The organism is Marivirga tractuosa DSM 4126 (assembly GCF_000183425.1).
Taxonomy (GTDB): domain Bacteria; phylum Bacteroidota; class Bacteroidia; order Cytophagales; family Cyclobacteriaceae; genus Marivirga; species Marivirga tractuosa.
In genome coordinates, this window is sequence record NC_014759.1 from 4,145,001 (window position 1) to 4,375,686 (window position 230,686).

Annotated in this window: 173 protein-coding genes, 1 tRNA gene, 2 rRNA genes and 1 riboswitch (2 of these 177 only partly in view); of the genes, 103 read left to right on the top strand and 73 right to left on the bottom strand. The window is 35.5% G+C overall.

The window, feature by feature from the left end; genetic code table 11:
- The 3 genes from FTRAC_RS17550 to FTRAC_RS17560 form a co-directional block, all read left to right on the top strand.
- Positions 1-1,025, top strand: a 23S ribosomal RNA gene (locus FTRAC_RS17550) (it extends 1,872 nt beyond the left edge of the window).
- A 161-nt stretch (positions 1,026-1,186) separates the two neighbouring features.
- A 5S ribosomal RNA gene (gene rrf / locus FTRAC_RS17555) occupies positions 1,187-1,298 on the top strand.
- Between the two features lie 198 nt (positions 1,299-1,496).
- Positions 1,497-3,290, top strand: a complete 1,794-nt coding sequence (locus FTRAC_RS17560) for an SLC13 family permease (protein ID WP_013455625.1) — start codon at positions 1,497-1,499, stop codon at positions 3,288-3,290.
- A gap of 745 nt (positions 3,291-4,035) precedes the next feature.
- Here FTRAC_RS17560 and FTRAC_RS19730 read toward each other — a convergent pair.
- The gene (locus FTRAC_RS19730) at positions 4,036-4,230 is read right to left on the bottom strand and encodes a Y-family DNA polymerase (RefSeq protein ID WP_013455626.1); all 195 of its coding nucleotides are present in this window, start codon (positions 4,228-4,230) and stop codon (positions 4,036-4,038) included.
- Positions 4,231-4,355: 125 nt separating this feature from the next.
- Between FTRAC_RS19730 and FTRAC_RS17570 the strand changes: the two genes are divergently transcribed.
- Positions 4,356-4,622 (top strand): hypothetical protein, encoded by a 267-nt coding sequence (locus FTRAC_RS17570; RefSeq protein ID WP_013455627.1) that lies wholly within the window; start codon positions 4,356-4,358, stop codon positions 4,620-4,622.
- Positions 4,623-5,134: 512 nt separating this feature from the next.
- Complete coding sequence (locus FTRAC_RS17575) at positions 5,135-5,905, top strand: helix-turn-helix domain-containing protein (RefSeq protein WP_013455628.1); 771 nt, start codon at positions 5,135-5,137, stop codon at positions 5,903-5,905.
- A 148-nt stretch (positions 5,906-6,053) separates the two neighbouring features.
- On the opposite strand, the gene FTRAC_RS17580 is transcribed toward FTRAC_RS17575, so the two are convergent.
- A complete protein-coding gene (locus tag FTRAC_RS17580; RefSeq protein ID WP_013455629.1) occupies positions 6,054-9,083 on the bottom strand; it encodes an efflux RND transporter permease subunit in 3,030 nt (1,009 codons plus the stop codon).
- Positions 9,083-10,144 (bottom strand): efflux RND transporter periplasmic adaptor subunit, encoded by a 1,062-nt coding sequence (locus tag FTRAC_RS17585; RefSeq protein WP_013455630.1) that lies wholly within the window; start codon positions 10,142-10,144, stop codon positions 9,083-9,085. Before FTRAC_RS17585 ends, FTRAC_RS17580 begins: the two co-directional genes overlap by 1 nt.
- A gap of 596 nt (positions 10,145-10,740) precedes the next feature.
- On the opposite strand from FTRAC_RS17585, the gene FTRAC_RS17590 reads away from it, so the two are divergent.
- The 5 genes from FTRAC_RS17590 (at position 10,741) to FTRAC_RS17610 (ending at position 18,499) form a co-directional block, all read left to right on the top strand.
- On the top strand, positions 10,741-10,980 hold the full coding sequence (locus tag FTRAC_RS17590; protein ID WP_013455631.1) for a hypothetical protein: 240 nt from the start codon (positions 10,741-10,743) through the stop codon (positions 10,978-10,980).
- Positions 10,981-11,045: 65 nt separating this feature from the next.
- On the top strand, positions 11,046-11,834 hold the full coding sequence (locus FTRAC_RS17595; protein ID WP_013455632.1) for a GLPGLI family protein: 789 nt from the start codon (positions 11,046-11,048) through the stop codon (positions 11,832-11,834).
- 68 nt (positions 11,835-11,902) lie between these two features.
- The gene (locus FTRAC_RS17600; RefSeq protein WP_013455633.1) at positions 11,903-12,685 is read left to right on the top strand and encodes a GLPGLI family protein; all 783 of its coding nucleotides are present in this window, start codon (positions 11,903-11,905) and stop codon (positions 12,683-12,685) included.
- Positions 12,682-15,321 carry a Plug domain-containing protein gene (locus tag FTRAC_RS17605; protein ID WP_013455634.1) on the top strand — a complete coding sequence of 880 codons (2,640 nt, stop codon included), beginning with the start codon at positions 12,682-12,684 and terminating at the stop codon, positions 15,319-15,321. The genes FTRAC_RS17600 and FTRAC_RS17605 overlap by 4 nt, the downstream gene beginning before the upstream one ends.
- A 79-nt stretch (positions 15,322-15,400) precedes the next feature.
- Positions 15,401-18,499, top strand: a complete 3,099-nt coding sequence (locus FTRAC_RS17610; RefSeq protein ID WP_013455635.1) for an efflux RND transporter permease subunit — start codon at positions 15,401-15,403, stop codon at positions 18,497-18,499.
- A 92-nt stretch (positions 18,500-18,591) separates the two neighbouring features.
- On the opposite strand, the gene FTRAC_RS17615 is transcribed toward FTRAC_RS17610, so the two are convergent.
- A complete protein-coding gene (locus FTRAC_RS17615; protein ID WP_013455636.1) occupies positions 18,592-19,779 on the bottom strand; it encodes a phosphoglycerate kinase in 1,188 nt (395 codons plus the stop codon).
- A 24-nt stretch (positions 19,780-19,803) separates the two neighbouring features.
- Positions 19,804-20,757, bottom strand: coding sequence for an L-threonylcarbamoyladenylate synthase (locus tag FTRAC_RS17620; protein WP_013455637.1), 954 nt, complete (start codon positions 20,755-20,757; stop codon positions 19,804-19,806).
- A 98-nt stretch (positions 20,758-20,855) separates the two neighbouring features.
- On the opposite strand from FTRAC_RS17620, the gene FTRAC_RS19855 reads away from it, so the two are divergent.
- On the top strand, positions 20,856-21,017 hold the full coding sequence (locus tag FTRAC_RS19855; protein WP_013455638.1) for a hypothetical protein: 162 nt from the start codon (positions 20,856-20,858) through the stop codon (positions 21,015-21,017).
- Positions 21,018-21,054: 37 nt separating this feature from the next.
- Here the strand turns inward: FTRAC_RS19855 and FTRAC_RS17625 are convergent, their stop codons facing one another.
- The 9 genes from FTRAC_RS17625 to FTRAC_RS17665 all read right to left on the bottom strand — a co-directional run bounded on the left by FTRAC_RS17625 (position 21,055) and on the right by FTRAC_RS17665 (position 29,343).
- Positions 21,055-21,765, bottom strand: coding sequence for a tetratricopeptide repeat protein (locus tag FTRAC_RS17625; RefSeq protein WP_013455639.1), 711 nt, complete (start codon positions 21,763-21,765; stop codon positions 21,055-21,057).
- 182 nt (positions 21,766-21,947) lie between these two features.
- A complete protein-coding gene (locus FTRAC_RS17630; protein ID WP_013455640.1) occupies positions 21,948-23,003 on the bottom strand; it encodes a saccharopine dehydrogenase family protein in 1,056 nt (351 codons plus the stop codon).
- Complete coding sequence (locus tag FTRAC_RS17635) at positions 22,993-23,529, bottom strand: NUDIX hydrolase (protein ID WP_041649982.1); 537 nt, start codon at positions 23,527-23,529, stop codon at positions 22,993-22,995. The genes FTRAC_RS17630 and FTRAC_RS17635 overlap by 11 nt, the downstream gene beginning before the upstream one ends.
- Before the next feature lie 64 nt (positions 23,530-23,593).
- Positions 23,594-24,037 (bottom strand): hypothetical protein, encoded by a 444-nt coding sequence (locus FTRAC_RS17640; RefSeq protein WP_013455642.1) that lies wholly within the window; start codon positions 24,035-24,037, stop codon positions 23,594-23,596.
- A 100-nt stretch (positions 24,038-24,137) separates the two neighbouring features.
- Positions 24,138-24,752 carry an ABC transporter ATP-binding protein gene (locus FTRAC_RS17645; RefSeq protein ID WP_013455643.1) on the bottom strand — a complete coding sequence of 205 codons (615 nt, stop codon included), beginning with the start codon at positions 24,750-24,752 and terminating at the stop codon, positions 24,138-24,140.
- A gap of 71 nt (positions 24,753-24,823) precedes the next feature.
- Positions 24,824-25,603: an acyl-ACP--UDP-N-acetylglucosamine O-acyltransferase gene (gene lpxA / locus FTRAC_RS17650; protein WP_013455644.1), complete on the bottom strand. Its 780-nt coding sequence runs from the start codon at positions 25,601-25,603 to the stop codon at positions 24,824-24,826.
- Between the two features lie 49 nt (positions 25,604-25,652).
- Complete coding sequence (locus tag FTRAC_RS17655; protein WP_013455645.1) at positions 25,653-27,047, bottom strand: bifunctional UDP-3-O-[3-hydroxymyristoyl] N-acetylglucosamine deacetylase/3-hydroxyacyl-ACP dehydratase; 1,395 nt, start codon at positions 27,045-27,047, stop codon at positions 25,653-25,655.
- Entirely contained in the window at positions 27,048-28,097 is a 1,050-nt protein-coding gene (gene lpxD / locus FTRAC_RS17660; RefSeq protein WP_013455646.1) for a UDP-3-O-(3-hydroxymyristoyl)glucosamine N-acyltransferase, read from the bottom strand. It abuts the gene before it with no gap.
- Between the two features lie 25 nt (positions 28,098-28,122).
- Positions 28,123-29,343 carry an HD domain-containing protein gene (locus FTRAC_RS17665; RefSeq protein ID WP_013455647.1) on the bottom strand — a complete coding sequence of 407 codons (1,221 nt, stop codon included), beginning with the start codon at positions 29,341-29,343 and terminating at the stop codon, positions 28,123-28,125.
- A gap of 32 nt (positions 29,344-29,375) precedes the next feature.
- Between FTRAC_RS17665 and porX the strand changes: the two genes are divergently transcribed.
- The 3 genes from porX to FTRAC_RS17680 are packed head-to-tail and all read left to right on the top strand — an operon-like array spanning position 29,376 to position 32,599.
- Entirely contained in the window at positions 29,376-30,938 is a 1,563-nt protein-coding gene (gene porX, locus FTRAC_RS17670; RefSeq protein ID WP_013455648.1) for a T9SS response regulator signal transducer PorX, read from the top strand.
- Positions 30,928-31,377 (top strand): tRNA (adenosine(37)-N6)-threonylcarbamoyltransferase complex ATPase subunit type 1 TsaE, encoded by a 450-nt coding sequence (gene tsaE, locus FTRAC_RS17675; protein WP_013455649.1) that lies wholly within the window; start codon positions 30,928-30,930, stop codon positions 31,375-31,377. Before porX ends, tsaE begins: the two co-directional genes overlap by 11 nt.
- Positions 31,370-32,599 (top strand): alanine dehydrogenase, encoded by a 1,230-nt coding sequence (locus FTRAC_RS17680; protein WP_013455650.1) that lies wholly within the window; start codon positions 31,370-31,372, stop codon positions 32,597-32,599. Before tsaE ends, FTRAC_RS17680 begins: the two co-directional genes overlap by 8 nt.
- Here FTRAC_RS17680 and FTRAC_RS17685 read toward each other — a convergent pair.
- Together FTRAC_RS17685 and FTRAC_RS17690 are read right to left on the bottom strand one after the other, a co-directional pair.
- Positions 32,596-34,659, bottom strand: a complete 2,064-nt coding sequence (locus FTRAC_RS17685) for a SpoIIE family protein phosphatase (RefSeq protein ID WP_013455651.1) — start codon at positions 34,657-34,659, stop codon at positions 32,596-32,598. The two genes, FTRAC_RS17680 and FTRAC_RS17685, sit on opposite strands and share 4 nt — an antisense overlap.
- Before the next feature lie 136 nt (positions 34,660-34,795).
- On the bottom strand, positions 34,796-36,829 hold the full coding sequence (locus FTRAC_RS17690; RefSeq protein ID WP_013455652.1) for a copper-translocating P-type ATPase: 2,034 nt from the start codon (positions 36,827-36,829) through the stop codon (positions 34,796-34,798).
- A 388-nt stretch (positions 36,830-37,217) separates the two neighbouring features.
- On the opposite strand from FTRAC_RS17690, the gene proC reads away from it, so the two are divergent.
- Genes proC through FTRAC_RS17705 form a run of 3 tightly spaced genes read left to right on the top strand, consistent with a single transcriptional unit; the run spans position 37,218 to position 40,081 of the window.
- Positions 37,218-38,024, top strand: a complete 807-nt coding sequence (gene proC / locus FTRAC_RS17695; RefSeq protein ID WP_041650890.1) for a pyrroline-5-carboxylate reductase — start codon at positions 37,218-37,220, stop codon at positions 38,022-38,024.
- A gap of 15 nt (positions 38,025-38,039) precedes the next feature.
- On the top strand, positions 38,040-38,834 hold the full coding sequence (gene proB, locus FTRAC_RS17700) for a glutamate 5-kinase (RefSeq protein ID WP_013455654.1): 795 nt from the start codon (positions 38,040-38,042) through the stop codon (positions 38,832-38,834).
- A gap of 47 nt (positions 38,835-38,881) precedes the next feature.
- Positions 38,882-40,081: a glutamate-5-semialdehyde dehydrogenase gene (locus tag FTRAC_RS17705; protein ID WP_013455655.1), complete on the top strand. Its 1,200-nt coding sequence runs from the start codon at positions 38,882-38,884 to the stop codon at positions 40,079-40,081.
- Between the two features lie 54 nt (positions 40,082-40,135).
- On the opposite strand, the gene FTRAC_RS17710 is transcribed toward FTRAC_RS17705, so the two are convergent.
- Genes FTRAC_RS17710 through FTRAC_RS17720 form a run of 3 tightly spaced genes read right to left on the bottom strand, consistent with a single transcriptional unit; the run spans position 40,136 to position 42,170 of the window.
- The gene (locus FTRAC_RS17710; RefSeq protein ID WP_013455656.1) at positions 40,136-40,840 is read right to left on the bottom strand and encodes a hypothetical protein; all 705 of its coding nucleotides are present in this window, start codon (positions 40,838-40,840) and stop codon (positions 40,136-40,138) included.
- A complete protein-coding gene (locus FTRAC_RS17715; RefSeq protein WP_013455657.1) occupies positions 40,833-41,606 on the bottom strand; it encodes an LVIVD repeat-containing protein in 774 nt (257 codons plus the stop codon). Before FTRAC_RS17715 ends, FTRAC_RS17710 begins: the two co-directional genes overlap by 8 nt.
- 24 nt (positions 41,607-41,630) lie before the next feature.
- A complete protein-coding gene (locus FTRAC_RS17720) occupies positions 41,631-42,170 on the bottom strand; it encodes an LVIVD repeat-containing protein (protein WP_013455658.1) in 540 nt (179 codons plus the stop codon).
- A 184-nt stretch (positions 42,171-42,354) separates the two neighbouring features.
- Between FTRAC_RS17720 and FTRAC_RS17725 the strand changes: the two genes are divergently transcribed.
- A complete protein-coding gene (locus FTRAC_RS17725) occupies positions 42,355-44,346 on the top strand; it encodes a tetratricopeptide repeat protein (RefSeq protein ID WP_013455659.1) in 1,992 nt (663 codons plus the stop codon).
- Between the two features lie 207 nt (positions 44,347-44,553).
- Here FTRAC_RS17725 and FTRAC_RS19505 read toward each other — a convergent pair whose 3' ends face one another.
- From FTRAC_RS19505 to FTRAC_RS17740, 3 genes are all read right to left on the bottom strand, one after another.
- Positions 44,554-51,030 carry a BspA family leucine-rich repeat surface protein gene (locus FTRAC_RS19505; protein ID WP_013455660.1) on the bottom strand — a complete coding sequence of 2,159 codons (6,477 nt, stop codon included), beginning with the start codon at positions 51,028-51,030 and terminating at the stop codon, positions 44,554-44,556.
- 124 nt (positions 51,031-51,154) lie between these two features.
- Positions 51,155-52,228, bottom strand: a complete 1,074-nt coding sequence (locus FTRAC_RS17735) for an agmatinase family protein (protein ID WP_013455661.1) — start codon at positions 52,226-52,228, stop codon at positions 51,155-51,157.
- A gap of 6 nt (positions 52,229-52,234) precedes the next feature.
- Complete coding sequence (locus FTRAC_RS17740; RefSeq protein WP_013455662.1) at positions 52,235-52,732, bottom strand: SixA phosphatase family protein; 498 nt, start codon at positions 52,730-52,732, stop codon at positions 52,235-52,237.
- Between the two features lie 136 nt (positions 52,733-52,868).
- Here FTRAC_RS17740 and topA point away from each other — a divergent pair, with 136 nt between their 5' ends.
- On the top strand, positions 52,869-55,226 hold the full coding sequence (gene topA, locus FTRAC_RS17745) for a type I DNA topoisomerase (protein ID WP_013455663.1): 2,358 nt from the start codon (positions 52,869-52,871) through the stop codon (positions 55,224-55,226).
- A gap of 124 nt (positions 55,227-55,350) precedes the next feature.
- Here the strand turns inward: topA and FTRAC_RS17750 are convergent, their stop codons facing one another.
- The gene (locus FTRAC_RS17750) at positions 55,351-55,632 is read right to left on the bottom strand and encodes a GNAT family N-acetyltransferase (protein ID WP_013455664.1); all 282 of its coding nucleotides are present in this window, start codon (positions 55,630-55,632) and stop codon (positions 55,351-55,353) included.
- A gap of 97 nt (positions 55,633-55,729) precedes the next feature.
- On the opposite strand from FTRAC_RS17750, the gene FTRAC_RS17755 reads away from it, so the two are divergent.
- The 8 genes from FTRAC_RS17755 to FTRAC_RS17790 all read left to right on the top strand — a co-directional run bounded on the left by FTRAC_RS17755 (position 55,730) and on the right by FTRAC_RS17790 (position 67,652).
- A complete protein-coding gene (locus FTRAC_RS17755) occupies positions 55,730-56,572 on the top strand; it encodes a DMT family transporter (protein WP_013455665.1) in 843 nt (280 codons plus the stop codon).
- 169 nt (positions 56,573-56,741) lie between these two features.
- Entirely contained in the window at positions 56,742-58,274 is a 1,533-nt protein-coding gene (locus tag FTRAC_RS17760) for a PAS domain-containing sensor histidine kinase (RefSeq protein ID WP_013455666.1), read from the top strand.
- 8 nt (positions 58,275-58,282) lie between these two features.
- Entirely contained in the window at positions 58,283-59,101 is an 819-nt protein-coding gene (panB, locus tag FTRAC_RS17765) for a 3-methyl-2-oxobutanoate hydroxymethyltransferase (RefSeq protein WP_013455667.1), read from the top strand.
- 600 nt (positions 59,102-59,701) lie between these two features.
- On the top strand, positions 59,702-61,933 hold the full coding sequence (locus tag FTRAC_RS17770) for an NADP-dependent isocitrate dehydrogenase (protein ID WP_013455668.1): 2,232 nt from the start codon (positions 59,702-59,704) through the stop codon (positions 61,931-61,933).
- Between the two features lie 194 nt (positions 61,934-62,127).
- A complete protein-coding gene (locus tag FTRAC_RS17775; RefSeq protein ID WP_013455669.1) occupies positions 62,128-63,891 on the top strand; it encodes a DUF1800 domain-containing protein in 1,764 nt (587 codons plus the stop codon).
- Positions 63,892-63,893: 2 nt separating this feature from the next.
- Positions 63,894-65,594 carry a DUF1501 domain-containing protein gene (locus FTRAC_RS17780; protein WP_013455670.1) on the top strand — a complete coding sequence of 567 codons (1,701 nt, stop codon included), beginning with the start codon at positions 63,894-63,896 and terminating at the stop codon, positions 65,592-65,594.
- Positions 65,595-65,598: 4 nt separating this feature from the next.
- A complete protein-coding gene (locus tag FTRAC_RS17785; protein WP_185094416.1) occupies positions 65,599-66,468 on the top strand; it encodes an outer membrane beta-barrel protein in 870 nt (289 codons plus the stop codon).
- Positions 66,465-67,652: a hypothetical protein gene (locus FTRAC_RS17790; RefSeq protein WP_013455672.1), complete on the top strand. Its 1,188-nt coding sequence runs from the start codon at positions 66,465-66,467 to the stop codon at positions 67,650-67,652. Before FTRAC_RS17785 ends, FTRAC_RS17790 begins: the two co-directional genes overlap by 4 nt.
- A 14-nt stretch (positions 67,653-67,666) precedes the next feature.
- Here FTRAC_RS17790 and FTRAC_RS17795 read toward each other — a convergent pair whose 3' ends face one another.
- The 3 genes from FTRAC_RS17795 to rfaD all read right to left on the bottom strand — a co-directional run bounded on the left by FTRAC_RS17795 (position 67,667) and on the right by rfaD (position 70,811).
- Complete coding sequence (locus tag FTRAC_RS17795) at positions 67,667-68,815, bottom strand: BamA/TamA family outer membrane protein (RefSeq protein WP_013455673.1); 1,149 nt, start codon at positions 68,813-68,815, stop codon at positions 67,667-67,669.
- Between the two features lie 142 nt (positions 68,816-68,957).
- Positions 68,958-69,779 carry a mechanosensitive ion channel family protein gene (locus FTRAC_RS17800; protein ID WP_013455674.1) on the bottom strand — a complete coding sequence of 274 codons (822 nt, stop codon included), beginning with the start codon at positions 69,777-69,779 and terminating at the stop codon, positions 68,958-68,960.
- Positions 69,780-69,857: 78 nt separating this feature from the next.
- A complete protein-coding gene (gene rfaD / locus FTRAC_RS17805) occupies positions 69,858-70,811 on the bottom strand; it encodes an ADP-glyceromanno-heptose 6-epimerase (RefSeq protein ID WP_013455675.1) in 954 nt (317 codons plus the stop codon).
- Positions 70,812-70,902: 91 nt separating this feature from the next.
- Here rfaD and FTRAC_RS17810 point away from each other — a divergent pair, with 91 nt between their 5' ends.
- The 3 genes from FTRAC_RS17810 to FTRAC_RS17820 all read left to right on the top strand — a co-directional run bounded on the left by FTRAC_RS17810 (position 70,903) and on the right by FTRAC_RS17820 (position 73,109).
- Positions 70,903-71,319: a 6-pyruvoyl trahydropterin synthase family protein gene (locus tag FTRAC_RS17810; RefSeq protein WP_013455676.1), complete on the top strand. Its 417-nt coding sequence runs from the start codon at positions 70,903-70,905 to the stop codon at positions 71,317-71,319.
- A 102-nt stretch (positions 71,320-71,421) separates the two neighbouring features.
- Positions 71,422-72,531: a DNA polymerase III subunit gamma/tau gene (dnaX, locus tag FTRAC_RS17815; RefSeq protein WP_013455677.1), complete on the top strand. Its 1,110-nt coding sequence runs from the start codon at positions 71,422-71,424 to the stop codon at positions 72,529-72,531.
- A gap of 53 nt (positions 72,532-72,584) precedes the next feature.
- Positions 72,585-73,109: a hypothetical protein gene (locus FTRAC_RS17820; protein WP_013455678.1), complete on the top strand. Its 525-nt coding sequence runs from the start codon at positions 72,585-72,587 to the stop codon at positions 73,107-73,109.
- Positions 73,110-73,147: 38 nt separating this feature from the next.
- On the opposite strand, the gene FTRAC_RS17825 is transcribed toward FTRAC_RS17820, so the two are convergent.
- The 5 genes from FTRAC_RS17825 to FTRAC_RS17845 all read right to left on the bottom strand — a co-directional run bounded on the left by FTRAC_RS17825 (position 73,148) and on the right by FTRAC_RS17845 (position 78,589).
- Positions 73,148-74,041 (bottom strand): DUF3078 domain-containing protein, encoded by an 894-nt coding sequence (locus FTRAC_RS17825; RefSeq protein ID WP_013455679.1) that lies wholly within the window; start codon positions 74,039-74,041, stop codon positions 73,148-73,150.
- A gap of 34 nt (positions 74,042-74,075) precedes the next feature.
- Entirely contained in the window at positions 74,076-74,492 is a 417-nt protein-coding gene (locus FTRAC_RS17830) for a response regulator (RefSeq protein WP_013455680.1), read from the bottom strand.
- 169 nt (positions 74,493-74,661) lie between these two features.
- On the bottom strand, positions 74,662-76,707 hold the full coding sequence (locus tag FTRAC_RS19510; RefSeq protein ID WP_013455681.1) for a lytic transglycosylase domain-containing protein: 2,046 nt from the start codon (positions 76,705-76,707) through the stop codon (positions 74,662-74,664).
- Complete coding sequence (locus tag FTRAC_RS17840) at positions 76,704-77,348, bottom strand: O-methyltransferase (protein ID WP_013455682.1); 645 nt, start codon at positions 77,346-77,348, stop codon at positions 76,704-76,706. Before FTRAC_RS17840 ends, FTRAC_RS19510 begins: the two co-directional genes overlap by 4 nt.
- 2 nt (positions 77,349-77,350) lie before the next feature.
- Positions 77,351-78,589 carry a M16 family metallopeptidase gene (locus tag FTRAC_RS17845; RefSeq protein WP_013455683.1) on the bottom strand — a complete coding sequence of 413 codons (1,239 nt, stop codon included), beginning with the start codon at positions 78,587-78,589 and terminating at the stop codon, positions 77,351-77,353.
- A 121-nt stretch (positions 78,590-78,710) separates the two neighbouring features.
- On the opposite strand from FTRAC_RS17845, the gene FTRAC_RS17850 reads away from it, so the two are divergent.
- Positions 78,711-79,844: a glycosyltransferase family 4 protein gene (locus FTRAC_RS17850; protein WP_013455684.1), complete on the top strand. Its 1,134-nt coding sequence runs from the start codon at positions 78,711-78,713 to the stop codon at positions 79,842-79,844.
- Positions 79,845-80,004: 160 nt separating this feature from the next.
- Here FTRAC_RS17850 and FTRAC_RS17855 read toward each other — a convergent pair whose 3' ends face one another.
- Genes FTRAC_RS17855 through FTRAC_RS17865 form a run of 3 tightly spaced genes read right to left on the bottom strand, consistent with a single transcriptional unit; the run spans position 80,005 to position 84,653 of the window.
- Positions 80,005-81,000: a polysaccharide deacetylase family protein gene (locus FTRAC_RS17855; RefSeq protein ID WP_013455685.1), complete on the bottom strand. Its 996-nt coding sequence runs from the start codon at positions 80,998-81,000 to the stop codon at positions 80,005-80,007.
- Positions 80,993-82,210, bottom strand: coding sequence for a glycosyltransferase family 4 protein (locus FTRAC_RS17860; RefSeq protein ID WP_013455686.1), 1,218 nt, complete (start codon positions 82,208-82,210; stop codon positions 80,993-80,995). Before FTRAC_RS17860 ends, FTRAC_RS17855 begins: the two co-directional genes overlap by 8 nt.
- A 19-nt stretch (positions 82,211-82,229) precedes the next feature.
- Positions 82,230-84,653: a glycoside hydrolase family 31 protein gene (locus FTRAC_RS17865; RefSeq protein WP_013455687.1), complete on the bottom strand. Its 2,424-nt coding sequence runs from the start codon at positions 84,651-84,653 to the stop codon at positions 82,230-82,232.
- A gap of 227 nt (positions 84,654-84,880) precedes the next feature.
- Between FTRAC_RS17865 and FTRAC_RS17870 the strand changes: the two genes are divergently transcribed.
- The gene (locus FTRAC_RS17870) at positions 84,881-86,704 is read left to right on the top strand and encodes a glycosyltransferase (RefSeq protein WP_013455688.1); all 1,824 of its coding nucleotides are present in this window, start codon (positions 84,881-84,883) and stop codon (positions 86,702-86,704) included.
- Positions 86,705-86,722: 18 nt separating this feature from the next.
- Positions 86,723-88,228 (top strand): DUF4301 family protein, encoded by a 1,506-nt coding sequence (locus FTRAC_RS17875; protein ID WP_013455689.1) that lies wholly within the window; start codon positions 86,723-86,725, stop codon positions 88,226-88,228.
- A gap of 87 nt (positions 88,229-88,315) precedes the next feature.
- Here the strand turns inward: FTRAC_RS17875 and FTRAC_RS17880 are convergent, their stop codons facing one another.
- Complete coding sequence (locus tag FTRAC_RS17880; protein WP_013455690.1) at positions 88,316-89,113, bottom strand: zinc ribbon domain-containing protein; 798 nt, start codon at positions 89,111-89,113, stop codon at positions 88,316-88,318.
- Positions 89,114-89,117: 4 nt separating this feature from the next.
- Positions 89,118-90,215: a Nif3-like dinuclear metal center hexameric protein gene (locus tag FTRAC_RS17885; RefSeq protein ID WP_013455691.1), complete on the bottom strand. Its 1,098-nt coding sequence runs from the start codon at positions 90,213-90,215 to the stop codon at positions 89,118-89,120.
- 47 nt (positions 90,216-90,262) lie between these two features.
- On the opposite strand from FTRAC_RS17885, the gene lpxK reads away from it, so the two are divergent.
- Genes lpxK through miaE form a run of 3 tightly spaced genes read left to right on the top strand, consistent with a single transcriptional unit; the run spans position 90,263 to position 93,817 of the window.
- Positions 90,263-91,321: a tetraacyldisaccharide 4'-kinase gene (lpxK, locus tag FTRAC_RS17890; RefSeq protein ID WP_013455692.1), complete on the top strand. Its 1,059-nt coding sequence runs from the start codon at positions 90,263-90,265 to the stop codon at positions 91,319-91,321.
- Between the two features lie 4 nt (positions 91,322-91,325).
- A complete protein-coding gene (locus FTRAC_RS17895) occupies positions 91,326-93,194 on the top strand; it encodes a putative porin (protein WP_013455693.1) in 1,869 nt (622 codons plus the stop codon).
- 23 nt (positions 93,195-93,217) lie between these two features.
- Positions 93,218-93,817, top strand: a complete 600-nt coding sequence (gene miaE, locus FTRAC_RS17900) for a tRNA-(ms[2]io[6]A)-hydroxylase (RefSeq protein ID WP_013455694.1) — start codon at positions 93,218-93,220, stop codon at positions 93,815-93,817.
- Positions 93,818-94,127: 310 nt separating this feature from the next.
- On the opposite strand, the gene FTRAC_RS17905 is transcribed toward miaE, so the two are convergent.
- Both FTRAC_RS17905 and FTRAC_RS17910 read right to left on the bottom strand, forming a co-directional pair.
- Positions 94,128-94,406, bottom strand: a complete 279-nt coding sequence (locus FTRAC_RS17905) for a TIGR03643 family protein (RefSeq protein WP_013455695.1) — start codon at positions 94,404-94,406, stop codon at positions 94,128-94,130.
- A gap of 41 nt (positions 94,407-94,447) precedes the next feature.
- Entirely contained in the window at positions 94,448-95,680 is a 1,233-nt protein-coding gene (locus tag FTRAC_RS17910; RefSeq protein ID WP_013455696.1) for a nucleoside recognition domain-containing protein, read from the bottom strand.
- A gap of 139 nt (positions 95,681-95,819) precedes the next feature.
- Between FTRAC_RS17910 and FTRAC_RS17915 the strand changes: the two genes are divergently transcribed.
- The 8 genes from FTRAC_RS17915 (at position 95,820) to FTRAC_RS17950 (ending at position 105,287) form a co-directional block, all read left to right on the top strand.
- Entirely contained in the window at positions 95,820-96,122 is a 303-nt protein-coding gene (locus tag FTRAC_RS17915; protein WP_013455697.1) for a nucleotidyltransferase domain-containing protein, read from the top strand.
- The gene (locus FTRAC_RS17920; RefSeq protein WP_013455698.1) at positions 96,112-96,450 is read left to right on the top strand and encodes a HepT-like ribonuclease domain-containing protein; all 339 of its coding nucleotides are present in this window, start codon (positions 96,112-96,114) and stop codon (positions 96,448-96,450) included. Before FTRAC_RS17915 ends, FTRAC_RS17920 begins: the two co-directional genes overlap by 11 nt.
- Before the next feature lie 108 nt (positions 96,451-96,558).
- Positions 96,559-97,839, top strand: a complete 1,281-nt coding sequence (locus FTRAC_RS17925) for a DUF2851 family protein (protein WP_013455699.1) — start codon at positions 96,559-96,561, stop codon at positions 97,837-97,839.
- Entirely contained in the window at positions 97,836-99,086 is a 1,251-nt protein-coding gene (locus FTRAC_RS17930) for a hypothetical protein (protein ID WP_013455700.1), read from the top strand. The genes FTRAC_RS17925 and FTRAC_RS17930 overlap by 4 nt, the downstream gene beginning before the upstream one ends.
- Positions 99,087-99,146: 60 nt before the next feature.
- Positions 99,147-99,788 (top strand): NeuD/PglB/VioB family sugar acetyltransferase, encoded by a 642-nt coding sequence (locus FTRAC_RS17935; protein WP_013455701.1) that lies wholly within the window; start codon positions 99,147-99,149, stop codon positions 99,786-99,788.
- Positions 99,789-99,929: 141 nt separating this feature from the next.
- A complete protein-coding gene (trhO, locus tag FTRAC_RS17940) occupies positions 99,930-100,907 on the top strand; it encodes an oxygen-dependent tRNA uridine(34) hydroxylase TrhO (protein ID WP_013455702.1) in 978 nt (325 codons plus the stop codon).
- A 2-nt stretch (positions 100,908-100,909) separates the two neighbouring features.
- Positions 100,910-101,779, top strand: coding sequence for a nucleoside phosphorylase (locus tag FTRAC_RS17945; protein WP_013455703.1), 870 nt, complete (start codon positions 100,910-100,912; stop codon positions 101,777-101,779).
- A gap of 109 nt (positions 101,780-101,888) precedes the next feature.
- Positions 101,889-105,287, top strand: a complete 3,399-nt coding sequence (locus FTRAC_RS17950; protein ID WP_013455704.1) for a sensor histidine kinase — start codon at positions 101,889-101,891, stop codon at positions 105,285-105,287.
- A 29-nt stretch (positions 105,288-105,316) separates the two neighbouring features.
- On the opposite strand, the gene FTRAC_RS17955 is transcribed toward FTRAC_RS17950, so the two are convergent.
- Both FTRAC_RS17955 and FTRAC_RS17960 read right to left on the bottom strand, forming a co-directional pair.
- Entirely contained in the window at positions 105,317-106,345 is a 1,029-nt protein-coding gene (locus FTRAC_RS17955; RefSeq protein WP_013455705.1) for a hypothetical protein, read from the bottom strand.
- A gap of 43 nt (positions 106,346-106,388) precedes the next feature.
- A complete protein-coding gene (locus FTRAC_RS17960; protein WP_013455706.1) occupies positions 106,389-107,540 on the bottom strand; it encodes a THUMP domain-containing class I SAM-dependent RNA methyltransferase in 1,152 nt (383 codons plus the stop codon).
- An 86-nt stretch (positions 107,541-107,626) separates the two neighbouring features.
- Here FTRAC_RS17960 and FTRAC_RS17965 point away from each other — a divergent pair, with 86 nt between their 5' ends.
- On the top strand, positions 107,627-108,139 hold the full coding sequence (locus tag FTRAC_RS17965; RefSeq protein ID WP_013455707.1) for a DUF4494 domain-containing protein: 513 nt from the start codon (positions 107,627-107,629) through the stop codon (positions 108,137-108,139).
- A gap of 49 nt (positions 108,140-108,188) precedes the next feature.
- Here FTRAC_RS17965 and FTRAC_RS17970 read toward each other — a convergent pair whose 3' ends face one another.
- The gene (locus tag FTRAC_RS17970) at positions 108,189-108,914 is read right to left on the bottom strand and encodes a DUF547 domain-containing protein (RefSeq protein ID WP_013455708.1); all 726 of its coding nucleotides are present in this window, start codon (positions 108,912-108,914) and stop codon (positions 108,189-108,191) included.
- A 136-nt stretch (positions 108,915-109,050) separates the two neighbouring features.
- Between FTRAC_RS17970 and FTRAC_RS17975 the strand changes: the two genes are divergently transcribed.
- From FTRAC_RS17975 to FTRAC_RS17995, 5 genes are all read left to right on the top strand, one after another.
- Positions 109,051-110,382: an NAD(P)/FAD-dependent oxidoreductase gene (locus tag FTRAC_RS17975; RefSeq protein WP_013455709.1), complete on the top strand. Its 1,332-nt coding sequence runs from the start codon at positions 109,051-109,053 to the stop codon at positions 110,380-110,382.
- 8 nt (positions 110,383-110,390) lie between these two features.
- A complete protein-coding gene (locus FTRAC_RS17980; RefSeq protein ID WP_013455710.1) occupies positions 110,391-112,184 on the top strand; it encodes a 4Fe-4S binding protein in 1,794 nt (597 codons plus the stop codon).
- 39 nt (positions 112,185-112,223) lie between these two features.
- Positions 112,224-112,673 carry a GNAT family N-acetyltransferase gene (locus FTRAC_RS17985; protein WP_013455711.1) on the top strand — a complete coding sequence of 150 codons (450 nt, stop codon included), beginning with the start codon at positions 112,224-112,226 and terminating at the stop codon, positions 112,671-112,673.
- Between the two features lie 99 nt (positions 112,674-112,772).
- Entirely contained in the window at positions 112,773-113,015 is a 243-nt protein-coding gene (locus tag FTRAC_RS17990; RefSeq protein ID WP_013455712.1) for a hypothetical protein, read from the top strand.
- The gene (locus tag FTRAC_RS17995; RefSeq protein ID WP_013455713.1) at positions 113,012-113,344 is read left to right on the top strand and encodes a type II toxin-antitoxin system PemK/MazF family toxin; all 333 of its coding nucleotides are present in this window, start codon (positions 113,012-113,014) and stop codon (positions 113,342-113,344) included. The genes FTRAC_RS17990 and FTRAC_RS17995 overlap by 4 nt, the downstream gene beginning before the upstream one ends.
- Positions 113,345-113,351: 7 nt before the next feature.
- Here FTRAC_RS17995 and FTRAC_RS18000 read toward each other — a convergent pair whose 3' ends face one another.
- From FTRAC_RS18000 to asnS, 3 genes are all read right to left on the bottom strand, one after another.
- Positions 113,352-114,344 (bottom strand): formimidoylglutamase, encoded by a 993-nt coding sequence (locus FTRAC_RS18000; protein ID WP_013455714.1) that lies wholly within the window; start codon positions 114,342-114,344, stop codon positions 113,352-113,354.
- On the bottom strand, positions 114,335-115,561 hold the full coding sequence (gene hutI, locus FTRAC_RS18005; RefSeq protein WP_013455715.1) for an imidazolonepropionase: 1,227 nt from the start codon (positions 115,559-115,561) through the stop codon (positions 114,335-114,337). The genes FTRAC_RS18000 and hutI overlap by 10 nt, the downstream gene beginning before the upstream one ends.
- Before the next feature lie 80 nt (positions 115,562-115,641).
- Complete coding sequence (gene asnS, locus FTRAC_RS18010) at positions 115,642-117,117, bottom strand: asparagine--tRNA ligase (RefSeq protein WP_245545991.1); 1,476 nt, start codon at positions 117,115-117,117, stop codon at positions 115,642-115,644.
- A gap of 228 nt (positions 117,118-117,345) precedes the next feature.
- On the opposite strand from asnS, the gene rpoN reads away from it, so the two are divergent.
- The 3 genes from rpoN to FTRAC_RS18025 all read left to right on the top strand — a co-directional run bounded on the left by rpoN (position 117,346) and on the right by FTRAC_RS18025 (position 120,186).
- Entirely contained in the window at positions 117,346-118,776 is a 1,431-nt protein-coding gene (gene rpoN / locus FTRAC_RS18015) for an RNA polymerase factor sigma-54 (RefSeq protein ID WP_013455717.1), read from the top strand.
- A gap of 104 nt (positions 118,777-118,880) precedes the next feature.
- The gene (locus FTRAC_RS18020; RefSeq protein WP_148230111.1) at positions 118,881-119,393 is read left to right on the top strand and encodes a PA-phosphatase; all 513 of its coding nucleotides are present in this window, start codon (positions 118,881-118,883) and stop codon (positions 119,391-119,393) included.
- Positions 119,394-119,406: 13 nt separating this feature from the next.
- Positions 119,407-120,186 carry an enoyl-CoA hydratase/isomerase family protein gene (locus FTRAC_RS18025; protein ID WP_013455719.1) on the top strand — a complete coding sequence of 260 codons (780 nt, stop codon included), beginning with the start codon at positions 119,407-119,409 and terminating at the stop codon, positions 120,184-120,186.
- A gap of 119 nt (positions 120,187-120,305) precedes the next feature.
- Here FTRAC_RS18025 and FTRAC_RS18030 read toward each other — a convergent pair whose 3' ends face one another.
- Positions 120,306-121,070, bottom strand: a complete 765-nt coding sequence (locus FTRAC_RS18030; RefSeq protein ID WP_013455720.1) for an outer membrane beta-barrel protein — start codon at positions 121,068-121,070, stop codon at positions 120,306-120,308.
- Positions 121,071-121,247: 177 nt separating this feature from the next.
- On the opposite strand from FTRAC_RS18030, the gene FTRAC_RS18035 reads away from it, so the two are divergent.
- Positions 121,248-121,321: transfer RNA gene (locus FTRAC_RS18035), tRNA-Arg, on the top strand.
- Positions 121,322-121,354: 33 nt separating this feature from the next.
- Here FTRAC_RS18035 and FTRAC_RS18040 read toward each other — a convergent pair.
- A complete protein-coding gene (locus tag FTRAC_RS18040; RefSeq protein ID WP_013455721.1) occupies positions 121,355-122,839 on the bottom strand; it encodes a S8 family serine peptidase in 1,485 nt (494 codons plus the stop codon).
- Between the two features lie 76 nt (positions 122,840-122,915).
- On the opposite strand from FTRAC_RS18040, the gene FTRAC_RS18045 reads away from it, so the two are divergent.
- Entirely contained in the window at positions 122,916-124,205 is a 1,290-nt protein-coding gene (locus FTRAC_RS18045) for an aminopeptidase P family protein (RefSeq protein WP_013455722.1), read from the top strand.
- 36 nt (positions 124,206-124,241) lie between these two features.
- On the opposite strand, the gene FTRAC_RS18050 is transcribed toward FTRAC_RS18045, so the two are convergent.
- Entirely contained in the window at positions 124,242-124,934 is a 693-nt protein-coding gene (locus FTRAC_RS18050) for a cyclase family protein (RefSeq protein ID WP_013455723.1), read from the bottom strand.
- 110 nt (positions 124,935-125,044) lie between these two features.
- On the opposite strand from FTRAC_RS18050, the gene FTRAC_RS18055 reads away from it, so the two are divergent.
- The 3 genes from FTRAC_RS18055 to FTRAC_RS18065 are packed head-to-tail and all read left to right on the top strand — an operon-like array spanning position 125,045 to position 126,896.
- Positions 125,045-125,869 (top strand): alpha/beta hydrolase family protein, encoded by an 825-nt coding sequence (locus FTRAC_RS18055; RefSeq protein WP_013455724.1) that lies wholly within the window; start codon positions 125,045-125,047, stop codon positions 125,867-125,869.
- A 50-nt stretch (positions 125,870-125,919) separates the two neighbouring features.
- Positions 125,920-126,480 carry a DinB family protein gene (locus tag FTRAC_RS18060; protein WP_013455725.1) on the top strand — a complete coding sequence of 187 codons (561 nt, stop codon included), beginning with the start codon at positions 125,920-125,922 and terminating at the stop codon, positions 126,478-126,480.
- Positions 126,480-126,896: a RidA family protein gene (locus tag FTRAC_RS18065; RefSeq protein WP_013455726.1), complete on the top strand. Its 417-nt coding sequence runs from the start codon at positions 126,480-126,482 to the stop codon at positions 126,894-126,896. Before FTRAC_RS18060 ends, FTRAC_RS18065 begins: the two co-directional genes overlap by 1 nt.
- Here the strand turns inward: FTRAC_RS18065 and FTRAC_RS18070 are convergent, their stop codons facing one another.
- Entirely contained in the window at positions 126,897-127,811 is a 915-nt protein-coding gene (locus tag FTRAC_RS18070; RefSeq protein WP_013455727.1) for a membrane protein, read from the bottom strand. It lies immediately after the preceding gene.
- Between the two features lie 181 nt (positions 127,812-127,992).
- Between FTRAC_RS18070 and FTRAC_RS18075 the strand changes: the two genes are divergently transcribed.
- Positions 127,993-130,353, top strand: coding sequence for an outer membrane beta-barrel family protein (locus tag FTRAC_RS18075; protein WP_013455728.1), 2,361 nt, complete (start codon positions 127,993-127,995; stop codon positions 130,351-130,353).
- Positions 130,354-130,399: 46 nt separating this feature from the next.
- Here the strand turns inward: FTRAC_RS18075 and FTRAC_RS18080 are convergent, their stop codons facing one another.
- The gene (locus tag FTRAC_RS18080) at positions 130,400-135,523 is read right to left on the bottom strand and encodes a T9SS type A sorting domain-containing protein (RefSeq protein ID WP_013455729.1); all 5,124 of its coding nucleotides are present in this window, start codon (positions 135,521-135,523) and stop codon (positions 130,400-130,402) included.
- Between the two features lie 257 nt (positions 135,524-135,780).
- The gene (gene ald / locus FTRAC_RS18085; protein WP_013455730.1) at positions 135,781-136,914 is read right to left on the bottom strand and encodes an alanine dehydrogenase; all 1,134 of its coding nucleotides are present in this window, start codon (positions 136,912-136,914) and stop codon (positions 135,781-135,783) included.
- Between the two features lie 329 nt (positions 136,915-137,243).
- Here ald and FTRAC_RS18090 point away from each other — a divergent pair, with 329 nt between their 5' ends.
- The 5 genes from FTRAC_RS18090 to FTRAC_RS18110 all read left to right on the top strand — a co-directional run bounded on the left by FTRAC_RS18090 (position 137,244) and on the right by FTRAC_RS18110 (position 145,831).
- Positions 137,244-139,658 carry an alpha-ketoacid dehydrogenase subunit alpha/beta gene (locus tag FTRAC_RS18090; RefSeq protein ID WP_013455731.1) on the top strand — a complete coding sequence of 805 codons (2,415 nt, stop codon included), beginning with the start codon at positions 137,244-137,246 and terminating at the stop codon, positions 139,656-139,658.
- A 38-nt stretch (positions 139,659-139,696) separates the two neighbouring features.
- The gene (locus FTRAC_RS18095) at positions 139,697-140,230 is read left to right on the top strand and encodes a hypothetical protein (protein ID WP_013455732.1); all 534 of its coding nucleotides are present in this window, start codon (positions 139,697-139,699) and stop codon (positions 140,228-140,230) included.
- A gap of 287 nt (positions 140,231-140,517) precedes the next feature.
- Positions 140,518-141,552, top strand: a complete 1,035-nt coding sequence (locus tag FTRAC_RS18100) for a transporter family protein (protein WP_013455733.1) — start codon at positions 140,518-140,520, stop codon at positions 141,550-141,552.
- 7 nt (positions 141,553-141,559) lie between these two features.
- On the top strand, positions 141,560-143,101 hold the full coding sequence (locus FTRAC_RS18105; protein WP_013455734.1) for a phosphatase PAP2 family protein: 1,542 nt from the start codon (positions 141,560-141,562) through the stop codon (positions 143,099-143,101).
- Positions 143,102-143,188: 87 nt separating this feature from the next.
- Entirely contained in the window at positions 143,189-145,831 is a 2,643-nt protein-coding gene (locus tag FTRAC_RS18110) for a TonB-dependent receptor (RefSeq protein WP_185094417.1), read from the top strand.
- Positions 145,832-146,063: 232 nt separating this feature from the next.
- On the opposite strand, the gene metF is transcribed toward FTRAC_RS18110, so the two are convergent.
- On the bottom strand, positions 146,064-147,017 hold the full coding sequence (metF, locus tag FTRAC_RS18115; protein ID WP_013455736.1) for a methylenetetrahydrofolate reductase [NAD(P)H]: 954 nt from the start codon (positions 147,015-147,017) through the stop codon (positions 146,064-146,066).
- A 74-nt stretch (positions 147,018-147,091) separates the two neighbouring features.
- Positions 147,092-151,210 carry a methionine synthase gene (gene metH / locus FTRAC_RS20045; RefSeq protein ID WP_013455737.1) on the bottom strand — a complete coding sequence of 1,373 codons (4,119 nt, stop codon included), beginning with the start codon at positions 151,208-151,210 and terminating at the stop codon, positions 147,092-147,094.
- 49 nt (positions 151,211-151,259) lie between these two features.
- A riboswitch (SAM riboswitch) is annotated at positions 151,260-151,381 on the bottom strand.
- Positions 151,382-151,718: 337 nt separating this feature from the next.
- Between metH and FTRAC_RS18125 the strand changes: the two genes are divergently transcribed.
- From FTRAC_RS18125 to FTRAC_RS18135, 3 genes are all read left to right on the top strand, one after another.
- A complete protein-coding gene (locus FTRAC_RS18125) occupies positions 151,719-153,365 on the top strand; it encodes a tetratricopeptide repeat protein (protein WP_013455738.1) in 1,647 nt (548 codons plus the stop codon).
- 244 nt (positions 153,366-153,609) lie between these two features.
- Positions 153,610-158,823, top strand: coding sequence for a BspA family leucine-rich repeat surface protein (locus FTRAC_RS19515; RefSeq protein WP_013455739.1), 5,214 nt, complete (start codon positions 153,610-153,612; stop codon positions 158,821-158,823).
- A 93-nt stretch (positions 158,824-158,916) separates the two neighbouring features.
- The gene (locus FTRAC_RS18135; protein ID WP_013455740.1) at positions 158,917-159,336 is read left to right on the top strand and encodes a hypothetical protein; all 420 of its coding nucleotides are present in this window, start codon (positions 158,917-158,919) and stop codon (positions 159,334-159,336) included.
- 176 nt (positions 159,337-159,512) lie between these two features.
- Here the strand turns inward: FTRAC_RS18135 and FTRAC_RS18140 are convergent, their stop codons facing one another.
- From FTRAC_RS18140 to FTRAC_RS19525, 9 genes are all read right to left on the bottom strand, one after another.
- Positions 159,513-161,972 (bottom strand): TonB-dependent receptor, encoded by a 2,460-nt coding sequence (locus FTRAC_RS18140; protein ID WP_013455741.1) that lies wholly within the window; start codon positions 161,970-161,972, stop codon positions 159,513-159,515.
- Positions 161,973-161,993: 21 nt separating this feature from the next.
- Positions 161,994-162,896, bottom strand: a complete 903-nt coding sequence (locus tag FTRAC_RS18145) for an alpha/beta fold hydrolase (protein WP_185094418.1) — start codon at positions 162,894-162,896, stop codon at positions 161,994-161,996.
- 254 nt (positions 162,897-163,150) lie between these two features.
- A complete protein-coding gene (locus tag FTRAC_RS18150) occupies positions 163,151-164,548 on the bottom strand; it encodes a hypothetical protein (RefSeq protein ID WP_013455743.1) in 1,398 nt (465 codons plus the stop codon).
- A 265-nt stretch (positions 164,549-164,813) separates the two neighbouring features.
- A complete protein-coding gene (locus tag FTRAC_RS18155) occupies positions 164,814-166,298 on the bottom strand; it encodes an AMP-binding protein (RefSeq protein WP_013455744.1) in 1,485 nt (494 codons plus the stop codon).
- Entirely contained in the window at positions 166,288-167,793 is a 1,506-nt protein-coding gene (locus FTRAC_RS18160; protein ID WP_041650917.1) for a sodium/pantothenate symporter, read from the bottom strand. The genes FTRAC_RS18155 and FTRAC_RS18160 overlap by 11 nt, the downstream gene beginning before the upstream one ends.
- A 45-nt stretch (positions 167,794-167,838) precedes the next feature.
- Positions 167,839-168,828, bottom strand: a complete 990-nt coding sequence (locus FTRAC_RS18165; RefSeq protein ID WP_013455746.1) for a 3-oxoacyl-ACP synthase III family protein — start codon at positions 168,826-168,828, stop codon at positions 167,839-167,841.
- Positions 168,829-168,871: 43 nt separating this feature from the next.
- On the bottom strand, positions 168,872-169,606 hold the full coding sequence (fabG, locus tag FTRAC_RS18170; protein WP_013455747.1) for a 3-oxoacyl-ACP reductase FabG: 735 nt from the start codon (positions 169,604-169,606) through the stop codon (positions 168,872-168,874).
- Positions 169,607-169,904: 298 nt separating this feature from the next.
- Positions 169,905-170,234: a hypothetical protein gene (locus tag FTRAC_RS19520; protein ID WP_049784214.1), complete on the bottom strand. Its 330-nt coding sequence runs from the start codon at positions 170,232-170,234 to the stop codon at positions 169,905-169,907.
- Entirely contained in the window at positions 170,221-170,646 is a 426-nt protein-coding gene (locus FTRAC_RS19525; RefSeq protein ID WP_049784216.1) for a glycosyltransferase, read from the bottom strand. The genes FTRAC_RS19520 and FTRAC_RS19525 overlap by 14 nt, the downstream gene beginning before the upstream one ends.
- A gap of 54 nt (positions 170,647-170,700) precedes the next feature.
- Between FTRAC_RS19525 and FTRAC_RS18180 the strand changes: the two genes are divergently transcribed.
- Positions 170,701-171,489, top strand: a complete 789-nt coding sequence (locus FTRAC_RS18180) for a DUF547 domain-containing protein (protein WP_013455748.1) — start codon at positions 170,701-170,703, stop codon at positions 171,487-171,489.
- A gap of 249 nt (positions 171,490-171,738) precedes the next feature.
- Positions 171,739-172,908 carry a hypothetical protein gene (locus FTRAC_RS18185; protein ID WP_148230112.1) on the top strand — a complete coding sequence of 390 codons (1,170 nt, stop codon included), beginning with the start codon at positions 171,739-171,741 and terminating at the stop codon, positions 172,906-172,908.
- Between the two features lie 146 nt (positions 172,909-173,054).
- Here the strand turns inward: FTRAC_RS18185 and FTRAC_RS18190 are convergent, their stop codons facing one another.
- Positions 173,055-174,191 (bottom strand): BamA/TamA family outer membrane protein, encoded by a 1,137-nt coding sequence (locus FTRAC_RS18190; protein WP_013455750.1) that lies wholly within the window; start codon positions 174,189-174,191, stop codon positions 173,055-173,057.
- 150 nt (positions 174,192-174,341) lie between these two features.
- Between FTRAC_RS18190 and FTRAC_RS18195 the strand changes: the two genes are divergently transcribed.
- From FTRAC_RS18195 to FTRAC_RS18220, 6 genes are all read left to right on the top strand, one after another.
- Positions 174,342-176,384, top strand: coding sequence for a tetratricopeptide repeat protein (locus tag FTRAC_RS18195; RefSeq protein WP_013455751.1), 2,043 nt, complete (start codon positions 174,342-174,344; stop codon positions 176,382-176,384).
- Positions 176,385-176,536: 152 nt separating this feature from the next.
- Positions 176,537-178,066 (top strand): glutamine-hydrolyzing GMP synthase, encoded by a 1,530-nt coding sequence (guaA, locus tag FTRAC_RS18200; RefSeq protein WP_013455752.1) that lies wholly within the window; start codon positions 176,537-176,539, stop codon positions 178,064-178,066.
- A gap of 162 nt (positions 178,067-178,228) precedes the next feature.
- Positions 178,229-180,040, top strand: a complete 1,812-nt coding sequence (locus FTRAC_RS18205) for an ABC transporter substrate-binding protein (protein WP_013455753.1) — start codon at positions 178,229-178,231, stop codon at positions 180,038-180,040.
- A 111-nt stretch (positions 180,041-180,151) separates the two neighbouring features.
- Positions 180,152-181,447, top strand: a complete 1,296-nt coding sequence (hemL, locus tag FTRAC_RS18210) for a glutamate-1-semialdehyde 2,1-aminomutase (RefSeq protein ID WP_013455754.1) — start codon at positions 180,152-180,154, stop codon at positions 181,445-181,447.
- A 125-nt stretch (positions 181,448-181,572) separates the two neighbouring features.
- Positions 181,573-182,634, top strand: a complete 1,062-nt coding sequence (locus FTRAC_RS18215; RefSeq protein WP_013455755.1) for a hypothetical protein — start codon at positions 181,573-181,575, stop codon at positions 182,632-182,634.
- Between the two features lie 171 nt (positions 182,635-182,805).
- Positions 182,806-184,050 (top strand): cation:proton antiporter, encoded by a 1,245-nt coding sequence (locus tag FTRAC_RS18220; protein ID WP_013455756.1) that lies wholly within the window; start codon positions 182,806-182,808, stop codon positions 184,048-184,050.
- Positions 184,051-184,090: 40 nt separating this feature from the next.
- On the opposite strand, the gene FTRAC_RS18225 is transcribed toward FTRAC_RS18220, so the two are convergent.
- Positions 184,091-184,663 carry a pentapeptide repeat-containing protein gene (locus FTRAC_RS18225; RefSeq protein WP_013455757.1) on the bottom strand — a complete coding sequence of 191 codons (573 nt, stop codon included), beginning with the start codon at positions 184,661-184,663 and terminating at the stop codon, positions 184,091-184,093.
- 240 nt (positions 184,664-184,903) lie between these two features.
- Between FTRAC_RS18225 and FTRAC_RS18230 the strand changes: the two genes are divergently transcribed.
- The 4 genes from FTRAC_RS18230 (at position 184,904) to FTRAC_RS18245 (ending at position 188,530) form a co-directional block, all read left to right on the top strand.
- On the top strand, positions 184,904-185,479 hold the full coding sequence (locus FTRAC_RS18230) for a YeeE/YedE family protein (protein WP_013455758.1): 576 nt from the start codon (positions 184,904-184,906) through the stop codon (positions 185,477-185,479).
- 119 nt (positions 185,480-185,598) lie between these two features.
- A complete protein-coding gene (locus tag FTRAC_RS18235) occupies positions 185,599-186,012 on the top strand; it encodes a YeeE/YedE family protein (RefSeq protein WP_013455759.1) in 414 nt (137 codons plus the stop codon).
- A 142-nt stretch (positions 186,013-186,154) separates the two neighbouring features.
- Positions 186,155-187,189, top strand: a complete 1,035-nt coding sequence (locus FTRAC_RS18240; protein ID WP_013455760.1) for a c-type cytochrome — start codon at positions 186,155-186,157, stop codon at positions 187,187-187,189.
- A complete protein-coding gene (locus FTRAC_RS18245) occupies positions 187,190-188,530 on the top strand; it encodes an OprD family outer membrane porin (protein WP_013455761.1) in 1,341 nt (446 codons plus the stop codon).
- A 385-nt stretch (positions 188,531-188,915) separates the two neighbouring features.
- Here FTRAC_RS18245 and aceA read toward each other — a convergent pair whose 3' ends face one another.
- Both aceA and aceB read right to left on the bottom strand, forming a co-directional pair.
- Positions 188,916-190,190, bottom strand: coding sequence for an isocitrate lyase (gene aceA / locus FTRAC_RS18250; RefSeq protein WP_013455762.1), 1,275 nt, complete (start codon positions 190,188-190,190; stop codon positions 188,916-188,918).
- 34 nt (positions 190,191-190,224) lie between these two features.
- Positions 190,225-191,817 (bottom strand): malate synthase A, encoded by a 1,593-nt coding sequence (aceB, locus tag FTRAC_RS18255; protein WP_013455763.1) that lies wholly within the window; start codon positions 191,815-191,817, stop codon positions 190,225-190,227.
- Positions 191,818-192,292: 475 nt separating this feature from the next.
- Between aceB and FTRAC_RS18260 the strand changes: the two genes are divergently transcribed.
- Positions 192,293-193,777, top strand: a complete 1,485-nt coding sequence (locus tag FTRAC_RS18260; RefSeq protein ID WP_013455764.1) for a helix-turn-helix domain-containing protein — start codon at positions 192,293-192,295, stop codon at positions 193,775-193,777.
- 124 nt (positions 193,778-193,901) lie between these two features.
- Entirely contained in the window at positions 193,902-194,111 is a 210-nt protein-coding gene (locus FTRAC_RS18265) for a YgaP family membrane protein (RefSeq protein ID WP_013455765.1), read from the top strand.
- Between the two features lie 99 nt (positions 194,112-194,210).
- Here the strand turns inward: FTRAC_RS18265 and FTRAC_RS19950 are convergent, their stop codons facing one another.
- On the bottom strand, positions 194,211-196,349 hold the full coding sequence (locus tag FTRAC_RS19950) for a DUF7282 domain-containing protein (RefSeq protein WP_049784219.1): 2,139 nt from the start codon (positions 196,347-196,349) through the stop codon (positions 194,211-194,213).
- 313 nt (positions 196,350-196,662) lie between these two features.
- Here FTRAC_RS19950 and FTRAC_RS19535 point away from each other — a divergent pair, with 313 nt between their 5' ends.
- From FTRAC_RS19535 to FTRAC_RS18290, 4 genes are all read left to right on the top strand, one after another.
- Positions 196,663-197,466, top strand: a complete 804-nt coding sequence (locus tag FTRAC_RS19535) for a c-type cytochrome (RefSeq protein WP_185094419.1) — start codon at positions 196,663-196,665, stop codon at positions 197,464-197,466.
- 7 nt (positions 197,467-197,473) lie between these two features.
- The gene (locus FTRAC_RS18280; protein WP_013455768.1) at positions 197,474-198,304 is read left to right on the top strand and encodes a DUF5777 family beta-barrel protein; all 831 of its coding nucleotides are present in this window, start codon (positions 197,474-197,476) and stop codon (positions 198,302-198,304) included.
- Positions 198,305-198,313: 9 nt separating this feature from the next.
- The gene (locus FTRAC_RS18285) at positions 198,314-199,336 is read left to right on the top strand and encodes a c-type cytochrome (protein WP_221405911.1); all 1,023 of its coding nucleotides are present in this window, start codon (positions 198,314-198,316) and stop codon (positions 199,334-199,336) included.
- Between the two features lie 65 nt (positions 199,337-199,401).
- Complete coding sequence (locus tag FTRAC_RS18290; RefSeq protein ID WP_013455770.1) at positions 199,402-199,845, top strand: RrF2 family transcriptional regulator; 444 nt, start codon at positions 199,402-199,404, stop codon at positions 199,843-199,845.
- 222 nt (positions 199,846-200,067) lie between these two features.
- Here the strand turns inward: FTRAC_RS18290 and FTRAC_RS18295 are convergent, their stop codons facing one another.
- From FTRAC_RS18295 to FTRAC_RS18305, 3 genes are all read right to left on the bottom strand, one after another.
- Positions 200,068-203,394 carry a sensor histidine kinase gene (locus FTRAC_RS18295; protein ID WP_148230113.1) on the bottom strand — a complete coding sequence of 1,109 codons (3,327 nt, stop codon included), beginning with the start codon at positions 203,392-203,394 and terminating at the stop codon, positions 200,068-200,070.
- A gap of 165 nt (positions 203,395-203,559) precedes the next feature.
- The gene (locus FTRAC_RS18300) at positions 203,560-204,069 is read right to left on the bottom strand and encodes a glycine-rich domain-containing protein (protein WP_013455772.1); all 510 of its coding nucleotides are present in this window, start codon (positions 204,067-204,069) and stop codon (positions 203,560-203,562) included.
- Positions 204,070-204,514: 445 nt separating this feature from the next.
- Complete coding sequence (locus tag FTRAC_RS18305; protein WP_013455774.1) at positions 204,515-205,783, bottom strand: hypothetical protein; 1,269 nt, start codon at positions 205,781-205,783, stop codon at positions 204,515-204,517.
- Between the two features lie 136 nt (positions 205,784-205,919).
- Between FTRAC_RS18305 and FTRAC_RS18310 the strand changes: the two genes are divergently transcribed.
- The 12 genes from FTRAC_RS18310 (at position 205,920) to FTRAC_RS18365 (ending at position 220,743) form a co-directional block, all read left to right on the top strand.
- Complete coding sequence (locus FTRAC_RS18310; protein ID WP_013455775.1) at positions 205,920-207,158, top strand: ABC transporter permease; 1,239 nt, start codon at positions 205,920-205,922, stop codon at positions 207,156-207,158.
- A gap of 16 nt (positions 207,159-207,174) precedes the next feature.
- Entirely contained in the window at positions 207,175-207,951 is a 777-nt protein-coding gene (locus FTRAC_RS18315) for a hypothetical protein (protein ID WP_013455776.1), read from the top strand.
- A gap of 644 nt (positions 207,952-208,595) precedes the next feature.
- Complete coding sequence (locus FTRAC_RS18320) at positions 208,596-210,140, top strand: S8 family peptidase (protein WP_221405912.1); 1,545 nt, start codon at positions 208,596-208,598, stop codon at positions 210,138-210,140.
- Positions 210,141-210,524: 384 nt separating this feature from the next.
- Positions 210,525-212,675, top strand: a complete 2,151-nt coding sequence (locus tag FTRAC_RS18325) for a TonB-dependent receptor (RefSeq protein ID WP_013455778.1) — start codon at positions 210,525-210,527, stop codon at positions 212,673-212,675.
- Positions 212,676-212,776: 101 nt separating this feature from the next.
- Positions 212,777-213,427: a tetratricopeptide repeat protein gene (locus FTRAC_RS18330; protein ID WP_013455779.1), complete on the top strand. Its 651-nt coding sequence runs from the start codon at positions 212,777-212,779 to the stop codon at positions 213,425-213,427.
- A 282-nt stretch (positions 213,428-213,709) separates the two neighbouring features.
- Positions 213,710-214,843: a sensor histidine kinase gene (locus FTRAC_RS18335; RefSeq protein WP_245545993.1), complete on the top strand. Its 1,134-nt coding sequence runs from the start codon at positions 213,710-213,712 to the stop codon at positions 214,841-214,843.
- Positions 214,840-215,595, top strand: coding sequence for a LytR/AlgR family response regulator transcription factor (locus tag FTRAC_RS18340; RefSeq protein WP_013455781.1), 756 nt, complete (start codon positions 214,840-214,842; stop codon positions 215,593-215,595). Before FTRAC_RS18335 ends, FTRAC_RS18340 begins: the two co-directional genes overlap by 4 nt.
- A 388-nt stretch (positions 215,596-215,983) precedes the next feature.
- Positions 215,984-217,780, top strand: a complete 1,797-nt coding sequence (gene typA, locus FTRAC_RS18345; protein WP_013455782.1) for a translational GTPase TypA — start codon at positions 215,984-215,986, stop codon at positions 217,778-217,780.
- A gap of 419 nt (positions 217,781-218,199) precedes the next feature.
- On the top strand, positions 218,200-218,829 hold the full coding sequence (locus tag FTRAC_RS18350; protein WP_013455784.1) for a hypothetical protein: 630 nt from the start codon (positions 218,200-218,202) through the stop codon (positions 218,827-218,829).
- A gap of 372 nt (positions 218,830-219,201) precedes the next feature.
- Positions 219,202-219,624, top strand: a complete 423-nt coding sequence (locus FTRAC_RS18355; protein ID WP_013455785.1) for a DUF1801 domain-containing protein — start codon at positions 219,202-219,204, stop codon at positions 219,622-219,624.
- 16 nt (positions 219,625-219,640) lie between these two features.
- A complete protein-coding gene (locus FTRAC_RS18360) occupies positions 219,641-220,192 on the top strand; it encodes a DUF4287 domain-containing protein (RefSeq protein WP_013455786.1) in 552 nt (183 codons plus the stop codon).
- A gap of 134 nt (positions 220,193-220,326) precedes the next feature.
- The gene (locus FTRAC_RS18365) at positions 220,327-220,743 is read left to right on the top strand and encodes a DUF6326 family protein (protein ID WP_013455787.1); all 417 of its coding nucleotides are present in this window, start codon (positions 220,327-220,329) and stop codon (positions 220,741-220,743) included.
- Positions 220,744-220,807: 64 nt separating this feature from the next.
- Here FTRAC_RS18365 and FTRAC_RS18370 read toward each other — a convergent pair whose 3' ends face one another.
- Entirely contained in the window at positions 220,808-221,239 is a 432-nt protein-coding gene (locus FTRAC_RS18370) for a hypothetical protein (RefSeq protein ID WP_041650002.1), read from the bottom strand.
- A 620-nt stretch (positions 221,240-221,859) separates the two neighbouring features.
- Here FTRAC_RS18370 and FTRAC_RS18375 point away from each other — a divergent pair.
- The 4 genes from FTRAC_RS18375 to dcm are packed head-to-tail and all read left to right on the top strand — an operon-like array spanning position 221,860 to position 225,767.
- On the top strand, positions 221,860-222,192 hold the full coding sequence (locus tag FTRAC_RS18375) for a helix-turn-helix domain-containing protein (protein WP_013455789.1): 333 nt from the start codon (positions 221,860-221,862) through the stop codon (positions 222,190-222,192).
- On the top strand, positions 222,185-223,225 hold the full coding sequence (locus tag FTRAC_RS18380) for a DNA cytosine methyltransferase (protein ID WP_013455790.1): 1,041 nt from the start codon (positions 222,185-222,187) through the stop codon (positions 223,223-223,225). Before FTRAC_RS18375 ends, FTRAC_RS18380 begins: the two co-directional genes overlap by 8 nt.
- A complete protein-coding gene (locus FTRAC_RS18385; protein ID WP_013455791.1) occupies positions 223,222-224,661 on the top strand; it encodes a protein NO VEIN domain-containing protein in 1,440 nt (479 codons plus the stop codon). Before FTRAC_RS18380 ends, FTRAC_RS18385 begins: the two co-directional genes overlap by 4 nt.
- Entirely contained in the window at positions 224,631-225,767 is a 1,137-nt protein-coding gene (dcm, locus tag FTRAC_RS18390) for a DNA cytosine methyltransferase (protein ID WP_013455792.1), read from the top strand. Before FTRAC_RS18385 ends, dcm begins: the two co-directional genes overlap by 31 nt.
- A gap of 164 nt (positions 225,768-225,931) precedes the next feature.
- On the opposite strand, the gene FTRAC_RS20220 is transcribed toward dcm, so the two are convergent.
- From FTRAC_RS20220 to FTRAC_RS18400, 3 genes are all read right to left on the bottom strand, one after another.
- Entirely contained in the window at positions 225,932-226,201 is a 270-nt protein-coding gene (locus FTRAC_RS20220) for a response regulator transcription factor (RefSeq protein ID WP_081457051.1), read from the bottom strand.
- A 194-nt stretch (positions 226,202-226,395) separates the two neighbouring features.
- Positions 226,396-227,130 carry a phosphatase PAP2 family protein gene (locus tag FTRAC_RS18395; RefSeq protein WP_013455793.1) on the bottom strand — a complete coding sequence of 245 codons (735 nt, stop codon included), beginning with the start codon at positions 227,128-227,130 and terminating at the stop codon, positions 226,396-226,398.
- A 212-nt stretch (positions 227,131-227,342) separates the two neighbouring features.
- Positions 227,343-228,296: an aldo/keto reductase gene (locus FTRAC_RS18400; RefSeq protein WP_013455794.1), complete on the bottom strand. Its 954-nt coding sequence runs from the start codon at positions 228,294-228,296 to the stop codon at positions 227,343-227,345.
- Between the two features lie 826 nt (positions 228,297-229,122).
- Here FTRAC_RS18400 and FTRAC_RS18405 point away from each other — a divergent pair.
- Together FTRAC_RS18405 and FTRAC_RS18410 are read left to right on the top strand one after the other, a co-directional pair.
- Positions 229,123-230,394, top strand: coding sequence for a c-type cytochrome (locus FTRAC_RS18405; RefSeq protein WP_013455795.1), 1,272 nt, complete (start codon positions 229,123-229,125; stop codon positions 230,392-230,394).
- A 35-nt stretch (positions 230,395-230,429) separates the two neighbouring features.
- Positions 230,430-230,686 carry the beginning of a TAT-variant-translocated molybdopterin oxidoreductase gene (locus tag FTRAC_RS18410; protein ID WP_013455796.1) on the top strand. 2,848 nt of this gene lie beyond the right edge of the window, so 257 of the gene's 3,105 nt are visible here — the first part of the coding sequence; its start codon is at positions 230,430-230,432; its stop codon lies beyond the right edge, outside the window.

Here is a 230,686-nt window from a genome sequence, read left to right on the forward strand (position 1 = left end):
GGGGGACGTTAGTGCGCAAGTGCGAAGCGTTGAACTGAAGCCCCAGTAAACGGCGGCCGTAACTATAACGGTCCTAAGGTAGCGAAATTCCTTGTCGGGTAAGTTCCGACCTGCACGAATGGTGTAACGATCTGGGCACTGTCTCGGCCACGAGCTCGGTGAAATTGTAGTAGCGGTGAAGATGCCGCTTACCCGCAACGGGACGAAAAGACCCCATGAACCTTTACTATAGCTTCACATTGACATTGGGTAAAATATGTGTAGGATAGGTGGGAGACTTCGAAGCTGTGTCGCCAGGCATGGTGGAGTCGTTGTTGAAATACCACCCTTATTTTATCTGATGCCTAATCCGCTAACTAGCGGAGACATTGTGTGGTGGGTAGTTTGACTGGGGTGGTCGCCTCCAAAAGAGTAACGGAGGCTTTCAAAGGTTCCCTCAGCACGCTTGGTAACCGTGCGCAGAGCGCAATAGCATAAGGGAGCTTGACTGTGAGACCTACAAGTCGATCAGGGTCGAAAGACGGATATAGTGATCCGGTGGTTCCGCATGGAAGGGCCATCGCTCAAAGGATAAAAGGTACTCTGGGGATAACAGGCTGATCTCCCCCAAGAGCTCACATCGACGGGGAGGTTTGGCACCTCGATGTCGGCTCGTCACATCCTGGGGCTGGAGAAGGTCCCAAGGGTTGGGCTGTTCGCCCATTAAAGTGGCACGCGAGCTGGGTTCAGAACGTCGTGAGACAGTTCGGTCTCTATCTGTTGTGGGCGCTAGAAGTTTGAGAGGACCTGATCTTAGTACGAGAGGACCGGATTGGACAAACCGCTGGTGTACCAGTTGTGCCGCCAGGTGCATCGCTGGGTAGCTATGTTTGGAAGGGATAAGCGCTGAAAGCATCTAAGCGCGAAACCCGCCTCAAGATGAGACTTCTTTAAAGGAACCCTATAGATGATGGGGTTGATAGGCTGCAGGTGTAAAGGCAGTGATGTCATAGCCGAGCAGTACTAATTATCCGTAGCTTTCCGTTCAACAGTCTTGTGTTTACTTTAAGACTCTTTCACTTTAACATGTTGATTAATCTCTAAATGTAGAGGTTGATTATAAAATATTGATACACCCTCCCGGTAAAATGGGACAAGGTATCATAAAGAAATTAAGTTCATGCTCTATACAGAGAATGACAGACTTTATGGTGACTATGGCGGTGGGGTACACCTCTTCCCATTCCGAACAGAGAAGTTAAGCCCACCAGCGCTGATGGTACTGCCGTAAAAGGTGGGAGAGTAAGTCGTTGCCAACTTTTATTTATAACCCTGATAGTGAAAACTATCAGGGTTTTTTTATGCCTTTTCTATGATAGACTCTGCATGGCCTCTTTGACAAGTTGAATTATTGGTTATGATATTGATTGCAGTTTAACCGTGAATTTGATAGCTCTGTCAGCTGAATTAAAATTAATGCTTGCTTTACAAGCTGTAGGCTCATATATTCGAAATGTATGGAGCTATCCTTTATTATTACCAGTTTAGTTATACTGTTAGCTATTGTTTTATTTGCTACGGAAGCTGTTCGCGTAGATTTGGTAGCAATTGGAGTAATGGTAGCTTGGATTGTATTTGGTGTTTTGGAACCAGCTGAAAGTTTCACTGGCTTTGCAAACAGTGCAACACTCACCGTCACGGCTATGTTTATTTTAAGTAGTGCGTTGATAAGGGCTGGTGTCATAAAATTATTGGCGCCTATGGCTACTCGCCTTTTTAACAAGTCATACAGTGGAGCTATTTTGGGAATGAGTTCTGGGGTGGGGCTGTTATCTGCATTTATTAATAACACGCCCGTTGTGGCAACGTTTATTCCAATAGTTTCAAAAGCAGCTAAGAAACTTAATTTACACCCTTACAAATTTTTAATACCATTATCATATGGAGCTATATTGGGGGGGACTTGCACTTTAATCGGTACCTCTACTAATCTTTTAGTAGCAGGTATTGCTAAAGATAAGGGTTTCGATGAAATTGGCTTGTTTACCATGGCACCTATTGGACTAGTATTTTTAGGGGTGGGATTACTGTATTTGATGTTTGTAGGTAAGCATTTATTACCAAAGGAGTCTCAGGTCAAGCCTTTAAAAGATGAAAGTCAGATCAAAAAATTCTTGACTGAAGTTAAAATAAAAGAATTGCCTGATGAGAAAAAGGGTATTAGCATAGAAGAATTATTCAAGGAAAAAGATTTAAGTTTTGAAGTACAGGAGTTAAGAAGAGAGGATAATACCATCAGAAATCCAAAGATGGATACGAAGCTCCAAACAGGAGATGTGATGTTGATTAAAGGGGAACTTGATAAGGTAAAGAAAGTAGTAGCCGATCAGCACCTATCCATAGTAAAATCTATAACGGATAAGTATTTCCCCGAAGAAGAGACCAAAGTAGTGGAAGTGATTATTATGCCCGGTACTCACTTGGTTGATAAAAAATTGAAAAGCATTAGTTTTTTGAAAAATTATCATTCTCACTTATTGGCTATTCGGCACAGAGGTAAACGAAAATTTAATGATATGGAAAATATCCGCTTGAAAGTAGGGGATATTTTGTTGTTACAAACCAGTAAAAAAGGTCACGAACTTTTAGAAAAGGCAGAAAGCAACCCTAATGCACCTTTCTTATCTATTAGAGAAAGTGATCTGGACATACCGGATAAAAAGAAGTTGTATATATCAGCTGGTGTTTTAATATTGGTGATTTTAACGGCTACCTTTAATATTCTACCCATCGTTGCCTCTGCCTGGGCAGGTGTGTTTTTATTGGGCATTTTCAGGATTATTAGTATGACAGATGCCTATCGATCTATAGATTGGCAAGTAATATTTTTGCTAGCAGGGTCCTTGAGTTTTGGCGCAGCTATGCAGAAGAGTGGATTGAATGATTGGTTGGTTACTAATTTTTTAGCATTTACAGAAAATCAAACTGCTCCATTTATTATGATAGCGGGTATATATTTGGTGACTATGATTTTTACTGAAATTATGTCTAATAATGCAGCTGCTGCTTTGATGGCCCCACTTTCCATGTCTATAGCAGAAGCATTAGGATTTAGTCCTTTACCTTTTTTAATAGCGGTGATGATGGCAGGTAGTGCCAGCTTTATGACACCGATAGGATATCAAACGAACACTATGGTTTACAGTGCTGGGAATTATGAATTCAAGGATTTCTTTAAAATTGGGGCTCCGCTAGGCATTATTTTTTGGATAATTGCTTCCTTACTTATCCCTGTTTTTTATTCTTTTTAGATGTAATTTTTATTTCATTTTGAAATTTATCATATATATAATAATTCAGCTTAACACTATTAGTATCTAGTTTTAGAGCTGTTTTGAATTGAAATATCCTACATTTTAATGCATAAATAGCAAACTAAGATTTAAATATTTCATGTAATTTATTTTGCTTTTGCATTTTTTTTGTTTTTTGATTTACGACATCAATTCAAAAATACTATTGAAATCGACATTAAAAATTCTACTTCGAATTTTATACAAACCGAAGTTGAATTTTTAATCAAAGATTCCATGTGACAGTTGAAAAGCTTAACATACACATGAAAAATGGTATGGATGTAGAGTTGTTAGTGCTAGCGAAAGCAGCTTTTGACCAAACCCGCAAAGTGGAAAGAATTACTTGATCTCACCTAAGTGTTTTCATCTCGAATAAGTATTTCATTTTAAGTTTTTAGTAGTATAGGAGGATTGTGTTCTTAATATTATTCTGAAAAAAAATTGAATAGAATGCAAAGAAATTTTATACTTATGTTATTGTCTATGTTTCTGCTTTTCAGGTAGTGCCAAGAAAGTGTAGAAGTGCTGGAGGAATTTGAAAGAGAATTGAAGATTTCTGATGTTCAGAGAATATACGAATTGAAACAACAAGAAGGAGCTCTTCAAACTGGCAGAAGTGTGGCTGATTTTCCAATAGCAATTGATTTGGAAGACCAGATTTTTACAAATATTGATTTAGGGGAAATAATTATTCGTCTCATCAAATGTACACACTACGCTGCCGAATGCATACCATACGCCCTAGTTTCAAACTACAGGCAGCTACCACACCTCGGTGTCCGCCCCCAACGATAACGGGCTGACCATTTAGGGTTGAATCTAAAAAATGTTCGACAGATACGAATAAGGTGTCCATATCTAAATGAATGATGAATCTGGTAGTGTTTTCTCGCATAAAACTAAAATAATTAGCTTTTATTTGGCTTTTTTGATAATTAATACTAAATTTATTATCAAAATTACTAAAAAAAATAGTGATTTATTCGAAAAAGTTCACGGCTTTTAAAATTATTAAGTGGGATGGATGTAAAAATTAGATTGTCTAGTAAACGCCTTAATTCAGGAAGGTGTCAGGTACATTTTCATGTTCGTACGAAAACAGGAGATGGCAAATGGTACGGTTATACACTAGCTGAACCACAAGATACAGTAAGTGAAGTGGTCAATAGAATTAGGAGTCGTTTTAGCCGAGCGGAAGATAAAATTTCTTTGCATCAAAAGGTGCTATATCATATGAATGAACATTATAGAGAAATGGATGATTTGATGATTTTTAGAGCTCCTTAAGGCCCCTAACCCGCCAGCTGGCAGGGAATTAGGCAGCAGGAATATGAAAGTTTGGTGGGTCAGCAGCGAAGGTCAGAGCGGAATGGGCAGAATTGACAATAGACAGTTGACAAAATGAGAATTAATGTTTTGGAGGATGGAAGTTTAGTTCAGACCGGTTTATAAAAATTGAAAGAAGAATATAACGAAATTTAAGATAAATGATATAAGTTTGAATTGGGGAGTAGGAAATTAGAAGATGGAATTGGGGAGTTTGATTTTTCTAGATACTCGATACAAGTTGATGGATGTTAGATGTGGGATATTTAGTTCAGTACTGATAGTCTTCAAAATGTAATTAACTTAAAGTAAAGTTAAGATGAATGAAAATTGAGTAGAGTGATGTTGAAGTTAAGTTTGCATACTCGTTTATAATTAAATTTAACTTAATGCTTATAACTTAAAACTTAATACAAAAAAAAACGATGAAAGTGTCTTGATTTTAGGCTCTTGATTCTTGATTCTTATAAAAAATGAGCTTAATTAATAACAATATTAAATACCTCAGAAAGGAGAAGGGGTGGACGCAGCAAGACTTAGCTGATGAGTTAGGAGTGAAGCGCCCGCAGATTGGATCTTATGAAGAGGGTAGAGCAGACCCAAGGATTCAAACTTTACTGAAATTATCCGATCTATTTAATGTCAGTGTAGATGATTTATTGGGAAAGGATTTATCCAGCCCGATGGTGGTTACTAAAAAACCGACTAAAGTTTTGGCAATTACAGTGGATAGCCAAGAAAGAGAAAACATTGAATTAGTCCCTCAAAAAGCTTCTGCCGGCTATACCAATGGCTATGCAGATCCTGAATATTTGCAAGAACTCCCACGTTTTCAATTGCCAAATTTGCCTCGAAATAGTACTTATCGCGCATTTGAAATCAGTGGTGATTCTATGTTGCCTTTGGAGCCGGGCACTATCATTATTGGTGAATATGTGGAAAGTCCTGATTCAATCCGAAATGGTAAAACCTACATCATCGTAAGTGAGCAGGAAGGTGTGGTATATAAAAGAGTGTTCAATTATGCTGAGGAAAAAGGCGTGTTATTTATGGTTTCAGATAATACCGTTTATTCTCCTTATGAAATTCCCATTGAGAGCGTAATGGAGATTTGGGAGGCAAAAGCTTTTATTAGTACCCAATTTCCTGATGTGAAAAATAATGAAAATCCTCCTATGAGCTTAAGAGAACTTACTGACATTGTGCTAGAAATTAAAGAGGAAGTGACAAAGTTGAAAAGGTAAAGCCTATTTTCAAAATTTTTAGTTAGATGCTTTTTTGGGATAGTGGTCTATTTTAGGGTTTGAAATGATCCATTGATCCTACTAGCCAACTTATCACTTCATGCTCTATGGCTACCATCAAATATCCAATTCGTCAACACCTAAACACCTAAACACCTAAAAACCTCCGTACCTGAAAATACACCAAAGGCACAAAATACAAAGCTGTAAATGTCCCTATAGTCAAACCACCCATGACGGCCAGTACTAATGGCTTTTGTAACTCTGCTCCGAGACCACCAGATAGTAAGACTGGACTTAAGGCTAAGAGAGAGGTAATTGAAGTCATTAGAATAGGTTTCAATCTGATTTTTCCAGCTGAAAAGATAGCTTCATAAACGCTTTCTTTATCTCTTTTTTCTAGGGCTTTTAAATTGCGGTTCATTGTATCTACTTTCAAAATAGCATCATTGACCATGATTCCCAGCATTACCACCATCCCGATAGCCGACATAATATTGATACTACTTCCGCCTAGCCAAAGCACTATCATAGCGCCCATAATTCCGAATGGTAAGGTGAAAATTACGATTAAAGGCTGCCAGAAACTTTCAAACTGAGCGGATAAAATGAAATACAAAAGCACTACAGAAATCAATAGTATAAAAGCTAGTTCCTTTAAATTTTCTTGTTCAGTGAAATATCTGCCTGAAATCTTTTGAATCAGGCTGTTGTCACTTGCCCATTGATTGATTTCTTCTGTTAGTTTTTCAGGGTTCTTCTGAACAGTTTCTTGTTCTAGATTTACTGAAAAATAGGTACCTGAAACATCAGCGGTAATCTTTTTCAATCGGTTGCCCCAGTCATAATCCACGAAATTCCCTAAGGCATAACTCTTGCCTTCATTGTTTTTTACTTTAGCAGTTTTCAATAAATCGGCAAAAGCTTTTTCATCAGTCTCTAAAACCACTGGCGTAATAATGGCAAATTGCTTTAATTCAGAGATTTTATAATTGCCTAATACTCGTTCCAACTGATTGATGATTTGCTCAGGCGAAATGCCATAGTGCAATAATTCTTTTTGCTTTATGGTTAGGATCATGCTGCTTTCTTCTTCCAGAGAAGGGCCAGCTTGAAAATTATCACAAGGGAAGTTTTCCAGTGCTGGTTTCACACTTTCCGGATTAGCATTTTTTAAGTTCGGGTCTTGCCATTGTACCCGGAAATAAGGTTCTTCGCTGGCAAATAACATATCAAAAGCATTTTTGGCATTTTCCATTTCAAATGAAGCTTTTTGATACGATTTCTTTACTTGATTTTGAAGGAATGTCAATTGCTCTGCTTTAGCATTGTCACTTTGAAATTGGAGGTAAATCAAGCTTTCCTGTAACTCTGCATTTTCCAAACTCAGTAAATATTGAGGAATGCCAGCGTCCGTTTCGCTAAATTCAAGTTGTTTATTCAAATTATCCAGTAATTCCTGACTACGGTTAGCATTTTCAATTACATCAATCGGTTCATTCCAATTAATTTTGACTACTGCATCTGTTCGGGTGATTTTAGGTAAGCCTTTTTGTTCCATGTTCCAGAAAGACCAAATACCCATAGGAAGGATAAGCAAAATCATGAAAAAGCTTAGCCTCTTATTTCTAAATGACCAATGATGCGATTTCTCAAATCCTTGAATGATACTTTTAAAAAATCGGCTGTCCTCTTTTTTAAAATCCTTTTTATTTTTAAAAAATAAGCGATAGAGTAGAGGGAGTAATACAAAAGAAACTCCTAAAGATACTGTTAAAATAATACCTACAGAAACGGCCTGATCGAAAAACAACACTCCACTAACTCCACTTAAGAAAATCAATGGGACAAATACAGCCAAAGTGGTCAAAACTGAACTGATTAAAGCGCCCTGAACTTCAGCTACTCCTGCCACGCAAGAGTCAATTAGATTGAGGCCTTCCATTCGCTTACGGCTTATATTCTCCAGTACGATAATGGCATTATCAATCAGCATACCCAAACCTAAAGCCAAGCCACTTAGGGAAATGATATTGATGCTTAACCCAAATATTTCAAAGAATAGAAAAGATAGAATAAGCGAAAGTGGCAAACTAATACCCATAATAACTGGCAATCGAAAAGAACCCATAAAAAGGAAGAGTACACCGAAAGCAAACAATCCACCGAAAAGCAAACTGCCTTGTAAATTGTTAATTCCTGCTTTTAGGAAAATGGATTGATCTTGAGTAATGGCGATATCCAATGTTGGATAATCTTTTTTAAACTGCTTAATGGATTTTTCAATTTCGGGCATCAAATCCGTCATCACCGCTTGGGGTTGCTTGTGGATGTTCATTACAATGCCTCTATTTTGATTGAAGAAATGAAATCCGCTGACCTTCTCCTCTGCGGTTTTTACTTCTGCCAATTGGCGAATAGGAATATATTTATCCTCATTGATTCTGACAGGAATTGACGCAATATCTTCCGCATTATTCAATCTGCCGGCCATGCGCATATAATATTGGTATTGCCCATCTTTTACTTCTACTCCGCCCAATTCTTGATTAGCCGATTGAATGGCTTGAGAAATGGCTTCTAGTTCTAATCCTGTTCTTTGCAAAGCTTTGAGATCGGGAATGATTTTGATTTGTTCATCTACAGTTCCGTTTAAATCGACCAAAGAAATTCCTTCAATTTGCTCAATTCGCTTTTTTATGACATTTTCTGCCAGTCGTGAGCTTTCAATCATATTGGCAGCATCTGTGGGAATCAATTGAACTTTCGCAATAGGAATGTCAGTATAATTAACTCGAATTACTCTTGGCCGAGACATATCAGCAGGGAATTGGTCTGTCAGTCGATCGATTTTTTCATTTACTTCCACAAAAGCCAAATCCATTCGCTGCCCATAGTTAAACCGTAGGCGAAGCAAGCCATTTTCATTTGATGCTGTAGATTGTAAATCAGACAAACCCTGCATGGTAGCCAAAGATTCCCGCATGGGCTTGAGAATGTTATTTTCTATAGCTTCGGGAGAGGCATTGGCATAATCGACTCTGATGGCCATTTCAGGCACATCAATATCGGGTAATAAAGAAACTGGCCGATTCAACCATGCTAAAACACTCAATCCTATGAGTGCGATGAAAAACATAATGACGGCTATGGGTCTTTGGATGAAATAGCGGGTCATTAGTTATCTGAATTTTGAATGCTGATAGGGGCATCATGTGCCAACTGCAGATTGTTATTGGTAATGACCACTGTTCCAGCTGTTATGCCATCTGTGATTTCTACCATTTTACCATTATCATATCCGAATTCTACATAATTCCATTTTGCCAAATCATTTTCTACCGAGAATACAACCGGCTTTCCTGAACGCAATACCAAGCTGCCTTTCGGCACTTGCAATCGTTCGCCTTTCGGGATTCTAATCTCTACTTCCACGTTCATACCCGGCCAAAGAGCATGTTCTCCTTTTAAGAGGATCTGCGTTTGCACCAAACCGTTTTCATCTACTTTAGGGTTGATGCTGTAAACCTCGCCTGTAAAACTTTCATCCATTGCCGGATTTCGAATTGCTGCAGGCATACCTTCTTTAAGGTTTAAAGCTTCCGATTCCAATAAATTGACTTCCACTAAAAGGCGGTGGTTAAATTCAGCGAATAATTCATCCCCAGCTTTCACACTTTTACCTTTGAAGGCTTGGACATCATACAAAGTGCCGGAAAATGGTGCTCTAATCACTGTTTTCTGAAGTGATAATTGAGCTTCTTTGAGTTGAATGCTGCTTTCTTGCAGGCCACTCCCGATTTTTAGTTTTTGGTAAAGGCTGTCTTGCTCCGGATTCTCTTGAGCAATTAACTTCGGAAAACCGATGAGGCTATTTTCAAATTCTAGTTTGGCTTTTTCAAATTTGATTTCAGCAGACTGCAACTGTAGTTGCGCTTCTTCAGGATTTAGCCGAACTAATACCTCGCCCGCTGAAACTTTTTGTCCTGATTTAATATGGGCTTGTTGAATAGTGCCGTTTGTTTCCGCTAAAATTGTGACATCTTTATGCGCTTTTACTTTACCTGAGCTTTCGATTAATAAGTAGAAAGGGGAACTGATCGCAGTATCGACCGTGACCATAGTGTTGGGAGGTGTATTATTGACATTTTCTGTAGCGGTTTTTTCATCTATCTTTTCTTCTTTAGAACAAGCCCAGAATGCGATGGAGATGAACAGTAAAAATATTTTTTTTGACATATTGATTTTGGTTCAAACTTAAATCTACTACATTGCTAGTTTATAATCAAAGAAAATTGGTTTAAACTAAATGAAATGTTTTCTGCTATTAGTTTATCTCCTTGTTTTTATATGCGGGTTTTTAATAAGAAATCATATGTACAAATAGAGCCACTATTTGAATATTTAAACCTACTATATAATTAGTTTGAATTAACTAAAATAGTCATATATGCTCGCAAAAACTCCTCTAATTGTTATTAGATGAAAGAATTAAGATTTATTTCTAGGGATCAGACCGAAATTGTAATATTTTCATAGAAGTATAATTATTTAAATAAGCTTTTAGTTTGTGACAAAAACTAATGTAATAAGTTTTGCTTTTTCGTTTTTTTCTTTTTGATTTACAATATCAACTCAGTATTACTATAAAATGTATAAACTGATTCAGAACAGCACCCGCTAGCAAAAACTGTTTTGAGCAAAACCTGCAGAGTGAAGAAATTTGACTTGTCCCACCTTATTAGGCCTTTGGTAGTTCAAGGAAGGTTTGTTTTCATGATTTAGTTAAAATGAGTTTGATTTTTAATTTATTTACAAACTAAACCAAAAAAGTTATGAAAAAGTTATTTTTCGGTACCATAGGTGCCCTATCATTAATTTGTACAACATCATCTTCAATTGCAACACCAACGTCAGATTTAAAAGGCGAAGACTATAGAAGAGTCTGCGCTCATGTTACATTGGAATGCGGTGTTTCTGGTGATTTGTGCGGTGAAAATCAAGCAAATTTTGAAAGAAATCTTGATTGGGCGATAGATTATTGGTGTAATGGAGGAAGACAATCCCTAATGTAATATGTTTAAACATACTGATGAAGATTTGTCAGTATGTTTTTTTCTTAACACTAAACTTTACTTTAATGAAATACATACAGTCAATAACTATATTATTAATCTCAATCTTAAGTTTCACTGCTCACGCTCAAAGTAACTTTAAAGCAACATACAAGTTGACCTATCAACCTGATTCTACCAATGAAAAAAACAAAGAATCAGAAATCTTTCTTCTATATGTTAACAATGAATTATCAAAGTTTTTGAGTTACAACAATGCTTTGAGAGATTCTATTAGGCTGGAAATAAAAAAAGGCAATATGACCACGGAGGAAATAGTACAACAAACGATGAGTCGACCCAGAACCAATTTTTATGTAAAAATTAACAAGATTTTTCAGGAATCCAGAATTGAAAATTTACATCAGGTGACAACAGAATTGTATAGATATTATCAACCTCTGAATTTGATGGATTGGACTATTGGAAATCAAACTAAAAGCATCAACGGCTATAATTGTCAAAAAGCTACTACTTCCTATGCGGGTAGAGATTATGTGGCTTGGTTTGACGCTGAAATACCTATAAGTGATGGGCCTTATAAATTTTATGGTTTGCCGGGTCTTATTATATCAGTTTATGATACCCAAGAGCATTATAAATTTGATTTGGTCGGTTTGGAAAAAGGGAATTATGAAATAAAGAGAAACCTAGTGAATGAAGATTATCAATTAATAACCGAAGCTGAGTATAAGCGAATGAGGGAAAATTACAATGCTAATGCAGAAGCTATGGCCAAAAGAGTATTTTCACAAATGGACGGTAATAAAAAGCCAAAAAAATCCTCCGCCAATAATCCTATTGAGCTGGAATGAAGTAATTGTAAACCAATGTTGATAAATTAAATATTTTGTTAGGATTATTATAAAATCGGATTAAAAGTATGAAATATTATTTCCTCTTTTTTACGGTAGCACTCCCAACTCTGAATATGAAACTGCCTGTGCAATCCAGCTTTAAAGCTACTTATGAGCTTATCCATCAACCAGATTCTACTAATAATATGAATAAGGATTCAGAAACATTTTTATTATACGTCAACAATGAATTATCTCAATTCCTTAGTTATAATAATGCCCTAAGAGATTCATTATTTTTGGAGATCCATGAAGGTAAGATGAGCAATGAAGAATTAGTTCAGCGAACGCTTGAAGCACCCAGGACAAAGACTAAATTGAAGGTTAATAAGGTCTATGGGCAGTCCAAAATGGAAATTCTTCAGGAAATGATGACCAATTTATATAAATACTATCAGCCACTAAATTTGATGGATTGGGAAATTATCAATGAAACCAAAAGTATCAATGGTTACAGTTGTCAAAAAGCCACCACTTCTTATGCAGGAAGAGATTATATTGCCTGGTTTGATCCAGAAATAGCTATTAGTGACGGCCCTTATAAATTCTATGGTTTGCCAGGACTAATAATATCCGTTTATGATACCCAAGAGCATTATAAGTTTGATCTTGTTGGTTTGGAAAAAGGAAATTATGAAATCGAGAGGAATCTGCTTAATGAAGATTATCAAGTACTTACCCAGCAAGAATACAAGCAAATGATGGCAAATTATGAAGCCAATTCCCAAGCCATGGCCAAAAGACTCTTTTCTCAAATGAGTGGAAAACCAAAGAAACCCTCAGCCAATAATCCTATTGAGCTGGAATGAGAATATTTTTTACCATAATAGTTTTTTTCAGTATTGGTTTAACCAATGCTTATGCACAATTCAAAATTTTTGGTAAAGTTGAAAATGACAGAGGAGAATTGCTCATAGGGGCATCTGTTCTATTAAAAAATAATAGAGATAGAATCTTAGATTTTAGCATTTCAGATAGGGATGGTAAGTATCAAATCCCATTTGATGAGGCAGATAGTGTAATATTAGAAATTTCCTATATCGGATATAAAAAGATTAAAAAGGCAGTCTTTGTGGACGCTTCAAGGGAGATTGACGTTAAAATGGTAGAAGATGTTGTGGAGTTAGATGAGGTGAAGTTAAGAGCACCTCCCATTATTGATTTTGGTGATACCATCAATTATTCTGTCAATGCTTTCAAAAGTCAACAGGATAGAGTGATAGCCGATGTATTGCGAAAATTACCGGGCATATCAGTGGATGGTGATGGTCGTGTAAGCTATATGGGAGAGCCTATCGAAAAATATTATATTGATGGACTTGACCTATTAGAAGGTAGATATAATTTAGCCAATAATAATTTACCGGCAGATGCAGTAAGCGATGTTCAAATATTGGAAAACCATCAACCGATCAGAATTTATGATAGTTTGGTTTTTTCTAATAAAACTTCATTAAATATTAAGCTCAATAAAAATGTCACACTAACCGGGAGTGGGAAATTGGGCGGAGGTTTAAGTCCGGCTTTATGGGAAGCCAACGTCAGTCCGATGTTATTTAACAAGAAACAACAAGTGATAGCTTCTTTTCAATCAAACAATACTGGTAATAATCTAGAAAGAGAACTGCAATCCTTTCGATCTTCTAGTTTAAATTTTGGACAAAAAGATTATCTCCTGGAAGTTCAATCTATTAACCAACCTCCATTTAATGAAAAATTTTGGTTAGATAATCAATCGCACTTGGGAAGTATTAATTATTTGAGAAAAGTCAATGAAAAATGGGAGATAAAAGGCAATATTAACTACTTGAATGCAGGGAAAGTGCTAAACGGGAGTACAGAAACACAAATATTTACACCCAATGACAGCATTCAATTATCAGAGAATAAGAGAAATGAGTTTAATTCAAATGTTATAAAAGGGGCACTATTTTTAGAGAAAAATATAAGTAGTAGCTATTACAAACAGAGCATTTCCATTAATTCTACTGTAGATAATAAATTTGGTTCACTGAATCTTACCAATCAGTCAGATTTTAATCAGGATTTAGATCAGTCTCATTTATGGATTCGGAATGATATTTTAGCAATTAAAAAGGTTTTTAATTCTTTGATTACTTTTAAATCCAGTTCTAATTATATCAAAAATAGTGAATTACTCAGTGTCAATCCTGCGGTTTTCCCGAATGTAATTGGGAATACTCCAATTGCTATCCAGCATCTGAATAAGGATATTTTGGATACAAAAAATAAAATGAGCATGTCAAAAAAGTTCGGACGATTATTAGTGAATCCTGAGATGGGATTTAACTTATCATCTGAGGACTTACATTCAGAAATTAATGCGGAAAATGAAAGTGAAGAGTCTTCAGATTCCTTAAGATCAAATGATTTGAGCTTAATTAATCTTTCTTCCTATATAAACATTAAGACAGAATATGCATATAAAAAGTGGATTTTGACTTTTAAACTCCCTTTGTTTTACAGGAACTTCTGGATCAAAGGCAATGATTTAGCTACACAAGAAAACAGTTATACTCGTTTAAATCTCGAGCCTGAGTTCAATGCGCACTACAAATTCAACAACTTTTGGAAAGCAAATTTCAATGCAGCAATCAAAAATGAATTTGGCAATGCAAACAGAATTCACAGTGGGTATATTTTAAGAGCTTATCGTAATTTATTGAGGTTTGAAACGCCTCTGGAAGAAATTCAATCACAAACTATTGGCGGAAATATTCAATATCGAAATCCTATTAAAGCCTTCTTTTGGTCTTTTCGCTACAGATATGGCCTGATGAATTCCAACATTCAAGAAAGCTATAGTTATTCTCAGCAAGGAGCGTCCATTGTTAATTCATTGGAAGATGAGATTAATTCAACCAGACAAATGGTATCAATGGACATAAGCAAGTATTTCAATTCCATTAAGACTACTTTTTTTGTTAATTCGACTGCCATGCAAATGCGGAGTCCAAGAATTTTAAACGGTAGTACTTCAGATATTGAAAATAATAATTTCAATTATAGTTTTGGGGCAAGAGGTACCTTGACTTCCATTGTTGAATATGATTATTCTTTTCGACAGGATTTCTTTTTTAATGAAATTAATGAAGTTCGGGCCAATTTCTTAAGAAGAGATATGCATGAGCTTTTATTAGACGTTTTTGTAACTGAAAGTCAATATTTTGGAGTCCAATTTCAGGCTAATAATAATTTTATTTCTGATGAGAATACAGGCTTTAATCAATTTCTGAATGTGTCATACAATTACATCTTTAATAAGATAGGCCTGGATTTAACCTTCGAATGCAGGAATTTATTGAATAATCAAAACTATATTTCAGTATTTGCAGATGCTAATATTTATGTGCTTAATCAATTTCAAATGAGACCAAGACAGTTTTTGTTGAGTGCCCAGTTTTCTTTGGGTAAATTTGATTAGTGATTTTAAATATTTTTGATAAACTTAAACTCTAGTTTACCTCTTTCCAATCCCCCAATAATTCCTATCTTTACCCTCAATGACCCCATTTCGAATTATTATTGCTTTTTTAGTCGTCAGTTTAATGGGTTTGGCCCTTATTCCCAAACTGTCGGTCAACCTGAACCCTACTTATCAGACGCCTGAGATCAGTCTGCATTTTAATGTGCGTAATGCAGATCCTACGCAGGTGGAGAAACTGGCTACAGCACCGCTGGAAAACATTCTTTCCCAATTGAGGGATTTGGATGAACTCAATTCCCAGTCTCGTTATGGAAGCGGAAATATCACACTTCGCTTCTCTAAAAATGCAGATTTAGCCTATAAGCGCTTTGAAGTAGCTACTCTAGTCCGTCAGCTATATCCCGAATTGGATGAAAATGTGAGCTATCCCATTCTGCAAAGCAGTGGAGGAGATGATGAAGAAGGAGAAAATAAAACCATTCTAAGATATACGGTTCGAGGCCCTTTTGCTTCTTACCGAATAAAAGAAATCACGCAGGAGTCCATTGTTAAGCCATTGCAAAATGTTGCAGGAATCGAATCTTTACCCGTTTATGGAGCCAATAGCTTACAAATCAGCATCAATTTCCATTCTGAAAAATTGGAAGCTTATGGACTAAGTCCTGTTGATTTAAGAGCTGCTTTACAGCAAGGTGGTCAGTTACGATATCCCGGCTTGGCACAAAGTGCAAGCAATGAAAAATACGTTTTGGTACTTGATCAGAGGTTTACGGATATTCAACAAATCGTTGAACTGAAAATTACCCAAAAGGAATCAGGTAAAAGTTACAGATTAAAAGATTTAGCCGATATTGATCTGGAAGAACAAGAGCCTAGTAGTTACTATAGAATCAATGGTGAAAATTTTGTGACATTGGTAGTGGAGGCTCGGAAGGGCGTAAACCGAATCAACTTGGCCAGAGAAGTAAAGTCTCGACTAAATGAAATTGAGGATAATCTGGCTCAAGGCGTGGCACTCCGTTTGGTTTATGACGATACTGAATATCTAGAAAAAGAGCTGGATAAACTCTATGAGCGTTCTATTCTTTCCATCAGTATTCTCATACTTTTTATTTTTCTGATCAACCGTAATTGGCGCTATTTATTGGTGCTTTTTGCAGGCATTCTGGTGAATGTTTCCCTGGCCATTATTGGCGTTTGGGCATTGGATACGGAAATTCATCTCTATTCATTGGCGGGTTTGACCATTTCCTTTGGATTGATAGTCGATAATGCGATAGTGATGATCGACCACATCCACAAATACAAAAACCGTCATCTGTTCTTGGCACTTTTGGCCGCTTCTTTAACTACCATAGCTGCTTTATTATTGGTTTTCTTATTGCCCGAAGAACAAAAAATGAATCTGGTGGATTTCTCTAAAGTGGTGGCTTTGTTGTTGGGTGTTTCCTTGTTGGTGGCTTTGTTTTTCACACCATCGCTTTACGCATTGTTATTTACTACTCAAAATCAGAAAAGGAAAGGTAATACGATGAGGCAATTACGCAGGAAAGTGCGTTGGTTCAATCGATATTCTAGTGCCATTCATTGGTCAGCTAAATACCGTAAAGCCTTTTTTACCTTACTTTTATTAGCATTTGGCTTGCCTATTTTTATGCTGCCAGCCAAATGGGAAGACCAAGAATGGTACAATAAAATTATCGGTTCGGATATTTATCAGGATGATATTCGTCCGATTTCCGATAAATGGCTGGGTGGTAGTTTGAGACTTTTTGTGCGCAATGTTTATGAGCGATCGAGCTATAGACAAAATGAAAAGACGAGGTTGTACATCACGGGAAGATTGCCTTATGGTAATACACTGGAGCAGATGAATACCATAATGAGGGATTTTGAAGGTTTTCTGCTTCAGCAAGAAGGTATTGATATTTTCACTACTCAAATTTATTCGGGCCAATACGGTAGCATTGAAATTATTTTTGAGGAGGATTATGAAAAATCAGCTTTTCCTTATCAGCTCAAAGCACGTTTGTCGTCTAGAAGTACCAATTGGAGCGGGGTCAATTGGAGCGTTTACGGAGTAGGTCAGGGTTTTTCTACTGGCTCGAGTGATAGAATTCCATCTTTTAGAGTGGCTTTAAAAGGCTATAATTATTTCGAATTGGAAAATCAGGCCGATAAACTGGCCGAGATGCTATTGGAACATCCACGAATTCAGGAAGTGAACACTAATGAAAGAATGAGCTGGCGTGACCAAAAAAGTAAGGAATATATCATCCGTCCTGACTTGAAGGAATTGGCTTTTCATAATATAAGTCTTTCAGATTTTACTAATGCCATTCGAATGCATGCTCCTGCGAATGGTGCTACAGCATATTTACCAATTAATGGAGAACAGTTTCCTGTGGCTTTGGCATCTGCTAAGGCAGATGATTTTAATAAATTTGCTTTAGAGCAATACAGTCTCGGTTATGAAGGAAAACGGATTCCTACTGGCAACCTGAGCAAATTGCAATTAGAAAGCACTGTAAATGCCATTTATAAAGAAAACAGAAGCTATATAAGGATACTCTCCTTTGAGTATTATGGTTCTTCCCGCTTCGGAAGTAAATATTTGGAAGAGGTCTTAACGACTTATGATCAAATTAAACCTTTAGGTTACCGTGCAGAAAGACAATCTTTCAATTGGGGCTCTAACACTGCCAAGAAACAATACTCACTTTTGCTTTTACTGATAGTGGCCATTTTCTTTATTTGTAGTATTTTGTTCGAGAGCTTTAAATTACCATTCTATATTTTATTACTGATTCCGCTATCATTCATTGGCTTATTCCTCACTTTTGGATGGTTTGAATTTTATTTCGATCAAGGGGGCTACGCTGCTTTCGTGATGTTGGGTGGGTTAACCGTAAATGCGGGTATTTATATTCTATATGATTTTAAAAATAGAAAGATTCAGAATAGCAGAAGTTTCCTGAAATCGGTAAGTACTAAAGCCGCACCAGTTTTACTCACTATATTCTCCACTTGTTTTGGTTTAATCCCATTCGTCATGAGTGGACAAAATGAAGTTTTCTGGTTCTCTCTGGCCGTAGGCACCATAGGTGGATTGATATTCTCGATGATAGGAGTCTTTTTCTTTTTCCCACTTCTGGCGGTTGGCAAGGGTAAATAAGAAAATAAGAGCTACGCCAGAAGGTAAATTAAGAAAGAAGTCAGTGAAAATTCCGCTAGCAGGGCTAGCGGAAAATTACTAGCTTTTTGTAATTAAGCTTTCAATGCAGCTACACCTGGCAATTCTTTACCTTCCATATATTCAAGTAAAGCACCACCGCCAGTTGATACATAACTTACTTTATCTCCATAGCCTAAACTATTAACCGCAGCCGCTGAATCACCGCCACCAATTAATGAGAAAGCTCCATTTTCTGTGGCTTTCACAACAGATTCTGCTATGGATTTTGTGCCTTTTGCAAAATTCTCCATTTCGAAAACTCCCATTGGCCCGTTCCATAGTATCGTTTTGGATTCTTCTACTGTTTTTTGAAAAATAGCAGTTGCTTCTGGTCCAATGTCTAAGCCCATCCAACCATCTTCTATGGCGTGATTTTGAGCAATTTTTGTGTTGGCATCATTGGCAAAATTGTCAGCTACTATTGAATCAATTGGTAGTTTTAATTCCACTCCTTGTTCTTTGGCTTTTTGAATTAACTCCTTTGCTAGATCTAGTTTGTCCTCTTCCACTAACGAACTCCCGATTTTTCCACCCATAGCTTTAAAGAATGTATAGGACATTCCACCTCCAATGATGAGGTTATCGACTTTAGCTAATAATTTCTCAATGATTAATATTTTATCAGAGATTTTAGCCCCTCCCATAATGGCCGTGTAGGGCTTGTCTGCTTTTTCCAATACCTTATCAGCATTTTCGATCTCTGCAGCCATCACGAAGCCTGCCATTTTATCTTCAAAGAACTTAGCGACCACTGTGGTAGACGCATGCGCTCGGTGAGCCGTTCCAAATGCATCATTGACATATACATCTCCTAATTTTGAAAGTGCTTCAGCAAATACCTCATCGCCTTTGGTTTCGCCATCATGAAAACGAACATTCTCCAGTAACAAAACTTCTCCATTTTTTAAGTTTTGAGCTGCAGATTCTGCTTTCTCACCAATAGTTTTTTCACTAAAATGGACTTTCGTGCCATATGCCTCTTCTAAATCACCTACTATATGTTGTAAGGAGAATTTATTTTCAGGTCCGTTTTTAGGTCTACCTAAGTGTGACATTAACACAGCTTTCCCTCCATCGTCCAATATTTTTTTGATAGTTGGGATTGTGGCCTTAATTCTTGTATCATCGGTTACCTGAAAATCTTTATTTAAAGGGACATTTAAATCGACTCTGATTAATGCGGTTTTGTTTTCGAATGAATAATCTTTTACGGTTTTCATTGAGTTATAATTATGGTTTAATATTTATTCTTTTACTGCTGCACGTTGCAGCCTGTCATTAATGGCTTTACCTAAACCTTCTGAAGGTACCTTTTCGGTAATAATCAAATCTACATTACTCTCATCTAATTTACGAAGATGGGAGAATAAGTTTTTTGCGGCCTCATGCATATCTTTTGATTTTGATAGCATTAATGATGTTTCAACATCTTTATAGTATTTTGAAAAAGACAAAACTCCCAGTTTTAGGTTGGAGTTTTGTTCAATTAATTCTTCAATGTTTCCCAAAATAATATTTTTACTTGGGGCGTAATGACTTTTCAACATACCTGGGGCATCCGGTTTTGAGCTAGAATGGGGGAGTATTCTAACTTTCCCAATCAGGCTTTCTATTTGATCCACGTCCAATCCCCCTAATCGATAAATTACCGTTTCGCCATTTTCAAATCCAACAATTGTAGATTCAATCCCTACTTCGCTTATTTTCCCTTCCAAAATAAAAGGTATTTTATCACCCAATTGCTGTTGGACGTGCTGGGAATTTGTAGGACTGATATATCCAAACGGATTTGCACTAGGAGCTGCCAGAGGATAATCCAATATTTTTAGCAGGCTTAATGCGTTTGGGTGCTTGGGAATGCGGAATGCTACCCTATTTAGTCCTGAGCAAGTCAAATCCGGAATTTTCTCGTTGCGCTCCAAAAGAATAGTTAAGGGGCCTGGCCAGAATGCTTTAGCTAAGATTTTTGCCGTTTCAGGTATTTCTTTAACATACTCACTTATTGCATTTAAACTGTATGAATGTAGAATTAAAGGATCGAAATGAGGTCTGTTTTTTACTTCAAAAATCTTACTTACCACATTAGCTTTTAAGCCATTTCCTGCTAACCCATACACTGTTTCTGTTGGTAGTCCGATTAGCTGGTCAGCATCGAGTAACTCTTTTGCTTGATTAATATCGCTATTGATTTCTGCCATAGTTCAAGGGGCGAATTTAAGTTAATTTTTTATGAAGTGCAGATTTGTAATTTGAGAATGATATATTTATACTTGAAATCACCAAAACAGTTGACATTATGAGCAGAAAATCAAGAAATTTAATTAAGCTGGTTGCTATTGTAATAATACTAGTGCTAGTTTTTATGGAATTAGGAATTATTGCGATCCCAGCCTTAGCTACTTATAAATTTTGGTTAAGTGTTATAGCTTTTGCAATGGTATTATTAGCCTCCAGGTAAAAAAAGTAGAAGGGAGTGACTTGTGACTCCCTTTTTTTTATTCGCAGAATTTTTCCAGGGCTTCAATTGCATCCTGAAAGCCCCTGTTTTTGGCTTTTATTAAATCATCACAGCCCTCGCTTTTCTGGTCAGTATTGATTTTGATGAATCCACTCCAGTAATAGCTTTCTCCATTTTCAGGATTTATTTTTAAGCTTAAATCTAGTAAACTGTCTGCTTTGTTGAATGAACCAAACTGCAACAATGTTTTCGCACTATTAAGGTATGGTATATAATTATTCGGTGAGAGCTTAATAGCAAATCTATTGTCTTCCAAAGCCGCATCATATTGCTTTAATTCAAATAAGGCAGTGGCTCTATTTATATATAAATCTGCATTATTAGGACGTAAATCTATAGCTCTATTGTAATCTAATAATGCTTTTTCGTAATTTTTCGTCTCTAAATGCACATTTCCCCTATTATAATACGGCTTGTAGTTTGACGAGTCGATTTTTATAGATTTTGTAAAATCCTCTTTTGACTTCGAATAATCTAATAGCTGGAGATGTGCAACTCCTCTCATGTTAAAAGCATCGGAATTAGTATTATTCTTAGAAATCACCTTGTTTAGGTAATTTATAGCCTCTTTATAATTTTCAGATCCCATATTTTTCCTGCTTTCTTGCATCAATTCTTCCTCTGAAGGGCTACATGCAAATAATATGGTGGAAGTAATTAGTAAAATAATAGTGTTAACCTTGAACATATGTTTAAACAATTAATGTTGTAATATATAAAAAACCTTACATGAATGACTTAAATAGTATTTGTGCTATTTCTGTTTAAAAAAAGCGTTTTACATTTGTATTAAGCTTTACGATTCATTTATTCAAATGGGCGTAATTTTAAGGTTGATAGTTTACCCCGGTTTGGTTCACCGGGGTTTTTTTATGCCCTTTCAATTCTTTCTACTTTTTCAAATTCCAAAATAAAATCTACCCCAAAAGCTTGAGATGGGGTTAAATAGCCATTTAAATTAGCGTTTTCTAGTTTTAAGGCAGAATTTATAGCTGTTTTAGCTGTAAGAAAATAGGCCTCTGGGGTAATTAATTCTGCTGAAAAGCTATTTCCAGCGTCATCCATTATTTTCCCTAGCACATAAGTTTTTCCAGATTGTAGGTTTTCCTCATTTGGTCCTGTAACTGAGTTCTCAATTTTATTTCTGACTAATTTCTGAATCCAACCTATTCCTAATAGAAATTTTAAGCCTCTATACTTTTTTATTTTTTTTATCATTTTGAGGCTTGCTCCACTGAATACTTTTATATTAGGGATTTGTGTTTGATGATAACTAGTCATTAAATCTCCCCAAGGAATGGTCATGCACCATTGATTTCTATGGGAAAATTTGAATTCTTTGACTTCATACGCTAATGGAACATTTTTAAGTTCTCCATTTTCCCTAATGAATCCACCTTTCGAAATGTTTTTGGCCATAGTAACTGCTGTGCCACGGGACATTCCTGTTTTGGAGCCCACAAAAGCTAATTCCAATGAATTTCCAGAAGGTAGTTTTTCCTTTAGATATCCAGCTAAACAATCTGTTGGTACTACATCAAATCCAACTCCAGGCATAAGAACTATCCCAGATGCTTTGGCTTGTTCATGATACTTCATGATATCTTCAAACACCCATATTTCACCCGTAATATCAAGGTAATGGGTCTTTGATTTCAGGCAAGCCTCTACCATAGGTATAGCCGTTTCAGAAAAGGGACCTGCACAATGAATTACAGTATCGAAGTCTGTTAGGAGCTGCTCTAATTTATTGGTTTCGGCTAATTCAATAATATGGAATGGGTAATCAGTTTCCTTAGCTAAAGCCTTGATTGCTTCTTCGTTTCTCCCTGCTATTTCTACTTTAACTCCTTTTGCCTTCGCTTCTTGAGTTATTAATTTACCCGTATAGCCGTTAGCGCCATATATCAGAATTTTATTTGCCATTTAAAATAGTTTTTGATTTCTCTACCATTCTTAATAGTGATGGTTCCTTTGTAAGTTGTTCAACCTGATTAATATTTACCCATTGAAAGTCATTACTTTCATGATTTATTTGAGTGTCATTTTTGTCACTGCAAAAATAAGCAAACCTCACGTCATAATGGTAATGTTGGGGGACTCCTTTATTTTCTGGAATAATATGGATGTCAATGTCAAATGGCATATCCGAAACTAATAGCAAATTGCTAAGTCCAGTTTCTTCATTTGCTTCTTTTCTCGCAACTTTTTCTAGATCCGTTTCACCATCAGCATGACCACCCGGTTGGAGCCATTTGTTCAATTTCTTATGATGAATTAGAAGGACTTCGTTAGTATGTGGATTTGTTATCCAAGCCGATGCAGTAAAATGAGCTTCCAAATTTTCCCTGCTGAAAGCCTCTGCACCCTTTGTGCGGTAAAGATGCAGCATTTTGTTTTTGTGTATTTCTTCTTCTTCAAATACAGGGCCGTATTGTTGTAATGCTTTCATTTTGAAAGGAAAAGATAAAAAAAAAGCCGTCAAAGGACGGCTTTAAATGTAGTATAAATTTTGTTTATTCAACGAATTCTAAAGTTAAAGTAATGTTGGTTGGATCATCAGTACCTTTTGGAAAAGGAGCTTCATAAGATAATGTTAAATTACCATTGTCTTTATTCAAAGAGGCAATCGTTAAATCTCCACCAGGACTTAATGAAACTACATCTAAATTATCATTTAAAGAAAATGTTCCATCACCACTTAAAGTTTCGTTATGATTTAAATTTGCATCAGCAAATGCTTGTAAACCAGTAACTGCGTAGGTAGTGTTTTCAACTGTAAATGTTATTGAAACTCCGGATAATGCTTCATCTAAAACATTTGCTCCTACAATATTCCAAGTTCCTTTTAATTCTTCAATTTTTTTCTCTTCTGCAGTTGGTTCGTCTTTTTTACATGAGCTAAGTATTACAACAAATGACAATGCTAAGAAGCTCAATAGTTTAATGTTCCTTTTCATAATGATAGATTAATTGTTTGTATTCTAAAGTCTAAAAGTCTGAATTATTGTTCATAATCCAATAAAATATTTAATTTTTTTACAAAACGTGTTCTTTGTATTATCCCTCAATATTAATGATTTTTTTTGCAAAATCATTGTATTCGTCAGGGTTATTTGATGCAATAAGGGTTATTCTTTCATTAGAGGTTCTGTTAATTAGGTCTTTATACCATTCGATCCCCATCGAGTCTAAGTGAGATGTAGGCTCATCTAAAAGTAAAACTTTTGCATTGAAACTGCAACATAAAATTAATTTCAACCTTTGTTGCATCCCAGATGAAAACTCAGCTATAGGTTTATTAAGGCTCTGAATTAGGTTTGCCTTTTTTATCTCCTCCATTATATCGGTATTCATTAGGGTAGTTTTAAATTTTGAATGAAAATCTAAATGCTCTTTTAAAGTGAATTCTTCTATGAGATTTAGATAGGGGGCGGTAATTCCTAAAATTTGGTAAATGCTCTCTTTATCAATTAACTTACCCTTTTCAACATATTTCACAATCCCTTTGCTTGGGGCTATTACTCCAGCAATAATCTTAATTAAGGTTGACTTTCCACTTCCATTTTCACCAGTAATAGCATAAGTATTATTGATTTCGAATGTATGATTCAAATTTTCAAATAACTTATTCTTCGGATATTTTTTGGAAAGTCCTTCTAGAATTAATTGCATAGGATACTGATTTATGATTCTTTAAGTAAAATTTAACCTTAAAAAGTCAGCTTGGCTACTTTAAGAATCGTTTAATTTCCGTATCCTTTCATAATACCTCTTTCAGATTTTCTAACGAATGCAGTTATATTATCTCTTTCTTCGCTGCTTCTGATTAAGGTTTCAATATTCTCCAGCGCTTCAGCATTATTTTTGCCACTCAAATATAAACTCCTATATATCTCTTGAATATCGTTTATTCTTTCATTGCTAAAACCTCTTCTTCTTAAGCCCACGGAATTTATACCGCAGTAAGTAAGTGGTTCTCGAGCTGCTTTAACGTAAGGCGGAACATCTTTTCTGACCAAAGATCCGCCAGATATCATCACATGACTTCCTATCTTAACAAATTGATGAATAGCAGTGGCACCACCAATAATAGCCCAATCGTCTATAGAAACATGGCCGCCAACTTGAACGGAATTTACTAGGATACAATTATCGCCTATTACGCAATCATGTGCGATATGCACATAGGCCATGATTAAAGTATTAGCACCAATTTTAGTTACTTTTCGGTCATTGGTTCCTCGGCTGATGTTTACGTATTCTCTAATGACAGAATTGTCGCCAATTTCAGTAGTGGTGATTTCTCCACTAAATTTTAAATCTTGCGGAACCGCTGAAATGGTAGCACCTGAATAGATTTTACAGTTTTTCCCTATTCTAGCTCCAGAATTTATTGTGACATTAGGTCCGATCCATGTGCCTTCTCCAATTTCAACATCTTTATCAATGAAGGTGAAAGGCTCGATTACGACATCCTTTCCTATTTTAGCGTCAGGATGAATATAGTTTAATGACTTGTCCATGTAAATTTATTTTTAAGCATACTATGCTTTTTTCAACCTCAGATGAGGTTTATTCTTCATCTTTTTTAACAATTCTTGCAGTTAGCGTGGCTTCACTAACAACACTATTTCCTACATACGCATATCCTTGCATTTTGGCAATACCTCTTTTTATAGGAGCTAAAAGTTCGCACTTTAGGATAATCGTATCACCGGGCCTCACCATTTTCCTGAACCTGCAATTATCGATTCCAAGAAAATAGGTCCAATATTCTGATGGATCATCAACGGAGCTCAATACCAGTATTCCGCCAGTTTGAGCCATTGCCTCAATTTGTAAAACACCAGGCATTACAGGATTTCCAGGGAAATGACCTTGAAAGAAATTCTCATTAATTGTGATGTTTTTTAAGCCAATTACCGTTTTGTGATCTTGGTGGATAATTTTATCCACTAACTGAAAAGGATATCTATGGCGCAGCATTGCAGAAATCCCGTCAATGTCCATTACTGGCTCGGCATTAGGATCGTATTTCGGAGCAGATTTTTCTGCTTTCTTGATATATTTTTTAATTTTCTGTGCGAAAGCCACATTAGTCGAGTGACCTGGACGAGCAGCTAAAATTTGACCTTTAATTGGTCTGCCTACCAAAGCCAAATCACCTACTACATCCAATAATTTGTGTCGGGCAGGTTCGTTTTTAAATCTCAATTCAATATTGTCGAGAATTCCTTCTTCTTTAACTTCAATATGTGGTTTGTTGAAAATTTTAGCCAGTTCCTTCAATTCATCATCAGAAACCAATTTATCAACAACAACAATGGCATTATTTAGATCGCCTCCTTTGATTAAGTTGTTATTATATAATTGCTGTAGTTCATGAAGAAAAACAAATGTTCTGCAAGTAGATATTTCTTGCTTGAAATCTGCAATATTATTTAATGAAGCATGCTGGCTCCCTAGTACTTTAGAGTTATAATCGATCATGACCGTAACCCTGTAGTCATCCACTGGCAGTAATGCCATTTCTACATTCTTTTTTTCATCTGTAAGAAAAATACCTTCAGGAATCTCAAAAAAGTTTCTTAGTGCATTTTGTTCTTCTAATCCTACTGATTCGAGTGCTTCATAAAAAAGCTTGGCACTTCCGTCCATGATCGGAGTTTCAGGACCATCGACTTCAATCAAAACATTGTCAATTTGAAGCCCCACCAAAGCAGATAAAACATGCTCTACGGTTGATACTCTAGCCTCTCCTTTAGCAATAGTAGTTCCTCTTGAAGTGTCAACTACCAAGTCAGCATCGGCCTCAATAATTGGTTTTTCAGGAAGATCTACTCTTTGAAACTTAATACCACTATCGATTTCGTCAGGTTTGAAAGTTAAAGTTACTTGATGACCGGTGTGAAGTCCTACTCCAGAAACACTTACCGCTTTCTTAATAGTGTGCTGCTTATTATACATTTAGTTCTTTTTTTCAGACGGCAAATTTAAAACTATTTTTTCCAATTGCTGAACTTGTTGGTGTAATTCCGGTAACCTTTTAAATAAAGTACTTGCCTTAAGGAATTGCTTATGATCAAAACCAACCATTCCAGATAGAATTGTACCGCTTTGTTTTACTGACTTAGAGACACCGGCCTTTGCACTAACTGTAGTGCGATCAGCAATTTCAATGTGTCCTACTATTCCAACTTGGCCCGCTATTACGCAGTTCTTACCCAATTTTGCGCTTCCTGATATCCCTGCTTGTGAAGCAACTACAGTGTTTTCGCCCACTTCTACATTATGAGCAATTTGAACTAGGTTATCAATTTTCGCTCCTTTTCGGATGATCGTAGATCCTAAAGTTGCGCAATCAATCGTTGTATTGGCACCAATGCTGACATTATCTTCCAAGATTACATTTCCTAATTGGGGAATGGTTTTGTAAGTCCCATCTGCTTGAGGAGCAAAACCGAAACCATCACTTCCGATTACTGCACCTGCTTGTATGTTACAATTCATGCCAATTTTAGTATCAGCATAAATTTTTACGCCCTGATAAATGATGGTATTGTCACCAATCATAACATTATCTCCTATGTGTGCCTGCGGGTATATTTTAACATTATTCCCAATCTTTACATTATCGCCTATATAGGAAAAAGCTCCTCTGTAAATATTTTCACCAACAGAACTTCCTTGCCCCATAAAAGCTGGAGTTTCCACACCTGATTTTGCGTAGGACATGATCTTATTGTATTCTTCCAATAACCTAGTAAAGGCAGAATAAGGGTCCTCAACTTTTATTAAAGCGGGTTTGATAGGGGTCTTTGGTGAAAAATTATTTTTTACAATAATGGCAGCTGCATCTGATTTATATATGTAGTTCTCATATTTGTCATTTGACAGAAAGCTAATGGTTTTGGCTTTGCCTTCTTCTATTTTTCCCAGATTATCAACTGTTCTTTCACCATCACCTTCAACAGTTCCACCGATTATTCCGGCTATTTGATTTACGCTAAACTCCATTTACATTGATTATGGTTGCTATAATTTACAAAGATACGTTTTTAGGTAGGCATAGGTAATATTTTTTGACAATTTTACTCATAGCTTTGATGTTTGGTAAATCGGCTGCTTGAGCAATATCCATTAAATGTCCTTTTTTGGTAATAATTTTAATGCTTTTCCCTCCTTCAACATAGGCTGAATTTGTAACCTCACCGTGAGAAAGGAAAAAGGCGGATTCCTTATTTAGAAGATTGAATTCTTGTGCGATTTTTCCCTTTAACTTGTTGATATCTGCTTTTTTAAGTGGTTCATTACCTAATTTAATTTTGAATAGATCTCGCTGCAGTATCCTTTGACTTAAATTTTTAAGCACTTTATCTTTATTGCTTTCCCAAACTTTGATGGCATGCCAAATGTCAGAATCATCCAATTTAGAAAATTGATGAACAATTTCAGGATTTTCTTGAAATTCCTCTAATGTGAAATTATTTTCTAGAAAATACTTTAGAGCTGGCGAGATGTGGTCAAGGCTATGGACTTCTTTTGCTCTACTCATTAAATGGACTAACATTCTTTCAGCACTTAAAGCAGTTTTGTGTAAGTAAACTTGCCAATACATTAATCTTCGTGCATTCAAGAAATTTTCAATACTGTAGATGGCCTTTTCTTCTACTACAATTTCATCTTCAATTACATCCAAATGACTTATGATTCTGTCCACACTGATGTTGCCTTCTGAAACGCCCGTATAGAATGAATCCCTATTGAGGTAATCCAATCTATCAACATCCAATTGACTAGAAATGAGTTGATGGAAAAACTTTCTTTTGTAGGAATTTTTGAACATTGCAATAGCAGTGTCCAATTGCCCTGAAAATTCTTTATTCAGCATTTTCATGAATTGTAAAGAAATGTTTTCGTGCGTTATTCCTTTAATTAAACTGTACTCTAAAGCATGTGAAAAAGGACCATGTCCTATGTCATGAAGTAAAATAGCAATTTGAGCAGATTCATATTCGATTTCGTTAATACTGACTCCTTTTTCCTTCAAATGATCCAAAGCCATACCCATTAAATGAGTTGCGCCCAATGCATGATGAAAACGAGTATGGGTGGCACCAGGGTAAACCAATTCACTCAAACCCAATTGCCGTATCCTGCGTAAGCGTTGGAAATAAGGGTGGTTAAAAATACTGAAAAGTAATTCACTTTTAATTGTAATGAATCCGTAAATAGGATCGTTTACCTTTTTTAACTTTTTCAAATCAACTAATTTTAAAGGCTCAAATATATATTATGCAAAATTATCAAATCTTATGGGCAGATGACGAAATAGATCTGCTAAAACCCCACATTATTTTTTTAGAGAACAAAGGTTATCAAATTACTCCAGTTAATAATGGTTCGGAGGCAGTAGATTTATGTAAAGAACAAAAATTTGATGTTGTTTTTCTAGACGAAAATATGCCGGGTATGACAGGATTGGAAGCTTTGAGCCTTATCAAGAGCAATAATCCCAATACTCCTGTGGTGATGATTACTAAAAGTGAGGAGGAATATATCATGGAGGAGGCAATCGGCTCTAAGATTGCCGACTATTTGATTAAACCACTTAATCCTAACCAGATATTACTTTCAGTTAAAAAGATTTTGGACAATAAACGTTTGGTCACGGAGAAAACAAACCAAAGCTATCAACAAGATTTTCGCAATATAAGTATGGCTTTTGGAGATGATATGGATCACCAAGAATGGGCTGAAATGTATAAAAAGCTTGTTTACTGGGACTTAGAGATAGATGAAACAGATGACCAGAGCATGTCGGAAGTACTTGCCATGCAGCATGTTGAAGCTAATACGAATTTTGCGAAATTCATAGATGATAACTATGAGGATTGGTTGAATGAATACGAAGATGAAGCCCCACTATTGAGCCATAAATTAATGGAAGAAAAGGTTTTTCCGAAAATGGGAGATGAGCCAGTCTTTTTTATAGTAATTGATAATTTACGATTTGATCAATGGAAACTAATTGAGCCTGAAATCCTTAAATACTTTAATATTGAAGAAGAGGATAATTATTATTCTATTTTGCCTACAACCACTGCATATGCCCGTAATTCCATATTTTCAGGGCTAATGCCAGATGAAATGGCTAAAAAGCATCCAGATCTTTGGGTGACAGAAGATGATGATGAAGGTAAAAACAATTTTGAGGATAAATTCATCGAAAGACAATTGAAGCGGAAGAATGTTCAAGGAAAATTTACATACAACAAAATTGTAAATGTGAATCAAGGAAAGCAGGTCTTAGATCATGTATCTGCTATGATGGATCATGATTTAAATGTGTTGGTTTATAATTTTGTGGATATGCTTTCACACGCCAGAACTGATATGAAAATGATTCGTGAATTAGCTCCCGATGAATCGGCATATCGTTCGTTAACTAAAAGCTGGTTTTTGCATTCTCCTCTTTTGGAGCTATTAAAAAGAGTTTCAGCAAAGAAAGCCAAAGTTGTTATAACCACTGATCATGGCACCATTCGAGTGAAAAAGCCATTTAAAATTGTGGGTGACCGGAATGTAAACAGTAATTTAAGATATAAACAAGGGAAGAATCTGGGATTTAAGAAGAGCAACGATATTTTAGAAGCTCCTAAGCCAGAAAGATTTCATTTACCCACCATAAATGTGAGCACATCCTATGTTTTTACAAAAGGGGAGAGCTTTTTCGCCTATCCCAATAATTATAATTATTACGTAAATTACTTTAAAGATACCTTTCAGCACGGAGGAGTTTCGATGGAAGAAATGATAATTCCTATTATTTCATTAACTTCGAAAGATGGAAAGTGAAATCTCTGAAAACATATCATTTTCGGACATACATTTAGATGATTTGCCTACGGTAGTAGCTGACATTTATGATTTTGGGAAAAATCATAAAGTTTGGTTGTTTAAAGCTGAAATGGGTGGCGGAAAAACTACTTGTATCAGCCAGCTTTGTGAATATCTAGAAGTAGAAGATCATGTGAGCAGTCCAACATTCGGCTTGGTAAATGAATATAATTCTACCAAAATGGGAGAAATCTATCATTTTGATTTCTACAGAATTAAAAATGAGCAAGAAGCCTTTGAAATCGGGGTGGAAGATTATTTCTACTCTGGTGCGCTTTGTTTGATAGAATGGCCAGAAATGGTACCTTCTTTTATTCCTGATCAATTTTTATTGATTGAGATTACTCTTTCCAATGAACAGACTAAAAGGAATTTTAAAATAAGTAAGCATGGCTAAGGAGATTTCAAGAAAAGGCTTTGACGTTCTTGCACGCAAAGGTGCCCTTTATCCACAAGAAGAATTATTGGCAGTAGAAAGAGGTAAAAATGCCATGCAGATTGGAATTCCCAATGAGATTTCCTTACAAGAAAAAAGAGTTCCGCTTACGCCAGGGGCAGTTGCATTATTATCCAATAATGGGCATGAAGTGATAGTGGAAAGTGGAATGGGCTTGAGTAGTAATTTCACCGATAATGAATATAGTGATGCAGGCGCCAAAATAGTTTATTCCTCTAAAGAAGCATTTGAAGCACAATTAGTAGTTAAGATTGAACCGCCAGTTAAAAAGGAAATTGAAATGTTCAAGCCTGGCAGTTTTTTGATTTCCGCACTTCAAGTTGGGCAATTGAATAAAGAGTATTTTCAGCTTATTAATGAGAAAAGAATTACCGCCATTGGAATTGAATTGATTGAAGATAAAGTAGGTGGAATGCCGATGGTGAGGGCAATGAGTGAAATTGCTGGTATTTCTGCAATTCAAATTGCTACTGAATTATTAAGTAATTTGAATAATGGGAAAGGCATTATTTTAGGAGGGATAACCGGTGTTAGACCTACTAAAGTGGTGATTCTCGGTGCAGGAACTGTAGGCGAATATGCGGCTCGTGCGGCATTGGGTTTGGGTGCAAATATTGAGATATATGATAATCACTTGTATAAGCTGAGGAGAATAAAACATGCTATTGGTCAGCCTATTCATACAAGTTCAATGGACACGGTAATGTTAAGTGATTCGTTAACGGAGGCCGATGTTTTAATTTGCGCAGTTAGAGCTGAAAAGGGTAGAAGCGGTTGCATAGTGACCGAAGAGATGGTCATGAATATGCGTAAAAATGCAGTAATTATTGATGTTAGTATTGATCAAGGTGGTTGTGTAGAAACTTCTGAAGTGACTTCTCATGATAATCCTACATTTAAGAAATATGATGTGATTCACTACTGTGTTCCAAATATAGCATCAAGAGTTTCTCGGACGGCAAGCAATGCAGTGAGCAATATTTTAACGCCTATGCTGCTTCAGGCGGGCGATGTAGGAGGCATTGAAGAAATGATATTCACCCATTCTTGGTTTATGAAAGGTGTTTATACTTACAAGGGCAGTTTAACCAATATGCACATTGCCAAAAAGTTTGATTTGAAATATAAAGAGTTGAGTTTGTTAATGGCGGCTAGATTCTAAGTCAATCTAAACCCTATTAAAAGCATATCATCCACTTGTTCTTCGGTGCCTTTCCAGTTCTCCACCATTGCTTTTATATGTCTTTCTTGCAAATGAATTGAATCCTGATGAATGGAGGTTAGGTTTCTCCTCAAGTGCTTTATTCCTAATTTTTTATCTTTTGGGCCACCAAATTGATCTTGGATGCCATCGGAAAAAAGGTAAAACATTTTTGGGCTGTCAATTGAAATAGTATGATTTGTAAAGTTCATTTTTTGATGACTGATAAAACTTTCCCCAATAGAATAGCGGTTGTCTTTTAGAATGTTTATATCACCATTCTCGAAATAAATCAACTTATGTCCTGCTCCTGAAAATTCCATTTTGCCATCATATATGGTGCACAGCCCAATTTCCATTCCATCATTACCATAACTTTCATCTTGCTTCAGCATGATTCTAAGCCTTCTGTCCATTTCAGTTAAAATTTTAGCAGGTTCATTGTAATCCAACTCAATAATGACCTGAGAAAGTAAGGCATCTGCAATCATACTCATAAAAGCACCGGGAACGCCATGCCCTGTACAATCAATAGAAGCTATAAATTTGATATCTTTTCCATTGATGGATTTCTGATGAAACCAATAGAAATCACCACTTACAATATCCCTGGCTTTATAAAATATGAATGACTGAGGTAAGGCTTTTTTGATGGTTTTTAAATCGGGTAATAGTGAATTTTGAATCTTTTGAGCATAGTTGATACTATCAGTTACATCCTGATTTCGTTTTTCCAGTATACCGTAAGCCTCTGAAAGCTGATCTCTGTGCGTTTCTATTTCCTCTTTTTGGCTTTTCAGCTCTTCAGTCATCTCACCCAATTGGAAGTTCCTTTCTTCTATCTCACGTTTTTGAGCGTCTAACAAAGTCAGTGCTTTTTGTTTTAATCTGTTTCTGCTTATGTACAGAGCTAAAAATAGAGCAAGTAGTAGGAGAATGATCAATGAGCCTATTATTACAATATTTTTTTGGGTGATGGATTCTTTACTTAATTCACTCTCTTGTTTGAGTAGATTTATTTCTGCTTCCCGCTGTTTTGCTTCATATAATTCCTGAAGCTCTAAAAATTTTTCCGTTGTTTCTTCATTGTAAATTTTATCATTAGTCTCAACGTATTTTTTCAGATCATTATAAGCTTTTGCATTATCTCCCAAAGATTTATGAATGCTACTTCTCAGTTCGTATCCTTTTCTTAGGTAATAGTTAGATTCCGATTTTTTCGCACTGTTAATGGAGGAATCAGCAAATTGCAATGCATTAATTAATTGCTTTTTCTTTACATAAATGTTTGAAATAGTAACATAAGCTTCACTGATGGCAGCAAAATCTGGTGATGATGTGTATTGAATTTCTAAACCTCGTAAAAGGTAGATCAAAGCTTTGTCAAACTTATTATTTTTTTCTAAAGCGACTCCATAATTGATATAAGCAATAGATCTAACGTATTCTTCACTTTCCTCTTCGAATTTAATAGCCTTCTCAGCATAGTATTCCGCAGAATCATATTCCTCCATTCGGACATACATATCAGCAATGTTCAATAAACCAATCATCTGGTCTTGAGGTAGGTCGTTTTCTTTTGCGTAGTGGATATTATATCTATAATATTCTAAGGCTTTTCCATAATTACCCATTTCATCATAAATAAGCGCAAGGTGGGTAATGATATAATCTATTAACTTTTCATTTTTTGATGTTTTTGCAATTTCATGAGCTTCCAAATTTATTTTTAAGGATTTATCAAGAGCTCCTAAATTATAGTAGGAATAAGCGATCATGGCTTTACCATAAACAATATTGGTAGTGTCTTTCTTCTTTTTGGCTAATTCCAGTAATTGCTCAGCATATGAAATGGCTTTTTCATTATCATTGAATTGATATTCAGAACTTAGCTCATAGTATAAACTCATCCGCTGAGAATCGGATTTGGCATTCTTTAAATCTTCTTTCAATTCTTGAATAGACTGGCCTACACAAGTCAGATTAAAAAAGATTAGAAAAATGAAAAATACTTTGTACACTTTTATCGGACTTATTGGGTGATCGATATGCAATTTATCAATTCATTTTTTAATAAGTCAAAGGTTAAGGTATTTAATAATCGAATTACAATATGGGCTGAATTTATAGTTTAGGAGGAATCCATTTGAATAAAGTTCAATTCTTCATCTTCCTTTTCAGCAATTGAGCATTGAGTGCAACTATAATTGTACTTAAACTCATTAAACCTGCGCCAACGGCAGGACTTAAAATAATTCCTGCAAAAGCCAATGCTCCAGCTGCCATAGGGATAGCCACAATATTATAACCTGCTGCCCAGAACAAGTTTTGCATCATTTTTTGATAAGTTGATTTTCCAAATGCAAGCAGATGCACTATATCCATTGGATTGCTGTTTACCAAAATGATATCAGCTGTTTCAGCTGCCACATCCGTTCCTGATCCTATTGCAATTCCTACATCTGCTTTGGCAAGTGCAGGCGCATCATTTACGCCATCGCCTGTCATGGCTACTATTTCGCCCTTTTCTTGCAGATCTTCTATGATCTTTTGTTTATCCTCGGGAAGTACTTCCGCATAATAATCATCTAAGCCTAATTCTTTACTGACTGATTTAGCCACTTCCTTATTGTCTCCTGTAGCCATGATGACTTTTAAGCCATTTTCTTTCAATATTTTCACAGCTTCATAAGATTCATCCCTTATTTCATCAGCCAAAGAAATATAGCCTATCAAATTTTTATCTTTCAGAATATAAACTATCGTCTCTGCTTTTTCATTTTTTGTATCTTCAGGTAATTCAATACTATTTTCTTCCAAATAGCCAGGGCTGACAACTTTAATTGACTCACCGTTGATTTTTGCTTGAATACCTTCACCTGTGAGGTTTTCAAAATCAGAAATGTCATGAAAATCTAGTTTTTCTTCTTCGTGTTTCTTTACAATGCCTGTTGCAATGGGATGTTCGGATTCTCTCTCCAAAGATGCCGCCATTTTAAGTATGCCTTTATTTTCATATTCACTAGAAGTACTTTTAAACTGATTGACTACAAAATTTCCTTTTGTGAGTGTCCCTGTTTTATCAAAAATAATGGTGGTGATATTGCGAGCATTTTCAAATGCAGTTCTATTTCTTATCAGTAGTCCGTTTTGAGCAGAGACAGAAGTTGAAATAGCCACAACTAAAGGCATTGCCAAGCCCAAAGCATGTGGACAAGCAATAATCATAACAGTTACCATTCTTTCCAGTGCATAATCAAATTCTTTACCTTGCCACAACCATACGCCTAAAGTTGTAAAGCCAGAAAAAAGAGCAATGTAAAATAGCCAAGCGGCCGCTTTATTGGCAAGATTTTGTGTTTTGGATTTTGTCTCTTGAGCGGATTTCACCATTTCCACTACCTTATTCAAATAAGAACCTTCGCTATCTTCTTTGATTTTAAATTGAATAGAGGAAGAACCGTTAACAGAACCACCAATTACCTCATCGCCTTCTTTTTTGCTTGCTGGTTTTGATTCACCTGTTATCATGGATTCATTAATATCACTTTTGCCTTTTTCAATAATTCCATCGGCAGGGATTTTTTCTCCGGGTTTTACCAGTACTAAATCTCCTGCTTCCAATTCGGATATTTTTACTTCATGCGTATCTCCCTTTTCATCCACTTTTAAGGCGGTTGAGGGAAGTAATTTCGCCAATTCTTCAACTGCACCAGAAGCACCCATTATCGACTTCATCTCAATCCAGTGTCCTAAAAGCATGATAGTAATAAGACTAGTTAGTTCCCAAAAGAAAATTTTACCTTCCAGCCCGAAAACTACAGCTGAGCTATAAAAGTAGGCCACACTTATAGCCAGTGCGATTAAGGTCATCATGCCTGGTTTGCGATCTTCAATCTCATCTTTTAACCCTTTTAGGAAAGGATATCCACAATAGAAAAAGACTATCGTAGACAGAGCAAATTGAACGTATCGATCAAATTGAAACCTTAATTCATATCCTAATAATTCTTGAATCATGGGAGCCAAAACCATGATAGGGATTGTGATAATAATTGAAATCCAAAATCGCTTTTTGAAATCTTCTATCATCTGAGCATGATGTTGGTGATGATCGTGTTCATTATGGTTATGTCCATTCTGATCATTATGATCATGATGATGTTGAGCATCTTGATGGTTTGAAGACATTGGAAAAGTTAGTTTAATTGTATAGAGATTTTAAAAAGTAACCTATAATATAAATGGAATTAATTTATTAATGTTTCGTAAGCTACAAGATAATGAAATCAGACTTGCTTTTGAGTGTGCCATTTATTGATAATTGCAAACCAGTCTGTCATTATTGCAGCTTTTTGACTATATGGCGTACTGACTAACGAGTTGTAAATAAAGTTGAAATTAATTTCAATTTCTTCAGTAATTCAATTTAATTAATTGATAATCAGTCAATTGTAATTAAAATTTTTTTCCGTTATTATTGATTTCAATTGAAAAATGGGTTTAGATGCACAATGCTTGCATAGGCAGAGGTACAATTGGAATTAATTCTTTATATTTAATAAACAAAAATTTACTTATGAAAGTACTTGTAATAGGAGCTGGAAATATGGGCTTAGCTTATGCAAAAGCCTTGGTGAAATCTGAGTTTTTATCTAATCACAACTTAATGATATCAGATACCAGTGCTGAAAAAACTGAAGAACTTAAGAAAATTAGTCGTTTTGATGTTTTCACTAATCTGTCAGACTGTCTTCCAAAAGCCGACATTATATTCATCGCTGTTAAACCGTATCATACTGATGAGTTGTTTGAGGAGCTTAAGCCAATGATGTCTCCTGATCAGATTGTTATTTCCATTATGGCTGGTGTAACCATTCAGAGTATGAAAGACGGTTTGGGAATAACTAAAGTAGTTAGAGCAATGCCAAATCTTCCTGCTCAAGTTGGAAAAGGACTGACTTCTTTTACAGCTTCTGATGAGGTTTCAAGATTAGAGCTTTCCACAGTTGAAAATTTATTAGATACTACTGGTCGATCTGTAAGATTAGATACGGAAAATGATGTGGATGCTTCTACAGGGATTTCTGGTAGTGGGCCTGCCTATGTTTTCTATTTTATGCATTCCATGATGGAAGCAGCCAAGAAAATGGGATTTTCTGTCCATGATTCAAAAGTATTAGTTGGAACTACCTTCGAAGGAGCTGTGGAATTATTTAATAAATCAGATTTAAGTCCTGAAGGTTGGATGAAAAGAGTTGCTTCAAAAGGAGGTACAACTCGCGCTGCCTTGGATTCAATGGAAGATAATAATATCAAGCAATTAATTGAAGATGCAGCTTATGCAGCGTTCAACAGAGCTGTTGAATTAGGAAAAGAATCGTAAACATAATATTGAATTGTGAAAACACATAGTAAAAGAATTGTAGTTAAAATCGGTACCAATGTGATGACCAATAAGGATAATCGCATTGTGGTACCTATTTTGAAAAGAATAGTAGATCAAGTAGCACGCCTATATGAAGAAGATGTTATGACAGTATTGATTTCTTCTGGTTCTGTTATAGCAGGAAAGGAAGTGCTAGATGATAATGAAATTGATACAATTGATAATGCTGCCCAAAGAAGGCAGGTATACTCTGCAGTTGGGCAACCAAGGATGATGCGTCATTATTACAGTATTTTCCATGATTATGGAATGCGATGTGCTCAGGTTTTGGCAACTAAAAGGGATTTTGATTTTGGTAGGCATAGAGATAATATGATCAATTGCTATGAAGGCCTGCTAGGGCAAGGAATAATTCCAATTGCGAATGAAGATGATGCCGTTTCATTATCAATGTCCATGTTTTCTGATAATGATGAATTGGCAAGTTTGGTAGCTGAACTTGTGGATGCAGATGCACTAATTTTACTGACAGATACTGATGGAATATTTGATGGTCACCCTGATCATGACGATTCTAATGTGATCAAAAGTGTCAGTACTGATCAGGAAGTGGAACAATTTATCCAAGAATCCGATAAAAAAGAAGGGGAAGGTCGAGGAGGAATGGAATCCAAGATCAATGTAGCTAAAGGTGCTGCGTCAAAGGATATTGTTACCTACATCGCAAATGGTAAACGTGAAGATGTTATCATCGACATAGTGCATGGTAAAGATGTAGGAACCAGGATTTATAAAGAGGATGAATAGTAAGCTTTCCCCTGGGAATTTATTTTTAACTAAAATATAACGCTTTTATGAAGCTTTTAAATACAGAAATCAAAAATGCAGTTTTACAATCAATGATAGATAATCTCGATAAGAATAGAGATGCTATTATTGCTGCAAATAAAAGAGATTTAGATGCATTTGACAGAGATGATCAGGCACTTTATGACCGCTTGGTTGTAGATTCAGCAAAGGTTGATGATATGATCAGAGCGGTGAAGGAAGTTAAAGATCAGGACGATCCTGTTGGAACTGTAATCAGTGAAGATAAACTTGAGAATGGTTTGCACATAACTAATAAAGCAGCTCCGTTCGGAACCATCATGATCATTTATGAATCTCGTCCGGATGTGACTATTGAAGCGGCTGTTTTAGCATTTAAAGCCAATAATAAAATATTGTTGAAAGGTGGTAAAGAAGCACACCATAGTAATGAAGAGCTAGTAAAATGCTGGCACCAATCATTACAGGATAATGGCCTAGCTGAAAGCTGGATACAATATTTGAAAATGGACAGGCCGACAACTCAGGAATTCTTAAGAAATCCTGACCAACCTTTAGATTTAATTGTGCCTAGAGGAGGAGAAAAATTAATTGGTTTTGTTAAAGAGCATGCAAAATGTGCTGTTTTGGTTAGTGGTAGAGGAAATAATTTTGCCTACATAGCACCAGATGCTGATATGGAAAAAGTTATTCCAGTGCTCATTAATGCTAAGACCGATAAAATTTCTGGTTGCAATGCCTTAGATAAAATTTTGGTAGATGAAAATCATCCTAAGTTTGAGGAAACACTTAGAGCTATTGAGAAAGCCTTAACTGATAAAGGTGTTCAAATTGTAGCGAGTGGTAAAGTTATTGGTCAACTAGAGACCAATGAAAAAATTGATAACGAGGATGTATGGTATGAAGAGTTTTTAGCTATGAAAGCAGCTATGACTTCAGTTAATGGATTAGATGATGCTATCGATTTTATCAATAAGTATTCTGGAGGTCACTCCAATATTATTTTAACTGAAACTCAGGCCGATGCTGAGAAATTTATGGAGCAAATAGACAGTGCAGCTGTTTACCATAATGCATCAACCCGATTTACTGACGGTGGTCAGATGGGCGTGGGAGCAGAGTTAGCCATTAGTACGGACAAGTTGCACCACAGAGGACCACTAGGTTTAAAGCAATTAGTGACGAACAAATACTACGTCCTAGGAAATGGACAAGTGAGAAAGTAATAAAACAAATATTGAAGATATAGATTTAAAAGCTTGCCCGATGGTAAGCTTTTTTTAATTCCAAAAGTTATAGCCGACTTGAAAACCGAGTCTCAAGTTAAGCAAAGTCCCAGTTCCTAAATTACTCATTTCTCCTCTTTTATTAAAGATTTTATCTGGAGCTGGATCATTCATCAAGTCTGAAAATTCAATTACATGCCTTATTCCGAAACCCATGAATAATGTAAACTGTAATGGATCATATTTATAAATTTTACCTAACTTAAAGTTTAAACCTGGGATTAGGCGATCAACTCTTGAATCAAAAAAACGATAATACTCGCAGTCCCCCCAGTCTTCATTGCAGCTATATCCAGCAATTCTTTCACTTTCAAAACTTGCCCAAAAGATTTGTGGTTCGATGTCTATGAAAATTTTAGAATTGAGGGGATAGGGGTCGCTTTCATTTATAAAGATCCTATAATAGAAATATGCTTTTACACCATATGTATTTTGATACCAAGAATCTGGGATTTCAGTATTAAAAGCACTAATATCATAAATGTAGCCTAAATCCATTCCTATGGAATTGCCATTTTTAGTAGGTTTTGAAAAGCCAATATCAAAAGAGCTATATTTTTCAAAAGCTGAAGTGAGAGAAATATAGGGAGTAATCTTATTTAGATTTGATCGTTTTAATGAATCCGACTCTTGGTTTTGTGCTGTTAAATTATGAAAAATAAAAAAGAAGAAAATTGTTATAGTAAGTAATCTATTCATTTTCTGGGAAGCTCAATATTTGACTCAGTTCTTTCAATTCATAAGGATTCTTATAATCGTATTGAAATATCCCTTTTTTGCCAGTAATAATCAATTCTTTTCTGCCGTAATTTGTGATTACATCATAGCTTGGAATGCTATCATAGTGCGAAATTAACTCAGGGTTTGATCTATCTTTAATATTAAATACCTTAAAACCGAAGTCTCCTTCGCAAACGAAAAGTACAGTATCGCTCACAGACAATCCATGTGGATTCTCCATGGGGATAGTTGTTAACAATTCTGGGTTTCTTAAATCGGATACATCCACAACTTCCATTCTATCCTGACCAGTTTGACAGGTAGTCCCACTTCTTAGTGTTACATACGCTATGCTATTGGAAACGACAACCGGATCGCATGAGAAGGAATGTTCGAAATCTGACATGAAATTTGGAGTCGGTCCGTTTTCAACTGAATATATTTTCATTCCCCATTGAGTCCCTAAAAACAAATAATTTTCGTAGGGAAAAATAGTCTCTACTCCAGCTCCCACTTCTTCAGTTCCTAATAAGGTAGGGTTTTCAGGATTGCTAATATCGAAAGTTTTTAAAGTACTTTCATCCACTATATACAAATAGCCCTTAAGGAAAGTGAATCTTGCCATTGAACCTCCTTTTCCTTCCCCGCTTGAATCAAATTCTGTGTCCGAATCGCATGAAGAAAAGGTAATTAAAACTGCTAAAAAAGTCAGTATTGGTATAATTGATAGTTTAGTAATTTTCATCTTTTATATATTTTTTTCTTAAAATTAGCGATAGCATTTTGGTGAATTCAAAGTAGTGTATTCCCATCCAATCACAAGTCCCTTATCAGGATCAGGGCACTCAAAGTAAACCCCTTGTTGTTGTGGATATTGACTGCCAAAAGGGAATACATTTTTAACCCTTGAAGCGATTTGTACATTTTCAGGATTGCTAATGTCTATTGCAAGCAAGTCAGTAGCTTGATCTGCATACAAAATATTATCTCTCACAGCAACATCATTGCTTCCGGTAATTTGTATGAAGCCAACGTTTTGTGGGTTTTCAGGATTGTTATTGTCAAAAACATGAATCCCCTTTAATTGGTCAACTACCAGTAAGAAATCATTTATAGTGTAAATTTTACCAGGATTTTCAATTTTTCTTGCCGGTAAATTTTTGACTTTCTGCTCACTTTCAGTTGCATAAATAGGACGATAACCTTCTACTTGTTCCACATCAAAATCTGGCACTCGTTCCCAATTATCACAAGAACTCATTGCCAAGAGTATAAATCCTAAGGTTAAAAGTTTAGTAGTATAGCTCATAGATTAATAATTAATTTCACTTTTAAAGTTCGGTATAGTGACACTAGGAGTTGAATTTAGGTTGTAAATTCAAATCCTATTTGTCCTAATTAATGTATAAACTATTCTACTAATCACACAAAATTTGGGATGGAATTTATATTCCAAATGTTACTTTTTCAAATATTTATAGCATCTTAGCAAGATGTTTAAGGCAGCAACAAAGTACATAATTTACACCCTGTTTTTTTCTTGCTTTTTCGTTAATTCTTTGGATTTATATGCGCAGAGGAAAGGAAACAAGAAGGATAGTACGGAGGTAATCAGGTTAAATAATTTATTTAAAATTAAATATGCCAGCGAACCATCTAAGAGTTTTACTTATGCCACCTCCGCATTAGAGATTTCTCGAAAGATTAGTTTCCTCAAGGGGGAAGCAACAGCCAACAACAATTTAGGAGTTTATCACAAACAAAAGGGTGACTATGATCAAGCTTTAAGGTATTTTAAAGAAGCACTCAATTTATATGATTCCCTACGTGAAAAATCAGGTGCGGCAAAAGCTTTAAGCAATATAGGAAACATCTATTCTATAAATCAGGATTTTGAAAGGGCGTTGGATTATTATTCTGATGCAAAAATCATATTTGAAGAACTTAATGACTCCTCCAGATTATTGCGAATTCTTAATAATATTGGAAATATATATCTAGACAACGGACAAGAAAAAGAAGCTATTGATTATTATAGAAGAGTCTTGGAGATTTATCAGGTCAGTGATGATAAAACTAATTTATTTGATCCATTTAGTAATATAGGCAAGATATATTTCAATCAACAGCAATATGATAGTGCACTTTATTATTTCAACAAATCCTTAAAAAAGGAAGAAGCAGCAGATAATAAATTTGGAATTTCAGGCTCCTTGGTCAAAATATCGCGCCTTCACAATGCGAGAGGGAATCACTTGGCAGCTCGAGATGCCGCATTAGATGCTGTAGAAATTGCTCAAAATATTAATGCTAAGCCAATATTACTGGATGCCTATAGTACACTTGCCGAAGTTTATCTGCATTTGAATGACCTTGAGAATTCATATGTCTATATGAATCAATTTCACATTATGAATGATAGCCTTTTCAACGAAAAATCTCGTAGATCTATCGCTGAGTTAGAAAAAAGTATTGAATTAGAGCAAAAGGAAAAAGAAATAGCCTTGCTGAAAAAAGAATCTGAAATTAAGGATTTACAGTACCAAAATAGCAGGCTTTATATTTATGGATCAATTGGCTTTTCTATTTTATTGTTGGCATTGGCCATAATCTCCTTTTTAAAATTTAAGCAAAACAGGAAAGCAAAATCATTATTAGAATATCAGAATAGAGAAATCCTTAAAAGTAAAAAGGCAATAGAAATACAAAAAATGAAATTGGAAAGCTGGAATCAAAATATTACAGATTCCATTGAATATGCTAAGAGTATTCAGGAAGGTATCATGAATAAGAATAATTTTAAGGAGAATCTTACTGCTTCTTTTGTTTTCTATAAGCCTAAAGATATCGTAAGCGGTGATTTTTACTGGTATTCTCGTCAGAAAGGCTGTGATATTTTGGCGTTGATTGACTGCACTGGTCATGGTGTAGCTGGTGCTTTTATGACCGTGATTGCCAATGCTACCATGAATCAAATTGTAAACGAAGAAAAAGAAATTGAGCCGAATAAGATTTTAACTAAATTGGATATTAAAGTCATGGAAATCCTAAAACAAAAGGAGGTGACCAAAACTAATCATAGCATGGATGTCGCTTTATGTAAAATTGATTATGAAAATAAAGTTGTTACTTTTTCAGGTGCTAAAAGACCACTATATGTGGTGGAGCATAATAAATTGAGAGAATTTAAAGGGAATAATTTCACAGTAGGGGAGTACTTCAACACTCCGGAAAAGAAATTCACTTATCAAGAAATCGACTTTGAAGAAAATCAAACTTATTATTTGAGTTCAGATGGTTTTGCCGATCAATTTGGATTCAATACGCAGAAAAAATACCTGCGTAAAAGATTTAAGACCCTCTTAGAAAGCATATCAAATAAAAGTCTTCCGGAACAACGCAAAAGCCTTGAAATGGAAATGAAAAGATGGCAAGGCGAAATGGAACAAACCGATGATATGTTGGTGATAGGGTTTAGGGTTTGATTGATATGAAAACAGCCACCTCAAAATTTTCAAGATGGCTTTTTAAGATGCTTATTTCAACACTTATTTTATCATTAACCTGCCATTAGTATCTTAATCCTCTTAGGGTCCAAGCGGACGCTTGAACCATTCATTCAGCAACAAACTGAAATGACTTACAATAGCGCAAGCATCCGCTTGTGCCTATAAAGTACTCAATGTAATACATTACTTAATCAACAGTTTTCCACCAACTGTTCCACCAGCAGATTGCAACTGATAACGATAAAACCCAGCAGGTAAATCATTTCTCTCAAACCTAATAGACTGTTTGTCTGAACCAAGAATATCATATTTCTCTTGTCTTACTAGTTGCCCTTTTAGGTCAAAAACCAATAAGTTAACCGACTGTGTTTGCGGTAGGTTAAATTGAATAGTTGTGATATCAGAAAAAGGGTTTGGAAAAGCAGAATGATCAATTGGTTTTTGTTCTTCCTTTGAACTCAATATTCTTTGAGTAGTAAACGACCAGCTGATGGCTTCATTTTCTTTACCCGTGCTACTTATGATACTGCTTTCAGGCATTTCAACTTGATAAGTATTGAAACCTAATCCACTATGCACCAAATGCAATGTTAAGCTATCAATATAAATATCAGTTAGAGAAATTTGGCTACCGCTTACATCCCTCAATGTAATTCCATTTAAATCTATCTCTTCAATTTCTTGATCAAAAGTAAGGTAGATTTCAGTATCCTTTTCTACTGAAGTGGCTTCAGCTGCTGGCATTGTTTCTTGTATTGCTAAGCTACAAGTCTCATCTCCCATAATGTTCCAGCCAAAATCGTCTATCAATTGCTGTCGATATTCTGCCGAGGCGCAATAAAATAATCCCTCTGCACTCAAGGCAATATCAGATGGGATATTGCCATTTGTTGCCCAGCCTTCAAGAGATAAATCATAGTTTTGAATAGACAATCCTGAATTTGTTAGAAATTCAAATAAGCTACCGGCATTTGATAAATTCCAACTTCCTAAATTTTGATCAAAGGAAGTGGCTTCATAGAACATACCTGAAATATCCGTAACATTGGCTGTATTCCAGTTATTGATATCTTGATTAAAAGCAGCGGCTGCTCGAAACATCTCAGTCATATTGGTCACGCCACTCACATCCCAATTTGAGATGTCAGTATTGAAAGCATCAGCCCCATAAAACATTCCCCACATACTGTTTACAGTTGATGTGTTCCACTCACCTATATTTCCCTTGAAAGAATCAGCGTCCCAGAACATAAAATCCATTTCTTCCGCATTTGCTGTATTCCAGCTATTCAAATCTTGATTAAATGCAGCGGTATTGGCAAACATGCGAGTCATTTTTGTGACATTGGAAACATCCCAGTTGCTTAAATCCTGATTAAAAGAGGACGCTCCATGGAATAAATCTGACATATTAGTTATTGTGCTTACATCCCAATGACTAATATCCTGATTTAAAGACTTAGCATTATAAAACATACGTGACATATCGGTGACTTGAGATAGGTCAGGAGCATCATTAGCTGATATCGTTAAATTTTCAGCACCAGCAAAAGCGGTGTTCATGGAAGTCCATTGTATATCACCCCAGTTTTCAATATCTAGAATCTTGGATTTATCTCCTAAGTCTGAAAAATTTATGCTTGAGAAATCTCCATAAATTTTAATACGGTAAGTACCTGCCTGAGGAAAAGTGACGGTGTGGGCATAACTGGCTGTTTCCTGCCCACTGGTTTCAGTATTTTCCACATCTTCCCAATGCACGATGTAATCAGTTCCTATGCCAGGGATGCTTATCTGATTGTTTTCAGTTGAACCATCATTATCTGTTTTCCAAGTACTAATAAAAGTTTCTTTACAATCTTTAGTATCTCCACTTATCGTCCAGCCTTTTTCATTAATCAACTTGTCTCTGGCGGCTTCAGATAAACAGTATTTCATATTTATAGCACCAAGATTCACGTTATAGGATAAATTTTCTAGTTCTGACCAACTGATGAGTGTTTTATCATAATTATAGGTGTCTAAACCAGTATAACTAAACATATAGCTCATATTGGTAACATTAGAGATATCCCAATTAGTTAAATCCTGATTAAAAGAAGTAGCACTAGAAAACATATAGCTCATATCGGTAACACTAGACACATCCCAATTATTTATTTGACCATTAAATTTATAAGCAGAAGAGAACATGCCTTCTAAACTTGTAACATTAGTTAAGTCTGGTGCATCCACGGCACTATACTGCAAGTTGCTACATTGATAAAAAGCATTTTCAAATGATTCCCATTCAAGAGCCCCCCATTGCTTTATCTCAATAATTTTATCAGTGTCATTAAGATTAGCTAGACCTCTAAAACGGAACTGCCGTAAATCTCCTCTAATAGATAATTGATATGTTCCTGGATTAGGAAAGCTAATAGTTTTAATACCAGAAGCATTTATTAACCCACTATTCGATGGCCTACCTACTTCTTCCCATTCTATACTATAATAACCGTAATTGCGAGCAGGAATTATTATTTGATTATCATCTGAAGAGCCAGGGTTATCAGATTTCCACACTGTTATAAATGGATCAGAACATATATTTATATCTCCTATTATATTCCATCCCTTTTGATCAATTAAGAAAGATCGAGCAGATGAATTGCAATGGATTAAACCAATTGTACTAAGTGCAATAGAATCGGGTACAGTTGCTAATTGTGCCCAACCATTCAATGTACTTTCATAATTTACTTGATTTAAAGCAGTATTTTCAAACAATCCATGCATATCAATAGCATTTGAAATATCCCAATTACCCAAGCTTTGATTGAATGAAGTAGCTTCATAAAACATTTTTTCAAAGCTTGAAATATTAGATACTTCCCAACTAGAAATATTGCCATTAAAAGATGCAGCCCCTGAAAAGATTTCTACCATAGAAGTCACTTGGGATACATCCCAAGTATCGAGATCTTGATTAAAAGATTTAGCATTTTGAAACATGTGATCCATATTTGTAACACTGGAAACATCCCAGTTATTAATGTTTCCATTAAATAAGTGAGTGTCTTCAAACATACTTTCTAAAGTTGTCACTTTATTCAAGTCGGGAGCATCAGTCGCATTATATTTTAAGCTATCACAGTCCTTAAATGCGAATGCTAGAGCTTCCCATTTGGTATCTCCCCATTGATCAATAGAAATTAATTTGTTTTTTTCACTATTTCCTTCGGTTGTAAATCTTACACGGTTGGTCTTTCCTACTATTGAAACTTTGTAAACACCAGGTGAATCAAAAATTAAAATTGGATCGTTATATTTAAAAATAGTATCTCCACTATTAGTGTTGTTATCAATCTCTTCCCAATGAACTCTAAAAAATTCGTTAATATTGTTTCTTATAGGTAGAAATAAGGTAGTAGTGGAGCCATCTATTGCATTTCGAGTGTCCCATGTAGTAATAAATGATTCTCCGCATGATTCTTGATCTCCAGTAAACGTCCAGTTTTTCACCTGTTTTAGACTATCTCGTCCTAATGAAACACAATATTTAACTCCTTCAGCACCAATTTTTACGTTACTAGGGCAATTATATGAATCAAACCATCTTTCTAAAGTAATTTCATAATTATTTTCTGACATAGCTGTCCCATCCAACATTCCAGCCATTTCTTCGATAAACCTTAAATCCCACCGGCCAATATTTGCATCAAAATTAGTAGCCCCAGCAAAAAGGAAATTCAAGTTTTTAACACTACTTAAGTCGGGATAATCAGTAGCTTCATAGAGCATATTAGCACATCCCATAAAAGCTGAATCAAGTGATTGCCAATAAATGTCTCCCCAACTTTCTAAAGCTATTAATTTTAGCTTGTCGCCTTTATCAGCAAATTTAATTTGCTCCAAATCGCCTGATATTTTCACTCTAAAAACACCAGAGTGTGGGAATACTAAAGTCTTAGCCCCACTAGTTATCTCTGAACCAGTATTGCTAGAATCATTTACATCTTCCCATTCTAAATAGAATGGACCTCCTGAAATTGGTAGTTCAACTTCGTTTGCCGCAGAAACACCCGAATTTTCAGTATTGAAAACAACTGTGAAAGGTTCACCACAGAAATATTGATCATTAGTAATCGTCCAATTTTTACTGTTTATTAAAAAATCTCTACCAGAGCCAATACAATATTCCATTCCAAATGCTCTCAACTCAACATCAGAAGGCACATTTGCTTGTTGAGCCCAACCATTTAATGTGGCTTGGTAATTTTTTCTAGAATAAGTACGTGGAAAAATATTATACAAAATTGTAGCACTTTCTATTGACCAATTAGCCAATGAATGGTTGTAGGCAGAAGCCGAAAACATGCTGGCGAAATCTTCAACACTCGACACGTCCCATGCACTTAAATCTTGATCAAAATTTGAAGCATTTTGAAACATAAATGAAAAAATTGTAGCATTAGAAACATTCCATGAACTTATATCTTGGTTAAAATTTGATGCATTAGAAAACATTGAATAAAAGTCATTTATATTTGAAACATCCCAGTTCCCTATTTCACCATTGAATTTATTTGCTTTCCTGAAGGTACTATTTAAAGAGTTTAGCTGACTTAAATCTGGAATATCTGTTGCACTACATTCCAGGTTGTCACAATCATAAAATGCATAATTAAGATTTTGCCATGTAATATCTCCCCAGTTTTCAATGTCAATAATTTTGTTATTGTCAACACCTAATTGGTTAAACAATATTTGTGTTAATCCTTCATAAATCTTCACCCTATAAATCCCAGGTGAAGGAAATTCAATTTTAGCTTTACCACTGATACGAGCTAAACCGGAATTACTGATATTATTTACCTCCTCCCACTCAAGATTAAATGTACCTTTTGTAGGAATAATTATCTCATTGTCTGCACTAATACCAGGGTTACTGGTATTCCATATTGTAACAAATGGATCTATGCAGTTTTCTATATCACCTGAAAAACTCCAATTTTTATTACTAATCAAAGATTCGCGCTCGGGTATTTTACAATAACTTAATCCAATAACGCCTAAACTTATATCAGAAGGAGTTGCAGGGTTATTCAACCATCCATTTAGTGTTGCTTGATAATTCAATTCACTCATGCTTGTATTATCTAACATGCCAACCATATTTTCAACATTAGATAAATTCCAGCTTTCAAGATTTGCATTGAAATTTAAAGCTCCAGCAAACATTAGTGACATTGTAGTAACATTACTTAAATCTGGCTTATCATTTGCCTGATATACTAAATTTGAACATCCATGAAAAGCCCCATCAAATCTATCCCAAGCTATATTACCCCAGCTTTCAATCGTTAAAATCTTATCCTTGTCACCATTATTTACAAATCTTATATTCCTAAGATCACTAGAGATTTTCAGTCTATAGGTGCCAGCTTTAGGTAAATTCAAGGTAGTCAAACCACTACCATAATTCACCCCTTTATTAGTAGGGTCTTCTACTTCCTGCCATACAACCATATAGTTTCCCTCTAATGGTAATAGCAGTTGGTTATTATTAGAAAGACCAGGATTATCAGTTTTCCAAACTGACACAAATGGTCTGCCACAGCTTAATTCATCACCGTTAAAAGTCCAATTAAAGTTTGTAATCAAATCCGTTCTTACAGCTTCATTACAATAGTATTGCCCTTGTGCCCCTAGAGTTAGGTTCGCTGGCAGCGTAGTAAGCTGACTCCAGCCTAATAAAATATTGTCATAATTTTCGGAAGATAATCCTGTGTCATTAAACATAGATCCTAGGCTTGTAGAGCTAGTCGCACTACTAATATCCCATTGACCTAAGTTTTGATTAAAGCTTCTAGCTTCAGAAAACATTCCATTAAAATTGGTTGCGTTAGACACATCCCATCCACTTATATCTTGATTAAAGTTATAGGCTCCTCTAAAGGTTACGTTGAAGTTATTTACCTGTGACACATCCCAGTTTGATATATTTCCATTGAATGCTTCTGCAATTAAAAACATTCCACTCATATTAGTAACATTAGAGACATCCCAACTATTTAAGTCTTGATTAAAACTTTCTGCTCCAAGAAACATTGAAACCATATTAGTTATGTTTGAAACATTCCAATGATTAATATTAGCATTATAAGAATACGCATTACGAAACATCCTAGTAAGATCAGTCACATTTGACAAATCAGGAGCATCAATTGCTTGGGATGTCAAATTAGAACATCCATCAAATGCTCCTACGAAGGTAGTCCATGCAATGTCGCCCCATTGCTCAATTTCTAATAATTTAGATTTATCATTTTGAAATCCACTAAAATCAATCCTAGTAAAATTACCACTTATTTTCACTCTATAAGTCCCAGCACTAGGAAAAGTGATGGTATGCTCATCGGTACCAGTTTCACTTCCATTATTATTGGCTTCATTGCCTACTTCTTCCCATTCTATCAAATAATCTGTCCCTGTCCCGGGGATTTTAATTTGATTTTCTTCGCTATAGCCAGCATATATAATATCCGTTTGCCAAACGGTAATGAAAGGAGCATTTTGAGCTAATGCGAAACTTGTTTGGAGGATTAATAATGTAAATAAAGACAAAAGTATTCTGCTAACTTTTGAAAAGTTGGTAGGGGGAGTAAAAATGTGCATAAAGGGGGATTAAATGAGATGTTAAAATTTTAATATAAATAGAAAGTACAAAAGTATGACTTTCGATGAAAACTTAAAAGATTTATTGAAAATATGGGTAACAAGGTTACTGATTTAGAGTTGTTTAAAAACTTTCATCCCATTCCAGCTTTCCTTGAGAGACACCCATTAAATTGCATAAGCGGTATAAAATCCTAGCGCCTACATTGCCATTCCAATCCGTGTTTTCTCCTGGAGCGACTTCATTCAAATCAAAGCCAATGATTTTCTTGCCGTTTTTAACCAACCTAGTCAATAAATAAATGATTTCGGAATAGCTAATGCCTCCTGGCACTGGCGTACCGGTATTGGGACATAATTCAGGTCTTAAACCATCAATATCGAATGTGATATAAACTTCATTTGGTAATTCTTTTATGATTCTATCGCAGATGATAGTCCAAGATTCCCCTTCAAACATGCCCACTTTTATATCATCATCATAGAAAACACTCACTCTTTCCCCTTGCTTTTCAGCAAATTTGATTTCTTCTTCGCAAAAATCCCGAATCCCTACCTGAACCATTTTTTCGATTTGCGGAACTGTTTGCAACATATTATAAGAGATGGAGGCATGAGAATATTGAAAATTCTCATAAGCTTTCCTGAAATCCATATGGGCATCAATTTGAAGTACGCCAAAAGTTTCATGATTGGTTGCTAAAGCTTGAACTGCGCCTAAAGGCGTACTGTGGTCACCGCCTACTAGTCCTAAGAGTTTATGCTTATCCAATTGCTTTAAAGACTCGGTTTTTACCCATTCTACCATTTCAGAACAAACCGAGTTGACTTCCTTTAATAGGTTTTTTCCTTTATCGCTATTTTCTTCTCCTGATTCCAATAAGCCAATATATTCCTCCGCCATTATGCGATGCTTATTGCTTTTGGTCAATAAATCCTGATTGATTGGGAGCATTTGAATTCCCATTTTCCAGGCATCAATAATATCTTTCTGATATAAATCGACTTGTGTGGAGGCTTCCAGAATATGTTGTGGCCCTTGTGCTGTACCCGCTTCATAAGATACAGTCACTTCCCATGGAACGGGAATTAAAATTAAATCTGCAGTTTTTTCATCAAAAGGTAAAGCAAAAATATTATCTACATTGCCGATTCCGTTGGGGTCAAAGGCATTGATTATTTCCTGTTTCTTCGTCATAAATAATTATTGAATATCTTCTGGTCTAATATATTCTATTAAATCACAATTTTTTTCCGATACCTCCGACCAAGAGGAATAAGGAATTTGTATATGCACCATGCCAGCCGGTTCCACATAGCCTACTTCCGAGCCTGTTATGTATTCAGAAATGTAGGTAATGGAAGGATTATGGCAAATAATGATTGCAGAACGCATTTCTGCTGGGATTTCCGAGATCACGCGCAACATAATGCGTGCTGAAGCTTCATAAACATCTTCCGATGCTTCAATATGATCTGTTTTAACACCTAATTGTTCATTTATTCTGTACATAGTTTGCGTTGTCCTTTCGGCAATGCTATGCAACATTAAATCAGGGTGAAATTCTTTTTGTTTTAAGTACATACCTACTTTTGAGGCATCCTGCAAACCCTTTGCAGTTAATTGGCGTTCCACATCTTTTAAGCCGGCAGTTGGTTCTTCTGCCTCGCCATGGCGAATTAAGTAAAGATCTTTAACCATTTGATTGATTAGCTGTTTGATAGTAAAATTAGGATTATTAAATAAACTATCTCAATAAACGAGTAAAAACCTAAATTCTTTTTTTCTAAAAAAAATTAATGATATTTGAATTTCAATTTAAAATAAGCCAGCAGATATGTCGAAAAATTTAGTGATAGTGGAGTCACCAGCCAAAGCCAAAACTATTGAAGGTTATCTTGGAAAGGATTATAAAGTGCTTTCTAGTTATGGTCACGTTCGGGATTTGCCAAAAGGAAACAATGCCATCGACATTGAAAATGGGTTTAAACCTACTTACGAAGTATCTAAAGATAAAAAAGAAGTCATTAAGGCTTTGATAAAGGAAGCGAAATTAGCAGAAATGATCTATCTCGCGACTGATGATGACCGCGAGGGAGAAGCAATTTCATGGCATTTGAAAGAAGCTTTAAATTTAGATGATGCCAGAACCAAAAGAATTGTTTTTAGAGAAATTACAAAATCAGCCATTCAAAATGCGATCAATTCACCTAAAGGGATTGATATAGATTTAGTAAATGCACAACAAGCCAGAAGGATTTTAGACAGATTAGTGGGTTTTGAGCTTTCTCCAATTCTTTGGAAAAAAATCAAAACCGGACTTTCTGCTGGTCGAGTTCAATCTGTAGCTGTAAGAATTGTGGTGGAGAGAGAAAGAGAGATTGAAAAATTCAAAGCTGAATCATTTTTCAAAATACAGGCCTTCTTTAATGTAGAAGGTAAAGAATTAAAAGCAGAACTTCCGGGCAGATTCAAAACGGAGGAAGAAGCCATGGCATTTTTAGAGAAATGTCTGGACGCTGAATTTTCAATAGGAAAATTAGAGAAAAAGCCGGCTAAGAAAACTCCAGCGCCCCCGTTTACAACTTCCACTTTACAACAGGAAGCTTCCAGAAAATTAGGCTTTTCTGTTTCTCAAACCATGACTTTAGCGCAAAGGCTATATGAGTCAGGTAAAATTTCTTATATGAGAACCGATTCCTTGAATTTATCTGATGAAGCAAAGGAAGGTGCTGCCAAAGAAATTAAATCTGAGTACGGGGCGGATTACGCGCATACTAGAACCTTTAAGACAAAATCAGCTGGAGCGCAGGAAGCTCACGAAGCCATTCGTCCAACCAATTTTGCTACAAAAGAGGCTAGCAGCGATTACAATGAACAAAGGCTTTATGACCTGATTTGGAAGAGAGCTATTGCTTCTCAAATGTCAGATGCTCAAATTGAAAAGACTAATGTAAGTATTGATATCTCCAATACGGATCAAACCCTAAGTGCTAGTGGTGAGGTTGTAAAATTCGAAGGATTCTTAAAAGTTTATATTGAATCTACTGATGAGGAGGAAGAAGGCGAGACCAATGTGACAAAAGGCATGTTGCCTCCCTTACAAGTTGGGCAGACTTTGGATTTGAAAAGGATGCAATCGAGAGAAGGATTTACAAGACCGCCTGCTCGTTATAATGAAGCAACTTTAGTAAAAAAATTAGAAGAGATGGGAATTGGACGTCCTTCTACTTATGCGCCAACGATTTCGACTATTCAGAAAAGAGGCTATGTCAACAAAGAATTCCGTGATGGAAAAGATAGGAAATACGTTGAAATGGTATTGGAAAATGGGAAAATTAACCGTTCAGAGAAAACAGAAATAACCGGAGCAGAAAAGAATAAATTATTCCCAAGTAATCTAGCCATGGTAGTAAATGATTTCTTGGTGGAGCATTTTCCTAATGTTACAGATTATAATTTCACTGCGAAAGTAGAGCAAGAATTTGATGAAATTGCCAAAGGAGAGAAGATTTGGAACAATATGATCAAGAAATTCTATGGCGAGTTTCATCAAAAAGTGGATGATGCAGAAAGCATTGAAAGAAAAGATGTTAATACAGGTCGTGAGTTAGGAGTTGATCCTAAAACAGGTAAAAAAGTCATTGTCCGCTTAGGGAAATACGGCCCTTTAGTGCAATTGGGCGAAACGCCTGATTCTGAGGATGAAAATGCAGAAAAGCCAAAATTCGCTAGCTTAAGAAAAGGTCAGTTTATTGAAAGCATTACCTTAGATGATGCCATGGAGTTGTTCAAATTACCAAGGGAATTGGGTGATTACGAAGATCAGAAAATGGTAGCTGCCATTGGTCGTTTTGGTCCTTATATTCGTCACGATGGCAAATTTGTCAGCATTCCAAAAGGAGAGGATCCATTGGACATCACAGCGGATAGAGCCATTGAATTAATTGAAGAAAAACGAAAAGCAGATAGGGAAAAATTCATCAAAAGTTTCGATGAAGATCCTGATGTTCAAGTGTTGAATGGGAGATGGGGGCCTTACATTAAGTTCGGTAAAAAGAATGTTAAAATCCCTAAAGATAAAGAGCCAGCGGAGCTGACTTATCAAGAGTGTGTTGAGCTAGCCGAAAAAACTCCCGATAAAAAAGGAGGAAGAAAAGCGGCTCCAAAGAAGAAAGCAACTAAGAAAAAGTAGTATAAAAAAGCTTGTAGCACTATGGAACCATGGTCGGTGGCACACCAACCATCTAAAATAGCTTGCTTCTCTGCTTCCGGTCGGTGAGCCACTGACCGGAGGCTAGGTTTTTTCTTTTGATTTTTCAAAGCTGAACATCTTTATAATCATCATATTTATTGAAAACATGCTGAACATATGAACAGTCGGCTTTTAACTTAAAGTTTTCATTCCTTGCTTTTTCAGCCAAATGATCTAATAATTTTCTACCAACACTTTGACCTTTTAATTCCTCTGAAACTTCGGTATGCTTCACATTTAGAATGTTTCCACTTTCTTTTGTAAACTTCATTTCTGCTTTAGGATCGTTTTCATCCCCAACAAAAAGCTTTCCTGTATGTTGTTTTTCTTTTATTTCTATTTTCATTTTAGTGGTATTTATGTGGCAAATTAATGATAAAGCGATTGAAACCAATGGGTTTTCGAGTTAAGCCTTAGCTTTGCATTTCTAAATCTTAATCAGAATGAATAAAGGTATCCTTTACATGATTATTGCAGGTTTTTTGTTCGCAACCATGAACGTTTTCGTTAAAATGTTGCCCAATATTCCTGCGATTGAAATTGTATTTTTCCGATCTCTCATTTCTTTTGTCATGAGCTTTGTTTATCTCAGAGCCATAAGAGTTCCGGTGATGGGAAATAATAAGAAGCTTTTGGTGGCGAGAGGCGCAGTAGGGGCAGTGGCTTTAACCATGTATTTCTATACTTTGCAGAATATACCATTGGGCAGTGCGGTAACCATGCAATTCCTGTCTCCAATTTTCACTTCCATATTGGGGGTTTTTATTGTGAAAGAAAGGGTTCATCCTAAACAATGGATTTTCTACATCATGGCTTTTGCAGGCTTAATTATCATACAGGGATTCGATCCAAGGATTTCAATTGAAATGTTTGCTATTGGTATTGGCTCTTCTATCATGGCAGGTTTAGCCTACAATATCATTCGGAAAATCAATAAAACAGAACATCCTCTTGTCATTGTTTTTTATTTCCCTTTAGTTACTACTCCACTCACAGGTCTTTATTCTGCTTTTAATTGGACTATGCCAGTTGGTGAAGAATGGCTGATATTACTAGCAATTGGAGTATTAACTCAATTTGCCCAATATTTCATGACCATGTCTTATCAATCAGAAGATTTGTCAAAAGTAGCTAGCTTGAAATATTTAACCATTGTTTATGCACTTGCCTATGGATATGTATTCTTTGATGAGACCTATAATTGGATTGTTTTCTCAGGAATAGCCTTAATTTTGGCAGGTGTGATCTTAAATGTATGGTTCAAAAATAAAATAGGAAAGGCATAATTGCTGATTTTCCGTTTTTTTCTCGAACAAATAGACCGTATTATCGAATTGATTTGAATTTGATTGCTCGTTCCAAAGGTTTTTCACAATTTGTTGATTGAAAAATAATGAGCTTCTAATAAGATTGTTATATCTTTAAAATTAGTAATTCATGGAGAAGTGAATTTTGATGAATATTAGTAAAGAAAATATCTCTTTGGAAAAGGAAAATCTTCAATTAAAGAATGAATTAGCAGGGGTCAAGAAAAAGCTTGCACAATATCAATATGCAGCAGCTGGAGCTAATGAAGGTTTATGGGATCGAAATCTCATCACCGGAGAGGTGTTCATTTCCCCACCTTGGATTACGATGCTAGGCTTCCAAAAGGATGATTCAATAGAAAAATCTCAATTGTGGGAGAATTTATTGCATCCTGAAGATAAAGAGAATGCTGTAAATTCATTAGAGGAATTTATTTCAGGTAAACGGCAAGAATATAATATTCAATTTCGTCTAAAGCACCAAAAAGGCCATTATATCTGGGTGCAATCCACCGCTCAATTAACTCTGGATAAAGACGGTCAACCAATCAGGGTTTCGGGTTCTCATCGAGACATCACTGAAAAAAAGCGTAGTGAGGAGATTATAAAAACGAGTGAGCAAAAGTATAAGCATTTCTTTCAAAACTCCCTGATTGGCATCATGAGAGTGCGCAAATCAGATTTAGAAGTTACAGAAATCAATCAAAAGGGATTAAATATTTTGGCTCTTTCTGAGAAAAAGCGTCACATGAAGATGACTGATCCCTTCAAGGATAAAGAAGATGTTAATAAGTTTTTAGAACAATTAACAGATAGAGAATCTATAGAGGAGTTTGAAGCCAAATTTGAAAGGTGGGATGAGTCCGAAACCTGGGTTTCTATTTCTGCATTAGAGATAGAATCAGAGGAAACAGCTTATTATGATATTATTTTCCGAGATATAAGCGAGTTTAAGGAAAATCTTGTAGAACTCCAGCGTTTAAACTTTGAGTTGGATAATTTCGTTTATCACGCTTCTCACGATATTAGGAGTCCATTGAGATCATTAATGGGCTTAATAGATATTTTAAAAACCGAAACTCGAACAGGTGAAATCCGGAAAATAATTGAAATGATTACCGGAAGCATCAATAGGTTAGATAAATTTGTGGTAGATTTATTGGCCATGTCAAGGGATAATCGCTTAGAGGAGCCAGACACTGTGCCGATTAATTTTATGGTGGAGGTGAATAACAGTATCACGAATTTTCATCATGTTTATACCACCAAAAACCTGGAAATAAGAACAAAAATTATTCAATGGTATCCTTTTTATTCTGACTTAACAAAGATTAGAATCATACTTAATAATTTAATTTCTAATTCTATTAAGTATAGGAAAGTTTTGGAGAATGAGAAGGAGTTCTCATACATAAATATTACGATCGAAACTTCTGAAAAAGAAGCTGAAATTATAATTGAAGATAATGGGGAAGGGATTCCTAAAGATAAACTTCAAAAAATATTTGATATGTTCTATCGGGCTTCTGAAAATAGTGAAGGAAGTGGTCTAGGAATGTATATAGTGAAAAATGTCATTAAAAAATTAAACGCAAAGATAGACGTTGATTCAAAAGAAGGAGTAGGTACGAAATTTACCATTAAAGTTCCAAATAGTTTCAAATTAGAGAATTCTAAATAAAGCATTTCATGTCAGTTCATAAGAAACCCATTAAGAAAATTACTACACATCAATTGCAGGAGATGAAAAACCGAGGCGAGAAGATATCGATGCTTACGGCATATGATTTCTCGATGGCAAAATTAGTGGATGCTTCGGGTGTAGATGTTATTTTAGTGGGTGATTCGGCTTCAAACGTCATGGCTGGACATGAAACCACGTTACCCATCACCCTTGATCAAATGATTTACCATGCTTCTGCTGTTGTTAGGGCAGTTGAAAGAGCTTTAGTAGTGGTTGATATTCCTTTTGGTTCTTATCAAGGAAATTCTTCAGAGGCATTACGTTCTTCCATTCGTATTATGAAGGAATCTGGAGGACATGCCGTAAAAATGGAGGGTGGTGCAGAAATTCAAGAATCTATCAAAAGGATATTAAGTGCAGGTATTCCAGTGATGGGGCATTTGGGCTTAACTCCGCAATCTATTTATAAGTTTGGAACCTATACCGTCAGAGCAAAAGAAGAAGAGGAAGCAGAAAAATTAATTGCAGATGCTAAAATACTGGAGGAATGTGGTTGTTTTAGTATCGTATTGGAGAAGATACCTGCTGAACTTGCTAAAAGAGTAGCCAAAGAAGTAAATATACCAATTATAGGGATCGGTGCTGGTCCTTATGTTGATGGGCAAGTGCTGGTTTTACATGATGTTTTAGGAATCACCACAGAATTTAAACCGCGGTTCTTGCGCCACTACGCACGATTGGATACGGTTATTACTGAAGCTATCGGTAAATATGTGGAAGATGTTAAGAATATAGAATTCCCTAATGAGGATGAGATGTATTAATTGAGGGTGCTGTTTTCTCGGCAGGCAGTTAATCATTATTCTTAAAGTCTGTTTAGTTTAATTGGCACTTTACATTTACATCATCTATTTTTCAGTATGAAAAAATTGCAAATAAGCAATAAACAAGATTAGAACGTCATCCCTTTCTTCAAAGGGATGACGCCCAGATTTTATTGAGATGCATTAAGTAAATTTATCATACCGATATAAAGACAGATTGATTTCACGCATTATTAAACAGCAGGAAACTGTCTCTCATTTTTCATAGAACGATGGCTTGTACCATGAAGAAATTTGTCTTAAGTGTTAAATCATCCAATCTCATAAATCAAGTATCAATCTCTAAAAACTCTTTTCAAAGAAACATAAACTACCCCGATTGCTATTAAGACCGTACCTCCTGCTATTACAAATTCCATGATTTTTTAAGAAGAAACAGCAGGAGCGGGACATTGTTTTGTCTTTGTCGTGGAATGCTGCGGAAATAATTTTATCTACTATTACTTTTATTTAATTTCACATCCTGAAATTTGGAACAAGGCTTCCGAATGACCGTTACTTTAAAATAATTATTAAACTTGTAAATCAAATACATTAACCATGTCTAAAACTGCAAAGATTTTATATACCAAAACAGACGAAGCTCCAGCTTTGGCAACCTATTCATTCCTACCTATCATAAAAGCATTTACCGATTCAGCTGGTGTAGTTGTTGAAACTAGAGATATTTCATTGGCAGGACGTATTATTTCTCAATTCCCTGAGCGATTAAAACCAGAACAACAAATTAATGACGATTTAGCGGAATTGGGTGAAATAGCTAAAACGCCTGAAGCCAATATTGTGAAACTTCCTAATATCAGTGCTTCTATTCCTCAATTGAAGGCTGCAATCAGGGAGTTACAATCGTTAGGTTATGATCTGCCTGATTATCCTGATGAGCCTGAAAATGATGATGAGAAGAAAGTAAAAGCTAAATATGACAATGTAAAAGGTAGTGCAGTAAACCCAGTATTAAGGGAAGGGAACTCTGATAGACGTGCTCCAAAAGCAGTTAAAGAATTTGCTCAAAAGCATCCTCATAGCATGGGAGAGTGGAGTAAAGATTCTAAAAGCCATGTGGCAAGTATGAGTGAAGGAGATTTTTACGGAAGTGAAAAATCACTCACTTTACCATCTGCAACAGAGGTAAAAATTGAATTGAAAACTAAATCCGGAGATGTTAAAGAATTAAAAAGTGGATTGAAACTTCAAGAAGGAGAGATTATTGATGCAGCTGTAATGAGTGCTTCTGCCTTGCGTGCGTTCTTAAAAGAGCAGAAAGAAGAAGCTAAAAAAGCTGGGGTTTTATTTTCAATTCATATGAAGGCAACGATGATGAAAGTATCAGACCCAATTATTTTCGGACATGCCGTAAAAGCTTTTTTTGAGCCTGTTTTTGAAAAACATCAAGCAACCTTGGATGATTTAGGTGTGGATGTCAACAATGGATTTGCTTCATTGCTATCTCAAATTGAAGAATTACCAGAAGATAAGAGAAGCGAAATTGAAGCTGATATTGAAGCTTGCTATAATGATGGGCCAGATTTAGCTATGGTAAATTCTGATAAAGGAATTACGAATCTGCACGTTCCTAGTGATGTAATTATTGATGCTTCTATGCCTGCCATGATCAGAACTTCAGGTCAGATGTGGAATAAAGATAACAAAACGCAAGACACAAAAGCCATTATTCCAGATAGAAGCTATGCAGGAGTATATCAAGAAACCATAGATTTCTGTAAGAAAAATGGTGCCTTGAATCCAGCTACTATGGGAAGTGTTTCCAATGTAGGATTGATGGCTCAGAAGGCAGAAGAATATGGCTCACACGATAAAACCTTCGAAATCCCTGAAGCTGGAACTGTTGAAGTTAAAGATTCTAATGGCAATGTTTTATTGAGTCACGAAGTAGCTGAAGGTGATATTTGGAGAATGTGCCAAGTGAAAGATGCACCTATTAGAGACTGGGTGAAATTAGGGGTAAACAGAGCTAAAGATACAGGAAATCCAGCTGTTTTCTGGTTGGATAGCAATCGTTCACATGATTCGGAATTGATCAAGAAAGTGAATGAATATTTAAAAGATCATGACACTAATGGTTTGGATATCAGAATCATGAACCCAGTTGAAGCCACTCGATTCTCATTTGAAAGAATAGTGGAAGGAAAAGATACCATCTCTGTTACAGGAAATGTATTGAGAGATTACTTAACCGATCTTTTCCCAATTTTAGAAGTAGGTACAAGTGCTAAAATGTTGTCAATCGTTCCATTAATGAATGGTGGAGGATTATTTGAAACGGGTGCAGGAGGTTCTGCTCCAAAGCACGTGCAACAATTCATGGAAGAAGGTCACTTAAGATGGGATTCATTGGGTGAGTTTTTAGCTTTGGCGGTATCATTAGATCATTTAGGAAAAACTTTCAATAATGAGAAAGCTAAAATATTGGGTGCTGCTTTAGATAATGCAACTTCAAAATTCTTAGATGAGAATAAATCGCCATCAAGGAAAGTCAATGAGATTGATAATAGAGGAAGTCATTTCTACCTAGCAATGTATTGGGCTGAAGCTTTAGCAAATCAGGATGAAGATGCTGATTTGAAAAAGATTTTCAGTCGAGTAGCAGAAAGCATGAGCCTAAAAGAAGCGATTATTAATGAAGAATTAATTGCAGCTCAAGGCAAAGCTGTTGACATGGGTGGGTACTACAAACCTGAAGAAAGTGTTTTAATTAAGCAAATGAGACCAAGTGAAACATTAAATCAAATACTTGAATCAATAGTTAATTAATTCAAATATAAATACGTTTTTAGAAGCTCCTTTCATAATTTTATTATGAAAGGAGCTTTTTTATTGAAAGAAGGTTAGCGGCATTATATATTCTATAGGTTTTTATTTTATTTCGATGAACCGCAATTTATATTCGATAAAATTACTATTCAAAAAATTATTTTATATTTTTGGAGTTAAAGTGTTTGTATCTTATGCCACTAACTCCATTAAATGAATCTTTAGGAAGACAAAGAGCTTCGCACCTTCTCAGGAGAACAACCTTTGGTGCCACACCAAATTTAGTGGAGGAATTTGCCCAGTTAAATCCTCAACAAGCAATAGAAAGACTTTTTATTAATGGTATCCCTTTTCCACAGCCACCTATCGATCCGGCCACAGGGCAAGAATGGATGTCAACGGGCACTATAGATGCCAACAGCGAAGGATTCGAGTTGGAACAATACTTTCTAAGTTGGCAAATTGGTCAGTTTTTAGGACCAAATGCAACTGACGATCAAAAATTATCCTATATTTTTCGCGAAAGGCTTGTGTATTTTTTACATACTCATTTCACAACAAAGAAGTCAATAGTAGGGAGTAGTCGTGCATTATATTTTCAGAACCAACTTTTTCGTCAATTTGCTTTTGATCAGTTTATAGAAGTAGAAGAGACTGAAGAGCAACTAAATTTCAAGGATTTAGTAGTTAAAATCTCCTTAGATAATGCTATGTTGAGATTTTTAGATGGGCGATTAAATGTGAAGGGGAGTCCAAATGAAAATTATGCTAGAGAATTACTAGAATTATATTCCATAGGAAGGGGATTGGAAGGTACTGATAAAGGTGATAATGAGGTGGGGGATTACGGTACATTTACTGAGCAAGACGTTCAGGAAGGAGCTAAAATTTTGTCTGGGTTTAATGTTGATGCTGACTTTGCAAATATAGATGAACAAACGGGATTGCCGACTGGAATCGCAAAAGGTAATGGCATAACGGCTGGTCAGCACGATAATACTAGTAAGCAGTTAAGTTTTAGGTTTAGTAATGCAGTAATTTCTCCCGATCCTGAATTAATGTTGAATGGGCAGGCTACTTACGAAAGTGCTGTTGATGAAATTAGGCAATTAATTGATGCTATTTTTGAGCAAGAGGAAACGGCTATTCATATCTGTAGAAAAATATACCGCTTTTTTGTTTATCATGAAATTACAGAGGATATCCAAAATGGTGTCATAAAAGATATGGCCTCTGTTTTTAGGGAGCAGAACTTTAGTTTGCAAGCTGTTTTAGAAGCCTTATTTGCTAGTCAAGAATTTTACGAAGGTGCAGATGGTATCTCAGACGATAATTTCGGAAGCATTATTAAGAGCCCGTTAGATTTAATTATTGGGCATGCAAGAAGTGTTGAATTGCAATTGCCTGACTACTTGACACAAGCAGAACAGTTTTATGAAATTACCGATGGCTGGCTAAGGAAGATGGGGGATATGGGCTTAAATTTTTATGAACCATTTGAAGTTGCAGGCTATTTGGCTTACCATCAATTTCCTATTTACCATCGTGGCTGGATCACTACATCCTATTTGACCCAACGATATGCTTATGTACAAAGTGTAAGCAATGCCAATATGGAAGAAATGGCAGTTCAGATGAAAACTCCCATCGAATATGTCGAGCAATATGTTGATAATAATGTAGCCGCAAATGCTAAGGATTTAGTAGTAGTTATTGCTAATCAATTCTTGGCATTTACGGACAATTTGGGATTCGAAAATCCTGATAATAGCCCATTAACCGAAGAGAGGTTAAATTATTTCTTGGATGCCTTCTTAAAGACATTTCAAATTGACGAAAACCCTGAAGAGGCCTGGACATTTCGCTGGACACAAGGTGTAGACAGGGAAACTGTGGAAAGACAATTACAGGATCTTTTCAATGCTATTTTGCAATCACCGGAATATCAACTGATGTAGCCATGGATAGAAGAAAATTTTTAAAAAGATTAGGATTTGCTGCAGGAGGTTCAATTGCATTTCAGGGAATCCCTATGCGTCTTTTATCCTCACATCAACCCCTTAAAAATCTATTGCATAAAAGTGATAATGAAAAGGTGTTGGTGATTTTGCAGTTGCATGGAGGAAATGATAGTATCAATAGTTTTATCCCTATTGAAAATTATGATTTATACTATAACCGAAGAGCTAATATTGCCATACCCTATAAAAGTGGAAATCGAACCTTAATTCCATTAGATAGCACTTTAGAAGCTCCTGATCAGGTTGGACTTCATCCTGATATGATTGATTTCAAAAGCATGTACGACAGAGGACAGGCTGCTGTTTATCAGGGAGTTTCATATCCAAAAAATAATGGTTCCCACTTCCGTGGCCGAGATATTTGGTTTATGGGTGGCGATTACGATGATTATTATTCTTCGGGATGGATAGGGAGATATCTCAATCAAGTTTATGCTCCTGCTGATTATCCTGATGATTTCCCCAATGCAGGCATGCCAGATCCATTGGCTTTGGAAATGGGAAATGATACTTCGCTTTTGTTTCATCAAGAAGGAAATATTCCTACCTCTATTTCTTTGGGGAACAGTCCGGGAGCATTGTTGAATCAGATTGAAAACTTAGAGGGTTTTGCTGATCAGGGTATTGATCCAAGAGGATTGCCTCCTGAGCATCTTAATGGATCGCCTTATAAAAAGGAGATGGATTGGATTTTAGGACTGGAAGATAAATCCGAAACCTACATCAAAAGATTGCAAGAGATTTATTTGGCATCGAATGAGAGTTCTGTTGAATATCCTGAAATATATCCCTTTAATGCGCCTTCGGGTAGTTTAAGAAACCCACTAAGTGGACAATTAAAATTAGTCTCCCGTCTTTTAGGGGGCGGAATTAAAACTAAGGTGTTCTTGGTGAAAATGGGTGGTTTTGATACTCATGCGGGTCAAGTAGAAAGTACCAATACTACAATGGGAGTTCATGCCACTAAAATGTATCATATTTCTGCAGCAATGAAAGCTTTTCATGCTGATCTGAAGGCAAGAGGATTGGAGGATAAGGTTTTGACCATAAGCATGAGTGAATTTGGCAGGAGAATCCCATCCAATGGAAGCTATGGTACAGATCATGGAAAAGGTGGTGCTGTAATGGTTTTTGGAAATAGAGTTAATCCTGGTGTATTTGGTACAAACCCTGACTTGAATAAAAGTAATATAGATTTGCAATTTGACTACCGCCAGCTTTACGGTAGCATATTGCATGAATGGTTAGGAGTTGATAAAGCAAGCATTAATAATGATATTTTCTTTAAGGATTTTTTTAATGCCAGCGATGAAAATGGGAACCCACTACCAGATGTTCAAATGATATCCAATAGCATAACAGGTACAAATGCGTGGCTTGGGAAGCACTTTAATGTTGATAATCCTTTTCCTAACCCTGCTGGTGATTTCACAAATATAAGGATTCAAAGCAACGAAGAGGATAAAGTAAGAATTGAAATTATTACTATAAATGGGCAATCAATTGGTGTTGAGCATAAATTGCTTCGCCAGGGGAGCAATGATATTAAACTGGATATTGCTGGGTTAAAATCTGGCATATATCAAATTAGAGTAAATACGAAATACATTAATGACACGAAAAAACTTATCAAAAAGTGATGCTATGCTAAGACTAAAATTGTATTCTATTTTAATGTCTTTAATGTTATTTTTATCTGTTTATGATGTAATGGCACAGAAGCGTAAAAAGCCAAGTACTCCAGCTTCTCAAGCAAAAGAGTTTTTAAATACGCAATGGTGGTTAGGAATAAGAGGCGGCACAAATTTCACTCAAACAAGCTTGATAGAAAGTTTCTCGGGTTTGAATCCTATCAATTATAACCCTGAAAATTTGGATAAAGAATATGAGGAGTTTGTTAATCCAGCTTTTCATATTGGACTAGATGTTACTTTCTTTCATAAAGGCTTCTCTGTTATGACATTTCCTACCTTTTTCAGAAACAATATTAACTACAGTAGTCAATTAAGTTGGTCTGGTGAAACAGAGAGAGATCAATATGAAACCAGCTATGATGTCCAGCAAAGTATTACTTTTCTTGAATTACCAGTGGCAGTCAAATATGATATTATTGGAAACAGAATCCGGCCTTTTGTGATGGCAGGTGCTTTCTATTCCATTGCTTTTGATGCCAATAAAGAAGTTCAGGTTTTTGAAACAGACTATGCTTCAGGTCAACCAGTGGAATTTGAAAGAGCCAATATAAAGCTTAATAATAAGGATGAAATCTTAAATAATTGGGGTCTTTTGGGTGGATTAGGAGTGAGTTTTGATTTTTGGAATATTCGCTCCATCATTGATGTGCAATATAGGCACAGTTTTCAATCCATTGTCAATAGCCAAACCAGATTTGATGAAAATACATTCTCCTCTTTTGGAGAAGTTCAAGATGACTATAGTTTGCAAAATTACAGTGCTTCTTTAAGCTTTGTTTTTCCACTACGATATATCGATAGCCAGTTTAAAGCATTATGAAAAATAGTATTCTAATTCTTATTTTGATTCTTTCAGCCATTGCGTTTGCTTGTAATAATGAGGAATTGGCTCCTGAGCAACTATCATTTTTAAAGATTTATGATGATTCAGATTATAATGCGTCTTATCAACCTGTTGGTCTACAGTTTAATGAAAATAATTACTTTATACTTTCTGAAAGAAGCTTGACTTCAAGCAATTTCTCAGGGATCAATTTAGTGGTTACAGATTCATTAGGTGAATTTATAAGTGAACAACAATTAGAGGAAACCTTTGTAGCTCCGACCAAATCTTTGATCAAAATAGGATCTGCGCTTTACTTTTTCTGTATGGACAGAAATTCACTAAGACCATATTTGGGGACTATTGCTTCAGATGGAACAGTCACGACAACAGCACTAAATACAACCGCCTCATATCCATTGGCAGCCAATCTCACATCTAATAATAATTTGCTATTATTGTCTTACGATCCTAATGGACTTAACTCAATTTTAACTGAAGTAAGTCCGCAAGGAAATATTTTGCAACAAGCGGGTTATTCAATTGGTCCTGGTAGTGATGTGCAGGATGCTATTGTGAATCATTTCACTAAAAGGAGTGCAAGAATCCCATTTTTCTGTGGGCAAGCCGCTGGAAATCGATATTATTTTAATGGGTTTTATAATTATACCTTGTCCATGGTGTTTACCAATTTTGGTGATGAACCAACCGGTGTTTTGCAAGGTCAAGGTACTGATGCAGGAATGAAAGCTGCATATTCAACTGCTTCAGGTGATTTCGCCATAGTAGGCTATCACTTTTCCGACCATTTTATGAATGCAAAAACATCATTACCCATTAATGAAATTAGGTCTTCAGTGAATCTATTTGATCGAAATATTCCTGAAATTGCTGAAAAGTCGGTTTGTCGAATTACTCCATATAATGGAGTCAATCGTGAATTGGTAATTATCGCAAGTGAAACAGAAGGGCGGCAAGTAGTTTTATATTTCTATGACCTAAATTCTGGACAATTAGAGGCAACCTACTATTTGGGAACGTTAAATCCCTTCACATTATCAAGTATTATTGCTTTGGAGGATGGGGGTATTGCCATTACTGGCACAACCTTTTTAGCTGGCAGATTTGAAAGAATATATTTGCAAAAAATAACTAAAGACCAATTAGTGGAGATTTTATAGTTGTAAAAATCTGCTCAAAAAGCCTCCCCAATAAATAAATAAAAACCTGGGCCTTCTTGGGTGAAAGCTACATCAAACCTAGTATAGATATCTTTTTTAGGGAATAATAAAAATCTTACTCCAGCTCCTCCTGATACCACAATATTCTTAAGGTCAAAATTATTTAGATCTGGAAATACTTTTCCTGCACCAGCAAAAACGGCTGCCCCAATTCTATCGGTAAATCCAAAAGGAATAGGAAGAAATCTATATTCCATTTGTGCCGCTATTTGATTTCGATCTCTATATCTTCCATAATAATAGCCACGCATAATACTTTCTCCACCCATTAGCGCTAATTGATTAAAAGGAACATCTCCAGAATTGAATTGCCCTAATAGTTGTGCTGCGAATACATTGTTTTTGCCAGAAGGTCTGTAGATTCTGGTATCAGATAATATGGATGTAAAATCATATGTACTGCCCCAGTTTTGATTGTAGTGTAATAATGCTAGTTCAGAGAATAAGCCTTTTCGCACATTCAATACATTATGTCTGTTGTCATGTACTAAGCCTACTCCAAATCCTAAATTGGATGATCCTTGATTGCCTCTTGGCAATTCTTGTATAGTATGGCCTTCTGAAGGAACAAAATTTACAGAACTCAAACGCTGGTAATCCATTTCTAAACCTACAAATAGGTCTTTCTTAATTTTTCTTAAAATTCGCTCTTTTATAAATATTTGATTGGCATCTACTCTCGCTATGTAGTCTTCTGGGCTATTGCTCCCAATACCATGGTAGAAAAGAGGGAAGCTTTGAAATCTTAGCCTACCTAGAAAAAACCATTTGTCTTCATCGGAATAGATGGCATGATCGAACCATAAGCCATATTGATTTTCTAAAGTAAAAAAAGTGAATCCATTTACTTCGCTTAGACGGTTTAAGGTGTCCTGCTTTGCATAAAATACCAGCAGTGAGCTTAAACCAAATTCCCAGCTGGTTTCAGGTGCATAGGCAACGGTTGGGTAGATTATAAATTGAGGTTTTGATATATCACTAGTGTCATTAATAATACCATTGATATACTTACTTACAAAATTTTGAGAATAGGATGTATGGCCACCAAATAGTAATAGACTAATTATTAGTGCTTTGGAATAGATTGATATTGATTTCTCCACTTATTTTATTTTTATAATCTGTAAAAGAACGATATTCAGCCGATTAGTTGTTAAAATATTTGACTTTTTTCGAATTTGTGCAAAAAAATAGCCCTCAGATCATATGTCCTAAGGGCTATTAATTACTGAAATGATTTAATATTTACTTTGTTCTCATATGTATATCTCTTTGTGGAAATGGGATTTCAATATTCTGCTTAACAAATTCATTATTGATAGCTTCCATATTATCCCAATACACAGGCCATAGGTTATCAGTTGCTGTCCATACTCTCACACTTAAATCTAATGAGCTATCTCCAAAATTCGTGAATTTCACCACAGGGGCTGGGTCTGGATTAATTCTTTCATCCTTAGAAATAACATCTAGTATGACCTGCCTTACTTTTGCAATATCAGATCCATAAGCCACGCCTACCTTTAATTCTGCCCTACGTGTATCTTTTGCTGTAGTGTTCGTTACACTAGAGTTAGCCAAACCGCCATTTGGCATTACTATTAATTGATTGTCGAATGTTCTTATATGTGTGTGAAGGATATCGATTTTTTCTACTACTCCAAAATAGCCTTGGGCTTCAATAATATCATCAACCGTAAATGGTTTTGTTACTAATATTAAAATACCACCAGCAAAGTTCGATAAACTACCTTGGAGGGCTAAACCGATTGCTAAGCCTGCTGCACCTAATACACCTAGCAACGCAGCGATTTTAATATCAATGCTTTGGGCTATTACTAAGACAAGAGCAATATAGAATACAAAGCGAAAAAATGAACCTAAAAAGGAAGCTAAGGATACGTCCAAATCAGATTTTTTGAAGGCTTTTTTGATTCCTTTCATGAGGTAACTAATAGTAATTCTACCTACAATAAATATGAGAATTATCTTTATTAATGCTATTCCAATTTCAATAGCGTAAGTATAAATTTTATCTAATAATTCCGGATCTAATTGTTCAAACATATTTTTATGGTTTGGTAAGTTTTAATTTAAGAATAAAATAAATGTTGCTACATAAATTATTTTATCGTATTAAACCTTTTATAGTTTCATTTCTTTGATATAAGCATCCACACCGCTTTCCAAATCGGTAAATTCATAAGGATAGCCAATTGTTTTTAATTTTTCCATTTTTGCCTCAGTGAAATATTGATATTTATCACGAATATCAGCAGGAGTATCAATAAAACTGATGTCCTCTTCTTTCTTCATAGATTTAAAAACCGCCTTAACTAAGTCTAAAAATGTACGAGCTTTTCCGCTTCCCAGATTGTAAATTCCTGAATTTTTTCGGTGATGCATTAGCCAAATCATAACTTTTACCACATCATCTACAAAAACGAAATCTCGCATTTGCTCTCCATCTTTAAATTCAGGATTATGAGATCGGAATAATTTCATTTTACCGGTTTCTGAAATTTGCCTGTAAGCATGCAGAATCACACTGGCCATTCTGCCTTTATGATATTCTCTTGGACCATATACATTGAAAAACTTTAGTCCTGCCCAGTAAAATGGTCTTTTTTCTTGTTGCAGAGCCCATTTGTCAAATTCATTTTTAGATATACCATAAGGGTTAAGTGGTTTTAGATCAGGGATTTTGCTTTCATCATCATCATATCCTAATTCTCCAAGTCCATAAGTGGCCGCAGAACTTGCATATATTAGAGGAATCTGCATATCAATGCACTTTTTCCACATTTTTTTAGTGTAATCGGTATTGAGCTTAGTCAGAATTGCAATGTCAAATTCGGTAGTGTCTGTTCTGGCACCTAAATGAAAGATAAACTCGACTTTCTTAGCATCTTGCTTATCTAACCACTCAAAAAACACATCTCGCTCAACTTTTTCTTGAATTTTTAAGTCTTCCAGATTTTTATTTTTTTCAGGATTATCAAATTTATCTACTGCAATAATGTGGTTAAAGCCTTCAGAATTGAGTTTTTTGATGAGGTTTGACGCAATAAAACCAGCTGCTCCGGTAACTATTATCATAAGATGTATGTTTTTATATTAAGCTCTTTAAGCAAAACTATTTATTATAAATGAATAAACGTATATTTGCAGCCTAAAAATTAAGATTGACATGGTTTACGTTAATCGTAAAGAACATTTTAACGCAGCACACAAGCTATTTAATCCTAACTGGAGCAGGGAAAAAAACGAAGAAGTTTTTGGTCCTTGTGCTAATGAAAATTGGCATGGTCACAATTTTGAGCTGATTGTAACAGTCAAAGGAGAACCTGATCCTGATACAGGATTTGTGGTGGATTTGAAGAAGTTGAGTAACTTGATCAAATCTGAAGTCATTGATAAGGTTGATCACAAAAACCTTAATATGGATGTCCCTTTTCTAGTTGGAAAAATGGCAAGCTGTGAGGTAATTATTGCTGAATTTTGGAAAATTCTAGAACCCAAGGTGAAGCAATTGCAAGAAGGATCAAGTCTTCATAAATTAACACTTTATGAAACGCCTAGAAATTTCGTAGAATACTATGGCTGAAAATTTAGCCATAGTATCATCTCGGAAAAATCTTAAAAAAAAAAATCATAATTATCCCTCTTTAATATCTTAAAATCAAAAGGGTATTTATAAATTGCGCTAATGGAAAATTTTGTTGTATCAGCAAGGAAATATAGACCAAAAGGTTTTGATGAAGTAGTAGGGCAGAAGCATATTACTACTACTTTGAAGAACGCAATTGACAACGACCATTTGGCGCAATCTCTTTTGTTTTGCGGCCCTCGAGGTGTTGGTAAAACGACTTGTGCTAGGATTTTAGCTAGGCTGATCAACGATTTTGACGTGGATAATATGGAGGGATCATCTTCTCTTAATATTTATGAGCTTGATGCCGCTTCGAATAATTCAGTTGATGATGTTCGTAATCTTATCGACAAAGTTCGAGTACCACCTCAGCATGGGAAATACAAAGTCTATATTATAGATGAGGTTCACATGCTTTCTAATGCTGCCTTTAATGCTTTCTTGAAGACCTTAGAGGAGCCACCTTCTTATGCTATTTTCATTTTAGCAACTACGGAGAAGCATAAGGTAATTCCAACCATTCTATCCAGATGTCAGATTTATGATTTTAATAGAATAAAAGTTTCTGACATTTCTGATCACTTGAAAGAAATAGCCGATAGGGAAGGGATTGAAGCTGAAGAAGCTGCTTTACATTTAATAGCACAGAAAGCAGATGGTGCATTACGTGATGCACTTTCCATTTTCGATTTGATTGTTACTTTTTCACCTGATAATAAAATCACTTATCAAGCTACGATAGATAATCTGCATATTTTAGATTATGACTATTATTTTAAAGTAACTGATGCTTTAAACAATGAAAAAATTCCAGAAGCCTTATTGTTGTTTGACGAAATTTTGAAAAATGGCTTCGATGGACATAATTTCATTAATGGATTAGCTTCTCATTTTAGAGATTTATTAGTTTGTAAAGATGAATCTACCTTGGAGCTATTGGAAGTCTCTGAGCAAGTTAAAGCGCAATACAAACAACAGGCAGCAGAGGTTTCTCCTTCTTTTATTCTGTCTGGGCTACAGATATTAAATCAAACAGATCAATCATACAAGGCAAGTAAAAACCAACGCCTAGCTGTAGAGTTAGCTTTGATGAAATTAGCCAAAATCAATAGTGCTATTGATTTAGCGAAACAGAATGATGCGGTTTTAAAAAAAAAAGTGAGTTAAGTCAGTCTGCTGAAGAAGAGTCTACTTCAAAGGAGGAAGCTAAGGGCAAATCTTTGGCAGATCAGATTGCTGCAAAGGCAACACAAAGCAAACCGTTAAAATCATCACCCTCTATTCCTAAGCCTGGTGATAAGATTAAGCCAGATCAACCAGAGAAATCACCTAAAAAAGAGGAGGACGAAGATTCAGCCATAATTGAAAATACTGCAAATGAAGGAGGAAAAGAATTAAGCAGTTCGGAATTACAAAAAGTGATTCTAGAGTTTTTGGATAAAAATGATGTTGGACCTGTTGCTGCAAACTCCCTAAAAAATTCCGTCAAATTGGAGGGGGAAATGATTACTGTAGAATTAACAAATCCGATAGAGGTTGATGGAATTGAAAAAATTAGAGCTAATTTTTTGACTTACATTAGGAAAACATTTCAAAATAGTTCAATTCAATTGCAACATAAAGTTAATATTGAAAAGGCTGCAGATCGACCATATACTGCTAAAGATAAGTTTGAAGCTATGCTGAAGGAAAATCCTTTGTTAGGTAAGCTAAGGGATACATTTGGACTAGATACTGATTATTAACCAGCAATTTTGAAGTTGGCTAGGGGCTGAATGAGTTTTTAGATTTTTATGTTAAGTCCAATATTCATTACACTTTTGAATTGTATTCCAGCTACATTTCTTGATTCACCAGTTGTTTCATTGATAACTTCCTTTGATTTGATATCATCATCGTAAATCAGTTGAGTACTATAACTTGCAGAAAGGAATTTGTTGATTTTGAAATTTAAAGCAGTTTCCCAGTTAATATCAACATTACCCAACTTTTCATAATCAGCAAATAAATTCAGGTTGGTAGATAAATTTACATTTTCCCATATGTCCTTTTGAAAAGAGGAGGAAAAGTTAATACCGCCTTGAAACCTAAAATTTTCACCAGGAGTAACTCCATAAGCTCCTGCTGTAGCAAGACTATCATCCATAACAAAAGTGCTTTTAGATGATAGTGGAGAAAAAGTGGCGGTAAATATTTTTTTGTATTTATAAGTTAAACCAATATTGCCTAATAGAAATCCAGGAGACATAAAACGAGAGATGACGATATTCTCTTCATTTAATCCTTCATCAAATTGAGTTCTGAAATCAACAATAGCAGACAAAAACATTCTTTTCTTTAATTGCCGACTGTAACGGGAAGTTAAAATTATATTGTCATCAGTTTTAATAAATGGGGTATCTCCATCACCTTGCCTTAATAGACCATAAGCCATATCTAACCTATTGTCCCAAACATTTTTTCCTTTGGCATAATTAGCATTGAAATTTGTTAAACCACCAATGGAAATTGAACTTTGACCTCCTCCATTCCAGTTGGTGAGATCAACTTGAGAAAAATTTAAATTTAGTACAGCACCTTTACTCCAGTAGGTAGTATCTGACTGAATACTATCATTTTGAGCGAAAATTGGTAAACTTAAAATAAAGCTGAATAAAATAGTGAATGTTATCTTCATGTAGCAAAGATATTTTTAATAATCAGTAAATTACTTAGTAAAGGTCAAGAGAACGGATTTCATTCAGTGCGTTCTCTGTAAGTGGTTTTGTGATGAATTTAATTACATGATCGTTATTGACAATCTTATCAATGTCCCTTTTATTATCTGAACTAGATAAGATAATAACTTTACATTTATCTTTCACAATATCCGAAAACTTTTCGAATTCATATAGAAAAACGAAACCGTCAACAATTGGCATATTGATATCTAAAAATATAATATTAGGAAGCTTGTCAGGATCATCCTTGTTTTCTTCCAAATATTCTAAGGCACTCTTGCCCGAATTTTTGATTTCAACATATTTTGCGAACTCAGTTATTTCGATGATACGCTTGCTAATGAAATTGTCAGTATCATTATCATCAACAAGCATCACTAAATCAACAGTTTTTGTAGCTGTTACCATGTAAATTTACCCTTGTAATCTATTGATTAATTTACTCTGTTTAGAGTTATTTCTAAACATAAGTAAAGTTTTTTTTAATTAAAACATAATTCTTTCGAAATGCAATATTTTTTCGATAGATGACACAAATGTAAGATATTGTGGGCAAGAATTTACGTTAAGGCCGTATTTATTTCTGCTTAATTATAATTGTCTCACCTTCCTTAAGATTGTAGTCTTGCTTATTATTCCATTCCATGATTTCTTTCAAGCTCACCTTATATTTTTTTGCAAGAGCATACATCGTTTCACCTGAAACCACTTTATGTTCAATACTAGTTTTATCAACTTCTGGTGTAGCTTCTTGTGTTTGATTATCAATTGGTTTTTCTACTTCCTCTTCAATGGAAGATTCAACTGGATATCCATCTTTATTAACTTTAATAATTTGTCCGATCGATAAAGTATCTCTAATTCCTAAATTATTTACATTCAATAGGGTAGAGATTTTCATGTTAAACCGGTTGGCTATTGAAAAAAATGTGTCGCCCTTTTTTATTGAATATTCAACGAAATCTCGCTCATCAAATTCATTTGTTTGGTCCACTTGATTTTGATCAACTATGTCGTTTTCAGGAACTTCCTCTTCTTCATCTTCCATTGCGACCTCTATTTGTTCAACAGTTGTCGAGTCCTCATGCAAAGCAATATCTTGCTGCGTATTTAGGCTATCTTTTTTAATAGAAGGTGAATTTTCTGTCACACTATTTTCTTTAGATACTGATAAACTACTATCTGCAACATTTTGCGGGTCTTTAGATGGAATAGAATCTAAAACCAAATCTTGAGACTTTTCATCTTCTACTTTCACTTCTTCTTGTTTTTCTAAAGGTTTAGAATTTGTCTCCTTTGCATCCTTTATTTGATTTCTAGGAACATCTCTATATTCAACCGGAACATTTGCAGGGCGATTATGCCGTAGCCAGAGCACCCTCCCTACTTTTGGCTCTTGAGGAGATTCCATTCTGTTCTTTCTGTAGAGCTTTTTTAATTTAAGTCCGTATTTCTGACTTATTTCCCACATGCTTTCATTTTGAACCACTGTGTGGTAGTAGAATTTAGCTCGATTTCTTTTTCTTCTTAGATAATATATTTTGCCCGTCTTTAATTCCTCTCTAATTTTAAGATCATTCCATTTTCTGAATTTGTATTCATCTACTCCCGCTGTTTCCGCTAATTTCTTCACAGTATAGCCTTCAGGAGCATAAATTCCGTCCAATCCATTGATTTCAACTTCATGGGGGATCGAACGATCTGACCTGCTAGGATAGTGATCGACTAAAGGAAAATTTTGCTGTTCACTATCATCTATATCTCCAGGTAGATCTTCCATTGCCGTTTTCTTTTTACTTTGCAATTTTTCAATTTTCTCCAAATTGCTGAGAGGGACAATTACAGTATAGTTTTTATCTTCAGGTACTTTTCCTCTTCTAATCCATTTATTGTATTCCTCCAAGAGTTCCAAAGGGGCATTCTCTTCTTTGGAAATTGATTTTAGTGATTTGCCTTGCACATTTTCAATTTCTTTAAGGTAATAGGGAGGCTTAGAAGTCCCTAGGGCATGTTCGAAAGCCACTTTGTGTGCCAGATATTTTTTTAAATACCAGTAAGTATCACTGGTGATTTTCAATCGAGTCTTACCAAAATTGCTCTCATCAATAACATCTGCAGCTCCCCCACGCCCTCTTTGATAGGCTATTAAGGCATAAGCCCAATTATCAAAATACTTATTATGATCTTTTAAATAGGTTGCTGCGGCACGACTAGATGAAACGATATTCATTCTTTCGTCTACAATTCGGTCAATTCTTAAGTCGTTTTCTAAACCTGAAATTTCCTTAAATTGCCAAAATCCAACTGCATTACTACTAGAAACTGCATCGGAAACCAAGGCACTTTCCTGAATCACCAAATATTTGAAATCTTCAGGCAAACCTTCTTCTCTGAAAATCCTTTCAATAATCGGCATGTACATATCTACTCGCTCTAATTTCTTCTGAAAATATTTTTCGCTTCGAGTGAGGGCATCTACATCAGCTTGGATGTCATCAACAGCTCCTGATGTTAACCTTAAGTCCATGTTAGCAAACTCCATTCGAGACGGAACTTGCTGAGCCCACAGATTTGATGAGAAAATGAAGAAAGCGCTAAATAATAGAGAAAGTGTTGTTTTCATTTTTTTCTTAAAATCATTAATCCATCACGGATTGGAAATAATACATTTTGAACTCTGTGATCTTGATGCACAAATTCATTAAACTCAAGCATACTTTCAGTATCCTTATCTAATTTTTTTCGGTTTTTCTCCAGCACTTTTCCACTCCACAGTACATTGTCCACTAAAATATAGCCGCCTTTTCTGACTTGGTCAATACATAGTTTGTAGTAGTTCAGGTAATTTGATTTATCCGCATCTATAAACACCATATCCCAAGATTTATTGAGTTTAGGAATGACTTCTAATGCTTTTCCAATTTTCATTTCAATTTTAGTGCAATATTCTGAAGATTGAAAGTAATCGGTTACTCTTTCTGCTAGTTCTTCATTTACATCTATCGTAATAAGCTTTCCATTCTCTTTCAAGCCTTCTGCCATGCAAAGAGCAGAATAGCCTGTGTAAGTACCAATTTCCAATATGTTCTCAGGCTTTATCATATGAGAAAGCATGGATAAAACTCTGCCTTGCAAATGCCCGCTCAACATTCTTGGCTTTAAAACCTCTGTATGCGTTTCTCTATTGATTTTATAAAGTAACTCATTTTCAGGCTCTGTATGGGAATCAATATACTTTTCTAAATCTGGATCTAAAAACTCCATAATTATCTTCTTTTGGCTTTATAAGTTAAGATGCTTAATCTTTCATCAGCGAAAATCTCATTGGCAGTATCTTGCAAATCTGTAGCTGAAACCTTTTTGATTTGTTCGAAAAGTTCATCTAAAGATTCAATTTTGTCTTTATCTAATAAGCTTCTGCCCAACATCAGCATATAGCTCATGTTGTTTTCTTCTGCCATGGCTAATTGCCCCATCAGTTGCTGTTTGGCTACATGCAATTGCAGACTCCCCAAAGGTTTTTCCTGCAATTTCCTCAATTCCTTTTTCACTAGTTTAATACTTTTCGGAAGTTGCCCCGGATCAGTCCCGAAAAATATGCTAAAAAGGGCGGTGTCCGTGAATGGATGGTAGCCAGCATCAATGGCGTAAACAAATCCATGCTTTTCTCTTAGTGCCATATTTAATCGGCTATTCATGCCAGGGCCACCCAAAATATTAACCAACATAAAGAAAGCTAGTCTTTTCGGATGATGGATGGGGTAGGCCGTAGTTCCGATTGCGCATTGAGACTGTGAAATCTCCTTATTGAAATTTAAGGTGTTAGGTTGATAAACTTCAAATGGAATTCTTTCTCTTTTTCTTTTGTGATGAGCAATTGGCTCCAAATATTTTTTTACATAACGTTCCAATTTTTTCTCCGAAATATCACCCACTATTGAAAAAACAGTACGTTCAGTATCTAGGTTTTCCTCCAGAAATTCTAGGAAATGTTGGCGAGTAAAGCTTTTAAGACTTTGTTCAGTGCCTAAAATATTATTTCCTAGTGGATGCCCTGAGAAAATCACCTCATCGAATTGGTCTTGAATATCATCTTCGGGAGAATCTTTGTACATCGCCATTTCTTCTAAAATGACTTGCCTTTCTTTTTCGATTTGCTTTTCTGGAAAAATGGATTGAAAGGTAATGTCGACCAATAGATCCATGGCCTTATCTAAGTATTGCTCCAGAACGGAAGCATGAAAAAATATTTTTTCCTTAGTGGTGTAAGCATTTAATTCTCCACCCACAGAATCCAATCTATTGAGAATATGGAAAGTCTTACGTTTTTTGGTTCCTTTGAAAGCCATGTGTTCCCAAAAGTGGGCAATTCCCACCTGGTGAGGCTTTTCGTCACGGCTCCCAATGTCCAAAGCAAAGCCACAATGCACTATTTTAGAGTTGCTTACTGGCTGATGGATAACTCTAATTCCGTTTTCTAAAGTCTTAATTTTATATTGATTCATTCATTCCCCGCTTAGGTGCAAAACTACAAATTATCTTTCTTTTTAAAGAAGTAATGAGCTCCACAAAGGAAATTTATTTAGTTTTGAGTACTTTCGACTTTTAGGATTTAATTTTTTTAGTATGCATATAGCTTTTGAAGCCAAACGTGCCTTCAATAATTTCACTGGTTTAGGTAATTATAGTCGATTTGTGATTTCAGCTTTAAAGGAGCATTATCCAGAGGAGCACTATTCGCTGTTTACCCCCAAGGTGTCTAAGCGTGAAGAGGCAACACTTTTTCATAAAGAAAATAAGGAGATAACTGTTTTGCCTTCAGGTTTATGGAAGGCGGGATCACTGAAAAGTGCATGGCGTTCGAAAAGGATCGGGAAGCTAGCAATGAAGCAAGATGCAGATGTTTTTCATGGGCTAAGTAATGAGTTGCCTTCTGGCTTGAAAGACAACACAAAGAAAGTTGTGACTATTCATGATCTGATTTTCTTGCGCTACCCTGACTTTTACCCTTTTATTGATAGGAGAATATATAAGAAGAAATTTAAATCAGCCTGCAAGAAAGCAGATGAGATTATTGCGATTAGCGAGCAAACGAAGACTGATATTATGGATTTTTTTGATATCGATTCTGTTAAAATCAATGTTGTCTATCAAGGTGTGCATCCTATTTACAGACAGGAATTAAAAACCAGAAGGTTGTTGTATTTGCTTGATCAATATAGTTTGCACCAACCTTATTTCTTATATGTTGGTTCGATTGAGGATAGAAAGAATGCTAAGGACCTAGTTCAGGCTTTTAAATTGGTCTTAAATCAGGTTAAACATGATTTATTGCTTTTGATAGTAGGTAAAAAGACAGACTATCAAAGAGAAGTAGAGAAGGAAATTAGTAGACTGAAGCTAGATCAAAGCGTTAGAATTTATAATAATATTCCATTTACAGAATTACCTTATTTGTACAAGGGTGCAGTAGCTTCAGTGTATCCTTCTAGTTTCGAAGGTTTTGGAATTCCGGTATTGGAGTCACTTTTTGTGGGAACTTCTGTGGTTACTGGAAATCAGTCAGCGATGAAAGAGGCGGGAGGGGAGCATGCATTATATGCCGATCCAAAAAATCATGAAGAATTAGCTGCACAAATGGTGAAATTGGCAGATGATAATGACTTTAATGAACAGTTATTAAAAAATGTCGATACACATTTGAAGCAGTTTTCTTCTGGAAAGATTGCGAGGGATCTGATGGGGATATACAAGAAGTAGGATGATGGGTGTGGGGTGATTAGGTCAGCACCGAAGGTCAGACCGAAGACAGCCAAGAAAGATAATTTAACTATCGTCTGATCTAGAGTTTACCCAAAACCTAATACTTACGACTTAAAACTCATACCCAATTCCTAATTAACCTATTCATAATTCGTAATTATTTGTATCTAAGGCTAATATCCGTCAAATGATTCATACTACTAATAAAATGGTCATAACCTTCTTCCTTGCTGGTTTGGTTGATTTGCAGAAGATGGTCGGGTTGGCAGAGTAGCATTAAAAGTTTTAAATCCTCTGCAGATAATTTGTCATGATACTGATTGACTAAAGCTGAACTTTGCTTCAATAAAGCCTTTTGAAGCGGATTGTTAGTGTAGTCAGGGATTTTATGTTCCCAAGATGGAGAACTTAAGGGTAAGCTCACAGCATAAACAGAATGCTCTTCTTCATCGATCATTAAGAACAATTCCTGTATCTGCTTTTTGTTTGAGATATCTTTGTCAATGAAATCAGAAGAATATGCACTTCCGTATCCATTAACCAAACTTATTTGAAAATTATCGGGGCCATCACCATTCGAAAGTAAAATATTGAAAGGTTGAGCAGTATTCGACTTATAGACCTGACCAGAATGTTTCCCAGCTAAATGCCATGGATTTGCTGTGGCTATAATGCCTTGATAGCCCAGTGATTTCACGATTTCGGCCACTTGATCATCATACAAACAAGCGGTATTAATGAAGATGCCCGGTTTCTTTTCGAAATAATCTTTTAATCCTTCTAAGTAAATTTCTACTTCTTTCTTAAAAAGAATGGGAGAACATAAATAACTAAAAGAATGATAAGCACAAGAACCTACTAGCTGAATTTCCCCACTATTCACATGTTTTTTGATTTCAATCAAAAGATTTGAATCCTGTTGATTAAGAAAATTCAAAAATGGTAAACTAAAATAAACCAGAGGCGCTTTATTTTCCTCTGCCATTTTCAAGACCGTTTTTAATTTAGGTAGAATAGTATTGGAGAAATCAGATGTAAAATTTTCTCTACTTTTGTTTTCATCTATAGCAGGTAGGTTCTTTCCTATATCTAAAAAAGATAATTTTTTCACCTCTAGCGGATGATTGAAATGTATGATTTGATAACTATCCATTTTTCAATTCTTGCTTTAAAGCTGAAAATATATCTTCTGAAACGCTCTTCCAATTTCTTTTGTGTACAGATTCAGCATTCTGCTTGGCAATTTTTAAGGATTGCTTCTTATTGGATAATATTTCTCGTATGGCCGTTACATAGCCATCTATGTCCTGTTTCGCTACTGTGGGGGTATCTTTCAAGACTTCAGCCACACCACAATTTTGAGAGAGTACTAATGGTAATTCTAAACTGGCTGCTTCCAGTGCTGACAATCCAAAAGGTTCTGATAAAGAGGGCATAACCATCACTTGAGCAGCTTTCATAATGGCGAAAACATCTTCTTGAGGTAGATGACCCGTAAAATGAATTTTATCCCATATTGCTTTCTCGGTTGAGGTAGCTATCATCTCTTCCATTAGTTCGCCTTGTCCAGTAACCACAAACCGAAGATTCTGGTCTTTTTTTAACAGGGCTTCAGCTATATCGATAAAGGTGGTAGCGCCTTTCTGTAAACTTAATCGCCCGCAGAATAGAATAATGTCTTCATCAAATGGTGCTTTATAATCGGAAGCTTGCAGCTTATCAAGCCCATGGTGAATCACTTTGATTTTGGATGCTTTAATGCCGTATTCTTTAACCATGATTTTCTTATGATATTCGCTTACAGCAATTACCAAATCGGCTATTTGCATGCCTTCTTTTTCCAAGTCAAATAACCATGAATTGCTCTTTTTTCCACTTCTATCGTAATCAAGTGCATGGATATGCAGAACAAATGGTTTATTGCTTAACTCCTTTAGTTTTTTGGAGGCTGGAATGGCAGTCCAGTCATGTGCATAAATAATATCAAAATCTAGATTACGGCTTTTTGATATGATTTTTTGGCTGAATTCTTCTAGTGCTTCTTGCACGGAAAGCGCTATGCTTTCATTGTATTCTTGCTCGATTTCAACACTTGAAGAATAGAAGTATGGATTCAATTTACTTTTAACAGAAAGGTGAACCAAATCTGCATTCAATTGCTTTTTGTTGGTTAATTTTTGTCGGTTAAGTGTTTCTGTTCTACTGCTTTCCAATTCCTGATCCGCTAATTCTTCTGCACTTTCTACTGAAAATAACTTTAAATGCACATTTTTAGCTAAATGCTGAGCAATATGGTAGCAAGCAATGCCTAATCCACTGTTTTGCGGGTTCGGATTCCCGGGTCCTATCATCAATACCTCCATGAGCAACTATTTTTAAGGTTTACTGTTTTATGATTTCTAACGTACTAAAATTTCGATCGATAATTATTGTAGCATTATTGTTTGCACTGACTGTATTTCCATCAACTATAATTTTTTCTATTATACCAAAGCCATGTAGCTGAATTTCAAAGCCTTTTGATCCGGAGTCATATTCTGAATCCATGGTATGCTCTATGCTGGTTTTGTTATCAACGATGTTTTGAACAAAAGTGTGCAACGTACTGATACCCATTTCAAAATCTTTTGTCAGTCCATCATCTTCGTAAAGCTCACTTTCTGTTTCTTTTATCGCTTTATAAATATGAAGCTTGATATTTTCAGGTACAAATTCATTTACATACTGCATTTTATCTTGCATAGGAATAATAGCCCCAGCTTTTACGAAAATGGGAATTTGTTCTAGTGGGGTTTCAACTGTAATTTCTTTTTTACCTAAGATTAATTCATTCGTCCAGAAATTGTACCATTCGCCTTCTGGCAAATACATCATGCGTTCATTTACTTTTGGGGCTGAAACTGGGCAAATCAATAGATGTTGACCTAGTAAAAATTCTTCCTCACGATCAAGTGTCTCTATGTCATTATGATAAGCCAATGATATTGCCCTCAGCATGGGCTTAGCAAATTCTGAATATTGCCAGAAAGTAGTATAGAGATAAGGCATGATTTCATACCGCAATTCAATAAATCTTCTAACAATATTTAAATATTTATCCTCAAACTGCCAAGGTTCCTTATTTCCATGATCGCCAGAAGAATGCGTTCTGAAAAAAGGATGGAAAGTAGCCATTTGAATCCATCGAGTGTATAATTCTCCATCAGGTGCGCCAATAAACCCACCTACATCAGAACCAGCAAAAGATACACCTGAGGCACTTAATCTTTGACATTGCACATTAGCAATTTTCAAATGTTCCCAGGAAGCAAGATTATCACCTGTCCAAACAGAACTAAATCGTTGAATTCCTGCATAAGCGGAACGGGTAATGGTAAAACTTCTGTTGTTTCCAGCAAATTGCTCCAAGCCTTCATAGGTTGCCCTTGCCATTTGCATTCCATATACATTGTGCCCTTTTCTATGGCTACAAGGATGTCCGTCATAATCATGTCTTACGTCTCTAGGGAAAGTACCTTCTTCGAAAACTGCAGGCTCGTTCATGTCATTCCATACTCCGGCAACACCATCTTGAGAAAGTCCTCCAAATAATCCCGACCACCATTTTCTAGCAGCAGGATTAGTAAAATCAGGGAAATGACAAGGGCCAGGCCACACACTGCCTTTAAATCTAGCGCCATCCATTCGTTGACAGAAATAATCATGATGGACACCCTGCTGAAAAACAGTATAGAGCGGATCGATTTTAATTCCAGGATCAATGATGACAATGGTTTTAAATCCATCTTTCCTCAAATCTTCTATCATCTGTTTAGGATTTGGGAATCTTTCATTATTCCAGGTAAAACAGCGATAGCCGTCCATATAATCAATATCTAAATGGATGACATCACATGGGATTTTTTTATCGCGAAAGGTCTTAGCTAAATCACGAACTGTACTTTCAGGATAGTAGCTCCATTTACTCTGATGATAACCTAGTGCCCATTTTGGTGGCATAGGAGATTTACCTGTTAGTTCTGTATAATCTTGAACGACATCCTCTAAATGTGGGCCATAAATGAAATAATAGCGCATTTCACCACCCTGAGCCCAAAAACTCAAAGCTTCTTTCCTTTCATGTCCAAAATCAAAGAAGGTTCTGAACGAATTATCCAAGAAAATGCCGTAGCCTTCTCCATCATTTAATCCCATGAAGAAAGGAATGTTTTTATAAACGGGATCAGTTTCATTGCCATATCCGTAGCAGTCAGTTCCCCATAATTCCCTGCGCGTTCCATTCAAGTTAAGTCTGCCCGTTTTATCTCCAAGCCCATAATATTTATTGGTTTTGGAAGATTTTAGAGTGGAAATCACCACATGTCCACCAAATCTTTTTTCATCTTTCCAATGGTAGCCTTTCTCATCTTCAACTAAAATCTTTCCGTTTTTATCTAGAATTTTAATAGTAGCATCTGCTTTATTGATGAGGCATAGCAGTAGATCTGTTTTAATAACAAGTGATTTTTCCTGGTTTTCAAATTGATAATTTGTGTTACCTAACTCAAATTCAGGATCTATAGCGTAAGAAAAATCATCTTCGAAATATCCGTCATTGGCATATCGGAATTTGAGGATTTTCGCATTGATTATGCTTAATTCCAAAGTGGAATGCTGAGCATAGATTTTTATTTTACCTTTCTTTTGTTTCCAGCTAATAATACCGCCTGGGTAAAACTCCTCTTCCTTCTGCTCTTGAAATTTTTCTATATAATTTCCTTCGAAATCCTTTTCAGATTCTTGGGTATTGTCTTTATTTTCTTCCATTTTAACGTATTAATATTTAGCGATTTACCGCCATTCATTTTACAAAATTAACTACTTATTGTAGTTAATACACTAAGTATTTCTTTATTTTTTTTAAATTAAGGGTTAATGCGTGAATCCTCTTTTAATTAATGGTAAAAGCAGTATTTTTTGATGTATTCTATCATAAATACAGATTAATCTCATAAATTAAATAATCTATTCAAATTATTGAGAATTGTACTAATATGAATGAAAATAATACGATTGAAAATGAGAAACATATCCTAACTGAAATTGCTTGGGAAGTATGTAATCAAGTAGGAGGAATTTACACCGTAATCCGTTCTAAGGTTCCAACAATGGTCAAAAACTGGGGTAAGAATTATTTTTTGATTGGACCTTACGCACCAAAAGAAGCAGCCACTGATTTTGAGGAAGCTGAATTTGGACACGATGTAATAGATGAAACTTTAAGAATATGCCGCGAAAAAGGATTGCATATTAAATCTGGCTATTGGTTGGTTTCGGGAAGACCTCAGACACTACTATTTGATCATAAATCGTCTTTTCATCAATTAGGAGATATTAAATATTACTACTGGCAAAATCATGGTATTGATTTTAAGAATCATGATCCCTTGATGGATGAGGTATTGGCTTTTGGGTATATGGTGCATATTTTTCTTTCAGAAATGACTAGAGTAGCTATTGATAAGAAAATTAAGCCTCTGGCTCATTTTCATGAATGGATGGCGGGTTCGGCTATTCCGAATTTAAGAAGAGACCAAGTGCCTTTGCAAACAGTGTTCACTACTCATGCTACGCTTTTGGGAAGATACTTGGCAATGAACGACCCGCAATTCTATGACCACCTTCCTTTTATGGATTGGCACAAAGAAGCAGTCCATTTCAATGTCGAAGCAAACGTTAAATTAGAACGTGCCTGTGTACATGGTGCTCATGTTTTTACCACGGTAAGTGAAGTAACAGGCAAGGAGTGTTTTCATCTCTTAGGAAGAAGCCCTGATAAGATTCTCCCTAACGGTTTGAACATTGAGCGATTTTCGGTGTTACACGAGGTACAGAACTTGCATCATAAGTATAAGCAAGTATTGGAACAGTTTATCATGGGGCATTTTTTCAAGAGCTATTCTTTCGATTTGAACAAAACCCTTTATTTTTTTACTTCGGGTAGGTTCGAATACTCCAATAAAGGCTATGATTTAACCTTAGAGGCTTTGGCCCGCTTAAATCATCGTCTAAAGGAAGCACGGTCCCCACTAACTGTTGTCATGTTTTTCATAACTAGACAACCTATACAATCGATCAATCCTGAGGTTTTGAATGCCAGAGCCATGTTGGATAAAATCAATACGAATTCCAATGCAATTGTAGAACAAATTAAAAACAGACTGTATAGACAAGCTGCCTCTAGCAAAGGGGATCATAAGCTACCAAATCTGAATGACATGGTAGATGATTACTGGAAGCTTAGACACAGAAGAACCATTCAAGCTTGGAAGTCAGGTGGATTACCTCCTGTAGTCACGCATAACTTAGTGGATGATGCTAATGATAATATTTTAAATTTTTTAAGAACTGCCAACCTTATTAATCATGAATCCGATAAAGTTAAAGTAGTGTATCATCCTGATTTCATCTCTTCCACCAATCCATTATTTGGAATGGAATATGATGATTTTGTGAGGGCTTGCCATTTAGGGGTCTTCCCAAGCTATTATGAGCCGTGGGGATATACTCCTTTAGAATCACTGGCGAGGGGAGTTGCTTCGGTGACTTCAGATTTATCAGGATTTGGTGATTATATGAAAAACGTAAGCATCGGTGATAAAAAGCATGGCATGTTTATAGTAAAAAGAGCCAATAAAAGCTTCCATGAAGCTGCTGAAGAATTGACCAACGTGATGTGGGAATTTACTCAAATCACTAGCAGAGAACGAATAGATATGAGAAATCAATCAGAAGATTTGTCAGAAGTTTTTGATTGGAAGAATTTATATAAAGCCTACGAAAACAGTTATAAGATGGCTTTAGAAACTTATTTTTAAACCTAACAACCCAAAATTATGGACGATAAACTGAGAGAAGATATAAAAAATGCTGGAAAATCGGTGGAGTTGGTAGAGGAGCAATTAGAAAGATTTAAAAAGGGCTTTCCATTTCTGGCAATTGACAGACCTGCAACAGTAGGAGATGGTTTAATTCAATTGTCTGATGATAGCATCGATAATTTTATTGCTTTTTACGAAAAGCAATCAATAGATTACAATATGATTAAGTTCGTCCCTTCAAGCGGTGCGGCTAGTCGCATGTTCAAAAGATTGTATGCTTTTCTAGAAGAGGATGAATCGCAAGCTGAAAAGGATGATTTTTTAAAAACTTTTTTTGAGTATATCCACGACTTTGCTTTTTCTCAAGCATTGGATGAAAATATGCAGAAGAATGGAAGTGGATTGGAGGAAGCTTTAAATCAAAAAAAATATCATGCCATTGTGAAAGCCTTGTTGTTGGAGGAAGGTTTGAATTATGGTAATTTACCGAAGGGGCTCTTAGATTTTCATGATTATAGATCTGGTATAAAAACCCCTGTCGGAGAGCACTTCACGGAGGGGGAAAATTATGCTAGAGGTATGGAAGGTAAGGTGCGATTGCATTTTACTGTCTCTCCAGAGCATCAAAAGCTATTGCAAGAGCACGCAGAACATGTGAGAAAGGGTTTTAATGATTTTGAAATTTCCTTTTCTCAACAGAAACCCGAAACTGATACAATTGCTGTTAATCCTGATAACACTCCTTTTTATAATGAAGATGGAAGTTTGCTATTTAGACCAGCTGGACACGGAGCTTTAATTGAAAACCTGAATGATTTGGATCACGACATTGTTTTTATAAAGAATATAGACAATGTGGTGCCCGATCATTTGAAGTTGAATACGATTCATTATAAAAAAGCTTTAGCAGGATTATTAATGAGTGTTCAAAGCAAATTATTTGGCTATCAGAATCAGCTGGAGAGAAATATCAGTGAATTAGAATTGTTGGAGATTGAGAATTTTGCTCGCAAAGATTTATTCTTGGTGTTCAAGGATGATTATGCTGATTTAGACTTTTCTGAAAAAGTAGGATACTTGCAGTATTTGTTGCATCGTCCTATCAGAGTTTGCGGTATGGTGAAAAATACCGGAGAACCAGGAGGGGGGCCTTTTTGGGTTAAAGAAGAGGATGGTTCTTTAAGTCTTCAGATTGCTGAAACTTCTCAAATTGACCCTAAAGATAAAAAAGCGCAAGAATCTTTACAGAACGCCACTCATTTTAATCCAGTTGATTTGGTTTGCGGTATTAAGGATTTACATGGTAGAAAATTTGATCTCTTAAAATATAGAAATCCAGAAACAGGTTTTATTACAACTAAATCAAAAGATGGTAGAGAATTAAAAGCTTTGGAACTTCCAGGGCTTTGGAATGGTGCTATGTCGGATTGGATTACACTTTTTGTGGAAGTGCCGTTATCCACTTTCAATCCAGTTAAAACTGTAAATGATCTATTAAGGGAAGAGCATCAGGCGGGGTAATTTAACAGTAGGACGAGACACTCATAACAAAAAAGCCTTTCAGATTTGATCTGAAAGGCTTTGTAATTTTACAAGTATAACAATTTACTATTCCGCTTTTTTCTTCTTTGCAGTAGTTGTCTTTCTTGTAGTACGTTTCTTTTTTGGCTTTTCTTCTACGATTTCATCTTCAACATCTGTTAAGATTCTACCGCAATGCTCACAAACGATTAATTTCTTTCTATCTCTAATATCGGCTTGTCTCTGAGGAGGAACGGTATTGAAACAACCACCACATGCTCCTCTTTTAACTGGAACAACAGCTAAACCGTTTCTAACGTTTCCTCTTAATCTTTCATAAGAAGCAGCTAATCGGTCTTCAATTTTCTTAAGCGCCTTTTCTCTATCTTTTTCAAGCTTAGCAACTTCTTCTTCAGTTTCAGCTTCGATATTTTCCAATTCAGCGCGCTTGCTTTCTAAATCTTTTACACGGTCTTCATGTAGAGCTTTAGTTTCTTCAATCCCTTTTACCTTATCTTCAATCTTAGCTTCAGCTTCTTTGATTTTTTTCTCATGGATTTGAATATCCAATTGCTGTAGTTCTACTTCTTTAGTGATGGCGTCATATTCGCGGTTATTTCGAACGCTCATTTGCTGCTCGCCATATTTGGCAATTAGCTTTTCTGACTCTTTGATTCCTTGCTTAGCGGCTTCAATATCATCTTTGATAGCTTGAACACTATCATCAAATTTTTGAATACGGGTTTCATAGCCTGCAATCTCATCTTCTAAATCAGCTACCTCGTCAGGTAGGGCTCCCCTCACTTTTTTAATATCGTCTAATTTTGAATCGATACCTTGTAATTTTTTCAAGGCATCAAGCTTTTGTGCTACAGTACTTTCCATGCAGTTAATAATATTTTATCGGATTCGTGACAGTCTGTCCTAAATGGAGTGCAATATTAGCAAAATTTTCTTTCAAAATTGCATAAAATATCTCATTTGTAAAACGTTCGCTTTCATAATGCCCTATGTCGGCTATAATCAGCCTTTCATCAGCATCAAAAAATTCGTGATATTTTATGTCAGATGAGATATAAATGTCTGCTTGCTTATTTTTTGCTTGCGAAATTAAAAAGGAACCTGCTCCTCCGCAAATTGCAACTCTTTTAATCTTACGGTTTATTTCTTTAGTGTGTTTTATGACGGATAAGTCCATTTTATCTTTAAGATAGTCGAAAAAGTCTTTGGGATCCATTGGTTCTACTATTTCTCCTATCATACCTGAGCCTAAATCATCAAAAGTATTTTCCAATTGATGCAGATAATAGGCTACTTCCTCATAAGGATGAGCCTTTTTCATGGCACTCAATATTTTATTTTTTAAGTAAAGTGGAAAGATAACCTCAATTTTATGTTCATCTACTGTTTCTAATTCTCCTTTTTTACCTATGCTTGGATTGGCTTTGTCCGATGGTAAGAAACTTCCTTTTCCAGCCGTTTCGAATGCACAATCTTTATATTCACCTATTTGACCTGCTCCAGCCCCGTGCAATGCAGATTTTAAGTCATTTGCATTTTCTTGAGGGACAAAAACACTTAATTTACCCAGGACGCCATTTTTTGGACTTAAGATTTCAGTGTTTTGTAACTCAAGCTTTTCTGCAATTTTAGCATTCACTCCATTTTTAACATTATCTAAATTGGTATGAGAAGCATAAATGGCGATATCATTTTTTATTGCTTTAATGACAGTCCTTTCCACATAATTGCTTCCTGTTAATTTTTTTAAACCTTTGAAAATAATAGGATGATGAGCTACTATGAGCTCACATTTTTTGGATATGGCTTCCTCAATTACTTCTTCAGTTACATCTAAGGTGATGAGAACATTGCTTACATTTTTATTGGCATCGCCTACTATCAAACCTGCATTATCATAAGATTCTTGATAGGCTAAAGGCGCAATGCTTTCCAAATGTTGGACGATATCCTTTATTTTGCTCATATTTGTTTTTGTTTCAATTCGGTCAAAGTTAAAAAGTTTTACAGCCCTTGCAATTATTTAAAAATAAGTATTGGCAATTATTAATGTCTCCATTTAGTATTTTGTACAAATTGGTGATGCAGTTTCGAAATCATTTGTACGATATAGAGTATAAAGCTGTTTTTCATTTTAACACTAAAGTTATTTCGGTGGGGAATTTATCGATGGGCGGTACTGGAAAAACCCCATTCGTAGAATATATTTTAAGGTTTCTAATAGAAAAGGGGTATTCTAATAAAGTGGCTACTTTGTCAAGGGGGTATGGTAGAAAAACAAAAGGTTTTAGAATTGCTAATAATGAGGATTCACCCAAGACTGTTGGAGATGAGCCGTTTCAGATTTATCAAAAATTTAGAAATGAGGCAGTCGTTTCAGTAGGAGAGGATAGGGTGTTGGCAATACCAAGCATTATTTACGAACATCCTGAAAATGAAATAATAGTGTTGGATGATGCTTATCAACACAGAAGTGTGAAACCCAATTTTTCCATTTTACTCACTGATTTCAGTTCTCTTTTTTATGATGATTATGTCTTGCCATCTGGCACCCTAAGGGAAAGTAGAAAAGGAGCCAAAAGAGCTGATGTTGTGATAGTAACCAAATGTCCACTTGATTTGGGGAAAACGGAACAAGAAAAGATTAAAGAGAGAATTGAAAAATATTCTGATAAGGAGGTATTTTTTACTTCAGTGAAATATGAGAAAACTGTAGCGACAATAGCAGGTAGCGAAGCAGGAAGAAGAATTGTACTAGTTACTGGAATTGCGCAAGCACAAAAATTTAAAGAATATTTAACAGAACAAGGTTTTGATATCATAAAGCATTTTGATTTTGCTGATCATCATAATTTTACATCTAAAGAGTTGGAGGAAATTCAAAAATTAGCAAATAGAGAAAATGCTGACATCTTAACTACGGAGAAAGATTGGGTCAGATTAGTTTCCTTTCCTGAAATATCAAAATCGATTCAAAACAAGCTTTTTTACATCCCGATCATGGTACAGTTTTTGGGTGATGAAAAATCTTTTCATCAGATCTTGGAAGATTCTATAATAAGAGCTAAATAAATCCATGACTTTACTTAATTTTGCGACTGTTTTGAGAAAAATTTCATTAATCATATCGATATTTTGTTGTGTAATAGGCTCAGCTTATGCACAGGTCACTGATGACTCCACAAGAAATGTATATGGTGCAAAAACTACTTATTACACTACCGAAGAGAATATTAAAAATAACCTTGAAGCTTACCAGATAATTGATACAAGTTTGACCAATATTCATAATTGGGATCCAGTTAATATTTCTGATTACTATTATCAAAACCTAGGAACTGTAGGGACAGCGATGCGCCCTGTGTTTTATGAAGCTCCTGATGTTATTGGGAAAAGAAGTGGATTTGGGGTTTATGACTATTATGTTAAAACTCCAGACAAGTTTAAATATTTCGACACCAAATCCCCATATACCAAAATGAGATCTGTATTTGGTGGGAATTATAGAGCTTTTATCGGGATTGATTTTTCACGAAATGTTAATGAAAACTGGAATGTTGGCTTCAGTTTCAGAAGATGGACAGTAGATAAGCAGATCGGTCCATTGCAGAGTAGGGGAGATTTGAATGTATTGAGTCACTCTTATGATTTTCAAACTGATTATCGTTCACCTGACAGGAAATATCACGTGATGTTTAATTTTGCTAGAACCTTTCATAAAGTAAATGAAACGGGAGGCATCAAAGACACCACCGAGGTTTTAGTTTATGAGGAGTTGTTTGATTATGATGATGAGGATATCAATCTAAGAAATGCTCAAGGAGGAGAACTAAGGCAGCAATATCATATTTATCAACAATATAAATTGAACAAGTTGTTGCAGTTTTATCATGTACTTGATAGAACAAACAGAATGAATTTATTTCTAAATACAAATCCTTCTGCTGAAACAGACATAGATTATTTCGATCAGTTTCTATTAAGGTCAGATTCAACAGTAGATTTGAGCCGTTATGTCTATTTTCAAAATGAAGTTGGCTTTAAAGGAGATATAGGAGATGCTTTCTATAGGTTTTATTTGAAGAGGAAGGATATTAGGTTTACAGGCAAGTACCTGAATTCAGTGAACCCGTTCACTGAAAATTATGCTGGCGGATATGTTCGTTTTGCACCCAAAGAAAACTGGCAAATAAATGCTAATGCTGAATATGAGTTGAACGGAAATTATAAACTTGGGGCTACATTAAAAGTCCCCTTCTTGACTGTAAGTGCAAAAAGTATGCAGTTTGCTTCTCCTTTCTTTTATGAACAACATTTAGGCAATCATGATTATTGGCGTAATGATTTTGGAAGTGAGCAAGTACAGCAATTAGGTGGTAAACTAGACATATATTGGAAAGACTATTTTAGAATACAGCCAAAGATTGATTTAAAAGTAGTTAGTAACCATATGTATTTTGATACTCTGGCAATGCCGCAACAGTCCAGTGGAATTGCTACTTTGATCCATCCTGGAATTGAAGCTAAGGCAAAATATGGAGTGATGAATTTGGATGCAAATTACATTTACACTTTTAAAGAAGGAGCGGATGCAGATTTGTTCAGAATTCCAGAGCATTTCTTAACCTTAGATTTATACTACCATAAAGTGTTTGAAGGAAGACTAGAAGCACGAATTGGGGCTGAAGCACATTATAAGTCCACCTATTTTGCTGATGACTATGATCCGGTTACTCAGCAATTTCATTTGCAGAATAATTTTGAAGTTCCAGGTTATATGTTTGTTGATTTATACGCAAGTGTAAAAATCAATACCGCACAGCTTTTTATAAAATTCAGACATTTAAATCAAGATGTTACAGCAGGAGGATATTTTGCTACTCCGTATTATACTGGACAAGAAAGAATACTTGATTTTGGTGTAACCTGGTCGTTTTTTGATTAAAATTTAACCGTCCTATTCTAGTAATGGAAAAAGAAAAATTCACTTTAGGATTAGAATTGCCGACCGATCCCAGATGGGTCAATATAGCGGAGAAAAATATTGAAGACATACTGATAGATCATGCTTATTGTGAGCAAAAAGCCGCCAGCTCATGTATGAGTTTGATTATTAATTTCCCTGAAATGGATGAGATGGTCAAGGTAATGACTCCAGTAGTGGCGGAAGAATGGTCGCATTTCGAAAGGGTTTTAGAACAATTAGATAAAAGGGGTTATAAGCTAGGATTCCAAAGAAAAGATGAGTACGTTTCACAATTGATGAAATTGGAAATTAAAGGTGGTAGCAGAAAATTCCAATTGATGGAAAAGCTCTTAATAAATGCTCTGATTGAAGCTAGAAGTTGTGAAAGATTCAAGCAACTACATTTACATATTCAAGATGAAGAATTGAAGAAATTCTACTATGAATTAATGGTTTCAGAGGCAGGTCATTATAAAAACTTTTTAAAATTAGCCGAGAGCTACCAACCAAAAGAAGACGTGAGAAAGCGTTGGGCAGAATTATTAGAAGCCGAAGCTGAAATCATGAAGAATTTGGAAGTGAGGGAGGATAGGTTGCATTAGCAATAAACAACTGCTCTCTTCCACTAGCCAGATTCTCTGTGGAAACTAATGCCGCCTGGCGGATTTTATAGACGAGAAGCCTAATTTTATTCTTAGGGCCAGCTGCTATTCCGTGCCAGAGGCACTTAGTAACCATCACCAGCAAGATGCTGGCGATAGTTGAAAGCTTAGGGTTCAAAAGGGGCAGACCGTTAGACGCTGGAATACACCAACTTCCTGCCTCCGGCTGGTGGAAACTACTAGCTCCTCTGGAGCATTCTCGATAACAACTTCACATTAAATATGGTCTATTTAATTCAAACCCTCAATTTCATTTATACTTATTCAAACTAATAGCCTTTTGACGGGTAGATTTAAAACGTTTTACCTCATCTTTTCTTAAAGCTTCATGTTTGGTTTTTCTGCCCTGCACCCTTTTTCTCCACATTCTAAAACTTGAAGGCTTCATTTCTTTGCGCATGATTTTAATGGTTTGTTTTTCAGATATGCCAAACTGATTAAAAATAGCATCGAAAGTAGTGCGGTCTTCCCAGCCCATTTCTACTATTCTGTCAATCTCCTCTGGCTTTAGATCTTTTATTTTCTTCATGAAAAAAGAACAGTAGTCCAGAAGGAATGTTTAGATGAATTTTAATAGAAAAACATGTAGCTAATCAATATTGCAGCAATGATACCAACTGCATCGGCTATCAAGCCACATGTTAAAGCATAGCGTGAATTTCGGATATTCACTGAGCCAAAATAAACGGCTAAAACATAAAAAGTAGTTTCTGTTGAACCTTGCATTACGCTTACCAATCTGCCCACAAATGAATCAGCTCCGTGAACTTCCATGGCATCCACCATCATTCCTCTTGCTCCACTTCCGCTGAGAGGCTTCATTAACGCAGTAGGTATACTAGGCACAAAATCAGTATTAAGGCCAGCAAATGCTACTACTGCTTCCAATCCATCTTTTAAAACCATCATGGCTCCTGAAGCCCTGAAAACACCTACTGCTACCAAAATGGCAATCAAATACGGAATAATCATTACCGCATAGCTAAAGCCTTCCTTGGCACCTTCCACAAAAGAATCATACACATTTACTTTTTTACGCACAGCTAAAACGATAAAAGCAATGATGATAGAGAACAGAATGAAATTGGCAATATTAGATGAAATCGGACCAATCTCAGACTGACTTAAGCTGCTGAAAAACCAAATGATACTTGCGATCACAAGACTTAATAAACCTAAAGAAAACAAGACATTTTTATGAAATAGGTTTATCCTTTGAACCAAAGAAACCGCTATTAATCCACTCAAAGTAGAGAAAAAGGTGGTCAATAAAATAGGTATAAATACATCCGAAGGATCAGCTGCTCCTAATTGAGAACGATAAACCATTATACTGATGGGAATAATGGTTAATCCTGAAGTATTCAAAACCAAAAACATAATTTGCGCATTACTTGCTGTGTCTTTAACAGGATTTAATTCCTGCAAACTATGCATAGCTTTTAATCCCAATGGTGTGGCTGCATTATCTAAGCCCAACATGTTGGCTGAAATATTCATTAGCATGGCGCCCATGGCAGGGTGATTTTTTGGAACTTCAGGAAACAATCGAGAGAAAAGTGGAGAGGTGATTTTAGCCAAAATGGCAACCATACCACCTTTTTCACCTATTTTCATGATACCTAGCCAAAGAGACATCACTCCAGTTAGCCATAAAGAAATCTCAAATCCCAATTTGGCATTATCGAAAGTAGCCTGAGTAAGAGCTGGAAATATTTCCATATCGCCCATGAAAATCCATTGGACTAAGGCAAAGACAAATGCAATCAGAAAAAATGCAATCCAGATGTAATTGAGAACCATAGGCGCAATTAATCACTAAAAACAGGAATTTACAATATTGAGGATAAAATATGTGGAAAGAAAATATTTTCAATCTTTGAAACCTATTCCTAATATTTACTTACTTTTAATTAGATTTTAGTTAATTTACTACTTGATAATGAAAGAGGTAAATAAATATATAGAGAAAATTAAAAAGCTTTGCATTGATAATAATGTTAAGTCATTATTTGCATTCGGCTCTGTAATAAATGATAAATTAAGAGCCGATAGCGATATTGATTTTGTTATTGATATTGATGATAATGATCCACTTTCGTATTCTGATAAATATTTCAATATAAAATTTAATCTCGAAGACATATTCAAAAGAAAAATTGATTTACTGGAAATGAAAGCCATAAAAAACAAATTCCTAAAACAAGAAATCGAGAAAACGAAACTTCCTGTATATGGAGAATGAAATCAATACATGGCTAGAAGATATTCATCAGGCTATTAAAGAGATTTACTTATTCTTACCCGAAAAAAGAGATTATTTTGAATTCTTAAATGACTTAAAAGGTAGAAGAGCAATAGAAAGAAATCTCGAAATTATAGGGGAAGCCGTTAATAGAATCCTTAAAGTTAAACCTGAATTTCCAATTAAAAATGCAAGAAAGATTGTAGATACCAGAAATAGAATAAGTCATGGTTATGATAGTGTTTCAGATGAAATTATTTGGTCTATCGTAATTAGAGATATAGTAAACTTAAAATCTGAGGTTGAAGACTTATTAAATGAAAAATAACCTTCCCTTGATATATCTAAGAGCAATAATTTAAACATTACATAATCCCCAATTTGTAATAAATTCATAGTTTTCAGATATTCATTTTTTCAACCAAACTATCAATCAATGAAAGAAGATTTTTTGCATTATGTCTGGCGCTATCAGAAATTTGATAAAAATGAGTTAGAAACTTCCGATGGGGCTTCAGTAAAAACCATCAAAACTGGTTTTGCGCATTCCAATTCTGGCCCTGATTTTCAGCAAGCTAAAATATTGATTGATGATATGGAATGGAATGGCGCAGTAGAAATCCATATCAAGTCATCCGACTGGAATAGACACCATCATCAAACAGATCCAAATTATGAAAATGTGGTTTTACATGTGGTCTGGAAAAATGACGAGCTAATAAATCATCCTGATGGAAGTAGAATTCCTACAGTCGAATTGAAAGACCGGGTAAATTATGATCTGATTGAAAAGTATCAAAAGCTACAAAGTTCACCAGATGAAATCCCCTGTGCTGGGCAGTGGACTGATATAAGCGATTTGCTTAAATCTGAAATGATGGAAAAGGCTTTAGTAGAAAGACTTCACCAAAAATCTGAAAAGGCTAAAACCCATTTTGAGGAAGGAGCTCAGAACTGGGATCAGGCATCTTATTTTATGTTGTTATCCGCAATGGGTTTCAAAGTAAACCAACATCCATTTGAGCGATTAGCTGAAATTTTACCCTATAATTTGATAAAAAAATATAGCTCATCCATTTTTCAAGTGGAAGCCCTGTTATTTGGAGCTGCGGGATTCCTAGCTCAGGATTTCGATGATGAATATCCCAATAAACTAAAAAATGAATGGGAGTTTCTACAGCATAAGCATAAGGCCACTTTAGGAAGTGAAATGCATCTGCATGAATGGAGATTTTTACGCTTGCGACCTGCCAATTTCCCTACTATCAGGTTGGCGGAATTAGCTCAGATTTTACATGTATTTCCTTCTCTCTTTGACGCTTTTGTGATCGATATGAATTTAAAAGCTATTCAAAAACGACTAAAAGTTAAAGTATCTGACTATTGGCTAGATCATTATCAGTTTGATAAAGAAAGCAAATTCAGGAATAAGCAATTTGGTCAAAATTCTATTAAAACTTTGATTGTAAATTGTATCCCGCCACTTTTGGCGCTGTATGCCAACAGCGTAGGAGAGGAGAGGTATATGGATAAAGCCATTACTTTATTAAATGACTTAAAAGCAGAAAAGAATTATATTACCAAAAAATTTGAGGATTTGGGAGAAGATCTAAAAACTGCCTTTGATTCACAAGCTATGATTCAACTTCATAATGAATATTGTCAACCTAAAAGGTGCCTGAATTGTAGCATAGGCTTATCCATTTTGAAAGCATGATTTCTATTCTTGTCCATATTCTGATTATTGCAGCAATTTTTATTGTCCTTATTCGAAAAATTTCAGGAGTGGATGATAAGATGCTCTTCAGTGCTTTTATGCTTCTTAAAATCAGTTGCGGCATCCTTATAGGCTTTCTATACTGGTCTTATTATGGTGGAATTGGTGATACTATTTATTTTTATGAGCAAGCGCAAGCCTTATTTCAATATTTTCAATTAGATAAAATCTCTTTTCTAGAATGGATAGGATTTGCTCCCATAAGTTTATCCCAAGTTGAGTTTTCAGCTCAAACTGAACCAAGGACTTTCTTTTTTGTCAGGCTGATGAGCTTCCTTTATGCATTTACTCAAGGAAATTATTTCAGTATGAGCATATATTTAAGCTTTTTCTCAGGAATAGCTACCTGGAAATTTGCTCGTCAATTGGTGAAATTATCCAAAGAAAATAAATTTGTAATTTACACTGCTTTACTTTTTATTCCATCTATTACTTTTTGGAGTTCAGGTTTAATGAAAGAAAGCCTAATGACTATTGCTATTTATGCTTTGGGTTTTTCGGTTTTAAAATTGGTAGCTAAGCCCTCAAATTGGTTATACGCAATTCTTGCTATATTAAGTGTATTTGTCTTATGGAAAGTGAAGTACTATGTTCCTATTGCTTTATTACCAATTCTAGTTTTAACGCTCCTTTTTAATCAAACAAAATTTTTAGGAGAATTTTCTTTCCCCAAAAAGCTATTGCTTTATGTTGGATTATTGATAGTTGGGGGAACTGCCACAGCTTTTATTCATCCGGTTTTCCATAGCGGTCGCTTTTTTGAGTTGATTAGAATTAGCCATGATGTTATAGCTCAAAACTCTTTTGAATCTCTAATTCAATTTCAACTTGCTGAGAATGATGTGTTATTTCTTATTCAAAACCTTCCTCTAGCATGGTTTACAGGAATTTTCCGTCCTTTTATTTGGGAGTCTTTCAGCTTTTTCTCCTTAGTATGGGCTATTGAAAAAACAATCTTCACCCTCTTGGCAATTGCAGCTTCAACCTTATTTCTTAAACTTAAATTTAGTCAAGCCGAAAAATGGTTGGGACTAGGCATTTTGATTTATGTGAGTATTTTATCTTCGGTAATTACTTTAGCTACTCCAAATTTTGGCAGCTTAATCCGTTATGAAGTGGCATATATGCCATTTTTATGGCTTTTAGTTTTAATGGTGTTGAATAAATACAAACATAATCTAAAATAGGAACCTCTTTATTGCGCAAGGAATGTTTAAACCTTAACTTTGCAGTTCTAAAAATTAACTATGGATAAAAAACCTGTAATAATCTTAGGAGCTAAAGGAATTGGCCCTTCAGCAGCGGAAATTTTCAAAAGCAATAATGTTGAAATATACTGTTTCTTGGAGGATGATAAAGAGATGCATGGTACTGAGATTGATTTCGTATCTGTTTTGGGAGAAACGGATGATGATGGTTATTTAAAATATATTGGTAAAAAATGCGATGCTTTCGTAGCGGAAGACAATATGAAAGCCCGTAAAAAAATGACCAAAATGCTGAATGACCGTAGAAAGACCATGCCAGCTAATGCAATCCATGCGCAGGCAATTGTTTCGGACTCAGCACATTTAGGTTATGGAAATTTCATTAATGCTAGAGCCGTTTTAGGTGCATATTCTAAAGTTCCTAATCACTGCCTGATTCATTCGGGGGTAATCATCGAATATAATGTTGAGCTTGGAGATTACGTGCAGGTTGGAGCTGGAACTCAGATAAATAGTGGAGTAACCGTTGAAGAGGAGACCTTTATTGGTTCTGGAGTAACAGTGGTTTCAGGAGTGAAAATAGGTAGAAAAGCTAATATTGGAGCAGGTTCAGTTGTGATTAGAGATGTGAAAGACGGAGAAACAGTATTTGGAAATCCTGCTCAAACGATTGAAAATTAATTAGTAGTTTGACGAGGTCGTCAAGTAATTAGTCTATTTGAAATAAATTTAAAATAAGAGCTGATTAGGTTATCTTCTCCTTTGGAGAAGAATAAAAGATGAGGCTTATAAAATCACCTTATTTACACTAAGGAGGAAATTATGGAAAATACAGAAAACCAATACAAAGTAATTCTTTATTACTGCTACGCAGAAATAGAGAATCCTGATCAATTCAGGGATGAGCATCATTTATTGTGTTTAGAGCTCGATTTACGAGGTAGAATCATTATCTCAAAAGAGGGGCTAAACGGTACCGTTTCTGGCACCACAGAAAATGTTGATGAGTACATGAAAAGAGTAAAAGCAGATCCTAGATTTGCCGATACTGATTTTAAAGAAGATTTTCATCCAGAACATACCTTTAAAAAACTGAATGTTAGGCATAAGCCTGAAATCGTTCATTCAAGCCTTTCTCATATCAATCCAAGGAAGAAAACGGGAGCATATGTTGAACCTGAGCAATTCAGGGAAATGATTAAGAATGAGGAAGATATTGTGATTTTAGATGTTCGTTCCAATTATGAACATGAATTAGGTCGGTTTAAAAATGCTGTTACTTTAGATATAGAAAATTTCAGAGATTTTCCTGATAAACTCAACGAGCTGGAACAATATAAGGGCAAAAAAATAGTGACTTATTGTACTGGGGGAATCAAGTGTGAAAAAGCAAGTGCTTATCTTCTAGAGCAAGGCTTCGACAATGTTTACCAATTGCATGGAGGAATTATCAAATATGGATTGGAAGCACAAGGTGAGGATTTTGAAGGAAAATGCTATGTTTTTGATAACCGACTTTCAGTGGATGTAAACAAAGTGAACCCTAAAGTTGTCTCTAAGTGCTATGTTTGTGGTACAAATTCCGACAGAATGGTAAACTGTGCCAATCCAACTTGTAATGTTCATGTTCCGATTTGCGAAAAATGCGGTTGGAAAATGGAAGGTGCTTGCTCTACCGAATGTAAAGAACATCCTGATAAAAGAGAATATAACGGAACGGGCTATTACCAAAAGAATACTAATGGCTATGATCCTTATAAAGGTTTTCAAGGTAAATTACAAAAGACTAAAATTCAGTAAGTATGGAGATGAAATATCCTGAGTCAGAATTAATATTGAATAAGGACGGTTCCGTCTATCATTTGAGTTTAAAGCCTCAGGATATTTCAGATGTCATCTTAACTGTAGGAGATCCTTCAAGAGTTCATAAAGTGAGTCAGTATTTTGATAAAATCACTTTTGAAATGAATAAAAGGGAATTTATTACCCATACTGGAATTTATAAGGGTCGAAAACTAACGGTTATGTCCACCGGAATGGGGACTGATAATGTAGAGATTTTGATGACAGAATTGGACGCCCTTGCCAATATAAATCTTAAGAAAAGAGAAAATAAGGTTAAGAAGAAATCACTAAAAATCATTAGAATAGGTACTTCGGGAGGTCTGCAGCAGGACTTGCCAGTGGATTCATTATTGGCTTCACAATTTGCGATCGGGATTGATACTTTAATGCAATTTTATGATTTGGAAAGAACTGAAGCGGAATCTAATGTTGAGTCAGCCTTACAATTAGAGATTGGTTTGCCTTTTAGACCCTATTGTGTGGAAGGGTCATCTTCTCTACTTAAGCATTTCTCAGATGGAATGAATATAGGGAATACTGTGACTTGCCCAGGATTCTATGCTCCGCAGGGAAGACAATTAAGGGCACCTATTCGTTTTCCCAAGATTGCAGAAAGCTTGTCCATGTTTCATTACGGTGATTTATGGCTTACTAATTTTGAAATGGAAACAGCAGGATACTACGCTATGGGAAGATTATTAGGACATGAGGTCTTGAGTTGTAATGCAATTGTAGCCAACAGAATGTCTCATCAATTCTCTAAAAATTCAGACAAGACTATTGATGGACTTATTAAGCTTGTTTTAGACAAAGCCTCTGAATTATGATTTTCTAAAATAATACAATCATACCTTTATAGTACTGAAATAACAGTTAGTCGAAAATGGTTGATTTTAATAAGATAATATCCTACTTTAAAGTCTTATTGAACCATGTATGCGATTTTTATATCTGTTAATAGTACAATTTCTAACCTATCCTATCTTTGCACAAAATCAGTTAGGTAATACTGATTTTAACAATTTGAATGTCAGTGATGGCCTTTCTCAAAATATAGTAGAGTCTATTTATCAAGGCGAAAATGGGTTTCTCTGGATTGGAACTCAAGATGGTCTTAATAGATTTGACGGGCAAGATTTCCTTTCCTTTCAGTATAAAATAGATGATTCTACCAGCCTAAGTAATAATTACGTGAAGGATATTGTGGAAGACAATAATGGTCATTTATGGATAGGCACTTATGGCGGAGGACTAAATAAATTTGATAAAAATTCGAAATTCCAACATTTTCTTCATGATAGTGAGATTCCAAGTTCTATTAGTAATAATGTTGTGTATACAATTTATCAACAATCAGATTCTGTATATTGGTTAGGTACTAAAAGTGGATTAAATAAGTTTAATTTAAATACAGAGAAGTTTTCAAATCAATTTACACATCCTGAGAATTTTCCATCATTAAATAATCCAGTGGTTTACTGCATTTCACAAGCTCATCGAAATGATGAGATATGGGTCGGAACAAGAGAAGGATTACATAAGGTAAATACTAAAACATTTCAAGTAGAACTATTTCGAAAGGGAGAAAAAGGTCTAATCGATGACGATATAAGAGATTTGTATTTTGATAAAAACGGAGTTCTTTGGGTAGCTACTAAATTAGGAGGTTTATTCTATAAAACGCCTAATGAGAATTATTTCAAACAAGTTGATTTAAAATTCATAGATCAAAATGAAATCTATGCACGCAAAATTCACCCCAATGATAAAGGAGGTGTGTGGCTTGGTACTTTTGGTGCCGGATTATTCTACATAGACCATAACTTTAAAACAAAGCATCATTTTGAAGAAGAAAAATATAATCCAAATGCTTTGCCTTCAGGTAATATTGTCGAAATCTATCAAGATAAGTCTATGAATTATTGGTTGGGAACTCATGGTGGAGGTATTTCTTCTTTTAATTTAAATCAGAAGAAATTTGCGCTTTATCAACCAGGAAAAAATGATCCATACAGTATCTCTGATGACGCTGTAAATTACATCTTTGAAGATAGTAGGGGGGATATTTATGTAGCAAATGACGAAGGTGTTGATATTGTTGTAGAAAATGAAGAGCAACTTCGATTTAAACAGGTTTTAAGTAGTTATTCGGGTTATCCTGACGATAGAGGTTGGCTTTTATTTGAAGATTCGGATCATATCTTATGGGTTGGATTATGGAATTTCGGATTGTCAAAGTATAATAGAGATACAGGTGAATTAAAATCATATACAAACATAAAGGGTGATTCTACCTCCATTACTACCAATTTTATTGAAAGTATTGCGGAAGCTCCAGATGGTAAATTATGGATTGGTTTACTTGGAGATGGGGGATTGGTTGTTTTTGATAAAGAAAAGGAACTTTTCAAGCGGTATCTGCATGATGTAAACGATTTTAGCTCCCTTGCCAACAATAGAGTGCATAAAATATTTATTGATAGTAAAAATAGAATATGGCTAGGAACTGATTTTGGTTTAGATCTATATCAACCCGAAAATGATAATTTCAAACATTTCAGATACAATAAGGGGGATTCTAATAGTATAAATTATAATGTTATTAGAACGATAATTGAAGATGATAACAATAACATTTGGATAGGAACTGGCGGTGGAGGATTGGCAAAAATGATCGAAACAAAAGATGATCAGATATATTTTAAATCCTATACAGAAGATGACGGTTTGGTTAATAACAATATTGCAGGTATAACAGTGGACTTAAACGGAAATCTTTGGGTGTCTACATATAAAGGAATATCATTTTTTGATCCCGATAAAGAGCAATTTAAAAATTACGATCGTTCAGATGGTCTTCAAGGTGAAGAATTCGTAAGAAGGTCTATTGCAACTGTTAAGGATGGGAGAATATTTGCAGGAGGCTACAATGGATTAAACGTCTTTAAGCCGCAAGATTTAAAGGAGAGTAATTATGAGCCCTTTATTAATATAGTTTCAGTTAATGTGACTAGTGAAAGTGGTGAAAAAAATATTACTGATTTCTCTGTTGATTCGATTTTACTAGACCATAATGATTATTTATTATCATTTGAAGTAGCTTCTACAGATTTAAGTAACTCTGATAAAATTGAATATGCCTATAAACTGGATGGCTTTAATAAAGATTGGATTAATAATAAAAATAGAAGACATTTTACTTTCACTAATTTACCTCCAGGTGAATATAATTTAAAGATAAAGGGAACAAACTCTGATGGGGTATGGTCTAGCAATATTAAAGAGCTATATATAAATGTAGATCCGCCTTTTTGGGCAACGCCATGGTTTAGAGTCCTTTTTGTAGTGCTGTTTATTGTTTTGGTTCTTGCCTACATTCAGTTGAGGATAAGATATTTGAAGAAATCTAGAAGGAAACTACAAGCTAAAGTTGAGGAACGTACTTCAGAATTAGAAATCACTAATAAACATCTACTTAAAAATCAGTCTTTAGTGGTAGATCAGAAAGAAGAAATTGCTCACAAAAATGCTATTATACAAAAGCAAAATGATGAACTAAAACTAACTAATCTTCAGCTTGAAGAAATGGTTGATGAAAGAACGCGAGAGCTAAGGGAGACAAATAATGATTTGAAAATTGCCAAACACGAATTTGATACATTTTTCTATCGTGCAGCGCACGATTTGAAGGGACCAGTATCCACGATTTTGGGACTGTGTTATTTGGCGATGAAAGAGACTGATGAAGAGGCTTCACAGTTTTACTTTTCCAAGGTAAATGAGACAGCGGAAAGGATGAATAATATTTTGTTTAATCTTCAAAAGATCAATAAGCTAAAGCAACAAAAAGTTGAAATTCAAAATTACAATATCAGAAGTTTGATAATTGATGCTGCTAAGGAGAATATACCTGATAATGAAGACTGGCAGCAGTTTATTAATATAGAATTGAAAGCTGCAGATGAAGATATCTTGACTGATTTCGTACACTTAAAAGTGGTGTTTTCAAATTTAATAAATAATGCAATAAAATTCTCTAAACATACCGAAAAGCCCAATGTAGTAATCGAATTCAGTAAAAGTAAAAAGAACAATAATTATCAGATTATTTTTGAGGATTTTGGTTTAGGTATAAATCCTGAACTAAGAGATAAAGTTTTTAATATGTTTTTTGTGGCTACAGAACATAAAAGAGGTATTGGTTTAGGTCTATATAGCGTAAAAATGGCAGTTTCAAAGTTAGGAGGACAGATCCACTTGGAAGAGAATAAACCAGCCTCATTTAGAATTGAATTCCCTATTCCTTATGGAAAGGAAGTGATGGTTAACCAATAAGCGGGTTTGTGTTGTTATTTATGCAGTGATTATTTATCTTCTTTGTCCCAAATCTTTTCGGCTTTCTTACCTATCAGCCAAAATGAAATAGCAATAATCCCAAAGAATAATGCTTTGTGTAATTCATCCCAAAAATACTCAAAATATCGGGTGTAGAGATTTAGGAAAATAAAGGAGATGCCGATGTTTTTAAGCAAGCTGTCTTCTTTCTTGATTCCAATTACAATTGCTCCAAAACTAGCCAATAATAATAGTAAGCTGTACCACCACAAATAATATTGTCTTATTTCCAACCATTTTTCGTAGCTACTGTAATTTCCAAAAATAGTTAAGAACCATAGAGCCATAAAGAAAATGATCAATCCACTCCAGTAAGTAGGTTCTAAAAATGGTTTCAGCATTTCTGATTTCTTAATGAAATATGTAGCTAGTAAGATTAAAGCACCAAAAATTGTAAATCGCATGGGAAAATTCATTCCTATAAATAAATAATTATCTTTCCCCAGATTATGAGTAACAGCTCCAAAAGCGACTACCAATGCAGTTATTCCAAAGAGCCAAAGCAGTTCTTTTTTTCTAGCAACAGCTAATGTGAAATATGAAATGGCTAAACCTAATATAAAAACACCAGGGTTTTCCTCCATTCCAAATAAGAAGCTAATTAATCCTGCTGCTATAGCTAGAAAGATAGCAGCAAAAAATGTGAATATTTCTCTACTATATTTTTTTCTAGTTTTCTTTAAATTGTAACGATAATCTAGCCAAAAGAATAATGCACTTAATAATAGAAACGTGATGGATTTGGTAACGTAAGAAGTAGAAATTAATGAGTCGATTAAATCTAAAAGGGCTTTATCTGCAAATATGCTGATCACAGCAATAAGTAAACTCACTACAGCAAATAGAAAAGAGTAATAGGCTAGTGACTGCCAGTTGAAGGGCTTGATCTTTATGCTTTTATCAAGTTCTTTTGCCTTTTGAGCATCGATTAAACCACAATCTTCCCAATGGGCAAGGGCTTTGTTAATGGTCTCTTTTTCCTTTTTACTAATTTGCATTTGCTAAATATAAGCTAATGGTGGTCAATTGTGAAAAAAATCCTTAGCCTTTATCTTTTTTGGTTCCGGCATATAGCTCATATTCCAAAAGCCTACATTCAATTTTTGCATTCATGAAGGGTATTCTCCTTTTAGTCCTTAAGCCAATTTTCTTAGCGAGATTCATATTTCCTGTAAAAATATAACCCGTTTTTCCCTTACAATCCCTTTTGAAAAAATCACCTATTTGAGCATACACATTTCCTAATTCCTGTTCTTCACCTAATCTTTCTCCGTATTCAGGGTTTAGAAAAACCACGCCTTCTCCTTCAGGGATTGTGCTGTCTCTGAAGTCTTTTTTCTCAAATGTTATAGCATCGGCAACACCTGCTTCTTCTGCGTTTTGTTTGGCTGCTTGGATTGCCATTCTGCTGTTGTCTCCAGCAATAATTTTACATTCAATGGCTTTTTCTTTTTGAATGGCCTCTGCTTTCAATTTCTCCCAAGCCGTCAAGTCAAATCCTTTGAGGTAGTGGAAACCGAATTTATCTCTATTAAGCCCTGGCGCTTTATTTGCTGCAATACAGGCCGCTTCAATGGCTAAAGTTCCTGATCCGCACATTGGGTTGATAAATACTTGATCAGTTTTCCAGTTTGAAGATAAAATAGTAGCAGCTGCTAATGATTCGTTCATTGGTGCTTTTCCCGGGATTTTTCTGTAGCCATGCTTGGAAATAGTCTCCCCAGAAGTATCTAGATAGATGGATGCTTGGTCTTCCATCCAGTGCAAAAAGACCACCATTTGGTCTCTTAAAGGGCCAGAATCTGGTCTTGTTCCAGTTTTGTCTTTTAAGCGATCTACTATTGCATCTTTAGCTCTTACGTTGGCAAATTGTGTATTTAAAATCTTCTCATTGTTTACATAAGAAGTAATGCATAGGTAACTGTTTTCATTTAGGTAATCTTCCCATTTGACTTGATAAAGCTGTTGGTATAATTTATCAGGATTATCAGCTCTGAATGATTTTATGAGGAATAGAACTTTGTTAGCAGTGCGTAAATGAAGATTTAAATGCATGCAATCTTCTTTTGTCCCTTCCAAAGCAACATCCAAAGGACCTTCGTGAGTCACTTTGTATCCAAGGTTTTCAATTTCCTGTCTTAATACAGGGGCGATGTAAGGGGGGCAGGGGAGAACGATTTTACTTTTTTCCATTGGGCAAAGTTAAAACAAATTCATGAGCCATTTCCATTCGATTTTGATTTCCTTTATATTCGCAATCCAATTTGAAAAATAAGATTATGAAGCAGTGGTTTTTGTGCAAAGTTAAATACCAAAAAGAAGATGAAAACGGAAGGTTGAAATCCGTTACAGAGCCTTATTTGGTTGATGCCGTTTCTTTTACGGAAGCGGAAACACGCATTTATGAAGAAATGGGTGAACGCGTTAGAGGGGAATTTATGATTACAGGGATCAGCAAAAGTAAAATAGTGGATGTTTTCCATTATGAAGATGCTGACATCTGGCATAAATGTAAGGTGGTGTATTATGTAGCCGAAGAAAGCGGTAAAGAAAAGAAAATCACCAATCAAATGATAGTGACTGCTAAAAACGTAAAGGAAGCCTATGATAGAATTTATCTTAGCTTGAATAATATGCTGGTTTCCTTTCAGGTACCGGAAGTAATTGAAAGTTCAATACTTGAAGTGTTTAATTACTCAGGAAATATATCGCCAGATTCTTCGGAATTGCAAGAGGAAGTCTCTGAAGCAGTGAATCCAACAGAAGAAGTTTCTGAAGAAGAAAATGATTAAGTAAAAGCTTTTCCAAAGCGATACAACTTTGGAAAAGCTTTCCTACCTATTATTGAATATTTAAGCTCCAATCGTAAGCATAGTGGTCTATATTGTATCCTGATGGGATTTTGTTTTCTCTGTATTGGTTAATATAAGTCATTACGTCATCTGCTTTCATCTTAAAATCCTTTTCATACCACTTAAAAATCATTGATAATTCTACTAGATTTTCAGCTGATTTGACTTTAATAAAATCAGGATTGTTGATGGCATTACTTGTTCTTTCGTCAAGCTGAGTATCTAATTTATCTGCGGTAAATGCAAAATCTGCCAACTCGGGACAGCCAATTGCAGCGCAAGAAAATGCAAAATGTACTCGAGGATCTCTGAAAGGTATGATCACTTTTCCCTTCTCGATTTGATCTAAGGTGAGCATTTCGCCTCCAACATTATGCTTCACTTTGTCAAAAAACCCATTTTTATCTAAAGCTGATTTAAGTGGGTAGTACTCTGTTATTTGTCTGATTACAATAATATTGTAAGCATTGATATATAAAGCTTTTATTTCCTTGTCGCTTAATTCGTCAATGTTAACTGAAGCTAAAGATTGATAAAGCTTGTCAACTTCTTGAAAATTATCTTTCAGTCTTTTATAGTCGACTTTTCCATCTTGAACATATTTCTTTAAGAATATGTCAGCTTCTTGGTTGAACTTTTTAATCTCTTGTTTGTAAGCCATCAAGCTTAGACTAGATAGTAAAATAATTACGATGGTTAATCTTAAGTTTTTCATAGTTCTTTAATTTATTTTTTACAAACGCAGATAATTTAATTTTGGATTGTTTTTTATTGTCTTCGGCTTGACAATTGATTAGTTTTATTACTACTAATATTGAATGTAGTATTCATTAAACCACTAAACAAGCCTTATGAGGAATATCGTCATCATTGGAAATGGCATTTCAGGAGTAACTACCGCAAGGCATATCCGCAAACATAGCGAAGATAATATCACGATTATATCAGCTGAAACCGAACATTTCTTTTCTCGGACGGCACTTATGTATATCTATATGGGCCATATGAAATATGAAAGTACCAAGCCCTACGAAGATTTCTTTTGGGAGAAAAATAGAATTAATTTGGTCTATGATTTTGTTGATCGAATTGATTTTAAAAACAAGGAGTTAAGCCTGAAAGCATCTCAAAATATCAATTATGATGTCTTGGTTTTAGCTGTTGGTTCAAAATCCAATAAGTTTGGTTGGCCAGGCCAAGATTTAGAAGCAGTACAAGGACTCTACAGTTATCAAGATTTAGAAGGGATGGAAAAGTACTCCCCAACCACTCAGCATGCTGTTATTGTGGGAGGTGGATTGATTGGAATTGAAATGGGCGAAATGTTTCATACACGTGATATTGATGTCACATTTGTAGTTCGTGAAAGTAGCTTTTGGAATAATGTATTGCCTCCCGAAGAATCAGAAATGATCAATCGACACATCCGAAAGCATGGATTTAATTTGATGTTAGAATCTGAAATTACTGAAATAATGGATGACGGTAATGGTAGGGCAAAAGGAGTGAAATTGAAGGAAGGTGGAAAATTGGATGCACAGTTTGTTGGGCTAACCGTGGGGGTTTCTCCAAATATTGACTTCTTGAAAAATACGGAATTGGAAACCAGTAGAGGCATAATGGTTAACGAATATTTTGAGACTAATCAGTCTGATGTATATGCAATTGGCGACTGTGCAGAATTTCATGAAGCTCCGGCAGAAGATAGAAGACCCATTGAGCAAGTCTGGTATACAGGGAGAATGCATGGAGAAACACTTGCTCAAACCATTTGTGGTACTAAGACAGCTTATAAACCAGGTGTTTGGTTTAATTCAGCTAAGTTTTTGGATATCGAATATCAAACTTATGGACAGGTGTCTAATCAACCTGATGAAGAAACAGAAGAGCATTTCTACTGGGAACATGAAAATGGGGAAAAGTCGATAAGATTAGTGTTTCACAGAAATGATAAGACGTTAAAAGGCGTAAACTTGATGGGAGTGAGATATCGCCATGAAGTTTGTGACAAAATGATTCGGGACAAATGGCCAATGAAAAAAGTGTTTCAAAATTTAAAGGAAGCTAATTTTGATCCTGAATTTTTTAAGAGATATGAAGATGAGTTGGTGGGGATGTATAATGAAAGATATCCGAATGACGAGGTAAAAGTAGGTAGAAAAAAGGTGTTAGGAATATTTTAAAAAGATATATGAAAAGCTTAAAATTAGTGCATAAAATAGGGTTGATAGTTTTTACTATTGGTTTTATAACCTATCTCTCTTTGTTTTTCTTGGGACAGTATCGGCTGGACAAAAGCGATCTAAAACAGTCTGTAGGCGATCAGTCTTTTTCCGTAGTTGATAAATATGCCCAGAATATTTATGGAATTCAATATGATGATCAATTTTCCTTTGTCAGTGATTTTAAATCAATTTTAAGTCAAGCCAATGAAGAGATCAAATCAAAATTTGAAATTAGTACTTATGTTGCTAGGAAAATTGCCAATTCAACTGAAGGCAATTCATTTCAGCAATCTGCAATAGAAAAAGGGATAGGTTCTCCCGAGGGAGAAGTGGGCAAATGGCAAATCAAACAATTAACAGATTACACTGGCTGGATGGAAGGCAGGGAATATGAATCTTCCGAAGAATTAGCCGCACAATTGGAAAAAGTTATTTCAGATGTCAATAATTCGATTATTTCGCAGAAAGGCTTTAGTCAGGATAATATTAATAATAAGGCGTTTACTATTGCAAAAAAATCTGAAGTTGGACCTGTAGCACAGAACCCATGGTTATGGTTATTATTAGCTATTGGGATTCCTATTATTGGTGCCATCATGTATTTGCTGCCAAGATTAAAGACACAACATGCTGGAATCAAAAATGATGGCATATTTCACAGCGCCTTAAAAAATAGAGGTTGGATTGGTATTCTTTTAGGTACATTCCTGATCAGCTTTTATGTATTCCTTTACTGGTTTCCAGAATATATGACTTCTTGGATAGTGATGGTAGATCCGCTTAGTAAAATGCTAAGTGGGAATCCTGCAAGTCAATGGTTTATGTATGGGTTCCTTTATACTTTAGCCATTTTGGTCATGGGTATTAGGATGATCATTAAGTATAGACATAGCCCTTATCAAATGGTTCGTACAGTCTCCGTTATGTTCTTCCAATTGGCTTTTGCTTTTGTAATTCCTGAAATTTTGGTTCGGCTCAATCAACCGTATATGGATTTAAAAAATATGTGGCCACTTGATTACAGCTTCTTTTTCGATTATCGATTAAACGAAATGGTTGAAGCAGGTACGATTGGCTTGTTTATGTTGGGTTGGGGAATAGCCTTATTTACATTGGGGGTTCCAATCTTCACCTATTTGTATGGTAAACGATGGTACTGCAGTTGGGTATGTGGTTGTGGAGGATTGGCTGAAACTTTAGGGGATCCTTACAGACAATTATCAGATAAATCTTTAGGAGCATGGAAGATAGAAAGATGGCTAATTCATGGAGTATTGGTTTTTGCAGTAGTCATGACAGCGGCTGTGCTATACACTTACTTTACTGGTAGCTCTCAACTTTTGGGTATGAATACTTACAGTATCCGGGCGGTTTACGGTTTTGGAATTGGATCTATTTTTTCTGGTGTGATAGGTACCGGTTTTTATCCTTTTATGGGTAACAGGGTTTGGTGTCGATTTGGTTGTCCCTTAGCAGCATATTTAGGATTAGTTCAGCGTTTTAAATCCAGGTTTAGAATTACTACAAATGGGGGCCAATGTATCTCTTGTGGGAATTGCTCTACTTATTGTGAAATGGGGATAGATGTCCGTTGGTATGCTCAAAGAGGACAGAATATTATCCGTTCTTCATGTGTGGGATGTGGAGTTTGCTCTTCAGTGTGTCCAAGAGGTGTATTAAACCTTGAGAACAGAGATGAAGATGGAAGATTTAATCAGCCTTCATTAATTGGGAATGATAGTTTTGGAGTTCAGAGTTAAGAGTAATAAGGCTTTATTATATATTAAGAGTGATTTGATATGGAAACTGAGATACAAATCATACAAGCCAATCGAATAGATGATTTATTGGCACTTATTTCAGTATTTGAGGATGTTTTTGAAATGGAAAAGTTTGTAGTCCCAAGTCAAACTCATCTACAAAAGCTTTTAAATAATGAACATTTTCTTGCTGTGGTCGCAAAAAGTAAAGAAAAAGTCATTGCTGGATTAACGGTATATGTGCTGGATCAATATTATTCAGAAAAACCCATTGCTCATATTTATGACTTGGCTGTATCAACAAGTTATCAAAGGAAAGGGATAGGTAGTAAATTGATCGCTTTTGCTAACGAATATTGCAAACAAAGTGGATTTGAAGAGGTCTTTGTACAAGCCGAGAAAGATGATGATTATGCAATTGATTTTTATAGGTCAACCAAACCTGCAGAAGAATTAGAGGCAGTGCATTTTAGTTATAAATTTACATAAGTCATCATATTGGTTAATGTTCATTGCGAAATCAAATTTATTGAATTTTTAATTCTATAATTTTGTATTATATTTGTGATATATAAATATAAAATAGCCATGAATATAACAACAACACTTCCTAAACATGTTGTTGATTTATTGGCCAAAAAGGCTAATGAACTCAATATGCCTAAGAATAAATTGATAGAAAAAGCCTTAACTGTCTATTTAGAAAATATAGAAAAGGCAGAATATGCCAAATCCTACAAAATGGCAGGAGATGACTTAGATGTCATGATGGTTGCAGAAGAAGGTATGCAAGATTACTGGAAGCAACTTAAAGATACTGATGAAGCATGAAGCAGGCTGAAATTTGGAATGTGAACTTAAATCCTGTGAAAGGAAGTGAGCAAGCAGGATTTCGGCCTGTTGTCATTTTAAGTGGGAATTTGGCTAATGAATTTTTACGGACAATAATTGTTTGTCCCCTCACGACAAAAGTTAAAGGCTATAAAGGAAATCCGGTTTTAGAACCTGACATTAAAAATGGATTAAAGGAAAAGTCAGAGGTTTTGGTATTTCATATCCGCTCTATCTCAAAAGACCGATTTGTCAATAAACTAGGGGAGGTTTTTCCAGAATGCATGGAACAAATGAAGAAGACTTTAGGAGATATTTTGAAATACTAACTTAAGTCTACCTTTCTGTTACACCTTTAATAAAATCACTCACCAAATAAGATAGTAATTTTCCACTAGTAGTATTTTTTAAACCTATTTCCAATTTGGTAGCTGCTTCACAGATATGGAAATAAGACGGATGTAAATTATGACCAATTTGGTAGGAGTAATATCTGGCTTCTGTGGTGGTGAAACCAGAGGGCGTCATTGCAGAACTCAAGACTCCTTCTACGCTATCCATGTCCAATTCAATTCCGCAGTTTTTATTTTGGTTGAGTTGTATGAAATCATTTAGGGCATCTTCAAAAGTGATCTTTTTCCTTAAATAAATATCTTCCCAGAAGTAATAGCGGATACCTTTATGTTTTGCCATTTCATCCAGCATATTTTGGCTGTTATAATTTTCGTGTAAGCCTAATATGCTGTAGTCTGCCATAAATTCTTCAGCTTTTGCAGTGCTGAATGGATTACCACTGTGCCGTCCTTCTAGGGCTCTAAAATCAGCATGAGCATCTAAATTCATCACATTTATGGCATTATTCTTTGCTAAGCTAACCCCTTTAATAATTGGGAAAGCATTTGCATGACTACCTCCTATAACAATTGGAATTTTTCCAGCTGCTGAGATTTCTTGAATAAGGGGAAAAACTGCATCATCAATAACAGGAACTATGTCCCTAAAATCTTCAACAGATTTAGCATTATCAGCCATTTGCTGAAAATTAAAATTTCCCAAAAGGTGAATACTATCTCCATTTAATTTGTGGGTATGCTGAATATTGAGGAAAACCTTTAAAAAGGCATCCCAAGCAGTGTGTGTACCACTTATACCCAAATTTCCTTTCACACCTAAAGATTCTTCTATTCCTAAAAGGATAAATTTTGCTGTAGAATTTCTAAAATCAGCACCATAACTGATTTTCTGACCAATTTTAATTTCTCCCTCTCTTAGCTTCTGGTAGCTATTTAAATCTAGTTCCTCAAAAAAATGAAAGTGATTTATATCCATTCTCCTTTTATCATAACTTTTTCGATATTCTGAGAGCCAAATGCATAAGGCATATAGGCTAAGGAAGGAATGTCCTTCGTAAGAATCAAGTTAGCTCTTTTTCCTTTAGTAATGGAACCCACTTCATTTTCCACTTCCATGGCAAAAGCACCATTTAAAGTAGCCGCGTTAAAAGCTTCTTCAGGTGTTATTTTCATTTGGATACAGGCCAAAGAAATTAGTAATGGAATGTTTCCGCTAGGAGAGGAGCCTGGATTGTAGTCGGTTGCTAATGCAATAGCTGCACCTGCATCAATTAATTCTCGAGCAGGAGGGAAGCCCATTCTTAAGAAAAATGCAGCAGAAGGAAGTAAAGTTGAAATGATTTCATTCTCACCTAGTAACTTAATTTCTTCTTCGCCTAAGGTTTCCAAGTGATCAACTGACAATGCATTAGTTTTAATTCCCAATTGCACTCCACCGCTATTATTCAATTGATTGGCATGAATTTTTGCTCTCAAACCATATTTAGCTCCGGCATTAAGCACTTGCTCGCTTAATTTTTCATCAAAAAAGCCTGTTTCACAAAATACATCTATATAATCTGCTAATTTTTCATCTGCTATAGCGGGCAACATTTCATCAATGATCAGCTTTATATAAGCTTCTTTATTTTCTTTATAGGGCTCTGGAAAAGCGTGTGCACCTAAAAAAGTAGATTTAACAGGAATATTGACTGTTTCTTTTATTCTCGTGATTACCCGAAGCATTTTAAGCTCAGCTTCCAAGCTTAAGCCATAACCACTTTTAATTTCCAAAGCACCTGTTCCAAGCTGCATCACTTCATTTACACGAACCATGGCTTGTTCAAATAGCTCATCTTCGGAAGTCTTAGCTAATCTCTTAGCTGAATTCAAAATACCGCCACCTTTAGCTGCAATTTCAGCATAGCTTAGGCCTTTTATTTTGTGAACAAATTCATCCTCACGGCTACCAGCAAAAACAATATGTGTATGAGAATCACAAAAAGCTGGTAGAATGGATTTTCCTTTGGCATCGAATACTTCTTGATGTTGGTTAGTATTTAATTCTTCCATTTTACCGTATTTCAGAATCTTACCGTCTTGTATTTCAAGAAAAGCATTTTCTATAGCAGGAAATTTCCCTAAGTTGTTGCCTCTCAGTAATTCTGTTTTCTCTCTTATACCGTATAGCGATTTAATGTTCGTAATAATCATTGAAAAATAGTTCTTAGTTCTATAAAAAAGTAATAAAAAGAAAAGAGGCTTATTGAATAAATAAGCCTCTGTCAATAATTCTAAAACTCTGCATTATCCGGTGTCCTAGGAAACGGAATCACATCTCTAATATTCCCCATACCGGTCACGAAAAGCATCAATCTTTCAAAGCCTAAGCCGAAACCACTATGTGGGGCGGTACCAAATTTTCGGGTATCCAAATACCACCATAATTCATCCTCAGGGATATCCATTTCTTTCATTCTTTGGGTAAGTTTGTCAAGTCTTTCCTCTCTTTGAGAACCTCCTACAATCTCACCTATGCCAGGGAATAAAATATCCATGGCGCCAACCGTTTTGTCATCATCATTCTGACGCATGTAAAATGCTTTAATATCTTTAGGATAATCAAATAATATCACAGGCTTTTTAAAGTGCTTTTCAACCAAGAACCTTTCGTGTTCTGATTGCAAATCTGCTCCCCAGCCTTCGATTATGTAGTTGAATTTCTTCTTTTTATTGGGCTTACTGTTTCTTAGTATTTCGATTGCATCGGTATAGCTTACTTTCTCAAAGTCATTTTCCAAAATGAACTGTAATCTTTCCAATAAGCCCAGTTCCTGACGCTCATTTTGAGGTTTTTGTTTGTCCTCATCATCAGCTCTTTTGGCTAAGAAATCCAAATCTTCTTTGCAGTTTTCTAATGCATATTTTACTACATACTTCAGCATTTCTTCTGCTAAGTTCATATTGTCATTCAAATCGTAGAATGCCATTTCAGGCTCTACCATCCAGAATTCAGCTAGGTGGCGGGTTGTGTTAGAATTTTCAGCTCTGAAGGTTGGTCCGAACGTATAAATTTCACCTAAGGCCATTGCACTCAATTCGCCTTCTAACTGACCAGAAACCGTTAAATTGGTCTCTTTGCCAAAGAAATCTTGCTTGTAATCAACTTTTCCTTCATCCGTCATGGGGATTTTATCCAGATCGAAATTGGTGACATGGAAAGTTTCCCCTGCACCTTCTGCATCATTTGCAGTGATAATTGGTGTATGAAGATTATAGAATCCCTTTTCATGGAAAAATTGGTGGATTGCAAAAGCCAAGGAATGACGAATCCTAAATACTGCGCTAAAGGTGCTGCTTCGCATTCTGAGGTGTGCTTTTTCCCTCATGAATTCCATGGAGTGCTTTTTAGGCTGTAATGGGTATTTTTCAGGGTCTGCTTTTCCTAAGATCTCTATTTGTTCCGCTACAATTTCAACAGATTGACCTGCTCCTTGTGAGGCTACTACCTTTCCGATTACACTAATTGCAGCACCAGTGGTAATATCTTTTATTGTATTTTCAGAAATAAGTTCCGGATCGGCAACGATTTGAATATTGTTGATGGTTGAACCATCATTAAGCGCAATAAAAAAAACAGGTTTTCCGCCTCTCTTCGTTCTTACCCATCCTTTTACATTTGTCTGTTGTTCAGTAGCTTCGCTTGCTAATAGTTTCTTGATTTTCACTCTTGCCGGAACAGTCATAAAATTATTGCGTTTATAGTTCATAGAAATTAATTCGCCAAAATTCGATAATATTGGCTTTTTATCAAACATTTCATGTGTTTATGTTTATTTTTATAAGATAGAATTTCAGTTAGGGTTCTTGAAATCAATGCATTTGAATTTAAGGGGTTCTTGACTGTTAAATTAAGATGAATAAAACTTATGCTCATCTCACGTATTTATAATAAATTTGAGTTAGGAAATTGGCACAATTTTTAGTGAATTAGATTTATGCAAAAATTAGTACTCTCACAATCTTTAGGACAGCGTCTGTCTCCTCAGCAAATTCAGTTTATAAAACTACTGCAAGTGCCTACTGCCGAGTTGGATACAAGAATTGAAGAAGAGTTGGAAATAAATCCTGCTCTGGAAGAAGGTAAGGAAGAGCCAGAAGAACAGGACTATGAAGAGGATTATGAAGAGGAAGTCACCGATGACTTCGATATAGATGACTATCTTCATGATGATGAAGCTGGCTATAAAATGCAAGGTGATGGAAATGGCCAGGAAGAAGAAAGGGAGATGCCTATCGCTATGGGCACAAGCTTAAACGACCAGTTAATGACTCAATTAGGTTTTTTAGGTTTGGATAAACATCAATATAAGATCGGGAAACAATTAATTGGAAGCATAGAAAGTGATGGCTATATCCGAAGAGATATTAATGCAATAGTAAATGATTTGGCTTTTTCTCAAAATGTAAATACGGATGAAGATGAGGTGGAAAGTGTTCTGGCTAGGATTCAGGATTTTGATCCTGCAGGAATTGCTGCCAGAAATTTAGAGGAATGTCTTTTATTACAATTAGAAAGAAAGTTAGATCAATCACAAGCTGTTAAACTAGCGTATCAAATTATAGATGAGTGCTTTGAGGAGTTTTCTAAAAAGCATTACGAAAAAATAGTGAAGAAGCTCAATATTGAAGATGAGTCGTTATTTAAGGATGCAATTGATACCATCAAAAGGTTAAATCCAAAACCAGGTGGCTCTGGCTCAGGAGCAGTAAGGACACAGTTTTTAATGCCTGATTTTATTTTGACCAATCAAAATGGAGAGCAAGTCATTACCTTAAATTCAAGAAATGCACCTGATTTAAGGGTTAGTCCTTCTTATTCTGAAATGTTGAAAGCCTATGATAAAGGCGATAAAAAGGATAAGAAGTTAAAAGAGACGGTCGGTTTTGTAAAACAAAAATTGGATGCTGCCAAATGGTTTATTGATGCTATCAAGCAGCGGCAATTTACGCTTTTGAATACGATGCAGGCTATTTTAGAATATCAATATGAATTTTTTAGGGAGGGGGATGAGAGTAAATTACGCCCTATGATCCTGAAAGACATAGCGGAAAAAATTGATATGGATATTTCTACAGTTTCTAGGGTGGCGAATAGTAAATCGGTGCAGACTGAATTTGGTATTTACCCTTTGAAATTCTTCTTTTCAGAAGGAATAGCTACAGAATCAGGAGAGGATGTAAGTTCTAGGGAAGTCAAAAACACCTTAAAGGAGTTTATTGATAAGGAAGATAAAAGCAAACCACTATCAGACGATAAATTAGAAAAATTATTAAAGGAGAAAGGCTATAAAATTGCCCGAAGAACAGTTGCTAAATACAGAGAGCAATTGAATATACCTGTTGCACGATTAAGAAAAGAGTTATAGTGAGTAAATTCTGGGCGCATTTCATATCAATAATTTTTCAACCTTTGCTTGTTCCAAGCTACATTTTCCTAGGTATTTTATTGTTTTTACCCTATACATTAAATATGTCTGGCGATTTGGCTTGGCGTTTTATGTCAATGGTTTTCATGACGACTTTTCTTATTCCTTTGATGGGAATGTTACTTTTAAAATTCACCCGAAATATTAGCAATCTGAATATGGAAGACAGAAAAGAACGTGTCTTTCCATTTTTGTTTAATGCTATTTTTTATGGGGCTACAACCTATCTTTTTTGGGAGAAATTTCGATTTCCAAATTTGGTGACAGTGATTTTGTTATCTGTTACAATCAGTATCGTTATTTTAACCATCATAACCATTTGGTGGAAGATTAGTGCTCATGCTATAGCTATCGCAGGCGCTACAGGGATTTATTTGGCATTATTAATAAAATCAGAGCCTTCTGATTTTTATTATGCAGTTGCAGTGAGTTTTTTGTTTTGTGGATTAGTTGGAAGTGCCCGATTAAAATTGGCAGCTCATGATAGTAGACAAGTCTGGTTTGGTTTCCTGCTTGGGTTTTTTGTAAATTTCCTCACAATTTTGATATTCATTTAAAGAAGAATAAATAATGCACGAATTTTTAAAATACGAACTTCAAGATGGTGTTTGTACCATCACTTTTAATCGCCCTGATTTTTATAATGCATTTAATGATGGCATAAGTTACGAATTTCAAGATGCTTTGAAATCAGCGGGTAAAGATCCTGAAGTAAGAGTGGTAGTGATAACAGGAGAGGGGAAAGCGTTTTCTTCTGGTCAGGATTTAAAATCTGCTCGTGATGAAGATGATAAGATGTTTTATAATTCTCTAGAGAAAAGATATAATCCGATCATTAGGGCAATGCGCAAATTACCCAAACCGATTATTGCTAGATTAAACGGAGTTGCCGCAGGGGCAGGCTGTTCCTTAGCATTGGCTGCCGATATGATTATTGCAGCAGAATCTTCTAAAATGATTGAAGTTTTCATCAATATTGGCTTGGTGCCTGATTCAGGTTCTTCATTCTTCCTTCCGAATTTAGTAGGCTATCAAAAAGCATTTGAATTATGTGCAATGGGAACTAAAATTACGGCTCAAGAAGCTTATGAGTTAGGAATTGTAAACAAAGTGGTGAAAGATGAGGAATTAGACGCAGCTGTAAAATCCTACACAGATTATTTTGCAAAAGCGCCAACCAAATCGATTGGCATGATTAAGAAAATGCTTAATAAAGCAGCTACTTCTTCTTTAGATGATATGCTGGAATATGAAAAATACTCTCAGCAGATTGCTGGAACTTCAGAAGATTATAAGGAAGGAAAGCAAGCATTTTTAGAGAAGAGAAAACCAGAGTTTAAAGGGAAGTAGAGATTAGGTTAAAGATTATAGAATAAAGATTAGTAATACGAATCGCAAATTCTTGGACATAAAAAAAACACTTAAGAAATTTCTTAAGTGTTTTTTTTTAACTCTGTTAGTTTATTTTCTTAGAAAAGATTAAAACTCAAGCCAAATCTAAACGGTGTAGTTTGAGTAAATTCATCATTTGTATTAAGTGGACCTCTTCCTGGATTAAATAATTCTGAAAAATCATATTGGAAATAGGCGCCAAATCCTGCAATCCCTACTCTTAAATGAGCACCATATCTAAATTGATTTAATTCGAAATTCTCTTTTCGCTTTATCTTTTTAGTTTCCTCATCCTCTACGTATTTAATTTTGGTCTTTCCAGAAATTAAATATCCGATGCTACCACCTGCAGCTAAGAAAAAGCCGCCATCATCAATTCTATTTTTGTTGAAGTAATATCGTACTTCTAGTGGTATATTGATATAATTGCTTTCAAATTTTGACTTTTCTACAAAGCCGTTACCAATTACATTGCTACCAACGGAATCAATTATGATAACTTGTCCTTCAGTATTAGGATTTGATCCATAATTTAAAGTCAAACTAGTGTCATTTGAGAATGCGTATTTGTCAAAAGAAAAGTTAATCCCACCATTAAAACTGAAATTAGAATTCCCTATTTGCACAGGATAACTATAACCAATTTTGAAGGAATTATTTCCGATTGTTCTCAAGTCCAAGGCTTCAACATCATTATTTCTTAGCATGTTTAAACCGAAGGATAGTGTTAAATCACCTTTTAAATCTGGTCTTGGACCAAAGGTGTTTTTTTCTTCTAAGTTCTGAGCCTGAACGGATATTACAGTAGTCAATAATATAAATACTACGAATAGTTTTTTCATTGGTATTAATTTGAATGTTACTTTCGGTGGACAAAGATAGTGTTTTATGCAGAGGATAAATAAATAATTCATTTTTCTTATAAGAAATAATTATTTACCTTTGCACACTCATTTACAAACGCAGTGAATGAAATCATATTGTTTTCATTTTTAAAACAGTAGGAAAAAAATTCAAATGGCCTTGTAGCTCAACTGAATAGAGCACTTGATTACGGCTCAAGAGGTTCCAGGTTTGAATCCTGGCAAGGTCACGCAAGCCCGTCTGATTTATTAGATGGGCTTTTTTATTTCCATTCAATTTCAAAATGCAACTGATCTTGAGCCACAACAGTAGAAAACTTTGCCTTTTCAACTTTTTCAATTCTTAAGTTACTTTGCCCTTCCTCTGTTTTGATAGTTTGTTGTTCAATTACATTTATTGAATCTTTTTTATGAAAAACCACTACTACCTCAATTCTATCTGCGATTTCAACTTCAATATAATCCTTTTCAGAAGAAATGGAGTTTAAGTTGGATGCTGGTGTTTCTTGTTTAAGGAGCTCAATAATTTTCTTACTGTCAGGAATTCCGTAACCGATATAATTGTTAGGAGTTTCAGTCAAATGGCTGCCTGATCTAATCAAACTGATTACTTCAAGATTGCTCAATGTGCTATCATATTCCCAGATACAAGCTGCTAAACCTGTAATAACAGGAGCTGAAAATGATGTTCCGTTTGCAGCAAAACAAGCTACATCGGGTTTCACATAATCCAGTTTATCGGGTCCTACAGAAGAGTAATAAATTTTAGACCAATCATCGTAGCGAACTGCTCCTACAGTCAAAACATCTTTTGCATCTGAAGGCAATGACAGAATCTCCCATTTATTATGTCCATCATTTCCAGCAGCGCTAACGATTAGCATTCCCTTTTCAGCTGCCTTTTGGGCAGTTTTGGTAATCATACTGCTTTTTCCATTTACTTCTTTTTTACTGTGGTTTTCTGTTTTTTTGTCATATCCATCTGTATAACCTAAGGAGGAATTAACTAATCTAATCCCCATTTCATGAAATAATTCAATCGCTGCTACCCAGTAGTCTTCTTCAATTCTTCTTTCTCTAATGCCATGATCGGTTCTTGCTAAATATAGTTCTGCCTTTGTGGCCATGCCATAGTTAATGGAAGTGCCATTATCTGAACCAGCTATCATTCTTAATACTTGAGTTCCATGGTCATCTTGTGAAATTCTTTTTCCATAAAAGGGATCATCATTTCCTTTTAAAAGATAGTCCTGAAAGAATTTTATCTGCTCATTCTCTATTAAGTGTTTTAATGAAGGCTCTGCATCTGCATCCATAAAACCTCCATCAATCACACCGATTTTCACACCCTTGCCACTTAATTTCATACTATCTGTAATAAAATGAGCTTTAATTTGTTCCAATGCATAGGAATATTCTATTGGCGTTAAAGTTTCAGTGGACAGAGGTTGCAATTCTTCTAATGATGTTATGCTTTTTACAAAACCGTGTGCTGCCAAAGAACTCAAATGCTTTTCTTTAGTGGAGATACTCACTATAGGACTCCATCTTGACTGATAATGGAACACTAAATCTTCAGTATATTGTTTTTGTAGGCTGTCCTTTAAGCGTTCTATTGAGCTGCTATTTGTATTAAAATCGTCAATATTAAATTCAAGCCAGTATTTCTGTTGTGCTAAAACTGCAATTGAAAGCAGGTGAAAAGTGGTTATGAGGAAGATTGTCTTGAAAAAAGGCTGTTTTAACATGTCTAATGAGATAATAAAATGTAAATTTGAAATTTACGAAGCTTAAATGATTAATTTGAAATAAATACTAATTTTTATGAGATACAAAACTTTAGATTCATCCCTTTATATAAAGAACCGCAAAAATTTCATGAAGCAAATGCCGGCTCGTTCTTTGGCAGTTTTCAATTCCAATGATGTGATGCCTATGAATGCAGATGGTACCATGACCTTCTGGCAAAACAGTGATTTATTCTATTTAACAGGTATAGATCAAGAGGAAAGTATTCTAGTTCTATTCCCTGATTTTGATAATGATAGCTGGAGAGAGATTCTGTTTGTTACTGAAACCAATGAACATATAGCCGTTTGGGAAGGTCATAAATATACGAAAGAAGAAGCTACGGCTGCTTCTGGCATCCCGACTGTCATGTGGTTATCGCAATTTGAGACTGTCTTCAATACTTTAATGGCAGAAGCGGAGCAAGTTTTCATCAACACCAATGAACACATCAGAAATGCTACACCTGTGGAAACTCGTGATATGCGTTTTATAAAATGGTTACAAGAGAGATACCCTGCTCACCAATACAGAAAAGCGGCACCTATTTTATATGATTTGCGAGCGATTAAAGATCCTCAAGAAATCACGCAAATGGAAAGGGCTTGTAAAATTACAGAGGATGCTTTTAGAAGAACTTTGAAGTTCGTGAAACCAGGTCTAAAAGAGTACGAGATTGAAGCAGAAGTTTTGCACGAATTTGTCAGACAAGGCTCTAAAGGGTTCGCTTACACTCCAATCGTTGCTTCAGGTGGGAATGCATGTGTTCTTCATTATATTGAAAATAAAGACGTTTGCAAAGATGGAGATTTATTGTTGATGGACGTAGGAGCTGAGTATGGTAATTATAATGCGGATATGACAAGAGCTATCCCAGTAAATGGAAGATATACCCAAAGACAAAAAGATGTTTATAATGCAGTCTTGAGAGTGATGAAGGAATGCTATAAAATCTTAACGCCAGGGAACAGAATTCCAGAATACCACAAAGAAGTGGGTAAATTGATGGAAAACGAGTTGTTAGGATTGGGCTTATTGGATAAGACTGATATCAAAAATCAAGATCCAGCAAATCCTGCCTATAAAAAATATTTCATGCACGGTACTTCTCACCATATCGGATTGGATGTTCATGATGTAGGTAATATTTACCGAAAATTTGAGCCTAATATGGTTTTCACAATTGAGCCGGGTATTTATATTCAAGATGAAGGGATTGGGGTGCGTTTAGAAAATGACGTAGTCATCACGAAAGATGGTCATCATGATATGATGGGAAATATCCCGATCGAAATAGATGAGATTGAAGATCTCATGAATAGCTAATGATACAAAGCGATGATTGAGAGATCATCGCTTTTTTTATTCAAAAACAGCCACAGCCCTAACAGGAGAACCTGTTCCGCCTCTTATTTTCAAAGGAAATGCTATGAACCGGAATCTTCCCCTACCGATTAATTGATGCAGATTGATCATGTTTTCATAATGAGTGAAGCCTAATTCCCCGCAAACAAGATGGACTTCCTTATTGGAAACCTTTCTAACGCCTGGAGACATGGTTTCCACTCCAAAAGCTGAAATCATTTGCTCTCCTAACCACCTAGCTGTTTCACTAGAAATACCAGGGCCATTTCCCCAGTCTGCTTTGTTGAAATGCTTTCTATAATGATCAGTATACAGAAGAACTGTGTCACCTTTTTTGATTTCTACATTAGCTTTCTTGCAAGCTAATTCAACTTCATGTGGTTCTATGAGTTCAGCTAGCTTTTTGTGCGAAAAGTCTAAGCAAATCCCTTCTGTGTAAAACATAGACAAAGGCATTTTATCAATTGACTGCCCTTCATATTGCTGAGCCATGTGGTTTATGGCATCTACATGAGTACCGGTATGTTCGCCAAGTTCTAGTTTATGAACAGCTGGTGTACGCTTTTCACGATTTCGAATTCCAGCCCATTCTTCATGCGAATTATGGATTCTCATTTTGACCTGAGGAAGGTCTTTAAAAACAGGCATTCCTTCATAAATTTCTTGGCTTAGGTCAATGATTTCGGGCATAACTTTACTAATTAATTAAAGTGCAAAATATTTGAAAATATTTAAATAAATTTCAATTGAAGTGTTTATTACCAGATGAATATCAATTTTAACTTAGATGTAATTAAATCATGAATAAATCCCTATTCTTCCTTTTCCTTCCATTAAACCTATTAGCCATTGATCCTGATAAGGAATACACTATAACTCCCGATTCAATTGGCTGGGAATATGAAGAATTAACTGCGACCACTGAAGACGGATATGATTTGAATACATGGATTTATGCGCCTAATCCTGATAATGAGAAAGATGAGGTCCTGGTTTTAGTATATCCAGATGCTGGAAATATGTCCTATTTCGTGTATCATGCTTCTATTATGGCGAATTTAGGTTATACAGTCGTCACTTTTGATTATCGGGGCTTTGGTAAAAGTGATGATTTTGATATTAAATCCGATTATTTATTTCATACAGAATTCGCCACCGATTTAGAAGCAGTGGTGAATTTTACTGAAAAAAAAATTAAAAATAAAGGTATAGGGGTATGGGGATTATCAATGGGTACGATGGTCACTACTTATGCTTTCCAGGAGATTAAGAATAAAATAGAATTTCTGATTTATGATGCGTTTGTTTATAATCCTGCTGATCATATTCAGAGAACAAAATCTCTCAAGGGAAAGGAAACCTATTCTCCCATTGAATCAAATGAATATATCCAAAAATGGAAAGTAATCGATATTCCCCTATTGCTTTTTGCTGGCAAGGAAGATAAAATCACTACAGTTCAAGATGCTAAGACAAATAGAGATGTATTTAGTATAAAACCAGAAATAGAATTTTTTGCTGGTGGACATTTAATGGGGTTTCAACACAAGATAGATAACAAGGGTTTTGGTGGCTGGTATTCTTCTCAAATGCAAGAATTTATAGAAGTGATTAGCCTAAACTAAAGTAGTCTGGCATTTTCCAAACCTTTCCTACTCATTTCCGATTAGAACATATGATTTGGCTAAAAGATGTTATCAAAGATTTAAAAGAAATAGAAGAAACCACTGTTAATGAGTTTCAATATTTAAGCGAAGAAGAGTTAGTTTGGAAACCTGATCCTGATAAATGGTCTATAGCTGAATGTTTACAACACATCATCATAGCCAATTCTACCTACATAAAAGACATTGAAAAGCGGTTGCAGAAAGCAGAAGTTAAGACTATAGAATACCCTATCAATTTCTCTATCACAGGGAAATTATTTCTATATGCAGTTGATCCAAAATATAAATGGAAAGTCCCTGCGCCTAAGATTTTCAAGCCAGTAAAAGAAAATAAAGTAGAGAAAGGTCATGAAACCCTTAAAGAATTTTTAAAATTGCAGGATGAAATCATTGGTGTTTCATTGAAAGCTTGTGCTTATGATCATCAGCATGTACATACTTATAGCCCCTTGAGTAAATTATTAAGATTCAATGTGGGCGAACAATTGTATATTATGATGCGGCATACTAAGCGTCATATAAATCAGGCAAAAAGAGTGAAAAATCAATTACCAAAAACTGTAGTTTAATGGAGGAAATTATTAGAAATTCAAATCGTGCACCTTTACCTGTAGGTTTATATCCGCACGCCCGTAAAGTAGGAGATTTATTGTTTTTATCAGGCGTAGGTCCACGTAAAAAAGACAGCAACACGATTCCTGGAGTAGAATTAGATGAAAAGGGGGAGATTAAGAGCTATGACATAGAAACCCAATGTAAATCAGTTTTTGAGAATGTTAGAATGATTTTGGAAGATTGTGGGAGTAGCTGGGATAAGTTAGTTGACGTTCAGGTTTTTCTCACCAACATGAAAGATGATTTTTCTACTTTCAATAAGGTTTATGCTGAATGTTTTAAAGATATTCAGCCTTGCAGGACTACAGTGGAAATTAATGCTTTACCAACGCCCATAGCAATTGAATTAAAGTGTGTGGCTGAGTTGTGATTAAGTATCACTGGGAAGTTCAATCTTTTCATAGAAATTATGAATCCATAGAATCAGCACTCCAAATGTGATCGCTGAAACCACCAGAATATCATTTAATATTCCATCTGTACTAAAGGATATTTTGATCAAAATAGTAGAAATCACAAAGCCTGAATTTCTAATTACGGATCTAAAACTGGATGTGTGAGTGTAGGAAATCAAGAGCAGCAATACATCGCTTAAAATTAGAATCGTAAAAAACTCATCAAAGAAGATATTGTTGGTGTTTTTAATTGAATCAATTCGATGTGAAGCAGAAAAAAATACTTCATAGAAATAATCTCCAAAGCTGTAAACAGCTAATCCAAATAAAAAAGGGATTAGAAGAACGGAAAATCTTTTCTTTGTTTCAATAAATCTTTGAGTTTGTTCTCTTTTTGAAAGCTCCTTTTTTTGAGCTGATGTCCTTTTAGTATTGAGATAGTAGAAAATGAATATTAGTGCGAAAATTATTATAGAAGTTCCAATGTCGTAAGTGAATTGGAGATCATCTTTACTGCTGAACCAACTACTTTCTAAATCTAATTGAGCTAAATCCTTAAATAGTCTTCTAATTAAGACAAGCAGAATTATTTCATACTGTTTCCCAATATAAATTGTAATTGATTTGGGAAGAAAATATACTAATAAATAGACCTCATACACTAGAATAAAGGAGAATGGTGTATAGATAGCTGCAATCGGATTATCTAAAAGACTGCTAGAATTTACTGATTCAAATATATCGAGCTTGTTTAAAATGATTAGGGAGAGATGAATGAAAAAACCAGCTATAGCAATAATTATGATAACTTTTTCGCTTCTTTCTTTCATTTTTTCTGAAAGTAAACGCTGATAAAGCTGCTCCCAGAATTTAGATATTGCTTTAGCCATATTAATCATTTCATGCAGTAACTATAAAAAAGACAAATCGTTTGAAGTGAAGGGGTTGCTTATTAACTATTGAGTCCTTTTGTGGCTTCAAATACTTTAAGATTCTGAAGAAAAGTATCTTCCCGTTAAACTTTTACACTTTTAAGCAGTTCACTTTAATGTACCGACATAGAAAAATCTAATGAAGTATATCTTAATTTTAGTAGTATCCTTAGTATTTATTAATCCTGTTTTTTGTCAAAATGCAACAGTGGAGGGAATAGTGTCAGATCCCGATTCTGGAAAGGTTATTCCCTTTGCGCAAGTCGCTTTCTATCAAGAAAATTCAAGTTCACCAGTAACAGGAGCCACCACGGCCAGTGATGGTAGCTTTAATATTCCTATTGAAGCGGGTGAATATAGAATGGTGGTGTCCTTTGTTGGGTATCAAGATTTCGAAAAGCAAGTCTCAATACCTACATCTGGTTTGGATATTGGTGAAATTGGTCTTTCAATAGAAGAAGAAATAATGGAAGAAGTAGTGGTGAAAGGAAATGAGCGAAAGACACCTGTTATGGCCACAATGGAGGGGATGACTATCAAACCTGATCAAACCATTGCTAATATAGGAGGAACATTATTAGATATACTAAGAAATACACCTTCTGTAAATGTTTCTGATGATGGTAGCGTTTCCTTGCGAGGCAGTGGAAGCACAAATGTGCTGATTGATGGAAGAAATTCGGCTTTAGCTACTGATTTAGAGCAAATACCTGCCAGTGCGATAGAAGAAGTTGAAATCATTAATAATCCCAATGCCAAATATGACGCATCCTCTGATGGTGGTGTAATCAACATCAAGCTTAAACGAGGCGAAGAATTAGGGACTAACGCTAGAGCTGAAATTACTATGGGTACACGAATGCGTACCAATGCTAATGTTAGTGCTTCAAGAAGGACTACAAAATTTGCTTTTTATGGAGGTTATAGCTTTAGACAATGGCCTAGAGTAGGAAGTAGGGAGACAGAAAGAATAAGTTCATTTGACGGTGACAATGAGTTGTTTAGACAAGAGCAGAATAGCAGGAATGAGGATCAAGAGCATACGATTAATTATGGAGGTGATTACTTCTGGGGGCAAAACAAGTTAAGTTTTGAGGGGGTTTTTAATACTGAGGATGAAAATGATTTTCAATCTAGCAGTGCGTTTGTACAAAACCTTGATACGGAAGAGTTTTTGACTCGGTATGTTAGAAATAATACTGAAACTGAAGAGAATTACACTTATGATAATGCCTTAATTTATGAAAGGGATTTTGATGATAAAGATAAATTTTTCAGGGCTTTAGCTAGTGTATCTATCAGAGACCAAGTGGAAGATCAAAATATAGCCATTTACAACAACACTCTTAGCGCAGAAGGTGATGCTGACAGAACCGAAGGTAGCACTACCGATGAGTTTAGAAATACATCAGTAATTCAAGTAGATTATGCAACACCCATTTTAAGTGGTCTTGTAGAAACGGGATATAAATCTATATTTAGAAAGTTTGATAATGACTACATATATGGGCTAATCGATAATCAAGGGGAAATTAATCCATATGACAGCATAAGCAACCGATTTGTCTATCAGGATCAGATACATGCACTTTATGCTATTTTTTCAGATAGTATTCCAAATTTCAATTACGCTGTTGGAATAAGAGCTGAGCAAACTATTTTGGAGAATGAGTTATCCAACGTAAATACATCATTAGTAGATGAAGAGGATTTATCTAATAATCAGCAATATTTAGATTTCTTTCCAAGCGTGCAATTAGCGTATCATGTAAATGATAATAATACTGTAAAAGCTACTTATTCTAGAAGAATTGATAGACCAAACGGCTGGCGGTTAAATCCATTCCCAGATTTTGCTGATTCATTAAATGTAAGGGTAGGAGAGCCTAATCTTCAACCTGAGTATATCAATTCTTTTGAGTTGGGGCATATGTTTCAAAAGGGAGGTTTTACCTTAACGACTAATGGGTTTTATAGAAGGATTAATGGTCAAGTGGATTGGATTGTAAGGGTAGAAGATGGTGTTTCGTATCGTGGACCTCAAAACCTAAACACTGGAGATTTTTATGGGTTGGAATTTATTAACACCACTGATATTACAAAATGGTGGAATTTAAATGCCAGCTACTCAATATTTCAGTCGGTTATTGATGGTACTAATATTGGTGCGGAAGAACCAAATCGAGGCCTTTCATGGTATGCTAAAGTAACAACTGATATCAACTTACCTTTTGACATTAATTTACAATTTACCGGAAATTACATGGCGCCAGAAATTGAGGCTCAGGGGAGAGATTTAGCCCGGTATTATATAGACGGGAGTTTGCAGAGATATTTCTTTGATAAGCAATTAACCATAAGTGCTAGTTTTAGGGATTTATTTGATACCCGTAATTTTAGGGGAGAGAATTTTGGCCCTGGGTTTGAGCAAACTTTTACGAGAAAAAGAGAAACCCAAATAGTACTATTTACCGCTTCTTATAATTTTAAGGCTGATTAGAAAAATCAAAAAAGCTCTGAAAAAAGAGCTTTTTTGATTTATATAACTATTTTTTTAACAATTTGCTATTGCTCGATAACATCCCTTTTTTGGTCTGCGACCAGATAATTATCTGGTAATAGCCATTTGCAAGATCTGAAATATCAAGTTGGATACTATTTCCACCTTCCATATTTTCCTGTTTAACCGTTTGTCCACTGGTATTTACAAATTGTATAACAGAACTACCTACTTCTTGATCGAAATCAATAGCGATTTGGTTAGAAGCTGGATTTGGGTATAGTTTAACATTGAATAATTTAGACTCGAATTCTATTTTTACGACAGGTGAATACTCATTCTCTCCGTCAAAGTCAAATTGTTGCAGTCGGTAGTAGCTAATATTCCCATGTGAAGAGTAATCAGTATAATCATATTCAATAGTTTTAGAACTATTGCCATTTCCTTCGACCATTCCTATTGTTTCAAAATCTTTACCGTTAGTTGATTTCTGAATTTCAAAATGAGAATTATTTTTTTCTGATGCAGTTGCCCATTTCAATAAAACACCATTCTGCTTTTGCTCGGCCTCAAAATTCAATAGTTGTACAGGTAGTGCCCCTTCTGAAGATGCGCCTATGGCAAAATCACTAAATCCCGTTAAGTTTGCTCGGCTTACTGTGATGGGGTCAGTAAAACTGCCGCCTTCATTTGTTGAAGAATACTCTCCTAATACAGTCCAACTTTCACTTGCATTCTCCCTCTTAAGCAAGATGTGATTTCCTGCATCATTCCCATTTACATGCCCTGTAGAAGTTACAGAAATATTGTAATTGTAAACACCAGATGCATTAGTTGGAGTAATGGTCCAGAATCCATAGTCAAGTACTTGCTCGATGGCATTTCCATTTATTTCAAGATTTAAGCCAGAAATATCGGCAAAGCTGGGGTCTGCATTAGCTTCTGTGAAATATACATCAATACAGCTACTTGCTGACATACTATTGAAGTTGATATCTACGGATTGCTTATAAGTTGAACTACCAACTGGTAATTCATAGTCAATACCTGTGGTAACGCACCTTCTTAAAGTTCCAACTATATAAGCATTTTCAGCTACTATTATGCCGTTTTGAGCTGTATTACTTGCTTGTATAAAGCCATTGGAACTTATTAATTTTCCTGCCAATAGTTCTAATTGGGTGCTCACTATCACTGAATTTTCAATTTCAATTTGACCATTGCTTACATTTAAAATTAACTGAGATAACTCGTTTTGCGTATTGTCATAAATGATTTTTCCCGCATCATCAGCAGATGAAATGTTAAGTGTAGAGCCTGCTGTCGATGCTAATAGACCATTTGTACTTTGAGCATAACCATTGAGTTGTAATGTATTATCAGCGATATTAAATATTCCTGTTGCTAAAATTAAAGTGTCAGCAATTTGTAAACTACCACTAAGAGCTAACCCACTTCCATTATTCAATCTTAGCTTTCTTAGGTCACTTATTGATGGTGGAACAACAATACCCGCTGTAGTGCCTTCAACATTTAAAGTTGAAGTCGCATCCATGATTAAGTTATTGGAATTTCCACTAATCGGATTTCTGATGGTTAAGCTGTTATTTCCAACATATAGTTGGCCATTTTGTAGATTAATGGCTCTGTTGGTTGAAAGATCATTTTCCAGATTCACACCATTGCCATTATTAATAATTAATCCATTGATCCTACCCATAATCCATTGGGTGTTAGTTCCGACCATTGTGATATTCCCATTTCCTGTATATTCTGATCCTAAATTGGTTAAATTACCATAAACGTCTAAATTTCTACTAGCATTCACGGTCAGTTTGGCATTTTCATTAATGATAAGATTATTCACCTCAGCAGCTCCATTGATTACTGGGTAATTCCCGCCTATAGGATTGCCGGGAATCACAGCAGAAATCATCTCAGATGGTACTCCTGCTGACCAGTTATTGGCAGCGTCCCAAACTGTAGTATTTCCTAGCCAAACATTACCCACGAATAATTCAAATGTTTCTGTTGTGCTGCATGTTCCGTCATCTACTGTAACACTGATAGTTACTAAACCAAATTGCCCATTTTCGGGTGTGATTTGTAGAAATCTATTGGCGTCACCACCATCAACTGTGATATTTCCATCCTGAACCAAGCTTTGATCCGAACTGCTTGCTACTACAACTAAATCCCCCGCATCAACATTGGCATCATTTACCGTGAAATTAATATTCGGAGATCCAGTGTTTATATCTAATATAACATCATCAAATTCAGTGATGCTTGGCGCTTCATTATCTTGAACTTCTATATCAACACTACCAGCATTATTGGTGAAATCGGAGTCGTTTTGATTATAAGACCGTACACTCGCATAGGCTGTAATGGTATTACCATCTTGCACCGCATTTACAGTCCCCATCATTTCTAAGGTTACTGTTTCACCATTTCCAATAAATGGAATTCTCCAGAAACCACTTTCCTGATTATACGCACCTCTTTGCGCTTCAAAACCGGTAGGAGTGAAGCCTGATGGTAGGGCAGAAGTGACCACTACATTGGTGGCATTATTTGGACCATTGTTTGAAATTTCAACGGTATAGGTTACCAAACTATTGACACAAGGCGTGTTCGAATCAGAAGTAAAAGCAACAGATAAATCAGATACTTGTGAGGGAGTTTCCCCAAAGATCATCATTCGGTTCATACCTCTACCATTAATATAAAGCCTTTCATTTAAATCGAAATTAATACCGTATGGTAGGCTCATGTTTCTATTTGATGGTTGACCAGTATTTCCATTTCCATCATTGAAATTTACTGATTCAGTAAAATTTCTCTGGCCTAAAACCACATCAGCGTTGGCACCATTGGTTTCAGGGATTTCATTGAATATTAGTGCTCGGTGGTTATTAAAATCAGCTATTGCCATAACACCTGATGGCGAAACTGTAACCCCAGGGAAACTAAATTTTGACGCACTTACACCGTTTGTTCGAGTATTGAAAGTACCTTGACCTACCACTACGTCTGCATTTGCCCCATCTGTGGTAGGAATAGAGTTGAAAACTAGAATTCTGTAATTATAATCCTCCGCTATCAATAGTTTGCCATCAGGAGATATAGAGGTGTTCCAAGGATCACCAATTCTATTGCGCGCAGTACCTCTTCCTGTATTGTTCCATCCAGTCTGACCAATTAAAACATCTGCTTCTGCATTATTGGAAGTAGGTATTTTATTATAAATTAATACTCTATTGTTTTCTCTATCAGTAACAATCATTTTACCACTAGGTGTAATTTGAATATCAGTAGGATATCTTAATCCACTTCTACCTGCACCTCGATCTCTTGTGCCGAAACTACTTTGTCCAATAACAACATCTGCTTCAGCATTATTAGTAGTGGGTATTTCATTAAAAATTAATATTCTATTATTCTCTGAGTCAGCAATTAATAGTTTGTTTCCATCTGGACTGAAAGTCACACCATTAGGATTCCATAATCTATTACTGCTAGTGCCAGATCCAGTGTTAGTGAAATTTGATTGACCTACGACAACATCAGCTGGTTCTCCATCGGAAGTAGGAACTGAATTCCATATTAAAACACGGTTAGTTGTTTGAGAACCTACTGCTAATACTCCTTTTACACTTACCGCTGAACTATTAGAACCTGGAGCTATTATATCAGAAGGTGTTGTTAACCCCGTGGTGAAATCAGGCTGACCTACCACGATTTTTGCGGAGTCAAAATTGTTGAAAATCTGGCGGAATACTTCTACCTCAAAAGTTTTGATGATAGGGCAAGTACCATCCGAAAGCTCGATAGTGACAGTTGTCGTCCCAAACTGATTTAAAGCTGGTCGTATTGTTAATTCCCTGTTTTCTCCGCTTCCTCCTACTGTTATGTTAGCATTAGGTAAAAGAGTCTGATTAGAGGAACTTATCGAAATTATTAAATCATCAGCAGCAGTTTCAGTATCTTCTACTGTAAAAGGAATTGGAGCGGATATGCCATTATAAGGAGCGGTTTGATCAGCAATTGTAGACAATTGAGGGCTTGAATTAGAACCCACAGATAAGCTTACTGAAGCACTGTTGTTGGAAAGATTTGGATCAGAAGCTGATGCACTAAGAATTTCGGCATTGGCGTTAATGGTGCTTCCTTCCATGCCAGCATTTACTGACACAATTACCTCCAAAACAGCCGTTTCGTTGGCTGCTAAAGAATTAATAGTATAAAGGCCTGTCGTCTCATTGTAAGTTCCATTTGAAGCATTAGCCGATACAAAAGATAGGCCTGACGGCAGATTGAATTCTGCTTCAATGTTAGAGCTGTTTGATGCAGAGGAATTCACCACTTCTAATGAATAGATAAATTCCTGGTCGGCACAAAGCTCTGCTACATTTGGGAATAAGTTGATGCCTAGGTCGTTTACTTGAGGTGTATATGTGAATTTCAATCCATTAGTTGGAACCGAAGTATACCAAAGCTTGACAGTGCTATTTGCGCTGTTACCAAATAGCGTATTGGTAACATTCCATTCATCATAATCATCGTAAGATCGATTAGAAAAATTTGAGATATTAGAACCATTAATACCGACATTTGCTGTGAAATCACGGAAAAAATCAAAGAAATTATAATCTATTTCATTGTTACCATAATGAAATTCAATCGAGCCATTATTTTCATACAATCGAACCTGGAAGTTTAGCTCACTATTTCTAGGCTGAATTTTATAATTGTCCCATTGTATTACGAGTACTCTGTTAGGAGCTGAACCAATAACTTGCCTTCTGATGCTGGATCCATTTTGAGCTTCCAAATCAGCTCCCATGGGGCTTACCACTAAAGTTCTCTCTGTCAAAGGAGCAATGCTGTTTGATCCTCCTGACCCTAAAACTAAATAACCGTTTATGGAGACACCTATGGTATTGTAAGAATTTTCTAGATATTCAAAATCAAATCCAAAGTTAATATTATTGAAAAATTGATTATCATGATTCCTGTTATTTGTAATGACAGTACCCCCCGTTATTTCTTGGTAGGGTTCAATAGTAGCTTCAAATTCATAATCAGAAATATTCTGAGCGTAGCCTATGTTTTCTGAGTATAATACAAAAAGTGAAAATACAAGTAGTAGTTTTAGGTACTTCATATTGGGCAATTTTATAATAATTTAATAATGCAAAATTACATAATATTATACCTGAAGAAGCTTTTTTTTGACCTATAGAGTAGATAAATCGATGAGTTAATGAAAATATTCGTTAAAGGTGTGGGTACCGGAATAATACAATTGAATGTTTTAATTGTACGATAATTATTACACCAAAATACTGAGAGGTATAAATAAAAAATCCTGCTTTAGATGTTTTTAAAGCAGGATTTTAAAAATGAATTATTTAATGTTACTTAAATTTTGTCCCAAACATTACCTAAATACTTCTCGAAAGGAACGTGTTCTAAATCATATGCTTCAGCTACTGCATCATAAACCACATCTCCTTTGATCACATTTAATCCTAAAGCTAAATCCCTGTTTTCTTGGCAAGCTTTTACCCATCCTTTATCAGCTAATTGGATGGCATAAGGAAGCGTAGCATTGGTTAAAGCCAATGTAGAAGTGTAAGGCACAGCTCCTGGCATATTGGCAACACAGTAGTGAACTACATCATCAATGATATAGGTAGGGTCTTGGTGAGTGGTCGGTTTACATGTTTCAATACATCCACCTTGATCAACTGCAACATCTACAAGAACAGTTCCTGGTCTCATTTCTTTTAGCATATCACGTGTGATCAAGTGTGGTGCTTTTCCACCTGGGATTAAAACCGCTCCAATTATTAAATCAACTCTATGCAACATCTCACGAATGTTGTATTCGTTTGACATAAAAGTGTTGACATTAGCAGGCATTACATCATCCAAATAACGTAAACGCTGTAGGTTTACATCCATGATAGTAACATCAGCACCCATACCGGCGGCCATTTTAGCGGCATTTGTTCCCACAACACCACCGCCCATAATCATAACTTTAGCTGGACGAACACCAGGAACACCACCTAATAGAATTCCTCTTCCTTTTAATGGCTTTTCTAAGTATTTAGCGCCTTCTTGAATAGACATTCTTCCGGCTACTTCCGACATAGGTACCAAAAGCGGTAAGCTTCTATCTGGTTTTTCAACTGTTTCATAAGCCAAACAAATTGACTTATTTTTGATCATTGCTTTTGTCAAATCTTCGTAAGCAGCAAAATGGAAGTAAGTAAATACCAATTGATCTTCCTTAATCAATTCGTATTCCTCTTCAATAGGCTCTTTTACCTTCATAATCATCTCAGCTTTCGCATAAGTGCTTTGAATGTCAGGTAAAATTTGAGCACCTGATTCTACATAATCTTCATCCAAAAAACCACTACCTTCTCCGGCAGTAGCCTGTACAAACACTTGGTGGCCTCTTTTGACCAACTCTTGTGTACCGGCTGGTGTCAAGGCGACACGGTTCTCGTTGTTTTTGATTTCTTTTGGTACCCCAATGATCATAACGCAATAATTTTAATGTTTCCTAATGAGGGCAAATATAAAGCAAACAATAGAATTTTCAGTCTAAGCCACTAGTTTTTTCAGACACTTTATATGATAATTTCAAAATCAAATTAATATTTTATTTTGAATAGGTATAGTTAGTGTTTGTTTGGTGGAATATTATTTTGACAGAATGAAAAAAGCTAAAAATATAAACTGGCTTATGCTTTCCAAACGCTTGTTAGGCTCAACTGAGTATTTAGGATTTGAAAGCCTCATCATTTTGGTTATTTTTGTTGAACTTACTTACTAAAGTGAGCTTGTATTTTCAATAAAACACAAAGCTGATGACAACCACCAAAAGCAATAAGAAGAATAAAATTAGTATATCTAAAGAAGAAGTTTTAAACGATTTTCGTTTAGGTTGGGAGAGTAGACATGCTAGTTTGATGGGACGGAAAGAAGTTTTTATGGGTAAAGCCAAATTTGGGATTTTCGGTGACGGAAAAGAATTGGCTCAATTGGCGATGGCTAAATCCTTTAAGAATGGTGATTTTCGTTCTGGTTATTATCGGGATCAAACGTTTATGTTTGCCATTGGTGAGCTAGGAATACAAGAATATTTTGCACAGCTTTATGCACATACGGATGTTAATGCAGATCCTGCCTCTGCTGGACGGTTAATGAATGGTCATTTTGCGACTAGAATGCTGGATGAAGCAGGGAAATACACAAGACTTACCGAAAGCAAAAATAGCTCATCTGATGTGTCGCCAACAGCAGCTCAAATGCCTAGATTGGTGGGGCTGGCATTTGCTTCTAAATTATTTAGAGAAAATAAGGAGTTAAACAAAAAAGAATTCGAGCAATATTCCATTGATGGAAATGAAGTAGCTTTTGGTACTATAGGAAATGCTTCAACTTCTGAAGGAATGTTCTATGAATCAATCAATGCAGCTGGGGTTTTGCAAATTCCTATGTTGATATCAATTTGGGACGATCATTATGGCATTAGCGTTCCACAGGAATTCCATACCACAAAAGGTAGCATTTCTGAAGCTTTAGCTGGTTTTCAAAGAACAAAAGATAAAAATGGATATGAAATCTTGACTGTTAATGGTTGGGATTATGAAGCTTTGGTTGATACTTACCAAAAAGCGGCAAAAATATCTAGGGAAGAACATGTTCCATCTATGGTGCATGTTTTAGAAATGACTCAACCTCAAGGTCATTCTACCTCAGGTTCTCATGAGCGTTATAAATCAAAAGAAAGATTGGACTGGGAAGCAGAATATGACTGTTTAAATCAGTTCAGAAAGTATATTCTTGATCATAAAATTGCTTCCGAAAAGGAATTAGATAAAATAGAAGAGGAAGCTAAAAAGACTGCTAAAGATGCTAAAGATGCAGCTTGGAAAGCCTTCATTGGCGAAATTAAGGATCAGCAGAAAGAAGCTCTAGGGTTATTGAATAATCTGGCGGAAGAATCAGGGCAAAATGAGATTTCTGAAATTGCATCTGATCTTAAATCAGCCATGAATCCATTAAGATTGGATAATATCAAAGCTGTTAAAAAATCATTACGCTTGGTGATCAACCATGAAGGCGAAGCTAAGCAAAAACTTATTAATTGGTTAAATGCTGTAAATGAAGAAGGACATGACCGTTACAGCTCTCATTTATACAGCGAATCAGATGAGTCAGCCTTAAAAGTGGAAGTTATTGAACCCGAATATTCCAATGATCCGAAGAAAGTAGATGGCAGGGAGGTATTACAAGCTTGTTTTGATGCTGCTTTGGCTCGTGATAAAAGAGTATTTGCTTTTGGAGAAGATGTGGGGAAAATTGGGGATGTAAACCAAGCATTTGCTGGCTTGCAAGAAAAGTATGGTGAACTGAGAGTGATGGATACAGGAATTCGCGAATGCACCATCCTTGGTCAAGGAATTGGGTCTGCTTTAAGAGGTTTAAGACCGATAGCTGAAATTCAATATTTGGATTACCTTCTTTATGCAATTCAGATCATGTCTGATGATTTGGCTTGTCTTCAATATAGAACTAAAGGCGGACAGAAAGCGCCATTGATTATTCGAACGAGAGGACATAGGTTAGAAGGAGTTTGGCATTCAGGCTCTCCAATGGGTATGATTTTAAATGCTATCAGAGGTATTTATGTTCTAGTGCCTAGAAATATGACGCAAGCAGCTGGGTTTTACAATACCATGTTACAGTCCGATGATACTGCATTGATCATAGAATGCTTAAATGGTTATAGGTTAAAAGAATCTTTACCTGAAAATGTTGGAGAATTTACTGTTCCTTTAGGTCAGCCTGAAGTGATTAGAGAGGGAAGTGATGTGACCATCGTGACTTATGGATCAATGTGTAGAGTGGTAATGGATGCAGCCAATCAATTAGCTGATCAGGGAATTTCATGTGAGGTAATAGATGTACAGACTTTATTACCATTTGATATTGACCACAGCATAGTGGAATCAGTAAAGAAAACAAATCGAGTGGTTTTTGCTGATGAGGATGTTCCGGGTGGAGCTACTGGTTTTATGATGCAGAAAGTATTGGAAGAGCAAAAAGCTTATAGATTCTTAGATGCTCAGCCAATAACGATTACTTCAAACGAGCACAGACCAGCATATGCTTCAGATGGAGATTATTTTAGTAAACCTCAAATAGAAGATGTTTTTGAAAGGGTTTATGAAATGATGCATGAGTTTGATCCTGAGCAGTTTCCTGCTTTGTATTAACTGATTTTTGGTTTATTAACTCTTTTTAATAGATTTGTATGAAATTGTATCTATTGAAAAGAGTTTTTTCCATATTTTTTATTTTATTGATTTCCACTCAGTGGATTTTGGGGTTAGTTACCATTAAGCTGGTGGAGGAAGTATGGGTTGATCAAAAAATCTCAGAGCATAGAACTCAAATATCTAAAGAAGTCGCTACTGGTTTAGGTGTTTCTGATCATATAAAATTTGAACAAGTCAATCCTTCTCAATATTTAAGACTTGGTTATGGAGCTCCTTTTATGGTCTCACATGATGTAAAGGGAGAGCAACTTCATTTTAAAGTGGCTCAAGAAAAGTCTTCCTCCGAATATCAAGTAAAAAGAATAAAACTAAGTGATTTTAATAAAGAGAGTTCTAAAAAAATAGGATATATAATTTCCCATATATTTTTAACTTATTTTGAATCTCATGAAAGCTATGAATTCTTTTCTATTAGCTTTCCAAATCACCTAAATCAAATGTTTCATGAGAAGTTCTATTCGAATTTTTCATTCGATATTCCTACCCCACCCCCTCAGATATTTCTTTAATTTTATTTCGATCTAATTATTTATCAACTCTGTAGATCAATCTATAGTGGTAAATATGATTAATACTTTTTTGAAAATCACTGGGAACATTTTTCAACACGATTTCTATTTGGGAACCTGAATGCTTCAAGGGATTCATACTATTTAGCAGAAAAGTAAGCGGAAGCGTATTATTTATTTTAAATACGTATGTATATAAATAAGTACGGTCTGTTTATTTCTTTATGTAGAATGAAAAGAAAGTCCTCACATTGATTTTCTTTTACAAATAACAAAACTGAATTAACATGAAAAAAATATTACAATTGATACTATCTACACCAGATAGGTGTCTAAAACATATTCAATACATATTATTTTCTAGAATCAAGAATTGCAGCCTACTAGGTAGAATGTCTGTTTATAGATCTATTTACTTGGTCATAATTGGGTTGTTTTTCACTTCGCATTTGAACGCACAAACACCAAGCGATGCATTAATGATGAAATCTAACCAATTATGTATTTTATTAGATTATAACTATTCGAGTTTTGATCATTATTGGGAAGGTGAGTTGAGGAGAAATAATGAAACCATCGCAATGGTTAAACGCAATAGTATTATGCCAATGGTAGCAGTTGGTATTTTGGATGACCTCAATTTTTATGCAGGAGTTCCTTATATAAAAACGGAATCCACAGAGCCAAATGGAGGAAAATTTGCAGGTACAAGTGGTTTTCAGGATTTGAACATCGCTATAAAATATAGGTGGCTAAATAAACAATTTGAAAAAGGAGCATTAGCAGGACTTGCCACTGTTGGTTTTTCAACCCCAATCACTAACTATTTAGCTGATTATATGCCCTATAGTATTGGTTCTGGTGCTCCAGAATTGTCATATCGGGTTATAGTAGAATATAAAAATAACAATGATTGGTATTTCCGTGGTGCTGGGACTTATTTATGGAGAGGTTATGCGGAAGCCGAAAGAGCCTACTACTATAATAATGGTAGTTACTATACTCCATGGATGGATGTCCCTAATGCCTTTTCTACAGAGTTTGTAGTGGGTAAATGGTTGTTTTCTAATTCATTACAAGTTCAAGTAAGCTACTTTGGCTCTAAGTCATTGAGTGGTGATGATATTCGACCGTACAATCCCGCTCAACCCACTAATAGAGTCAATATGGATCGTATAGGCATATTCTCTCATTATTTTTTCTCAAATGTTACAGGCTTGGGTATTGTAGCATATCATAATCGAGTTGTTGCAGGGAGAAATGCAGCTCATATGAATACAACAGGCATGGGATTAACCTACTATTTTAATTACCGAAAATAATTTAAAGATGAAAAACAATACAATAAAACTTATATATAGCGTATTAGCTCTATTTTTTCTTTCCTCTTGTGAGAAAGAGTTACCTACATATTATAATTTTCAGGGATATGAATTTGCTTCACGGGAACCTGATGGAGGTTCATGGACACCTGTTCTAATAGGTAGTGGTGATGAAATTATTATTCCAGCACCTGAACCAGCTACTTCTGCCTCGTATTTGCAAGAGATTGAAGATTTAAAAGTAGAAATGGCACAGATGTCTCAAGCAGATGAAAGTGCAGTCGCATACTGGACACAAAATCCTATTATCAGATGGAATGAAATAGCGTTGGAACTTATTGCAAAATATAACCTTATACCGGGGCCTAACGATGACGGTACTTACACACTTCCTAGTCCTTCAAATCCAAGTGGCCCCCCGGCATTTCCATTTGCACATCCGCCCTATGCTGTTCGTGCACTTGCTTATTTGTCGGTAGCTCAATTTGATGGGTTGATTTCAGCTTGGCATCATAAATTTAATTATAATCGCTCAGCTCCATTTATTCAGGACGAAAGTATCCAACCTGCATATTCTGATAATATTGAGCTTTCCTATCCTTCGGATGGGGCAGTAGTTGCTACCGTATCTAGACAGATTTTAACAAAAATGTTTCCACTAGAAGCGGAATACCTTGCAAAAAAGGAAGCAGAACATTTGAGAAGCTTATTGCTTTCCGGAGCCAATGTTCAAAGTGATATTGATGCAGGCCAGCTTATTGGCGATGCAATTTCTTCAATTGCTTTAGAAAGAGCAGAGAACGATGGGATGAAAAATGCACAAGCACCGAAATCTGTATCCGACTCACTTGCAGCAGCAGCACAAGATCGTTTTGGATGGCAATGGATAAATGTAGAAATTCCTCAACGGCCTGTTGGTTTAACTCCACTCTATAGTCAGGTACAAATGTGGAGTGTAGATAACGTTGAACAAACTCGACCTATCCCTCCTCCAGCTGTTGGTTCGCCTGAATATCAAGAAGATGTAGCTATTCTTAAAGATTATGCAAATAACGTAACTGAAGAACGAAGGAGAATTGCCAATTTTTGGCAAGATGGTTTGGGTACTTATACTCCGCCAGGTCATTGGAACGAATTTGCAAAGGAATTCATAGTAAAATATCGCCTCAATCCGTTGCGGTCGGCCAGAACATTTGCGTATTTAAATATGGCAATGATGGATGGTGGTATAAGCTGCTGGGATGCCAAATATTACTTTCATTATCCTCGTCCTGTTCAAACTATACAAGGGTTTAAAACTATTGCAGGTACACCCAATTTCCCTGCATATACTTCAGGTCATAGTGTCTTTTCTGCAGCAGGAGCGGAGATCCTTGCCTACATTTTTCCTTCAGAAGCTTCTTTAGTTAGGGGTTGGGCTCAAGAAGCGGCTATTTCAAGAGTGTATGGTGGGATACATTGGACTTTTGATGCAACTGTTGGAACGGATCAAGGAATAGATGTTGCACAGTATACTCTCACTACTGCTAGAAATGACGGAGCAGATTAAAACTTATGAAAAAATAATATTGAGAAATTTAATTTCCAGACGAAAATTTATCATATGTCTGTGGTGTTAAAGAAAATAGCAATTGAAATGAAGAAGAAACTTGTAGTATTAGTCATTGCTCTACTAGCAATGACTAATATTTCGTATTCACAAAAATCAGTGTCGGGAAAAGTAGTCGACAAAGCTGATGGACAGCCTTTGATAGGTGCATTAATTCAATTTCAGTCTAATGGAACTGGAACAACTACTGATGATTTGGGCAAGTTTGAAGTGCAAAATACTAATGCTAGTGATGTTTTACTTATTAAATATTTGGGATATGAAAATCAGCGTGTTGAAATTAATGAAAACACTTCTGAAATAGGTGTTGTTGAAATGGTCAGGTCAAAGACTACGCTTAATGAAGTTGTTGTAAGTGCATCGCCCAATAATTATAAGAAAACCTTCAAGGGGAGTAATTTTAGGCTTAGTCCGGTAGCTTTGAAAAACATTAATCCTTTAAGTACTGAAGAAGTGCTAAGAAATGTGCCTGGAGTAAATATTATTGGAGATATGGGATTGTCAAATCGTCCGAATATTAGCATAAGAGGTTCTTGGGGGAGGCGCTCAAAGAAGGTGTTACTTTTAGAAGACGGGACACCGTCAGCACCCGCCCCTTATATTGCACCAGGAGCATATTATAATCCCGTTAGTGATAGATTAACTTCCATCGAAGTTTACAAAGGTGCAGATATGTTGCGCTTTGGGCCTAATAATATGTACGGTGCAGTGAACTATATTACTGCCTTGCCACCACAAAAACCAGAACTAAGAGTTAAACTAGTAGGTGGACAGCGAAACTATCAAACAGGACTTTTATCATATGGTGGTACATGGAACAATCTTGGTGCATTGGTGGAAGGGGTATTTAAAAAATTTGATGGATTTACGAATAATTCTTCTGTAGACTTATTAAACTTGAATGCCAAAATATTCGCAAAACTTTCCGATAAGCAATCTCTATACTTTAAAATAAGTGGTCAGTCTGAAGATAATCAAGCTTCATTAAGTTCTCAATCCCCTTTTACTTATGATACTGACCCTGTCCAAAACCCATTCGATGCAGATCAATTTACAATGCGCAGGTATGGCGTTGATATTATCCATAAATGGTTACCTAAAAGGAATTTAAGTTTTACTTCTAAAATTTATGCCTCAGATTTCGAAAGGGATTGGTGGCGTCAGGTAACGGACAAAGTTAAAGCATCAGAGGTAAGAGATTATGTGGGGGAGTCTATTTTTGATGATCGTTATAGTTATTTAAAGGGAAAGAATTTTGATGGAGAGGATTACGTAATTGTTGGCAGGATACTAAACGGTCGTGAAAGTACCACTGATAGTAGGTGGACTTACACCGTTGCAGGTTTTAAAGAAACATTTGACTTCGACTGGAAGGCCTTTGGTGAAGAACAGTATTTGGAAATGAGTTTTAATTTTCATCGTGAAACTTTTAAAGATCGATTTTTAGTTGCTGACAGCAGCCGATGGGCAAGAAGCGGTAAAACCACTAAAGACTTATGGTATCAACTTTGGTCTGCCAATGGATTTATTCGGAATGAATTTAATATCAGTAAATGGGGTATAACGCCAATCATTAGACTAGAACATGTGAACATGTATAGGCAAGATTTAAAATCCTTGGCTCAAAATCCAAATATAACTAGCACAGAAGAAGGTAAGGAACCTAATATTTACACTCAGTTTTTACCGGGGCTCACCGTGGATTACACCATTAACAGTGGTGAGATTTATGGAAGTATCTATCAGGGGATGATTGCACCATCTAAAGTATTTGGTTTTTTGGTTGAGAAAGATGGTATTGTAACCAATCCACTTGCTGGTCAAAGCATCAATATTGATCCTGAATTAAGTTGGAATAGAGAAGTTGGGTGGAGAGGGTCATTATTGAAAAAGCGCATTGACGGACAATTGGCTTTCTTTAATAATACTAGTAAAAATTTCTATGCAGGAGGAAGGAATGAAGTATTTGAAGAATTGGGTGAAATCAACGTGCAAGGTATAGAAGTAGCAATTGGTGCTGAAATTTTCAATAAAAATCAACATAGTATTCGTTTTTTCGGAAATGTCAATGTGATGAAATCTACTGTATTAAAAGGTGAATTAGTCGATAGTGACCTCTTTTCTCAAGTCATTCATAGCAATGCCACTCAAAATGAATACATAGAAAAAGTAAATGCCAACAGGAATGCATTTGATATTTATGTTTCAGACGGCTCAGGGGGCGAAGTCCTTTTGACAGATGAAACGATTGACCAAACGGATTTTCAGAATATTACAAAAAGTGTGATTCAATTTGGAGGGGATGGATTTCAAAATTCTGAAGTACCTTATACTCCAAATTGGAATACAACAATAGGATTGAATTACAATTATCAGAATTTATCCTGTGGTGTCAGTGGAAATTACGTTAGTGATCAATTCACAGAATTTCACAATTTTAATAATGAGTCAGCTGATGGTGCAATTGGAAAACTACCAGCATATCATTCAATTGACGCCTTTGTGAATTATAGTTTTATCATAGGAAAAAAGCTTAATTTAAGAGCTTTTATCAACGGTAAAAATATCACCAATGATATTTACAAGGCTTCACGTTTGAATCGTGCCACATCAGGGGTTTTTGGAGGAGGATTTAGGCAAATAATCTATGGTATTAATATTGAAATTTAAATGTCGAATTAATGTAAGCGCCATTATCTCTACTAAAAAACTTTATTAGTACCTGATTGACTTTCACTTTTTATAGTGTGAACTCCAATGAAAACATATTAGCAGAAAAGTTTTGATTGAGGTTAAAAGAAAATCAATGGGAGATAGATGCTTTATCTATTCAACATACAGCAGCAATTATTATCCTGAAATCAGCTTTTCCAAAGCTTTGAGCTTTGGAAAAGCTGATTTCTTAAAATATCCCCTCCGCAATTCTATAAATCGGATCAGATTTTCCCATAGAATAATAATGCAAGCAAGGAGCTCCAAACTCAATTAGCTTTTTTGATTGTTGAATACACCATTCTATTCCCACTTCTTTAGCAGCAGCATTATCTTTGCATTTTTCTAGTTCATCCACTAAGGCATCAGGCAGGTCTAGGTAGAAGGTTCTTGGTAATGCTGTCATCTGCTTTAAAGAGGTGATAGGCTTCAATCCAGGAATTATAGGAACATCAATGCCTTCTGCTCTACATAATTTTACAAATTCAAAATACTTTTGATTATCAAAAAACATCTGTGTCACCACATATTCCGCTCCTCTTTCTACTTTCTGTTTTAATATTTTTAAATCAGATTTCATGCTAGGAGCTTCGAAATGCTTTTCTGGATATCCTGCCACGCCAATACAAAAATCAGTTGGAGTAGCAGATTGTAATTCTTCGTCTATGTACCGACCATTGTTCATATCTACTACTTGTTCCATTAGATCTATCGCATAAGCATGTCCATTAGGATCTGGGACAAATTTATTTTCTGATTTGATGGGGTCCCCACGTAAAACCAGAACAGAATCTATTCCAAGGAAGTCGAGATCTATTAGAGCATTTTCTGTTTCCTCTTTGCTGAAGCCTCCGCAAATAATATGCGGTACTGTGTCGATATCAAATCTATTCTTAATGGCTGCACAAATCCCGACTGTTCCTGGACGCTTTCGAGTAGTTCTTTTTTCTAATAAACCGTTCCCTTTATCTCTGTATACATATTCTTCCCTATGATAAGTGACATCAATAAAAGGTGGCTTAAATTCCATCAGGGGTTCAATATTCTCAAATAGTGCTTTAATATTTTGCCCTTTCAATGGAGGTAATATCTCAAAAGAGAAGACGGTGCTTTTTGCGTTATTTATGTGTTCAGTTACTTTCATATTCTAGATTTTAGATTCAAGAACCTAGAGTCTAGACAAAGTCTATCATCTACAATCTAGGTTCTATGTTCTGCTTAATAATTCAAATTAGGCTTTAACCACCTCTCGATTTCCTTGTATTCTTGATTTTTTCGCTTGGCTATGTCTTCTACCTGATCTTTACCGATTTTGCCAAGACCAAAGTAGCGACTTTCAGGGTGACCGAAATAGAATCCGCTAACTGAGGCTGTTGGCAGCATGGCTAGGTTTTCAGTAAGCATGATGCCTGTGTTCTTTTCTACATCCAATAATTCAAATAAAGTAATCTTTTCAGTATGGTCAGGGCAACCAGGATAACCTGGAGCCGGTCTGATTCCTTTATATTGTTCTTTTATCAAGCTTTCGTTATCTAATGCCTCATCTTTAGCATAACCCCAGTATTCAGTTCTTACCTTTTTGTGCAAGAGTTCTGCAAATGCTTCTGCTAAGCGATCAGCTAATGCCTTTGCCATGATGCTGTTATAATCATCATGATCGGCTTCGTATTTTGCTGTCAATTTATCCAAGCCAATTCCAGTCGTCACGGCAAAACAGCCCATGTAATCGGTGTAATCTGCCTCAGATGGTGCTAGGAAGTCAGAAAAAGCATAATTCGGGTTCTTTTCACCTTTCTTATTTTGCTGACGTAGCGTATGGAATTCAGTAAGCTTTTGGGTTTTGTCTGTATCACCAAATACTTCTATACTATCATGATTTTTAGTGTGCGCAGGATAAAGTCCGAAGATAGCATTTGCTGTTAGTAGCTTTTGATCTATGATTTCTTGCAACATCTGTTGCGCATCAGCAAAAAGTTTTCTTGCTTCTTGCCCTTTTTCAGCATCATCCAAAATTTTAGGATAGCGGCCTTTCATTTCCCAGGTCTGGAAAAAAGGTGTCCAGTCAATGTATTCTGCTATTTCCTTTAAATCATAATCAAGCAAAACCTCACTTCCGATTTTTTGAGGAGCATGAGGTCGATGGTTATTCCAGTCAATTTGGTATTTATTAGCCCTTGCTTCTTCTATGCTTACATAATTTTTAGCTTCACCTCTTTTGCCATGGCCTGCTTTTGCTTCTGCATATTCTCTTTCGATTTCTTTATAAAATTCCTCTTTATCTTTTCCTAGTAGCTTACCAGCAACAGTTACAGAGCGAGAGGCATCATTCACATGAATCACTGGTCCACTATAATTCGGTTTGATTTTCACAGCTGTATGAATACGCGAGGTAGTAGCACCCCCAATCATCACCGGTGTTTTAAGTCCTCTTTTTTCCATTTCTTCTACGACATAAATCATCTCATCAAGGGAAGGTGTAATCAGTCCGCTTAAGCCAATGATATCGACTTGATTTTTTTCAGCTTCCTCCAAGATCTTTTGAAGGGGCACCATCACGCCTAAATCAATAATTTCATAGTTATTACAGGCCAAAACCACAGAAACGATGTTTTTGCCTATATCGTGGACATCGCCTTTGACGGTAGCCATTAATATTTTTCCTTTGCCAGATCGCTCTTGTACAGGTTCTTCCGCCCCCAAAGGCCCCCCAGCCCCCAAAGGGGGAGTGCTGAGTGCTTCTAAGATTTTTTTTAGGACAATATCTAACTGGGTTATTACTTCAGAATTGGTAAAGCGGATTACTTTATAGCCTTGTTCCTCTAGCCATTTTGTTCTTTCTTCATCATTGGCTTTATTTTCTGGTAATTGATGGATTAGTCCATCTATTTCAATTATTAGTTTTGCTTTTAAACAAATAAAATCAGTGATATAGCCTCCAATTATGTGTTGTCTTCTAAACTTATATCCTTCAAGCTGTTTTCCTTTTAACGCATCCCATAGGACTAATTCGGCATGAGTAGGATGATCATGCCTCATTTGTTTTGCAAAATCTTTCATCAAACCGTAAAGTATCGGGTCAGCAGTCTGCCAGTGCTGAGCACTATCAGCCCCCTTTGGGGGATAGGGGGCTTTTGGGCTGTTTTTTTTCTTTTCTGCTTCAATGTAAGGCAGTAAGATAGCCACAGCCTTCTTCATAACTCTAGCACTTTTCACCACTTGTGGTAGAAACATTTTCCCTGATCCAAATAGATCGCCCACTACATTCATGCCGTCCATTAATGGGCCTTCGATTACATCTAGAGGACGTTCGGCTTGGAGTCTGCTTTCTTCAGTATCCTCTTCTATATATTCTGTAATACCTTTAATTAAGGCATGTTCTAATCTTTTATTGACTGGTAAATTTCTCCATTCTTGAGTAGCCTTCTCTGCTTTCTCACCTGGCTTTATATTTTCAGCATAGGCCATTAATCTTTCCGTAGCGTCAGCTCTTTTATTGAAGAGCAAATCCTCTACGTAATCCAAAAGTTCTTTGTCTATTTCATCATAAACCTCCAACATTCCAGGATTGACTATGCCCATATCTAAACCTGCTTTAATGGCATGATAAAGAAAAGCAGAATGCATGGCTTCTCTGACGGTATTATTCCCACGAAAAGAAAAGGAAATATTGCTGACTCCACCACTGGTTTTGGCGTAAGGAAGATTTTCTTTTATCCACTGAACGGCATTGATGAAGTCAACAGCATAATTATTATGCTCTTCCATTCCCGTACCTATTGTCAGGATGTTCGGGTCAAAAATGATGTCCTCAGGAGGGAATTCTGCTTTATTCACTAATAGATCATAGCATCGTTTGCAGACTGCGATTTTTCTATCAAAAGTATCGGCTTGACCTGTTTCATCAAAAGCCATGACTACCACTGAGGCACCATAACTTTTAATCTTTTTGGCTTTGGCTATAAAATCTTCTTCACCTTCCTTTAAACTGATGGAGTTGACAATTCCTTTTCCTTGCAAGCATTTTAATCCTGCTTCAATTACTTCCCATTTGGAAGAATCAATCATGAAAGGAAGTCGTGCAATATCCGGTTCTGAGGAAATAAGATTTACAAAGTTAGGTAAAACTTTGACAGCATCAAGCATGCCGTCATCCATATTAATATCGATAATCTGTGCTCCACCTTCTACTTGATCAATGGCGATGTCTACAGCTTCTTCAAACTTTTCTTCACGGATTAGTCTTGCAAATTTCTTAGAGCCCGAAACATTGGTTCTTTCTCCTATATTCACAAAATTGATCTCTGGAGTAACCGATAAAGGCTCTAAGCCGCTTAATCGCATTATTTTCTTTTGTGCCGCAATTTTATGAGGCTGAGATTTGGCAGCATATTCTGCTATGGCCTTGATGTGTTCTGGTTGAGTACCGCAGCAGCCGCCTATGATGTTGACCAAGCCTTCATCAAAATAGCTTTTGATAATGCTGCTCATTTCTGAGGGACTTTCATCATATTCCCCAAATTCATTGGGCAATCCTGCATTTGGATGGCATGAAATGGCCACATCGGAAATTCTGGCCAATTGCTGCAAATACGTTTTGAGCTGATCAGCACCTAAAGCGCAGTTAAAGCCAACACTTAGCAAAGGGAAATGACGGATACTATTCCAGAATGCTCCAACTGTTTGTCCGGAAAGCGTTCTTCCACTCGCATCTGTTATAGTACCTGAAACCATCACAGGGATTTCGATACCTTTCTCTTCTTTTAGTTCTTGAATAGCCATCAATGCAGATTTACAATTCAAGGTATCAAAAACAGTTTCTACCAAAAATATATCTACTCCACCTACAGCCAATGCTTCCGCTTGTAGTTTATAGGCTATTTTTAATTCATCAAAAGAAGTGGCTCTGAATCCGGGACGATTTACATCAGGGGATAAAGAAGCAGTTTTATTGGTGGGACCAATTGAACCTGCTACAAACCTAGGTTTGTCAGCATATTCCTCAGTTACTTCTTTGGCAATTTTGGCTGATTGCTCATTTAGTTCCCAAACCAAATCCTGCATGTCATAATCTGCCATTGCAATAGTTGTCCCACTAAAAGTATTGGTTTCAATGATATCAGCACCGGCATCAAGATACGCTCTGTGTATATCTTTAATGATTTTAGGCTGGGTTAAGGACAATAAATCATTGTTGCCTTTCAAATCTGATGGATAATCCGCAAAACGATCTCCACGGTAATCGGCTTCTGTGAGTTTATAGTTCTGAATCATAGTGCCCATAGCACCATCCAATACTAAAATCCTGTCTTTTAAAATATCTTTTGAAAATCGACTCATTCTGAATAATTCTTTATTTGCATCCAGAAAGTGCCGTGAGAAAGGCTGTTTCTTATCTTCTTCCGAGCGTAAATCTCGAAATGGGAGTTAGCACCGTTTCCTTTTGCAAATGCATTGGAAGGGTTGCTAAGACTTCAAAGGGCCCATTCCCTCAGTCTTTCTGGATAAGTTTGTCAAAGTAAAGCATAAAAACCGAAATGGTAAAATGAAAGTTCAGGAATTTTGTTTTGACAAAAGAAAAATCATTTGTTCTCAGTAAGCCTCGTCATTAAGGTTGATTATTGATCTCAAACCGCTAGTAAAGTATTGAATAATGAATTTTTGCTTGCTGGTAAACTATAGAAGAAGCTAGCACAAGACTTCTTTTAGGATCCTCTTACAAATAGCTAGGATTTGCAGCTTTTCTGGAGTCACTTAGAGGGGTATATGTGCTTTTTATTAATTAAAAATTCATTTCTTTTTTTTGATAGATTGTATACTTTTATAGATAAATTTTTCAATCTGTAAAATGAGATTTTTAATAGCATTAAATATTATACTTTATAGTTTTTCTATGTCTGCTCAGGATCATTCAGCTGAGAAATATCTGTTGAAGTATTATGAACAAGAGGCTTTTGATAAAGTGGTAGAAAAAGCAGATTCTATCTTAGCAAACAACAATAAAGCAAACCTTTCAAGAATTTATCAAATAAAAGCGGATGCCCTTTATTTTTTGAATGATGTAGAAGCCTCATTGCAAAATTACTTGCTCACCATTGAGTACTTGGAGGAATTCCCAGTGGATACCGTTTATTTAATCGAAAGCTACAGTCATACGGGTTTTTGTTACAAATACCTGGGCAAGTTCACTGAAGCCATACCTTATTACGAGAAAGCTTTGCAGATTTGTCGGCAAGTCAACGATTCCTTGGAAATTGCCAACCAATTATCTCATTTGGGAGAAATTAAGGTTAAACTAAATGCATTTGCTCAAGCAAAAGCGTACTATGAAGAAGCCTATGAAATCAATTTTAATTTGAAGGATTCAATTGCTTTTGGCTATGATTTAGTCGATTTGGGAGATTTGAAATTTGCCATGAAGGAATATGATAAAGCCATTGAATATTACCAAAAAGGAATTTTGGTTCACGAAACGCGTGCTAATAATCATAATACGCATATTTTACGGATGGGTAAATTGAGTCATGCATTTTTACATGTGGGACAATCGGATAGTGCTATGTATTACATTAATCAAGCTTTAAATGAAGCTGAAAAACTAAATGATAGTCTGAGCATGGCTAAGCATTGGATTATAAAAGCTGAAATTTTAGCCTTTGAAAAGGATTTTGATTCAGCACTTTGGTATGGAAACAGTGCGAAAGACTATTTTCATGAGGATGGGTATAGCAGTTATAAAACAAATGGCAACATCACTTTAGCTGATATCTATATAGCACAGCGGAATTTAAGGAAAGCAAAAACTATATTAATAACGGAAAAGGAATTTCTAGAAGAAAATAAAAAATGGGATCGATTATTTGATATTTACACCAAATTGATCATGATTTCAGAGCAGGAAGGAAATTACAAAGCTGCTTTAGATTACTCAAAGAGCTTTAGGGTCTTAAATGACTCGATTTTGCAGAAAGATAAATTGCAGACTATTTTGTCGCTTGAAACTTCATTCAATACCAAGCAGAAAGAACAGGAGATAGAACTTCTTAAATCTCAAGAAAAATTAATTCAATTCAAATTAGCGCAAGAACGTAAAAATATCATTGTGTTAGGAGTTATGCTAATTTTGGTGGTCTTCATTGCTATATTCATTTATTTCTCAATCAGGAAGAAACATCAATTAGAGCGGGAATTACTCAGCGCACAAATCAATGAAATGCGCTCACAATTGAAAATGTTAATAGATAATAACAGTGCTGAGATTACCATCGATCAAGATGTATTTAACGAAAAATTAGATAACCCACTTTCAACTCGTGAAATTGAGGTTCTAACTTATGCATTAAGTGATTTGACCAATCAAGAAATTGCGGATAAAGTTTTCGTATCAGTGAACACCGTTAAATTCCATTTGAAAAATATTTATGAAAAGCTAGGCGTTTCGAATCGTAAGGAAGTTATAAAATTTGCTTTGTCTTCTTCCAAGTTAAATGAATGATTATCAAAGTGATGTATAAAACTACCCACCCGGGTAGTACTAAAACTACCCTTAAAGTATAGTATAATTCCTCGATAAAATTTAAACATTTGAACATAATTCAAATAAAAATAAATTTTATCATGAAATAGTTACAAGCACAGCATACCAACCAAAATGAATATAACAGCTTATTGAAGTTTGGTGAACTGGGCTTTTGAACTTTGACTATTCCATGTGGCAACTTTTAAACATTAATGTACACATGAAAAACTACCTACTTAAGATTATTTGCTTTTTGCTGATGAATTCAGCTATTGCACAGAACGAATTTATTACAACTTGGGAAACAAGCACGGTAAATGAAAGTATTACCATTCCTACTAATAACAATGCATCAAATAATTATGATGTTGATTGGGGAGATGGTACAGTAGAAACCGGAATATCAGGAAATGCCACCCACGAATATGCTACAGTTGGAATCCATACTGTTAAAATTTCTGGGGATTTTCAATATATCTTTTTTAACAATACAGGAGATAAAGAAAAAATACAAACCATTGAGCAATGGGGAAATATACAATGGACGACCATGACAAAGGCTTTCATGGGTTGTTCCAACCTTGATGTAGTAGCTACTGATGCTCCTGATTTGTCTGGGGTAACTAACCTTTCTTCTATGTTCCAAGCATCAGGTATTACAGCTGATCTGAATCATTGGGACGTCAGCACCATCACAAATACGCATCAAACCTTTGCACAAGCACAGAATTTCAATGGAAATATTACTTCTTGGGATGTAAGCAATGTCACTGATATGTCAGGCATGTTTGCTGAAGCTATAAGCTTTAATCAACCTATTGGGAGCTGGGATGTTAGCAGTGTAAGCAATATGCTAGCCATATTTAAGGAATCAAATTTTAACCAAGATATTTCTAATTGGAATGTCAGCGCTGTCGCCAATATGTCTCAAATGTTTTTTGATGCAAGAGAATTTAACCAACCTATTGGCAATTGGGATGTGAGTATGGTCACAGATATGAGGAGCATGTTTAATACAGCAAGTGATTTCAACCAGGATATTGGTAGCTGGGATGTTTCTAAGGTAACTGATATGGGCTTTATGTTTGATAATTGCTTAGCTTTTAACCAGGACCTAAATGATTGGGAAACTGGTATGGTAACTAATATGGAACGAATGTTTTCTAACGCAGCTCAGTTTAATGGTGATATCTCGTCTTGGGATGTTTCAAACGTTGAGGAAACGGAATTCATGTTTTTTCAAGCCTTAGCTTTCAATCAAGATATAAGCAGCTGGAATACAGGGAAAATTGCAAGCATGTCAAATATGTTCAATAGGGCCAGAAGCTTCAACAGTGATATTGGGAATTGGGATGTAAGCTTGGTCACGAATATGGCGGGGATGTTTTATGATGCAGAAGATTTTGACCGAGATCTTTCAAATTGGGATATTAGTTTAGTTGCCAATATGTCTGAAATGTTTGATGAATCTGGCTTGTCTACCACCAATTATGATAAAATTCTAACAGGCTGGTCAGCTCAAACAGTACAAAATGGCGTAGCTTTTGGTGTCTCGGGAATAGAGTACTGTCTTGGAGCTGATGGCAGAAATACATTAGAGTCCACTCATTCATGGACAATTACTGACGCAGGAGAAAACTGTGTAGTGAATATTCCTGATACTAATTTTAAGGATGCATTATTGGCTGATATTAATATAAATACTGATGAAGATAGTGAAATAACTTATCAGGAAGCAGAAGCTTATTCAGGCGCCATTAACGTAATAAATTTAGGAATAAATGACCTCACAGGTATAGAAGCATTTGTCAATATTACAGGTCTAAACTGTAGTATCAATAATTTAAGCTCAATAGATGTAAGCAAAAATGTCTTTCTTGAATCACTTAGAATAGGGGGAAATAACATTTCAGAAATTAATGTTTCAAAAAATACAGTGCTCACTGATTTCATAATTTCAGATTGTCCTATTTCTGCTGTAGATATTTCTAATAACACATTATTAACAACATTTACAGCAACGAATAATCAATTATCATCCATTAATTTAAGTAATAATACTGAGCTATTAGTTCTTTCCTTAAGTAATAACTCACTTAGTTCAATTGACCTTTCAAGCAATACCAAGCTTTCAAACTTACGCTTGGAATTTAATGAGTTATCCAGCCTTGATCTGTCTACAAATACCATGATCACGCAATTGAGAGTGGCAAATAATCCATTGACGGCATTAGAAGTATCTGCTCTTCCTAATTTGACTATACTTTATGCTGATAATACTGAAATAGAGGAGTTAGATGTATCAGCTAACTCATCATTACATACTATTTCATTAATTAACGGTTCGTTAACCAGCCTAAATGTTGCTAATGGAAATAATACCAATTTTGTTGGGTTTACTGTACGATTCCATCCTGATCTTTCCTGCATTACTGTTGATGATTTTGCTTTTTCGGAATCTAACTGGTCTGACCCAAATAATTCTGCCAATTTCAGTACTGATTGTAATGTGGTTAATATTCCTGACGCTAATTTCAAGAATGAGCTGCTGGATAATACTGAAATAAATAGCAACGAAGATGCTTTTATTCAGGTAACGGAAGCAAATGACTTCACTGGACACATTAATGTAACCACAAGAGGCATAGACGACATGACTGGGTTAGAAGCTTTCATTAACATTACAAATTTGTCTTGTTCGAATAATCAGCTTGAGAATTTAGATGTCTCCAATAATACTAAGCTGACTACACTTACTTCTACCAATAATGAATTCACGTCTTTAGATGTTTCCAATCTATCGGAATTAGAAATATTATTTATAGGAAGTAATAATCTTTCTGCTATTGATGTTTCACAAAATCCAGAATTAAGGTTGTTAGAAGTTCAGGATAATCCAATTAGTGTCTTAGATGTGTCTGCTAATCCAGCATTGACTAGAGTGAGAGCTTATAACACTTCCATCACTTCTCTTGATTTAACAGCTAATACAAACCTTAATGATATTCGTCTAGAAGATAATAATTTGGAATCACTCAACATTCAAAATGGTAATAATTCAGCATTATCTACTTTTAATATTACCAACAATCCTAATTTAACTTGTGTTACGGTTGATGATGTGGCATATGCTGAAGCTAACTTTTCTGAAATAGACGAAACGGCTAATTTTAGTACCAATTGCGCTAACCTCAATAATGATATTACAGCTTTTAGTTTTGCCGAACAGGCTGGTGCTGCAACTATTGGTACTGGTACTATTGATATAGAAGTAGTGCTAGGGACAGATTTGAGCGCTTTAACGCCATCATTTACAGTTTCTTCTGGAGCAACTGCCGATCCAGCTTCAGGTATTACTCAGGACTTTAGTAGTGCATTTATTTATACTGTTTCTGCTGAAAACCCTACTGCCATTCAGGAATGGACAATTAATGTAACCGAAGAGAATGTAGCCCCGACCGATATTACGCTCGATAACAACAGCATTGATGAAAACAATGCAGTTCAAGACGTCATTGGTGAATTTTCTTCCACCGATGCCAATGCCATTAGTGCACATACTTATTCGCTTGTTGCAGGCGAAGGCGATACAGATAATGCTTCATTCGATATCGCTGGAAATCAATTGAGAGCAAATGAAGTTTTCGATTTTGAAACTAAAACAACGTACTCAATCCGCTTACAGACTGATGATGGTAATGGAGGTACTTTTGAAAAAACATTTACTATTTCTATCAATAACTTAGAAGATGCAATCCAAACCATCACTTTTGAAGAAGTTCCAAATGCTACTTATGGTGATGCTGCATTTGAATTAACAGCAAGCACTACTTCCGGATTGCCTGTAAGCTTTACATCTTCAAATGATAATGTGGCAACTATCTCAGGGGCAACGGTTACCATTGTTGGGGCAGGAACTACTGAAATAACGGCATCACAAAGTGGAAATGAAGATTATGCTAAAGCAGAAACCGCTATGCAAATCTTAACAGTTGAAAAAGCTGAACAAACCATTACATTTAGCCTTACAGAAACAGTGAGTTACGGATCAGAAGCTATAGTGCTAAGTGCCGTTGCTAGTAGTGATTTAGCTGTCGGCTTTACCAGCTCCGATGAATCAGTTGCCATAATTAGCGAAGGAAATCTAAATATTGTCGGTGTAGGTACGGTCGAAATTGCAGCAATACAAGCAGGAAATAGGAATTATTTAGCGGCTGAACAAACTCGTGAATTGAGTGTCAGTCCTGCTAAACTCACAGTGACTGCTGATGATAAATCTATTATTTATGGAAATGAATTTCCTGAATTTACCTACTCCATCAGTGGATTTGAAAATGGGGAAGACGAATCAGTATTGGAAACAGCACCAATTGCTGCAACGGATGCAACTAACTTAAGCAATGCTGGGGAATACGCTATAACGGTAAGCGGTGGAGAAGCCGCAAACTATAGTTTCGATTATATAAGTGCTGTTCTGACAATTGAAAAATCCGATCAAGAAATCACCCTAGAAAGCATTTCTGACAAAGATGTGGAAGCAGCAGATTTTGAGGTAGTAGCTTCGACCACAAGCGATTTGGAACTTGTTTACAGAATTCTTTCGGGACCAGCGACCATTAATGGTAATTTGGTAGCCTTAACTGGTGAAGTAGGAACAGTAGGAATTGAAGTGAGCCAGGCAGGAGATGCTAATTACAATTCAGCTGTAGCCAGTACCACTTTTGATGTTTTAGAAGATCCATGCCAAGGATTTGAATCTAATGCAACAGTGCTACAAAATGTGAGTTGCAACGGAGATGCTAACGGAAGTTTTGAAGTTAGCTTAAACAACGGAACAGCACCATTCACTTTCAGCATAGGAAATGAAAGCCAGGATAATGGCTTATTCGAAAACATGAGCGCAGGTAGTTATGAAATCACTGTGATTGATGCCAATGGCTGTACTGCGACAACGTCTATTGATATTACAGAGCCGGATGCGATCGAACTAACAGCTGAAATTACAGACAGCAACAGCATATTTGGAAATGGAAGTATCGCATTGACTGTAACAGGTGGAACGGGAACCTATACTTATGACTGGAGTAATGGTGAAACGACCGCCAACTTATCAGATTTGGAAATAGGTGAATACAGTGTAACAGTAACTGATGAAGCAGGATGTAGCATCACAGAAAGCTTTACAGTAGGCGGTGTAACTGCCAATATCGAAGCCTTTGAAATCAATATTTACCCGAACCCGGTATTCAATGAAGTGGAGGTTGTGCATGGAGAAAAAGTGAATCAAATCACTTTGATAGATGCACAGGGTAAGATCATAAGAGCGCAGAAAACGGAAGGAAAGCAAACGCTGCTAGATATGAAAGCACTTCCGGCAGGCATGTACTTCATCCGCCTTGATAACGGTCAAATGAATAGAATAATTAAACAGTAGTCAGTATTGGGTAGTGAGTAGTGAGAAGAAATAGTTATCTCATTACCCATTACTCACTACTGAATACTCATCAAAACTTATAACTCTAAAGAAATGACACATTTAAGATATATAACAGCCATAATTTTAATAGCCATGACTGCAATGATCAGCTGCAAGAATGAAATAAACATAACGCCCACGGAGCAAGCCCAAAAGGATTTGATTGATGCTCTACAAGGCACTTGGACAGCACAGGAGGTAAGAAAAGAGAACACGGTCATCAGTGACTTTGCTAATTTCAGCCTGACCATAAATGATAAAAGCTACAGCACGGAAAACGGAGCTCCGGTATGGCCAAACAGTGGTACATTTGATTTTGAAAATGTAGAAACAGAAGATGAATTTGTCCGCCAAGATGGAAGGTTATTTACGGCATCGGTCAATAACGGAAATTTAACCATCACCATTGTGTATCAGGAAGAAACAGCAAGAGGGGAATACGGTACCTATGAATTTTTGATGAGCCAGTAAAATAAAGAAGAAGCTAGCAATAGCCCACGTTTAGGTAGAATCCTGATATTTCTTTTGAAATCGTCAGGGGAGTGGTTTTTTCATGAGCCTCTGCAGTGAAGCAGGGGCTATTTTAAAGATAAAAAAAAGACTGCTATTTATAGCAGTCTTTTAAGTGAAGGTTGGTTGTAATGATTTTAATATTGTTTATTACTACCAATAGGAGGTAAGTTCATTTTAAATTCAAAATTGAATAATCTCCCAATGAAAGGGGAGGCTGTGAACTCTCTGATTTCTGCATCAAATAAATTGGTCACCTGACCTGATACAGTGAATTTCTCATTTATTCTATAACCTAAACTCACATCAACGTTCACAAATCCACCCAATGGCCCATAATTCCATGAATCAGTACTTCTTGCATCTTCCACGATCGGAGTACCTCGGTAAGTTAAATCCTGTGTTTTAGCTGCAATTTGGAAACTAGAGAAATAATCAAACTCTTCTACCCACCGTGTAAATACAGTCCCGAAGAATTTACTTCCAGAATAGTTTAGACCAAAACCAGCTCTATTATTAGGTGAATTGACCAATACATCAAGTTTGTTGACTACTCCGTCATTATTAAAATCATTTTCCATATTATTTTCATCAACAGAATAATCGAAGTAGGAGTAATTAAAATTCAAACTTAAAGTATTTGATAAAGCATAGTTAATTCCTAAATCGAAGCCATAGGTGTCTACTTGACCGAAATTGATGTAGGTAGCAACCAATCCGCCATAAGCACCATAACCTGATTGTACTTCTTCAATAGGCGTGTCACCTCTTTGAGTGGTCACTCCAACGACTGTCACTGGACTCAAGAAATCTTTGGACATATTGTAATATGCATTAGCATCCACAAATAATTTTTTGCTAGGTTTTCCTTTGTAACCTACTTCAATGGTTTGGATTTGTTCAACTCTTTGTGGTTCAACCATACTTCCATCTGCTAAAGTAAATCCTTCTGCATTTCCTAAAATAAGACCACTGAATAAATCACCATACATATTGAGGATAGTTGGAGCTGCAATTCCTTTGCTGTAGGTCAATCTTACTGCTCCATTATCAAATGATTTTACTATACCTCCTTTTGGAACAAAATTGAATTCGTAAATCTGGTGGTAATCCCCTCTGGCGGCTCCTGTTAATTTAATGCCGTTACCTAGTTTGTAATCCAATTGAGTATAGAATCCTATTTGATTGATAGTGATATAGTCATTTTCATCTTCATCTAATAAATAAGTGCCATGGCTGTTGGCCATATCTCTTTGAAACTGAGAACCTACTACTATATCCAAATCTCCAATACTGTTGTTGTGCTGAATTTCGGCATTGAATCTTCTTGAATCATCAATAAATAAAGCACCAGTTTGGTAGGACATTGGACCTCTTGCTTCAGCTTCTGCTACACCCGCATCTATGGCTGCATAGTAAGCTTTAGTTCTATCATCCAATGAATGAGTGGAATCTGTTTTACTAGTAGTTAAATAAGCTTGAGCAAACCATTTATCAGAAATAAATTTTAGGGTGTAGTGATTAATTCTCCAATCTTTGATTTGATTTCTTCCCACGTTAGTTGGTGCTAGGTAAGTACTACTGCTTCCACCCCAGGTTGCTACTAATTCTGCGTTATCAGCCACTTCATAAACCATAGAAGCATTACCTCTTAAAAATTCGAAATCATTATCTAGTTCCAATTCTTCATATCCTCTTCTATAAGCGTTTCCTTCATTATCAGTTCTGGTAATATAAACAGAGTCAGCATATTCAAATTCTGTTCCTCGTGTATATTCGCCTGATACTCTGAAAGCCAATTTATCATTGATTTTTTGTGCGTGTCTCAACCTCCCTGTAAACATGTTTTGATTTCCGGCTCCCAAAGCAACTGTTGTACCTTCAGAAGTTCTTGGGTCTTTCATAATAGTGTTTACCAAGCCATTGTGAGCATTAGGTCCATAAAGTGCTGCATTTGGGCCAAGTATTACTTCTACTCTATCAATATCTTCTTTTATGTTGGTTGATAGCGGGCCAAATGGCAATCCCGTAGCCACCAAAGTAGCAAATCTACCATCATTTACCTGAAGGTTTTTGGCATTAAAGTTACTGTTAAAACCCCTGATGTTAACGCCAGTTCCAATTACACCGGAACGAACAAATTCTACTCCTTTTACCCTAGATAATAATTCACCTGCATTGAAAGAAGGGAGTTCATTGATTTGTCTTGAATCAATTACCTGAATCGTTGCGGGAGTCTCTGTGATTTTCTCAGCTCGCCTTGTGCCTGAAACTACTACTTGTTCAGAAAGATATACCAATGATGGCTTCATAGTAATTGTTCCTAAATCAGTAGTTCCTTTGACTGATTTTGTGATGGTCTCAAAACCGATAAAACTGAAAACCAATGTGAAATCAGTTCTTGAGGTTTTCAACTCAAAAGTTCCGTTCGTTTTGGTTGAAACACCTTCTTGTGTTCCTTCAATCATGACATTAACACCTGGTAACGGATCGTTCGTGTCTCCATCTAGTACTTTACCAGTGATGGTCTGTTGTGCGAACAAGGAATTTGCCCAAAAAAGACAAATACTCATGCAAATTGTAATTATCGTTTTCATAGTAGTCGTATATTAAGTGGTTTAATTGTTTTTTAAAAAGTTTTTCATGATTTCATTTACTCTATTAGGTTGGTCAAAATGTACAAAATGACCGGCTTGAGGTATCATTTCCAGTTGGCTGTTAGGAATTTCTTCTTCTGCTGTTTTCCCAATTAATTCGGTATTTGAATTTTTATGTAAATAGGTATTCGGAATTAACCGATCTTCTTGGCCATAGCAGATCAATGTAGGCTGTTTGATTTCTCCCAATTGCTCAAATACGGGTTCATTCAACATGCCCATCACTCCTGTTGCTACTACATGGCAATAATCCATGAATTGTCCATCAGATTTGATTTTCATCCTGTCTGAATACATAAATTCAGCCCTTTCATCCATTTCATAAAAATTCAATGAAAGATTGATGCGGTATTGCTCATCGGAAACCTGAGCAATGCTTTCGGCTGTAGTGGAATTTTTAAATATTTCTTTTTCCTGTTCGCTGAAAGTTTCAATTCCTGCAGGAGCCATTAGCATTAATGACTTTACCTTTTCCGGATGTTTAATAGCCATTTTCAATGCAATTTGTCCTCCCATTGAATGTCCTGCAATATGGAAAGAAGCAATGTCCAATTGTTCCATTAACTCAAATAGAAATTGAGCATGAAAACTCAGGTCTGCATTATATTTCCCCTTAGAGGATTTCCCATAGCCCATTAAATCAACAGCAATACATCTATAGGATTTAGACAGCTCATTGATATTATATTTCCAAGCAGGAGCATAGCTTGCTAATCCATGAATGAATAAAATGGGTTCGCCATCACCTAAATCCGCATAAGCCATGGTCTTATTCCCTGACAACTTTGCTTCCTTCATTTCAAAAGGATAGTCCAAGGCGTCAAACTGGGCTTGACTATAAGCATCACTAGAGATTAAGCCCATGATTATGATTATTAGAAGAATAACACTTAAGGTGAGATTCTTTTTGTTGTAAGAATAATGTACTTTCATTTTCCATTTAAATAAAATTAACTTTGCTCTAAATCGCTTTTGCTAATCTATGAAAGCTTAATTCAAACCAAATGAAGAATAATATTAAATGAGGGTTGACTATTGAAGTGAGAAATGGGTTTAAGTACTAATTGAAATTAGATAGGGTGTGTTTTTTAGTTATAAAAGGGTGCGACTTTTAGATTTTAGAACAGTTCAGGAATTACTTTTTGGGTATCTTTTAATAATTCATTTACTGCTTTGCTACGGTTACTGATTTTATCGTAAGTCTTTAGGAAGTTTTTTGAGAATTCCTTGAGTGCAATTAACTCTATTTTTTCACTTTTATAAGATGCTGCATTATAGTACCATTCCAAAGTGGCTACCGAACTTATTTTTTGTAAATACTTAGCTTCTCTTTCTAGTAATTTGAATTTGTTGATGTACTGCAATATTTTTCTGTAATGTCCTTTCAGAAATAAAGCTCTGAAATATACAGTGAAGAAAAAATGCCATCTATGCTCTAGTAATTCTTTTTTGTAAGCAGAAAGAAAAATTTCTGCATGTGTAATAGCCTTATTCAATTCCTCTGAATCCGTGAGACAGCGAACGTAAGAGGCCACAAAACTAACACGATGATGGAAATTCGGACTTTTCTTGGCTTGAGGGAAAGCTGCTTTCATGAGGTTAAGCGCTTCTGGGGTTTTGCCTTTTTTTAGTAAAACTGTATTGAGATTATTGACATAATGCAAAAAATCACTGTTTTCAACTCTTATGGATAAATAGCCATATTTTTCTGCTAGATCCAATTGATTAGCTTTACTGTGAAAAAGTAATCGATTTCCGTAATAGTTAATTAAGATCCTTTTACTATAGAAATTTCCGGATTCTAAAAGGGGTTCAACTTCCTCGAAGAGATTTTCCATTTTCTCCTGTTGGTTGTAATTGTAGTAAAGAAATATTAGTCGGACTAAAGCGTAATAGCGATTCATTCCATCCATCATGGGGTCGCGAAAGATGGTTAATAGCCAACTTTCCCATTGCTTTGAATCCTTATCGTTAAAGGTATATTGATTGGTAATGTCAAAAGTAGCTTCCTGAATTCTTCCGTAAACCAATCGGGATTGGTCATAATTGTTTTTATATCGATTGACAAAATTAACTGCTTCATTATATTCTTTGTGGCGCATCCTGACCAATAGGTAATTCAATAAATGCATAGCCAATTCGAAGCGCTTCATGAAATAATAATGGGAAGTATCAGTATTTTTAATAATGGTCAGAAGAATCTGCTCATCTTCGGTGTTGATGGCATCATTCATTAATTTTTTTTCCAATTCAATCAGCTGGTCAAATTCTTTATCTACATCCGCATTATTCAAATTTTCGCTGATCCATTGAATCATGCGGGAATATTTTCTTTTGTCGATATGAGTTGAAAAATCGGGTTGTGGAGTTACTCCCGCCACTTTTTCATGCGTTTGTTTTAGGATTACTAAATTGTCTGGGTCAGCAAATTGCTGTTTATTTAATAGGTAGGTAGTTTCATGGGGTAAGAGTCCCTGAATGAATTCATTAAATTTTTTAAGTTTTTGTTTTTTCAAAAGGGTAGTGAACTATTGTTAAACCTAAATACTACAGCCATGAAAATTAAGTTATTTTATACGTTAAATCAAATCCTTGATCTGATTAACTTCTTGCTGACTTTTGAAGTTTCTTTTTATGTGGCCCCACTGCCCCTTGCAGGTGTTTTCTCCTGCAAACTTCTGTTATAAATACATAGCCAATTATGCAGTTGTTAAGGTGCAAACACCTTAACATGGGAAAGGGGGGCGTTTGTTTACCTGAGAACACCTAAACTGGGAGGGGCTAACTTAGCAATTTCCGATTAATCTTCCCCGTATCGTTTTTAGGCAACTCCTCTATCACCTCGAAATGCTTCGGTACTTTATATTTAGCTAAATGCTTAATACAATAGGCGGTAATATCGGATACTTCTTTTCTTCCATTTTTAAATACCACAAAGGCCTTTCCTACTTCACCCCATTTTTCATGTGGCACTCCAATTACGCAGACCTCCTTAATTTCAGGATGTTTTAAAATGCATTTCTCCACTTCGGCCGGATATACGTTTTCTCCACCTGAGATATACATATTTTTAATTCTGTCCACCACGTACAAATAGCCCTCCTCATCTTTTTTTAAGATGTCGCCTGTTTTAAACCAGCCATCCACTATGGCTTTTTCAGTTTCTTTAGGGTTTTTCCAATAGCCTGGCGTAACAATCGGGCCTTTTATCCAAAGTTCACCTTTTTCAGTCGGACCTGCTTCCACTCCGTTTTCATCCATTAGTTTTGTGTCCACATAAAAGTTAGGGAAACCAATAGATCCTCTTTTTCTGATGGCATCTTCTGCTTCCAGAGAGGTGATGTTGGGACCACATTCTGTTAATCCATATCCTTGTCGAATAGGCACGCCTTGTTCGTTCCACTGTTCGATTAATGGAATGGGTAAAGCCTCACCGCCCACTATCATATAGCGCAACTGGCTAAAGTCAGTCTGTTTAAAATTTTCGCTTTCACTTAACATTCTCACCATAGTGGGAACTAGCATACTGATGCTGATTTCCTCTTTTTCTAATGCCTCTAATACTTTTTCAGAATCAAATTTTGGCATCATAATCAGTGTACCTCCAAAATGTAAAATAGGGGCAGTGAGCACATTCCATCCACCAGTGTGAAATGGAGGCATGACATTTAAATATATATCATCTGAGCTGATTTTCAATCTGATAGCCGTATTGATACTGTTCCACAACATCATGCCATGAGTATAAATGGCACCTTTTGGTTGCCCAGTTGTGCCGGAAGTATATAGAATAAATGCAGGATGTGTTTCCTCTAAAGGTTTTGACGTATATTCAGCCGTTTGCTCTTTTGATGCAGAAGTTAGCCAGTTTTCATATTGGGAAAAGGCAATTACTTTTTCTTGCAATAATTTTGGAACCTCATTTAATAAACTTCTGTATTCTTCGGCTACAATAATGAGGCTTGGTTCTGAATTTTGAACCAAAAAAGCTATTTCACTTGCACTTAATCTATAATTAATCGGAACTAAAATAATCCCCATTTTTTGGGCTACACCCAGCAAGGCCACATATTCAGCATCGAAATCGGCAAGAACCAATAATCGGTCTCCTTTGGTCAAATTATATTCTTTTTCAAATATATTAGCTACTGCATTGGCCCCATGATTAAGAGATTTATAATCATACCCCAGTCCACTCTCAATATTTTTAACCGCTAGTTTATTGGGGCTGTAAGTACTCCATTTTTCAAACCAATCACATTTCATTTTTTGCTTGTTTTGGTAATACAAAATAAAAAATTAATCCGATAGCTGTTGAACTGATAATGGCAATAGCAGAAGATATGGCCGGATTTTTTACATCGCCTTTCATGTATGGGGTTAAACCTCCGTAATATATGCTAAAATACACAATCAAGGCAGTGAAAGCAGCCAAATAAACTGCTTTTGGATTTGTCCTTTGTAAAAACATTCCGAATAAAACGGGTATAAATGCACAAGAGAAATAAGCATAAACTCCATTTTGAGCAAATATAGCCACGCTCATATTCGGATTAATCAATTGCTGATAAGAAAATATAAAGGAGACCACTGCCAATAGAATAATCACTAATTTATTCACCAACATTCCGGTTTTAGGTCTAGTTAGTGTTTCCCTTATGCTCATCGGACTTATTTTCAATAATATATCAGAAGTGATGGTAGTGCTCAAACTTTGGATTAAACCTTCCAAAGTGGACATGCCGGCAGAAATCAACCCGAAAATTATCACAATACTGATATAGACTGGAAATTTACTGACTACATAAGTAGAAATGAGTCCATCAGGCGCTATTGGGCTTCCATCAGCCATGAGGTTAGGGAACTCAATTCTTGCGTATAGACCAGCAATCACTACCAGGAAAAATAGAAATTGAACGATTGAACCTACAATCAAATATCTGTTTACATCACTTTCCTTTTTCAAAAGTAAAGATTTAGTCAGGATGTGAGGCTGGCAAACAATGGCAATACCTACCACCATCTGGCAAAAGATAATTTCAAAATAATCTCTGAAAATGGGACTTTCGGGATTGAGTGGCTTGGTCAGCAATGGATCAATAGTATTCAGCTTTTCCATAAAACCATTGATACCTTCTTCCAAATATTCATAACCGGAACCAATTAAAACAATGGCTACTATCAACATGGAAATGGCTTGAATAGCATTGGTGTAAACCATGGAATTGGCACCGCCAAACATCATATAGCCAAAAATAAAGACCACTACGCCCGTTAATACCCATACAGCATCCACATCCAAAGCTTTGGATAGCACCTGACTAATGCCCACGCAAATCAGAACTATAAAAGTGATGAGAAGCAAAGAAAGGAAAGCAAAAAATAAAGAAAGACCTTTGCTTTGATAGCGGTTTCCCATCCATTGTGCCATGGTGAGTGCGGATACTTTACTACCGAATTTTCGAAATCCTTTGGTTAATAAAATAAGCGAAAAGACAGCCGCAATGGGTAATGCTAACCCATAGGAGATAAATCCACTAATACCATAAGTTCCTATCAAACCTGGATTGATAATAAAAGTAGCGGCACTAGTCATAGAGGCAGCTAAGGATAATCCCACAAAAGCAGGTGAAAAGGATACGCTACCTACAGCATAATCACTCATGTCTTGGGTTTGCCTAAAGCCTTTAAAAACCAAATAAATAACCGCGATAGCATAGACTGATAACAAAATGACCGTTGCCGTTGCTACAGGAATCATTCCTAATAAAAAGTTTATATTCAATACCATACCTAAGTTTAAAAATTATAGTCTGAATGCGGCTCCGGCAAAGGATAGTCCCCCGCCTGAACCAATCATAAAAATGACATCCCCTTTTTTAATTTCTCCATTTCGGAAAGATTCATCTAATGCCATTGGAATTGCAGCCGAGCCCGTATAGCCATATTTATGCATAATGTATTTAGCTTTGTCTTTTTCCAAGCCTAAATTATCCAACATTTCGTAAATACTGTTAATATTTATTTGAGTCATAAAAAATTTGGTGACTGCTGTTACGTCAATGCCAGCTTCTTTTGCCATTCTTTGGCTCATTTCTGTCCACATGCTTGGATTCAGTTCTTTGGGAAATTTTTTCACAAACTGTAGTTGATGTTTTCCGCTTTCCACTACATTATGGTTCACTGGACAGCCAGTTCCTCCTGCATAGATTCCCATCCAGTCATGATATTGCCCTTGTGTAAATTGATGTGCATTTAAAAAGCCACTATCAGTATTTTCCTCTGCACTTAAAATTACCGCACCAGCACCATCCGCAAAAAGAGTGACGGTTTTTTTGTCTGTTTTATTCAAATATTTACTCATGGCATAGGCGCCAATCACAAGAATATTTTGATATTGTTCATCTGCAATAATGTATTTTGATGCGGTGTCAATGGCGGTAACAAATCCAGCGCAGGCAGTATTGAGATCAAAAGTGCCTGCACCGGTTGCGCCAAGCCTATATTGTAACACTGAGGCAGTAGCAGGGGAAATATATTCGGGAGTATCCGTTGAAATAATGATTTGATCTAATTCATCAGCTCTGATTCCTGCACTTTCCAATGCTTTTAGAGCGGCTTGCTCGCATAAGTCAATGGTAGATTCATCATCATCGCACCAATATCTTTGTTTGATGGTTAAATTTTCACGGAGCCATGTATCTACATCTTCTCCTAAAAGCTCATTGAAATAGTCGTTTTTCAATAACCTTTTCGGGACATAAGATCCAGTTCCGCTTATCACTGCATTTCTCATAGTTTTTTAAAGTCTGGTTAAGATGGTTTTGGAAAAATCAATATTAGATGGTAACTGCCCCGTCAACACTGAGCGTGGCGCCACTAATGAAAGATGCCTCATCAGATGCTAAAAATGCATAGGCATTAGCAATTTCTTCTGGTTGGCCCAATCTGCCCAAAGGCGTTTTCCCTTCCAACATATTGATCACTTTTTCCGGTATGCTTTTGACCATTTCGGTAGCTATAAAGCCTGGGGCGATGGCATTTACTGTAATGCCTTTTCTGCCCAATTCTCTGGCCCAGGTTTTGGTCATGCCGATTACCCCGGCTTTGGTGGCAACGTAATTAGTTTGTCCAAAATTACCATAGATTCCCACCACGGAGGAAGCATTGACAATGCGACCGTAAGCTTGCTCCACCATAAAAGGAGAGATGGCTTTGGTGCAGTAGAAAACTCCGTTTAGATTTACATCCAATACTTTTTGCCATTGCTCGATACTCATTTTGGCTAAAGTTGCATCTTGGGTAATACCCGCATTGTTAATCAAGATATCTATCTTCCCGAAATCTTGATGAGTTTGCTGAGCGGCTTTTTCCACTTGGTCAAAAGAGGTAGTATCTACCTGATAGAATTTGGTATTATTGCCAAGCTCTTTAGCAGTCTCTTCGCCTTTTTCTTTTACGATGTCCCAAATGGCAACTTGAGCACCTTCAGTTATAAATTTTTGAGCAGTAGCTTTTCCAATGCCATTGGCACCACCAGTAATTACCGCTACTTTATCTTTTAGTCTTTCCATAAATGTCGTTTAATTTTGGAAAGCAAATTGGGTAATAAGGGCTTATAGCTCAATATGTAGGTTTAAATTAGAGGGGTTGACTATTATCGATATTATTATACAATTAGTGACTGAATTTAATCAGGTTGTTTTGTTCTTCTCCTATTAATGAATTTTTACCTAAATAGCCTCTTTAACCCTCTCATGTTTAGGTGTTTTCACCTAAACAACTACTATTTTGGCTTAATTTGTCTCACAGATATTTTAAGGTGAAAACACCTGAAGGGGGTAACAAAGATGATATAGCAGCTTAAATAAACTATTTAAACAGGGGTTGACTATTTATTTCTTTTGGATGTTTTATCAACTGATGATACTTTTCTTTCAAAATTTGAGGATGAAAACCCTTCATGAACATTTTGTAGATCTTTAAATTGGCCATGTTTACTTGCCAATAGCTATTGAGCTCATATTTTCGAGCGGAAACCAAAACAGATTTCGGGATAATGCCAAACTTATATTTTTTCCATAGCCTTTTGATCAGCTCAAAATCCTCCATTACTACATATTCCTCATTGAAGCCGTTATTGGATTCAAACACATCTTTTTTGATGAATAAAGTTTGATCACCACCTCTACACCAAAGCACCTTGAAACGGGTACAAAAAAGAATTAACTGCCAAGAATGGGTGTTTTGAATCAAATTTGAATCTATAACAACCAAAATCAAGCCCTTTATTGATGTATCTGACTAAATCAGTTGCAAAAGATTTTGGTGGCTTTGCGTCTGCATGCACAAAATACAAAATATCTCCGGTAGCCATTTTTGCTCCTTCATTCATTTGGTGGGCCCTACTGGCTTGCTTGCATTGAATGATTTGCGCTTCATTTTCTTTAACAATTGAAACCGTAGCATCTTCACTTCCGGCATCACAAACAATTATTTCAGCTAGGTGTTCTTGTCCACATTGCTTCAAATACTGGATTAATTTACCAATATTATCCGCTTCGTTTAATGTCGGAATAATGACAGTTATTTTATTATTCTGGGTTTCGGGCATCTGTAATTTAAAATATTGCGTACTTAGATTGAAATCACTTACGAAATAACAATAATGAAAAGATTTAGCCTTACTCTATTTAGTTTTTATTTAGTCTTTTTCTCCTTTTCAAGTCTGGGACAAAGTAAAATCAATAAAGAACCCAATGAGTTCGTGAGATTGAGCATGAATTTAATATCAGCAGTTAAAAACAGTGGAGATTATCAAAAATATGTTAATGAATACAAAGCATTACCTTTAAAAGAGTTGGCAGAGTCTCTAGATACGGATCAAAAGATCAAGGCATTCTGGATTAATACTTACAATGCCTATGTACAAATCATTTTAACTGATGACCCTTCACTTTTTGATGATAGGGGTGCTTTCTTCAAAGCAGATCAGGTCAATGTAGGAGGAGAGCTGTTAAGCTTGGATTTTATTGAGCATGGAATAATCCGTGGTTCAAAGGTTAAGTTATCAATGGGCTTTCTAAATGATCCTTTTGCTAGCAAATTGGAGAAGCAATTTAGAGTAGATGATGCCGATGGTAGAATACATTTTGCTTTGAATTGTGGTGCCACTTCTTGTCCTTATGTGGCAGTTTATAGTGCCTATGAATTAGACAAAGAGCTAGATCAAATTACCCGACAGTTTTTAAAAAGAACTACTGATTATAATAAGAGTGAAGATGAGGTATATGTTACCACACTTTTCAGTTGGTTTAAAGGTGATTTCTCCGATGGAGGAGGAGTAATCGGTTTCCTAAAGAAATATGACTGTATACCTGAAGATGCTGATCCAAAAGTGAATTATAAAGATTACGATTGGACATTGGATTTAGGTAATTTCATAGAGCTTCAATAGCGGATTTATTTAAGATCGTAGTTTAATGGTTTATGGTTTAAAATTCCCTCAGTCAGTTTTGGCTGGGGTTTTTTTGTTTAAGTTTATCAATATTTTGGGGTAAGTTCCTAAAAATCAATGACCTGTTTTATATTTAGTTTAAATTTATTTTATATTTTTAACTTGATCAAGTTACATTGAGCAGATTAGCTTGGGAAGCTAAAGGCGTCTTTGGGTGGATTTAGCGAATTGTTAGGTTTAATTGGATTCATGCAACATAGAATATTAACAATTATTTTATCGATTCTCTTTTTTGGATGCGTGAATTTAAGTAGACAGAATAAAGATATCAATTCTGACATTTCTGGCGTTTGGATATATGATTATGAAATAAATAATTTATACCTGAATGATACTTCCAGCTTCTTTAAAACACCACAACCCATCGTATTTGATTTTAATGAATCAGGAGTATTGAACATTAAAAACTTCGCATTTAAAGACACTATTTTAAATTGGACAACAAAAAAAGATTCCTTGCTAGTTTTTGGAGGCAAACAATACAGTATTTTCCGTTTAAATGAATACGATTTAACATTGGTAGACTTTAATAGACCTGATACATTTTGGACATATTTTGAAAGGCCAATTGAAACAAATATAGAATTATCTCAGAATGAAGTTCTTGAACTACTTTTGTCAAAATCATGGTCTATTGAAGAGGAAAATAAAAGGAGATGGCAAACAGATTTTCAGTTTTATGATAATGGTTTTATGTCTTATAGATATCCAATTCTAGACAGAATGATCAGTGATTCAGCCATTAACATTCAATTGGAAGGATATGGAGTTGAAAAATATAAAGATTATTATTTTCTATACCAAGCTCCTGATCCATTATCTGGAACAGGCAACAACAGACAAATAAGTCAACTGTTAGAAATAGATTCAAACAGTTATTCACTAATAGATTTCGGAATAGGAATAAATGACACTTTAAATTATTTCGGACGCAGTTTTAGTCAACAAAGATTAAATGAAATTAAATCGAAGCTTATTGGAAAATGGCATAGCCAAAACACCAGAGATAAGACATACGGTAAATACTTTCCTAACGAACTAATTGAGACTGATGAATTTATCCCATTTGAAGGAATCCTGACATATCAATTTCATGAGAATGACAGTGTACAAATATTAATCGATGGAGTTAAGTATTCTAATGCAAGGTGGATTCTTGGAAACGATGGTAATTTGATTTTATTTGAACAAACTATTAATGATGAATATGGGAAAAGAGTTTATATAGAGCCTATAAACATAATGGAATTAGAGAATGATATTTTAAAAGTGAGACTTTTCGACTACAATATTTTTCTAGAAGAAACCAGTCCGAGAAGGACTCTTTTAAATATTTTCCAAAAATTCAAGAAAGAATAAATAAACCTAACATCAGCTAAAATCAATGGCGGGCTTTCAGTTAATTGATAACTTATTGCTATTTGTTATCTTTTTCTTAGACTGAAAGAAAGGTGTTTAAACTCGCCACAGTTTTTAGCCATATCGTCATATCGTTATTTTAAGTCTTAAAAAGCCTCATTAAAAGCAATATAAAAACCATTGCTATCTTTCCCGACAGCATAATCTAGCCTTACATTGATATGCTTTTTGGTATCGAAAGTGAATCGTAAGCCTGCACCTCCTGCATAATTCCATCTGTTCATTCCGTAATCGCCCCAGGTTTCGGCTGTTTGTCCAACCGAGCCAAAAGCCGCCAGTCCAATTCGCCAAAACAATTCTTGCCGTACTTCTAACTGGCCTAAAAGGAGATTGTTGTCTTGAAAGTATCCTTGAAAATACCCTCTCATTTTTTTATTTCCACCTAATTGGGCCAATCGGTTGAAAGGAACGTCCCCAACATTCGACCAAGAAAATGCATTGGCTGCTAATACAGTTTTGTCAGCTGGAGAATAATAATAAGCATAGTCAAAGGAAATAGCGGTGTAATTGTGCGTACTACCAGTGTATTGGTGATTAAATTCTATAAAACTTTCTAAATAATGTCCTTCCCTTGGGTAGTATACGGCATCTCTTGTGTCATAAATCATAGCGGGACCTAATCCACTGGTTCTATTATAAGTTCCACCGGAGAAATCTTCTTGCTGGAAATCTCCTGAATTATCCCACTCAATAATATCGTAATTCTCAAACCAATAGCGCCCCCCAACAAATAAATTAGGAGCTGTTTCTTTTAAAAGAAAAACCCGGACTCTTGGAAAGCTGGCTCTGTAAGTTGAATACACATCTTGTTGACCATTATTACCGATACCATAGAAAGGATAAGCGTAATTATAGTACCCAAGTTCCCCTATACTTCGCCATTTGTTCTGATCCCAGAAAATCTGAAAAGGTAAGAATATTAAGGTTTGCTGTTTGGTGGTATAGCCAGCTGCCAATTGAATCTGGCTAGCATTAATTGGTTTTTTTCTATTCGTAAAAAAATTATACAGAATACTGGCACCGTAAAATAGTCCTGCTTCAGGTGTATAATAAACTACTGGTAATGGAAATAGGGAATTTTTGTCCGTTTCGTAAAGTGCGGTGTCTAATTCAACTGTTTTCTTGTCGATGTTATCCTGAGAAAATGCAACTTCTGCAGTAGATATGCTAAGGGTAATAATAGTAAAAAATGAAAATATAAAGTTTTTAAAGGATTGTTCCATGAATATTGAAATAGATAAAATTATATTTTTGTAATCAGTTAATTATAGATTATTTTCAATTCAACTTTGATTTTTATAATCAAGTCGAAATATAATGAGAAATTATGGAAGGATGTAAAGAGCATCCAATTCAATGATTTTTAAGGCTAAATGAAAAACATCTTATTACTTTCCCTATTGCTTTTGATTGGGTTTCCGCTTTTTGCCCAGAATTCGGAAGTAGATAGCTTGTTGAATATTGCTAAAACTTCAAATGACAGCACTAAAATTGACATTTATCTTGATTTAGCTATTGGGTATAGGTCGGTGCAGCCTGATGTAGCACTGAAATACGCTAACGATGCCTTAAAATTGGCAGAACAAAATGATGATTTTACTAATAAGGCCGCTTCCTTACATGTTTTAGGTGCTATTTATACGGTTTTGGGAGATTATGAAAAGGCAATTTCAAACCTGCTAGAGTCATTGAGGAATTATGAATTACTGGGCAATTCTAAAGGTGTTGCGAATTCCTCTAATAGTTTGGGAATCCTATATTTTAATCAGGAAGACTATTCAAATGCGAAGAAGTACTATTCCAAAGCGCTTGATCTCATTGATTCCTCGGAGTATGCCATGAGTACAGGCGTCTATAAATTAAATATTGGAGAAGTATATCAAGCAACTGGTGAAAATGAAAAAGCTTTAAATTTAGAAAAGCAAGCGTATGATATCTTTAATCAGCTAGGGGATATCAATGGGATGGCTTATGCTTTGGGCGTTCAAGGAAAGGTAAATCACCAGCAAGGGAATTACAATAAAGCCATAGAACTTACTAAAAGGGCTTTAGAATATTTGATAGAGGATCAAGATTATTTAGGAGCAGTGGAATATTTAAATTTTTTGGTTGAAGTTTATATTGCAACTGATAATTTATATTTAGCCGAAGAAAATGCCACAACCGCATTAGAAATTGCAAATCAAATCAATTCCCTAAAATGGAAGATCAAATCATTCGAGAATCTATCAGAAATTTTCTATCAGAAAGGCCTCTTTCAAATAGCTTACCAATATAAGGATTCCGCTTACATTTATGAAAATAAACTAATGGATGAGGAAAAGCAAAAGCAGATTGCTAACCTTAGAATTATTTATGAGTCGGAGAAAAAGGAGCAAGAAAACGAAATCCTGAGAATTGATAAAGAGCTAAAACAAAAGCAAATTTTACAACAGCGCATACTTAATGTAGCCATAGGAAGTGTGCTAGTGATATTAATTGTTTTTGCAATCATTACATTCAGGGCCAAAAATCAAAAACAAAAAGCTAATACCCAACTCAAAATCCAAAATGAGGAAATACGCCAGCAAAGGGAAGAGATTGAAACACAAGCTGAACGACTTAAGTCGATTAATACTGATGTAATTCGAAAGAATAATTTGATTGAAGAGAAAAACAAGAATATTACGGACAGTATTAATTATGCAAAGCGAATTCAAACTGCTTTGTTGCCCTTTCCTCAAAGAATTGAAAAAGAATTGGAGGATTTTTTCATTTACTATAATCCTAAAGATATTGTAAGTGGTGATTTTTATTGGTACAGTGATTCAGCAGATAAAGTTGTTATTGCAGTTGCAGATTGTACTGGCCACGGAATTCCAGGAGCTTTTATGAGTTTTATAGGACATGATATGCTCAACCATATTGTGAATTTTAAAGGTATTACTCAACCATCTGAAATTCTAAAACAGCTAAAACTTAGTGTCATTCATATTTTAAGGCAAGAGCAAAGTGATAATCGAGATGGAATGGATATCTCGATCTGCGTTTGGGATAAAAAGAAAAACACTGTACAGTTTTCAGGAGCAAACCACTCTTTGATTTATATTCAAAATAAACAGCTATATCAACTTAAAGGCAATAAAACGACCATGGGTTTTGATGAAGGCAAGAATGTGAAAGATTTTGATGTCCATGAAATTAATTTGGTGGGCGATACTTGCTTTTACTTGTTTTCCGATGGATATGTAGATCAATTTGGAGGTGAAAAAGACAAGAAGTTTATGATTAAAAATTTCAGGGAATTGCTGTCCAGCAGTCATATGAAAAAGATGGAGACACAGGGAGTTATTGTGAAAGAAACTATTGAAGAATGGATGAGGGAAGAAGAACAAGTTGATGATATGTTAGTTTTTGGATTCAGACTTTTTGCTTGAAAATGATGGAATTTAAACTTAAATGGACAATTTTAGTCTAAAACTTTGATTATAAGGTCTAAGATTGCATCGTAACAATCTGATTGTAAGTAAATTAAAAGCTATCTCACTTTTTTCTATGCTTAACTGATTCATCCTATTATTTTTGCACCATGACAGAGCAAATTATTATTCTTGATTTTGGGTCGCAGTACACCCAACTCATTGCCCGAAGAGTCCGCGAACTCAATGTTTATTGTGAAATTCACCCGTTTTATGATGCCCCAGAACTTACACCTGATGTAAAAGGTGTGATTCTTTCTGGAAGCCCTTGTTCAGTAAGGGATGAAGATTCTCCAAAAATTGATTTAACGAAGTATAGAGGTAAAGTTCCACTTTTGGGCGTGTGCTATGGCGCACAATATCTTGCCCAAAATAACGGAGGAGAGGTTCTGCCTTCAGAGATAAGAGAATATGGTCGGGCTAAATTAACAAGCTTTGATCAGGATCATGATTTGCTGAAAAATTTAACAAAAGGATCTCAGGTCTGGATGTCTCACGGAGACACTATCAAAACTTTGCCTGAGGGTTTCAAAATTATAGCCAGCACCCCTTCTGTGGAAGTGGCAGCTTTTGAACTAGAAAATGAGCCTACTTATGGGATCCAATTTCATCCTGAAGTAACTCACACTTTAGAAGGTAAACAATTATTAGAAAATTTCTTACTAAAAATTTGTGGTTGTGCTCAAGATTGGACTTCCGAGATTTTTGCCGATATCACAATTGCTGAACTGAAAGAGCAGTTAGGTAATGATAAGGTGGTTTTAGGACTATCAGGAGGGGTTGATTCCTCAGTTGCAGCTATGCTGATTCATCATGCAATTGGTAAAAATCTATATTGTATTTTTGTGGATAATGGATTGCTGAGAAAGAATGAATTCGAGGAGGTATTGGAATCTTACAAACACATGGGATTAAATGTGAAAGGTGTCGATGCTAAAGATCAATTCTATAAAGCATTGGCAGGTATTTCAGACCCGGAAGGGAAGAGAAAAGCAATTGGAAGAACTTTTATTGAAGTATTTGACCAGGAAGCCAAAGCTATAAAAGATGTGAAATGGTTGGCACAAGGAACCATTTATCCTGATATTATTGAATCTGTTTCAGTAAAAGGACCATCAGCTACAATAAAATCTCACCACAACGTAGGAGGCCTTCCAGAAAAGATGAATTTAAAAGTAGTGGAGCCGCTTAAAACACTTTTTAAAGACGGAGTACGTTCGGTAGGAAGAGCTCTTGAAATAGATCATAAAATTTTAGGCAGGCATCCATTTCCAGGACCAGGTTTGGCGATCAGGATTTTGGGTGATGTAACACCAGAAAAAGTTCATATTATTCAAGAAGTTGATGCTATATTCATTGGCATGATGAAAGAAAGAGGGCTTTATGATCAAGTTTGGCAAGCAGGTTCTATCCTTTTACCTATTCAATCTGTTGGTGTAATGGGAGATGAAAGAACGTATGAAAGAGTTGTAGCACTAAGAGCAGTTGCTAGTGTTGATGGAATGACCGCTGATTGGGTGCATTTGCCATATGATTTCTTGAGTGATGTATCAAATGAAATTATTAATAAAGTTAAGGGCGTAAATAGAGTGGTTTATGACATAAGTTCAAAGCCACCAGCTACTATTGAGTGGGAGTAATTTGTAATAGTACTTATTCATACTATACTTTGTTTGCCTACAACTTATTGACAGAGTTAGGAAAAATAGATAGCTTCGATTTGGGAAGATTCAAATCGAGAATTGATGATTTAAATTGACGAAGCAGAACAAATGCTTAATTAATATTTTAATAGATATACCATGCGACTAAAACCAATTGTCATTTTTGGAGTGTTTTTTATTTTAAGTGCTGTCCAGCTTAAAGCACAGTCAAATTATCAGTCAGATTATTTGTCAGGAAAGAATTATTTCAGAGCAGGGGAATATCAAAGAGCACAAAATCATTTCAAAAAGCTATTGGATATAAATGAAAACAATCCTTTTTATCTATATGCCACTTATTTTTATGGGTTGTCTGCTTATGAATCAGGTGATGTTGCATTGGGAATGGAAGCCCTACGAGGAATATTGGCTACTCATCCTGAATGGGATAATATTGAAGAGGTTAAAGTATGGTATGGGAAAATGCTATTGGAGGAAGGAGATTTATTTAAAGGCATTGAGCTTTTAAATGATGTGAAATCAGATGATGTAAAAGCTATTGCAAATGATTTAAAGAAAGGTTTACTGTCCCGATATGACAGTATTCCAGAATTACAAAAAGCGATCGAACTTAATCCTTACGATAAAATTTTAGCGCAGCATTTAGCGAATAGAATAAGTAGGCAACCATTAGTAGAGAGAAAAGTGGAGCTGATGGAATTCCTTATTGACTCATTTGATTTAAATAAGAGTGGCTTTGACTATATAGATGAAAGCGTATCTCAAAAAAAGGATGTTTATAGAGTAGGCGTTATGCTCCCTTTTATGGCTGAAGGCTTAAGCACTTCAAAAGGAAATAAAGGCAATCAGTTTATTCTGGATATTTACCAAGGAATATCACAAGCTGTACTAGAATTAAATAAGGAGGAAAAACGAATTGAGCTTTATGCGTATGACACTCAACAAGACAGTGCTGCAACTGCTGAGCTATTGGCAAGTGGAGATTTGCTTCAAATGGATATGATTATTGGCCCACTGTATCCCGATCCAGCAAAGTTGGTGAGAGAATATTCTGGTGCTAATCGCATCAATATGGTTAACCCACTTTCAACTAATTCGGTAACTATTGGCACTAATCCTTACTCGTTTTTGATGAAATCCACTCCAGAAACGAGGGCTAAAATAGCTGCTCAATATGCGGTAAAACACTATGAAAATAAGAATGCTACCATTTTTTATGGTGATAAGGAACAAGATTCTGTATTTGCCTACTCTTATAAAAGTTTACTAGAAGCTGACTCATTCAATATAAGCTGGATGGCAGCATCAAGATCACCGATGGCAAGCACTGAAATTCTAAGGTCTTTGACAGAGGTTTTTGAAACAGATACGTTGCCAGATTCCGACAAAGTTTATATAAGTAACACTGTAAAAGTGAAGGTCGGGGAAGAAGATTCTTTGATTTTAAGTAGAGATACTCTCGGTCATATTATGGTAGCCTCATCAGATAATTTATTAGTGTCCAATGTGTTGAGTGCCCTTGATACTCGAAGGGACAGTATTCCTGTCATTGCTTTTGATGATTTACTGGAAATGAATCAAATTTCTTTTGATCAATTGCAAAGAATGAAAGTGGTGATGATAGGTCAAAATTATTTTGATTTTAGCTCTCCTAAGGTGGCCGAGTTTAAGGAGAATTATAGGAAAACTTATAACAAATTACCTTCTCAATATAGTTATGATGGATATGAAACTATGAGGTATTTTGGTGAGCAACTAATAGAATATGGTAATTATTTCCAATATGGAATTTATAAAGAAGGCTTTCAGCCAGGTTATTTATATTTCGGTTTCGATTATACCAATGCAAATGACAATCAGGTAGTGCCAATTACTACTATGGAATCATTGGAATTGAAATTGCTGAATTACGAGAACGTTGAAGACAAGCCATCAGAATTTAAAGAATAATTAAAGAGTAGTTAAAAATACCTCATGGTCGATAATGTCACGTTTTGGTTGTAACATTTGACAGTAACTTTTTGAGGTAAATAAAATTTAGAATACATAAAAATATATTAGATGTTGGATAAGTCAAGAAGCAAAGAATTATTTAAAAAAGCACAAAATTTTATCCCAGGTGGAGTTAATTCTCCAGTTCGAGCATTTAAAGCGGTAGGAGGGGATCCGATTTTCATAAAAAGTGCAAAGGGTGCCTATATGTACGATGAAGATGATAATCGCTATATAGACCTGATCAATTCTTGGGGGCCGATGATTTTAGGACATGGAAATGGAGCAATAGAAGCAGCTGTTGCTGATGCATTAAAGAGTTCATTGTCGTTTGGCGCACCAACTTCTAAAGAAATAGAGATAGCTGAGTTGATCACGCATATGGTACCATCTATTGAGAAGGTGAGAATGGTGAATTCAGGCACGGAAGCAACTATGTCTGCTATTAGGCTTGCAAGAGGTTTTACTGGAAGAGATAAGATTTTGAAATTTGAAGGTTGCTACCATGGCCATGGCGATAGTTTTTTGATTGCCGCAGGTAGTGGTGCTGCCACTATGGGAACTCCTAATTCCCCGGGAGTAACAAAAGGGACTGCAAAAGATACTTTAACTGCCCCATTCAACGATTTGGATGCTGTGAAGAAGATTGCTGAACAGAATAAGGGTCAGATAGCAGCACTGATTGTAGAGCCTGTTGCTGGTAACATGGGCTGTGTAATTCCGAAAGAAGGATATTTACAAGGATTAAGAGAGGTTTGTGATAAAGAAGGGATAGTATTGATATTTGATGAAGTGATGACTGGTTTCAGATTGTCAAAAGCTGGTGCTCAGGGCATATTTGGAGTAAAACCAGATATTACTACACTTGGAAAAATCATAGGAGGAGGTATGCCTGTTGGTGCCTATGGCGGTAAAAAGGAAATCATGGATTTTGTATCGCCTCAAGGCCCTGTTTATCAAGCAGGAACACTTTCAGGAAATCCTATTGCAATGTCTGCTGGATTGATGATGTTACATTATCTAAATGACCATGATGAAGTATATGAGCAAATAGGTGCTTCGGGTCAATATTTAGCAAAAGAAATCGCTAAAGTAAATACTGCACTGGGTAAAAACTATACGATTAACCAATTGGGGTCAATGATAAGTCTTTTCTTTAATGAAGAAGCTGTAGAAAACTTTGATGGTACCAAAGCTTGCGATACTGAAATGTTTGGCAAGTATTTTCAGGGCATGCTAAACGAAGGGGTATATTTGCCTCCTGCACAATATGAATCATGGTTTTTATCTACCTCTTTATCGGCTGAAGATTTAGATCACATAGTGAAATCACATGAAAAAGTTTTAAAAAACCTCTTAGCATAAATGGTTTCTGAAAAATTATTTGCTATTTTTCATTAATTTATTGAGGTTTTTTCTCATTTAGGGACTACATTTATTGTAGTCCTAATTTATTATTATATTTACAGCTGTAAAAAAATAAAATTATAGTGAAGATAGTAAGACTTGTACTCATCATAACAATTTCATATTCTTTTGTATTTTCCTCTCAAGCCCAGTTTAGAAGGAGATCAGAAAATAAAACCGTTACATATGAAGAAATGTATAACGACCCTTATGATATAAACAAATTATTCATAGGGATTACCCCAGCTTATGGTGATATTCATGTAACCAACATTACAACTGGTTTTGGTATAGATGCCACTTATTATTTGAATGATTTCATGCATTTCAAAGCTCATGCCAGAACTCCATATTTCATTGGTAGTGATTTTGCTCGAAATGCTGCTCAAAAAAACGGCTTTGATCCTCAATCAAGGGCAAGAACTTATTTTTTTACAGAAGCAAGTGCATCATATCACATTTGGGATAAAGAGCAAGAGTCCGAAAGTAAAATACCGCTTTATTCAAAAAATTATGAAGGTGCTGAATGGGCAGCTAAAGTTCCTAAAAGAGCTGATATTCCTAATAAACGAAGAGAAATATTTTTTGCAAGATTAGGCGGTATCTATTATGAAACCACATCAGAATTAAGTAGAGCTATTGAAGCTCAAGGTGTGGAAGTACCAGGATCTTTTGGCTCTGGTGATCAAATGGTGATGGATACTATTTCAGGTGCGCAAGATGAAGCGATATTCGGTAATGTATTAGGTGCTGGTTTAAGTGTTGGCGCTGGCTTTACTTGGATTAAGAATTTCGCAGCTAAGCCTGATAAAACCTACGAAGAATTAGTGGATGATCACGTGTTTTCAACCTTTATCGACTTATTGATTTTGCCAATGGTAACAGTTGAGGATTTTTATCATCGACCTAGTAATGCTGATGCCAACGATTTTTATCTTTATGATGGATCTGCCATTAATACCTTTATGTTTGGTGGAAGAATTGGGATTGATGGACATTTTAATAGAACATTAGGTTGGGGCTATGGTGCCGAAATCGGGCTTAGACCTGGTCTGGCTCAAAGAGGATTCTATGGTTTGTTAAAAATTACATTCCCTATGTACGGAACCAAATTAGATTACAGCGTAGAAGCATTTGGAAGATAAGCATTCTACTCTGTTGTTTTAAATGCATTTTAGTCATTCAATTCAAATATAGATAAAGTAAGTTTTTTTTATACTTTTTCGATGAAACCATATTTTTTATAAAGGCATTATTGTTATTAATCGCTATTTTGATGTTTCAAAATTTGTTATTCTATATAATTATAAAAAATAATGGGAGTATTAGATTTAATCACACTGTTAATTTTTTTGGCAGCTGTCTTTACCTTTATTAATGTCAATTATTTAAAGCTACCTTCCACTATAGGATTAATGATAATAGCATTAGTCCTGTCTATCTTAATACTTTTATCTGGTTATGTTTTTCCGGAAATTACTGATTTAGCAATTTCTATAGTCTCAGAGTTTGATTTTAAAGAAGTGTTGCTTGACGTAATGCTAAGTTTCTTATTGTTTGCAGGCGCATTATCCATCAACGTAAAAGAACTTAAAGAAGAACGTTGGCCGATTTTAATCTTTGCTACTGTTGGGGTTCTCATTTCTACTTTTGTGGTAGGCTTTTTAATGTTTTATGTATTCGCTTTTTTCGGGTATGAAATAGATTTAATTTACTGTCTACTTTTTGGAGCTTTAATTTCCCCAACTGATCCAATAGCTGTGTTGGCCTTACTATCCGAGGCAAAGGTTTCCAAAAAGCTAGAAATAAAAATTGCTGGTGAGTCGCTTTTCAATGATGGTATTGGTGTGGTTACCTTTTTGACCATATTGGGCTTAGCACAAACAGGAGTCGAAAATTTTAGTGTAGGAAGTACCTTAGGTCTTTTTGGAATTGAAGTAGGAGGTGGAATTCTACTTGGAGCAGTCTTTGGCTTTTTTGGTTTGAAATTGTTGGAGATTATTGATAATGCACATGTGGAATTAGAGGTATTAGTGACGCTATCTTTGGTGATGGTTTCCTATCGAGCTGCTGAATTTTTTCATATTTCAGGACCATTAGCTGTTGTAGTTTTAGGTTTGTTTCTTAGTAAAGAAGGACATGCTGCCGATTCCAAGAAAGCAACTGGCGACTACGTCTACAAATTTTGGCACTTAGTGGATGAGGCTCTTAATGCTATTTTGTTCATTTTAATAGGTCTTGAAATTATCGTTATTTCAAAAGAGTATCATCCAGATTATTTCTTAATTGGATTATGCGCCATTGTAGTTGTTTTATTTGCACGATTGGTTGGCGTTGGAATTCCAGTTAAAATAATGGAAAGGCTTAGGTCTTTTGAGAAAAATACTTTAGCAATTCTAACTTGGGGAGGTTTGCGAGGAGGTATTTCAGTTGCCTTAGCTCTTTCGATACCAGATGATTTTGAAGCGAAAAATATAATTCTCTCTGCTACTTATTCTGTTGTGGTATTCTCTATACTAGTTCAGGGATTAACCATAAAGAAATTGGTGCCAAAGAAGTAAAGGTATTGATAATTAGAGGCTTAAGTTAGGGTATTAAATTCTAATGCTCTATTTTTATTTTATACTTAGCCAACAGTCCAGGAAGTCCATCAATAGAAAATTTTGCATTCTTAAGTTTATTCATTTCTGGATCAAAATTGTAATTATTAGCATTTCTGAAATCTGCGTTTTGTAAATCACAATTTTCAAAAACAGCCCCCGATAAATCTGAATACTGAAATTGTGAATCTCGAAGATCGCATTCGCCAAAGTCAACATCTATAAGATTTGAGTTGATAAATTTGGTTTTAGGTAGTTGAAGTTGAAAAAATATAGAATGTTTAAGCTGGCAATTTTCAAAATTCAGGGATAAGCCAAAGCTACTACATTCATCAAAATGAACGCCTAATATTTTACATTCTTTAAATGCTACTGTTTGTAAAGAGGTATTTTTCATTTTTACTGAACTTAAATTACACTCCTCAAAATCACAATCTATAAATTTAAAACCTGAAAGATCATAATTTTGAAAGTTACAATTTTTGAATTTACACTCTTCATATTCCGCAATTTCTAAGGGAGAGTCTGTAAAATCTAGTGCATTAAAAGTCTCTTCAGCTATTATTTTTTCCATTTAAGTGAGTTGGTTTTATAAGGAATGCAAATTATGGATAAAATATTTTAATGAGGAGAATTACATGTCTTTTTGCAATCCCCCTGACATATGTCATTCAATTCGTAACTTTTGTTACGCCTCAATGAATGTTACTACACTAATTTTGTTTTATCAATTTGGAAAAATGATTGGATGCATCATTTGAACATTTTATTAAACAAAGTTTTAAAGCAGTAGAAAAATTAAATACGATTATTTATGAGTCAATTATTAGATTGGATTAGTCAGCCATGGCCATGGTACGTTGCAGGCCCTTTGATTGCATTGGTCATGTTTTCCATGTTATTTTTCGGTAAATCATTCGGACTTTCAGCCAATTTAAGAACAATGTGCTCCATTTTGGGTGCTGGGAGGTCTTGTGATTTCTTTGACTTCAATTGGAGAGATCAAATGTGGAACTTGGTTTTTGCAGCTGGGTTGGTGTTAGGCGGCTTAATATCCTATTTGTACTTGGGGAATGATCAGGCAGCACATATTTCCGAGACTACCATAACTGAACTTCAGGCCTTTGGAATAGAAAACCCAGGTGAAAATGTTGTCCCAAAAGAAATATTCAACTGGGAAAACTTACTATCTGTGCAAGGTATCATTTTCATGGTCGTTGGTGGTTTTTTAGTAGGTTTTGGAACTCGATATGCCGGTGGATGTACCTCTGGCCATGCTATTTCTGGCTTGAGTGATTTGCAACCAGCTTCACTTTTAGCAGTAGTAGGCTTCTTTATTGGAGGTCTTGTAATGACCTACTTTATTCTACCGCATTTATTGGTAATGTGATTATTCTTAATTTTTAAAAAGCAAACGGTCAATGACCCACTTATTATTGAGGCTAAATAGTATAAGTAATAAACTGTAGTCTTAGAATGATAGTAATTTAATTTAATCAAATAGAATAGATGAAATTTTTAAGATATTTATTAATAGGAACCGTATTTGGGATTACACTTGCGAAAGCAGAAGTTATTTCATGGTTTAGAATCTATGAAATGTTCAAGTTCCAGTCCTTCCACATGTATGGTGTTATTGGTTCTGCAGTGCTTGTAGGAATTATTGTAATCCAAATTATCAAGAGAAATAAATTGAAGTCAATAGATGGTGAGAAAATTATTATCGCTCCGAAGCAATTTAGCTGGGCGAGGTATTTAATTGGGGGCTCAATATTTGGTTTAGGTTGGGCTATGACTGGGGCTTGTCCAGGCCCCATGTTTATTTTGTTGGGAAATGGTGTAGGTGTAATCTTAGTAGTGATAGCATCTGCTGTTTTAGGAACTTATGTTTATGGTAAAATAAGACATAAATTACCGCATTAATATTTTGATGCTTTTAAGTTAAGACATATATCCTTCTCCCCTTAGGAGAAGGATAAAAGGATGAGGCGAAATAAAAAGCTTAACTTAAAAGCATTAGGTCTTCTTTATTAAGCTGACCTTTATTTAACTTAATTCTACGGAAATGGACTTTTTGAAACTGATCAGAATGACCACGGCAGTTATGTCTATCATTCTGGCTATTGTTGCTATTCTTTTCGTGGCTTTTATTTTTATAGATGAGGCTCCTCAGTGGTTGGGAATCTCATCTTCAAAAGCTAGTAAAGAATGGAAATTGCCCAATATTGAAACAGATTTGCCTGATGGTAAGCAAGGAAAGCAAGTGAAATTTGGTTATTTATTGGCCACAGAATCTCCAAAGTGGATGGGGCCTCAAGTAATCAATAAGGATGAAAGGCTTTATGCTGGAAATAATTTGACTTGCCAAAATTGTCATTTGGAAGGAGGAACAAAACCTGGTTCAGGTTCATGGGTAGGAGTGACTAACCGCTTTCCTCAGTTTAGAGGAAGGGAAAATAAGATAGGGTCTATTGAAGAACGCATCAATGGTTGCATGGAACGCAGCATGAATGGAAAAGCTTTGCCGGAAGATTCTGAGCAAATGGAAGCATTGGTAGCCTATATGGAATGGCTGAGTGAAGATATTCCTGAAGATACAGCTGCTTGGTACAAAGGTTTTGTAAGTGTAAAAATTCCTTCAGTAAAAGCGGATACCATTTTCGGAAAACAAGTTTACATCAATGAATGTCAGGTTTGCCATGGTGAAGATGGACAAGGAACTAAGTTAGCGGATGAGCGAAAAGGCTACCAATATCCCCCACTTTGGGGAGATGATTCTTTCAATCATGGGGCTGGTATGCACAGGGTTTTAACTGCGGCTCAATTTATCAAAGCCAATATGCCACATCTTGTTGCTACCAAAGAAAACCCAAAATTAACGGATGAAGAAGCTTTTCATGTAGCAGCTTATATCAATAGCTTTAATAGACCTCAAAAACCAGATACGGACAAAGATTTCCCAGACTTGAAATTGAAACCTGTTTCAACTGCCTACGGGCCATGGGACGATCCATTTCCAGCGGAACAGCATAAATTCGGGCCATTTCAGCCTATAGTACAGTATTACGACAGTCTATATCAAATCAAGAAAACCAAATAAATGAAGTTTACTTCTTTACAAATCATATTTTTTTTATTTCCATTTTTTCTATTTGCCCAAAAGGACGATGCTGAAAAGAAAAAAGGGATTCTAAGTGGCCAGTGGCGTAATTATTATATGCATTCCTTTAATGAGGGCGATTTGCAAGATTGGTATGCAGTGGCTACAGGACTAAAAATAAAATACACTTACGATTTTAATAAAAATTGGCAAATTGGAGGAGCGGTTTATAGTAGTTGGAATACGGGTATAAGTAATGTAGAAAAAAATGATCCGACAACTGGTAGGGAGAGTAGATATGTTTCTGGTAATTTTAATGTTCAAGATCTTTCTCAACGATTTATAGGGTATCCAGGCGAACTCTATGTTCAATATAAAAATGGTGATCATCAAGTGAAAGTGGGGCGTCAAGGCTTCTTTTCTCCTTTTATGAACGGGCAAGATGGTAGGATGATTCCAACGCTTTTTGAAGGTGCTTTTTATAAGTATGAAGAAAAAGATCAGTTAAAGTTACAATTGGGAGCCATAAACAGAATTGCCCCCAGAAGTTATAATGGCTTTGAAAATATTGGGCAGACTTTGGGCATTTATCCTGTAGGAAGAAATATAGACGGGCAAGGTAGCGAATACAGAGAAAACTCCCAATCGGATTATGTTGCACTACTGAATACTGATTACCGATTCAAAGATTTAAAGATTGAACTTTGGGATTATTATGTGGATAATATTTTTAATGTATTGTATATAAAGCCAACTTATGATATCAAAAACTATGGTTTATCCGTAGCTTTTGAATGGCTTTTGCAAAATAGAGTAGGAGATGGTGGAAATGCCGACCCAGCTTTACAATATGTTCAAAGTAAAAAAGCACAAATTTTTGGAGCTCAAATTTCACATTCTATTCCAAATGGTAAAATCAGTTTGGGGTATGATCATATAACCGGAGAAGGAAGGTTTTTATTTCCAAGAGAGTGGGGGAGAGAGTTTTTATTCAGCTTTCAGAAAAGGGAAAGAAGCGAAGGATTTGGAGATAATCATGCAGTAGTGATGTACTACCATCAAAATCTCAAATTTTCAGATCAGAAATTAAAGTCCATTCTTAGTGTTGGACATCAATGGCGACCTTCAGTTACCGAACCTACACTAAACAAATATGCTATTCCCAATTATATGCATATCAACTTAGATTTATTTTATGAAAATGCTAAATGGAAAGGCTTTAAACCTGAGCTACTATTGACTTATAAACGAGGAACAGGAGATTTCCCAGAAAATCCAGTTTTCATTTTGAATAAAGTCAATCTGTTTTTGATTAATGCGATAGTGAATTATGATTTTTAAAGTCTAACCTCAATCTCTAGTCTGCCTAGTGGAAGAATAGTGTTCCTATCGCCATCCTCTGGATGATGATGATTACTAGCTCCTCTGGAGCAAATTAATATTTCTCTAGACTAGCAATGAAATAGTAAATAGGGGTTGATGTTTTATCAATTCGATAGCGAATCATAAAATGTACAAAAAAAGACTTCCTCTCGGAAGCCTTTTCAAACATGAAACACCTTTTGGTGTGAACCACGGAAACGGTATTTTTACTAATAAATATTGGTCGTAACTTAAAGGTTCTAATAATTCCCTAAAACTGTGCTTCTTCTATATACTGGTCGGTGTGCCACCGACCAGGGAAAGCTGCCCCATGGTTGGTGGCACACTAACTATTTTAGAGCTACTAAAACTGTGCCTCTTCTGTTGAACCTTTCAATGCAGTAGTGGAAGATTTGCCTTGAGTGACAGCATTCTGAACAGCATCAAAATAGCCAGTCCCCACAAAAGCTTGATGTTTAACTGCTTTAAAGCCTTGCTCTTGTAAAGCAAATTCTCTTTGCTGTAATTCAGAATACCCGGCCATCCCCTTATTTTTATAAGCAGTAGCCAATTCGAACATAGCTGTATTTAAGGCATGGAATCCAGCTAATGTGATGAACTGGAATTTGTAGCCCATTTCAGCTAATTTTTCTCGGTACTCTAACATTTCACTTTCAGTAAGTTTTGCTGCCCAATTGAATGAAGGCGAGCAATTATAAGCCAACATTTTATGTGGATATTTTTCCTTGATGGCTTGTGCAAATTCCCTTGCTTCTCCCAAATCAGGATGCGAAGTTTCACACCATACCAAATCAGCATATGGCGCATAGGCAAGTCCTCTATTAATGGCTTGTTCCAATCCGTTTTTAACGCCAAAGAATCCTTCGTCTGATCTCTCACCTGTTAGAAATTGATGATCTCTTTCATCAACATCTGAGGTTAATAGATTAGCAGCATCTGCATCCGTTCTTGCAATAATAATAGTTGGAACTCCCATAACATCAGTTGCCAATCTTGCCGAAATCAATTTATTGATGGCTTCTTGAGTTGGAACTAACACCTTGCCTCCCAAGTGTCCACATTTCTTAGCAGATGATAATTGGTCTTCAAAATGTACTCCAGCTGCTCCAGCTTCTATCATGCCTTTCATTAATTCAAAAGCATTCAAATTACCACCAAATCCAGCTTCAGCATCTGCCACTATAGGTGCCATCCAATGAATATCACCTTCTCCGCTAACCGACTGAATTTGATCAGCTCTCAAAAGTGCGTTGTTAATTCGTTTCACTACATTAGGAACACTATCTGCAGGATACAAACTCTGGTCAGGATACATTTGTCCTGCAAGGTTAGCATCTGCTGCAACTTGCCATCCGCTTAAGTAAATGGCTTTTAATCCGGCCTGAACTTCTTGTATGGCTTGGTTTCCAGTCAAGGCTCCTAAGCCAGATACGAATTCTTCTGTTTTTAGCAAATCCCATAATCTTTCAGCGCCTAATCGGGCTAAGCTGTGGTCAATTTTTACGGTTCCTGCTAATTTAACTACTTCTTCAGCAGTATAAGTTCGTTCTACGTCTTTCCATCTTGGGTTAGTGTCCCAATCTGATATTAATTGATTGATTTTTTCTTGCTTGTTCATGTCGTTTATATTTATAGTATGATTTAAAATTGATTTATAAATGTGGGTATGCTTTTAATGTCAGGAAGTCTTCAAAATCCTCGCTCTTCACCAGGTTTTTCAAAAGATCTCTGGCAATTGCCAACTTGCCTGTTTCTACTCTTTCCTGACCTAGCATTTCTTTTACTTTTTCAGTCTCCTCTTCCAAAAGCACACAGAAAAGTGCTCTATTAAATATCTTCCCATTTTTGAAGGATACTTGGTGATGAAACCATTGCCATAATTGAGCTCTACTGATTTCAGCTGTTGCAGCATCTTCCATTAAATTGTAGAGAGCTGCTGCTCCAGTTCCTTGCAGCCAAGATTCGATGTATAAAAGTGCCACATTGATGTTCATGCGAACTCCTTTTTCAGTTACTTCTCCATACATCACATTAGGACTTGTTAAAGCAGATGGAGTGGTGTTGAATTCATCTCTTAGTACATGTTTTTGATGAGGTTTATCTCCAATGATTTGATCAAAAACAGCTTCAACTGCAGGGATTAAGGCAGGGTGAGCTACCCAGCTGCCGTCATATCCTGCCAAAGCTTCCTCCGTTTTGTCATTTCTTACTTTGTCGAATATTTTCTCGTTCTGCTCTTTATCTTTAGTCGGAATGAAAGCAGACATACCGCCAATGGCATGAGCACCTCGTTTATGGCAAGTTTTAACCAACAGATTCGCATATGCTTTCATGAATGGCACTTGCATGGTTACTTGGTTTCTGTCTGGTAGAATGTAATCGGGTCTATCTCTAAATTTCTTGATAAAGCTAAAGATGTAATCCCATCTGCCTGCATTCAAACCAGCCATATGGTCTCTCAATTCATAAATAATTTCTTCCATTTGGAAAGCAGCTGTGATTGTTTCTACTAAAACCGTTGCTTTTATAGTGCCAACTGGAATCCCTAGTTCATTTTGGGCAAATATGAACACTTCATTCCATAGTCTGGCCTCACATCGGTGTTCTAATTTTGGTAAGTAAAAGTATGGACCACTTCCATTTCTAATCAATTCGTGTGCATTGTGAAAAAAGTATAAGCCGAAGTCGAAGAGTGAAGCAGAAATTTGTTCCCCATTAACCAAGAAGTTTTTCTCTGATAAATGCCAGCCTCTGGGTCTCACTTTTAGAACAGCGGTTTTATCTTTTAACTTGTAGGTTTTACCATTTTCTGCGGTAAAGTCAATTTGTTTTCTGATTGCATCATATACGTTTTGCTGTCCATCTGTGATGTTTTTCCAAGAAGGACTTGTAGCATCTTCAAAGTCAGCCATAAAAACCTTTGCACCTGAGTTTAGTGCATTGATGATCATTTTCCGATCTACAGGACCAGTAATTTCTACTTTCCTATTCTGTAGGTCTTTTGGCAAGGGAGCAATTCTCCAATCAGGATTATTTCTAATGTCTTCTGTAGTTTTAGGGAAATCCAGATCTTTTCCATGTCTAATTTGATCAGTGACTTGCTCTCTTCTACCTAAGAGCTCCAATCTTCTCTCATTGAACCTTTCGTGCAGTTTATTTAAAAATGAAATAGCTTCATCTGTCAATAAGGTAAAGCGCTCATTTTCCTTTTTAGTATTTCTTAATTGTGCTGATGTAGTTTCCATTTGATTATCAGTTTTTTGTGTGATCGATGTTTCAAATGTAGGTCATCGAAAAATAAATAACAAGCGAATATTCGCTATTGGATTTTATTCGCTATATTAGCGAATGCTATTAAAAGAAGCAGAGAATAAATAGGGCTACGAAAAAAAAATGAAAAAACTTTCTTCGCTTTTTAGGAGAATGATTTAAATGCGAATTTTTTGCTTTTTTATCTAAAAACTTAATAATTCTGTTACGATTTAGCATTAGATATGCTCGGAGGATGGGCATTATTTATTTTAGAGATTTTGTTTTCAAAAGGAGGATTAGAAATAAAAATGTTTGAGACCTCCCTGGGGGAGGTTGAGCTTTTTTTTGTTTCCCTCCTGTGAAATCAAAATCACGTTAAGAAATAAATACAGCCCTAGATTTTTGTTTACTTTTTATCAATGAAAAAGTAAAAGCCTACCCGGCTTGAGGGTATTAAAACAACTAACAATGGCTATATCCCAAGAAAATGTAAAATTGATATTTGGTTTGAAAGTGCGGCAATTACGTCTGGAAAAAGGCTTGTCTTTTGCGCAATTATCAAAGCAAACAGGCTTGTCCGCATCTTACTTAAACGAAATAGAAAAAGGTAAAAAGTATCCTAAAATTGAGAAGATCAACAAGCTTTCAGAAACACTTGAAGTCAGTTTTGATGATTTGGTTTCTTTACAACTTAGTAAAAAATTAGCTCCATTAGGGGAATTATTGCAATCCAACCTATTCAAAGAACTGCCTTTAGAGCTTTTCGGTATTGAGCCAGCTCATCTATTAGATTTGTTAAGTAATGCACCTGCAAAATTAGGTGCATTTTTAAGTACACTAATAGAAATTAGTAGAAATTATGGCTTAAGAGTAGAGAGTTTATATCTGAATATGTTACGTTCATTCCAGGAAATGCATGATAACTATTTTGAAAGCATAGAGGAGGAAGTTGAAGGATTTAGAACTCTGTTTTTTAAAAAAGCTTCCTTTCCTTATAGTTTTCAGCAATTAGAAGAGATACTCAAATCTGAATATGATTATCAAGTGTTGCCAAAAGGATTAGAGCATCAGCAAGAACTTAAACCTTTGCGATCAATGACAGTTCCTGGTGAAAATCCACGATTGTTGATGAACCCTAAATTAACGGAATCGCAGCAGCTCTTTACAATGGCAAAAGAATTGGGGTATCATACTTTAGAATTGAATCCGCGCCCCTTAACTTCCAGTTGGATTTCGGTCAATTCTTTTGAAGAGGTATTGAACAATTACAAAGCCTCCTACTTTGCTTGCGCGTTGGCATTACCTGAAAAAGCAATCGTGGAAGATTTAAGGAAGTTCCTTTCAGAGCAACAATTCAATTCAGACCTACTTCTCAATATTTTGGAAACTTACCAATGTACCCCTGAAATGTTGATGCACAGAATGACAAACCTGTTGCCCAAGGTATTTGGGATTAAAGAGCTCTTCTTTCTAAGATTTAGTACATCAAACGAAGAAACTTTTAAACTAACAAAGGAAATGCATCTTTCAGGTTTGCATAATCCTCATGGAACGGCTTTAGATCAGCACTACTGCAGAAGATGGGCATCCATTGAAATCCTCAAGGAATTACGAAATCAAGAAGGAGAAGATGATAACTTTAAATGCAAAGTTCAAAGGAGTCAATATGTAAATTCTGAAAATGAATATTTAATTATCAGCCTAGCTAAGCCGAGTAATAAAAATATTGGTCAAAATAGCAGTGTATCTATTGGTTTATTAATTACACCTGCCATGAAACGAAAAGTGAAATTTCATAATGATTCGGTTATTCCTATTAGGATTGTGAATGAAACTTGCGAAACTTGTCCACTTTATGATTGCCAAGAAAGAGCTGCCCCTGCACATGTTTATGAAGAAACCCAACAATTGAATGCTATGAAGAAGGCGGTGGAATTATTAACTAGGCAATAATTTGAGCGCTTTTCCAAAGTTTCAAACTTTGGAAAAGTTAGCTTCAATTCTTTCTGTAACAAAGTTACATCTTGAGGTCTATTTTTGATTAAGGTTATTGGTAAAAACCACTAGAAGAAAAGTTATGAAAGCCAATATGGGAGCAGCTGATAAAACCGTGAGGATTGTATTAGCTATTGCAGTAGGAGGTTTGTATTTCTTTGGAGTTATATCTGGAACTATAGCCATCATCCTAGGAATCCTAGCTATAATAATTGTGGCAAGCAGTTTTATTAGTTTTTGCCTGCTTTATTATCCATTTGGGATATCTACAAGGAGAAAAGCAGCAAAATAGTAAGCTTTGTAAATAAAAAAGGCGACTCATAAGAGTCGCCCTAAACCATTAAACTACTACGAAAAATGGTTTGTTATTCTAAACAAACTAGAATTGTTTTTAATCCGTAATTGCAATAGTTCCTGTCATAGAGCTATGGAATTCACAATTATAGAATAAGGTATTAGGAGCATCGTTAGGAACTGTAAAAGTCACCGTTCCAGACTGAGCACCATTATTAGTTACTCCATTGTTATATGCATTGGAAGTACCTGTTCCTTGCGTTTCATTAATGTAGAATGGATGTCCGGAAGCATTTACTGTGAAAGTATAAGTTTCACCTCTTACTAAGGTAAGATCAGGGTTTGAAGCATCAGTTAAGCCATCCCCCGTAAATATATAAGAACTTGTCCCATCATTGGTTACATCATAATTGATGGTAGTTGCTGTTGAAACTTCAATGTCAGAGAATGTAATAGGATTGTCAAAGCCATTAGCACCGTCAAATTCGTATTCACCTACAACACCATTATCATTGTGTAACATTATCCATAATGTTTCTCCGTCCTCGACAGTCTCGCCATCAGCAAAAGATATTTCAACATCGGTTGAGGTTCCTGCTTCCAAAGCAACTGGCTCTGATATTATCCCTGGTGCTACAAAAGAGCCCATTCCGTTGTCTCTATGAATCACTACCCATGAAGGCTGACCTACTGTTATACTTTCAACTATGACATTACCGTTGGTTAAAGTTTGGTTATTTGCAGTAAATTCACCTGTTGGGGCTTCAATAGTAATAGCTTGAGTGGTAATTGGACCATCAAAACCATTTGCTCCATCAAATTCATACTCTCCGATTGTTCCATTTTCAGTATGTAACATAACATACAATACATCTCCGCCATTAACTGCTTCTGTCAATTCAATTTCTACATTATCATTTGAACCTGCCTCTAATTGTACTGGGGTTGAAATAATTTCTGGTACTTGTGGGCCATCGCCAGCTTCATTGCTAGCATGTACAACCACCCATGCAGTAGCGTCAACAGTTAAGTTACTTGCAAGAAGTGTGTTTCCTTGTATAATTTGATCTGAAGCCGTAATGCTACCTGTTGGTGCATTAATTGTAATCTTTTCAGTGGTAATAGGTCCATCGAAACCGTTAGCTCCATCAAATTCGTATTCACCAATTACACCATTTTCAGTGTGCAGCATTATATATAGCTCATCTCCACCGACTACAGTTTCGGTTAATTCGATTTCGACATCACTATTAGAACCTGCCTCCAATTGTACTGGAGTAGAAATGATTTCCGGCACCTGCGGACCGTCACCTGCTGCATTGCTTGCATGCACCACTACCCAAGCAGTTGCATTTACCGTCAAATCACTTACAGTGATAGTATTTGCATCAACTACTTGATTTTCAGCTGTGATTGATCCTGTAGCTGCAGTTGTTTCCATACCTACTACTATCACGTTTTCACCAAATACTTCTGGACCATCTCCATTATCAGGGAAGCCATATTCTCCATCAGCAGGACTTTCAATGTGTAACATTGGGAACAACATTTCACCACCTGCGAAAGTAGCATCACCTAAATCAACAGAAACGTTTTCATTTAGTCCTGCTTCAACAAAGGTTTGACCTAAAACTGTGCCAGGGTTACCTTCGCCATCATCCTCATGGATTACAATCCAGCCATCAACAGCAGCATTTACTTCCTCAATGGTTACCATATTTTCATTCACTACCTGATTTCCAGCAGTAATACTTGGTGCCGCTAGCGTGATTTCACTCATTACGATTTCTCCTTCTTCTGTAGTGATAGGAGCATCTAATCCACTGGCTCCATCAAATTCATATACACCTTCCTCTCCATCATCTGTATGCAACATAACCCAAACATTTGCTCCATCTGATAGGCTGGAAAAATCGTTTAGTGTTATTTCAATGTCACTGCTTTCGCCTGCTTCTACAAGAACTGGTTCTGAAATAATATCAGGAACTACAGGACTACCTCCTTCGCTTGCATGTACTACAATCCAGCTGTCATGCTCTAAATTGGCACTTGATACTACAATGGTATTTTGAGAAATGCTTTGATCAGAAACGGTTAGCATGCCAGTTGGCATTTCAGGTTCTATCGTCCCATCCTCTTCATTGTTACAGGCTGTGAATAGTAAACTTGAAGCTGCTATTCCTAGTAAGCTGTTCTTAATAATACTCTTAAAATTTCGTTTTTTTATCTTCATCATACTTCTATTTTGATTTCCCTAAGACTTACGATGCAGAATTAAAAGCAGATTCTTTTTGTCTTTAAAATCTGGTTTTTGCACTGGAATTGTAGGTGTTGATGTTGTTAAAGTGCTGTTTATTAGGTGTTTAAATTAGGTATAACTATTTTAAAAATTTAGTAGAAAGATACGAAAGCGCTGAAGTTTATATCTTTTATTTGGATTGAATTAATTGTTTTAAGCGAAAAAACTTTTATATCTTACTTCCTTCTTAATCTAAGTTAATGCTTTGTTTCGTAGATAGGAGCAGGTAACTTATTATAATTGTATGCACATGAAATTCAGTAGAATACTATTAATTATATCACTTTTTATTTTCTTTGGTGGATGTGAATATGAAAGAATTGCCGGTCCTAATGGAGATTGTGATGCTAGCTCTTTTGAGCTTATTATTGAGTCTGTAAAAAATACTGCATGTAATGAAGCTGCTGGTGAAATAGAATTAAGCGTAACTGGAGATATTGAGGTTGAATATAAGTTAAACGATGGTGATTTTACTGAAGACCCAGTGTTCACTAGTCTCTCAGCTGGGAATTATAGTGTTCAAGCCAGGTCAATATCTTCAAATTGTGTAAGTGAACAAATAGAGGTAACCATTGATAATATAGATGGTTTGCAAATTTCAGTAGCTGAAAAAGATAATTCGAATTGTGGAGATAACACGGGAAAGATTATAGTAGAACAACAAGGAGGGGTTGAGCCCATCGAATATATAATTAATGAAAATGAAATACAGGGAAGTCCGGAATTTACCGGATTATCCAACGGAAATTACACTATTGTGGCGCGTGATGCAAATGGCTGTGAGGCGGAAATTTCAGGAATTGAAATTTTAAGTGGGATTAGTTTTAACAATGATATTAAAGCAATCATTTCTGCAAATTGTGCGATTAGTGGCTGCCATAATGGTACTCAATCACCTAATTTTACGATTGACAATAATATTATTCAAAATGCTTCCAGAATAAAAACCAGAACAGGAAATGGTTCAATGCCTCCTGCTGGAAGACCTGATTTGTCAAATGATGAAATTCAAGCTATAGCTTGCTGGGTAGATGATGGAGCTTTAAACAATTAAAATATATATGCGGAAATTACTTATAGTTTTGATGGTGCAGTTTTGGGTGTTTGATGTTTTGTCTCAAGAAGACCGAGAAAAAGTATTTAGAGATACCAGGATTGTCAATGGACATTCTACAGAAGTGCTACCTAAGGGAATGATGAAGTTTATCATTTCTCATAGGTTTGGAGCAGTTAGCTCAGGGGTTCAGCAGCTTTGGGGTCTTGATAATTCCACTATTCGAATCGGACTGGATTATGCTTTTACCGATAATATTAATGTAGGATTCGGGAGAAGCTCTTTACAAAAGCATTATGATTTCTATTTAAAATATAGATTTCTACAACAGCGTAAGGAGGGAGGAAGCCCAGTTTCTTTGGTTTATTACACCAATGCTGCTATCAGAACTATCCAAACGCCTCAAACTGAAGATCTATCTTTTACAAATAACTTGAGTTTTGTACATCAATTGCTCCTAGCCAGAAAATTTAATGAATTTATTAGTTTTCAAATTATGCCGACTTACGTACATCGTAATTTTGTATTAGACTTAGAAAGCAATAATGATATTTATAGCATTGGTACAGCGAGTAGAATCCAAGTCACTAAAGTATTAGCCTTTAATTTAGAATACTATTTTAATCTACCAGATCAATTGGCAAGCCAATATCAATCGTCAGCAGGTTTAGGAATTGAATTAGAAACCAAAGGTCATATTTTCCAATTGAATTTCACCAACTCTTTGGGGATGATTGCTCCTTTATATGTTGCAGAGACTACTGGGAGAATTGAAGAAGGAGATATTCATTTTGGTTTTAATATCACCAGGGATTTCAAAATTGGGGCAAGAAAATAAATTTATCAGATGCATAAATTGAAATATAAATACTGGTACATATCATCATTAAGTCTGCTGATTTTGATGTTTTCTTTTACTCCTTTCAGTGACAAAGAAATTACTCATCAGCAAAACTTAGTGGATGTATTGAAATCATTAGGACAGGATTATCCTGAACACTATATTGAAAATCCTGATTCTTTAGATGTAAAAAGAGGGTATGACCTCATTCATAAAGGAAAAACGAAGCCTCCAGATGGCTTTGCTTCAAATGCTATAAGTAAGTTTTACACCTGCACCAGTTGTCATAATGTTGTAAGAGAAGATCCCGATCTTACTGTGGTCGATCAAGATGCTCGATTAAAATATGCTATGCAAAATGAACTCCCCTATTTACAAGGTACTACATTTTGGGGTGCTGTCAACAAAGAATCATGGTATAATGACGATTATGTTTTGAAGTATGGAAGTTTGGTAGAAAAGGCTAAAGGAAGCTTAAAAGAAAGCATCAATTTGTGTGCTACAGTTTGTTCTCAAGGAAGAGAATTAGAAGATTGGGAAATGAAGAGTATCCTTTCATATCTGTGGAGTCTTCAGATGAAAATTGGTGATTTAGACTTAACAGATAAAGAAATTGACCATATTAATAAATTGGCAGAATCCGATAGCGACAGTGCCAAAGCTTATCTAAAATCTCATTATTTAACAAAGTCACCAGCTACTTTTGCAGATTTACCAGATAGCAAAGAAAAAGGGTATCCTATGGAAGGAAGACCACAGTTTGGAAAAGCTATTTATGAACTAGGCTGTCAGCATTGCCATCATGCCTATGGAGAAAGTGATTTGGTTTTAGATAATTCTATTTTGACTTTTAAATGGCTTAAAAAGCATATACCCGAGAATAGCAAAAAGTCAATATATGAAATAATTAGAAATGGTTCTTATTCTGAATTGGGACATAAAGAATATATGCCAAATTATACTTTAGAGAAAATGAGCCATCAGCAAGTGGAGGATTTAAGAGCTTATATTGAATTGAATTTGAAGTGAAATAAGCCCTATACTTTTTAAGAAATTAACCTTAAAAATCCCTTGCAAAGCGTATATTTGCCTACATGATTTCCAAAAAGTCAAAATACGCCATTAACGCATTAGTCCATTTGGGTAGAAAATACGGAGAAGGGCCCACATTAATCAGTACAATAGCTGAAGAAGAAAGTATACCGCAGAAATTTTTGGAAGCCATACTCCTTGAATTAAAAAATGATGGCATTTTAGGCAGTAAAAAAGGAAAGGGAGGAGGTTATTACCTTCGAAAAGATCCTGAAACGGTAAACCTAGCTCAAGTATTAAGATTATTTGATGGTGCTATTGCTTTGCTTCCTTGCGTTACTTTTAAGTTTTATGAATGCTGCGAGGAATGCAAAGACGAAGAAACTTGCTCTATTCGAGAAGCCTTCCTGAAAGTTCGTAATGAAACGGTTAAAATTTTTAAGGGACAAACCCTCAAGGGACTGTTGGACAGAGAGAAAAAATTGATAGCGAAGAAGAAGGGATGAAATGCCCCCTAACCCCCAAAGGGGGAATTGGCACAGATTTACTTTAGCATTAAATAGTAAATTTCATCAATCTTTTTTTATTAAGTTATTTCAATTGGGAAATCATCTGAATCTTTCAAAATCTCCCAACTTCCTAAACCTAACTTCCCGCTTCTAACTTTTTATCTAAACCATTTTCAATTTAATTGGTGCAGTCATTCCCCCTTTGGGGGTTAGGGGGCTTCACCCCTTCAAAGGAAATTCAATAGTTATCCTAGTAAATACAAATTCTTCAGTTTCTACTTTAAGTTTAGCCCCTATTTTTTCTACTGCAACTTTCACTAAATATAATCCCAGTCCATTTCCTAATGATTTTTCAGAACCTCTATAGAACATTTCGAAAATCCTAGGCAGTTGTTTTTCAGCAATCCCCACTCCATTGTCTTCTATGGATAGATAGAAAGTGTTTTCCTTTCTTAAAGTACTAAGCTTAATTTCTTGTTGTGGTTTTTTATCATCAGCATAAATCAGTGCATTTTCCAGCAAGTTGAGTAAAATCAGCTCCAGCATTTTTTCGTCTGTTTTCAACTCATTTTCATTTTTCAGATCGAACTGAAACTTGAATTTTGATTGTTCAACCAACGGACTGATCTTTTCCATTACTTCCTTAAAGATGGTTGGAATATCAATGGTATTATATTCAACTTTGGAATTATAGATATTATGAACTTGAGTTAGCTTGCTCAAGAGAATGTCCATCTCTTTGGTGGTCTTTTCAATCAAATCCAAATACTTATCAGTCTTAGATTCTGGGTTTTCAAACCTTGCCAATGCTAATATACCTTTGATTCTACTGATTGGTCCCTTTAAATCATGCGATGTTTTATAAGTGAAAGTATCTAAATCTTTATTGGTTTGCTGCAGTTTTTTAATAGTGTCTTTTATCTTCGCAGTCCTTTTTTCTACCCTTGTTTCCAAGGCCTGATTTAACTCTTGAAGTTTATTATTTGCAGAGATAATTTGATCTTGTGAACTTTCTAATTCCTGATTTTTTTCTAGAATATCATCTCGTTGTTGACTAATCTCCTCATTGAGATTTGACATTTTTAATAGTTGTTTCTCTATAACTTTTTTCTGTTGGATTACTTCAAAGGTGCGGTCAGCTACAATTAATTTCAGTCTTTTTCTTTGTTGGCGGACTCTGTAGGTATAGGCTAACATCAAAAGCCAGATGATGGTGACTATAATAATGCTGAATATAAAGTAGGCCCAAGTAGTTTGATACCAGGGCGGTAAAATTTCAAATTTGTAAATAGCCGTTTTACCTTCTGTATCGTATAAATTCTTAGACTTTACTTTGAATTGATACTTACCTGCTGGCAAATTGGTGTATTCCTTATTGTTCATACTTGACCATCCTGACCATTCCTTGTCAAAACCTTGAAGCTGATAGGAGTATTTATTTCTTTCAGGCTGCTCATAAAAAAGTGCACTAAATTCAAATTTGATATTATTATTCGAAAATTTGATTTTAGGAACCGATGTTTCAGGTTGATCAATTACTAAGGTTGGAATGCTATCTGAAGCCCTAAATTCTGTGTATAATCCTTTTGAAAGTATAGAATCATTTAGACTTACTCCTTTTATAAAGGTATTAAATGAGGCATCTAAATTTAGTTTTACTTTTTCGTCAAATCGATATAAACCTTCATTTCCTGCGATCCAAACTATGCTATCCTCCAGATCATCCACATAAACACTTGAGAAATTCTGATTAGGGATGACCTTTAAGGATCTTTCTATCTTTTGGTAACTTCCATTTTTATTTCTTTGAAGTTTTATAACGGATTGATTTTGCGACTTATCAACTACAGTTAGCCACAGGTTTCCATTTTCATCTTGGTCAATATGGTTAATGTTCAGCTTTTCATCTGTGATGGAAGAATGAGGGATAAATAAATTACTCGAATCAGCTTTAGGATTTTTATTTAATGTATAAAAACCCTTCGTGGTTGTAAAGAGGATTTCATTATCAACTGATTTTAAAATACTGATTGCATTTACATCAGGTAAACCGTGATTTTGGTTAAAATACTTCCATTTGGGTTTTCCCTCATTTTCATCAATTAAGTAAACCCCCTCCGATTTGTAACTGAGCCAGTGTTTGGAGCCTAAACTCAGTATGCTGGTACAAAAGCCAGTTATTTCAGGTAAATAATCTTTAGTTTCATTGGAGTCAATAGAGTATTGAATGATTCCGTTTCTTGAAGTGGTAACATAAATTTTATTTGCATTGGAGAGGAAAAGATTGGTTCCCATCCTAATTGGGACTGTATTAATTAGTTTAGAGTTTTTGAATTTATAAAGCCTATTATCGCCTAATGCAAGTACAAAATCTTTGATATGAAAAATACTAAAGAGCCTGTCTTTAGAATTCTCTATAAGGTTAAGACTTTGATCTTTAGTAAAGGTATAAGCCCCATCAAAAGTCGATAGATAAATTTGATTTTTAATATTCAAGATTTTACTAATTGGAGCATCAAAATCCAAATCTTCACCCCAATGCATGATTTTTTTTGATCCTTGAATTCTAGTAATGCCTTCTTGATGCATTGCCCAGATCCCATTTTGTTTGTCAGAATAGATATTAAAATTAATGTTACTTGCTAAGCCTTTACTAACATCCAAATGATTAAATACTGAATCTCCTATGTTAAAATTAAAAATACCGTTGTTGGCAGTCGCTGCCCAATAGGAATTGTCTTTATTTTTACTCAGTGAAAGCAATAAATCTCCAAATGGATATTGATCTTTAGTCTCTATTATTGAATCGTTTCTAAAGATAAAGCCTTTCTTTTGACCTATTCCAATAATATACTTCTCGTTTAAATCATTTGCAGTAATAGTATTACCTCTTATAGCTACAGGTATTTCTATATTAGGTCCTGAAAGGGCAATTAAACTATCTTTGTTAAGTTTTAAAAGTGCCTGATTAGATTGTTTGATGTATAGTTTTTCTTGGTGAATAAATCCTCCAACACCTCTTTTTAATTCCCAATATTTAAAAACATCCTGATTAAAACGTATAAGGTATTTCGAGCTAATGAAATATATATCATTTTTTATACTTAAGATTTGAAGTATTTGTCCAAATCTTTTTAGTTCAAGATTGTTACTTAATGATTGATAATAAGTGTTTCCACTATTGTCAATATCTAAATATCCAAATTCATCATTACTACCGACAAAAATTCTTCCATTATGATCTCGATGAATAGCTCGAGAAATTTTCCCTCCTTTAATAGTTATATATTGCCATTCCTTACCGTCAAAATGAAGTAGTCCAGAGAGATTAGAGAAGAATAGAAGATCGTCTGTAGATTGAAGCATATCCCAATTTGATAGTCCCGCTTTATAGTCTTTTGCGGAATAATGATGCATCATCGGTGAGAAGAATGACTGACTATTACTTGGGAAAACATGATAAAATGAAAGAAATATGAAAAAGACCACGTAAGTGGTTTTTTTCTCTCGGTAGGCTTTGCTTATATGTAAGAGTTTTCCTTTCAAATTCACTTGCTCAATATCTCTGAAATAGAAATATATAGAATAATATTGAAAACTATTAGGCCTTTATGATATATGGAGATAAAAAATTGTTTTGTTTGAAAAAAAAAGACGGCAGAAGAACATGATATTACAACTACCGTCTTTTACTAAACCTTTATAAAAATATTAGCGTTTTAAAGCTTTTAATTTCTCTTTGCTAAATTTTTCAGGATACTCTTCATACCACTTGCTAACTGTTTCAGCTCCCAGTTTGTCGTAAATGTAGGACAACTGTTGACTTAATTTTTCTTCTTGGTGCTTTTCAAATTTTTGTTTTTCAACATCACTATCAAAACCTTTTACCTTTGCTGAGGGAAGAGTAGGTTCATGATGCACAAACAAATTAAGCTTATCATTGCAAAACTTCTGATAAGAACGTGTATGCAAAATGAAGTTATGCCACATCTCATCAATGATCAGTAATGAGCTGTCAATAAAGAGACGAAATCGTTTCTTTTCTTTGATATTTTCGGAAGCTAACCATAGCCATTTTTTGGTCTCTTGTAAGATTTCTTCTGCATCCTCACGATTTATGGAATATCTTTCCATAAAACCTTCGATGATGATATGATCCTCATTGCTATCTAATGCTCTTAGTAAGCTTTCATTAGATTTATCAGTTGCTGATTGAAACATGAGACTTAAAGTATCGATATTAATTGCTTACACAATTTGTCTCACATAACTGATGCTGATTTGTTTTCTTGTCTCTTAAGATTCTCTTTAATAATTGTTCTTTTTCTGTGTTTACCTTTGACCTAGTTTTTGTAGTAGTAGTTTGCATTTCTTGTACTTTTTGGAGTTAAATAAAATTTTCAGAGCGCAAAGGTATTTTCTGATAATTAGTAAACAAGTAAAAACACAACTATTTGAAATACTGTATTTTAACCGATTTAATAAATCATGATATATTTAATTATAATATAAATATATCAATATATTTATTGAAACAGTTATTTAAAAATGTTCATAAAATTGAGTAAGTTTTAAGTGGTTTTTTGATGACTTAATTATCATAATTCTTAGAAGATTAAAATATCAACTAGAGAATTATTTAAATGTTTAAATTGCATTAAACCTATTAGGTCTTTTTCTTTTTCTTCTTCGCAGCCGGAAATAAAATATTATTTAAGATCAATCTATAACCAGGAGAATTGGGATGTAAATTCAAATCTGTTGGAGGTTCGCCTACAAAGTGTTGGTAGTCTTCTGGATCATGACCGCCATAGAAAGTCCAAAAGCCATCACCAAAAATCCCGTGAATATAGCGCGCTTCATTGATGGAGGAATTTTCTCCTAAAATAACAACATCTGGTTTTATTAATTTCTTTTTATAAGCGGTAGTTTGTCCCATGAAGCCTTTTACTAGCTTTTCATGATTTTGAGTCAACATAGTTGGAATTGGATCCCACTTTGCCGAGAATTCAAATAAGGTGAAGAAATCATTTCCTTCTTTTATTCCAGGTCTGTCAATTTGGTTTTGGTCAATATTTGAGTACTCATATTCTAGCGGGTTCATTTCAAGTTTAAAGTCCTCAAAAGCTAGGGTCTGCTCATAATCTAATTTTTCTTGTGCATCGGGGTCTGCCGGATCTCCATCATACATTCTTGCTGCTAGGTCAACACCAGCTGCCGACAAGGCAATATCATAGGTGTCGGTTGCTGAGCACATAGCAAATAGAAAACCTCCCTTATTAACAAAGCTTCTTATTTTATGCGTAATTGCGAGTTTAAGTTGAGATACTTTTCTGAACCCATGCTTTTTTGCCATAGCTTCATATTCTTTCTGTTGCTCTATATACCAAGGTTGATTGGCATAACTGCGGTAGAATTTACCATATTGGCCGGTGAAATCTTCGTGGTGTAAATGCAACCAATCGTAATCCGATAAACCTTCTGTCATGATCTCATCATCGAAAATAACATCGTAAGGAATTTCAGCATAAGTTAATACCAAGGTTACAGCATCATCCCAAGGCTGTTTTGATTTTGGAGAATAGACGGCAATTTTGGGCACTTTATCTAAACGCATTGCATCTTTATTGGAGGAAGGACTGGCTATTTCATCTAACATATTATTGGCAACTGCATCAGAAATAATCTCATAAGAAACACCTCTAATGATTAATTCATTAACGATTGACTGCTTGCTTTCAATCATAAAACTGCCTCCTCTATAGTTTAGTAGCCAATCAACAGGGATTTCTTTCTCTAAAACCCAAAAAGCTACTCCATAGGCTTTCAAATGATTGGACTGCTCCTCATCCATAGGAACTAAAATTTGATTCGCTTTCAGAGCTTGGGTGGAGAGAAAAATAATAAGTATATAAAGAAAAATTTTTCGTGTCATTTTTAATAAAATTCAATTCTTAAATGTATAACTAAATATAATATATGGAGTTTCAAATCAAAGTTTCTTACTTTTATGTAATATATCGTGAATAATCACATTAAATTGCTAAAATTTACAAAAAAATATACTGCTTTTGGATTATCTGGAAAATATTAAAGAGGGCGTAAGATCGATTAAGGGCAATCGATTAAGAACCATATTGACGGCTGCAATTATTGCAATTGGTATCACAGCTTTAGTTGGAATATTAACTGCTATTGATGGAATACAGAATTCTGTCAGTGGCAATTTGGCTGGTTTAGGAGCTAATAATTTTGATATTGAGACTAGAGGGCAAGACGGAAGAAGAAGTACTTCTGACGGAAAGAAGGAAAAAACCTATGAACCAATAGGTTACAAAGAGGCTGTTCAATTTAAAAGTAAATACAACTTTGTTGGAGATGTATCCATATCGACCAGAATAACTGGAAGTGCTGAATTAAAATACAAATCCGAGAAGACGACTCCGACCATTCGAGTTTATGCTTCAGATGAAAATTATTTGATTCAAAATGCATATGAAATTGAGAAGGGTAGAAACTTTTCTCCCTTGGAAATTCAAAACAATAGTGGGGTGGTTATCCTAGGTGCAAATGTGGTTGATAAGTTATTCAAAGAAAATGTTGACCCAATTAATAAAGATATCTCCTTTTTCGGAGCACGTTTTAAGGTAATCGGAGTATTGGAAGAGCAAGGTGGAATGGGCGGTGGAGGTGCCGACCAGTCTGTAGTAATTCCAGTGGGGCTATCTACCTTATTTGCAAATCGCACTTTGCAGTATGGGATAACGGTTTCTTTACCTGATCCAATTTTGATGGAGCAAGGCATTGCTGAAGCAACTGGTGTGATGCGTGGAATTAGAAGTGATGGAATCGGTCAGGAAAATTCCTTCAAAATTGAAAAAAGTGAATCTCTAGCAGAAAGGTTAGAGGAAATTGCGGGATATTTAAGAATTGGAGGTTTTGCTATAGGAGCCATTACGCTCTTAGGTGCATCCATAGGTCTGATGAATATAATGATGGTGTCAGTTACAGAAAGAACAAGGGAAATAGGTATCAGAAAAGCAATCGGGGCATCGCCAACGAAAATAAGGCTACAATTTTTATGGGAAGCAATTGTAATATGCCAAATTGGAGGAATAGCGGGCATTATTTTAGGTATTAGCATAGGTAATGGAATATCTGCGATAATTGGTGATGGTGGCTTTGTTGTTCCTTGGTTGTGGATGATTGTGGGTGTTATTATTTGTGTAGTAGTTGGATTGATTTCTGGGTATTATCCGGCTTTTAAAGCTTCCAAACTAGATCCTATCGAATCATTAAGATATGAGTGATCGATAAGTAAAACTCATGAAAAAATACTTTTTCTTCATATTATTTATTGGATTGTCCTTTTCGCTGGTGGGCAAAGACAGTTATTTCAGAGGTTTTTACCATGGAAAAAATGTGTTTGTCCGAAACCCGTATTTAGGACAAGATTCTGGTTTTTGTATTGAGGAGATTTATTTGAATGGTGATTTAGTAGTTGAAAATCCAAAAGTGTCTGCCTATGAGATTGATATGCAGAATCTTGAACAAGAAAGTAGGGTGGTAATTCGAATTGTGCATCATGACGATTGTGAACCGGAACTCACCAACCCAGAAGTTATTCGAGGAGATTTGAAATTTAGTTGGCTGAAAGTTTATGTAGATGAGAATCAAATAATTTGGCTAACAACCAAAGAATCTAAAGATGGATTTTACATTGTAGAAAAAGACACTAAAGATGGATGGTTCCCGATAGATACTGTCAAGACGAAGGGTGGGATTTTTATTAATCAACATAGCTTAGAATTAGATCATGTTCAAGGAGATAATCTCTATAGAGTCCAATATCATGATCCTGAAATGGAAGTTAAGGTTTCGGAGAGCTTTAATTTTCATTCTGATAAAAGGGAAATTACTCACGCCATTGATGAAGAGAAATGGATTATAGAATTTACCGAAGAAGTGAGTTATTTGCTTTATGATGAAAACAGCAGGATAATCAAAAGAGGGAAAGATGTTTCCTGTAACATCCAAAAGCTGCCAAGAGGAAAGTACATGATCAAATATGACGGCAAGGAAATCTATTTTGATAAGAAGTAATTATTCATTAGTAATCTTCGGATAGAATTTTTTGCGCAATTGTCCATTTAATCCTCGTTCTGGTTAATGAAATCGATGTTTTTGTAGATTAGCAATTAGACGATTTCAATTGTCAGACCACATTACGATTCTTGAGTTAGTTTTAAGATGCAATAGGTACGAACTGGGAAGTTCGCATTTAGGGTTACGAGCAAGGAAGTTCCTGGCAGGGAAATGCCTTGTAGAGAAATTCAATAGATAAGAACGTCATCCCTTTGAAGAAAGGGATGACGCACGGAATATAATACAATGAATAATTGCTTTCATAGTGCAGTAAATGTAATTTTTTTCCTCTAAGCTAGGGCAAGCTTCGCCTAGATTGGTCCAAGCGGACGCTTGAACCAGAGCAAAATTGAACCTAATTGCACTAGCGCAAGCGTCCGCTTGTGCTTAGAACTAGAAGCGAGCTTCCCAGTTCGTGCTTTTTAACCCATTTATAATTCAAAATATAGGACTTATTCTCCTTTAAACACTACTTTTTCCAACTTTTCATTCTTGATTTCTTAGATAAATACAAATTTAATTCTAACAAACGCTTGTAAGTTAGATTTAAGTTTTGCAAATTACTCTGCATACAGCATAAATTATAACCAAAACTAATCACTATGGAAATGAGAAAAATTTTAACAGTATTATTAGCTTCAGCTCTTTTATGGTCTTGTGCCCAAGATGATGAAGATTTGAGCTTAATTGATGAAAATGTTCAGCCAGAACAAGAGATTGACATTGTCCCCAAATCGGAAATTGATGCCATTATTAGAAGCGCATTGGAGGAGAAAAACGAATTCAATTGGTCAGAATTGAATGATGTACAGTTATGGAGTGCTTTAGTCCATTCAGATAGCATTCTTACAGTCGGTTATTTAGCCTCAGGTGAGAGCAATATTAATGAAAGAATAACTGCCATTAATGTTCAAGATCCTAATTGGGTAAATTCTAGAATAGATATTATTGAGGAAACCCGAGCTGTACTTGAAAGAAAAAGACAGCAGAATATTACCGATGAGGAATTGCCAAATTTCTCACATGAAGTATTGCCGTTTGTAGAAATGAAGGTGTATGACCTTGAAGTGATCAATAGATTACGATCTTTGGATAATGTTCGATATGTTGAGCCACTAAGTTATCAAGTAGATTTTCAAAAGTATGGAGAAAATGAGCGCTACAGTGATTCTGGATGTTCAAATGATCCTAATTACAACTTGTCAGGGCTTTATACTGACATTGCGCCTGGTGCTAAAATGTCTTGGAATTACCCGCAGATGGGCATTGATCAGGCATGGAATTATAGTACTGGTGCAGGTATTACAATAGGTATGATTGATACTGGTCTATCACCTGACCAAGCAAAACTAGGAAGCCAATTCAATTCAGGATATTCACAAAATAGAACAGTAGAAAGAATTGGAACCTATCAAACGGGCTCGTGGTGGTGGAAGAAATATGATGGCCCAGATGATAAATGCGGTCATGGAACTTCAATGGCAGGTGCGGCTACTGCTCCAAGAAGTAATGACGGCTCCGCAGTTGGAGTAGCCTATAATGCTAATTTAGTTGGTGTTAGAGGTACAAGTGATGTTATTGTAAACGGGGGTAATGAAAAAGACGGAGTTACAGAAGCCTTGGTTTATTTAGGAAATCGCTCTGATGTTAAAATCATCAGCATGTCAATAGGAGATGTTTTCAATAATTCCAAAGTAGCAGACGGGATTCGTTATGCTTATGGAAGAGGCAAGTTGATTTTTGCTGCTGCTGGAACTTCCACTAGCTGGACAAACTGGTATGGCGTTATTTTTCCAGCAAACATGAATGAAACGGTGGCTGTTACTGGTGTAAAAGAAGGACAATATGAAAGATGTAATACTTGTCATTCGGGTAGCAAAGTAGACTTCACCGTGATCATGGAAAAAGCCGGGTCTGATGCCCATCCTCTTTCAGTAGCTATGAGTGGAAACCAGCCTTCAACCGTTGGCGGTTCCTCAGTGGCTACAGCTACAACTGCAGGAATTGCAGCATTAGTATGGTCCAAAAATCCATCATGGAACAGGGATCAAGTTTTACAAAAACTGAGAGAGTCATCAGATTTTTATCCAAATAGGAACTCACAATTTGGATACGGAAACTTAAATGCACTAACTGCAGTGCAATAAACTATTTTAAATGCTGTATGGTAAAAGGCTGTTTTATATTAAATAAGACAGCTTTTTTTATTTTTATATTTGTCCCGTCCTGAAATAGCGCAACCCAGCGCAAGTGTCCGCTTGTGCTTTTTTATGGCCCAAAGATTGAATTCATCACGGTAGATTGGTCCAAGCGGACGCTTGAACCAGTAAGCAGTCATTTGCATAGTTCAAGCGCCCGCTTGGACTTTACATAGCTGGCAAGCGTCTGCTTGTGCTATAATTATTAAGTACCAAATAATCCAATCCCTCATTCCCTACACTTCATCCTAGTAATTCTACACTTCAGTCATATTTAATTTATATTAATAGAAAACTACCCCACATTTGGTGCATAGAAAAAAATGAAGCACCATGAAAAAGTTCATCACCATATTACTCATCATATCAAGTTTCGGAGTGGAGGCACAGAACATAATCTCAGGTTATGTAACTTCTACCAAAGGAGACAGCCTGCCGGGCGTGAGTGTTTATATTAAAAATACCTATGACGGAACCTCAACAAATGCAAAAGGCTTCTTTTCATTTAAAACTGCTGTTAATGGCAGCCAATTTTTAGTTGCACAATCAGTAGGTTATAAAAATCAAGAGCTAGCTGTTAACTTGAATGAATCGCCTCTACAAATTGAAATTCAACTTAAAGAAGCTATTGACCAATTAAATGCTGTAACCATAACGGCAGGAGCCATGGAAGCTTCTGACGAAAATAAAGCAGTGGTGCTAAAGCCTTTGGATATTGTAACTACGCCAAGTGCAATGGGTGATATCATTGGTGCATTTCAAACTTTACCAGGAACATCAACAGTGGGGAATGATGGGAGGTTGTTTGTTAGAGGTGGTGATGCTTCTGAAACCGCCATTTTTATTGATGGGCTTCAAGTAGGAAATGCATTTGGTACTACCGCTTCAAATGTACCTACTCGCACTCGATTTAGTCCGAATCTTTTTAAAGGTTCCTTTTTTAGTACTGGTGGATATTCGGCTGAATATGGTCAGGCCTTATCCTCCGCTTTAGCTTTAAATACGGTAGATATTCCACTTCGAAGTCAAGGAGATGTAAGCATTATGTCATTGGGTGGAGGTTATATACAAACTTTGGTTGGTAAAAATAACAGCATAACGGCTTCGGCTAATTATTTTGATCTTTCTCCTTATCAATCACTAATAAAGCAAAACTTCGATTGGGAGCGTAGCCCGTATGGTTGGGATTTTTCAGTTGCTGGTACTCAAAAAGTAGGCAATGGTGGTTTTCTAAAAGCTTACTTCCAAAAAGAATCAAATGGTTTAAAATTATGGCAAAAGCAGCCTGGTGATACGGGCAGAGGTAATCTGATTGGTATTAAAAATGATTATACCTATGCACAAAGTAACATCAAACTGATTGGGCAAAATAACTGGAGCTATACTGCTGGGATTTCGTACTCAGATAATTTTGATCAATTTGATTTAAGTGGTCAAAAAGTGAATCAACGAAGCAGATTGATACATGCCAAAGGAGTAGCTATAAAAGATTTTTCAGATGCGATTTCCTTGAAAACAGGTTTGGAAAGCACTTGGTCAATTTTTGAAGAATCGCTGGTAAATGAAGGACTGACTAGAGATTTTTTGGATCAACGCTATAATGTGTTTGTTGAGTCAGATTATTATTTGAGCAATCAACTGATTTTCAGAGGTGGAGTAAGGTCTGGCTACAGCATACTAGGTGATGAACTTTGGGTAGATCCTAGAGCCTCAGTTTCATATAAATTTGAACATGAAGGGCAACTATCTTTTGCCTATGGTAGATTTAGTCAGCTTCCGATGGATAAGTTTAGAGTCCTAAATAATAGCTTAGGAAATACTGAGGCAGAGCACTTTATTTTAAATTATTTTATTTCCAAAAAGGGCAGAACATTCCGAGCTGAAGCTTTCCATAAATCTTACGATAACTTAATTACTTTCAGTGGATCAAATTTAGCACCTGAAAATATCTCCCTAAGTGGAACTGGCTACGCAAAAGGGATGGATTTCTTCTATAGAGATCGAAAATCCATTAAAGAGACTGATTTTTGGGTGACTTATAGTTTTGTAGACTCGAAAAGAAAGTTTGATTCCTTCGAAACGCAAGTGCAACCTAGTTTTGCACCAAAACATAATGCCTCAATAGTAGCTAAACATTTTGTTTCTGCTCTTCAATCTCAAATTGGAATGTCATTTAGTTTTAATGATGGATATGTTTTTACAAATCCAAATTTAGCAGGAGAACAAAATTCCAAAACCAAAAGCTTTCAGGATTTGAGCCTTAGCTGGAGTTATTTACCAAAACCCAACCTCATCATTCATTTAGCATGTAGTAATGTGCTAGGGCGAGATAATATTTTCGGTTATCAATATGCTTCTCAACCTAATGAATCAGGTTTAGTCCCTGGAATGCCTATTGCACAGGGGGCTCCTCGGTTCTTATTTATGGGAATTTTCTTAACCCTTTCAAAAGACAAAACAGCAAATCAATTAAACAACTTATAAATCTAAAAATTATGAAATCGAGCATTGCAAAAAGTTATTTACAAAGATGATTTTCGAATGCGAGATTCCATATAGCAAAGTAAAAACTAAATAATAATCATATGAAAAAGTACATTTTAACAATCGCAATTACCTTTATAGGAGTACTAAATTTAATGGCTAACGATTCTGCTTATGTAGAAGCCATGAAAACACAACTGCAGCAATTTGATGAAGCTAAATCTCCTGAGGATTTCCAAAATGTAGCCAATGCCTTTGCCCGGATAGGGGAGATGAATACATCCGAATGGTTGCCGAAATATTATGCGGCTTTTGCATTAACCAACGCTGGATTCAGAACGGAAGGGATTAAGGAAAAGGACGCATTTTTTAAACAAGCTCAAGATCTAATTGATAAAGCAGTTCAAGAAAATGGAGAGAATTCTGAATTAGTGGCTATGAAAGGCTATGCACTAATGGGTGAACTGGCTGCCGATCCCGCTAGACGTGGGCAACATATGTCTGGCTTAGTAATGAGCACTTTTGGGAAAGCACTTTCTTATGACCCTGAAAATCCTAGAGCTATGATTTTAATGGCGCAAATGGAGCAAGGGACAGCTAAGTTTTTTGGAACAGGGCCTGAAAAAGCTTGTGGTATGGCAAAAAAGAGCTTACAGCTTTTTGAATTGGAAGCCGGTTATGTTAATGAAAACCCTTTAGCTCCAAAATGGGGAAAAGATATGGCTGAAAAAATGACTCAGCAATGTCAGTAATTTTAAAAATTTACTAACCTGAGTTCGACTCTAATTTGTATATTCAGATTTTTATATAATTCAAACTAAATTTTCTATCGCTAGCCACTGGCTAGTGATAGTTACTTGTGTCTTTGGCACGGAATACAACAGCTTGCTTTAGAAACAAAAGGGACGTTTCATAGATTAAGAATTTTCCTGAGGCGGGAGTAATTCCCACTAGTCAGAGGCTAGAGGAAGTGTAATCTATTTATTTATCTAAAAATACAAGCTAGATGATTACAGAAAATCAAATCCTGAAAAATGCTCCTCATTAAATTTATGAGTAGTTTAGGACTTAGTTTTCTTAATGCTAAACAAATTATTGAAATGGGCTACTTTTACTTTATAAAGCAAGAATCTGCACCAAAAAGAATCGGAAAGTTTATTCTGGTCAATATGATAATTGCACTAGGATTGGTAGTGTTTTTTTGTCCAAAGTGCTTTTTGAGTTTGAGAGGACTTAAATTGATTTATCCAGATTTTATTTTCTCTTTTTTCATGTCTTCTTCATTGGCGTATGGAGGATTTGTGGTTGAAGCTTACTTTAACAAGAAAATCAGTTGGGTGAGTTTCCCAGTGAAACGCTTGTTCTTAACATTACTTATTTATTTAACCTATTCGTTTGTAGTTAGTTATCTTATTTCAGTAATAGGGTATTTGATCATGATACCTGAAATTACGCTGGACAATATCAATTGGGTTTCTATGATGGACGAAACAATTTTCCCAGTTGGAGTCGCGCTAGTTCTTATTACCTTATTTACTGCTAGGTCGTGGCTTTATGAATGGCGTAATGCTGCTATTGAGGCGGAACAATTACGAACAGAAAAGTTAGCAGGGCAATATCAATCCCTCAAAAACCAGCTCAACCCACATTTTTTATTTAATTCACTAAATGTTTTGACGAATTTGGTTTACGAAAATGCGGATCAGTCTGCTTCATTTATTCAACAATTATCGAAGATCTACCGATACGTACTGGATGTTCAACAAGAAGAATTGGTAAGTCTGGCAGATGAAATTGGATTCGCACAAAATTATTTGAGCCTACAGAAGATAAGGTTTGAAGAGAACTTAATCTATGACATCAAAACGGATTATATTGATAATTTTTACTTGCCGCCACTTTCTTTACAGCTCTTGTTGGAAAACGCTATTAAGCACAATGTAGTTAGCATGGAACATCCACTTAAAATTACTATTCATCAAAAGGGAGATGTTTTGATAGTTTGCAATAATTTGCAAGCTAAAAATTCCCAAGAGATAGGAAGGAAGGGAATTGGCTTGGAAAATATAAAAAGGCGCTATGAATTGATGAGTGATAAAATGCCTGTAATTACTAAGACGGAAACTGAATTTAGTGTGAAACTACCCTTGCTTATTTTGAAGAAATGAGAGTTCTAATTATTGAAGACGAAAGACCTGCGGCAACCAGGATGAAGCAACTTATTGTTAAGTATTTGCCTCAGGCTGATATTTATGGCCATTTAGATAGTATCTCCTCAGCTGTGAAATGGCTTCAAAATGAGCCCACACCTGATTTGATCTTTTGTGATATTGAACTTGCCGATGGGCAAAGTTTTGAGATCTTTGAACAGGTTGAAATCAAAAGCCCTATAATTTTCACTACCGCCTATGATCAATTTGCTATCAAAGCATTTAAGCTAAATTCAATAGACTATCTCTTAAAACCTATAGATCCTGAAGAGTTAGAACAGGCAATTTTGAAATTCAAAAATCAGCAATTTCAACCTCAATTAGATTTAGGTCAGATTCAGCAGCTATTGAAACCTCAAGGAGTCCATTATAAAAGTCGGTTTATGGTAAAGATAGGAGAGAAGATTCAGAGCATTCCAACTGATGAAGTGTCCTATTTTTTTAGCGCAGAAAGAACGACTTTTATGCAGACAAACGAAGTTGGCAAAAGATATATTTTGGATTATACGCTCGACCAAATTGAAGAAATGCTTGAACCCACAAATTTTTTCCGATTAAATCGAAAATACATAGCTTCTTTTAAATCTATAGATCAAGTCTTGAGCTATTCCAACAGCCGTTTAAAAATCAAACTTAAAAACAGTGAAGACAATGACATCCTTATCAGCCGAGAAAAAGTAGCCAAGTTTAAGGAATGGCTGGATGATTGATTTTACCACAAGGAGTTAGTACGAGCTCTAGACCACACTTTTTCTTCTGGGAAGATCACATAGTAGCTGGATGAAACTGTTTAGATTGGTTTAAGCGGACGCTTGAACCAGTGCTAAAATGAAACTGACTGCAATGGCGCAAGCGTCCGCTTGTGCCACGAGTAGATATTTTCTTAGAGAATCTCAGTGTAAAACTTAGCGCAACTTTGTGGTTAACCCTTCACAGCCTTTGGCTGTCTTACAAATCTTCCGTTATCTAATCATTAATTTATTTCTAAAAGTATTATCGCCCAAACTATTTTACTTACCTTTGCAACTTGATTAGTTGAGAATAATATGTAATAATCTTAACTAGTTGAATATCAGTTAATTTATTTATATTATTTAGATGTCAGAAATTAGAAATGTGGCGATTATTGCCCACGTTGACCACGGTAAAACTACTTTGGTTGACAAAATTATCTATGCTTGTCAGGAATTTCGTGAAGGAACGGAATCAGACGAATTAATTTTGGATAATAATGATCTAGAAAGAGAGCGTGGAATTACTATTTTGAGTAAAAACGTTTCTGTTACTTATAACGGAGTTAAGATTAATATTATTGACACTCCTGGTCACTCTGACTTTGGAGGTGAAGTAGAGCGTGTTTTGAAAATGGCCGATGGGGTTCTACTTTTAGTAGATGCCTTTGAAGGACCAATGCCGCAAACCCGTTTCGTACTTGGAAAGGCATTAGACTTAGGCTTAAAGCCAATAGTGGTAGTCAATAAAGTGGATAAAGAAAACTGTCGTCCTGATGAAGTGCACGAACAAGTTTTTGATTTGATGTTCAACTTGGATGCGACTGAAGACCAGTTGGATTTCCAAACCATATACGGTTCAAGTAAAAACGGTTGGATGAGTACTGATTGGAAAGAGCCAACTGATAATGTTTTGCCACTTTTGGATGAAATCATTAAAACAATCCCTGCGGCACCTGTTAAAGAAGGTGTACCGAAATTACAGATCGTATCCCTAGATTATTCTTCTTTCGTAGGGCGAATAGCAATTGGAAGATTATATCAAGGTACCTTGAAAGAAGGTATGCAAATAGGTCTTTGTAAAAAAGACGGTTCCGTTAAGAAAATGAGAATCAAAGAATTGCATACGTTCGAAGGCTTAGCAAGAAAAAGAGTGGAGGAAGTACATTCAGGCGATCTTTGTGCAATCATTGGTTTAGATGGTTTTGATATTGGAGATACGGTAACTGATCCTGAAAATCCAGAGCCATTACCAAGAATTTCTATTGATGAGCCTACCATGAGTATGCTTTTCACTATCAACAACTCGCCATTCTTTGGTAAGGAAGGTAAATTTGTTACTTCTCGTCATTTGCGTGATCGTTTGATGAAAGAGACTGAGAAAAACTTGGCCTTGCGTGTAGAGTCTACAGATTCTGAAGATAAGTTTTTGGTTTACGGAAGAGGGATTTTGCACTTATCTGTTTTGATTGAAACAATGAGAAGGGAAGGCTATGAATTACAAGTAGGTCAGCCACAAGTATTATATAAAGAAATTGATGGCGTTCGTTGTGAGCCAATTGAGCATATGGTTATTGATGTTCCAGATGATGTTTCAGGTAAAGCCATTGAGTTAGTGACCCAAAGAAAAGGTGAACTTTTAGTAATGGAGCCGAGAGGTGATGTACAGCATTTGGAATTTGAAATTCCAGCTCGAGGTATTATAGGCCTAAGAAATAATATGATGACCGCTACAGCTGGAGAAGCTGTAATGAATCATAGATATAAAGAATATGCTCCATTTAAGGGACATATTCCGGAAAGGAATAAAGGCTCATTAATTTCCATGGAGGAAGGAGCTTCTACAGCATTTGCGATCAATAGATTGCAAGACAGAGGTGTATTCTTTGTTGAACCAGGTGATGTGATCTATAAAGGTCAGGTTATTGGACAACACTCGAGAGATAATGATCTGGATGTAAATATCAATAAAGGAAAGCAGTTAACAAATATGCGTAAATCAGGTAGTGATGATGCAGTGAGAATTGCTCCAAAAATCAATTTCTCTTTAGAGGAGGCCATGGAATTTATTCAGAAAGATGAGTATTTGGAAGTAACTCCAAAAAGCATCCGAATGCGTAAAATTTACCTTGACGAAAATGAGCGTAAAAGAATGTCGAAATAAAGACAAGTCTTGATTAAAAACATATTATTAAAAATGAAAAGCCGGTTGATGCCGGCTTTTTTTGTGCTTATTCATTTTAACAGATGCTTTTTTTTAACTACGCTAGTATAGTATAGTGCTTTTTTGTGATAAATTAATGACTCTTAATTACAAAGTGTAATAGTCATAATTTTTAGTAGTATACTTAAATTTTAAAAAAATACTTATACATTTACATTGTAAGTTCATTTTCATCCAAAACCTAAGGTCGTTTGCACTTATCATGTCAGCTTTAGTTTTTGGTTTCGAAAAGGTTCAAATAGTCCTTTGATCTTAATTTTGGTATATTCAAAAACAGGTTCAAGGAATTTTAAAGTCAATAATTTTTGATATTCAAATAAGCACTTAAAATAAATCATACCACTATATTTTTTTAACAAATGACAAATACGATTACAAAACTTTTCACAATTGCAAGTATCTTTATTTTATCAGGATGTGCTGCATCCTATAAGCCCATCTACCCTGTTTCATTAAATTATGATTCTCATCAATCCCAAGGTGGTGTAGAATTATCCTATAAATATGATGTGTTAAGGGAAAATGGGAATAAAAAGTATGCCAAAAAGGAAAACAAAAAAGGAGTAAAACTAGTAGCAGTTAAGATCACCAATAATTCGCAATCAGTTGTTAATATTGGGAAAAACTTGACTTTATACTCCGGAAATAATCAGATTAGGCCAATGGAGCCTATGGTAGTAAAGGAATCGATCAAGCAGAATGTACCAGGGTATTTACCCTATTTGCTATTAAGTTTTGTCAATTTAACTACAACAAAACAACAGAATGGAACAATAGAGTATAATGTAATCCCAATTGGTTTAGTTTTAGGGCCGGGTATAACGCTCGGTAATATGCTGATCGCTGCAGATGCCAATACCAAATTATTAGATGAATTAAGATTATATAATGTAATAGGTAGAGATATTAAGCCTGGAGAAACAGTCCACGGAATTATAGGTGTTCGAGATATCGGGTATAGTCCGATTACAGTTGAGTTCACCGAATAAAGTTTCTAAAGCCGGTTGATACCGGCTTTTTTTATGCTGAAAATTTAAATATTTCCCACTATTTTTATGATTGTATTGTAATGATTAAAGCATGCTTGAACCGTCATCCCCTTCTTCAAAGGGATAGACGCACAGCTCTATCTTTTAAAGCGCTCTGTCATGTTATTTCATTTCTTCTACTTCATCCCGGAGATCTCTTAGCCTAGGATTCATTTTCTAAATCAAGCTTATTTTCAATTTATTAGGTGTTTGAATAGAATAAAGAGATGACTTATGAACTCAATAAAATTTCTATGAAATGATATTTATCTCCTATTTCATTATATTGGTAGATGATTAATCAAAAACTAATTGATTCAAAAAATAACTGCCATGGCTGAATTAAAAACCAAAAAGAATGATGCGGATGTTTTCGAGTTCATTAATTCATTTGCTAATACTGAGCAAAAGAAACAAGATAGTTATGAACTTGTAAAGTTGATGCAAGCAGTTTCAGGACAAGAACCCAAAATGTGGGGCGAATCTATTATAGGATTCGGACAATATCATTATAAATCTGAAAGAAGTAGCCAAGAAGGTGACTGGCCACTGATTGGTTTTTCGCCTCGAAAATCTGCCATTTCGCTTTATGTTTATAGCGGTTGTGCAGGTCAGGAAGAACTACTTAAAGACCTGGGGAAATTCAAAATGGGAGCAGCTTGTATTTACGTCAAGAAGCTTTCCGACATAAATCAAGAACCACTCAAGAAATTAATGAAATCAACCATTAAATTTCTAAAAGCAAAACACGGCTAATCAAACCAGGAACACTATGGACAAGGCAGCACAAACCATGATCGACAACTTGCATAAAAACACAGGTAAAACGCTGGAGCAATGGATAGAGATCGTACAAGCACAAAACTTTAGCAAGCATGGCGAAATTATGAAGTTCCTTAAAGAAGAACACGGGCATTCACATGGATTCGCTAATCTGATTGCGCATAAAGCCAAAGGTTCTGATGCAGGCTCTGCAGAAAATCAAGATGATTTGATTGTAAAGCAGTATAAAGGTAAAGAGCATTTAAAGCCCATATATGACCAACTTATTTCAGAAATTAAAGCCTTTGGTGATGACATCGAAATAGCCCCAAAAAAAGCTTATGTTAGTTTGAGGCGCAAGAAACAGTTTGCACTATTGAACCCAGCTACAAAAACAAGATTTGAAATTGGTATTAACCTTAAAGGACAAGAACCTAAAGGAAAACTGGAAGCCGAAAAACCTAATGCAATGTGTTCGCACAAAATCAAACTAACTGATATTAATGAGATTGATAGTGAAGTGTTGGATTGGTTGAAGATGGCCTATGAAAATGCAGGTTAAGATTGTATTAAAATTAAATAACTGATCAAATTATGTAGCATACAGTTTTTCTAACTACATACTGTTTCATTGAGCAACCATTTCTGAAGATCTCGCATCTACCTTAAAAGATTCTCACATCAAAAAAAAGTGGAATGCTAGAAAATCCAAAAGTCAATATCAAAATCAAGCTTGCGTTATTATGGTCTTCTGTACTGTTCTGTTATCTGTATGGCGATTACTTTGAATTGTATGTTCCTGATAAAGTAAATGGCATGATGACAGGAGATTCTATGCTTGATAGCCCTACCAAATTGTTGATTGCTTCTTTAGTTATAGCAATCCCGGCCGTGATGGTTGCCCTATCCATCCTTTTGAAACCAAAAATTAGTAGGTTTTTTAATCTATTGTTCGGAAGCTTATTTACACTAATGATGCTATTGATAGGGATCAATTCTTTAACACCATGGTACAGTTTTTATGTATTCTTCGCATTTTTGGAAAGCATAATTACCTTTTCAATTGTGTGGTTTGCTTGGAAATGGCCTAAGCAAACAGCAACTTTGAACTGAAAAAATAGCCTTAATGAAAACAGCAGCAAGAACAACCGATTTAAGTTAATCTAATTGGTAAATCTCACCACCTATACCCAAATTTTACTCCCACTACATTCCAAGCTAAAAATTCAAGCTGTAATGGTGCAATTTCAAAAGCAAAATTAAAATGATTAGCACCTACGAATTGAATGCCAATTGGAAAATAAGGTAAAAATTCAAGTCCAACAGCAGGAAATAAAGATCTTGCAACCGCTGCTCCTATATATGGCGTCCAATTTCTTTCCGACCCACCCCAAAGGTGAACTTTCATCCCAATATGAACTCCTATAAAACCAATGCCTGCTTCTGCATTTAAATGAGGGGTGAGGAAACGATCATAGGAAACAGATCCTATGGCATTAGGGCCAATGCCATATAAACTGATGCCAGAAGAATCTTTTAGTCTAGGGTTTTGGTCTTGACTCTCAGTTTGTTGGGCTTGGATTCTCTGAGTAGAAAATACAACCAACATTATGAGCGAAAGTTTAAGAATTTGCTTCATCTCATTATGAAATCTTATTGAAGATAGCATTATATGCTCAGTAAAACAAGGTAAAAATCATACCCCTTTGCCCTTTTGCCAAAAAAGAATTTGACAACACTAAAGAAATTCAAGATGTGAAGAGTTGAGAAATTACTTAACACTTAGTTTCGAATTCAGTACAAACTTTTCGACTAAAAGTATAATTTATGGGATGTAAATAAAATTTATTCTTTTATATTTAGGTTATTAGTTCAGAGTAGATCAAAACCGACATTGTACTTTTCGCTTTGGCAATACATTGAGGTTTTTAATGCTTTGAAAATCCTAAGTGAAATAAATGTGCTAGGGCATATTTATTCCTAGATATTAGCGAATACGTATAAATTGAGTGGTACGTGTTCAAACGTTGTACGCAAGCTGAAAAGTCACAAACGGTCAAGCACATTTGGTTTTTCCGACACTCAAAGCCAACGCTAAAAAACCAAAAGAGCTTGCCCTTCCCCACCACCACTCAAGAGTAAATATCATTGGAACTTGATGTTAAAACAGAAAATTATTTTTATTTTTGCTAAAAATAGGTCAAATCATATTTTGATTAAATTGTAAACATGGCAAGTTTCGGACAATACATAAAATCGGAAAGAGAAAGACGAGAATGGACACAAACTGAATTCGGTGCGAAAATCGGAATTAATACAAGTGCCATTAGTCGAATTGAAAACGGAAGTCAACAATTCAGTAAATCAAAACTGAAAAAATTGGCACAGCTATTTAAAACCGACTTTCAGACCGTTACAGATTTGTTTTTTGCAGATAAGTTTGTAAGAGAAGCTTTTAAGTACAAATGTTCAGAATCCATTTTTACAGTAGCCGAAGACACAGCTAATTATTTAAGAAATACAAATACCAAACAAGGAACATTGAACTTTGATAATGAGTAAAAAATATAACGTTATAGATCTATTCTGTGGGTGTGGAGGTCTTTCTCAAGGATTTATAGAAGCGGATTACAATGTAATTCTAGGAATAGACCATTGGAAGGATGCAATTGAAACTTTTAACTATAATCATAAAAATTCAAAAGGAATTGTTGCTGATTTACTAAACCTAGACCCTCAAGAAATAAAGACAAGATATGCCATTGAAAATGTCGATTTAATAGTAGGCGGTCCACCTTGTCAAGGTTTTTCTATTGCTGGGAAAAGAATAATTGATGATGAGCGAAACCAACTTTACAAATCTTTTCTGCGATTTGTAGATTATTTTAAGCCTAAAGGATTTGTTATGGAGAATGTTCCTAACATTCTTTCAATGGGCAATGGTGCTGTTAAGAGTCAAATTTTAAAAGACTTTAAAGATATCGGGTATAAAATAAACTATAATAAACTATTAGCCTCTGATTTTGCAGTCCCCCAAAATAGAAGAAGAGCTTTTTTTGTTGGTTTGAAAAATAGTTTGGAGTTTGAATTTCCTAAACCAATAACAACTGATAATAAAATAACATCTGAAGAAGCCATTTCCGACCTGCCAAAAGATAGTTTAGAAGATGGATGTCAATACACCATTAATCCCAAAAGTGTTTTTCAAAGAGAAATGAGAAACGGGAATAAGGTGGTTTTTAATCATCAAATCACAAATCATAGTGAAAAAACGGTTGAAATTATTGGTATGGTTCCAGACGGAGGTAATTACAAAGACTTGCCAAAAGAACTTCATGAAACGAGAAAAGTAAATATCGCCTGGACTAGACTTAACAGCAAAAAACCTAGTTTTACAATAGATACTGGTCATAGACATCACTTTCATTATGAATTTAATCGAGTTCCAACAGTAAGAGAAAGTGCAAGAATACAATCATTCCGTGATGAGTTCATTTTTTGTGGTAGCAAAACAAGTCAATATAAGCAAGTGGGTAATGCAGTACCACCATTGTTAGCAAAGGAGATAGCTTTGAAAATCAAAAATTATTTATGACTAAACCTTTAAAATATAAAATACCTGACGATTATTTTTTTAGGCTACATCACGTTAGACCCCGCTTCAAGAATGACGTTGAAGAGGTTTTGCTTTATGTTGCCACTTCTATTTCGGAAATGCCAATATTGGACAAAGAAGTATTTAGAGATGAATTAAATAAAGTTCTTTTTAGCTTCAAGAAAAATGCCACGTCTACTCAAAAAACGGTTGATAATTGGAGAACTGAAATTTCAGCATTATTTGGTTTTATTCAAGAATCTAATGGTAAACAATATCCTGGAGTAACTGCAAAGAGATTAGCAAATAATCAATATTTGGATGAATTTTTTAATTACTTCTTGTTCAGTTTTCAATATCCAGGTGGACATATAAAATCTCAAAATGTAATTAAGCAAATTGAAGCTGGCGTACGATTCAAACCTTGTCAATTCATCTTGCGACTGCTAATCGAAGGAGAGAAAATATTGGGTAAACCATTTAGTTTTACTGCGGAAGAACTTACACAATGTGCATACTTTGACCTAAGAGTTACTAGAGATGGAAGACATCCAAAAGAAGTTGCTGAACTGATATTGTCAAATAGATTCCGAAATTTAGAATATGAACACAGGTACGAGCAACTTAAAAACCATCGAACTGGCTCTTATCCCTCAAGAGGTGATGTATATCGCTATGCTGGAGATATTTTAGATTATATGGTGCTAGCAAATTTATTACATCATAAAGGAACTGGCTACTATTATTACTTAAATGATCAAAATAAAGACGCTATTAATTTTCATTTGAAAAACTCGGTTTGGTTCAAAGAGTATGACGAGTTCTATAAAATTGATTCAATTACAAACCCTGAAATTGGCACTCTTGAAGAATTGTGGTTTGATTTTGTTAACAGCTTCGATGAAATCGAAGAATTTAAACCTCAATTAGATTCTAATGAAGTTGAAAGCATTTCTGCATTGATTCAAGAGTATTATGCTAGAATGACGGGTGATGCAAAAGTTCCAACCAAAATCTTTGGAGATTACGGAGAAACATTAATTCTAGCGCACGAATATCTTAGAACCAAAGACGGTTCAAACCGACAACATTTAATAAATAAAATCCCAACACCATTAGGTGTAGGTTATGATTTACAAAGTATTGAGATTGAGAAAAAGAAAAGATACATTGAAGTTAAAACAACAAAATCAAGAAAAGCAATAAATAGCAATCGATTTAAGCTAACCCCAAATGAATGGGATACTGCTGAAACGCTTGGCGACAATTATTATGTTTATTATTTAGTCATTAATGACTCTGGTAAAAACATCTTTGTAATCAATAATCCAGTCAAGGAATATGAAAGCGGCAATCTCAAAATTGACAAAAATTTAGTAGTAGAATTTTCAAACAAATCTGGACAATGGCAAAAATTAATAGAATTAAGAAATTAAAAGCTGCATCATTTTTTTGTGGTTGTGGAGGAATGGATTTAGGTTTAGTAGGTAATTTCAATTATCTGAATGGAAACTACTCATCTTTACCATTCGAGATAGTATATGCTAATGACTTTGATACATATGCGACTGAAATTTACAATAGTAATTTTGAACATAAGTGTATAACTAAGGATATCAAAGATGTTTCTATGTCCGAAATTCCAGAACACGATATTCTTTTGGGTGGTTTTCCCTGTCAATCGTTTTCAATAAGTGCACAGAATCCACCGAGATTAGGCTATAAAGATGAAAGAGGTCTTTTATTCTTTGAAATGGTCAATATTCTTAAAAATAAACAGCCTAGATTCTTCATTGCAGAAAATGTAAAAGGCATTCTGTCTGCCAATAAAAAGAAAGCTTTTCCAATGATAATTAAAGAGTTTGAAAAAGCAGGATACCATGTAAAGTATCAGCTATTTAATGCTTCGGAATATGGTGTTCCACAAAAACGGGAACGAGTTTTCATAATTGGCTTCAAGAATTATGAGGACTTTGCATATTTCAATTTTCCTCAACCAACTACTTTGAACGACTCAAAGGTTAAATTAAAAGAAGTAATAGACAAAAAAGCTAATAAAGATGAAAAATGGTTTTTCAGTCAAAGAGCAGTAGATGGAATGATGCGAGTTCAAAAAAAAATGAACAAAGGAAGAGACCAAAATTTGGAAGAACCTTGTAATACGATTAGTTCTCATCTAGCTAAAGTCAGCTTAAACAGTACTGACCCAGTTTTAAAAATTGATGGAAGATACAGAAGGTTTACACCACGGGAAGCAGCAAATATTCAATCCTTCCCTGACAATTTTAAATTGGATTCTGTTTCTGATGCAAGACAATATCGAGCGATTGGAAATGCTGTACCACCAGTATTAATGTGGCACATTGCTAAGTCATTGAGCCGATTAGTTGAAAAAGATATAATGCGGGCCAACTCTGAAAGCCAAACACATTTACAGTTCGCACAAGTCAACGCTTCACCAAAAACTGCAAAAGAGTATGTCTGTTCCAATGCTGATAAAAACGAGTTGAATGAAAAAAAGCTAGCGTACAATATTGTATAAAAATAATAGAGGTTTAATTGCTAAAACGAAACAAAGTAGGTATAGACAAGACCAGTGCTAACCTGAAAAGTTAGTGGGTATAAATCAGCTACTGCTCTTATACTTGACTTTTAAAAACCACTACCCAACAAAATTAAATCTGCTTTAAAAAACCTTTTAAACCATCAAATAGGCTCATTTTGAGATGCATTGGAAATAGCTTCACTAATGTTACTAACCTCTAATTTTCCGAATAATTTTCGTCTATGAAACTTTACGGTATCGGAAGAAATAAATAGTTTTTCGGAAATCTCATTGATACTAGATCCTCTAATTGAATATCGTAGGATTTCCTTTTCTTTATCCGATAAGGCTATTTTTTCTATTCTCTTCCAGCAACAGCTAATTAAATCATATTTATAAGTTTCATTATATCTATTCCGCTGTATTATAATATTGCCATAGTGCTGTTCCGTTCACAAGTAGACTAAACAACTCGCTTTTATATTGTTTGGAGGGTTATGTCAATAAGCAAGAGGCTAGGAGGAAGCTTGTAGTGGAATAATTATTTCTTTTTTGATTTTTAAATCAGAATTTTATTTTCGAAATGGTATTAAACCATTTTATACAAGTTTCAAAATTGCTTGCTTCAAAAAGTATAAGAAAAATAGAATCTCTTACTGTTTTGATCTATCATAGGTACAAAATTGATGTTTTCATTCTTTTTAAATGGGTTAAAGTTTTCAAGGGGTTCGAAATAGTAGACCAATTCAGTAACCAAAATGCCTATGCCTGCACCTACTAATACGTCCGAAATCCAGTGCCGGTCATTTATAACCCTAAACGCAGCTGTTGTGCTGGAAAAGAAATAACCGCTATAAGCCAAAACTGGAGCGCTGTCCTTAAACTCATGCATTAAAACACTGGCATTAGTAAATGAAAAAGTGGTATGCCCGGAAGGGAAGGAATGCTCAGATGACAAATCGGGTCGTGTTTTTAGGGTGATTCTTTTTAAACCTTGAGTTATTGCCGTTGAGATAACATTTGAAATCAATAGGTATTTTGTTTGGTCAAACCAATGGTTTTTAGCTTCTACTTGCAAAACATCAGCAAGATACATTTCAACTATGGGTACATATTGAAAATGATCATCAATTTTAAATTGAAAATTATTCCCCACTTTTGCTCTTATGCTTGATTGTAAATCTTTTTCAAATTGGCTGTTATTGGTGAAAAGCCCGGCAGTTATAAGTGAAAAGGGCAGGGCAGCACTTTTTATTAGGTGATATTTTGTCTTCAGAGAATCGGAATCTCTGTCAGCAGTTTGCTGGGCTTGAAGATTGAAAATACTGAGAGAAAAGATAAGTATGAATATATATTTCATTGATATTTGAAGCTGTTGTTTCTGCTCTGATTTGTTCTGAACCGATCAGTCATACCGTTAAATTTAGCAGTCGCAAATAAAGAATTATTTACTCTTTATAATAGTGGATGTGCTTTTAAAACAAAACAGCCAACGAAACCCAATTCCGTTGGCTGTTTTAATTCGTAATTAACCAATTTCTAATTCGTAATTACCTCATTCGTAATTCCTAATTATTCTCCCCAAAGGCCAGCCATGCTGTAAGGCGAGCCTTCTTGTGTCCAAAAACTACCATCAACGAATCGGTATTTTCTATCTTCTTGATTGATGGCCTCTACCTCTTCTCTTGTCAGTTCGATAGCATCCGCTTCTATGTTTTGTTTGATTCTTCCCGCATTTGTTGATTTAGGGATTACGGAGATCCCTCTATTTAAACCGTATGCAATCAAAATCTGAGCAGGTGTTTTGTCATATTTTGCAGCTAAGTTTTTAATGATAGGAAGCTCGAATAAATCCGGTTCATTATCTTTTTTCATTTGGCTAGCTCTGTCTTTCGATCCTAAAGGAGAATAAGCAGTCATTAAAATATCATGCTTTTTACAAAATCGTACCAATTCCTCCTGCACAAGGTTAGGGTGTAATTCTACTTGGTTCATCTCCGGTTTTATGGTGGCTATTTCCCTTAATTTTTCCAGGTTATTGATATTGAAGTTCGCAACGCCTATGTGTTTGGTCAGCCCTTCTCCCACCAATTTTTCCATAGCTTTCCAAGTCTTTTGAATAGGAGCCAAGTCTTGTCCCAGAAAATCATCAGCTGACTTCGGGAATTCTGATTCAGGCTTTTGAGCGACTGGCCAGTGCATCAAATACAAGTCTAAGTAGTCTAACTGTAAGTCTTTTAGAGTTTGCTTAAGCGCTGGTTCAACATCTTCAGCTAAGTGTGCATTGTTCCAAAGTTTAGAGGTGATGAAAATATCTTTTCGGGTGCAAAGACCTTCCGAAAATGCCTTTTGTAGTGCATCTCCAATTTCTTTTTCATTTCCATAGATGTAGGCGCAATCAATATGGCGATAACCCACTTTAATAGCTTCTAATACTGCTTCATAAACCTCTCCAGGCTCTGATTTCCAAGTTCCTAGTCCTAAAGCAGGTAAAATATCTCCGTTTCTGAAAGTTAATTTTCTCATGTGTTAGTTAGTTTTATAGTCTCTATTATTATACTACTGAGAGCATATTATGTTGAATAAAATGTGAAAACTCCTTTATCTCACTATGTTGATATTAAGTTTAAGATCTAAATTTCGGCAAAGCCGAAAATGGTAACTCTCGCAAAGACGCGGAGACGCAACGACCTCGCAACGAAAAAAGAAAAAAGACATTTAATAGCTATGCTATAATACTATGTTTCCCTTTATGTATATGCTATACTTTTGTCTTTCAAAATAGAGAACAAAAATCTTTTTTTGCGAAAACTTTGCGGCTCAACGACTCCCGACTAAAGTGCGGGACAGGTTTTGCGAGACATATTAAGCGTCAATGACGCCTGCGGACGTTTATTATATAATAGAAAAAGAAAGCTAAAGATGTACTTAAGCATGCTATTCTATTTTAATCCCTAAGGAAATTATAAGAATGCTCTTTTATTTTAATGATGAAAATTGTGAAAGGTCTAGCTGACTTCAATAAGTTGCCTCGGTAACAAAATACCAATTCAAACCAATCTCAAACATTTTCAACACTTAGAGTAGAATTCATTGCATTATTCCGCTAATTTCTTCTAAATGCAGAAAAGTTCAATAACTATCCTATTTATAATTTTTCTAAATTAGTATTGTTTTCACTTATAAAAATACTATAAATCTCTTTATATCAGATAATTAAGCCCATTTTTATGAATTGGGATATAAAAATAGCAAATTTGTATTCGAAATGTATTTGAAATAATGGCTTTGGGCAGTAGATTTGTACCCAATTAATAATTGGTGTTCCCAGATGCTAAATGAACAAATAAATATGTCCTTGAAAACGTATATTACTCGCTTATCTTTTATAGCATTCCTATTAGTGAGTTTTTTATCATTACCGAATAATGCTTTTGCTCAGGCTGAAGAATTGCCTACAAGTGAAGAAGCAATTGCAAATGGTGAAAAACTATTTAAAAATAATTGTGCTGTTTGTCACCAAGTCCAAAATAAAATGGTTGGACCTGCTCTTAAAAACGTCTACGAAAGAAGAGAGTTGCCTTGGTTATTGAATTTTATTAAGAATTCTCAAAAAGTAATTCAAGGAGGAGATGAATACGCAGTAAACCTTTACAATGAATATGGAAAGGCTGTGATGCCTAATTTTGATTATTTCGCAGACGAGGAAATCAAAAGTATTCTTGGTTATATCAAGTATCAAACTGAAAATCCACCGCAAGAAGCAACTGCTGATGCTGGTGGGGCAGCTACTGAAGCTGGTGCTGGTGGAGGTGGAGGCATCCCGTCAGAATACCTAACGCTGATTATAGTAGGGTTTGTGATAGTCCTAATTTTGATTTTGGTTGTATTGGTTTTGATTGTAACCGTATTGACCAAATTCATCAATCAGAAAGAAGATATTGACGAAAGAGATAGAGAGTTTGTCAATCAAAAGTTAAACCTCAACAAATTGGTAAGAAGCAACGGCTTCTTATTCTTTGTGATTTTAATATTTACTGCGGTTGTCGCAAAAACTGTTATTGATGGTCTTTATACAGTAGGTGTTCAGCAAGGATATCAACCTACGCAGCCAATTGCTTTCTCTCATGAGATTCATGCAGGTCAGTATGAGATTGAATGTCAGTACTGTCATACTGGAGTGATGATTAGTAAAAGTGCTAACATTCCTTCTGCTAATATTTGTATGAACTGTCACACAGCTATCAAAACAGAATCAAAAGAAATAGCAAAAATTTATAAGGCTATAGATTACGATCCTGAAACTGGTGAGTATGGTGATAATGTAAAGCCAATTGAATGGGTAAGGGTACATAACCTTCCGGATTTGGCTTATTTCAACCACTCTCAGCACGTAAATGTAGGTGAAATTGAATGTCAAACTTGTCATGGTCCTATAGAGGAAATGGCAGTAGTAAAACAGTGGAGCACATTGACTATGGGATGGTGTATTAACTGTCACAGAGAGACTAAGGTAAATGCAAAAGGTAATGCATATTACGATCAATTAGTCGAAGCACATGATGGTGGCGACTTGAAAGTTGTAGATATAGGCGGTTTAGAATGTGCAAAGTGTCATTATTAATTAAAAATATTTAATCGACTTCATTAATCATAGATATGAGTGATCAAAAAACATATTGGAAAGGAACTGAACAATTAACAAATGATCCTTCATTTGTTAAAAATGCGGAAAAGGAATTTCCTGAGTACTTGCCAATCAATGATAAAAAAGAGTCCAATGGAGGTAGTCCTTCCAGAAGAGATTTCTTGAAAATGATGGGGTTTGGTGTGGCTGCAGCTTCTTTAGCTGCTTGTGAAGCACCTGTAAGAAAAGCAATCCCTTATTTAAATAAACCTGTAGATGTTGATCCGGG

What these genes read in the sequence shown, in the direction of transcription:
- FTRAC_RS17560 (WP_013455625.1), top strand. Translation starts at nt 1,497, where the DNA reads ATGGAGCTATCCTTTATTATTACCAGTTTAGTTATACTGTTAGCTATT.
- FTRAC_RS19730 (WP_013455626.1), bottom strand. Translation starts at nt 4,230, where the DNA reads ATGCGAGAAAACACTACCAGATTCATCATTCATTTAGATATGGACACC.
- FTRAC_RS17570 (WP_013455627.1), top strand. Translation starts at nt 4,356, where the DNA reads ATGGATGTAAAAATTAGATTGTCTAGTAAACGCCTTAATTCAGGAAGG.
- FTRAC_RS17575 (WP_013455628.1), top strand. Translation starts at nt 5,135, where the DNA reads ATGAGCTTAATTAATAACAATATTAAATACCTCAGAAAGGAGAAGGGG.
- FTRAC_RS17580 (WP_013455629.1), bottom strand. Translation starts at nt 9,083, where the DNA reads ATGACCCGCTATTTCATCCAAAGACCCATAGCCGTCATTATGTTTTTC.
- FTRAC_RS17585 (WP_013455630.1), bottom strand. Translation starts at nt 10,144, where the DNA reads ATGTCAAAAAAAATATTTTTACTGTTCATCTCCATCGCATTCTGGGCT.
- FTRAC_RS17590 (WP_013455631.1), top strand. Translation starts at nt 10,741, where the DNA reads ATGAAAAAGTTATTTTTCGGTACCATAGGTGCCCTATCATTAATTTGT.
- FTRAC_RS17595 (WP_013455632.1), top strand. Translation starts at nt 11,046, where the DNA reads ATGAAATACATACAGTCAATAACTATATTATTAATCTCAATCTTAAGT.
- FTRAC_RS17600 (WP_013455633.1), top strand. Translation starts at nt 11,903, where the DNA reads ATGAAATATTATTTCCTCTTTTTTACGGTAGCACTCCCAACTCTGAAT.
- FTRAC_RS17605 (WP_013455634.1), top strand. Translation starts at nt 12,682, where the DNA reads ATGAGAATATTTTTTACCATAATAGTTTTTTTCAGTATTGGTTTAACC.
- FTRAC_RS17610 (WP_013455635.1), top strand. Translation starts at nt 15,401, where the DNA reads ATGACCCCATTTCGAATTATTATTGCTTTTTTAGTCGTCAGTTTAATG.
- FTRAC_RS17615 (WP_013455636.1), bottom strand. Translation starts at nt 19,779, where the DNA reads ATGAAAACCGTAAAAGATTATTCATTCGAAAACAAAACCGCATTAATC.
- FTRAC_RS17620 (WP_013455637.1), bottom strand. Translation starts at nt 20,757, where the DNA reads ATGGCAGAAATCAATAGCGATATTAATCAAGCAAAAGAGTTACTCGAT.
- FTRAC_RS19855 (WP_013455638.1), top strand. Translation starts at nt 20,856, where the DNA reads ATGAGCAGAAAATCAAGAAATTTAATTAAGCTGGTTGCTATTGTAATA.
- FTRAC_RS17625 (WP_013455639.1), bottom strand. Translation starts at nt 21,765, where the DNA reads ATGTTCAAGGTTAACACTATTATTTTACTAATTACTTCCACCATATTA.
- FTRAC_RS17630 (WP_013455640.1), bottom strand. Translation starts at nt 23,003, where the DNA reads ATGGCAAATAAAATTCTGATATATGGCGCTAACGGCTATACGGGTAAA.
- FTRAC_RS17635 (WP_041649982.1), bottom strand. Translation starts at nt 23,529, where the DNA reads ATGAAAGCATTACAACAATACGGCCCTGTATTTGAAGAAGAAGAAATA.
- FTRAC_RS17640 (WP_013455642.1), bottom strand. Translation starts at nt 24,037, where the DNA reads ATGAAAAGGAACATTAAACTATTGAGCTTCTTAGCATTGTCATTTGTT.
- FTRAC_RS17645 (WP_013455643.1), bottom strand. Translation starts at nt 24,752, where the DNA reads ATGCAATTAATTCTAGAAGGACTTTCCAAAAAATATCCGAAGAATAAG.
- lpxA (WP_013455644.1), bottom strand. Translation starts at nt 25,603, where the DNA reads ATGGACAAGTCATTAAACTATATTCATCCTGACGCTAAAATAGGAAAG.
- FTRAC_RS17655 (WP_013455645.1), bottom strand. Translation starts at nt 27,047, where the DNA reads ATGTATAATAAGCAGCACACTATTAAGAAAGCGGTAAGTGTTTCTGGA.
- lpxD (WP_013455646.1), bottom strand. Translation starts at nt 28,097, where the DNA reads ATGGAGTTTAGCGTAAATCAAATAGCCGGAATAATCGGTGGAACTGTT.
- porX (WP_013455648.1), top strand. Translation starts at nt 29,376, where the DNA reads ATGCAAAATTATCAAATCTTATGGGCAGATGACGAAATAGATCTGCTA.
- tsaE (WP_013455649.1), top strand. Translation starts at nt 30,928, where the DNA reads ATGGAAAGTGAAATCTCTGAAAACATATCATTTTCGGACATACATTTA.
- FTRAC_RS17680 (WP_013455650.1), top strand. Translation starts at nt 31,370, where the DNA reads ATGGCTAAGGAGATTTCAAGAAAAGGCTTTGACGTTCTTGCACGCAAA.
- FTRAC_RS17690 (WP_013455652.1), bottom strand. Translation starts at nt 36,829, where the DNA reads ATGTCTTCAAACCATCAAGATGCTCAACATCATCATGATCATAATGAT.
- proC (WP_041650890.1), top strand. Translation starts at nt 37,218, where the DNA reads ATGAAAGTACTTGTAATAGGAGCTGGAAATATGGGCTTAGCTTATGCA.
- FTRAC_RS17705 (WP_013455655.1), top strand. Translation starts at nt 38,882, where the DNA reads ATGAAGCTTTTAAATACAGAAATCAAAAATGCAGTTTTACAATCAATG.
- FTRAC_RS17710 (WP_013455656.1), bottom strand. Translation starts at nt 40,840, where the DNA reads ATGAATAGATTACTTACTATAACAATTTTCTTCTTTTTTATTTTTCAT.
- FTRAC_RS17715 (WP_013455657.1), bottom strand. Translation starts at nt 41,606, where the DNA reads ATGAAAATTACTAAACTATCAATTATACCAATACTGACTTTTTTAGCA.
- FTRAC_RS17720 (WP_013455658.1), bottom strand. Translation starts at nt 42,170, where the DNA reads ATGAGCTATACTACTAAACTTTTAACCTTAGGATTTATACTCTTGGCA.
- FTRAC_RS17725 (WP_013455659.1), top strand. Translation starts at nt 42,355, where the DNA reads ATGTTTAAGGCAGCAACAAAGTACATAATTTACACCCTGTTTTTTTCT.
- FTRAC_RS19505 (WP_013455660.1), bottom strand. Translation starts at nt 51,030, where the DNA reads ATGCACATTTTTACTCCCCCTACCAACTTTTCAAAAGTTAGCAGAATA.
- FTRAC_RS17735 (WP_013455661.1), bottom strand. Translation starts at nt 52,228, where the DNA reads ATGACGAAGAAACAGGAAATAATCAATGCCTTTGACCCCAACGGAATC.
- FTRAC_RS17740 (WP_013455662.1), bottom strand. Translation starts at nt 52,732, where the DNA reads ATGGTTAAAGATCTTTACTTAATTCGCCATGGCGAGGCAGAAGAACCA.
- topA (WP_013455663.1), top strand. Translation starts at nt 52,869, where the DNA reads ATGTCGAAAAATTTAGTGATAGTGGAGTCACCAGCCAAAGCCAAAACT.
- FTRAC_RS17750 (WP_013455664.1), bottom strand. Translation starts at nt 55,632, where the DNA reads ATGAAAATAGAAATAAAAGAAAAACAACATACAGGAAAGCTTTTTGTT.
- FTRAC_RS17755 (WP_013455665.1), top strand. Translation starts at nt 55,730, where the DNA reads ATGAATAAAGGTATCCTTTACATGATTATTGCAGGTTTTTTGTTCGCA.
- FTRAC_RS17760 (WP_013455666.1), top strand. Translation starts at nt 56,742, where the DNA reads ATGAATATTAGTAAAGAAAATATCTCTTTGGAAAAGGAAAATCTTCAA.
- panB (WP_013455667.1), top strand. Translation starts at nt 58,283, where the DNA reads ATGTCAGTTCATAAGAAACCCATTAAGAAAATTACTACACATCAATTG.
- FTRAC_RS17770 (WP_013455668.1), top strand. Translation starts at nt 59,702, where the DNA reads ATGTCTAAAACTGCAAAGATTTTATATACCAAAACAGACGAAGCTCCA.
- FTRAC_RS17775 (WP_013455669.1), top strand. Translation starts at nt 62,128, where the DNA reads ATGCCACTAACTCCATTAAATGAATCTTTAGGAAGACAAAGAGCTTCG.
- FTRAC_RS17780 (WP_013455670.1), top strand. Translation starts at nt 63,894, where the DNA reads ATGGATAGAAGAAAATTTTTAAAAAGATTAGGATTTGCTGCAGGAGGT.
- FTRAC_RS17785 (WP_185094416.1), top strand. Translation starts at nt 65,599, where the DNA reads ATGCTAAGACTAAAATTGTATTCTATTTTAATGTCTTTAATGTTATTT.
- FTRAC_RS17790 (WP_013455672.1), top strand. Translation starts at nt 66,465, where the DNA reads ATGAAAAATAGTATTCTAATTCTTATTTTGATTCTTTCAGCCATTGCG.
- FTRAC_RS17800 (WP_013455674.1), bottom strand. Translation starts at nt 69,779, where the DNA reads ATGTTTGAACAATTAGATCCGGAATTATTAGATAAAATTTATACTTAC.
- rfaD (WP_013455675.1), bottom strand. Translation starts at nt 70,811, where the DNA reads ATGATAATAGTTACCGGAGCAGCTGGTTTTATTGCGTCAAACCTCATC.
- FTRAC_RS17810 (WP_013455676.1), top strand. Translation starts at nt 70,903, where the DNA reads ATGGTTTACGTTAATCGTAAAGAACATTTTAACGCAGCACACAAGCTA.
- dnaX (WP_013455677.1), top strand. Translation starts at nt 71,422, where the DNA reads ATGGAAAATTTTGTTGTATCAGCAAGGAAATATAGACCAAAAGGTTTT.
- FTRAC_RS17825 (WP_013455679.1), bottom strand. Translation starts at nt 74,041, where the DNA reads ATGAAGATAACATTCACTATTTTATTCAGCTTTATTTTAAGTTTACCA.
- FTRAC_RS17830 (WP_013455680.1), bottom strand. Translation starts at nt 74,492, where the DNA reads ATGGTAACAGCTACAAAAACTGTTGATTTAGTGATGCTTGTTGATGAT.
- FTRAC_RS19510 (WP_013455681.1), bottom strand. Translation starts at nt 76,707, where the DNA reads ATGAAAACAACACTTTCTCTATTATTTAGCGCTTTCTTCATTTTCTCA.
- FTRAC_RS17840 (WP_013455682.1), bottom strand. Translation starts at nt 77,348, where the DNA reads ATGGAGTTTTTAGATCCAGATTTAGAAAAGTATATTGATTCCCATACA.
- FTRAC_RS17845 (WP_013455683.1), bottom strand. Translation starts at nt 78,589, where the DNA reads ATGAATCAATATAAAATTAAGACTTTAGAAAACGGAATTAGAGTTATC.
- FTRAC_RS17850 (WP_013455684.1), top strand. Translation starts at nt 78,711, where the DNA reads ATGCATATAGCTTTTGAAGCCAAACGTGCCTTCAATAATTTCACTGGT.
- FTRAC_RS17855 (WP_013455685.1), bottom strand. Translation starts at nt 81,000, where the DNA reads ATGGATAGTTATCAAATCATACATTTCAATCATCCGCTAGAGGTGAAA.
- FTRAC_RS17860 (WP_013455686.1), bottom strand. Translation starts at nt 82,210, where the DNA reads ATGGAGGTATTGATGATAGGACCCGGGAATCCGAACCCGCAAAACAGT.
- FTRAC_RS17865 (WP_013455687.1), bottom strand. Translation starts at nt 84,653, where the DNA reads ATGGAAGAAAATAAAGACAATACCCAAGAATCTGAAAAGGATTTCGAA.
- FTRAC_RS17870 (WP_013455688.1), top strand. Translation starts at nt 84,881, where the DNA reads ATGAATGAAAATAATACGATTGAAAATGAGAAACATATCCTAACTGAA.
- FTRAC_RS17875 (WP_013455689.1), top strand. Translation starts at nt 86,723, where the DNA reads ATGGACGATAAACTGAGAGAAGATATAAAAAATGCTGGAAAATCGGTG.
- FTRAC_RS17880 (WP_013455690.1), bottom strand. Translation starts at nt 89,113, where the DNA reads ATGGAAAGTACTGTAGCACAAAAGCTTGATGCCTTGAAAAAATTACAA.
- FTRAC_RS17885 (WP_013455691.1), bottom strand. Translation starts at nt 90,215, where the DNA reads ATGAGCAAAATAAAGGATATCGTCCAACATTTGGAAAGCATTGCGCCT.
- FTRAC_RS17895 (WP_013455693.1), top strand. Translation starts at nt 91,326, where the DNA reads ATGACTTTACTTAATTTTGCGACTGTTTTGAGAAAAATTTCATTAATC.
- miaE (WP_013455694.1), top strand. Translation starts at nt 93,218, where the DNA reads ATGGAAAAAGAAAAATTCACTTTAGGATTAGAATTGCCGACCGATCCC.
- FTRAC_RS17905 (WP_013455695.1), bottom strand. Translation starts at nt 94,406, where the DNA reads ATGAAGAAAATAAAAGATCTAAAGCCAGAGGAGATTGACAGAATAGTA.
- FTRAC_RS17910 (WP_013455696.1), bottom strand. Translation starts at nt 95,680, where the DNA reads ATGGTTCTCAATTACATCTGGATTGCATTTTTTCTGATTGCATTTGTC.
- FTRAC_RS17915 (WP_013455697.1), top strand. Translation starts at nt 95,820, where the DNA reads ATGAAAGAGGTAAATAAATATATAGAGAAAATTAAAAAGCTTTGCATT.
- FTRAC_RS17920 (WP_013455698.1), top strand. Translation starts at nt 96,112, where the DNA reads ATGGAGAATGAAATCAATACATGGCTAGAAGATATTCATCAGGCTATT.
- FTRAC_RS17925 (WP_013455699.1), top strand. Translation starts at nt 96,559, where the DNA reads ATGAAAGAAGATTTTTTGCATTATGTCTGGCGCTATCAGAAATTTGAT.
- FTRAC_RS17930 (WP_013455700.1), top strand. Translation starts at nt 97,836, where the DNA reads ATGATTTCTATTCTTGTCCATATTCTGATTATTGCAGCAATTTTTATT.
- FTRAC_RS17935 (WP_013455701.1), top strand. Translation starts at nt 99,147, where the DNA reads ATGGATAAAAAACCTGTAATAATCTTAGGAGCTAAAGGAATTGGCCCT.
- trhO (WP_013455702.1), top strand. Translation starts at nt 99,930, where the DNA reads ATGGAAAATACAGAAAACCAATACAAAGTAATTCTTTATTACTGCTAC.
- FTRAC_RS17945 (WP_013455703.1), top strand. Translation starts at nt 100,910, where the DNA reads ATGGAGATGAAATATCCTGAGTCAGAATTAATATTGAATAAGGACGGT.
- FTRAC_RS17950 (WP_013455704.1), top strand. Translation starts at nt 101,889, where the DNA reads ATGCGATTTTTATATCTGTTAATAGTACAATTTCTAACCTATCCTATC.
- FTRAC_RS17955 (WP_013455705.1), bottom strand. Translation starts at nt 106,345, where the DNA reads ATGCAAATTAGTAAAAAGGAAAAAGAGACCATTAACAAAGCCCTTGCC.
- FTRAC_RS17960 (WP_013455706.1), bottom strand. Translation starts at nt 107,540, where the DNA reads ATGGAAAAAAGTAAAATCGTTCTCCCCTGCCCCCCTTACATCGCCCCT.
- FTRAC_RS17965 (WP_013455707.1), top strand. Translation starts at nt 107,627, where the DNA reads ATGAAGCAGTGGTTTTTGTGCAAAGTTAAATACCAAAAAGAAGATGAA.
- FTRAC_RS17970 (WP_013455708.1), bottom strand. Translation starts at nt 108,914, where the DNA reads ATGAAAAACTTAAGATTAACCATCGTAATTATTTTACTATCTAGTCTA.
- FTRAC_RS17975 (WP_013455709.1), top strand. Translation starts at nt 109,051, where the DNA reads ATGAGGAATATCGTCATCATTGGAAATGGCATTTCAGGAGTAACTACC.
- FTRAC_RS17980 (WP_013455710.1), top strand. Translation starts at nt 110,391, where the DNA reads ATGAAAAGCTTAAAATTAGTGCATAAAATAGGGTTGATAGTTTTTACT.
- FTRAC_RS17985 (WP_013455711.1), top strand. Translation starts at nt 112,224, where the DNA reads ATGGAAACTGAGATACAAATCATACAAGCCAATCGAATAGATGATTTA.
- FTRAC_RS17990 (WP_013455712.1), top strand. Translation starts at nt 112,773, where the DNA reads ATGAATATAACAACAACACTTCCTAAACATGTTGTTGATTTATTGGCC.
- FTRAC_RS17995 (WP_013455713.1), top strand. Translation starts at nt 113,012, where the DNA reads ATGAAGCAGGCTGAAATTTGGAATGTGAACTTAAATCCTGTGAAAGGA.
- FTRAC_RS18000 (WP_013455714.1), bottom strand. Translation starts at nt 114,344, where the DNA reads ATGGATATAAATCACTTTCATTTTTTTGAGGAACTAGATTTAAATAGC.
- hutI (WP_013455715.1), bottom strand. Translation starts at nt 115,561, where the DNA reads ATGATTATTACGAACATTAAATCGCTATACGGTATAAGAGAGAAAACA.
- asnS (WP_245545991.1), bottom strand. Translation starts at nt 117,117, where the DNA reads ATGAACTATAAACGCAATAATTTTATGACTGTTCCGGCAAGAGTGAAA.
- rpoN (WP_013455717.1), top strand. Translation starts at nt 117,346, where the DNA reads ATGCAAAAATTAGTACTCTCACAATCTTTAGGACAGCGTCTGTCTCCT.
- FTRAC_RS18020 (WP_148230111.1), top strand. Translation starts at nt 118,881, where the DNA reads ATGTCTGGCGATTTGGCTTGGCGTTTTATGTCAATGGTTTTCATGACG.
- FTRAC_RS18025 (WP_013455719.1), top strand. Translation starts at nt 119,407, where the DNA reads ATGCACGAATTTTTAAAATACGAACTTCAAGATGGTGTTTGTACCATC.
- FTRAC_RS18030 (WP_013455720.1), bottom strand. Translation starts at nt 121,070, where the DNA reads ATGAAAAAACTATTCGTAGTATTTATATTATTGACTACTGTAATATCC.
- FTRAC_RS18040 (WP_013455721.1), bottom strand. Translation starts at nt 122,839, where the DNA reads ATGTTAAAACAGCCTTTTTTCAAGACAATCTTCCTCATAACCACTTTT.
- FTRAC_RS18045 (WP_013455722.1), top strand. Translation starts at nt 122,916, where the DNA reads ATGAGATACAAAACTTTAGATTCATCCCTTTATATAAAGAACCGCAAA.
- FTRAC_RS18050 (WP_013455723.1), bottom strand. Translation starts at nt 124,934, where the DNA reads ATGCCCGAAATCATTGACCTAAGCCAAGAAATTTATGAAGGAATGCCT.
- FTRAC_RS18055 (WP_013455724.1), top strand. Translation starts at nt 125,045, where the DNA reads ATGAATAAATCCCTATTCTTCCTTTTCCTTCCATTAAACCTATTAGCC.
- FTRAC_RS18060 (WP_013455725.1), top strand. Translation starts at nt 125,920, where the DNA reads ATGATTTGGCTAAAAGATGTTATCAAAGATTTAAAAGAAATAGAAGAA.
- FTRAC_RS18065 (WP_013455726.1), top strand. Translation starts at nt 126,480, where the DNA reads ATGGAGGAAATTATTAGAAATTCAAATCGTGCACCTTTACCTGTAGGT.
- FTRAC_RS18070 (WP_013455727.1), bottom strand. Translation starts at nt 127,811, where the DNA reads ATGGCTAAAGCAATATCTAAATTCTGGGAGCAGCTTTATCAGCGTTTA.
- FTRAC_RS18075 (WP_013455728.1), top strand. Translation starts at nt 127,993, where the DNA reads ATGAAGTATATCTTAATTTTAGTAGTATCCTTAGTATTTATTAATCCT.
- FTRAC_RS18080 (WP_013455729.1), bottom strand. Translation starts at nt 135,523, where the DNA reads ATGAAGTACCTAAAACTACTACTTGTATTTTCACTTTTTGTATTATAC.
- ald (WP_013455730.1), bottom strand. Translation starts at nt 136,914, where the DNA reads ATGATCATTGGGGTACCAAAAGAAATCAAAAACAACGAGAACCGTGTC.
- FTRAC_RS18090 (WP_013455731.1), top strand. Translation starts at nt 137,244, where the DNA reads ATGACAACCACCAAAAGCAATAAGAAGAATAAAATTAGTATATCTAAA.
- FTRAC_RS18095 (WP_013455732.1), top strand. Translation starts at nt 139,697, where the DNA reads ATGAAATTGTATCTATTGAAAAGAGTTTTTTCCATATTTTTTATTTTA.
- FTRAC_RS18100 (WP_013455733.1), top strand. Translation starts at nt 140,518, where the DNA reads ATGAAAAAAATATTACAATTGATACTATCTACACCAGATAGGTGTCTA.
- FTRAC_RS18105 (WP_013455734.1), top strand. Translation starts at nt 141,560, where the DNA reads ATGAAAAACAATACAATAAAACTTATATATAGCGTATTAGCTCTATTT.
- FTRAC_RS18110 (WP_185094417.1), top strand. Translation starts at nt 143,189, where the DNA reads ATGAAGAAGAAACTTGTAGTATTAGTCATTGCTCTACTAGCAATGACT.
- metF (WP_013455736.1), bottom strand. Translation starts at nt 147,017, where the DNA reads ATGAAAGTAACTGAACACATAAATAACGCAAAAAGCACCGTCTTCTCT.
- metH (WP_013455737.1), bottom strand. Translation starts at nt 151,210, where the DNA reads ATGAGTCGATTTTCAAAAGATATTTTAAAAGACAGGATTTTAGTATTG.
- FTRAC_RS18125 (WP_013455738.1), top strand. Translation starts at nt 151,719, where the DNA reads ATGAGATTTTTAATAGCATTAAATATTATACTTTATAGTTTTTCTATG.
- FTRAC_RS19515 (WP_013455739.1), top strand. Translation starts at nt 153,610, where the DNA reads ATGAAAAACTACCTACTTAAGATTATTTGCTTTTTGCTGATGAATTCA.
- FTRAC_RS18135 (WP_013455740.1), top strand. Translation starts at nt 158,917, where the DNA reads ATGACACATTTAAGATATATAACAGCCATAATTTTAATAGCCATGACT.
- FTRAC_RS18140 (WP_013455741.1), bottom strand. Translation starts at nt 161,972, where the DNA reads ATGAAAACGATAATTACAATTTGCATGAGTATTTGTCTTTTTTGGGCA.
- FTRAC_RS18145 (WP_185094418.1), bottom strand. Translation starts at nt 162,896, where the DNA reads ATGGGCTTAATCTCTAGTGATGCTTATAGTCAAGCCCAGTTTGACGCC.
- FTRAC_RS18155 (WP_013455744.1), bottom strand. Translation starts at nt 166,298, where the DNA reads ATGAAATGTGATTGGTTTGAAAAATGGAGTACTTACAGCCCCAATAAA.
- FTRAC_RS18160 (WP_041650917.1), bottom strand. Translation starts at nt 167,793, where the DNA reads ATGATTCCTGTAGCAACGGCAACGGTCATTTTGTTATCAGTCTATGCT.
- FTRAC_RS18165 (WP_013455746.1), bottom strand. Translation starts at nt 168,828, where the DNA reads ATGAGAAATGCAGTGATAAGCGGAACTGGATCTTATGTCCCGAAAAGG.
- fabG (WP_013455747.1), bottom strand. Translation starts at nt 169,606, where the DNA reads ATGGAAAGACTAAAAGATAAAGTAGCGGTAATTACTGGTGGTGCCAAT.
- FTRAC_RS19525 (WP_049784216.1), bottom strand. Translation starts at nt 170,646, where the DNA reads ATGCCCGAAACCCAGAATAATAAAATAACTGTCATTATTCCGACATTA.
- FTRAC_RS18180 (WP_013455748.1), top strand. Translation starts at nt 170,701, where the DNA reads ATGAAAAGATTTAGCCTTACTCTATTTAGTTTTTATTTAGTCTTTTTC.
- FTRAC_RS18185 (WP_148230112.1), top strand. Translation starts at nt 171,739, where the DNA reads ATGCAACATAGAATATTAACAATTATTTTATCGATTCTCTTTTTTGGA.
- FTRAC_RS18190 (WP_013455750.1), bottom strand. Translation starts at nt 174,191, where the DNA reads ATGGAACAATCCTTTAAAAACTTTATATTTTCATTTTTTACTATTATT.
- FTRAC_RS18195 (WP_013455751.1), top strand. Translation starts at nt 174,342, where the DNA reads ATGAAAAACATCTTATTACTTTCCCTATTGCTTTTGATTGGGTTTCCG.
- guaA (WP_013455752.1), top strand. Translation starts at nt 176,537, where the DNA reads ATGACAGAGCAAATTATTATTCTTGATTTTGGGTCGCAGTACACCCAA.
- FTRAC_RS18205 (WP_013455753.1), top strand. Translation starts at nt 178,229, where the DNA reads ATGCGACTAAAACCAATTGTCATTTTTGGAGTGTTTTTTATTTTAAGT.
- hemL (WP_013455754.1), top strand. Translation starts at nt 180,152, where the DNA reads ATGTTGGATAAGTCAAGAAGCAAAGAATTATTTAAAAAAGCACAAAAT.
- FTRAC_RS18220 (WP_013455756.1), top strand. Translation starts at nt 182,806, where the DNA reads ATGGGAGTATTAGATTTAATCACACTGTTAATTTTTTTGGCAGCTGTC.
- FTRAC_RS18225 (WP_013455757.1), bottom strand. Translation starts at nt 184,663, where the DNA reads ATGGAAAAAATAATAGCTGAAGAGACTTTTAATGCACTAGATTTTACA.
- FTRAC_RS18230 (WP_013455758.1), top strand. Translation starts at nt 184,904, where the DNA reads ATGAGTCAATTATTAGATTGGATTAGTCAGCCATGGCCATGGTACGTT.
- FTRAC_RS18235 (WP_013455759.1), top strand. Translation starts at nt 185,599, where the DNA reads ATGAAATTTTTAAGATATTTATTAATAGGAACCGTATTTGGGATTACA.
- FTRAC_RS18240 (WP_013455760.1), top strand. Translation starts at nt 186,155, where the DNA reads ATGGACTTTTTGAAACTGATCAGAATGACCACGGCAGTTATGTCTATC.
- FTRAC_RS18245 (WP_013455761.1), top strand. Translation starts at nt 187,190, where the DNA reads ATGAAGTTTACTTCTTTACAAATCATATTTTTTTTATTTCCATTTTTT.
- aceA (WP_013455762.1), bottom strand. Translation starts at nt 190,190, where the DNA reads ATGAACAAGCAAGAAAAAATCAATCAATTAATATCAGATTGGGACACT.
- aceB (WP_013455763.1), bottom strand. Translation starts at nt 191,817, where the DNA reads ATGGAAACTACATCAGCACAATTAAGAAATACTAAAAAGGAAAATGAG.
- FTRAC_RS18260 (WP_013455764.1), top strand. Translation starts at nt 192,293, where the DNA reads ATGGCTATATCCCAAGAAAATGTAAAATTGATATTTGGTTTGAAAGTG.
- FTRAC_RS18265 (WP_013455765.1), top strand. Translation starts at nt 193,902, where the DNA reads ATGAAAGCCAATATGGGAGCAGCTGATAAAACCGTGAGGATTGTATTA.
- FTRAC_RS19950 (WP_049784219.1), bottom strand. Translation starts at nt 196,349, where the DNA reads ATGATGAAGATAAAAAAACGAAATTTTAAGAGTATTATTAAGAACAGC.
- FTRAC_RS19535 (WP_185094419.1), top strand. Translation starts at nt 196,663, where the DNA reads ATGAAATTCAGTAGAATACTATTAATTATATCACTTTTTATTTTCTTT.
- FTRAC_RS18280 (WP_013455768.1), top strand. Translation starts at nt 197,474, where the DNA reads ATGCGGAAATTACTTATAGTTTTGATGGTGCAGTTTTGGGTGTTTGAT.
- FTRAC_RS18285 (WP_221405911.1), top strand. Translation starts at nt 198,314, where the DNA reads ATGCATAAATTGAAATATAAATACTGGTACATATCATCATTAAGTCTG.
- FTRAC_RS18290 (WP_013455770.1), top strand. Translation starts at nt 199,402, where the DNA reads ATGATTTCCAAAAAGTCAAAATACGCCATTAACGCATTAGTCCATTTG.
- FTRAC_RS18300 (WP_013455772.1), bottom strand. Translation starts at nt 204,069, where the DNA reads ATGTTTCAATCAGCAACTGATAAATCTAATGAAAGCTTACTAAGAGCA.
- FTRAC_RS18305 (WP_013455774.1), bottom strand. Translation starts at nt 205,783, where the DNA reads ATGACACGAAAAATTTTTCTTTATATACTTATTATTTTTCTCTCCACC.
- FTRAC_RS18315 (WP_013455776.1), top strand. Translation starts at nt 207,175, where the DNA reads ATGAAAAAATACTTTTTCTTCATATTATTTATTGGATTGTCCTTTTCG.
- FTRAC_RS18320 (WP_221405912.1), top strand. Translation starts at nt 208,596, where the DNA reads ATGGAAATGAGAAAAATTTTAACAGTATTATTAGCTTCAGCTCTTTTA.
- FTRAC_RS18325 (WP_013455778.1), top strand. Translation starts at nt 210,525, where the DNA reads ATGAAAAAGTTCATCACCATATTACTCATCATATCAAGTTTCGGAGTG.
- FTRAC_RS18330 (WP_013455779.1), top strand. Translation starts at nt 212,777, where the DNA reads ATGAAAAAGTACATTTTAACAATCGCAATTACCTTTATAGGAGTACTA.
- FTRAC_RS18335 (WP_245545993.1), top strand. Translation starts at nt 213,710, where the DNA reads ATGCTCCTCATTAAATTTATGAGTAGTTTAGGACTTAGTTTTCTTAAT.
- FTRAC_RS18340 (WP_013455781.1), top strand. Translation starts at nt 214,840, where the DNA reads ATGAGAGTTCTAATTATTGAAGACGAAAGACCTGCGGCAACCAGGATG.
- typA (WP_013455782.1), top strand. Translation starts at nt 215,984, where the DNA reads ATGTCAGAAATTAGAAATGTGGCGATTATTGCCCACGTTGACCACGGT.
- FTRAC_RS18350 (WP_013455784.1), top strand. Translation starts at nt 218,200, where the DNA reads ATGACAAATACGATTACAAAACTTTTCACAATTGCAAGTATCTTTATT.
- FTRAC_RS18355 (WP_013455785.1), top strand. Translation starts at nt 219,202, where the DNA reads ATGGCTGAATTAAAAACCAAAAAGAATGATGCGGATGTTTTCGAGTTC.
- FTRAC_RS18360 (WP_013455786.1), top strand. Translation starts at nt 219,641, where the DNA reads ATGGACAAGGCAGCACAAACCATGATCGACAACTTGCATAAAAACACA.
- FTRAC_RS18365 (WP_013455787.1), top strand. Translation starts at nt 220,327, where the DNA reads ATGCTAGAAAATCCAAAAGTCAATATCAAAATCAAGCTTGCGTTATTA.
- FTRAC_RS18370 (WP_041650002.1), bottom strand. Translation starts at nt 221,239, where the DNA reads ATGTTGGTTGTATTTTCTACTCAGAGAATCCAAGCCCAACAAACTGAG.
- FTRAC_RS18375 (WP_013455789.1), top strand. Translation starts at nt 221,860, where the DNA reads ATGGCAAGTTTCGGACAATACATAAAATCGGAAAGAGAAAGACGAGAA.
- FTRAC_RS18380 (WP_013455790.1), top strand. Translation starts at nt 222,185, where the DNA reads ATGAGTAAAAAATATAACGTTATAGATCTATTCTGTGGGTGTGGAGGT.
- FTRAC_RS18385 (WP_013455791.1), top strand. Translation starts at nt 223,222, where the DNA reads ATGACTAAACCTTTAAAATATAAAATACCTGACGATTATTTTTTTAGG.
- dcm (WP_013455792.1), top strand. Translation starts at nt 224,631, where the DNA reads ATGGCAAAAATTAATAGAATTAAGAAATTAAAAGCTGCATCATTTTTT.
- FTRAC_RS18395 (WP_013455793.1), bottom strand. Translation starts at nt 227,130, where the DNA reads ATGAAATATATATTCATACTTATCTTTTCTCTCAGTATTTTCAATCTT.
- FTRAC_RS18400 (WP_013455794.1), bottom strand. Translation starts at nt 228,296, where the DNA reads ATGAGAAAATTAACTTTCAGAAACGGAGATATTTTACCTGCTTTAGGA.
- FTRAC_RS18405 (WP_013455795.1), top strand. Translation starts at nt 229,123, where the DNA reads ATGTCCTTGAAAACGTATATTACTCGCTTATCTTTTATAGCATTCCTA.